Annotated in this window: 223 protein-coding genes, 1 tRNA gene and 1 riboswitch (2 of these 225 running past the window's edge); of the genes, 112 read left to right on the top strand and 112 right to left on the bottom strand. The window is 66.4% G+C overall.

The features are described 5' to 3' along the window. The 6 genes from OKW87_RS16795 to bfr form a co-directional block, all read left to right on the top strand. Positions 1-1,044, top strand: partial view of a GGDEF domain-containing protein gene (locus OKW87_RS16795; RefSeq protein ID WP_265541205.1) — the 3' portion only. Its footprint begins 33 nt before the window's first position; 1,044 of the gene's 1,077 nt are visible here — the last part of the coding sequence; its start codon lies beyond the left edge, outside the window; the stop codon is at positions 1,042-1,044. Positions 1,045-1,089: 45 nt separating this feature from the next. Next, complete coding sequence (gene purL, locus OKW87_RS16790) at positions 1,090-3,309, top strand: phosphoribosylformylglycinamidine synthase subunit PurL (protein WP_265541204.1); 2,220 nt, start codon at positions 1,090-1,092, stop codon at positions 3,307-3,309. Positions 3,310-3,368: 59 nt separating this feature from the next. Next, complete coding sequence (locus tag OKW87_RS16785; protein ID WP_265541203.1) at positions 3,369-3,770, top strand: DUF3052 family protein; 402 nt, start codon at positions 3,369-3,371, stop codon at positions 3,768-3,770. Between the two features lie 56 nt (positions 3,771-3,826). Next, a complete protein-coding gene (locus tag OKW87_RS16780; protein ID WP_265541202.1) occupies positions 3,827-5,035 on the top strand; it encodes a DUF418 domain-containing protein in 1,209 nt (402 codons plus the stop codon). 74 nt (positions 5,036-5,109) lie between these two features. Next, positions 5,110-5,280, top strand: coding sequence for a (2Fe-2S)-binding protein (locus OKW87_RS16775; protein WP_265541201.1), 171 nt, complete (start codon positions 5,110-5,112; stop codon positions 5,278-5,280). A gap of 91 nt (positions 5,281-5,371) precedes the next feature. Next, positions 5,372-5,860 (top strand): bacterioferritin, encoded by a 489-nt coding sequence (gene bfr / locus OKW87_RS16770; RefSeq protein ID WP_265541200.1) that lies wholly within the window; start codon positions 5,372-5,374, stop codon positions 5,858-5,860. Positions 5,861-5,870: 10 nt separating this feature from the next. On the opposite strand, the gene OKW87_RS16765 is transcribed toward bfr, so the two are convergent. The 7 genes from OKW87_RS16765 to OKW87_RS16735 all read right to left on the bottom strand — a co-directional run bounded on the left by OKW87_RS16765 (position 5,871) and on the right by OKW87_RS16735 (position 11,754). Beyond that, positions 5,871-6,287, bottom strand: a complete 417-nt coding sequence (locus OKW87_RS16765) for an Hpt domain-containing protein (protein ID WP_265541199.1) — start codon at positions 6,285-6,287, stop codon at positions 5,871-5,873. Between the two features lie 87 nt (positions 6,288-6,374). Continuing rightward, positions 6,375-7,748, bottom strand: coding sequence for a ribosome biogenesis GTPase Der (der, locus tag OKW87_RS16760; protein WP_265541198.1), 1,374 nt, complete (start codon positions 7,746-7,748; stop codon positions 6,375-6,377). A gap of 166 nt (positions 7,749-7,914) precedes the next feature. Then, positions 7,915-9,237 (bottom strand): outer membrane protein assembly factor BamB family protein, encoded by a 1,323-nt coding sequence (locus OKW87_RS16755; protein WP_265541197.1) that lies wholly within the window; start codon positions 9,235-9,237, stop codon positions 7,915-7,917. After that, a complete protein-coding gene (locus tag OKW87_RS16750; protein ID WP_265541196.1) occupies positions 9,234-9,938 on the bottom strand; it encodes a tetratricopeptide repeat protein in 705 nt (234 codons plus the stop codon). Before OKW87_RS16750 ends, OKW87_RS16755 begins: the two co-directional genes overlap by 4 nt. Positions 9,939-10,017: 79 nt before the next feature. Further along, positions 10,018-10,875, bottom strand: coding sequence for a 3-methyl-2-oxobutanoate hydroxymethyltransferase (gene panB / locus OKW87_RS16745; protein WP_265541195.1), 858 nt, complete (start codon positions 10,873-10,875; stop codon positions 10,018-10,020). A 32-nt stretch (positions 10,876-10,907) separates the two neighbouring features. Beyond that, positions 10,908-11,348, bottom strand: a complete 441-nt coding sequence (locus OKW87_RS16740) for a hypothetical protein (RefSeq protein ID WP_265541194.1) — start codon at positions 11,346-11,348, stop codon at positions 10,908-10,910. Between the two features lie 58 nt (positions 11,349-11,406). Continuing rightward, complete coding sequence (locus OKW87_RS16735; RefSeq protein WP_265541193.1) at positions 11,407-11,754, bottom strand: ArsC family reductase; 348 nt, start codon at positions 11,752-11,754, stop codon at positions 11,407-11,409. A 138-nt stretch (positions 11,755-11,892) separates the two neighbouring features. On the opposite strand from OKW87_RS16735, the gene OKW87_RS16730 reads away from it, so the two are divergent. The 6 genes from OKW87_RS16730 to OKW87_RS16705 all read left to right on the top strand — a co-directional run bounded on the left by OKW87_RS16730 (position 11,893) and on the right by OKW87_RS16705 (position 16,315). Further along, positions 11,893-12,444, top strand: coding sequence for a hypothetical protein (locus OKW87_RS16730; RefSeq protein ID WP_265541192.1), 552 nt, complete (start codon positions 11,893-11,895; stop codon positions 12,442-12,444). Between the two features lie 132 nt (positions 12,445-12,576). Next, complete coding sequence (locus OKW87_RS16725; protein ID WP_265541191.1) at positions 12,577-13,365, top strand: hypothetical protein; 789 nt, start codon at positions 12,577-12,579, stop codon at positions 13,363-13,365. A 217-nt stretch (positions 13,366-13,582) separates the two neighbouring features. Then, positions 13,583-14,554 (top strand): COX15/CtaA family protein, encoded by a 972-nt coding sequence (locus OKW87_RS16720; protein WP_265541190.1) that lies wholly within the window; start codon positions 13,583-13,585, stop codon positions 14,552-14,554. A 142-nt stretch (positions 14,555-14,696) separates the two neighbouring features. Further along, positions 14,697-15,176: a 50S ribosomal protein L13 gene (gene rplM / locus OKW87_RS16715; RefSeq protein ID WP_265541189.1), complete on the top strand. Its 480-nt coding sequence runs from the start codon at positions 14,697-14,699 to the stop codon at positions 15,174-15,176. Beyond that, a complete protein-coding gene (gene rpsI / locus OKW87_RS16710; RefSeq protein ID WP_265541188.1) occupies positions 15,176-15,715 on the top strand; it encodes a 30S ribosomal protein S9 in 540 nt (179 codons plus the stop codon). Before rplM ends, rpsI begins: the two co-directional genes overlap by 1 nt. Before the next feature lie 204 nt (positions 15,716-15,919). Then, entirely contained in the window at positions 15,920-16,315 is a 396-nt protein-coding gene (locus OKW87_RS16705; protein WP_265541187.1) for a bleomycin resistance protein, read from the top strand. Positions 16,316-16,318: 3 nt separating this feature from the next. Here the strand turns inward: OKW87_RS16705 and OKW87_RS16700 are convergent, their stop codons facing one another. From OKW87_RS16700 to OKW87_RS16685, 4 genes are read right to left on the bottom strand one after another with little or no spacing between them, the layout of a single operon-like run. Beyond that, complete coding sequence (locus OKW87_RS16700; protein WP_265541186.1) at positions 16,319-17,065, bottom strand: metallophosphoesterase family protein; 747 nt, start codon at positions 17,063-17,065, stop codon at positions 16,319-16,321. Then, a complete protein-coding gene (locus OKW87_RS16695; protein WP_265541185.1) occupies positions 17,062-17,910 on the bottom strand; it encodes a diacylglycerol/lipid kinase family protein in 849 nt (282 codons plus the stop codon). The genes OKW87_RS16700 and OKW87_RS16695 overlap by 4 nt, the downstream gene beginning before the upstream one ends. A 60-nt stretch (positions 17,911-17,970) precedes the next feature. Continuing rightward, positions 17,971-18,867, bottom strand: coding sequence for a 3-hydroxyisobutyrate dehydrogenase (gene mmsB / locus OKW87_RS16690; RefSeq protein WP_265541184.1), 897 nt, complete (start codon positions 18,865-18,867; stop codon positions 17,971-17,973). A gap of 3 nt (positions 18,868-18,870) precedes the next feature. Next, a complete protein-coding gene (locus OKW87_RS16685; protein WP_265541183.1) occupies positions 18,871-20,400 on the bottom strand; it encodes a CoA-acylating methylmalonate-semialdehyde dehydrogenase in 1,530 nt (509 codons plus the stop codon). Between the two features lie 149 nt (positions 20,401-20,549). Between OKW87_RS16685 and OKW87_RS16680 the strand changes: the two genes are divergently transcribed. The 5 genes from OKW87_RS16680 to OKW87_RS16660 all read left to right on the top strand — a co-directional run bounded on the left by OKW87_RS16680 (position 20,550) and on the right by OKW87_RS16660 (position 25,438). Further along, complete coding sequence (locus OKW87_RS16680; RefSeq protein WP_265541182.1) at positions 20,550-21,683, top strand: CaiB/BaiF CoA transferase family protein; 1,134 nt, start codon at positions 20,550-20,552, stop codon at positions 21,681-21,683. Between the two features lie 47 nt (positions 21,684-21,730). Next, positions 21,731-21,804: transfer RNA gene (locus tag OKW87_RS16675), tRNA-Gly, on the top strand. A gap of 29 nt (positions 21,805-21,833) precedes the next feature. After that, positions 21,834-23,216: a M20/M25/M40 family metallo-hydrolase gene (locus OKW87_RS16670; RefSeq protein ID WP_265541181.1), complete on the top strand. Its 1,383-nt coding sequence runs from the start codon at positions 21,834-21,836 to the stop codon at positions 23,214-23,216. 51 nt (positions 23,217-23,267) lie between these two features. Continuing rightward, complete coding sequence (locus OKW87_RS16665) at positions 23,268-24,878, top strand: phytoene desaturase family protein (protein ID WP_265541180.1); 1,611 nt, start codon at positions 23,268-23,270, stop codon at positions 24,876-24,878. Further along, complete coding sequence (locus OKW87_RS16660; protein ID WP_265541179.1) at positions 24,875-25,438, top strand: tetratricopeptide repeat protein; 564 nt, start codon at positions 24,875-24,877, stop codon at positions 25,436-25,438. The genes OKW87_RS16665 and OKW87_RS16660 overlap by 4 nt, the downstream gene beginning before the upstream one ends. Positions 25,439-25,640: 202 nt before the next feature. Here the strand turns inward: OKW87_RS16660 and OKW87_RS16655 are convergent, their stop codons facing one another. Next, positions 25,641-26,396 carry a competence/damage-inducible protein A gene (locus tag OKW87_RS16655; RefSeq protein ID WP_265541178.1) on the bottom strand — a complete coding sequence of 252 codons (756 nt, stop codon included), beginning with the start codon at positions 26,394-26,396 and terminating at the stop codon, positions 25,641-25,643. A 53-nt stretch (positions 26,397-26,449) separates the two neighbouring features. Here OKW87_RS16655 and map point away from each other — a divergent pair, with 53 nt between their 5' ends. After that, positions 26,450-27,274, top strand: coding sequence for a type I methionyl aminopeptidase (map, locus tag OKW87_RS16650; protein WP_265541177.1), 825 nt, complete (start codon positions 26,450-26,452; stop codon positions 27,272-27,274). Here the strand turns inward: map and OKW87_RS16645 are convergent. Next, positions 27,268-27,570, bottom strand: coding sequence for a hypothetical protein (locus OKW87_RS16645; protein WP_265541176.1), 303 nt, complete (start codon positions 27,568-27,570; stop codon positions 27,268-27,270). The genes map and OKW87_RS16645 overlap by 7 nt on opposite strands. A gap of 249 nt (positions 27,571-27,819) precedes the next feature. Between OKW87_RS16645 and OKW87_RS16640 the strand changes: the two genes are divergently transcribed. The 3 genes from OKW87_RS16640 to OKW87_RS16630 all read left to right on the top strand — a co-directional run bounded on the left by OKW87_RS16640 (position 27,820) and on the right by OKW87_RS16630 (position 31,109). Next, entirely contained in the window at positions 27,820-28,158 is a 339-nt protein-coding gene (locus OKW87_RS16640; RefSeq protein WP_265541175.1) for a P-II family nitrogen regulator, read from the top strand. 93 nt (positions 28,159-28,251) lie between these two features. Next, positions 28,252-29,664: a type I glutamate--ammonia ligase gene (glnA, locus tag OKW87_RS16635; RefSeq protein WP_265541174.1), complete on the top strand. Its 1,413-nt coding sequence runs from the start codon at positions 28,252-28,254 to the stop codon at positions 29,662-29,664. A gap of 143 nt (positions 29,665-29,807) precedes the next feature. Beyond that, positions 29,808-31,109, top strand: a complete 1,302-nt coding sequence (locus tag OKW87_RS16630; RefSeq protein WP_265541173.1) for a M20/M25/M40 family metallo-hydrolase — start codon at positions 29,808-29,810, stop codon at positions 31,107-31,109. Between the two features lie 51 nt (positions 31,110-31,160). On the opposite strand, the gene OKW87_RS16625 is transcribed toward OKW87_RS16630, so the two are convergent. Further along, complete coding sequence (locus tag OKW87_RS16625; protein WP_265541172.1) at positions 31,161-33,677, bottom strand: TonB-dependent receptor; 2,517 nt, start codon at positions 33,675-33,677, stop codon at positions 31,161-31,163. A gap of 173 nt (positions 33,678-33,850) precedes the next feature. On the opposite strand from OKW87_RS16625, the gene OKW87_RS16620 reads away from it, so the two are divergent. Next, positions 33,851-35,275, top strand: a complete 1,425-nt coding sequence (locus OKW87_RS16620; RefSeq protein WP_265541171.1) for an aldehyde dehydrogenase family protein — start codon at positions 33,851-33,853, stop codon at positions 35,273-35,275. Between the two features lie 60 nt (positions 35,276-35,335). Next, positions 35,336-35,761, top strand: coding sequence for a hemerythrin domain-containing protein (locus OKW87_RS16615; protein WP_265541170.1), 426 nt, complete (start codon positions 35,336-35,338; stop codon positions 35,759-35,761). 3 nt (positions 35,762-35,764) lie between these two features. Here the strand turns inward: OKW87_RS16615 and OKW87_RS16610 are convergent, their stop codons facing one another. Next, complete coding sequence (locus tag OKW87_RS16610; RefSeq protein ID WP_265541168.1) at positions 35,765-37,537, bottom strand: SLC13 family permease; 1,773 nt, start codon at positions 37,535-37,537, stop codon at positions 35,765-35,767. Positions 37,538-37,606: 69 nt separating this feature from the next. Continuing rightward, positions 37,607-37,819, bottom strand: a complete 213-nt coding sequence (locus OKW87_RS16605; RefSeq protein ID WP_265541166.1) for a hypothetical protein — start codon at positions 37,817-37,819, stop codon at positions 37,607-37,609. A gap of 153 nt (positions 37,820-37,972) precedes the next feature. Here OKW87_RS16605 and OKW87_RS16600 point away from each other — a divergent pair, with 153 nt between their 5' ends. Next, a complete protein-coding gene (locus OKW87_RS16600; RefSeq protein ID WP_265541164.1) occupies positions 37,973-38,161 on the top strand; it encodes a hypothetical protein in 189 nt (62 codons plus the stop codon). On the opposite strand, the gene OKW87_RS16595 is transcribed toward OKW87_RS16600, so the two are convergent. Continuing rightward, complete coding sequence (locus tag OKW87_RS16595) at positions 38,158-38,634, bottom strand: GNAT family N-acetyltransferase (RefSeq protein WP_265541163.1); 477 nt, start codon at positions 38,632-38,634, stop codon at positions 38,158-38,160. The two genes, OKW87_RS16600 and OKW87_RS16595, sit on opposite strands and share 4 nt — an antisense overlap. A gap of 49 nt (positions 38,635-38,683) precedes the next feature. After that, positions 38,684-39,307, bottom strand: a complete 624-nt coding sequence (locus OKW87_RS16590; RefSeq protein WP_265541161.1) for a S24 family peptidase — start codon at positions 39,305-39,307, stop codon at positions 38,684-38,686. 90 nt (positions 39,308-39,397) lie between these two features. Between OKW87_RS16590 and OKW87_RS16585 the strand changes: the two genes are divergently transcribed. Continuing rightward, positions 39,398-39,580: a hypothetical protein gene (locus OKW87_RS16585; protein ID WP_265541159.1), complete on the top strand. Its 183-nt coding sequence runs from the start codon at positions 39,398-39,400 to the stop codon at positions 39,578-39,580. Next, positions 39,577-39,891, top strand: a complete 315-nt coding sequence (locus OKW87_RS16580) for a hypothetical protein (RefSeq protein ID WP_265541156.1) — start codon at positions 39,577-39,579, stop codon at positions 39,889-39,891. Before OKW87_RS16585 ends, OKW87_RS16580 begins: the two co-directional genes overlap by 4 nt. Before the next feature lie 3 nt (positions 39,892-39,894). Here the strand turns inward: OKW87_RS16580 and OKW87_RS16575 are convergent, their stop codons facing one another. Further along, positions 39,895-40,740, bottom strand: coding sequence for a hypothetical protein (locus OKW87_RS16575; RefSeq protein WP_265541154.1), 846 nt, complete (start codon positions 40,738-40,740; stop codon positions 39,895-39,897). Continuing rightward, a complete protein-coding gene (locus OKW87_RS16570; RefSeq protein WP_265541152.1) occupies positions 40,737-41,978 on the bottom strand; it encodes a TIGR04063 family PEP-CTERM/XrtA system glycosyltransferase in 1,242 nt (413 codons plus the stop codon). Before OKW87_RS16570 ends, OKW87_RS16575 begins: the two co-directional genes overlap by 4 nt. An 86-nt stretch (positions 41,979-42,064) precedes the next feature. Here OKW87_RS16570 and OKW87_RS16565 point away from each other — a divergent pair, with 86 nt between their 5' ends. Genes OKW87_RS16565 through OKW87_RS16545 form a run of 5 tightly spaced genes read left to right on the top strand, consistent with a single transcriptional unit; the run spans position 42,065 to position 46,910 of the window. After that, complete coding sequence (locus tag OKW87_RS16565; RefSeq protein WP_265541150.1) at positions 42,065-42,214, top strand: hypothetical protein; 150 nt, start codon at positions 42,065-42,067, stop codon at positions 42,212-42,214. After that, positions 42,207-43,556: a putative O-glycosylation ligase, exosortase A system-associated gene (locus OKW87_RS16560; protein WP_265541148.1), complete on the top strand. Its 1,350-nt coding sequence runs from the start codon at positions 42,207-42,209 to the stop codon at positions 43,554-43,556. Before OKW87_RS16565 ends, OKW87_RS16560 begins: the two co-directional genes overlap by 8 nt. Continuing rightward, positions 43,553-44,623, top strand: coding sequence for an acyltransferase family protein (locus OKW87_RS16555; RefSeq protein WP_265541146.1), 1,071 nt, complete (start codon positions 43,553-43,555; stop codon positions 44,621-44,623). Before OKW87_RS16560 ends, OKW87_RS16555 begins: the two co-directional genes overlap by 4 nt. A 53-nt stretch (positions 44,624-44,676) precedes the next feature. Continuing rightward, positions 44,677-45,693, top strand: a complete 1,017-nt coding sequence (locus tag OKW87_RS16550; protein WP_265541144.1) for a DNA topoisomerase IB — start codon at positions 44,677-44,679, stop codon at positions 45,691-45,693. Between the two features lie 8 nt (positions 45,694-45,701). Then, positions 45,702-46,910, top strand: a complete 1,209-nt coding sequence (locus tag OKW87_RS16545) for a mechanosensitive ion channel family protein (protein ID WP_265541142.1) — start codon at positions 45,702-45,704, stop codon at positions 46,908-46,910. Here the strand turns inward: OKW87_RS16545 and putA are convergent. Further along, entirely contained in the window at positions 46,907-49,903 is a 2,997-nt protein-coding gene (gene putA / locus OKW87_RS16540; RefSeq protein ID WP_443025061.1) for a bifunctional proline dehydrogenase/L-glutamate gamma-semialdehyde dehydrogenase PutA, read from the bottom strand. The two genes, OKW87_RS16545 and putA, sit on opposite strands and share 4 nt — an antisense overlap. A 134-nt stretch (positions 49,904-50,037) precedes the next feature. On the opposite strand from putA, the gene OKW87_RS16535 reads away from it, so the two are divergent. The 5 genes from OKW87_RS16535 to OKW87_RS16515 all read left to right on the top strand — a co-directional run bounded on the left by OKW87_RS16535 (position 50,038) and on the right by OKW87_RS16515 (position 53,857). Continuing rightward, positions 50,038-50,493, top strand: coding sequence for a MaoC family dehydratase (locus tag OKW87_RS16535; protein ID WP_265541139.1), 456 nt, complete (start codon positions 50,038-50,040; stop codon positions 50,491-50,493). 46 nt (positions 50,494-50,539) lie between these two features. After that, positions 50,540-51,718: an acetyl-CoA C-acyltransferase gene (locus tag OKW87_RS16530; protein ID WP_265541138.1), complete on the top strand. Its 1,179-nt coding sequence runs from the start codon at positions 50,540-50,542 to the stop codon at positions 51,716-51,718. 94 nt (positions 51,719-51,812) lie between these two features. Continuing rightward, the gene (locus OKW87_RS16525) at positions 51,813-52,793 is read left to right on the top strand and encodes a glucokinase (protein ID WP_265541137.1); all 981 of its coding nucleotides are present in this window, start codon (positions 51,813-51,815) and stop codon (positions 52,791-52,793) included. Between the two features lie 44 nt (positions 52,794-52,837). Beyond that, entirely contained in the window at positions 52,838-53,317 is a 480-nt protein-coding gene (locus tag OKW87_RS16520; RefSeq protein ID WP_265541136.1) for a pyridoxamine 5'-phosphate oxidase family protein, read from the top strand. A 171-nt stretch (positions 53,318-53,488) separates the two neighbouring features. Further along, a complete protein-coding gene (locus OKW87_RS16515; protein ID WP_265541134.1) occupies positions 53,489-53,857 on the top strand; it encodes a YkvA family protein in 369 nt (122 codons plus the stop codon). Here OKW87_RS16515 and OKW87_RS16510 read toward each other — a convergent pair whose 3' ends face one another. Continuing rightward, a complete protein-coding gene (locus tag OKW87_RS16510) occupies positions 53,858-55,087 on the bottom strand; it encodes a polyhydroxyalkanoate depolymerase (protein WP_265541132.1) in 1,230 nt (409 codons plus the stop codon). A gap of 146 nt (positions 55,088-55,233) precedes the next feature. Between OKW87_RS16510 and OKW87_RS16505 the strand changes: the two genes are divergently transcribed. Together OKW87_RS16505 and OKW87_RS16500 are read left to right on the top strand one after the other, a co-directional pair. Next, positions 55,234-57,015, top strand: coding sequence for an ABC transporter transmembrane domain-containing protein (locus OKW87_RS16505; RefSeq protein ID WP_265541130.1), 1,782 nt, complete (start codon positions 55,234-55,236; stop codon positions 57,013-57,015). Between the two features lie 118 nt (positions 57,016-57,133). Beyond that, positions 57,134-58,300: a saccharopine dehydrogenase family protein gene (locus tag OKW87_RS16500; RefSeq protein WP_265541128.1), complete on the top strand. Its 1,167-nt coding sequence runs from the start codon at positions 57,134-57,136 to the stop codon at positions 58,298-58,300. A 215-nt stretch (positions 58,301-58,515) separates the two neighbouring features. On the opposite strand, the gene OKW87_RS16495 is transcribed toward OKW87_RS16500, so the two are convergent. Together OKW87_RS16495 and rnr are read right to left on the bottom strand one after the other, a co-directional pair. Further along, the gene (locus OKW87_RS16495; protein WP_265541125.1) at positions 58,516-58,857 is read right to left on the bottom strand and encodes a hypothetical protein; all 342 of its coding nucleotides are present in this window, start codon (positions 58,855-58,857) and stop codon (positions 58,516-58,518) included. A 39-nt stretch (positions 58,858-58,896) separates the two neighbouring features. After that, positions 58,897-61,167, bottom strand: a complete 2,271-nt coding sequence (gene rnr / locus OKW87_RS16490; RefSeq protein ID WP_265541123.1) for a ribonuclease R — start codon at positions 61,165-61,167, stop codon at positions 58,897-58,899. Between the two features lie 54 nt (positions 61,168-61,221). On the opposite strand from rnr, the gene glpD reads away from it, so the two are divergent. Continuing rightward, entirely contained in the window at positions 61,222-62,679 is a 1,458-nt protein-coding gene (gene glpD / locus OKW87_RS16485; RefSeq protein WP_265541121.1) for a glycerol-3-phosphate dehydrogenase, read from the top strand. A 53-nt stretch (positions 62,680-62,732) separates the two neighbouring features. After that, entirely contained in the window at positions 62,733-63,065 is a 333-nt protein-coding gene (locus OKW87_RS16480) for a PilZ domain-containing protein (protein WP_265541119.1), read from the top strand. 7 nt (positions 63,066-63,072) lie between these two features. Here the strand turns inward: OKW87_RS16480 and OKW87_RS16475 are convergent, their stop codons facing one another. The 6 genes from OKW87_RS16475 to proS all read right to left on the bottom strand — a co-directional run bounded on the left by OKW87_RS16475 (position 63,073) and on the right by proS (position 67,802). Continuing rightward, on the bottom strand, positions 63,073-63,543 hold the full coding sequence (locus OKW87_RS16475; RefSeq protein ID WP_265541117.1) for a DUF6644 family protein: 471 nt from the start codon (positions 63,541-63,543) through the stop codon (positions 63,073-63,075). 3 nt (positions 63,544-63,546) lie between these two features. After that, entirely contained in the window at positions 63,547-63,900 is a 354-nt protein-coding gene (locus tag OKW87_RS16470; protein WP_265541115.1) for a DUF6152 family protein, read from the bottom strand. Positions 63,901-63,931: 31 nt separating this feature from the next. Further along, positions 63,932-64,552 carry an alpha/beta hydrolase gene (locus OKW87_RS16465; protein ID WP_265541112.1) on the bottom strand — a complete coding sequence of 207 codons (621 nt, stop codon included), beginning with the start codon at positions 64,550-64,552 and terminating at the stop codon, positions 63,932-63,934. 103 nt (positions 64,553-64,655) lie between these two features. Further along, on the bottom strand, positions 64,656-65,615 hold the full coding sequence (locus tag OKW87_RS16460; RefSeq protein ID WP_265541111.1) for a pectinesterase family protein: 960 nt from the start codon (positions 65,613-65,615) through the stop codon (positions 64,656-64,658). Between the two features lie 55 nt (positions 65,616-65,670). Continuing rightward, positions 65,671-66,270, bottom strand: a complete 600-nt coding sequence (locus tag OKW87_RS16455) for a TIGR02466 family protein (protein ID WP_265541109.1) — start codon at positions 66,268-66,270, stop codon at positions 65,671-65,673. Positions 66,271-66,272: 2 nt separating this feature from the next. Continuing rightward, a complete protein-coding gene (gene proS, locus OKW87_RS16450; RefSeq protein ID WP_265541107.1) occupies positions 66,273-67,802 on the bottom strand; it encodes a proline--tRNA ligase in 1,530 nt (509 codons plus the stop codon). 85 nt (positions 67,803-67,887) lie between these two features. Here proS and OKW87_RS16445 point away from each other — a divergent pair, with 85 nt between their 5' ends. After that, a complete protein-coding gene (locus OKW87_RS16445; protein WP_265541105.1) occupies positions 67,888-68,796 on the top strand; it encodes a DMT family transporter in 909 nt (302 codons plus the stop codon). A 4-nt stretch (positions 68,797-68,800) separates the two neighbouring features. On the opposite strand, the gene OKW87_RS16440 is transcribed toward OKW87_RS16445, so the two are convergent. The 6 genes from OKW87_RS16440 to OKW87_RS16415 all read right to left on the bottom strand — a co-directional run bounded on the left by OKW87_RS16440 (position 68,801) and on the right by OKW87_RS16415 (position 75,189). After that, positions 68,801-69,385, bottom strand: a complete 585-nt coding sequence (locus OKW87_RS16440) for a DUF938 domain-containing protein (protein ID WP_265541103.1) — start codon at positions 69,383-69,385, stop codon at positions 68,801-68,803. 180 nt (positions 69,386-69,565) lie between these two features. After that, the gene (gene gcvPB, locus OKW87_RS16435) at positions 69,566-71,188 is read right to left on the bottom strand and encodes an aminomethyl-transferring glycine dehydrogenase subunit GcvPB (protein ID WP_265541101.1); all 1,623 of its coding nucleotides are present in this window, start codon (positions 71,186-71,188) and stop codon (positions 69,566-69,568) included. Continuing rightward, positions 71,185-72,543, bottom strand: coding sequence for an aminomethyl-transferring glycine dehydrogenase subunit GcvPA (gene gcvPA, locus OKW87_RS16430; protein WP_265541099.1), 1,359 nt, complete (start codon positions 72,541-72,543; stop codon positions 71,185-71,187). The genes gcvPB and gcvPA overlap by 4 nt, the downstream gene beginning before the upstream one ends. Positions 72,544-72,667: 124 nt before the next feature. Then, a complete protein-coding gene (gene gcvH, locus OKW87_RS16425; RefSeq protein WP_265541097.1) occupies positions 72,668-73,039 on the bottom strand; it encodes a glycine cleavage system protein GcvH in 372 nt (123 codons plus the stop codon). Between the two features lie 3 nt (positions 73,040-73,042). After that, a complete protein-coding gene (gene gcvT, locus OKW87_RS16420; protein WP_265541095.1) occupies positions 73,043-74,236 on the bottom strand; it encodes a glycine cleavage system aminomethyltransferase GcvT in 1,194 nt (397 codons plus the stop codon). Between the two features lie 158 nt (positions 74,237-74,394). Continuing rightward, positions 74,395-74,487, bottom strand: a riboswitch (glycine riboswitch). A 63-nt stretch (positions 74,488-74,550) separates the two neighbouring features. Continuing rightward, positions 74,551-75,189: a hypothetical protein gene (locus OKW87_RS16415; RefSeq protein WP_265541093.1), complete on the bottom strand. Its 639-nt coding sequence runs from the start codon at positions 75,187-75,189 to the stop codon at positions 74,551-74,553. 113 nt (positions 75,190-75,302) lie between these two features. Here OKW87_RS16415 and ispH point away from each other — a divergent pair, with 113 nt between their 5' ends. The 3 genes from ispH to rnhA all read left to right on the top strand — a co-directional run bounded on the left by ispH (position 75,303) and on the right by rnhA (position 77,790). After that, a complete protein-coding gene (gene ispH / locus OKW87_RS16410) occupies positions 75,303-76,256 on the top strand; it encodes a 4-hydroxy-3-methylbut-2-enyl diphosphate reductase (RefSeq protein ID WP_265541091.1) in 954 nt (317 codons plus the stop codon). Between the two features lie 140 nt (positions 76,257-76,396). Next, positions 76,397-77,350, top strand: a complete 954-nt coding sequence (gene thrB, locus OKW87_RS16405; protein ID WP_265541089.1) for a homoserine kinase — start codon at positions 76,397-76,399, stop codon at positions 77,348-77,350. Further along, entirely contained in the window at positions 77,347-77,790 is a 444-nt protein-coding gene (rnhA, locus tag OKW87_RS16400) for a ribonuclease HI (protein WP_265541087.1), read from the top strand. Before thrB ends, rnhA begins: the two co-directional genes overlap by 4 nt. Here rnhA and OKW87_RS16395 read toward each other — a convergent pair. From OKW87_RS16395 to OKW87_RS16385, 3 genes are all read right to left on the bottom strand, one after another. Next, positions 77,777-78,196: an acyl-CoA thioesterase gene (locus OKW87_RS16395; protein WP_265541085.1), complete on the bottom strand. Its 420-nt coding sequence runs from the start codon at positions 78,194-78,196 to the stop codon at positions 77,777-77,779. The genes rnhA and OKW87_RS16395 overlap by 14 nt on opposite strands. Positions 78,197-78,476: 280 nt before the next feature. Further along, the gene (locus OKW87_RS16390) at positions 78,477-79,562 is read right to left on the bottom strand and encodes an NAD(P)/FAD-dependent oxidoreductase (RefSeq protein WP_265541084.1); all 1,086 of its coding nucleotides are present in this window, start codon (positions 79,560-79,562) and stop codon (positions 78,477-78,479) included. Then, positions 79,559-80,506, bottom strand: coding sequence for an alpha/beta fold hydrolase (locus OKW87_RS16385; protein WP_265541082.1), 948 nt, complete (start codon positions 80,504-80,506; stop codon positions 79,559-79,561). The genes OKW87_RS16390 and OKW87_RS16385 overlap by 4 nt, the downstream gene beginning before the upstream one ends. A 48-nt stretch (positions 80,507-80,554) precedes the next feature. Here OKW87_RS16385 and OKW87_RS16380 point away from each other — a divergent pair, with 48 nt between their 5' ends. The 8 genes from OKW87_RS16380 (at position 80,555) to OKW87_RS16345 (ending at position 88,214) form a co-directional block, all read left to right on the top strand. Continuing rightward, positions 80,555-81,028, top strand: coding sequence for an A24 family peptidase (locus tag OKW87_RS16380; protein WP_265541080.1), 474 nt, complete (start codon positions 80,555-80,557; stop codon positions 81,026-81,028). Positions 81,029-81,087: 59 nt separating this feature from the next. Then, positions 81,088-82,128, top strand: coding sequence for a Flp pilus assembly protein CpaB (gene cpaB / locus OKW87_RS16375; RefSeq protein ID WP_265541078.1), 1,041 nt, complete (start codon positions 81,088-81,090; stop codon positions 82,126-82,128). A 1-nt stretch (position 82,129) separates the two neighbouring features. Further along, positions 82,130-83,863 (top strand): type II and III secretion system protein family protein, encoded by a 1,734-nt coding sequence (locus OKW87_RS16370; protein ID WP_265541077.1) that lies wholly within the window; start codon positions 82,130-82,132, stop codon positions 83,861-83,863. Positions 83,864-83,883: 20 nt separating this feature from the next. Beyond that, positions 83,884-84,525, top strand: a complete 642-nt coding sequence (locus OKW87_RS16365) for a CpaD family pilus assembly lipoprotein (protein WP_265541076.1) — start codon at positions 83,884-83,886, stop codon at positions 84,523-84,525. Beyond that, entirely contained in the window at positions 84,522-85,808 is a 1,287-nt protein-coding gene (locus OKW87_RS16360; RefSeq protein WP_265541075.1) for an AAA family ATPase, read from the top strand. Before OKW87_RS16365 ends, OKW87_RS16360 begins: the two co-directional genes overlap by 4 nt. A 49-nt stretch (positions 85,809-85,857) precedes the next feature. After that, on the top strand, positions 85,858-86,835 hold the full coding sequence (locus OKW87_RS16355) for a type II secretion system F family protein (protein ID WP_265541074.1): 978 nt from the start codon (positions 85,858-85,860) through the stop codon (positions 86,833-86,835). A gap of 4 nt (positions 86,836-86,839) precedes the next feature. Further along, entirely contained in the window at positions 86,840-87,829 is a 990-nt protein-coding gene (locus tag OKW87_RS16350) for a type II secretion system F family protein (protein ID WP_265541072.1), read from the top strand. Positions 87,830-87,905: 76 nt separating this feature from the next. Next, positions 87,906-88,214: a hypothetical protein gene (locus tag OKW87_RS16345; RefSeq protein WP_265541071.1), complete on the top strand. Its 309-nt coding sequence runs from the start codon at positions 87,906-87,908 to the stop codon at positions 88,212-88,214. A 7-nt stretch (positions 88,215-88,221) separates the two neighbouring features. Here OKW87_RS16345 and ppdK read toward each other — a convergent pair whose 3' ends face one another. The 3 genes from ppdK to OKW87_RS16330 form a co-directional block, all read right to left on the bottom strand. Beyond that, positions 88,222-90,885 (bottom strand): pyruvate, phosphate dikinase, encoded by a 2,664-nt coding sequence (ppdK, locus tag OKW87_RS16340; RefSeq protein ID WP_265541070.1) that lies wholly within the window; start codon positions 90,883-90,885, stop codon positions 88,222-88,224. Positions 90,886-90,987: 102 nt separating this feature from the next. Then, a complete protein-coding gene (gene glyS, locus OKW87_RS16335; RefSeq protein ID WP_265541069.1) occupies positions 90,988-93,180 on the bottom strand; it encodes a glycine--tRNA ligase subunit beta in 2,193 nt (730 codons plus the stop codon). Next, a complete protein-coding gene (locus OKW87_RS16330) occupies positions 93,147-94,013 on the bottom strand; it encodes a glycine--tRNA ligase subunit alpha (RefSeq protein WP_265544161.1) in 867 nt (288 codons plus the stop codon). Before OKW87_RS16330 ends, glyS begins: the two co-directional genes overlap by 34 nt. Positions 94,014-94,106: 93 nt before the next feature. Here OKW87_RS16330 and OKW87_RS16325 point away from each other — a divergent pair, with 93 nt between their 5' ends. The 3 genes from OKW87_RS16325 (at position 94,107) to pth (ending at position 96,495) form a co-directional block, all read left to right on the top strand. Continuing rightward, on the top strand, positions 94,107-94,982 hold the full coding sequence (locus OKW87_RS16325) for a TraB/GumN family protein (protein ID WP_265541068.1): 876 nt from the start codon (positions 94,107-94,109) through the stop codon (positions 94,980-94,982). Positions 94,983-95,227: 245 nt separating this feature from the next. Next, complete coding sequence (locus tag OKW87_RS16320; protein ID WP_265541066.1) at positions 95,228-95,845, top strand: 50S ribosomal protein L25/general stress protein Ctc; 618 nt, start codon at positions 95,228-95,230, stop codon at positions 95,843-95,845. A gap of 80 nt (positions 95,846-95,925) precedes the next feature. Beyond that, positions 95,926-96,495, top strand: coding sequence for an aminoacyl-tRNA hydrolase (gene pth, locus OKW87_RS16315; protein WP_265541064.1), 570 nt, complete (start codon positions 95,926-95,928; stop codon positions 96,493-96,495). Here pth and OKW87_RS16310 read toward each other — a convergent pair. Both OKW87_RS16310 and OKW87_RS16305 read right to left on the bottom strand, forming a co-directional pair. Then, a complete protein-coding gene (locus OKW87_RS16310; protein WP_265541062.1) occupies positions 96,461-97,177 on the bottom strand; it encodes a Crp/Fnr family transcriptional regulator in 717 nt (238 codons plus the stop codon). The two genes, pth and OKW87_RS16310, sit on opposite strands and share 35 nt — an antisense overlap. Before the next feature lie 196 nt (positions 97,178-97,373). Further along, positions 97,374-98,363, bottom strand: coding sequence for a transferrin-binding protein-like solute binding protein (locus OKW87_RS16305; protein WP_265541060.1), 990 nt, complete (start codon positions 98,361-98,363; stop codon positions 97,374-97,376). A 254-nt stretch (positions 98,364-98,617) separates the two neighbouring features. Between OKW87_RS16305 and ychF the strand changes: the two genes are divergently transcribed. Together ychF and OKW87_RS16295 are read left to right on the top strand one after the other, a co-directional pair. Beyond that, positions 98,618-99,715 carry a redox-regulated ATPase YchF gene (gene ychF / locus OKW87_RS16300; protein ID WP_265541059.1) on the top strand — a complete coding sequence of 366 codons (1,098 nt, stop codon included), beginning with the start codon at positions 98,618-98,620 and terminating at the stop codon, positions 99,713-99,715. A 154-nt stretch (positions 99,716-99,869) separates the two neighbouring features. Continuing rightward, on the top strand, positions 99,870-100,301 hold the full coding sequence (locus OKW87_RS16295) for an NIPSNAP family protein (protein WP_265541058.1): 432 nt from the start codon (positions 99,870-99,872) through the stop codon (positions 100,299-100,301). Between the two features lie 45 nt (positions 100,302-100,346). Here OKW87_RS16295 and OKW87_RS16290 read toward each other — a convergent pair whose 3' ends face one another. Beyond that, positions 100,347-100,742 (bottom strand): MerR family transcriptional regulator, encoded by a 396-nt coding sequence (locus OKW87_RS16290; RefSeq protein WP_265541056.1) that lies wholly within the window; start codon positions 100,740-100,742, stop codon positions 100,347-100,349. A 41-nt stretch (positions 100,743-100,783) separates the two neighbouring features. Between OKW87_RS16290 and OKW87_RS16285 the strand changes: the two genes are divergently transcribed. Genes OKW87_RS16285 through OKW87_RS16270 form a run of 4 tightly spaced genes read left to right on the top strand, consistent with a single transcriptional unit; the run spans position 100,784 to position 104,690 of the window. Next, positions 100,784-101,542, top strand: coding sequence for a MauE/DoxX family redox-associated membrane protein (locus tag OKW87_RS16285; protein WP_265541054.1), 759 nt, complete (start codon positions 100,784-100,786; stop codon positions 101,540-101,542). Beyond that, positions 101,542-102,894 (top strand): hypothetical protein, encoded by a 1,353-nt coding sequence (locus tag OKW87_RS16280; protein WP_265541051.1) that lies wholly within the window; start codon positions 101,542-101,544, stop codon positions 102,892-102,894. The genes OKW87_RS16285 and OKW87_RS16280 overlap by 1 nt, the downstream gene beginning before the upstream one ends. 37 nt (positions 102,895-102,931) lie before the next feature. Continuing rightward, positions 102,932-104,200, top strand: coding sequence for a nucleotide pyrophosphatase/phosphodiesterase family protein (locus OKW87_RS16275; RefSeq protein ID WP_265541050.1), 1,269 nt, complete (start codon positions 102,932-102,934; stop codon positions 104,198-104,200). Between the two features lie 40 nt (positions 104,201-104,240). Continuing rightward, positions 104,241-104,690 (top strand): MaoC family dehydratase, encoded by a 450-nt coding sequence (locus OKW87_RS16270; RefSeq protein WP_265541049.1) that lies wholly within the window; start codon positions 104,241-104,243, stop codon positions 104,688-104,690. Positions 104,691-104,730: 40 nt separating this feature from the next. Here the strand turns inward: OKW87_RS16270 and OKW87_RS16265 are convergent, their stop codons facing one another. The 5 genes from OKW87_RS16265 to petA form a co-directional block, all read right to left on the bottom strand. After that, entirely contained in the window at positions 104,731-105,270 is a 540-nt protein-coding gene (locus OKW87_RS16265) for a hypothetical protein (protein ID WP_265541048.1), read from the bottom strand. A 99-nt stretch (positions 105,271-105,369) separates the two neighbouring features. Then, positions 105,370-105,909 carry an adenine phosphoribosyltransferase gene (locus tag OKW87_RS16260; RefSeq protein ID WP_265541046.1) on the bottom strand — a complete coding sequence of 180 codons (540 nt, stop codon included), beginning with the start codon at positions 105,907-105,909 and terminating at the stop codon, positions 105,370-105,372. A gap of 79 nt (positions 105,910-105,988) precedes the next feature. After that, positions 105,989-106,822, bottom strand: a complete 834-nt coding sequence (locus tag OKW87_RS16255) for a cytochrome c1 (protein WP_265541044.1) — start codon at positions 106,820-106,822, stop codon at positions 105,989-105,991. 15 nt (positions 106,823-106,837) lie between these two features. Beyond that, positions 106,838-108,127 (bottom strand): cytochrome b, encoded by a 1,290-nt coding sequence (locus OKW87_RS16250; protein ID WP_265541043.1) that lies wholly within the window; start codon positions 108,125-108,127, stop codon positions 106,838-106,840. Positions 108,128-108,139: 12 nt separating this feature from the next. Then, the gene (petA, locus tag OKW87_RS16245; protein WP_265541042.1) at positions 108,140-108,724 is read right to left on the bottom strand and encodes a ubiquinol-cytochrome c reductase iron-sulfur subunit; all 585 of its coding nucleotides are present in this window, start codon (positions 108,722-108,724) and stop codon (positions 108,140-108,142) included. A 245-nt stretch (positions 108,725-108,969) separates the two neighbouring features. Between petA and OKW87_RS16240 the strand changes: the two genes are divergently transcribed. The 3 genes from OKW87_RS16240 to OKW87_RS16230 all read left to right on the top strand — a co-directional run bounded on the left by OKW87_RS16240 (position 108,970) and on the right by OKW87_RS16230 (position 110,979). Continuing rightward, on the top strand, positions 108,970-109,419 hold the full coding sequence (locus OKW87_RS16240) for a tRNA (cytidine(34)-2'-O)-methyltransferase (RefSeq protein ID WP_265541040.1): 450 nt from the start codon (positions 108,970-108,972) through the stop codon (positions 109,417-109,419). Further along, the gene (gene hemF / locus OKW87_RS16235) at positions 109,416-110,258 is read left to right on the top strand and encodes an oxygen-dependent coproporphyrinogen oxidase (protein ID WP_265541038.1); all 843 of its coding nucleotides are present in this window, start codon (positions 109,416-109,418) and stop codon (positions 110,256-110,258) included. The genes OKW87_RS16240 and hemF overlap by 4 nt, the downstream gene beginning before the upstream one ends. Before the next feature lie 124 nt (positions 110,259-110,382). After that, positions 110,383-110,979: a GNAT family N-acetyltransferase gene (locus OKW87_RS16230; RefSeq protein WP_265541037.1), complete on the top strand. Its 597-nt coding sequence runs from the start codon at positions 110,383-110,385 to the stop codon at positions 110,977-110,979. Here the strand turns inward: OKW87_RS16230 and OKW87_RS16225 are convergent. Beyond that, positions 110,946-111,683 carry a hypothetical protein gene (locus tag OKW87_RS16225; RefSeq protein ID WP_265541036.1) on the bottom strand — a complete coding sequence of 246 codons (738 nt, stop codon included), beginning with the start codon at positions 111,681-111,683 and terminating at the stop codon, positions 110,946-110,948. The two genes, OKW87_RS16230 and OKW87_RS16225, sit on opposite strands and share 34 nt — an antisense overlap. After that, entirely contained in the window at positions 111,680-112,516 is an 837-nt protein-coding gene (locus tag OKW87_RS16220; RefSeq protein ID WP_265541035.1) for a glycerophosphoryl diester phosphodiesterase membrane domain-containing protein, read from the bottom strand. The genes OKW87_RS16225 and OKW87_RS16220 overlap by 4 nt, the downstream gene beginning before the upstream one ends. Positions 112,517-112,614: 98 nt before the next feature. Between OKW87_RS16220 and lipB the strand changes: the two genes are divergently transcribed. From lipB to OKW87_RS16205, 3 genes are all read left to right on the top strand, one after another. Then, a complete protein-coding gene (lipB, locus tag OKW87_RS16215) occupies positions 112,615-113,253 on the top strand; it encodes a lipoyl(octanoyl) transferase LipB (RefSeq protein ID WP_265541033.1) in 639 nt (212 codons plus the stop codon). A gap of 108 nt (positions 113,254-113,361) precedes the next feature. Continuing rightward, the gene (locus OKW87_RS16210; protein ID WP_265541031.1) at positions 113,362-113,616 is read left to right on the top strand and encodes a hypothetical protein; all 255 of its coding nucleotides are present in this window, start codon (positions 113,362-113,364) and stop codon (positions 113,614-113,616) included. A gap of 303 nt (positions 113,617-113,919) precedes the next feature. Next, entirely contained in the window at positions 113,920-114,465 is a 546-nt protein-coding gene (locus OKW87_RS16205; protein ID WP_265541030.1) for a hypothetical protein, read from the top strand. Between the two features lie 56 nt (positions 114,466-114,521). On the opposite strand, the gene queE is transcribed toward OKW87_RS16205, so the two are convergent. The 5 genes from queE to OKW87_RS16180 form a co-directional block, all read right to left on the bottom strand. Next, entirely contained in the window at positions 114,522-115,154 is a 633-nt protein-coding gene (queE, locus tag OKW87_RS16200) for a 7-carboxy-7-deazaguanine synthase (protein ID WP_265541028.1), read from the bottom strand. Then, complete coding sequence (gene queC / locus OKW87_RS16195) at positions 115,151-115,834, bottom strand: 7-cyano-7-deazaguanine synthase QueC (RefSeq protein WP_265541026.1); 684 nt, start codon at positions 115,832-115,834, stop codon at positions 115,151-115,153. The genes queE and queC overlap by 4 nt, the downstream gene beginning before the upstream one ends. Before the next feature lie 171 nt (positions 115,835-116,005). Then, positions 116,006-117,784 (bottom strand): IlvD/Edd family dehydratase, encoded by a 1,779-nt coding sequence (locus OKW87_RS16190; protein ID WP_265541024.1) that lies wholly within the window; start codon positions 117,782-117,784, stop codon positions 116,006-116,008. A 65-nt stretch (positions 117,785-117,849) separates the two neighbouring features. After that, entirely contained in the window at positions 117,850-119,265 is a 1,416-nt protein-coding gene (locus OKW87_RS16185) for a sugar porter family MFS transporter (protein WP_265541022.1), read from the bottom strand. Between the two features lie 82 nt (positions 119,266-119,347). Then, positions 119,348-120,478: a LacI family DNA-binding transcriptional regulator gene (locus OKW87_RS16180; protein ID WP_265541020.1), complete on the bottom strand. Its 1,131-nt coding sequence runs from the start codon at positions 120,476-120,478 to the stop codon at positions 119,348-119,350. 161 nt (positions 120,479-120,639) lie between these two features. Here OKW87_RS16180 and OKW87_RS16175 point away from each other — a divergent pair, with 161 nt between their 5' ends. Further along, positions 120,640-123,051: a glycoside hydrolase family 3 N-terminal domain-containing protein gene (locus OKW87_RS16175; protein ID WP_265541019.1), complete on the top strand. Its 2,412-nt coding sequence runs from the start codon at positions 120,640-120,642 to the stop codon at positions 123,049-123,051. Between the two features lie 33 nt (positions 123,052-123,084). Here OKW87_RS16175 and OKW87_RS16170 read toward each other — a convergent pair whose 3' ends face one another. From OKW87_RS16170 to OKW87_RS16160, 3 genes are all read right to left on the bottom strand, one after another. Continuing rightward, entirely contained in the window at positions 123,085-124,905 is a 1,821-nt protein-coding gene (locus OKW87_RS16170; RefSeq protein ID WP_265544160.1) for a glycoside hydrolase family 9 protein, read from the bottom strand. Next, on the bottom strand, positions 124,905-126,599 hold the full coding sequence (locus tag OKW87_RS16165; protein WP_265541018.1) for a glycoside hydrolase family 43 protein: 1,695 nt from the start codon (positions 126,597-126,599) through the stop codon (positions 124,905-124,907). Before OKW87_RS16165 ends, OKW87_RS16170 begins: the two co-directional genes overlap by 1 nt. Before the next feature lie 62 nt (positions 126,600-126,661). Next, positions 126,662-128,818 (bottom strand): alpha-glucuronidase family glycosyl hydrolase, encoded by a 2,157-nt coding sequence (locus OKW87_RS16160; protein WP_265541016.1) that lies wholly within the window; start codon positions 128,816-128,818, stop codon positions 126,662-126,664. A 148-nt stretch (positions 128,819-128,966) separates the two neighbouring features. On the opposite strand from OKW87_RS16160, the gene manD reads away from it, so the two are divergent. From manD to OKW87_RS16145, 3 genes are all read left to right on the top strand, one after another. Beyond that, positions 128,967-130,178 (top strand): D-mannonate dehydratase ManD, encoded by a 1,212-nt coding sequence (manD, locus tag OKW87_RS16155; protein ID WP_265541014.1) that lies wholly within the window; start codon positions 128,967-128,969, stop codon positions 130,176-130,178. Positions 130,179-130,288: 110 nt separating this feature from the next. Beyond that, entirely contained in the window at positions 130,289-131,296 is a 1,008-nt protein-coding gene (locus OKW87_RS16150) for an AAA family ATPase (RefSeq protein ID WP_265541012.1), read from the top strand. Positions 131,297-131,298: 2 nt separating this feature from the next. Further along, positions 131,299-132,258, top strand: coding sequence for a 1-phosphofructokinase family hexose kinase (locus OKW87_RS16145; protein ID WP_265541010.1), 960 nt, complete (start codon positions 131,299-131,301; stop codon positions 132,256-132,258). Here OKW87_RS16145 and OKW87_RS16140 read toward each other — a convergent pair. Then, on the bottom strand, positions 132,207-132,527 hold the full coding sequence (locus OKW87_RS16140) for a helix-turn-helix domain-containing protein (protein WP_265541007.1): 321 nt from the start codon (positions 132,525-132,527) through the stop codon (positions 132,207-132,209). The genes OKW87_RS16145 and OKW87_RS16140 overlap by 52 nt on opposite strands. A 102-nt stretch (positions 132,528-132,629) precedes the next feature. Between OKW87_RS16140 and OKW87_RS16135 the strand changes: the two genes are divergently transcribed. Next, entirely contained in the window at positions 132,630-133,187 is a 558-nt protein-coding gene (locus OKW87_RS16135; RefSeq protein ID WP_265544159.1) for an alpha-ketoglutarate-dependent dioxygenase AlkB, read from the top strand. Between the two features lie 3 nt (positions 133,188-133,190). On the opposite strand, the gene OKW87_RS16130 is transcribed toward OKW87_RS16135, so the two are convergent. The 5 genes from OKW87_RS16130 to OKW87_RS16110 form a co-directional block, all read right to left on the bottom strand. Next, positions 133,191-133,595, bottom strand: a complete 405-nt coding sequence (locus OKW87_RS16130) for a DUF3617 domain-containing protein (RefSeq protein WP_265541005.1) — start codon at positions 133,593-133,595, stop codon at positions 133,191-133,193. Positions 133,596-133,682: 87 nt separating this feature from the next. Beyond that, positions 133,683-134,609, bottom strand: coding sequence for an Hsp33 family molecular chaperone HslO (hslO, locus tag OKW87_RS16125; protein WP_265544158.1), 927 nt, complete (start codon positions 134,607-134,609; stop codon positions 133,683-133,685). A 149-nt stretch (positions 134,610-134,758) separates the two neighbouring features. Beyond that, complete coding sequence (gene argF / locus OKW87_RS16120) at positions 134,759-135,676, bottom strand: ornithine carbamoyltransferase (RefSeq protein ID WP_265541003.1); 918 nt, start codon at positions 135,674-135,676, stop codon at positions 134,759-134,761. 140 nt (positions 135,677-135,816) lie between these two features. Beyond that, entirely contained in the window at positions 135,817-137,013 is a 1,197-nt protein-coding gene (locus tag OKW87_RS16115; RefSeq protein WP_265541002.1) for an aspartate aminotransferase family protein, read from the bottom strand. Positions 137,014-137,151: 138 nt separating this feature from the next. Then, positions 137,152-137,994: an ABC transporter permease gene (locus OKW87_RS16110; RefSeq protein WP_265541000.1), complete on the bottom strand. Its 843-nt coding sequence runs from the start codon at positions 137,992-137,994 to the stop codon at positions 137,152-137,154. Between the two features lie 51 nt (positions 137,995-138,045). Here OKW87_RS16110 and OKW87_RS16105 point away from each other — a divergent pair, with 51 nt between their 5' ends. Both OKW87_RS16105 and OKW87_RS16100 read left to right on the top strand, forming a co-directional pair. Then, entirely contained in the window at positions 138,046-138,732 is a 687-nt protein-coding gene (locus OKW87_RS16105) for a GcrA family cell cycle regulator (protein ID WP_265540998.1), read from the top strand. 35 nt (positions 138,733-138,767) lie between these two features. Next, positions 138,768-138,989: a hypothetical protein gene (locus tag OKW87_RS16100; protein ID WP_265540995.1), complete on the top strand. Its 222-nt coding sequence runs from the start codon at positions 138,768-138,770 to the stop codon at positions 138,987-138,989. 77 nt (positions 138,990-139,066) lie between these two features. On the opposite strand, the gene OKW87_RS16095 is transcribed toward OKW87_RS16100, so the two are convergent. Further along, entirely contained in the window at positions 139,067-139,912 is an 846-nt protein-coding gene (locus OKW87_RS16095; protein WP_265540994.1) for an outer membrane protein, read from the bottom strand. 164 nt (positions 139,913-140,076) lie between these two features. On the opposite strand from OKW87_RS16095, the gene OKW87_RS16090 reads away from it, so the two are divergent. The 5 genes from OKW87_RS16090 to OKW87_RS16070 all read left to right on the top strand — a co-directional run bounded on the left by OKW87_RS16090 (position 140,077) and on the right by OKW87_RS16070 (position 144,858). Further along, entirely contained in the window at positions 140,077-140,205 is a 129-nt protein-coding gene (locus tag OKW87_RS16090) for a hypothetical protein (protein WP_265540993.1), read from the top strand. Between the two features lie 71 nt (positions 140,206-140,276). Continuing rightward, positions 140,277-142,259 carry a DNA topoisomerase IV subunit B gene (gene parE, locus OKW87_RS16085; protein WP_265540992.1) on the top strand — a complete coding sequence of 661 codons (1,983 nt, stop codon included), beginning with the start codon at positions 140,277-140,279 and terminating at the stop codon, positions 142,257-142,259. Between the two features lie 123 nt (positions 142,260-142,382). After that, positions 142,383-142,898 carry an RNA polymerase sigma factor gene (locus tag OKW87_RS16080; protein ID WP_265540990.1) on the top strand — a complete coding sequence of 172 codons (516 nt, stop codon included), beginning with the start codon at positions 142,383-142,385 and terminating at the stop codon, positions 142,896-142,898. After that, positions 142,895-143,470, top strand: coding sequence for a hypothetical protein (locus OKW87_RS16075; RefSeq protein ID WP_265540988.1), 576 nt, complete (start codon positions 142,895-142,897; stop codon positions 143,468-143,470). Before OKW87_RS16080 ends, OKW87_RS16075 begins: the two co-directional genes overlap by 4 nt. 56 nt (positions 143,471-143,526) lie before the next feature. Next, entirely contained in the window at positions 143,527-144,858 is a 1,332-nt protein-coding gene (locus OKW87_RS16070) for a serine hydrolase (RefSeq protein WP_265540986.1), read from the top strand. On the opposite strand, the gene OKW87_RS16065 is transcribed toward OKW87_RS16070, so the two are convergent. From OKW87_RS16065 to OKW87_RS16045, 5 genes are read right to left on the bottom strand one after another with little or no spacing between them, the layout of a single operon-like run. Next, positions 144,855-145,109, bottom strand: a complete 255-nt coding sequence (locus OKW87_RS16065; protein WP_265540984.1) for a hypothetical protein — start codon at positions 145,107-145,109, stop codon at positions 144,855-144,857. The genes OKW87_RS16070 and OKW87_RS16065 overlap by 4 nt on opposite strands. Beyond that, on the bottom strand, positions 145,091-145,633 hold the full coding sequence (locus OKW87_RS16060; RefSeq protein ID WP_265540982.1) for a GNAT family N-acetyltransferase: 543 nt from the start codon (positions 145,631-145,633) through the stop codon (positions 145,091-145,093). The genes OKW87_RS16065 and OKW87_RS16060 overlap by 19 nt, the downstream gene beginning before the upstream one ends. Further along, positions 145,630-146,418 (bottom strand): LysR family transcriptional regulator, encoded by a 789-nt coding sequence (locus tag OKW87_RS16055; protein ID WP_265540981.1) that lies wholly within the window; start codon positions 146,416-146,418, stop codon positions 145,630-145,632. The genes OKW87_RS16060 and OKW87_RS16055 overlap by 4 nt, the downstream gene beginning before the upstream one ends. Continuing rightward, positions 146,415-146,813 carry a Co2+/Mg2+ efflux protein ApaG gene (apaG, locus tag OKW87_RS16050; protein ID WP_265540979.1) on the bottom strand — a complete coding sequence of 133 codons (399 nt, stop codon included), beginning with the start codon at positions 146,811-146,813 and terminating at the stop codon, positions 146,415-146,417. Before apaG ends, OKW87_RS16055 begins: the two co-directional genes overlap by 4 nt. Next, the gene (locus OKW87_RS16045) at positions 146,813-148,018 is read right to left on the bottom strand and encodes a trans-sulfuration enzyme family protein (protein ID WP_265540977.1); all 1,206 of its coding nucleotides are present in this window, start codon (positions 148,016-148,018) and stop codon (positions 146,813-146,815) included. Before OKW87_RS16045 ends, apaG begins: the two co-directional genes overlap by 1 nt. A 206-nt stretch (positions 148,019-148,224) precedes the next feature. Between OKW87_RS16045 and OKW87_RS16040 the strand changes: the two genes are divergently transcribed. Beyond that, positions 148,225-149,523, top strand: a complete 1,299-nt coding sequence (locus tag OKW87_RS16040) for a glycosyltransferase family 39 protein (RefSeq protein WP_265540975.1) — start codon at positions 148,225-148,227, stop codon at positions 149,521-149,523. Positions 149,524-149,654: 131 nt separating this feature from the next. Here the strand turns inward: OKW87_RS16040 and OKW87_RS16035 are convergent, their stop codons facing one another. The 13 genes from OKW87_RS16035 to OKW87_RS15975 form a co-directional block, all read right to left on the bottom strand. After that, positions 149,655-150,758, bottom strand: coding sequence for a glycosyltransferase (locus tag OKW87_RS16035; RefSeq protein WP_265540973.1), 1,104 nt, complete (start codon positions 150,756-150,758; stop codon positions 149,655-149,657). Further along, complete coding sequence (gene leuB, locus OKW87_RS16030) at positions 150,755-151,807, bottom strand: 3-isopropylmalate dehydrogenase (RefSeq protein WP_265540971.1); 1,053 nt, start codon at positions 151,805-151,807, stop codon at positions 150,755-150,757. Before leuB ends, OKW87_RS16035 begins: the two co-directional genes overlap by 4 nt. A gap of 72 nt (positions 151,808-151,879) precedes the next feature. Beyond that, entirely contained in the window at positions 151,880-152,611 is a 732-nt protein-coding gene (gene recO, locus OKW87_RS16025; protein WP_265540969.1) for a DNA repair protein RecO, read from the bottom strand. 148 nt (positions 152,612-152,759) lie between these two features. Then, a complete protein-coding gene (locus OKW87_RS16020; protein ID WP_265540968.1) occupies positions 152,760-153,701 on the bottom strand; it encodes a GNAT family N-acetyltransferase in 942 nt (313 codons plus the stop codon). Continuing rightward, positions 153,698-154,654: a polysaccharide deacetylase gene (locus OKW87_RS16015; RefSeq protein WP_265540966.1), complete on the bottom strand. Its 957-nt coding sequence runs from the start codon at positions 154,652-154,654 to the stop codon at positions 153,698-153,700. The genes OKW87_RS16020 and OKW87_RS16015 overlap by 4 nt, the downstream gene beginning before the upstream one ends. A 41-nt stretch (positions 154,655-154,695) precedes the next feature. Beyond that, positions 154,696-157,509 (bottom strand): DUF3857 domain-containing protein, encoded by a 2,814-nt coding sequence (locus tag OKW87_RS16010; RefSeq protein WP_265540965.1) that lies wholly within the window; start codon positions 157,507-157,509, stop codon positions 154,696-154,698. A 56-nt stretch (positions 157,510-157,565) separates the two neighbouring features. Further along, the gene (gene uvrC / locus OKW87_RS16005; RefSeq protein ID WP_265540963.1) at positions 157,566-159,488 is read right to left on the bottom strand and encodes an excinuclease ABC subunit UvrC; all 1,923 of its coding nucleotides are present in this window, start codon (positions 159,486-159,488) and stop codon (positions 157,566-157,568) included. Positions 159,489-159,528: 40 nt separating this feature from the next. Next, positions 159,529-159,732, bottom strand: coding sequence for a hypothetical protein (locus OKW87_RS16000; protein ID WP_265540962.1), 204 nt, complete (start codon positions 159,730-159,732; stop codon positions 159,529-159,531). 69 nt (positions 159,733-159,801) lie between these two features. After that, a complete protein-coding gene (locus OKW87_RS15995; RefSeq protein WP_265540960.1) occupies positions 159,802-160,422 on the bottom strand; it encodes a F0F1 ATP synthase subunit B family protein in 621 nt (206 codons plus the stop codon). Further along, the gene (locus OKW87_RS15990) at positions 160,415-160,906 is read right to left on the bottom strand and encodes a F0F1 ATP synthase subunit B family protein (protein ID WP_265540959.1); all 492 of its coding nucleotides are present in this window, start codon (positions 160,904-160,906) and stop codon (positions 160,415-160,417) included. Before OKW87_RS15990 ends, OKW87_RS15995 begins: the two co-directional genes overlap by 8 nt. A 50-nt stretch (positions 160,907-160,956) precedes the next feature. Continuing rightward, positions 160,957-161,184 (bottom strand): F0F1 ATP synthase subunit C, encoded by a 228-nt coding sequence (locus OKW87_RS15985; RefSeq protein WP_254292488.1) that lies wholly within the window; start codon positions 161,182-161,184, stop codon positions 160,957-160,959. 72 nt (positions 161,185-161,256) lie between these two features. Further along, positions 161,257-162,039 (bottom strand): F0F1 ATP synthase subunit A, encoded by a 783-nt coding sequence (locus OKW87_RS15980; RefSeq protein ID WP_265540958.1) that lies wholly within the window; start codon positions 162,037-162,039, stop codon positions 161,257-161,259. A gap of 36 nt (positions 162,040-162,075) precedes the next feature. Then, complete coding sequence (locus OKW87_RS15975) at positions 162,076-162,393, bottom strand: AtpZ/AtpI family protein (RefSeq protein WP_265540957.1); 318 nt, start codon at positions 162,391-162,393, stop codon at positions 162,076-162,078. 168 nt (positions 162,394-162,561) lie between these two features. On the opposite strand from OKW87_RS15975, the gene radC reads away from it, so the two are divergent. The 3 genes from radC to OKW87_RS15960 all read left to right on the top strand — a co-directional run bounded on the left by radC (position 162,562) and on the right by OKW87_RS15960 (position 165,487). After that, positions 162,562-163,245 carry a RadC family protein gene (gene radC, locus OKW87_RS15970; RefSeq protein WP_265540955.1) on the top strand — a complete coding sequence of 228 codons (684 nt, stop codon included), beginning with the start codon at positions 162,562-162,564 and terminating at the stop codon, positions 163,243-163,245. A gap of 66 nt (positions 163,246-163,311) precedes the next feature. Continuing rightward, positions 163,312-164,622: an adenylosuccinate lyase gene (gene purB, locus OKW87_RS15965; RefSeq protein WP_265540954.1), complete on the top strand. Its 1,311-nt coding sequence runs from the start codon at positions 163,312-163,314 to the stop codon at positions 164,620-164,622. Positions 164,623-164,683: 61 nt separating this feature from the next. Then, positions 164,684-165,487 carry a peptidoglycan-binding domain-containing protein gene (locus OKW87_RS15960; protein WP_265540952.1) on the top strand — a complete coding sequence of 268 codons (804 nt, stop codon included), beginning with the start codon at positions 164,684-164,686 and terminating at the stop codon, positions 165,485-165,487. A 5-nt stretch (positions 165,488-165,492) separates the two neighbouring features. On the opposite strand, the gene OKW87_RS15955 is transcribed toward OKW87_RS15960, so the two are convergent. The 4 genes from OKW87_RS15955 to dnaK form a co-directional block, all read right to left on the bottom strand. Continuing rightward, the gene (locus OKW87_RS15955; RefSeq protein ID WP_265540950.1) at positions 165,493-166,269 is read right to left on the bottom strand and encodes a helix-turn-helix domain-containing protein; all 777 of its coding nucleotides are present in this window, start codon (positions 166,267-166,269) and stop codon (positions 165,493-165,495) included. Positions 166,270-166,368: 99 nt separating this feature from the next. Then, a complete protein-coding gene (locus OKW87_RS15950; RefSeq protein WP_265540948.1) occupies positions 166,369-166,743 on the bottom strand; it encodes a hypothetical protein in 375 nt (124 codons plus the stop codon). A gap of 69 nt (positions 166,744-166,812) precedes the next feature. Further along, the gene (gene dnaJ, locus OKW87_RS15945) at positions 166,813-167,922 is read right to left on the bottom strand and encodes a molecular chaperone DnaJ (protein WP_265540947.1); all 1,110 of its coding nucleotides are present in this window, start codon (positions 167,920-167,922) and stop codon (positions 166,813-166,815) included. Positions 167,923-168,044: 122 nt separating this feature from the next. Beyond that, positions 168,045-169,955 carry a molecular chaperone DnaK gene (gene dnaK, locus OKW87_RS15940; protein ID WP_265540945.1) on the bottom strand — a complete coding sequence of 637 codons (1,911 nt, stop codon included), beginning with the start codon at positions 169,953-169,955 and terminating at the stop codon, positions 168,045-168,047. 158 nt (positions 169,956-170,113) lie between these two features. On the opposite strand from dnaK, the gene OKW87_RS15935 reads away from it, so the two are divergent. The 3 genes from OKW87_RS15935 to OKW87_RS15925 all read left to right on the top strand — a co-directional run bounded on the left by OKW87_RS15935 (position 170,114) and on the right by OKW87_RS15925 (position 171,648). Beyond that, entirely contained in the window at positions 170,114-170,551 is a 438-nt protein-coding gene (locus OKW87_RS15935; RefSeq protein WP_265540942.1) for a copper chaperone PCu(A)C, read from the top strand. 15 nt (positions 170,552-170,566) lie between these two features. After that, positions 170,567-171,115 (top strand): PH domain-containing protein, encoded by a 549-nt coding sequence (locus OKW87_RS15930; RefSeq protein WP_265540941.1) that lies wholly within the window; start codon positions 170,567-170,569, stop codon positions 171,113-171,115. A 71-nt stretch (positions 171,116-171,186) separates the two neighbouring features. Continuing rightward, positions 171,187-171,648, top strand: coding sequence for a vgr related protein (locus OKW87_RS15925; RefSeq protein WP_265540939.1), 462 nt, complete (start codon positions 171,187-171,189; stop codon positions 171,646-171,648). A 3-nt stretch (positions 171,649-171,651) separates the two neighbouring features. Here OKW87_RS15925 and OKW87_RS15920 read toward each other — a convergent pair whose 3' ends face one another. The 4 genes from OKW87_RS15920 to OKW87_RS15905 form a co-directional block, all read right to left on the bottom strand. After that, positions 171,652-172,725, bottom strand: a complete 1,074-nt coding sequence (locus tag OKW87_RS15920; RefSeq protein ID WP_265540937.1) for a hypothetical protein — start codon at positions 172,723-172,725, stop codon at positions 171,652-171,654. Between the two features lie 148 nt (positions 172,726-172,873). Beyond that, positions 172,874-173,245, bottom strand: coding sequence for a cupin domain-containing protein (locus OKW87_RS15915; RefSeq protein ID WP_265540935.1), 372 nt, complete (start codon positions 173,243-173,245; stop codon positions 172,874-172,876). Between the two features lie 70 nt (positions 173,246-173,315). Continuing rightward, entirely contained in the window at positions 173,316-174,770 is a 1,455-nt protein-coding gene (locus OKW87_RS15910) for a DNA methyltransferase (RefSeq protein ID WP_265540934.1), read from the bottom strand. A 124-nt stretch (positions 174,771-174,894) separates the two neighbouring features. Further along, on the bottom strand, positions 174,895-175,032 hold the full coding sequence (locus tag OKW87_RS15905) for a hypothetical protein (protein ID WP_265540933.1): 138 nt from the start codon (positions 175,030-175,032) through the stop codon (positions 174,895-174,897). 261 nt (positions 175,033-175,293) lie between these two features. On the opposite strand from OKW87_RS15905, the gene uvrA reads away from it, so the two are divergent. Further along, positions 175,294-178,329, top strand: a complete 3,036-nt coding sequence (gene uvrA / locus OKW87_RS15900) for an excinuclease ABC subunit UvrA (RefSeq protein ID WP_265540931.1) — start codon at positions 175,294-175,296, stop codon at positions 178,327-178,329. 29 nt (positions 178,330-178,358) lie between these two features. Here uvrA and OKW87_RS15895 read toward each other — a convergent pair whose 3' ends face one another. Both OKW87_RS15895 and OKW87_RS15890 read right to left on the bottom strand, forming a co-directional pair. Beyond that, positions 178,359-179,723 (bottom strand): reverse transcriptase domain-containing protein, encoded by a 1,365-nt coding sequence (locus OKW87_RS15895; RefSeq protein WP_265540929.1) that lies wholly within the window; start codon positions 179,721-179,723, stop codon positions 178,359-178,361. A gap of 4 nt (positions 179,724-179,727) precedes the next feature. Next, positions 179,728-180,300, bottom strand: a complete 573-nt coding sequence (locus OKW87_RS15890) for an SLATT domain-containing protein (RefSeq protein WP_265540928.1) — start codon at positions 180,298-180,300, stop codon at positions 179,728-179,730. A 291-nt stretch (positions 180,301-180,591) separates the two neighbouring features. Here OKW87_RS15890 and OKW87_RS15885 point away from each other — a divergent pair, with 291 nt between their 5' ends. From OKW87_RS15885 to OKW87_RS15865, 5 genes are all read left to right on the top strand, one after another. Continuing rightward, positions 180,592-180,792 carry a hypothetical protein gene (locus OKW87_RS15885; protein WP_265540926.1) on the top strand — a complete coding sequence of 67 codons (201 nt, stop codon included), beginning with the start codon at positions 180,592-180,594 and terminating at the stop codon, positions 180,790-180,792. 174 nt (positions 180,793-180,966) lie between these two features. After that, a complete protein-coding gene (locus OKW87_RS15880) occupies positions 180,967-181,362 on the top strand; it encodes a cupin domain-containing protein (protein WP_265540924.1) in 396 nt (131 codons plus the stop codon). A gap of 81 nt (positions 181,363-181,443) precedes the next feature. Further along, positions 181,444-181,854: a DUF3597 domain-containing protein gene (locus OKW87_RS15875; RefSeq protein WP_265540922.1), complete on the top strand. Its 411-nt coding sequence runs from the start codon at positions 181,444-181,446 to the stop codon at positions 181,852-181,854. A gap of 177 nt (positions 181,855-182,031) precedes the next feature. Beyond that, complete coding sequence (locus OKW87_RS15870) at positions 182,032-182,190, top strand: hypothetical protein (protein ID WP_265540921.1); 159 nt, start codon at positions 182,032-182,034, stop codon at positions 182,188-182,190. 104 nt (positions 182,191-182,294) lie between these two features. After that, the gene (locus tag OKW87_RS15865) at positions 182,295-182,741 is read left to right on the top strand and encodes a glycine zipper 2TM domain-containing protein (protein WP_265540919.1); all 447 of its coding nucleotides are present in this window, start codon (positions 182,295-182,297) and stop codon (positions 182,739-182,741) included. Between the two features lie 44 nt (positions 182,742-182,785). On the opposite strand, the gene OKW87_RS15860 is transcribed toward OKW87_RS15865, so the two are convergent. After that, entirely contained in the window at positions 182,786-183,403 is a 618-nt protein-coding gene (locus tag OKW87_RS15860; RefSeq protein ID WP_265540917.1) for a hypothetical protein, read from the bottom strand. A 219-nt stretch (positions 183,404-183,622) separates the two neighbouring features. Here OKW87_RS15860 and OKW87_RS15855 point away from each other — a divergent pair, with 219 nt between their 5' ends. The 3 genes from OKW87_RS15855 to OKW87_RS15845 all read left to right on the top strand — a co-directional run bounded on the left by OKW87_RS15855 (position 183,623) and on the right by OKW87_RS15845 (position 184,261). Beyond that, entirely contained in the window at positions 183,623-183,832 is a 210-nt protein-coding gene (locus OKW87_RS15855) for a cold-shock protein (RefSeq protein ID WP_265540915.1), read from the top strand. A gap of 67 nt (positions 183,833-183,899) precedes the next feature. Continuing rightward, positions 183,900-184,127: a hypothetical protein gene (locus OKW87_RS15850; protein WP_265540913.1), complete on the top strand. Its 228-nt coding sequence runs from the start codon at positions 183,900-183,902 to the stop codon at positions 184,125-184,127. After that, positions 184,124-184,261, top strand: a complete 138-nt coding sequence (locus tag OKW87_RS15845) for a hypothetical protein (protein WP_265540912.1) — start codon at positions 184,124-184,126, stop codon at positions 184,259-184,261. The genes OKW87_RS15850 and OKW87_RS15845 overlap by 4 nt, the downstream gene beginning before the upstream one ends. Positions 184,262-184,264: 3 nt before the next feature. Here the strand turns inward: OKW87_RS15845 and OKW87_RS15840 are convergent, their stop codons facing one another. Together OKW87_RS15840 and OKW87_RS15835 are read right to left on the bottom strand one after the other, a co-directional pair. Next, entirely contained in the window at positions 184,265-185,056 is a 792-nt protein-coding gene (locus OKW87_RS15840; RefSeq protein ID WP_265540911.1) for a ZIP family metal transporter, read from the bottom strand. 129 nt (positions 185,057-185,185) lie between these two features. Continuing rightward, the gene (locus OKW87_RS15835) at positions 185,186-188,224 is read right to left on the bottom strand and encodes a TonB-dependent receptor domain-containing protein (RefSeq protein WP_265540910.1); all 3,039 of its coding nucleotides are present in this window, start codon (positions 188,222-188,224) and stop codon (positions 185,186-185,188) included. A 304-nt stretch (positions 188,225-188,528) separates the two neighbouring features. Between OKW87_RS15835 and OKW87_RS15830 the strand changes: the two genes are divergently transcribed. Then, positions 188,529-190,037: a permease gene (locus OKW87_RS15830; protein ID WP_265540909.1), complete on the top strand. Its 1,509-nt coding sequence runs from the start codon at positions 188,529-188,531 to the stop codon at positions 190,035-190,037. A 124-nt stretch (positions 190,038-190,161) separates the two neighbouring features. Beyond that, positions 190,162-191,166, top strand: a complete 1,005-nt coding sequence (locus tag OKW87_RS15825) for a serine hydrolase domain-containing protein (protein ID WP_265540907.1) — start codon at positions 190,162-190,164, stop codon at positions 191,164-191,166. Between the two features lie 96 nt (positions 191,167-191,262). Here the strand turns inward: OKW87_RS15825 and dacB are convergent, their stop codons facing one another. From dacB to OKW87_RS15795, 6 genes are all read right to left on the bottom strand, one after another. Further along, positions 191,263-192,687: a D-alanyl-D-alanine carboxypeptidase/D-alanyl-D-alanine endopeptidase gene (gene dacB / locus OKW87_RS15820; protein WP_265540905.1), complete on the bottom strand. Its 1,425-nt coding sequence runs from the start codon at positions 192,685-192,687 to the stop codon at positions 191,263-191,265. Then, positions 192,684-193,931 (bottom strand): dicarboxylate/amino acid:cation symporter, encoded by a 1,248-nt coding sequence (locus OKW87_RS15815; RefSeq protein WP_265540903.1) that lies wholly within the window; start codon positions 193,929-193,931, stop codon positions 192,684-192,686. The genes dacB and OKW87_RS15815 overlap by 4 nt, the downstream gene beginning before the upstream one ends. Continuing rightward, on the bottom strand, positions 193,931-195,490 hold the full coding sequence (locus tag OKW87_RS15810) for an N-acyl-D-amino-acid deacylase family protein (protein WP_265540901.1): 1,560 nt from the start codon (positions 195,488-195,490) through the stop codon (positions 193,931-193,933). Before OKW87_RS15810 ends, OKW87_RS15815 begins: the two co-directional genes overlap by 1 nt. Continuing rightward, complete coding sequence (dgcA, locus tag OKW87_RS15805; protein ID WP_265540899.1) at positions 195,487-196,476, bottom strand: N-acetyl-D-Glu racemase DgcA; 990 nt, start codon at positions 196,474-196,476, stop codon at positions 195,487-195,489. The genes OKW87_RS15810 and dgcA overlap by 4 nt, the downstream gene beginning before the upstream one ends. Further along, a complete protein-coding gene (gene dgcN, locus OKW87_RS15800) occupies positions 196,434-197,468 on the bottom strand; it encodes an N-acetyltransferase DgcN (RefSeq protein ID WP_265540897.1) in 1,035 nt (344 codons plus the stop codon). The genes dgcA and dgcN overlap by 43 nt, the downstream gene beginning before the upstream one ends. Before the next feature lie 70 nt (positions 197,469-197,538). Further along, on the bottom strand, positions 197,539-198,423 hold the full coding sequence (locus OKW87_RS15795) for a LysR family transcriptional regulator (protein ID WP_265540895.1): 885 nt from the start codon (positions 198,421-198,423) through the stop codon (positions 197,539-197,541). Between the two features lie 56 nt (positions 198,424-198,479). Here OKW87_RS15795 and OKW87_RS15790 point away from each other — a divergent pair, with 56 nt between their 5' ends. Then, entirely contained in the window at positions 198,480-199,631 is a 1,152-nt protein-coding gene (locus tag OKW87_RS15790; protein WP_265540894.1) for a serine hydrolase domain-containing protein, read from the top strand. A gap of 72 nt (positions 199,632-199,703) precedes the next feature. Then, positions 199,704-200,012 (top strand): hypothetical protein, encoded by a 309-nt coding sequence (locus tag OKW87_RS15785; RefSeq protein WP_265540892.1) that lies wholly within the window; start codon positions 199,704-199,706, stop codon positions 200,010-200,012. 28 nt (positions 200,013-200,040) lie between these two features. On the opposite strand, the gene OKW87_RS15780 is transcribed toward OKW87_RS15785, so the two are convergent. From OKW87_RS15780 to OKW87_RS15770, 3 genes are all read right to left on the bottom strand, one after another. Then, positions 200,041-200,904: a phytanoyl-CoA dioxygenase family protein gene (locus OKW87_RS15780; protein ID WP_265540891.1), complete on the bottom strand. Its 864-nt coding sequence runs from the start codon at positions 200,902-200,904 to the stop codon at positions 200,041-200,043. A 104-nt stretch (positions 200,905-201,008) separates the two neighbouring features. Beyond that, on the bottom strand, positions 201,009-201,410 hold the full coding sequence (locus OKW87_RS15775) for a low affinity iron permease family protein (RefSeq protein WP_265540890.1): 402 nt from the start codon (positions 201,408-201,410) through the stop codon (positions 201,009-201,011). Positions 201,411-202,312: 902 nt separating this feature from the next. After that, the gene (locus tag OKW87_RS15770) at positions 202,313-202,780 is read right to left on the bottom strand and encodes a cupin domain-containing protein (protein WP_265540888.1); all 468 of its coding nucleotides are present in this window, start codon (positions 202,778-202,780) and stop codon (positions 202,313-202,315) included. Positions 202,781-202,848: 68 nt separating this feature from the next. Between OKW87_RS15770 and OKW87_RS15765 the strand changes: the two genes are divergently transcribed. From OKW87_RS15765 to OKW87_RS15750, 4 genes are all read left to right on the top strand, one after another. Further along, positions 202,849-203,202: a glycine zipper 2TM domain-containing protein gene (locus OKW87_RS15765; RefSeq protein ID WP_265540887.1), complete on the top strand. Its 354-nt coding sequence runs from the start codon at positions 202,849-202,851 to the stop codon at positions 203,200-203,202. Between the two features lie 51 nt (positions 203,203-203,253). After that, positions 203,254-204,435, top strand: coding sequence for a glycosyltransferase (locus OKW87_RS15760; RefSeq protein WP_265540885.1), 1,182 nt, complete (start codon positions 203,254-203,256; stop codon positions 204,433-204,435). A 62-nt stretch (positions 204,436-204,497) separates the two neighbouring features. After that, the gene (locus OKW87_RS15755; RefSeq protein WP_265540883.1) at positions 204,498-204,686 is read left to right on the top strand and encodes a hypothetical protein; all 189 of its coding nucleotides are present in this window, start codon (positions 204,498-204,500) and stop codon (positions 204,684-204,686) included. A gap of 65 nt (positions 204,687-204,751) precedes the next feature. Next, on the top strand, positions 204,752-205,471 hold the full coding sequence (locus OKW87_RS15750) for a hypothetical protein (protein WP_265540881.1): 720 nt from the start codon (positions 204,752-204,754) through the stop codon (positions 205,469-205,471). A gap of 84 nt (positions 205,472-205,555) precedes the next feature. On the opposite strand, the gene OKW87_RS15745 is transcribed toward OKW87_RS15750, so the two are convergent. Both OKW87_RS15745 and OKW87_RS15740 read right to left on the bottom strand, forming a co-directional pair. Further along, positions 205,556-207,202, bottom strand: a complete 1,647-nt coding sequence (locus tag OKW87_RS15745; protein WP_265540879.1) for an MFS transporter — start codon at positions 207,200-207,202, stop codon at positions 205,556-205,558. A 50-nt stretch (positions 207,203-207,252) separates the two neighbouring features. Beyond that, entirely contained in the window at positions 207,253-207,903 is a 651-nt protein-coding gene (locus tag OKW87_RS15740; RefSeq protein ID WP_265540877.1) for an alpha/beta hydrolase, read from the bottom strand. A 156-nt stretch (positions 207,904-208,059) separates the two neighbouring features. Between OKW87_RS15740 and otsB the strand changes: the two genes are divergently transcribed. Genes otsB through OKW87_RS15725 form a run of 3 tightly spaced genes read left to right on the top strand, consistent with a single transcriptional unit; the run spans position 208,060 to position 211,960 of the window. Continuing rightward, positions 208,060-208,803 (top strand): trehalose-phosphatase, encoded by a 744-nt coding sequence (gene otsB, locus OKW87_RS15735; protein ID WP_265540875.1) that lies wholly within the window; start codon positions 208,060-208,062, stop codon positions 208,801-208,803. Then, complete coding sequence (locus OKW87_RS15730) at positions 208,800-210,596, top strand: glycoside hydrolase family 15 protein (RefSeq protein WP_265540873.1); 1,797 nt, start codon at positions 208,800-208,802, stop codon at positions 210,594-210,596. Before otsB ends, OKW87_RS15730 begins: the two co-directional genes overlap by 4 nt. Next, positions 210,593-211,960 carry an alpha,alpha-trehalose-phosphate synthase (UDP-forming) gene (locus OKW87_RS15725; RefSeq protein WP_265540871.1) on the top strand — a complete coding sequence of 456 codons (1,368 nt, stop codon included), beginning with the start codon at positions 210,593-210,595 and terminating at the stop codon, positions 211,958-211,960. The genes OKW87_RS15730 and OKW87_RS15725 overlap by 4 nt, the downstream gene beginning before the upstream one ends. Before the next feature lies 1 nt (position 211,961). Here the strand turns inward: OKW87_RS15725 and OKW87_RS15720 are convergent, their stop codons facing one another. Continuing rightward, complete coding sequence (locus tag OKW87_RS15720) at positions 211,962-212,870, bottom strand: 3-keto-disaccharide hydrolase (RefSeq protein WP_265540869.1); 909 nt, start codon at positions 212,868-212,870, stop codon at positions 211,962-211,964. 290 nt (positions 212,871-213,160) lie between these two features. Between OKW87_RS15720 and OKW87_RS15715 the strand changes: the two genes are divergently transcribed. After that, positions 213,161-214,606 carry a DEAD/DEAH box helicase gene (locus OKW87_RS15715; protein WP_265540867.1) on the top strand — a complete coding sequence of 482 codons (1,446 nt, stop codon included), beginning with the start codon at positions 213,161-213,163 and terminating at the stop codon, positions 214,604-214,606. Between the two features lie 87 nt (positions 214,607-214,693). On the opposite strand, the gene OKW87_RS15710 is transcribed toward OKW87_RS15715, so the two are convergent. Continuing rightward, positions 214,694-215,983 (bottom strand): MFS transporter, encoded by a 1,290-nt coding sequence (locus tag OKW87_RS15710; protein ID WP_265540865.1) that lies wholly within the window; start codon positions 215,981-215,983, stop codon positions 214,694-214,696. A gap of 34 nt (positions 215,984-216,017) precedes the next feature. Continuing rightward, positions 216,018-216,926, bottom strand: a complete 909-nt coding sequence (locus OKW87_RS15705) for a hypothetical protein (RefSeq protein WP_265540863.1) — start codon at positions 216,924-216,926, stop codon at positions 216,018-216,020. Positions 216,927-217,156: 230 nt separating this feature from the next. Between OKW87_RS15705 and OKW87_RS15700 the strand changes: the two genes are divergently transcribed. The 5 genes from OKW87_RS15700 to atpD form a co-directional block, all read left to right on the top strand. Next, a complete protein-coding gene (locus tag OKW87_RS15700; RefSeq protein WP_265540862.1) occupies positions 217,157-217,711 on the top strand; it encodes a F0F1 ATP synthase subunit delta in 555 nt (184 codons plus the stop codon). A gap of 11 nt (positions 217,712-217,722) precedes the next feature. Continuing rightward, on the top strand, positions 217,723-219,252 hold the full coding sequence (gene atpA / locus OKW87_RS15695; protein ID WP_265540860.1) for a F0F1 ATP synthase subunit alpha: 1,530 nt from the start codon (positions 217,723-217,725) through the stop codon (positions 219,250-219,252). Positions 219,253-219,378: 126 nt separating this feature from the next. Further along, a complete protein-coding gene (locus OKW87_RS15690) occupies positions 219,379-220,272 on the top strand; it encodes a F0F1 ATP synthase subunit gamma (RefSeq protein ID WP_265540858.1) in 894 nt (297 codons plus the stop codon). Further along, positions 220,272-220,838: a hypothetical protein gene (locus OKW87_RS15685; RefSeq protein WP_265540857.1), complete on the top strand. Its 567-nt coding sequence runs from the start codon at positions 220,272-220,274 to the stop codon at positions 220,836-220,838. Before OKW87_RS15690 ends, OKW87_RS15685 begins: the two co-directional genes overlap by 1 nt. 36 nt (positions 220,839-220,874) lie before the next feature. Then, positions 220,875-221,960 carry the 5' portion of a F0F1 ATP synthase subunit beta gene (gene atpD, locus OKW87_RS15680; RefSeq protein WP_265544157.1) on the top strand. 372 nt of this gene lie beyond the right edge of the window, so 1,086 of the gene's 1,458 nt are visible here — the first part of the coding sequence; the start codon lies at positions 220,875-220,877; its stop codon lies beyond the right edge, outside the window.

Genomic DNA, 221,960 nt, shown 5'->3' with positions numbered 1-221,960 from the left:
GATCGCCTGACTTCCTGGTTGCGGCGTGGCGACGATGGCCCTCGTCCGGAAAGCGACGGCCAGGCACTGCGCCGCCTGCGCTTCGAACAGATCGGCGCCTTTTTGTCCGAGCACGATCTGGAGCCGAGCACATCCAATTTCGACTTCGCCCTGCGCCTGTTGCGCGAGGAGGATTCTCCGCTCGCGCGTGAGGCGGGGAAGATGCTCCAGAAGCGCGATCGCCTGAGCGACCGCGACGTCGAGCGCATCGTCGCGCATTGCGCGCCCCCCGAGGCAAATAGCGATCCGCTCGGCGCGCTTGCGCGTGAGCTGGAGGGGAAGGTGGCGGAATGCCTGGCCGCGGTGGGCGACAGCAGCGCGTCGACCAGCGCTTATTCCACTGCGCTCGACGCCGCCGCGGATCAACTGGCCACCGAACCGGCCGCCGCCTATCGGCGACTGCTCGCCCTCACGCTGGAGGTGGCCGAGACGACGCGCCGGATCGGCGGCAGGCTCGAGCGGACGCGACGCGACACGCGCCGCCTGCGCGCCGACCTCGATCGCGCCGTGCGGGCGGCCGAGGAGGATCATCTGACCGGCCTTCCGAACCGGCGCGGTTTCCTGGCCCGGATGGAGAAAGCGGTAGCCGCCAATGTCGACGCCCCGCTTGTCCTCGCGCTTTGCGACATCGACAATTTCAAAGCGATCAACGACGGCCATGGCCACGAAACCGGCGACCGCGTGCTTCGCTTCGTGGCGCAACTGCTTCGCGAAAAGCTTAGCCGGCGCGTGCTGGTCGCCCGCTATGGGGGCGAGGAGTTCGTCTGTCTTTTCCAGGGAATCGAGACCGACAAGGCGGCGGCAATGCTCGACGATGCCCGAGTCCATCTGGGTGCGCGCTCGCTGCGCGATCAGGTGACGAACGCGCCGATCCCGACGGTCACCTTCTCGGCCGGGATCGCAGCGATAGGCACCGACCCCGCGGCCGCGCTGCGGGCGGCGGACGAGATGCTTTATGTCGCCAAGCACCGTGGAAAGGATCTGATCCTCACCGCGCCGGATTGATCTGCCGTCTAGCCCCGGCGGGCGTCGCTCGCTAAGGGCACGGGCATGACCGCCATCACGCCCGAGATCGTCGCCGAGCACGGCCTGTCCCCGCAAGAATATGATCGCGTGCTCCACGCGATGGGGCGCGAGCCCAACATCACCGAGCTGGGCATCTTCTCGGTGATGTGGTCCGAGCATTGCAGCTACAAAAGCTCGCGGCTGCACCTGAAGAAGCTGCCGACCGAGGGACCGCAGGTGATCTGCGGCCCGGGCGAAAATGCCGGCGTGGTCGATATCGGCGACGGCCAGGCGGCGATCTTCAAGATGGAGAGCCATAACCATCCCAGCTACATCGAGCCCTATCAGGGCGCGGCGACCGGCGTGGGCGGCATCCTGCGCGACGTGTTCACGATGGGCGCGCGGCCGGTGGCGAACATGAACGCGCTGCGCTTCGGCCGGCCCGATCATCCCAAGATGCGCCATCTGATCGCCGGCGTGGTCCACGGCATCGGCGGCTATGGCAATTGCGTCGGCGTGCCGACGGTGGGCGGCGAAGTGAACTTCCACCCGGCCTATGACGGCAACATCCTCGTCAACGCGATGACCGTGGGCGTCGCCGATCAGGACAAGATCTTCTACTCTGCGGCCTCAGGCGTCGGCAATTCGATCGTCTATGTCGGCTCCAAGACCGGGCGCGACGGCATCCACGGCGCGACGATGGCGAGCGCGGACTTCGGCGAGGATTCGGACGAGAAGCGCCCCACCGTCCAGGTCGGCGATCCCTTCACCGAGAAATTGCTGATCGAGGCCTGCCTCGAGCTGATGGCGTCCGACGCGATCGTCGCGATCCAGGACATGGGCGCCGCCGGCCTCACCTCGTCGAGCGTCGAGATGGCGAGCAAGGGCGGCGTCGGCATCGAGCTGGTGATGGACGACGTCCCCCAGCGCGAAACCGGCATGACGCCCTATGAAATGATGCTGAGCGAGAGCCAGGAGCGGATGCTCATGGTGCTCAAGCCCGGCCGCGAGGATTTCGCCGAGGCGATCTTCCGCAAGTGGGAGCTGGATTTCGCGGTGATCGGCCAGGTGACCGACACCGGGCGGATGGTGCTCAAATGGAAGGGCGAGACCGTCGCCGACATTCCGCTCGGCCCGCTCGCCGACGATGCCCCGCTGTACGATCGCCCACACGTTCCAACGCCGAAGCCTGTCGAGCTGACCGACGTACCCGAAAGCAGCGACATCGCCGCGGATCTGCTCAAGCTGATGGCGTCGCCCGACATCGCCAGCCGCCGCTGGATCTGGGAACAGTACGACCACATGGTCGGCGGCGACACCGTCCAGCGCCCCGGCGGCGACGCCGCAGTGGTCCGTGTCCACGGCACCCAGAAGGGCCTGGCGATCACCACCGATTGCACGCCGCGTTACTGCTTCGCCGACCCCGTCGAGGGCGGCAAGCAGGCGATCGCCGAGGCGTGGCGCAATCTCTGCGCGGTCGGCGCTACGCCGCTCGCGGTGACCAACTGCCTCAACTTCGCCAACCCGCAACGGCCCGAGATCATGGGCCAGATCGTCGGCTGCCTGGAGGGCATGAGCGAGGCCTGCCGGGCGCTCGATTTCCCGATCGTCTCGGGCAATGTCAGCCTCTACAATGAGAGCAAGGCGACCGGCGGCGGCAGCGCGATCCTGCCCACCCCCGCGATCGGCGGGCTCGGGCTGCTAAAGGATTATAGCAAGTCCTGCACGATCGCCTTCAAGGGCACCGGCGACATCATCATCGCTTTGGGCGAGCGCTCCGGGCATCTCGGCCAGTCGATCTGGCTGCGCGAGCTCCACGGCCGCGAGGAAGGCCCCCCTCCCCCCGTCGACCTGATGATGGAGCGCCGCACCGGCGCCTTCGTCCGCATGGCGATCCAGAAGGGCGCGATCACCGCCTGCCACGACGTTTCCGACGGCGGGCTCGCGGTCACCATCGCCGAGATGGCGCTGGCCGCGAATATCGGCGCGATCATCGATCAGCCGCAACCCTTCGGCGTCGCCGGCTCCTTCTTCGGCGAGGATCAGGGGCTCTATGTCGTGACCGTGCGCGACGAAATGCTCGCCGACTTCCTGGTCGCCGCGGACAATGCCGGGCTCGCCGCCGATCCGATCGGGCGGACGATCGCCGGGCGAATCATCTTCGAGCTGGAGGAAGGCGATTATTGCGTCGCCCTCTCCGACCTCAAGGCCGCGCACGAAGGCTTCTTCCCGGCGCTGATGGGCGAGGATGCCGCCCTGGCCTGAGGCCCGATTTGGGTCGCTCGGCAAAAGCTGATAGCCACGGCGCCAGAGGAGCACGCAGGATGACCGCAGGCCCGCCCGGAACGCCGCTTGCCCAAACGCTGGGGCTGAAGCGCGGGATGCGCTGCTGGTTCCACAATATGCCCGACGGCGTCCGCGGCGCGATTGACCCCGAGGCGATGGGCGTCGAGGAACAGCCGACCGCCTCCGATGGGCTGCAATGCGCGCTGTTGTTCGTAACCAATCGCGGCAAGCTCGAGCGCGAGCTGGCGGCGCTGCGGCCGCTGCTGGCGACCAACGGCTTCGTCTGGATCGCCTGGCCATCGCAGATCGCCGCGAGTGACCTGAGCGCGGAGATCGTCCGCGACGTCGCCGAACCGAGCGGGCTGGCCGACGATATGGCCTACGCCCTGGACGAGAATTGGTCGGCATTGAAGCTGGTGATCCGGAAGGACACCCGCTGAGCCTCGACCTCGCCCGCCGGCCCGAACCGGCCGAAGTTCCCCAAGGCCGGCTGCATATGCTCGACACCGTGCGCGGCGTCGCGGTGCTCGGCATATTGCTGCTCAACATCGTCAATTTCGCGCTGCCCCAGGCGGCCTATCTCAACCCCCGCGCTTATGGCGGCTGGCACGGCGCCGATCTCGCCGTCTATCTGATCAACTTCATCCTGTTCGACGGCAAGATGCGCGGGCTCTTCTCCCTGCTGTTCGGCGCGTCGATGCTGCTGGTGATCGACCGCGCCGAGAAAGGCGGGCGCAACCCCGCGGTCGCGCATTATGCCCGGATGGGGTGGCTGCTCGCATTCGGTCTCGCGCACCTCTGGCTGCTATGGGTGGGGGATATTCTCGCCCATTATGCGCTCGTCGGGATGGCGGCATTCGGATTGCGCAAGCTGCCGCCGGAGCGGATGATCATCCTCGCTATCCTGCTGACGATGGCCGGCATCGTGATGCTATCCGCTCTGCCGCTCTCGGTCCATCATTGGCAGAGCGCCGCTGCCAATGCGGACGAGGCGGCCCGGCAGGCGCGCGGACTGCGCGAGCTGAACGCAGCCTTCGGCGTGCCCGCCCCCGCGGAGATCGCGCGCGAGCTGGCGCGGATGCGGAGCGGCTATCTGGTCATCCTGCAGGAGCGTTTCGCCGAGAATTGGGCGCGTCCGTGGCTCAATCTTCTGGTCGTCGGACCCGAGACACTCGCTTTCATGCTGTTCGGCATGGCCGCATTGCGCAGCGGGATGCTTCCCGGGGATTGGACGCCGGACCGCTACCGATGCTGGCTGCTCCTTTGCTGGGGGATCGGGATCCCCGCCTACGCCGCGCTGGCCGCCTATCTGGTGCGCGCGGAGTTCAGCCTGTTTGCGGTGACGCTCGCGCCCACGCTATCGGCATTTCTTTTGCCCGCGATGGTCCTTGGCTGGCTCTGTGCGATCCAGCTCCTCGCCCGGCCGGGCGGCGCCCTGACCGATCGTCTGGCCGCCGCCGGACGGATGGCCTTCACCAATTATCTGCTGACCAGCCTGATCTGCACCACGCTCTTCTACGGCTATGGCTTCGGCTGGTTCGGCACTCTCTCGCGCTGGCAGCTATACCCGGTGGTACTCGCGATCTGGCTCGCAATCCTGCTCTGGTCCAAGCCTTGGCTGGCGCATTTCCGATTCGGCCCGCTCGAATGGCTGTGGCGCACTCTCGCCCGCGGTCAGCTCCAGCCGTTGCGTGCAAAGGCTTAGCTGCGAATGCCTCGCATTACCCTTGCGAATCGCTCTCAATAGCCATACACCATCGTCAGCGAGGGTGAGGTTCCATGGTCGTCTGCGTTTGCAATGCCATCAGAGAGCGCGATGTCCGCGATGCGGCGCGCAGCGGCGCGACCAGCGCCTGCCAGGCCTATCGGGCGATGGGCCTCCAGCCCAAATGCGGCCAATGCGTTTCGTTCGCGCGAGAGATTATCAATAACGAACGCGCGGCTGCGTAGCGTTCTCAATTAAAAAATGGCGGATTTCTGCGGTTTTCGCGGCCGCCCTGTCGCGCTATAGATTCATCCCTGCTTAACAGGGATGCATGTGATGAAGGGCGACACCAAGGTCCTCGAATATCTGAACGAGGTGCTCCGCAACGAGCTTACCGCGATCAACCAATATTGGCTCCACTATCGCCTCTACGACCATTGGGGGGTCAAGAAGCTCGCGGCATTCGAACGGCACGAGTCGATCGACGAGATGAAGCATGCCGATTGGGTGGCGGAGCGCATCCTGTTCCTCGACGGCCTGCCCAATTTCCAGCTGCTCGGACGACTGCGCATCGGCGAGACGGTCGAAGAGGCGCTGAAGGCCGACCTGGCGCTCGAGATGGAAGCCCTCGACGTGCTGCGCGACGCGATCCAGCATAGCGAGTCGGTCCGCGACTATGTCAGCCGCGATCTGTTCCGCCGCATCCTCGACAGCGAGGAAGAGCATGTCGACACGCTCGAACGCCAGTTCGAGATGATCGCGCGGATGGGGATCGAGAATTACATCCAGCTCAACAGCAAGGCCGAGGAAGAGTCTGACGGCTGACGGACCGGGATCAGGCGCGGCGCCCGAACTGCTGCGCCGGGCGGCGCGCCACCAGCGGATTTGCCTCGCGCTCGAGCATTTCCAGCGTCGATTCGAAGAGCGGGCGCAACTGGACGACAAGCTCGAGCGCGTCGGTGGGCGTCTCGTGACGCTCGACGCAGGTTCGCGCGATCGTCTCGATCGACTCCGCCAGGTCTGCCAGCATTTCGGCGCCGAACTGGGCAGCCTCGCCCTTCAGCGTGTGCGCCGGGATTACCAGCGCCACGGCATTATGCGCGCGCATCGCATCTTCGATCTGCGACACCGATTTCACGCCGTCTTCCCGGAAATAGCCGAGAATACGGACGAAATTCGCCCCAAGTTCAGTACGTGCCTGTGAAAAGGCCGACCAGTTCACCAACGTAACCGGCTCGTTCGAATCGCTCATAATCCCAACTCCGCACCGAAGACGGCACGGGTCGGTTGTTACGGATCATGCGTAAACAGCAAGTTGATGGGGAGGAAATATTCGGGACTATTCCCGATCCTTGTCGAAAGGATTTTTGGATGCGCGAAGCGACAGCCGCACCGGCACCGCCCCGAAATCGAATTCCTTGCGCAGGCTGTTGATCAGATAGCGCTGATAGCTGACCGGCAGCAGGTCCACCCGCGTGCCGAACAGGACGAAGCTCGGCGGGCGCGACTTGTTCTGGGTGACGTAGCGCGGCTTGATCCGCTTGCCGCCGGGCGCGGGGGGCGGATTGGCCTCGATCGCCTTCTCGAACCAGCGATTGAGCTGGCCGGTGCCGATGCGCCGCGACCAGGCCTCGCGCGTCTCGAACGCCACCTTCATTAGCGTGTCGATGCCCTTGCCGGTCGCGCCCGAGATGGTGAGCAAGGGCACGCCCTTGACCTGCGCCAACCCCTCGTCGAGCGCGCCCTTGACGCCGTTGAACAGGCTCGACGCGTTTTCGGCGACGTCCCATTTGTTCAGCGCGATGACGAGCGCGCGGCCCTCCTGGAGCGAGCGGTCGGCGATCTTGAGGTCCTGGACCTCCAGGCCGCGGGTGGCGTCTAGCAGCAGGACCACCACCTCGGCGAAGTCGATCGCGCGCAGGGCGTCCATCACCGCGAGCTTCTCGAGCTTCTCGTCGACCCGCGCCTTCTTGCGCATGCCGGCGGTATCGATCAGCCGGACCGGGCGGACATGGCCCTCTTCGTCGGTCCATTCCCACTCGATCGCGATCGAATCGCGGGTGATGCCCGCCTCGGGTCCGGTGATCAGCCGATCCTGGCCCAGCATCTTGTTGATCAGCGTCGATTTGCCCGCGTTCGGACGGCCGACGATCGCAAGCTTGAGGATCGCATCGGGCGACTCTTCGTCCTCCTCCGCTTCGATCTCCTCTTCGTCGCGCTCGATATGCGGGCGCAGTGCCTCGAACAGATCGACGACGCCCTCGCCATGCTCGGCGGAAAAGGGGATCGGGTCGCCCAGCCCCAGCGCCATCGCCTCGATCACGCCGGTGTCGCCGGCCTTGCCCTCGGCCTTGTTGGCCATCACCACCACCGGACGGTTGGTGCCGCGCAGCCAGCGCGCGATCTCCTCGTCGAGCGGCACGATGCCGACCCGCGAATCGATCAGGAACAAGGCAACGTCGGAATCGGCGACCGCCGCCTCGGTCTGGGCGCGCATCCGGCCCGGCAGCGTCGCCGCATCCTCATCCTCATAGCCCGCGGTGTCGATCACGCGGAACTGCATACCGAGCAACTCGGCATCGCCCTCGCGCCGATCGCGCGTCACGCCGGGCTGGTCGTCGACCAGCGCCAGGCGCTTGCCGACCAGCCGGTTGAACAGGGTCGACTTGCCGACATTCGGCCGGCCGATGATTGCGACTGTGGGTAGGGGCATTTCAAATCTCGCTCCCCTCCCTGCTGGCAGGGAAAGGCTGGGGGTGGGTGAATTCTGCGCGTCTAATAGACTCATCAACGGCAGATATAAAAGCGATGGCCGGAGCATCGAGCCCCGGCCATCGCTAGATCCACCCCTGGCCCCTCCCTTTCAGGGAGGGGATCACTCAGCGATACGCCGTCAACTTGCCCTTGTCGTCGAGGACATAGAGCGTGCTGTTCGCCACAATGAGCGGCAGCGAGATCGGCGCATCGACTTTCACGGTCGAAAGGACCGAGCCGTCGGTCGGCGAAACGTACGCCAGTTCGCCTTCCGAATTGCCGAGGACCAGCTTGCCGCCGGCGAGCACCGGGCCGCTCCAGCTGATCGCGCCGGTCGACTTTTTGACGTTGCGGAAGTTCCTGAGCTGCGCGATCCAGCGAACCTTGCCGCTGCCGCGTGAAAGCGCGATCAGCCGCGCGTCGTCGGTCACTACGAACAACCACTCGCCCGCCGCCCAGGGCGTCGAGATGCCGGCGATATTCTGTTCCCACAGCGGATTGCCGCTGGCGATATCGATCGCGACCATCCGCCCGCCCTGGCCCACGGCATAGACGCGGCCCTGATCGATCACCGGCTCGGCGTCGATGTCCGACAGCGACGACACCGAGGTCGACATCGACGTGCGCGAGAGCACCTGATCCCAGAGGGTACGGCCATTCTCATAGCGATAGGCATTGAGCTCGCCCGACGAGAAGCCGGCGACCACGGTGCCCTGTGCGGAGGCCGGCGCAGCGACGCCGAACACGCCCTGCGATTCGAGGCTGGCAGACGCCGTCCAGCTGACTTCGCCGGTCTCCTGCGCGAGCGCGAAGAGCTGGTTGTCCTGGGTCACGACATAGACATTGCCGTTGGCGAGCGTCGGAGAGCCGCGCAGCGGACCACCCGGGCGCTTGCGCCAGACTTCGGCGCCGGTCGCGGCATTGAGCGCGACGACGTCGCCAAGCCCGTTCGTCGCGTAGGCGCGCTCACCCTCGACGCTGACGCCGCCGCCGAAACGCGCCGGCTGGTTGTCGTCGCCCTTGGCCGTCTCGGCGCGCCACAGGTCCGCGCCCGTGTCGGCGGCCATTGCATGCACCACGCCGTCGGTGTCGACGACATACAGGCGATTGTCGGAGATCACCGGCGCGGCGGCGAGGCGACGCTGGTTGGAGGGCTTGGCGACCTCCTTGGACCAGGCGCGCGCAGGTGCCGCGGCGAGGGCGAGATGCCCCATCGACTTGGCCGCATTGCCGCCGGGCTGACGCCAGGCATCGTTGACCGCGGGCTCGGGCAGCAGCACCTCGACGCCTTCCAGCGTCTTGTCCGCAACGATGTCGTTCTCCGACAGCAGGATGGGCATGCGCTCGCCGAGCACGGGAGTCTTGTTGGCGCCGCCCTTGAAGATTCCGCAGCCGCTCGCCAATGCGAGCACCGCGAACGCCGCAGTCACCCTCAGCTTATTGTTCATTGAACCTTGGTATCCTTCGACTGATCGATGGCGTCGACGCCGAGTACGCCTGCCAGCTGAACCGCACGTTGACGGATCGTTTCGGGGACCTTCTCGCCGCCCTGGGCGATCTGGCCATAGAGCCGGCCCGCCTCGGCGCGGTTGCCGGCCTTTAGATAGGCGGCGGCGACGAGTTCGCCCGCCGTGCCCAGCCAGGGCGAGTTTGGATTGGCCAGCCCCTTCAGCCGATCGATCACCGCCTGGGGCTGCATCGTGTCATATTCGGCGATCGTCTGGCGGATCAGCGCCATGTCGCGATAGGGTTGCTCGAACGCGGCGTCGCCGGCGACCTGCGTGAACTTGGCCGCCGCGCCCTTCGCATCCTTCTTCTCGAGCAGCAGATTGCCCTCGGCGATGCGTGCCATGGCTGCATAACCGTCCTTGTCGGATGCGATCTTGGCAAGCTCGGGCAGCGCCTTGTCGGCCTGGTTCTGCTCGACGAGCCGCATCGCCGCGTCATATTGCTCGCCCTGCTTGCCGTCGGTCCGCTGGCTGTGATGCTGCGAATAGAGATAGGCGGCGAGCGCCACGAGCAGGACGACCACGGCGATCGCGATCCAGCGCCCATAGTTGCGGGCGACGTGCATCAGCCGATCGCGACGATATTCCTCGTCCACTTCGCGCAGAAAGGTCTCGTCAGTAGTGCCGGGAGGAAGCGCCAAGAGTGACTCCATGGATGGCCGTGCGGGCGCGAAACCTTAGCCGTGCGCCGTAAGAAGGGAAAGAATGCTCGGTAGCCCCTCAATCGCGCGCCGCATAGACCTGTTCGGCCCCGGGGAAGTCGCGGGAGCGCACCTCGGCGGCATAGGTGGCGACCGCGGCGGAAATGCGGCTGGCCAGATCGTCATATTTCCTCACGAAGCGCGGGGTGCGCTCGAACAGCCCCAGCATGTCCTCGGTCACCAGCACCTGCCCGTCGCACTGAGCGGACGCGCCGATGCCGATCACCGGCACCGAAACCGCGGCAGTAATTTCGTTGGCCAGCGTCTCGATGACACCCTCGGCCACGATCGCGAAGGCACCCGCCTCGGTGACCGCGCGGGCATCGTCGATGATCCGGGCATGTTCGGCATTGCTGCGGCCACGCGCGGCATAGCCGCCCAGCGCATTCACCGCCTGCGGGGTCAGGCCGATATGCGCCATCACCGGGATGCCGCGGCGCGCGAGGAACTCGATCACCGGCGCCATCGTCGCGCCGCCCTCCAGCTTCACCCCCGCCGCGCCGGTTTCCGCCAGTACGCGCGCCGCGGATTCGAACGCGCGCTCGGGGCTCGCTTCATAGCTGCCGAACGGCATGTCGACGATCACCACTGCATGATGGCTGCCGCGCACCACCGCCGCGCCATGCGCGATCATCATCTCAAGCGTCACCGGCAGCGTCGAGGGCAGGCCGTAGATCACCTGGCCCAGGCTGTCCCCGACCAGCAGCACATCGCAGTGCGGATCGAGCAGCTCCGCCATCCGCATCGTGTAGGCCGTCAGCATCACGATCGGCTCCTTCCCCTTGCGATTGCGGATCGCGGGGACGGTGAGCCGCTTCATCGGCGCGGGCGTGGGCGTCGCGCGGCTGGTGGCGGTGTCGATCGTGTAGGTGGACATGCCAGCGCTTTAGCGGTGGCGCGTCGCAGGCGCTAGCCTATCCACCCGCGGCGCTGGGCCAGATCGGCCAGCCAGACCTGCGCCGCCGCCACCGCCGCGATGAACAGCGGAAACGGCACGGTGATCGCCGCCCCCTTGCGCGCGAGCATGTCGGTGCCGAGGAACACATAGCCGAACTGCACCACGACCGCGATCAGCGAGACGATGAACAGCGGCTTGGCGAGCCGCGAGCCCATCAGCAAGGCGATCGCCCCGAGCAGCCCGCCGCCCACCGCGACGGCATATACGGGGGTGAACCAACCGGGCAGCGCGGCATAATAAGCGCGGTCCCAATCGGTAGCCTTGGGATCCATGTCGGCCCCATAAGCGACATGGAGATAGACCGACGCCGCCCCCATCAGCCCCCACAGGAGCAGGATCACCGCGACGATCCGAAACCACGCTGGTGGCCGTTGCCGAAGAAATGATGCCATTCGTCCCTCCCCCGTTTCCCGGAATATAGCGGAAAACCGCCAGAGCCGCCAGCCGAGCCTAGAGCAAGGCGGCGGCGTAGCGATCGGGCGCGAAGCCGATCAGCAGCCCGCCGTCATGCTCGACCACCGGCCGCTTGATCATCGAAGGCTGCGCCAGCATCAGCTTTATTGCCTTGCCCGCATCGAGTTCCTGCTTGTCGGCGTCGGGCAGCTTGCGAAAGGTCGTGCCGGCACGATTGAGGATCTTTTCCCAGCCCTCCGCGGCGACCCAATGCTCGAGCCGCGCAGGGTCCACGCCGGCTACCTTATAGTCGTGAAAGTCATAGGCAATCGCATTGGCATCGAGCCAGGCGCGCGCCTTCTTGATCGTGTCGCAATTCTTGATGCCGTACAGGGTCAGCGGCATTGGCGGTCCTCATATCCGAAATACGGGCTGCCATAGCGCCCGTCGCACTGCAAAGCAGCCCGTCCGCTATCGACCCAATTGGGGCCACTACCGCAGACATCCACATTGACCAGAATGCAACCAACGTAGAATGGCTGAATGACTGGATCGCAATGGAAAGGGAGAGCGGTTCTGACCACCGCAGCCATCGTCATCGTTCTCGTTGCCGTAGTGGGTTTTGCACTCGTCAACTCGAAGTTCGGCTATATCACATGGGATCGCGGCAAATTGGGGCCCCCACGCTTACTAAAGCAGTCGGCGGTGGGAACAGACCAGATACCTGAATTACTGGCGGCAATGTCTCGCGGATCAGCGTCCATAAGATATGCCGCGTTGATGCTTGGCACCCCAGATCGTCCATCGGATGATGACTCGGTTGCCCTCCAAATGTCTTTCGAAAATGGCAAAGCAGGATTTGATTGGGTCCTGTTGTCGCCACGAAATATTGAGGACGAAGCGAAGTTTAAGGAGTTCGCACGAGAACAAGGCCTAGAGCCGGTTGCTCACCGACAGAACGACGTTTCATATCTCCGAGTTGAGTGTGCCAACGTCGCGCAATTTACCGCTCGCGTGGTGACAGAAATGTATCACCGCCCTGCTGATGAGCCGCTCGGGCTAGTTTACGAGGGATTCTCGTGGCCCCAAATCTGATGCGCACAATGGCAGCTAACCACCCAATCTCGGACTTTGAGCCTTGGCTCGCGCCGCGCTGACAGCGGACGGTCGGTCACCGACCCAGTTGCTGACGTTGTTGCCGTCGCCCTTCCCTGTCATGCTCGGCGGATGCGAACAGGCTTCAGTCCCACACGTCGAAATCGCAACATCGGCACAGCCAAGCAGGGGCACGGGCAGGATAACCGCCTTGTCATCCCGCTCGCCCGTGAGCATTTCTCCCCACTCGAACTTGTCGGGAGGCACCGCAGAGAAGAGCGGACGATACATGGGCAAAGCATTAAATTTATCATCGAAGAAGTAGGGATTGGTAGTTATCACCCCTGCACCGTGGGTGATGTTGCCCGTATGCTAGAGCTACTCCCTCTTTCGGATTGGGTTGGCATTAAGACGATTGTGTTTCGTCAGCCCACTCGAAAACAGGCGATCCTCAATCCCGCTTGGGGGCGATTGCGTTACTGGGGCGAGTTGTCGATGCGGCGGCGTGTTCTGGCAACTGGCCCAATGATCTTTTTGGATGCTGTCCACGCGCACACTAGTGTCGGTTGGTCTTCCTCGCTAGGGCCGGAAGATCAGGCCGAACTTGACCGTCTACGTGACGATGGCCACGTGATTGAACGCGTCGGGCGACGGTTCAAGGTGCATGTCACGCCCCACTCTGCGCGGAACACGCAGTTATATCGAACCTTGCTGCACGAGGTGGGACACTGGTTCGACTGGCTTGGGAAAGTCGAAGAGCCGGTCGCACGTGGTGAAGATTTCGACGTTATGATCGAACGCTATTTCGCGCGTCCGGGCAGCGAGCGTGAGTCATTTGCCCACCGCTATGCAGATGAAAAACACGAGCAACTTTTCTCCCTTGGTTTGATCCCTTTCGATGACCCGACGAACGACTGCTAACCACCCATTAGCGGTCGCTACGCCCTGCCAGCGTAGATCTGCCGCCGCGGGCTTGCTTGCGATTCCGATGCCATCGCCGACGGCTATCGCGGCCTCATGCAAATCTGCGCGGCAGGCGCCCGAGATCGCTGGATTTCGCGCCGGCGCGCTCCTATCAAGCGGCGTGCTCAGAGCAACGTCCTCCCTCGCCCGCCCCCGTCTTCTTGCAACCTGGCTGATGGCCGTCGCGGCGCTGATCGTGCTTATGGTGGTGATCGGCGGCATCACGCGACTGACCGAATCGGGGCTGTCGATCACCGAATGGAAGCCGCTGTCGGGCACGATCCCGCCGCTGAACGATGCGCAATGGCAGGCCGAGTTCGACAATTACAAACGCATCCCGGAATATACCCAGCTAAACCAGGGCATGACCCTGGCCGGGTTCAAATCGATCTTCTTCTGGGAATATCTCCATCGCCTGCTCGGTCGGGTGATCGGCCTCGCCTTCGCGGTGCCTTTGCTCTGGTTCGCGGTGAAACGGCAGATTCCGCGCGGCTATGGCTGGCGGCTGGTGGCGCTGCTGATCCTCGGCGGGCTGCAGGGCGCGATCGGCTGGTGGATGGTGACATCGGGGCTGAGCGTGCGGACCGACGTCAGCCATGTCCGGCTCGCGGTGCACCTGATGCTGGCATTGTGCCTGCTCGCGGCAATCGTCTGGACCGCGCTCGACCTGCTGCTGCTCGCCCGCAAGCGCGAGGCGCGGCCGGCGCACCTCACCGGGCTCGGGGCGGTCACCTTCGCGATCCTGTTCGTCCAACTGCTGTTCGGCGCGCTGGTCGCCGGGCTCAATGCCGGGCTCGTCACCAACCAGTGGCCGCTGATGAACGGCGCCTTCTTCCCCGGCGCAACGGTGGCGGGGCGCTCCTTCGTCGACGCGCTCTTCAACGATCCCGCAATCGTCCATTTCGTTCACCGCTGGTGGGCGTGGGTAGCGGTGGCCGCCTTGGTGTTGCTCGCCCGCGCCGTGCGCCCGCTCGATCGCCGCGCGTCGATCGCGATCCACACCGCCTTCGGGCTGCAGATCCTCCTCGGCATCGCCACGGTGATGTCGGGGATGAACATCGTGCTGGCGGCGCTCCACCAGCTGACCGGTGCGTTGCTGGTGGTCGCGACCGTCTGGGGCGTCCATGTGATCGGCCGCCGCGCCTAGCTGACGCCTCATGGTATTCTGATACCCGTCAGCAAAGCCGCCGTTTTGCTTGACTTTCCGCACCCCTTTCGCCAAACGCCCTGCAACCGCGCTGGTCGAGAGACCGGCGCGTTCGCATTTCATTCTAGGAAGGTCACAGGCCATGAAGGCTCTGCTGAAGACCACCAAGTCGGTTAAGCCGGCGGACGTGGAAAAGAAGTGGCATATCGTCGACGCCGAGGGCCTCGTGGTCGGTCGCGCCGCGACGATCATCGCCAACGTGCTGCGCGGCAAGCACAAGACCAGCTACACCCCGCATGTCGATTGCGGTGACAATGTCGTCGTGATCAACGCGGACAAGGTCCGCTTCACCGGCAAGAAGCTGCAGAACAAGATCTATTATCGCCACACCGGCTATGCCGGCGGCATCAAGCAGATCACTGCGGGCAAGATCCTCGAGGGTCGCTTCCCCGAGCGCGTGCTCGAGAAGGCGATCGAGCGGATGATCCCGCGCGGCCCGCTGGGTCGCCAGCAGATGCGCAACCTGCGCATCTTCGCCGGCACCGAGCATCCGCACGCTGCGCAGAACCCCGAAGTCCTCGACATCGCGTCGATGAACCGCAAGAACAAGGTGGGCAACTGATGTCCGATACTCGCCAGTCCCTCTCCGATCTCGGCGGCATCGCCTCGGGTGAAACTCCCGCGAACGTGCCTGCCGGCGCCGACGATTATGTCAACGCGCCTGCCGCTCCGGTCGTCTCGACCATGCCGCTGCGCGAGCAGATCCTCGACGCCTATGGCCGCGCTTATGCGACCGGGCGCCGCAAGGACGCCGTCGCGCGCGTCTGGATCAAGCCCGGCTCGGGCAAGATCACGATCAACGGCCGCGATCAGGAAGTCTATTTCGCGCGTCCGACGCTGCGTCTCGTCATCAACCAGCCGTTCGGCGTCGCCGATCGCACCGGCGCCTATGACGTGATCTGCACCGTCAAGGGCGGCGGGCTTTCGGGCCAGGCCGGCGCGGTCAAGCATGGCATCAGCCAGGCGCTGACCAAGTTCGAGCCGATCCTGCGCGCGCCGGTCAAGGCAGCAGGCTTCCTGACCCGCGACAGCCGCACCGTCGAGCGCAAGAAGTACGGCAAGGCGAAGGCCCGTCGCAGCTTCCAGTTCTCGAAGCGCTAAGCGTCTCCACAGCGAAATCCAGAGGGCGGTCCGGCAACGGGCCGCCCTTTTCGTTGCCGATGGAAGCGGGGACGATCGTCAAAGGTTGCCCAGCGCTTAACGGCGTCTATCCATCTTCCGTCCACTGGGTTGCCCTAAGCGCCACATGGAGGTCGCAAGATGGAACATGTAAATTCTATAACGTCAGCGGGCGATCCCTTGCCGGTGGAGCGCACGAACAACCTGACTCGCGTCACGCCCTTCATGCACGTGCCCGATATCGATGCGGCGGTGCGGTTCTTTACGCGGATCCTTGGATTCGAATGCCGCTTTCGCCAGGGCAGCTATGCCTTCGTCGCGCGCGAGGCAGTGGCCTTCCGCCTCCTCCAGAATGATGGTGACGATGGCGCGCCGCCCGGCAATCGCCGCTTTTGCTATTATGTCGACGTGAAGGACGTCGACGCGCTCGCCGAAGAGCTGAGACCGCATATCGCCTCGCTCAACGACGGCGACGTGCACGGCCCGATCGATCAGCTTTATGGGCAGCGCGAGCTGATGGTCGTCGCTCCCGACGGCAATCTGCTGGTATTCGGGCAGGACGTCGCGGTGAAGCGCGCCTGAGCGTTAGAGCTTCACGTCCGCCTCGCCCTTGAAGCGGGCAATCGTCTCGAACTGCGCGCCGTCGATCCGGATTTCGTTGAACGAGGGCGGTTGCGTGCGCACGCGTTCGGACAAGGTGCCCGCACCGATCAGCCGCACGGTGCGCCCACCCACGTCATGCGCGATGTCGAACGGATCGTGGACGTGGCCGGTCAGCACGGCGTGTGCGCCTGCGCCGGCGAGCGCCTCCAGCGCCAGCCCCCCGCGCCGCGTCTGCGAACTCGTGCGGGTCCCCGCCTCTACAAGCGGATGATGCGCCGCAACGAACACCAGATCGTCGGCCGGCACCGCCTCCGCCAGCGCCAGCGTCTGGCGCAGCGCGTGGCCGCTCACATAGCCCTTCGACCAGTTCATCCGCAGCTGGAAGCGCGCGGTCGTCTTGAGCGGCACGACGCTCACCCCCTTCAGGTCGAGCGGCCGTTCGATCATCCGCTCGATCGCGCGATAGCGTTTGTAGGGCGTCACGAAGCGCGCCCACAGGTTGAAATAGGGCAGATCGTGGTTGCCGACCTCGACCGTCACCGGCCGGCCCAGGCTCTCCAGCCACTTTGCCGCCGCGCTGAATTCGGCGGCACGCGCGCGCATCGTCAGATCGCCGGTCATGATCACCGCGTCGGGCCGCTCTTCCTTCACCTTGCGCCCGAACCAGTCGATCGCATCGCGATCCTCGCGCCCGAAATGGACGTCGCTGACATGGAAGAGACGAGTCATGTCGCAGGGATCTCCGCCTCGGTGCGGGTGGAAATGAAGGTCTCCAGGCTCTTGCCGGCCCGGATCGTCTCATGGGGTTCGAGCATGACCGGCTCACCGTCGAACAATGCCTGGACCTTGCGGTGCCCGCGCACGCGCAACCGATCGGTCCGCGTCTCGCTCACCGCGCGGGCGGCGACCCAGTCGCCGGTGAGGAAATCCCAGCCGAGCTGGACGATCGACCCGAGATCGCGCGCATCGACCCCGGCGACATGCAGCCCGTCGAGATCCGGCGTGACGAAGACCGCCTGATAATCCTTGCCCAGCCCCGGGGCACCTTCGACGCGGATGCCGCGCTTGCTGAAGGTGCGGCGCCACGCCGCCCTGGCCGCGCCGATCAGCCGACCGAACCTGACCTTGCGTACCGCCTCGCGCGCCCGCGCCCAGGCCGCTGCAGGCCCCAGGATCAGCCCGACGAAGGCGCGATGCCTGCCCGCGATCACATAAGGCAGTGCAACGCGGCGATCGGTCTGGTGCGCGGCATGGACGATCTTGTGCGGATCGCTCTCGCTGTGCAGCCCCTTGGCGAGCAGGTTCATCGTGCCCCCGGGCAGTATCAGGAAGGCGCCGTCCCATTTCTCCAGCGCGGAAAGCGCGGCATTGATCGTCCCGTCGCCGGCGAACAGCACCACCGTATCCACGCCTTGCGCATCCAGCTCCTCACCCGTCGGCAGCTTCTGCTCGGGAAAGTCGGTGCGGTTGACGAGCGTCAGTCCGCTTTCCTGAAACACCGCCTCGAGCGCTTCGCATTTGGGCTTCGACGTGGTGCCGGAATTCGGATTGGTGATGAACCAGAGTTTTTCCATGCCGCCGGAACGCGCGAGCCGCGATTTGGTCGCTTTGCAAGCGTAACGATTTGCCCGCGATCAGCCCGTCTGTTCGCCTTCCTCGCGCAGCATCCGGATGATCCCCGAGAAATCGAGCCCCGCGCCCTCGCCGTCGACGAAGCGCTGGTACAGCTCTGATGCCCGCGCGCCCATCGGCGTCTGGGCGTGGACATCGGCCGCAGCCTCCATCGCCAGCTTGAGATCCTTGAGCATCAGCGGCGCGGCGAACCCGCCCTGATAGTCGCGGTCCGCCGGCGTCTCGGGTCCGACGCCGGGCACCGGGCAATAGCTGGTCATCGACCAGCTCTGCCCCGAGCTTACCGATGCGATGTCATAGAAATTCTGGAGATCGAGCCCGAGCTTCTCGGCGAGCGCAAACGCCTCGCAGGTCGCGATCATCGTCGCGCCGAGCAGCATGTTGTTGCAGACCTTCGCCGCCTGCCCCGCGCCCGCCGGTCCCGCATGGATCACGGTCTTGCCCATGTCGGTCAGAAATGGCTCGGCGCGCTCGAACCCCGCCTTGCTGCCGCCGACCATGAAGGTCAGCGTGCCGGCATTGGCCGCGGCGATCCCGCCGGAAACCGGCGCGTCGACCGCCACCAGCCCGCGCGCCGCCGCCGCCTCGGCCACCCGCCGCGCGGTGGCCACGTCGATCGTCGAACAGTCGATCAGGATCGCGCCCGGCGCGGCATGATCGAACAGGCTGTCCTGATAGACCGATTCGACATGCTTGCCAGCGGGCAGCATCGTGATCACCGCCTCGGCGCCGGTGATCGCCGCGATCGCGCTCTCGGCGGGAAGGCAGCCGGCCTTCTTCGCCCGATCGAGCGCCTCCGCCGACAGATCGAAGGCGCGGACGTCGTTGCCCGCTTTGGCGAGGTTCGCGGCCATGCCGCCGCCCATATTGCCCAGGCCGATAAATGCTACGCTTGCCATCGCTCAGCCCATCGTCGGAATGACGAAGGCGTCATTGTTGCGCGCCGGCCCGCCATCCTCGGCCATCGCGGGAAGCGCTGAGCCGTCGGGCCAGCGCTGGGTGACGGTCTTGGTCTTGGTCCAGAAGCGCACGCCTTCCATGCCGTGCTGGTTGATGTCGCCAAAGGCAGAGCGCTTCCAGCCGCCGAAGCTGTGATAGGCGACCGGCACCGGGATCGGCACGTTGATGCCGACCATGCCGACATTCACCCGGCTGGCAAACTCGCGCGCGGCATGGCCGTTGCGGGTGAAGATCGCGACGCCGTTGCCATATTGGTGCTCGCTGGGAAGCCGCAGCGCGGTCTCGAAATCGGGGGCGCGGACGATCTGGAGGACGGGACCGAAAATCTCTTCCTTATAGGCCTGCATCTCCGGAGTGACGCGGTCGAACAGCGATGGGCCGATGAAGAAGCCCTGTTCATGCCCCTGCAGCGTGAAACCGCGACCGTCCACCACCAGTTCGGCACCTTCGTCGACCCCGGTCTGGATCCAATTCTCGACGCGCTGCTTGTGCGCGGCGTTCACCACCGGCCCGTAATGCGCGTCGTTATCGGTCGACACACCCACCCGCAGCGCCGCGATCGCCGGGATCAATTTCTCGCGCAGCGCGTCGGCGGTCTTGTCGCCGACCGGCACCACCACCGGCAGCGCCATGCAGCGCTCGCCCGCCGAGCCGAATGCCGCGCCGGACAAATCCGCGACGACCTGGTCGAGATCGGCGTCGGGCATGACGATGCCGTGATTCTTGGCGCCGCCCATCGCCTGGACGCGCTTCCCCGCCTCGACGCCGCGCCGATAGACATAATGGGCGATGTCGGACGAGCCGACGAAGCTGACCGCGCTTATCGCCGGATGATCGAGGATCGCATCCACCATCTCCTTGTCGCCGTGGACGACCTGCAGTATCCCCTCGGGAAGCCCGGCTTCCAGGAATAGTTCGGCCAGCCGCACCGGCACGCTGGGATCGCGCTCGCTGGGCTTGAGCAGGAAGGCGTTGCCGGTGGCGATCGCGATTCCGCTCATCCACAAGGGGATCATCGCCGGGAAGTTGAACGGCGTGATCCCCGCGCCGATGCCGAGCGGCTGGCGCATCGAATAGACGTCGATCCCCGGCCCCGCGCCCTGAGTATATTCGCCCTTGAGGATGTGCGGGATGCCGCAGGCGAACTCGATGACCTCGAGCCCGCGCTGGATGTCGCCCTTCGAATCGGCGATCACCTTGCCATGTTCGGACGAGAGCAGGTGCGCGAGCGCATCCATGTTCGCCTCGACCAGCTCCTTGAACTTGAACATGACGCGCGCGCGGCGCTGCGGGTTGGTCGCGGCCCAAGCCGGCTGCGCCGCCTGCGCAGCGGCCACCGCTTTGTCGAGCTCGGCCTGCCCGCCCAGCGTAACGCGCGCCTGGATCTGCCCGCTATTCGGATCGAATATGTCGGAGGTCCGCCCCCCGCCGCCGCCCGCAAAGCCCGAAATCAGATGGTCGATCGTACGCATTGCACTCTCCTGCGGCGGGCTCGGGGCCCGACTCGTCCTGTAATTTTGTTGCGCAATGCCATATCGCCTCCCCTCCCCGCAAGGCACCACCCCCCATTGCCCGCCAGCCGCATATCGGGGCACAAGCAAAGAAAAGCGGAGCGGATTGCATGGCGAGCGGACCCCTGGCGGGCATCAGGATCATCGAATTCGCCGGGATCGGCCCCGCGCCCTTCTGCGGCATGCTGCTCGCCGATCTGGGCGCCGACGTGCTGCGGATCGACCGTGCGGGCGCTGGCGGAGGCGCGTCGGGGCTCGGCGGCACGCGCTTCGCGGTCACCGAACGCGGCCGCCGCTCGGTCGCGCTCGATCTCAAACGGCCGGAGGCGATCGAGGCCTGCTTCAAGCTGATCGAGAAGGCGGACGCGCTGTTCGAGGGTTTCCGCCCCGGGGTGATGGAACGGCTCGGGCTCGGGCCGGACGCCGCGCTCGCCCGCAATCCGCGCCTTGTCTACGGCCGGATGACCGGCTGGGGCCAGTCGGGGCCCTATGCCGCCGCGGCGGGCCACGACATGAACTATATCGCGCTCAGCGGCGCGCTCGATGCGATCGGCACCGCCGACAAGCCCATCCCCCCGCTCAACCTCGTCGGCGATTTCGGCGGCGGCGCGCTCTATCTGGCCTTCGGCATGCTCGCGGCTTTGCTCCATGCCCGTACCAGCGGCGAGGGCCAGGTGGTCGATTGCGCGATGTCGGACGGGGCGGCGTCGCTGATGGCGATGTTCTACGGCTTCTCGGCGGCGGGGATGTGGGGCGGCGGGCGGCGCGGCAACTTCCTCGATGGCGGCGCGCATTTCTATGACAGCTATCGCTGCGCCGACGGCAAATGGCTCGCAGTCGCGGCGATCGAGCCGCAATTCTACGCGGTCCTGCTCGACAAGCTCGGGGTGGACGACCCCGCCTTCGCCGCGCGGATGGACCCGCGCGCCTGGCCCCAACTGCGCGAAAAGCTCGCGACCGTCATCGCCACCCGCAGCCAGGGCGAATGGACCGCGATCTTCGACGGCAGCGACGCCTGCGTGGCCCCCATCCTGTCGATGGCCGAGGCCCCCAGCCACCCGCACAATGTCGCCCGCGGCACCTTCGTCGAGTGCGAGGGGGTGGTGCAGCCCGCCCCCGCCCCGCGCTTCTCGGCCACACCCGGCGCGATCCAGGGCCCGCCCCCGGCAAATGGCGCACACACGAGCGAAGCGCTGGCGGAATGGGGCCTGGCGCCCGCCGAGATCGACGCGCTCGTCGCGTGAAAGCCGATTGACCCGCCCCGCACCGCTGTGGCAATCGCTCCCGGCGCGCGGGTGTAGCTCAATGGTAGAGCTTTTGCTTCCCAAGCAAGTGACGAGGGTTCGATTCCCTTCACCCGCTCCATTCCCCTCCTGACGTTCGGAGCCAGCACGATGCGCCACCTCGCGGCTTTCCTCGCAGTGGCGCTCGCCGCCGGCAGCGCGCAGGCGCAGACCAATCCCGCCGCCGAGGCCCAGGCGCTCGAGCTTCTCAAGCGCGGCGTCGCGTTCCGCACCGTCTCCGGCCCGGCGAACCAGACGTTCGACTATGCCACCTATCTCAAGGCCGCGCTCGTCGCGGGCGGTTTCGCCGATGGCGACGTCCGCGTCGAGAAGCTGGGCGACACCGCCTATCTGGTGGCGCGCTATCGCGGCTCGGCCCCGGCCGCCAAGCCGATCCTGGTCTCGGGGCATATGGACGTGGTCGAGGCCAAGCCCGCCGACTGGGAGCGCAATCCCTTCACGCCGGTGGTGGAGAAAGGCTATCTGTTCGGCCGCGGCGCGAGCGACAACAAGTTCGACGTCTCTGCCTTCGTCGCGACGCTGATCCAGCTCAAGCGTGAGGGCTTCAAGCCCGGCCGCGATATCCTGCTGCTGCTCTCGGGCGACGAAGAGACGGGGATGAAGACCACCGCGGCGCTGGCGGAGCAATTTCACGATGCCGAACTGCTGCTCAATATCGACGGCGGCGGCGGCGATCTCGACGAGAGCGGCAAGCCGGTGATGTTCGGGGTGCAGGGCGCCGAAAAGACCTATGCCGATTTCGAGCTGAGCGTGACCAATCCGGGCGGCCATTCCAGCGCGCCGCGCAAGGCCAATGCGATCTATCAGCTCGCCCGCGCACTCGATCGGATAAGCGCGCATGAATTTCCCGGCCAGGTGAACGAGATCACCAGGGCGAGCTGGGCCGCGGCCGCCGCGAATACCCCCGACGCCCGAATGGCGGACGCGATGCGCCGCTTCGCCGCCAATCCGGACGATCTTGAGGCTCTCGCGGTGCTGCGCGCCGATCCGGGAAGCGTCGGCCAGACCGGCACGACCTGCGTCGCGACGATGGTCAATGCCGGCCACGCCCCCAACGCCCTCCCCCAGCGCGCCACCGCGAACGTCAATTGCCGCATCTTCCCCGGCACGCCGATCGGCGAAGTCCAGGCGAAGCTCGGCGAGATCGTCGCCGATGCGGGCGTGACGATCGCCAAGGTCGACAGCGGCTCGGTGCCCAGCGACGCCTCGCCGCTGCGCCCCGCGCTGATGAAGGTGATCGCGGCGGCGGTGCATGCCCGCTTCCCAGGCGTTCCCGTGGTGCCGGTAATGTCCTCGGGGGCCACCGACAGTATGTGGTTCCGCGGGCGCGGCGTGGCGAGCTACGGCGTGAGCCCCTTGTTCATGAAGTCGTCGGACAGCTTCGCCCACGGGCTCAACGAGCGCATCCCGGTGAGCGAGATCGCGCCGGCGATTACCTTCTACAAAAGAGTGGTGCGCGAACTGGCGAAGTAGCCCCTCCCCATTCGCCGGGATGACGAATTTCAGCGTGGGAGGTGGATCGCAATGACAAAACGTTACGACGCCCTCATCATCGGCGGGGGCCACAACGGCCTGGTCTGCGCCTTCTACCTCGCCCGCGCCGGGCTGAAGGTCCGCATCCTCGAGCGCCGGCACATCGTCGGGGGCGCCGCGGTGACCGAGTTGTTCCATCCCGGCTTCCGCAACTCCACCGCGAGCTACACGGTAAGCCTGCTCCGTCCCAAGATCATCGCCGACATGAAGCTCCACGATCGCGGGCTGCGCATCGTCGAGCGGCCGATCTCGAACTTCCTCCCCTTCGAGCGCGACTATCTCAAGCTCGGCGGCGGCACTGCGCGGACGCAGGCCGAGTTCGCACGCTTTTCGAAGAAAGACGCCGAAGCCTTTCCGGCCTATGAAGCGGCGCTCGAACGCGTGGCGCAGGTGCTGCGCGATCTCGCGCTCAAGACCCCGCCCAATGCCGGCGGCGGCATCGGCGCGCTCCTCGCCGCCGCGACGCAGGGCCGGCGCCTCGCCGGCATGGCCCTCCCCGCGCAGCAGGACCTGCTCGACCTGTTCGTGAAGTCCGCGCGCGATTTCCTCGACGGCTGGTTCGAAAGCGACGCGGTCAAGTCCGCTTTCGGCTTCGACGCGGTGGTCGGCAATTATGCCGGCGTCAGCACGCCGGGCTCGGCCTATGTCCTGCTCCACCACGTCTTCGGCGAAGTGAACGGCAAGAAGGGCGGCTGGGGCCATGCGATCGGCGGCATGGGCGCGATCACGCAAGCCATGGCCGAGGCGTGCGCGGAGGTGGGCGTCGAAATCTCGCTCGAAGCCCCGGTTGCCGAGGTGCTCGTGGACGGCGGCAAGGCGACCGGGGTCCGCCTCGCGTCGGGCGAGGAGATCGCCGCGCCGATCGTCGCCGCCAATGTCGGGCCGCTTCTGCTCTACGACCAACTCGTCCGCCCGTCCGACCTCGACGCAAATTTCAAGCGCCGCATCGCCGGCTTCAAGGCGGGCAGCGGCAGTTTCCGGATGAACCTCGCGCTCTCCGAGCTTCCCGATTTCACTGTCCTGCCCGGTAAGGACGAAGAGCATCACCGCGCCGGCATCATCATCGCCCCCGGCCTCGATTATATGGACCGCGCCTACGACGACGCCCGCGCCCACGGCTGGTCGCGCGATCCGATCGTCGAGATCACCCTCCCCTCCACCGTCGACAACAGCCTCGCCCCGCCCGGCGCGCACGTCGCCTCGCTCTTCTGCCAGCAATTCGCGCCGGTCCTGCCGGAAGGCCGCAGTTGGGACGACGAACGCGAGGCCGCGGCCGACCGGATCATCGATACCGTCACCGCGCACGCGCCCAACTTCAAGGCGTCGATCATCGCCCGCCAGATCCACTCGCCGCTCGATCTCGAGCGCAAGTTCGGGCTGATCGGCGGCGACATCTTCCACGGCCGCATGTCGCTCGACCAGCTCTGGGCGGCCCGCCCGGTGCTCGGACATGCCGACTACCGCGCGCCGATCCGCGGGCTCTACATGTGCGGCGCGGGGACCCATCCGGGCGGCGGCGTCACCGGCGCGCCGGGGCATAATGCAGCGCGGGAGATTTTGCGCGATCGAGGGATGGTGGGGCGGCTATTGGGTCGGAGATGAACGGCACGATCGCTATCGACCCACTTACGGACATTGGCCCAGCGCTCAAAAAATGCCGACCGCAGGTCATGCCGGACACCGATGCGCTTCTCCGAATTGCATACGACGCAGCAGAAGCGGGTAATTTCGCTCATGCGCTGCAATGCTACGAGAGGGGGGCGGCCCTTGGGGATGCCATGTGCCTCCAAGCTTTGGGCTATATGTACGATGTCGGCGAAGGCGTGACTGGCGACAAAGCTATGGCGATGGCGCTCTATCGGAAGGCTTGGAAGCGCGGCAGTCACGCGGCAGCTACGAACATTGCGATACTTTACCGCGAGATGGGTAGAAAGCGGACGATGTTTCGGTGGTACGAGCGAGTTGCCCGGGCAGGCGACGGTAGCGCGCAGCTTGAGATGGCGAAATGCTACCTGAGTGGCTCAGGTGTCCGAAAGAACGTGCAGGCGGCCCTTCGGTGCCTCGCCGCGGCGAATGCTTCCGACTACATTACGGAGTACGAACGTGAAGAGGCACAGGCGATGCTGATGGGGCTGAAACCCGCGATCCTGAATGGCAGCTAACCACCCAATTTTCAGAATTAACGCTGGAGCGCGGGACCGGCTCGCCCCCAGGGTTACTCGCGCCTTACCGGGCCTTCGTCCAGTTGATCGAATGTAGACGACGCCGTGTCCGCAATCTACGTGTCCGCTATCTAGTTGCTTATCTCTGATAGCGGTCAGGCAGCTTCCCACCCAAACGCAGTTAAGCCGCAAATCCTCGGCCCTAAATCCCGCCCTCGACCACCGCATGCCCAGCCGCGCCAAGCGCGTCTCCAAGCGCCGCAACGCAGGCATCCACCACCCCCTGCTCGGTCGCCCGCACCACGAAGTTCGCCCCCGTCCTTCCTTCACGGAAAAAGGGATAGCTGCCGATCGAGACCCCCGCATGCGCCCGCTCGGTCGCGCCGAGCAGGTCGGCGATCTCGCTCTCCGCCACCCAGCTGCCGATCGTGCGCGACAGGACCGGGCGCCCGCCTTCCAGCGTGCCCGTCAGCGCGTCGAGCATTCCCGCAGTGATATGCGGCACCCCCGCCAGGATGAAGATATTCCCCACCCTTATCCCCGGCGCGCCCGACATGCGGTTCGGGATCAGGTCCGCGCCCTCGGGCACCCGCGCCATCCGCAGCCGGGTGTCGGTGATCCCGCCCTTGCTTTCATAATAACGCGTCAGCACCGCGCGCGCCTCGGGGTGCACCACCACCGGCACGCCCAGAGCGACGGCGATCGCGTCCACGGTGATGTCGTCATGAGTCGGCCCGATGCCGCCGGTGGTGAAGAGATAATCGTTGCGCGCGCGCAGCGCGTTGACCGCCTCGACGATCGCGCTTTCGACATCGGCGACCACGCGCACCTCGGCAAGCCTTATGCCCTGGACGTTGAGCCACGATGCCAGCTGCGCGACATTCTTGTCCTGCGTGCGGCCCGACAAGATCTCGTCGCCGATCACCACCAGTGCCGCGGTCCAGATGCGCTCGCTCATGCCGTTGCCGTACGATCTCGCAAAGCGGCACGCAAACGACTATATCGCGCGCCATGACCGAATATGTGACCGTCTCCGAAGACATGCCCCAGGCCCGCACGGGCGCGATCAAGCTGCACGGGCCCGAAGGCTTCGAAGGCATGCGCAAGGCGGGTCGGCTCGCGGCCGAAATCCTCGACGCTTTGGTGCCGCATGTCGTCCCCGGGGTCACCACCGGCGAGCTCGACGATATCGTCCGTACGATGAGCCTGGCGGCAGGCGGCGTCCCCGCGACGCTCGGCTATCGCGGCTATACGCATAGCTGCTGCATCTCGATCAACCACGTCGTCTGCCACGGCATCCCCTCCGATCGCACGCTCAAGGATGGCGACATCGCCAATATCGACGTGACCCCGCTGCTCGGCGGCTGGCATGGCGATACCAGCCGGATGTATCTGGTCGGCAACGTGCCGATCAAGGCGCGGCGGCTGGTCGACGTGACCTACGAATGCCTGATGCTCGGGCTCGAGCAGGCCAGGCCCGGCAACCATCTGGGCGACATCAGCCACGCGATCCAGCAGCATGCCGAGAAGCATCGCTATGGCGTTGTCCGCGATTTCTGCGGGCATGGCGTCGGACAGCTGTTCCACGATGCACCCGAAGTCGTCCATATCGGGCGCCCCGGCACCGGGCCCGAGCTGCGTCCGGGGATGTTCTTCACGGTCGAGCCGATGATCAACATCGGCCGCCCCGACGTGAAGTTGCTCGAGGATGGCTGGACGGCGGTCACCCGCGACCGCTCGCTGTCGGCCCAGTTCGAACATTCGATCGGCATTACCGAAACCGGCTGCGAGATCTTCACGACGAGCCCCAAGGGGCTCGACCACCCGCCTTACTGAGGCAGGCGCCGAACGAAGGAGTGGCCGGCGGCCGGGCGCCGTGGAGCGACCGGTCGAGCGGTTCGTCCGGCTGCGGCTTTTGCCTGCCTGCCGTCCCAGTTGCGCAGCATGATCTCGGCATCGTGCGGCATGAGATTACCGAGCTTCGTGCTGATCCAGCAGTCCGCCCGATTTTCCGGCGCGAGCGCCATCAGTCCATGCGCCATGATCAGCAGGGGCCCCTCCGCCACGATCGTATCGGCCCGTTCGCAGCGTCGATGGATCGCGGCCGGAACGTTCATCGGCATAAGCAACATAACGCACCCATATTGGTTATCTGAGATAACTTCGATCAGTGACGAAGGTTCCGCCATGTTTCGTCGGGCAGGCGCAAGGCTGCCCCTCAATCGGGCAATGGTGCGGCGATGCACATTTGTTAGGCAGTCATTAACCCGCCCCAGCCGGCGTCTCGCTGGAAAAACCGTATCGGGGCGGCTGGCACGCTTGTTGTAAGGCGCGCTATGGGGAACAAGGATCGTCCATGTTCCTGTGGGGTATTGCAGCTCGTGAAAAAGATCGAAGCCATCATCAAGCCGTTCAAGCTGGATGAAGTGAAGGAAGCCCTCCACGAAGTCGGCGTGAGCGGCATCACCGTGACCGAGGCAAAGGGCTTTGGTCGGCAAAAGGGCCACACCGAACTGTATCGCGGCGCCGAATATGTCGTCGATTTCCTCCCCAAGGTGAAGCTCGAGGTCGTCGTCGAGGATGCCCTGGCCGAGCGCGTGGTAGAGGCGATCGCCGGCGCCGCGCAGACCGGCCGGATCGGCGACGGCAAGATCTTCGTCATGCCGGTCGAGACCGCGCTCCGTATCCGCACCGGCGAGCGCAACGAAAACGCGATTTGACGCGACGCAGCATCACGTCGATGTTGCACCCGCACAGGTAATTTTATTGCCCGATTCGTCGGGCTTTTGCACGAGAGCGAAAGGGGTCTCATTATGGCGAACTCAGCCAACGACATTCTCAAGATGGTCAAGGAGAATGAAATCGAGTGGATCGATCTGCGGTTCACCGATCCCAAGGGCAAGTGGCAGCATCTGACGATGGTCGCCAGCATCGTCGGCGACGACGAGCTGACCGACGGCTTCATGTTCGACGGCTCCTCGATCGAGGGCTGGAAGGCGATCAACGAATCCGACATGATCCTGAAGCCCGATCTCGACGCGGTCTGGATGGATCCCTTCTCGGCGACGCCGATGCTGATCCTGGTCTGCGACGTGGTCGAGCCTTCGACCGGCGAACTCTATTCGCGCGATCCCCGCTCCACCGCCAAGCGCTCGGAAGCCTATCTCAAGACGCTCGGCATCGGCGACACCGTCTATGTCGGCCCCGAAGCCGAATTCTTCATGTTCGACGACGTCCGCTTCGAGAATAGCTACGCCACCAGCTATTATGCGATCGACGATATCGAGCTGCCCGGCAATTCGGGCAAGGAATATGAAGCCGGCAATATGGGCCATCGCCCGCGCGCCAAGGGCGGCTATTTCCCGGTCGCGCCGGTCGACAGCGCCGTCGACATTCGCGGCGAGATGGTCTCGACCATGCTCGAGATGGGCCTGCCCTGCGACAAGCATCACCACGAAGTCGCCAGCGCGCAGCACGAGCTCGGCCTGACCTTCGGCACGCTGGTCACCACCGCCGATCGCATGCAGATCTACAAATATGTCGTGCACCAGGTCGCGCATGCATACGGCAAGACCGCGACCTTCATGCCCAAGCCGATCAAGGAAGATAACGGCTCGGGCATGCACACCCACTTCTCGATCTGGGAAGGCTCGAACCCGCTCTTCGCCGGCAACGGCTATGCCGGCCTGTCCGACATGTGCCTCTATTTCATCGGCGGCGTGATCAAGCACGCCAAATCGCTGAACGCCTTCACCAATCCGTCGACCAACAGCTACAAGCGGCTGGTTCCGGGCTATGAGGCGCCGGTGTTGCTCGCTTATTCGAGCCGCAACCGTTCGGCATCGTGCCGCATTCCTTACGGCACCGGCAGCAAGGCCAAGCGCGTCGAGTTCCGTTTCCCGGATGCACTGGCGAACCCTTATCTCTGCTACGCCGCGATCCTGATGGCCGGCCTCGACGGCATCCAGAACAAGATCCACCCCGGCGAGCCGATGGATAAGAATCTCTACGATCTGCCGCCGGCAGAGCTGGAGCAGGTTCCCACCGTCTGCGGTTCGCTCCGCGAAGCGCTCGACAGCCTCGAGGCCGATATGGATTATCTTCTGAAGGGCGACGTCTTTACGCGCGACCAGGTCGAGGCCTATATCGAGATCAAGCGTGCCGATGTGGCCCGTTGGGAAATGACTCCCAGCCCGGTTGAGTATGACATGTATTATAGCTCCTGATCCTCTGGATCAGTGGGACAGCAGGACGCCCGGGCCGAAAGGTCCGGGCGTTTTGCCTTGTGCCTCCCTCTGTTCTTCTTCGGGATTACGGTCATCGAGGCGCGGGCGTTGCAGCCGAGCATGACCAGCCCTAGCATGCCGCCATGATCCGCATCCTCCTCGGCACGCTCGCTCTCCTGTCCGCCACCCCCGCCGCCGCCCAGCTCTCGAAACCCGAGGCCGAAATGGTCGCGACGGTCGACGCCGAGGCCGAGCGCACGATCGCCTTCCTCGAGGATATGGTCGAGCATAACAGCGGCACGCTGAATCTGCCCGGCGTGAAGCAGCTGGGGGTCGAGATCATCCAGCCCGAGCTCGTCAATCTCGGCTTCAAGGTCGATTGGATCGATCAGGCCGCGGTCGCCCGCTCGGGCCACCTCGTCGCCACGCACAAGGGCAATGGCCGCGGCAAGCATATGCTGCTGATCGCACATCTCGATACCGTGTTCGAACCCGCCTCCCCCTTCCGCGGCTTCAAGCGCGAGGGCGACAAGGCGATCGGCCCGGGCGTGGTCGACGACAAGGGAGGGATCGCCGTGATCCTGGCCGCGCTGCGGGCGATGCAGGCCGCCGGCACGCTGAAGAATGCCGACATCATGGTCGTTCTCACCGGCGACGAGGAGAAGACCGGCGATCCGATCCCCACCGCCCGCAAGGATCTGATCGAGGCCGGTAAATGGGCCGACGTCGCACTGGAATTCGAAAATCTCGCGCGCGAAGACGGCAAGGATTATGGCACCGTGGCGCGCCGCAGCGCCAACAACTGGACGCTCACCGCCACCGGCAAGACCGGCCATGGCGGCGGCATCTTCACACCCGGCCAGGGCTACGGCGCGATCTACGAGATCAGCCGGATCCTGAACGGCTGGCGCAGCGAGCTGATCGAGGAGAACCTGACCTTCAACGTCGGCGTGATCGGCGGCGGCACCCCCGCTACGATCGACGGCGACGGCGTGAAGATCGAGGCATCGGGCAAGACCAACGTCATCCCCGCCACCGCGATCGCCCGCGGCGACCTGCGCAGCCTGACCCCCGAGCAGGATGCCGCCGCGCGCGCGAAGATGCAGGCGATCGTCGCGCAGCACCTGCCCGGCACCGGCGCGACGCTGACCTTCCAGGACAATACCCCGCCGATGGCGCCGACCGCGGGCAATCGCGCGCTGCTCGCCCGCCTCAACAGCGTCAACCGCGACATCGGCCTGCCGGCGATGGCCGAATATCCGCCCGCCAAGCGCGGCGCCGCCGATTCGAGCTTCGTCGCGGCCTATTCCGATACGCTGGCGGGGATGGGCCCGGTCGGCGGCACGCTCCATGCCGAGGGCGAGTGGCTGGACGTGCCGAGCCTCGCGATCCAGGCGAAGCGCGCCGCGATCCTGATGTCGCGCCTCGCTCGCGAGAAGCGCTGAGCAAAGACGCCCGGCCGCTCTAGGGGCAGCCGGGCGCCTCCCCCTGTTCCCTCAGCGGCGACCGAGCCGCAGGCTGAGGGCAACCCCATACATCCGCGGCTCGCCCGCGATGAAGGTCGGCAGGCCGATCCCGTCGCCGGTATTGCCCGCATCCTTGATATAGTTCTGCTCGAGGAGGTTGGTGGCGAACGCCTCCAGCCGCCAGCGGCCGTTCGCGGTCTCCAGCCCGACGCGCGCGTCGACCAGCGCATAGGAGCCCTGCTGCTCGTCCTGCACGCTGTCGGCGATCAGGTTCGCGACCTGCAGCGCCGGCAGGTCGTTGTCGTCGTCGAAGAAGACATCGGACTGCCAGGTGACGCTGGGGGTGAAGTCGATCTTCACCGGACCGGCGGGCACGCTCAGCGCCACGCCGAACGAAGCGCTGTGATCGGGCGAGAGACGGAAGCGATTGCCCTCACGCGCACCGGTTTTGAAGCGGCTGTGATTATAGGCATAGGTGCCGAACAGCTTTGCCCAGTCGGTGGCCGTCCAGGTCAGCTGGCCTTCGAAGCCATAGCTTTCGGCCTTGCCCGCATTGATCGTCACGAAGCTCGTGCCCTGCTGCTCGGTCGTCTGGAAGTTCGAGTAGCGATAGTAAAAGAAGGACGCGTCGGCGAAGAGCGTGCGCCCCGCGAGCGCGGTCTTGGCGCCCACTTCATAGCTGTCGACCGTCTCGGCCGGGAGAACGCTGAAGCGCGCCGCGCCACCGGGCGCCGCGGGCGGCCCCGCGCTGAGCACTTCGGGCCGGCGGCCACGGGCGTAATTGGCGTAGAGGCTCGCGTCGCGCGACAGTTCGTAGCGCGCGTTGCCGCGCCAGGTGAAGCCATCGTCCTTCAGATCGGCGTCATAGCGCTGGCCGTTGGTGCCGGTGGGCTGAAGGCCCAGCCCGAACAGCGGCACCGGGAAAGCGGCCGAGGTCGGGATCGACGCCGCGCCGGGCACCGTCAGTGCGCCCAGCAATGCGGTGCGCGTCGCCGCCGGCTGCGCCAGCGCGCCGATGAACCCGCCCAGGATCGATCGGCCGTTGACCACCGACGACTGGTAGCCGCTGCTCTTGTCGTCGTTGCTCCAGCGGATGCCCGCGCCGATCTCGAGCGCGTCGGTCAGCTTGAAGGTGGCGTCGGCGAACAGGTCCCAGCTTTCGGTGCGGGCGAAATTGGTGCTGGTCTCGATATGGCTCGACTTGAGGTTGGCCGCGATCGCCTGCGCCTGCGCCGAGGAGAGTGCCACCCCGCGTGCAGCCGCGACGCCCTGCAGCAACTGCCCGGTGAAGGCCCGATTGGCGAAAGCGCCGATCGGCGCCGGATTGCTCGCCGTGCCGCCACCGCTCAGCGTATTGGTCAGCCGCGCGAGCAACACCCGCTCGTCGAACTGCGCCGGGGTGCGCTGGAAGCCGTCCTCGCGGAAATAGGTGCCGCCGAGGAATGCGGTCAGCCGGTCGTCCGAATAGGTCAGCCGCAGCGTCCCCATCGTCTGATCGCCCTGCGCGTCTTCGGCAGCGGTCAGCGCCGGCAGCGAGATGCCGTCGGCGTCGAAAATCTCGATGCCCGCAAACTTACGATAGGATCCGATCGCGTTGATCGAGAAGCGATCCGAAAGCTCGTAATTGGCGATGCCGGTGACCCCCCACACGTCGCGATCGAGGCCCAGCGGCTTGCCATTCTCGAAGTTCGCGCCCGCCGCCAGCGCCGCCCCCGAATTGCGGCCGCGATCGCCGATCACCGCGCCGGTCACGGGATCGGTCGGGTTGTAGGCGATCGACTTGAACGACGTGCCGCTCGCGCGGTCATGCTGATAATTGCCGATCAGGTCGATCGTCAGCGCGCCCGGCGCCCAGCGCAGCGACGCGCGCACCGCCTCGGACTTGATGCCGTTGAAATCCTCGCCGCCGAGCAGATTCTCGACATAACCTTGGCGCTCCTTGAAGCGCGACGCGACGCGCAGGCCGATGTCGCTGCCCAGCGGCAGGTTGACGGTCTGGTCGACGCGATAGGCGTCGTAATTGCCGTATTGGCCATAGAGATAGCCATAGCCATTGTTCGGATCGGCCTTGGCCTGGACCAGATTGACCGCGCCGATCAGCGCGCCTCGGCCGTAGAGCGTCGATTGCGGGCCCTTGGCGATCTCGACGCGCTCCATGTCGAACAATTCGACATAGGAGCCGCGCGACTTGGAGATCGACACGCCGTCCTGGAACACGGTGACGCGCGGCTCGGTATAGGCCGCGCCATTGTCCGAGGTGATGCCGCGCATCACGAAGCCGGGATTGTTCGGCGACTGGTTCTGCACGTCGAAGCCCGGCACGAACTGGCCGAGCCGATCGAATTCGGTGATGCCCAGATCGTCGAGAAACTCGCCCTGGTAAGCGGTCAGCGCGAACGGCACTTCGATCGGCGACTGTTCGACCAGCTGCGCAGTGACCAGGATTTCGCCTTCCTGTTCCTCGGCGGCGGGGACATCCTGCGCCATCGCAGGCGCGATCAGGGCAAGCGGGCTGGCAAGCGCAAGCAGCGCGAAACGTACGGACATGGAATACTCCCTGGGATTTGGTTCGGGAGCTTGTCGCCGCCCCTCGGCGGCCCTGTTGCACTGCGATCATGACGGCGATGTTGCGTCGCAGCGACAATCCCGCGACCTTGCGCCGAGCCGCCGCGCCGTCCATTCACGGTGCCATACCGGATATTCGAATCGGAGGGAGCGGGATGCACAGCTATCTGAACCACTATATCGACGGCACCTGGGTCGAGAGCGAGGGCGGCACCCGCCACGCAGTCATCAATCCCGCCACCGAATTGCCCGCAAGCGAGATCATGCTCGGCTCGCCAGCCGACGTCGAAAAGGCGGTTGGCGCGGCGCGCCAGGCCTTCGAGAGCTTCTCCCGGACCAGCGTCGACGATCGCATCGCGCTGATCGAGCGCATCCTGGTCGAATATAAGGCCCGCGCCGGCGATATGGCCGAGGCGATCAGCCTGGAGATGGGCGCCCCGCTCAGCCTGGCGAAGACCGCGCAGGTCGGCAGCGGCATCGGTCATTTCCTCGCCGCCGCGCGGGCGCTCAAGGAATTCCGCTATGAGGAGCAGGTCGGCAACAGCCTGGTCGTCCACGAGTCGATCGGCGTCGTCGCGCTGATCACCCCGTGGAACTGGCCGCTCAACCAGATCGTCTCGAAGGTCGCGCCGGCGCTGGCCGCGGGCTGCACGATGATCCTCAAACCTTCGGAAGAAGCACCGGGCTGCGCCGCGATCTTCGCCGAAGTGCTCGACGCCGCCGGCGTGCCGCCGGGCGTGTTCAACCTGGTCAACGGCGATGGCCCGGGCGTCGGCACAGCCCTCTCGCGGCATCCCCAGGTCGACATGGTCAGCTTCACCGGCTCGACTCGCGCGGGCATCCTCGTGGCCAGGAATGCCGCCGATACGGTCAAGCGCGTCCATCAGGAACTCGGCGGCAAATCGCCTGCGCTGATCCTGGAAAGCGCCGACCTGGCCAAGGCGGTCCCCGGCACCTTGTTCAGCGTGCTGATGAACTCCGGGCAGAGCTGCATCGCCCCCGCCCGCCTGCTCGTGCCCCGCGCGCTGCAGGAGGCGGTCGCCGCGCGCGCCGCCGATATGATGAAGGCAACGGTCTGCGGCGATCCCGCCCAGGAAGGCCGCCATATCGGCCCGGTCGTCAACAAGGCGCAGTGGGACAAGATCCAGGGCCTGATCGCCAAGGGGCTCGAAGAGGGCGCCACGCTGGAGGCCGGCGGCCCGGGGCGGCCCGACGGCATCGAAGCCGGCTATTTCGTCAAGCCGACGCTATTTTCGAATGTCCGCAATGACATGACGATCGCCCGCGAGGAAATCTTCGGGCCCGTGGTCACGATCATCCCCTATGAGGATGAGGAGGACGCCATCCGCATCGCCAACGACACCGATTATGGCCTGTCCGCCGTGCTGTTCGGCGATGCCGAATCGGTGAAGAGGGTGGCGCCGCGGCTGCGGGCCGGAATGGTCTATATCAACGGCGGCCAGCCCGATCCCAACCTGCCCTTCGGCGGCTACAAGCAGTCGGGCAACGGCCGCGAACATGGCAAATACGGGCTGGCCGAATATATGGAGATCAAGGCGGTAGTCGGGGCTTTTGCGTAACGATGACCGGAAGCATCGCTAACCTTTCTTCGCCATTCAGGTACCCTCAGGGAGACCGGAATGAGCTACGAACGTCTGATTGCCGAGCATGACCGTATCGACGATGCAGTGAGCCAGTTGCTGGCGCTGGTGGAAGTCGAGACGCCCGATGTGGACGCCATCATCATCGACATGGCGGTCCTGTCGTGCGAGCTGTCCGAGCATCTCGCGCATGAGGACAGTTTCATCTATCCGCGGATGATCGCGGCGCAGAATACCGGCATGTCGGACGCCGCCAAACGGTTCGTGCTCGAATTTTCCACGCTACGCGCCGATTGGGTCCAGTATCTCGCGGAATGGGGTCGCGAGACGATCCTGGCCGACTGGGAGACCTTTAGCGCAGAGACCCGGGCCATGCTCGCGCGCCTTGCAGCCCGGATCAGCGCGGAGAACAATTTGCTCTACCCCGCAGCGCTGCGCGAAGGCGCGATCAACCTTCGCAGCTGACCATCACTGCACCGGCCAGGTCCACAGGATCAGCGGCGTTCCCACCAACAGCACCAGCAGCGAGAGCGGCGCCCCCAGCCGCGCATAATCGCTGAAGCGATAGCCGCCCGGACCCATCACGAGCGTATTGCACTGATGCCCGATCGGGGTGAGGAAATCGCAGCCAGCGCCCACCGCGGTCGCCATCAGGAACGCCTCGGGGCGATAGCCGAGACCCGTCGCGAAGGTCGCCGCGATCGGCGCCATCACCAGCACGGTCGCGGCATTGTTGAGGAACGGCGTCACCGCCATCGCCGCGGCCAGGATCAGCGCGACCGCGCCCCAGGGCGGCAGCGTCGCCGCGAAGGTCGAGAGCCAGTCGCCGATCAGATCGGTGGCGCCGGTCGTGCGCAGCGTGTCGCTGACCGGGATCAGTGCGCCGAGCATGATCAGGATCGGCCATTCGATATGGTCATAGGCCTCGCGTACCGGCAGCGCGCCGGTGAGGATCACCAGCCCCGCCGCCGCGAAGAAGGCGACCGCCACCGGCACATAGCCGGTCGCCGTGGCGATCATAGCAACGGCCAGGATCGCCAGCGGCAACAGCCCCTTGCGCGCGCTGCCCAGCCGCAGCGTCCGCTCCGCCAGCGGCAGGCAGCCCAGCTCGCCTAGCCGCTCGAACAACAGGCCCAGCGGCCCCTGCAGCACGATCAGGTCGCCCGCGCGAAGCTCGATCTCGCCCAGCCGTCGCGCGAGCCGCTCGCCGCGGCGCGAGACTGCGATCAGATTGACGCCGAAGCGTTCGTGCAGGCCCAGCCGGCCGGCGGTGCGCCCGACCAGCGGGCTATCGGTGCCGATCACCGCTTCGAGCACGCCGACCTCGGCGCCGCCACCCTCGGGCTTCTCGCGATGCTCGCCCTCCAGCTCCAGCCCGTCGGTGGCGATCACCCGCTCCAGCGCGTCGGGTGCCCCGGCAAGGATCAGCAGATCCTCCGGCTGCAGCGTGGTCTGCGGATAGGGTGCGCTGCGAATTCCGCCGCGCAGGATCGCCGTGACCGTAATCTCCTGTTCGTGCCGTGCACGAAATTCGGCGACGGTCTCGTCCACCGCGGCCGAGCCGGCGGGGATCGCCGCCTCGGTCACATAATCCTGGATGTCGAGCGCTTCGCCGAGCGTCGGCGCCGCCCGCCGTCCGCGCGGCAGCAGGCGATAGCCGAAGCGCAGGAAGATCAGCCCCACCACCGTGAGCCCCAGCCCGACCGGCGCATAATCGAACATGCCGAACGGCTCGCCGGTCATCTCCTGCCGCACCCGGCTGACGATGATGTTGGGCGAGGTGCCGATCAGCGTGATCAGCCCGCCCAGCAGCGAGGCGAACGCCATCGGCATCAGGAACACCGCCGGGGTCGCATTCGATCGCTTCGACATCTGGAAGGCGACCGGCATCATCATCGCCAGCGCGCCGATATTCTTGACCAGGGCCGATGCGAAGCCGACGCTGGCGCACAGCAAAAGCAGTTGCGAGCGAATCCGGGTAACGCGGCGCTGCAGCAACAGCATCGCGCTTTCGATCACGCCCGATCGCTGCACCGCGCCGGAGAGGACCAGCGCCGAGCCGACGATGATGACGATATCGTCGGAAAAGCCGGTGAAGGCGTCCTCAGGCTTCACGATCCCCACGGCGAGCGCCGCCAGCAGCGCCATCACCGCGACCAGATCGTAGCGAAACCGCCCCCAGATGAAGAGCAGCATCATGCCGAACAGCACGGCGGCGGACAGGGTTTGCGGAAGAGTCATCCGGCCTCGGCTTAGGGAGTGAAGGCCCCCCTAACAATCGGCGCGCGAATGCGCTCCCCAAAGTAGAGGCTAGTGGATCGTCCCCACCGCGCGGGGGATCGACATCAGCACCACGAGCCGCTCGATCTGGCGCCAGCGACAGAAATGGATGTGGTTGCCGACGTCGCGGCTGCGATCGGCGCGCGCTGCCGCTTCCGAGCCGGCATATTCGCCAAAAGCGCGGATCAGTTCGTTCGCGTCGGCCACTTCGCGCGCGTCGCCAAGGTAGGGCAGGAATTCCATAGCGACTCCGGGCACAGGGGATCGGATCCCGATGCCGACGTCTCTGTCAGACAAGTCTGAAGCTTTCGCGCGCCACCAAGGTGGACCCGCCGGTAACCATATCGTGCGCCGCGGGAGTGGCGCCCCTTCCCGCTTCGTGGCAAGGCGGCGGACATGGCAAATTCTAGCTCGCGTTCGCCGATGGCAGGCGGTTTCCTGCTCTCGCTCAGCCTGATCGTCGGCGTCGTCGCCGGGGCCGTGCAGGGCCAGGCCTCGATCGGTTTCCTGGCGGGCCTGGCGGTCGGGCTGGTCCTGCTGACCACGGTCTGGCTCGTCGACCGCCGCCGGAGCCGCCGACGCTAGAGGTTCAGCGCCATGAACAGCGTTCCGGGCGGCGTCGGCGCATAATAGGGTTCGATGCGCCGGAACCCCAGCTTCTCATACAGCCTGATCGCCGTGGTCATCGACGCCAGCGTGTCGAGGAGCAACGCCCGATATTCCAGCCGCCGAGCTTCGGCGACAATCGCCGCGGTCAGCGCCTCGCCCAATCCGCACCCCCGCGCGCTGGGCAGCAGGAACAAGCGTTTCATTTCGCAGCACCCATCGCGTGCGGCCGGCCGCAGCGCGACGCAGCCGATCGCGGCGCCGTCCGGCGCACGCGCCAGCAGCAGCGCGCCACGCGGCGGGGCATAGTCCCCCGGCAACGACGCCAGCTCCGCGTCGAAACCCTGATAGGCGAGGTCTACGTCCAGCGACTCGGCATAACGCGCGAACAAGACCGCGGCGTCGTTGCGATCCGTGTCGGTCCGTGAAGAGGCGATCTGATAGGGGCTCACGCCGTTACATGACGTGACTCCCGCGCGCTTCGCAACCCGGAGCCCGGCCTTAAACCAGCGACCGCCCCAGCCAGGCGACCTGCCCGATCACTTCCACCTCTTCCCGACTGCAGGTGCGCGGCGGATAGGCGGGATTGTCACTGATCACCTCCAGCGCCCCCACCGCCGGCCGGAGCCGCTTGACCATCAGCGTATCGTCGAGCCGGATCACGAAGATGCCCCCGCGCCTGGGCACCTCACGCCGGTCGCGGTCGATCAATATTTCGTCGCCGTCGCACAGCAGAGGCTCCATCGACTCGCCTTCGACGCGGATGATCGATGCCGCCGCAGCGCGCACGCCCAATTGCCGCAACTGCTCCGGCGCCATCGCACCCGGCCGGCGTGCCGCCTCACCTTCCGCGACTCGTCCCGGCCCGGCCGAAGCGCCCACATCGAGCCGCGGAATTTCGATCAGTCCTCCCCGTTCCGGCCCGCCGAGCCGCGCCTCCGGCACGCCCAGATACCGCGCCAACAGTCCCCGCTCGCGCTCGCCGAGCTGACGCGGACTGCCGCGGCGAACATATTGCTGCAGATAGGCAGGGTTGCGCCCGATGACGCGCGAGAGCTCGGACAGGCTGACTCCCGTCTCTGCGGTCAGCGCTGAAAACGCAGCCCTCTGTTCCTCGAAATCCATCGCGCGATCCTACCCGTAGGATTTTTCCTAGACAAGTAGGAATTGAAGAACAAGACAGGAACATATTTGGCGAATCGGAGGAGCAGATGAATGGAGATGCGGTGGCGAATCGAGAAATTCCTGCGGGTATCGGCAATGTCCGCGACTCGTTTCGGGCGGCTGGCGATCGGCGATCCCTGCCTGGTGCACGATCTTCGGAGGGGCCGCGAATTGCGGCCGCGGACGATCGCCCGGCTCGACGCCTTCCTCGCCGGGCAAAAGAGCGCGCCATGAGCCGGGGCCCCGATGCCGCCACCTTGCTGGAGCGTGCCCTGCGCGCCAGTGGTGAAAAGGCCGGATGCGTGGTCGATATCCTCCGGTCGGACATGACTCGCTGGGCGAGCGCTACGTTCACCGGGGCGCGTCATCTGATGACGCTCACGGGCCATGCCTCGCCGGCGTTCGACGGCTGGATCGCCGCCCTGCCGGACGCAGAGCTTTGCCTGCGCGGCCATCTCGTCGCCGATTGCGTGGTGATGCGGGTAATATACGACGCGAGCCGTGCGGTCGCGACGATCGAGGTGCTGACGCTCGAGGAGGGCTAGTCCCTAGGCGCTGCGCGCGAGATTGCGCAGCGAGACCAATGCCTCTTCGAGCCCGCGCTCGGCATCGCGCTGGCGCGGGGCGGGCGCCCGGGCCGTATCGAAGCCGCCACGCGCCACCCCGCGCTCGAGACGCTCGAGCAGGGCATGGACCGATGCTTCGGTCCTGGGATTGGTGATCGCCTCGGCCTTGGGCGCGGCCACCTCGACCACGGGCGACGCGCTGCGCACCGGCGGGGTCAGCTCGAATATCTCGAAACGCTCGCGCTCCGCCTGGACCGGCGGTGCCGGCACGGGCTGCATCGGCAGGGCTTCGATCTGGGCGAGCGCATCGCGCGGCATCGCCTCGGGATCGAACGCGGCGAGCGGCTGATCGAGATCGTCCGGCAGCGCCTGCTCGACGGGAGGCTTTTTCGCTACCGGCCGCAGCAGTGGCATTCGGGCCTCGGATTCCTCGCGGGGCACCCGGACTTCCAAGAACGGCGTCCCCAGATCGCGAGTCGCGAGCAGGGGCGGCCGGGGCGGTGCATCGGGATGTGCATCGGCGCGGCGCAGGACCGGCGGTGCGCCGACCACGGTCCCCGCCTCTGCGGCCGCTCCGATCGTGAGGTTTCGGGTGCCGACCAGGATGAACAGGGCAAGCCAGCTGAACAGAGCGACAAGTCCGCCCGCGCCCAGCGCGACGATCGCCCGCGCGGTGACTCCCAGCGGCGGCTCGGCGGCGGAAATCACCGCGGGCAGGCCGCTGTCCATAACCAGGCTTTCGAGCGCGTTGCCGGGCAAGGCGACCGCGCCGAGCGCGGCAAGCGATCCCAGGATCGCGGCGAAAACGGGCGCGATCGGCAGGTTCATGCCCGTACCCGCGGCGCAGGAGACCAATTGTCCTTCATGGGCGCCACCCTTGCGAGTTTTTGGTAAACAAATTCATAGCGACCGACATTGACCGCCCAATTTCGCTCGGCCTCGACGAAGGCCCGCCCCCGCGCCCGGCGCGCGTCCCATTGGTCGCGATCGGCGAAGACTCGCGCCACCGCGCGCGCCAGCGCTGCGGGATCGTCGGGCGCGAACAGCGTGCCGGTATCGCCGTCGCGGATGAGCTCGCGGTGGCCGCCGACGTCCGACGCGGCAACCAGCCGGCGCTGCGCCATCGCCTCCAGCGGCTTGAGCGGAGTCACCAGGTCGGTCAGCCGCATCGCCTTGCGCGGATACACCAGCACGTCGATCAGGCTGTAATAGCGTTCGACGTCCTGATGCGGCACCCGCCCGACGAAGCGGATCCGGTCCGATACCGGCGAAGCCTCGGCCTGGCGTCGCAGTGCCGCTTCCGTCGGGCCGCCGCCGACCAGGATCAGCTTGAGCGAGGGGCGCGCCGCGGCGAGCGCCGGCATCGCGTCGATCAGGATGTCGAGACCCTCATAATCGTAGAAGCTGCCGATGAAGCCGATCGTCTCGCATCCGCCGATGCCCAGTTCGTCGCCCAGCGCTTCGTCATACGCCAGCGGCTCGCCGAACATCGCCAGATCGACGCCGTTGGGCGAGACCAGTATCTTGGCCGGATCGACGCCGCGGGCGATCAGGTCCCCGCGCAGCCCCTCGCAGATCACCGCAACGGCATCGGCCCGCTTCACCGCCCGCGTCTCGAGCGCGCGGGTCACGCGATAGCGCAGGCTTCCCTCGCGCCCGGTGCCGTTGCCCACCGCCGCATCCTCCCAGAAGGCGCGGATCTCGTAGAGCAGGGGCAGCCCCAGCCGCGTCGCCACGCGCTGCGCGGCCATCGCGTCGAGCACCGGCGAATGGGCGTGAAGCACGTCCGGCTTGAACGAATCGGCGACCTGCTCAATGCGCCGCGCAAATGCGCCGATCTCGCGCAGTTCGCCGAAGGGCGGGGGCGCGGACGCCACCGGCGGCGTTCGGAAGAATTGCAGCCCGTCGACCAGTTCGGCCGCGGCGGGGCTGGCGCCATGCCGCGGGCCGGTGACCGCCGCCACCTCCCAGCCGCGCGCGATCTGGGCCTTCAGTATCGCCCGGGTGCGGAAGGTATAGCCGCTCTGCAGCGGCAGCCCATGGTCCAGGATATGGAGAATTCGCATGCCCTCGCAATGCCACGAGAGCACTTAACGGGCCGTCAACCGGGTCTCGTTAAAGCGGGCGCTCAGAAGGAGTGCCGCGGGCTGCCATGATCGACAATCTGACCCTCGGGCTCACCCATGGGCTGATGCTGCTCGCGGCATGGCTGCTCCTGCGCCGCCCCGATCTCGATCACGAGCCCGGCCCGAACGACAGGCCCGAGGCCAGGAAGCGCCGCTGGGGTTCGCGCGATGCGTGATCTGGCCTTCGTCGCCTTCCTTGCCGGCCTGCTCGGCATGGGCTTTCGCCGCCCGTTCCTGTTCGTGCTGGCTTATGCCTATATCGACATCGTCTCGCCCCAGCGGTTGACCTATATCCTGCTCAATTCGGTGCCGATCTCGATGATCGCTGTCGGCCTCGCGGTCGCCGGCTGGCTGGCGATCGACGACAAGCGCGACGTCCGCGTCGCCCCGCGCCAGGCGCTGATCGTGCTCCTGCTCGGCTATTGCTTCTATACGACGCTCAACGCCGACTTCCCGATCGAGGCGAAGGACAAATGGGAATGGGTGTGGAAGGCCTTGGCCTTCGCCGCCTTCCTGCCGCTGACGTTGCGCACCAAGCTGCGGATCGAATCGCTGTTGCTGTTCATGATCCTCTCGGCCGCATCGATCATCATCGTCGGCGGGATCAAGACGGTCGGCTCGGGCGGCGGCTATGGCGAGCTCAACCTGATGGTGACCAACAATTCGGGGCTCTACGAAGGCTCGACCATCTCCACCGTCGCGATCGCGATCATCCCGCTGATCCTGTGGTTCACCCGTCATGGCACGATCTTCGCGCCCGATTGGCGGGTGCGTACCTTCTGCTACGCGCTGGTCTTCGCCTGCCTGCTGATCCCGGTCGGTACCTCGACGCGCACCGGGCTGCTGTGCATCGGGCTGCTCGCGGTGCTGATGCTGCGCGATAGCAAGCGCAAGGTCGTCTATCTCAGCGCGCTTGGCTGCCTGGGGCTGGCCGCCATCCCCTTCCTGCCGTCGTCGTTCACCGAGCGGATGGGGACGATCAAGACCTATCAGGGCGACAGCTCCGCCTCGACGCGCCTGGCGGTGTGGCAGTGGACGATGGACTATGTGAAGACGCATCCGATGGGGGGCGGCTTCGAAGCCTATCGCCAGAACAAGATCCGCTACGAGAAGGTCGCCGTCACCGAGGCCGGCGGCCAGGCCGAGGTCAAGCGCAGCCTCGAGATCGACTCGGCCCGCGCCTATCACAGCGCCTATTTCGAGATGCTCGGCGAACAAGGCTATCCGGGGCTCGCAATCTGGCTGCTGATCAACGTCGCCGGGATATTCCGCATGGAAGTGCTGCGGCGCCGCTATCGCGTTCCGGAGGCGGGGCAGGAGTGGATATCCCCGCTCGCCACCGCGCTGCAGAATGCGCACATCATCTATCTGCTCGGCGCGACCTTTATCGCCATCGCCTTCCAGCCCTTCGTCTACATGCTGATCGGCGCGCAGATCGGGCTCGACACCTATTGCGCGCGCAAGCGCTCCGAAACCTCGTGGCGCCCCTTACGCAAGCCGCGGGTGGCGACCGCGTGACGGGCGAACTCCGGGCGCTGACCTCGGTGCGCGGCATCGCCGCCTGGTTCGTCGTCCTGTTCCACATCCGCCAGTCGATCGCCGGCCTGCCCGATCCCGCGCTTGCGATCCTCGCGAAGGGCAATCTCGCGGTCGACTTCTTCTTCCTGCTCTCGGGCTTCGTGATCTGGATGAGCTACGCCGATCGCCTCCGCGCCGGCGGCGTCGCCACCGTGCCGCTGTTCCTCAAGCGCCGCATCGCCCGCATCTGGCCGCTGCATCTGTTCATGCTCGGCTTCGGCGTCGCGCTCGCGCTGGCGCTGCGCGCCACCGGCCGCGAAACCCCGAACTTCCCCTTCGCCGAACTGCCGCTGCACCTCGCCTTGCTCCAGAATTGGGGCTTCACCGCTGCGCTCAGCTGGAACGATCCAGCCTGGTCGATCTCGTGCGAGCTCGGTGCCTATCTCCTCTTCCCGCTGCTCGCTTTGTCGATCGACTGGAAACGCGTGCCCAGCCTCGCGATCCTCGCCGCCGTCGCCGCGCTGATCCTGCTTCTCCACACCGTCTTCGCCAGCAACGGCGCTACCGATCTTGGCCAGCAGATCCCCCGCCTCGGGCTGATCCGCTGCATCCTGGAATTCGCCTGCGGCACCGCGATCGGCGCGCTGTGGCTGCGCTGGCGAGAAGACTGGAAAGCCTATGCGGTGATCAGCGGCGTGATCGCACTCGCCCTACTGACCGGCTGGATCGCCGGACTGCTGCCCGAAACGCTGGCCGTCCCCGCCGCCTTCGGCGCCTTGCTCCTGATGCTCGCACTCACCGCCGCCAAGGCCGGCAATCCGCTCGAGGGACGCGCGCTCCATTATCTCGGCGAGATCAGCTATGCGACCTATCTCGGCCATTATCTCCTCTGGTTCGCGTTCAAGCTCGCCTTCGTCGACGCGAGCGGTTCGGCACTCTGGCCGATGATCCTCGGCTATCTCATTCTGGTCCTCGCCGCCTCGGCCGCGCTCTACCATCTGGTCGAGCGCCCCGCGCAGCGCTGGCTCAACGGCAAGGGTCCCCGCCCCGCTTACGCCGCCGCCTGAAGGAACGAAGCCCCGCCCCCGTGCATTCCTTGGCCGATGCGCGAGGAGGCCCGATGACAGCTGCCGACATCGTCTATGTCGACGATCACGAACCCGGAATCACCCGGCGCAAGATGCGCCACGGTTGGGGCTATTTCGATCCGCAGGGGACACGCATCACCGATCGCGACGCGATCGACCGGCTCAACGCCGTCGGCCTTCCCCCCGCCTATCGCGACGCCTGGTATTGCCCCGATCCCAACGGCCACATCCAGGCCACGGCCAAGGACGACAAGGGCCGCAAGCAATATCGCTATCATGTCGGCTTCCGCGAGGCGCAGGAGGCGGCGAAATATGATCGTTGCGCCGGCTTCGGCGAGGCGCTGCCGCTGCTTCGCTCCAAGGTCGAGCATGACCTCAAGCTGCGCGGCCTGTGCAAGTCCAAGGCCGTCGCCGCGGTCGTCCGCCTGCTCGATCTCGGCACGATCCGCGTCGGGAACGAGAGCTATGCCCAGGCGAACAAGAGCTTCGGCGCGACCACGTTGCGCAAGCGCCACGTCCAGGTGAAGGGCAACAGCCTGCGCCTCCAGTTCCGCGCCAAATCGGGCAAGATGCGGCTGATGACGATCACCGACGGCAGTCTCAGCCGCTTCGTCAAGCGCTGCCAGGATCTGCCCGGCCAGCATCTGTTTCGCTGGATCGACGATGCGGGCGAGGCGCACCCCGTCACCTCCACCGACGTCAATTGCTATATCCGCGAGGCGATGAAGCAGGATTTCACGGCCAAGCATTTCCGCACCTGGGGCGCGAGCGTGCTCGCCTTCGAGGCGCTGGCCGGCGCCGACTCCTACATGGGCATCAAGTCGATGCTCGAGCCGGTGACCGAGGCGCTGGGCAACACCCCCTCGATCGCGCGCAAATCCTATGTCCACCCACGGCTGATCGACCTCGCCAAGGATCGCGAGGCGCAGGCCGCGTTCCGCGCCGGGTTGCGGCTGCCCCGCTCGACCCGCTATTTGACCCGCTTTGAACGCGGATTGATCGCCTTCCTCGAGGAAGCGGCGGACGCGCCCCAAGCCAAGGCAGCCTGAACCCGATCATGTCGAATGTCACCAAGTCCCCCCTCATCGCCCCGGGCGCCGATCTGAAGGTCCAGGCCTCGACCTTCCTCCGCGATTCGATTGTCTGGATCGAGGCGCACTGGCTGAACATCGCGATTGCCGCGGGCGTGGCCGCGATCGTCATCCTGCTGCTCCACGCGATGCGGCGCTGGGCGATGCGGCTGTGCGAGCGCGGCGAGGGCATCGCCAACTGGTATTCGATCATCGGCCGGGCGCTGGCCAAGACCGGCAACTTCTTCATCCTGATGGTCGCGCTGCGGCTGGTGTCGGGATATGCGAACCCGCCGGCGATGGTGACCACCACGATCACCTTCCTCTTCACGATCGCGGCCGTGTTCCAGGCGGCGATCTGGGTGCGCGAGATCGTGTTCGGCTTCGTCGAGCATCGCACCGCGTCCGAGACCCATCGCGGCGCGGCGCTGTCCAGCGCGCTCGGCCTCATCCGCCTGCTCGTATCGATCGCGCTCTTCTCGATCGCATTGGTGGTCGTGCTCAGCAATCTGGGCGTCAACGTCACCGGCCTGGTCGCCGGCCTCGGCGTCGGCGGCATCGCGATCGGTCTGGCGGCGCAGGGTATCTTCGCCGATCTGTTCGCGGCGCTGGCGATCATCTTCGACAAGCCCTTCCACGTCGGCGACAAGGTGAATGTCGACGGAGTCGGCGGCGTGGTCGAGCGGATCGGGCTCAAGTCCACCCGCATCCGCGCCTTCACCGGCGAGGCGCGGGTGATCGGCAACAAGCAATTGCTCGACAAGGAGATCCAGAACATCTCCGACCGGCACCATGTCCGCATCAGCCTGACGGTCGGTGTCGCCTACGAAACCCCGCCGGAAAAATTGCTCCGTTTGCCGGCGATCATGCATGAGATCGTCGAGGCCGAGCCGGGGATCACCGTCGCCCGCGCCAGCTTCGAGGGCTTCGGCGCGAGCTCGGTCGATTTCGTCCTGCTGTTCGATGTGCCCGGCGACGATTGGCCCGCCGCGCACGCTGTCCGCGACAAGGTCATCGTCGGCATCCTCAAGCGCTTCGCCGCCGAAGGCATCTCGATCCCCTATCCGACCCAGACCGCCTTCACCGCCGCGCCCGACGGCACGCTCATCTACCCCTATCCCGACGTCCAGCCGGTGATCCGCATGGACCTGGGCGACGATCCCTCGGACGCGAAGGAAGCGCGCAACCCCGGCTAGATCCCGCCCTCGTCCAGGCTCAGCAGCGTCGCATTGCCGCCCGCGCTGGTCGTATCGACCGACACCGAGCGCTCGGCGCAGAAGCGCTGGAGATAATGCGGCCCGCCCGCCTTCGGCCCCGTGCCCGATAGCCCCTCGCCTCCGAAGGGCTGCGATCCGACCACCGCGCCGATCATCGATCGGTTGACGTAGAGATTGCCGACCCTTGCACGCGCCTCCGCCAGGTCGCCCGATCGCGCGATGCGGCTGTGCAGCCCCATCGTCAGCCCGAAGCCCTTCGCGTTGATCCGCGCGATCGTTTCCTCCAGCTTCCCCGCCTCCCAGGTCGCGACGTGCAGGATCGGCCCGAACCATTCGCGCGTCAGCGCATCCATCGAATCCAGCCGGATCATCGTCGGCGGCACGAACAGCCCCTCAGCGGGCACGGCCACGGTCTTGAGCCACTGCCCCTTCGCGCTCTCGCGATAGGCCATCAGCTTGTCGTACGAAGCCTGGTCGATCACCGGCCCGACATCGGTCGCGGGATCGCCGGGATCGCCGAGCACGAGCAGCTCCATCGCCCCGCGCAGCATCTCGATCACCGTCTCGGCGACTTCCTCCTGGAGCAGCAGCAACCGCAACGCCGAGCAACGCTGCCCCGCCGAGCGGAAGGCCGAGGTCAGCACATCGGCGACGACCTGTTCGGGCAGCGCCGTCGAATCGACGATCATCGCATTGATCCCGCCCGTCTCGGCGATCAGCGGCACGATCGGGCGATCTTCATCCTGCAGCAACGTCCGCGCAATCTTCTTTGCGGTGGGTGTCGACCCGGTGAAAGCGACCCCGGCGATCCGCACGTCGGCAACGATCGCCGCGCCGACCTCGGGCCCGCCCGGCGCCAGGATCAGCGCATCCTCGGGCACGCCTGCCTCATGCGCCAACCGGACCGCGAGCCGCGCAATCTCGGGCGTCTGCACCGCCGGCTTGGCGACGACCGTGTTGCCGGTCACCAAAGCCGCCGCGGTCTGGCCGAGGAAGATCGCCAGCGGGAAGTTCCACGGCGCGATCGTCGCCCAGACGCCCCTGCCCTCCATCCGCAATTCGTTGCGCTCGCCGGTCGGCCCGGGCAGCGTGACCGGCGCCAGGTCGGCGCGCGCGCGGGCGGCATAGTAACGGCAGAAATCGGCCGCCTCGCGGACCTCGCCGAGCGCATCGGGGATCGTCTTGAACGCCTCCTTCACGCAGATCGCCATCAGTTCGATGCGATTCTCCTCGAGTAGATCGGCCAGGCGCTCGAGGATCTGGGCGCGGGTTTCGAGGGGCGTGGCGGACCAGTCCGCGAACGCCGCCTGGGCGCGAGAGATCGCGGCTCCAGCGCTCCCCTCCCGCTCGCGGGAGGGGTCGGGGGAGGGGCTGTCCGCAGGGCGCGCCGAAGAGACAGCATCCCCTCCCCTAACCCCTCCCGCAAGCGGGAGGGGAACGGCTGCGATCGCGCGCGCAGTGTCCAGAAGCACGCTTCGCTCCGCCAGATCGATCCCCCCCGAATTCCGCCACGCGCCAAACAAATCCACCGGCAACGGGATGCTGGGATGCCGCGATCCCCCCACCGCCGCGATCTTCTCCACCGGATCGGCCAGCAATTCCGCTTCCGAAAGCCCCTCATCCGCCAGCTGGTGCACGAAGGAGGAATTCGCCCCATTCTCCAGCAGTCGCCGCACCAGATAGGCCAGCAAGTCGCGATGCCCGCCCACCGGCGCATAGATGCGGCAGCGATAACCCTGTTCGCGCACCAGCCGCTCGTAGAGCCCCTCGCCCATTCCGTGCAGCCGCTGGAACTCGAAATCGCGGCTCGCCCCCGCCCATTCCAGGATCGTCGCCACCGTCAGCGCATTATGGCTGGCGAAGGCCGGCACGATATTCTTCGCATCCAGCATGTCGCGCGCGCAGGCCAGATAGGAGACGTCGGTCGCCGCCTTGCGCGTGAACAAGGGATAATCCGCCAGCCCCTCGACCTGGGTCCGCTTGATCTCGCTGTCCCAATAGGCGCCCTTGACCAGCCGGACATGCATCGGCCGACCGAGCTGATCCGCCCAGTCGATCACGGCGCGGGCGCGCTTCCCATAAGCCTGCACCGCCATGCCATAGCCGTCCCAGCCCTTGAGCTCGGGCCGCCGCGCCACCTCGCCGATGATGTCTAGGCTCATGTCGAGCCGCTCGCTCTCCTCGGCATCGACCGTCAGCGGGATATTCTGCCGCGCCGCCTCCGACGCGAGCTGCGCCAGCATGTCGGTCAGCTCGGGCACGCATCTGGCATATTGGCCGACTTCGTAGCGCGGATGCAGCGCGCTCAGTTTCACCGAGATCGAATTGCCCGCCTGCGGGTTGCGCCCCACCGCGCGGATCGCATCGAAATAGGAAGCGAAATAGCGCTCGGCATCGGCCTTCGTACGCGCCGCCTCGCCCAGCATGTCGAAGCTCGCGGTGAAGCCTTCATGCTCGGGCTTCTTCATCCGCCGGGTCGCCTCGTCGATGGTGCGGCCCATCACGAAGACCTCGCCCATCATCTTCATCGCCGCGCCCACCGCCTGGCGTACGAACGGCTCGCCGGCGCGGTTGATCAGCCGCCGCAGCACTCCGCCTTGCTCGCCGACCACGGCCCGGCCCAGCATCAGCCCCCAGGTCGCCGAATTGACCAGCATCGAATTGGACTTGCCGGCATGCGTCTTCCAGTCGGCATCGCCGAGCTTGTCGGCGATCAACAGATCGGCGGTCTCGGGATCGGGCACGCGCAGGAAGGCCTCGGCCAGGCTCAGCAGTGCGACGCCTTCGGACGAATTGAGCCGATATTCCTGGAGGAACTGGTTCACCCAGCCCTTATTCTGCGCCGCACGTAGATCGGCGAGCAGGCCCGACGCGTAGCCGATGACGTTTCCGCGCGACTCGGGGGTAAGCCTCGCACGCTCCAGAAGCGGTTTTAGAACATCGGGTTCGCTCGCGCGGTGCAGTTTTGCCATCCGGCTGCGAGGGGAGGACGCTACGTCAGCTGTCATTTTCATATTCTCGGTCTTGCGAGGCTTGCGGGAGCCCCACCTGTTTCTCTAGGGATGGCCTGCGCTATGCGAGAAACGCGCGCGGGAGAATAGTCTCTGTGGATACGATCACCGTTCAGGAGATGGCCGCCAGCGTCGGCACCGAGCGCCTGTCCGACTGGGTCGAAGTCACCCAGGCGATGATCGACACCTTCGCCGAGGCGACCGGCGATCACCAATATATCCATGTCGATCCGGAGAGCGCCGCGCAGACCCCGTTCGGCGGCACGATCGCCCACGGCTTCCTGTCGCTCTCGCTGATGCCGATGCTTGCCGCCAGGACCGGCGCACCCAATATCCAGGGCGCGAAGATGGGCGTCAATTATGGCGGCAACAAAGTGCGGTTCGTCACCCCGGTCCGCTCGGGCAAGCGCGTTCGCGGGCGTTTCGAACTGCTCAAATTTATCGAACGCAAGCCCGGCGTTTGGGAGCAAGTGCAGTTGTACACGCTCGAGATCGAGGACGAGCCCAAGCCCGCGCTCATCGCGGAGTGGGTGGCGCTGATTTACGTTTAAGTCCCCCTCCCGCTTGCGGGGAGGGGAGCAGAAAAAGGAAAAACCAATGTCTCGCTCCGCAGTCATCGTGTCCACCGCCCGCACCCCGATCGGCCGCGCCTATCGCGGGGCGTTCAACAATCTCCCCGCCCCCACCCTTGCCGCCCACTCGATCCGCGCCGCGGTCGAGCGCGCCGGCATCGACACCAGCGAAATCGAGGATGTCGTGTTCGGCGCCGCGCTCCAGCAGGGCAGCACCGCGGGCAACATCGCCCGCAACGCACTGCTGCGCGCCGGCCTCCCCGTCACCGTCGCGGGCATGTCGCTCGATCGCCAATGCGCCTCGGGCCTGATGGCGATCGCCACCGCCGCCAAGCAGATTACGGTCGATCATATGGACGTCGCGATCGGCGGCGGCGTCGAATCGATCAGCCTTGTCCAGACCCCGCAGATGCGGATCGCCCCCGATCCCGAGCTGCTCGCGATGCACGGCGACATCTACATGCCGATGCTGCAGACCGCCGAAGTCGTCGCCGCGCGCTACGGCATCGGCCGAGACGCTTGCGACGAATATGCCCTCCAGTCGCAGCAGCGCACCGCCGCCGCGCAGGCCGCGGGCAAGTTCGACGACGAGATCGTCGCCGTCACCGCAACGATGAACGTGACCAACAAGGAAACCAAGGAAGTCACCACCAAGGAAGTCACGCTCACCAAGGACGAGGGCAACCGCGCCGACACCACGCTGGAAGGCCTCAAGTCGCTCAACACGGTGCTCCCGAACGGCACCGTAACCGCCGGCAACGCCAGCCAGCTCTCCGACGGCAGCTCGGCCAGCGTGCTGATGGAGGAATCGCTCGCCTCGAAGCGCGGGCTCACCCCGCTGGGCCGCTATGTCGGCATGGCGGTCGCCGGCACCAAGCCCGACGAGATGGGCATCGGCCCGGTATATGCGATCCCCAAGCTGCTCGAGCGCTTCAACCTCAAGATGGACGATATCGGCCTTTGGGAGCTGAACGAGGCGTTCGCAGTGCAGGTGCTCTATTGCCAGGACAAGCTCGGCATCCCCGGCGAGCTGCTCAACGTCAACGGCGGCGCGATCTCGATCGGCCATCCTTATGGCATGAGCGGCGCGCGCATGACCGGCCACGCGCTGATCGAAGGCAAGCGCCGCGGCGCGAAGTACGTCGTCGTGACGATGTGCGTGGGCGGCGGCATGGGCGCGGCGGGGCTTTTCGAAGTTCTCTGATCCTTTGCGGCGGGGTGCCTGCGGGCACTCCGTTGCAAAGCGCTATTGTTCTTTAACCCACGCCTGTTAGCGGTACCATCGATAGACCTGCCACATGGCGGGCGCAGGAGGGGTGCCGCCGATGGGCGAGGAGCTGGCGCTGGTGGCCGATATTGGCCGCCAATCGGTGCGATTTGGCCTGACCGGCGGCGACGGGGGGATCACGCCCCGCGAAGTGCGCAAGTTCATGACCGCCGAACATCCCACCTTCACCAGCGCGCTGGTCGACTATCTCAACATCGTCGGGCTGCAGGACGCGCGCTTGCCCAGCGTGCTGGCGGTCGCGGGCGCGGCGCGCGGCGATCTGATCAATTTGACCGGCAGCCGCTGGTATATCTCGCTCTCGGGGGTGGAAGCGGTCCTGCGCGTCCGCCCGCGCGCGCTCAACGAATGCGCGGCCAATGCGCTCGCGCTGACGACGCTTCCCGCCGCTGCCTTCACCCGGCTCGCGGGGCCCGCGCCCAAGGCGGTGGAGCCGGGCGGCAATTATGTCGTGATCGGCATAGGCACCGGGCTCGGCGTCTCCGCGCTGATCTCCACCGGCGACCGGCTGGTGCCCGTCGAGAGCGAGGCGGGCCATATGGATTTCGCCGCAACCAGCACCGACGAGCGCAGCTTCGCCCATTATTGCACCGCCAAGGGCATGCATTTCGATGTCGAGAGCCTGCTCAGCGCCCCCGGGCTGCTGCTCGGCTATGAAGCGTTGTCCGGCGGCCGCAAGCTGGAAAAGCCCGAGGATGTGACTCGCGGCATCGGCCGGGATCCGGTCTCGACGGCAGTCGTCAAACTCTATGTCGAGCATCTCGGCGCCTTTGCGGGCGATCTCGTCCTCGCATTCGGCGCGTGGGATGGCGTCTTTCTCACCGGCGCGATCGCCCGCGCGCTCCAGCCGCAACTGATGGACCCCGGCTTTCGCCGCCGCATGGAAAGCAAGGCCTCGTTCCGCCGGCAGCTCGCCGAGGTGCCGGTATCGCTGGTCAACCGCAACGACCTCGAGCTGCTGGGCGCTGCCGCGGCAGCGTTCGGGAACGCCTGAACCGGCGCATCGTTACTCCTTGCGAACCACATTCGGAGAGCAAGATGGCGGACAATGCACAACTCAAGAAGGACCTCTGGGCGAAGATGGCGGACAGCCCCTTCGCCATGGTCGGGCTGACCGACGGCGGGCACAGCATCCCGCTCACCGCCCAGCTCGACGAGGACCAGGTCGACACCCTGTTCTTCTTCGTCGGCAAGGACAATCGCCTCGCCAAGGGCGGCCCGGCGATGGCGCAGTTCGTGTCGAAGGGGCATGATTATTTCGCCTGCATGGCCGGCAACGCCCGGATCGACAATGATTTCGCCCAGATCGAGAAGCTCTGGAATCCGCAGGTCGAGGCCTGGTTCCCCGGCGGCAAGAACGATCCCAACCTCGCGCTGCTGCGCTTCGACATCGACAGCGCCGAGCTTTGGGAGACCGACATGTCGGTGACCGGCAAGCTCAAGATGCTGTTCGGCGGCACGATCAAGAGCAGCGAGAGCGGCAGCCACGCCGTGGTCGGCACGACAGCGGAGAGCTGAGCGTCCAGTAACGATCCGTCACCCCCGCGAAAGCGGGGGCCCATCTCCCGGACTATCCTATCCGCCATCGCCGTCGTTCTTGCGGCGCGTGCAAGAGATGGGTCCCCGCTTTCGCGGGGATGACGATAATTGGTTTGACCCGCAGACGGCTTGCAGGCGATCCCCTGCATCATGGGGCCATCGCTCGCACATCGCATCCGCACCGAAGCGCATGCCGTCTATCTGGCGGTGCGCGACCCCCGCACGCCCTGGGCCGCGCGCGCCGTCGGCATCCTCATCGCCGCGTATGCGCTATCGCCGATCGACCTGATCCCGGACTTCATCCCCGTCCTCGGCCTGCTCGACGATGCGATCCTGATCCCATTGGGCATATGGCTGTTCGAGAAGCTGATCCCGGCGGAGCAGTTCGCCGAGCATCGTGCCGCCGCCGAACGGGCGACACGCCGCCCGGTCAGCTGGCCGGGCGTGCTGATCGTCCTGTTGATCTGGGCGGTGGCGGCGTTCCTGATCTGGAGCGCCCTGGTCCACGCCTACGACTGATCAGTCGTGCGTCGCCATCCAGCGCTCGAGCGCGGGCGCGATCTTGGTGCGCCACTTCGATCCGTTGAAGATGCCGTAATGGCCGACGCCCTCGGCCATATAATATTGCTTCATCGAATCGGGCAGCTTGGACGCGATCGTCAACGCCGCCTTGGTCTGGCCCAGCCCGGAAATATCGTCGCGCTCGCCCTCGATCGCCAGGATCGCGACGTCGGTGATCGCCGACGGATCGACCTTGCGTCCGCGGTGCAGCATTTCGCCCTTGGGCAAGGCATGCGCCTGGAACACCACGTCGATCGTCTGCAGATAGAATTCGGCGGTCATGTCGCAGACCGAGCGATACTCCTCGTAAAAGGCCATCGTCGCCTCGGCGCTGTCGTCGTCGCCCTCGACCAGATGCTTGAACATCTCCCAGTGGCTGATCATGTGGCTGCCCAGGTTCATCGTCATGAAGCCGGCCAGCTGCAGGAAGCCCGGATAGACGCGGCGCCCGGCGCCGGCATAGGTGGCCGGGATCGTCGCGATGACATTCTTCTCGAACCAGCTGTGCGGACGCTCGGTCGCCAGCGTGTTGACCGCGGTCGGCGCCTCGCGCGTGTCGATCGGCCCGCCCATCATGCTCAGCGTCTTGGGGCGGTTGGGATGCTTGTCCGCGCTCATCAGCGCCACGGCGGCATAACAGGGCACCGACGGCTGGCAGACCGCCAGCATATGCCCGCGCGGATCGCCCTCGGCGCCGATATGCTCCAGGAACGCGATCAGATAATCGATATAGTCGTCCAGATCGAAGCTGCCGTCCGAAAGCGGCACCTGCTTCGCATCGCGCCAGTCGGTGATGTAGACGTCCGCCACCGGCAGCATCCGCTCGACCGTGCCGCGCAACAGCGTGGCATAATGGCCCGACATCGGCGCCACGATCAGCAGCTTGGGCCCGCCCTCGATTCCCGAACGCACGAAATGCTTCAATTGGCCGAACGGCTTCCGCAACACGATTTCCTCGTGAACATCCACCGCCTTGCCATCGATCAGGGTATGGTCGAGCCCGAAATCGGGCTTGCCGCGCGGCGCGGATGCGTGCGCGAACACTTCCAGCGCAGAGGCCAGGACCGGGCCACCACCGAAATAGCTGAAGGGATTGGTCGGATTGTTGAGCAGCCCGGCACCGATATTCGCCATCGCGCTGGCGCCTGCAAGCCAGCTGCGCTGCATCTCATATGCGTCGTAGAGCATCCAATTCCTTCCACCGTCCCCCGTTGCGAACGGCGGCGATCCATACCCATATATAACCAGCACCTGTTGCGGTGCAACGTTGTCGGATAAATCCCACAGGTCGGCAGGTGGTTCCCCTTGCGCAACAATGCGGCTAGTTCCCCGCAATGGTCGAAACCGCCCCGTCTGCAGCCGCGCCCAAGCGCAAGCTCAGCAATCTGAGGATCATCTGGAGTTTCACGCGGCGCTATCCGCTGCAGCTGGCGATCGCCACGCTGGCGCTGGTGGCATCGTCCGTGTCGACGCTGTATATCCCGCGCACCTTCCAGCTGATCGTCGACAAGGGCTTCGGCGCCAACGCGGAATCGGCGGATATCGGCCAATATTTCCATAGGCTATTGTTGGTCGTGCTGGTCCTGTCGGTCGCGACGGCAATCCGTTTCTTCTTCGTCTCCTGGGTCGGCGAGCGCACGGTGGCCGACATGCGCGGCGCGGTGCACCGCAACCTGCTGCGCCAGCCGCCCAAATGGTTCGAGGAAAACCGCCCGTCGGAGATCGCCTCGCGGCTGACCTCGGACACGGCGATCGTCGAGATGGTCGTCGCCAGCACGGTCTCCACCGCACTGCGAAACCTGCTCACCGGCATCGGCGGGATCATCTATCTGTTCGCGCTCGCTCCCGCGATCGCCGCCTATCTGCTGGTCGGCATCCCGATCATCGTCCTGCCGATCGTCTGGCTGGGCGGGCGGGTCCGCACCCTGTCACGATCGAGCCAGGACCGTGTGGCCGATATCGGCGCGATCGCCTCCGAGACGCTGGGCGCCATGCGCATCGTCCAGGCGTTCGGACAGGAAGCGCGCGAGGCGAAGCGTTTCCAGGATGCCGTCTGGCGCAGCTTCGCCGCCGCCAAGCGCCGCTTCGCGCTGCGCGCGGTGATGACCGCGCTCGTCATCGGCCTGCTCTTCACCGCGATCACCCTGATCATGTGGGATGCGGTGTCGGGAGTCGCAGAGGGCCGCATCTCGGGCGGCTCGATCACCGCCTTCGTCATCACCGCCGGGCTGGTCACCGGATCGTTCGGCGCGCTCACCGAAGTCTATGGCGACCTGCTTCGCGCCTCGGGCGCCGCAGGTCGCCTCGCGGAGCTGCTGGCGCAGGAGCCGGATATCGCCGCCCCGGCAAACCCGCTGCCGTTGCCCCAACCCGCCCGCGGTGCGCTCAGCTTCGATCAGGTCACCTTCCGCTACCCCTCCCGCCCCGAAGTCTCCGCGCTCCACCAATTTTCGCTCGACGTGCAGCCCGGCGAAACCGTCGCGGTGGTCGGCCCCTCGGGCGCGGGCAAGTCGACGCTGTTCCAGCTGCTCCAGCGCTTCTACGATCCCGAAGCGGGCGACATTCGCGTGGACGGCGTCCGCCTGCCCGAAGCCGATCCCGCTGAAATCCGCGCGCGTATGGCGATCGTACCGCAGGAAACGGTGATCTTCGCCGCCAGCGCGCGCGACAATCTGCGCTACGGCGCCTGGGACGCGAGCGACGAACAGCTATGGGCGGCCGCCGACGCGGCCAATGCCAGCGAATTTCTGCGCGGCCTCCCCCAAGGGCTCGACACCTTCCTGGGCGAGGGCGGCGCGCGCCTCTCGGGCGGCCAGCGCCAGCGCGTCGCCATCGCCCGCGCCTTGCTCCGCGATGCGCCGATCTTGCTGCTCGACGAAGCCACCTCCGCGCTCGATGCCGAAAGCGAGCGGCTGGTCCAGGACGCGCTCGAACGGCTGATGCAGCACCGCACGACCCTCGTCATCGCCCACCGCCTCGCCACGGTGCGCGCCGCGGGGCGGATCATCGTGATGGACGAAGGCCGCATCGTCGAAAGCGGCACGCATGCCGAGTTGGTGACCAAGGGCGGCCTCTATGCAAGGCTCGCCGCGCTGCAATTCAACGAAGCGGCTTGATTCTTCTCCCCGCCCGCTTGCGGGAGGGGTCGGGGGAGGGCATGTCTCTCTCCACACAACACACCGCGCGTGGACAGGCCCTCCCCCAGCCCTCCCGCAAGCGGGAGGGGAGCTGAAAATGGCCGACATCCGCGAATTCGACATCATCGTCTATGGTGCCACCGGCTTCACGGGCCGGCTCGTCGCCGAATATCTCGCGCTTCACTATCCGCAACGCAAATGGGCGATGGCCGGCCGCTCGCTCAGCAAGCTGCAAGAGGTGCGCGACGAGATCGGCGCCCCGGCGGCGACTCCGCTCCTCACCGCCAATGCCGACGATCCCGCCAGCCTGCGCGCGATGGTCGGCCGCGCGCAGGTGGTGATCACCACCGTCGGTCCCTACCAGCTCTATGGCGAGGAGCTGCTCGCCGCCTGCGCCGATACCGGCACGGCCTATGTCGATCTGTGCGGCGAGCCCAACTGGATGCGGCGGATGATCGACAAATATGAGCCCACCGCCAAACGATCGGGCGCGCGGATCGTCTTTTCGTGCGGCTTCGACTCGATCCCCTTCGATCTCGGCGTCTGGACCGTGCAGCAGGAGGCGATCAAGCGCTTCGGCAAGCCCGCGCCGCGGGTGAAGGGCCGCATCCGCGCGATGAAGGGCACCTTCTCGGGCGGCACCTTCGCCAGCGGCAAGGCGACGATGGCGGCGGCTGCCAAGGATCCCTCGATCCTCAAGATCATGATCGACCCGTTCGGCCTCACCCCCGGCTTCCAGGGTCCGCACCAGCCCAATGGCATGGTCCCGCACCATGACGAGGCAGTCGGCGGCTGGGTCGCGCCCTTCATGATGGCGGTGATCAACACCAAGAATATCCACCGCACCAATTTCCTGGCCGGCCACCCCTATGGCGCGGACTTCCAATATGACGAGATGATGATTGCGCCGGGCCTGGGCGACATCGGCAAGGCGGCTGCCGAAGCGATCGCCAAGCTCAATCCGATGACCGCGGACAAGGGCCCCGCCCCCGGCGAAGGCCCGAGCAGGGAGGAGCGCGAGACCGGATTTTACGACATCGCCTTCATCGCCGAGATGCCCTCCGGCGAGCGCATCAGCGCGACGGTCAAGGGCGACAAGGATCCGGGCTATGGCTCGACCAGCAAGATGATCGCCGAAAGCGCGCTGTGCCTGATCGACGATGTCGCGGGCGCGGGCGGCATCTGGACCGCGGGGGCGCTGATGCCCGAGGCGCTGGTGCAGCGGCTGGAGGCAAAGGCCGGGGTGACCTTCACGATCGACTGAGGCGCCCCGCCTTCCGCCAGGAACATCCCGGCACCATTTGCTTGCAATGTAGGATTCCGTCTGCTTGCATCCGCTTCGGTCGCGAGCCCCGGGGGCCCGCGAGCGCGCTCTTTGACAAGGCCAAGAGTCACGGCCGAAAATTGCTAAGATATTGATTTAATTGAATATTTCTGTTCGCAAAAACGTGCGTTGGTGCGACTTTCTGTGACTTTCGCCTATGTGCGATATGCGAACAGGATCGCCCCGGCGATCACCAGGCAGGTCAGGATCACGATCGGCACCAACACCCGCCGCCGCTGGTCCAGCTCGCTCTGATACGCCGCCAGGTCGATCCAGTAGCGCCCCGGCGACGCCTCGCGGATCACGCCGCCGCGGCGCATCCGATCGAACTGATGCTGGATGATCCGCCGCTGCGGCACATAGGCCACCGCATCCTCGGCGCTGATCGCGTGATGCACGAAGAAATGCCCGACGATCTTGCGCCGCGCGCGGACGATCATCGCTGCGATTGTAGGTGCCGGTGACGCTGCAAGCATGAACCACCTCCCGATCGTCACGCGCCGAAGCTGGCACGAAAGTCGGAGCCGCTCAATCGCCTATCGCTTGCGCCCCTGGTGGCGGATATTCGCGGGCCGCCCGCGATGCTTGATCACCCGCTTCGCGCCGCCGCCGCGCTCCTCGCGACCGCCGGCGCTCCCCTTCCCGTCCGGAAGCTCGAAGCGCAACGCGCCCGAGACGGGGTTCGCATCCGCGAGCCGTAGCTTGAGCCGCTGCCCCATCGCGAAAAACTCGCCGCTATGTTCGCCCACCAACCGCTGGCTGGCCTCGTCGTAGCGGAAATATTCGGTGCCCAGATCGCGCACCGGCACCAGCCCGTCGCCGCCAATCCCCTCGATCGTCGCGAAGAAGCCGAAATTCTGCACGCCCGTGATCCGCGCATCCATCACCTCGCCGACATGCGCCGAGAGATAGGCGGCGACATAGCGATCCACCGTCTCGCGCTCCGCCTCCATCGCGCGGCGCTCGAGCTGGCTGATGCTCTCGCCGATCCGGTCCATGCTGACCGCCTCCTCAGCGCTAAGCCCGCCGGGCCCAAGATCATAGGCCCGCACCAGCGAGCGATGGACGATCAGATCGGCATAGCGGCGGATCGGCGAGGTGAAGTGGCCATAGCTGCCCAGCGACAGCCCGAAATGGCCGGCATTCTCCGGCCCGTAATAGGCCTGGGTCTGCGAGCGCAGCACCTGCTGCATCACTTCGGCGCGGAAATCGGCATCGCCGACCTTCTCGAGGATGCGGTTGAACGTCGCAGGCTTGATCACCTGCCCCAGCGCGAACTCGACCTCGAAGGTCTTGAGATATTCCTTGAGCGCGACAAGCTTCTCGCGCGCGGGCGGCTCATGGACGCGGTACATCACCGGCGCCTTCTTATATTCCAGCGCCTTGGCCGCGGCGACATTGGCCGCGATCATATAATCCTCGATCAATTTATGCGCATCGAGCCGCTCGCGCGGGGCGACCGACATGATCCGACCCTGCTCGTCGAGCACGATCCGCCGCTCGGGGAGGTCGAGGTCGAGAGGCTCGCGCTTCTCGCGCGCCTTGAACAACGCCCCCCAGCAATCCCACAGCGGCTTGAGCGCCGCTTCGATCGCCGCGCGCCGCTCGGTGCCCAGCGTCAGCCGCTCGTCGAGCAACGCCCGCTCGCTCTCGGGCCCATCGATGATCGTCTGCGCATCGTCATAAGCGATGTTGGCGGCGATACTCACCACCGCGCGGGTGAAGCGCCAACTCTTGAGCTCGCCCGCCTTTGACACCTGGAGGTGGCAGACCAAGGCCGCGCGATCCTCGCCTTCCTTCAGCGAACAGACTTCGGCCGACAGTATCTCGGGCAGCATCGGCACGACGCGATCGGGGAAATAGACCGAATTGCCCCGCTTGCGCGCTTCCTTGTCGAGCTGCGAGCCGGGCCGGACATAGAAACTGACGTCGGCAATCGCGACCACGGCCTTCCAGCCGCCTTCATTGTTCGGATCGTCGTCGGGCGTCGCCCACACCGCATCGTCATGATCGCGCGCGTCGGCGGGATCGATCGCGACGATGGGCAGATGCCGCAGATCCTCGCGCTTGCCCAGATCCTGCTTCGAGACCCGCTCCGCCTCCTCGAGCAACTCGTCCGAGAAGACGTTGGGAATGCCATGCTTGTGGATCGCGATCAGCGAGAAGCTGCGCGGCTGGAAGGGGTCGCCCAGCCGCTCGGTGACATGCGCGAACAGCCGCGGCGGGCGCCCCGCCTTGTTGGCCAGCACCAGATCGCCTGGCTCTGCGCCGTTGCGCTCGGAAATCGGCAGGCTGGTCCGGTCCTTCTTGTCGATGCCCTGCAGATAGAGCCGCCCGCCTTCTTCATGGACGACGCCGAGCATCTGCTCCTCGCCGCCCTCGAGCTTCTTCATCGGATGCGCGATCCAACCGTTTCCGGCCTCTTCGGTGCGCGCCAGGATCCGGTCGCCGACGCCCAGCGCCCCGCGCTTGCCCCGCTCGCGCACCCGCAATCGCGGCTGGGGAATGCCCTCCGCCTCCCAGCGCTCGGGCACCGCCCAGACGGTGCCGTCGGCGACATCGGCGATCCGCAGCACGGTCACCTTGGGCAGCCCGCCCATCTTGTGGAAGGCGCGGCCCGGAGCACTGTCGATCAGCCCCTCGTCGCCCATGTCCTTGAGCAATTGCTTGAGCGCGATCTTGTCCTGCGCGTGCAGCCCGAACGCCTTGCCGATCTCGCGCTTGCCGGCGGGCGTGTCCGAGCTGGAAATGAAATCGAGGATCTGCTGCCGCGTCGGCAGCCCTGCGCGTTGCTTGGGCTTTGTCATCGGGCTTCAAGATAGGGACTCGTGCCCGCTTCTCCAAATGCCTAGCGTGGCGCGGTGAGCTACGATCTCCTCATCGTCGGCGGCGGGATCAACGGCTGCGCGATCGCCCGCGAGGCCTCGCTGAATCGCCTCACCACGCTGCTGGTCGAGAAGGACGATATCGCCGGCCACACCTCCTCGGCCTCGACGAAGCTCATCCATGGCGGCCTGCGCTATCTCGAAACCTATGAGTTCCGCCTGGTCCGCGAAGCGCTGCACGAGCGCGAGCGCCTCCTCGCCGCCGCCCCGCACCTGGTCCGGCCGATGACCTTCGTGCTTCCCCATGCCCATGCCGTGCGGCCGTGGTGGATGGTGCGCATCGGCCTCTATCTTTACGATCTGCTCGCCGGCAGATCCTCGCTCCCACGATCGCGCGGGCTGCATGCCGACGATCGGGCCTTCACCGATCCGCTCGCCGGCGATCATCGCGGCTTCGTCTATTCGGACGCCTGGGTCGACGATGCCCGCCTCACCCTCGCCAACGCGCAGGACGCGGCCGCGCAGGGCGCCGAGATCGCCACGCGCACCGCCTTGGTCTCCGCCCGGCGACAAGGCGGGCATTGGCGCGCGACGCTGTCCGACGGCCGCGAGATTCGGGCGCGCGGCATCGTCAACGCCGCCGGCCCCTGGGTTCGCGCCTTGCTCGAAGACCTCGGCGTCGCCAGCGAATCGCGCGTTCGCCTGGTCAAGGGGAGCCACATTGTCGTCCCCCGCCTGTTCGACGGCGACCATGCCTATATCCTCCAGCAGCCCGACAAGCGCATCGTCTTCGCCATCCCCTACGAGAGCGCCTTCACCGAGGTCGGCACGACCGACATTCCCGTGGACCGTCCCGAGGATGCGATCTGCTCCCCCGAGGAGACCGACTATCTCTGCGCTGCGGTGAACCGCTATTTCACGAAGCAGATCGCCCCCAGCGACGTCGTCTGGAACTGGTCCGGAGTCCGACCGCTCCATGACGACGGCGCGGCCAAGGCGCAGGCGGTCACCCGCGACTATGTGCTCGAACTCGATAGCGACGGCCCACCGTTGCTCTCGGTCTTCGGCGGCAAGATCACCACCGCCCGCGCGCTGGCGGAAGAAGCGATCGAGAGAATCGGCCCGGCCCTGGGCATCGACCCCGCCCCCAGGACCCGTGCCCGCGTCTTCCCCGGGGGCGCCATCGCCGGCTTCGAGCGCCATCTTGCCCAGGTTACCGCGCGCTGGCCCTTCCTCGGCCCGCAGCGCGCGCGCCGGATGGCGCATGCCTATGGGGCGCTCCTGCCCGAGATGCTGGAAGGCATTGCCGACGAGGCGGCGATGGGCACCGCCTTCGGTGGCGGTCTCACCGAAGTAGAGGCGCGCTGGATGCAGGCTCGCGAGTGGGCACGGACCCCCGAAGACGTCCTGCTCCGCCGCTCGAAACTGGCGCTCCATCTGTCCGAGGCAGAGCGAGCCCGGTTTGGCGAATGGTGGTCCGCCAGCTTTGCTTAAGAACTTGTTGAGATGTGCTGCACTAGCGTCGCCGCTGGGAGGGCAGGACGAGCATGGCGACAAGACTTTCGCAGTTCCGCAGCGTCGCGCCCGCATCGGTCGATCAGCGCCGCGACGTGCGGCATCGCATCCTCGTCACCCGCGCTACTGTCCGCCGGAAGGACGATCCCCCCGTCGAGGCGACGCTGCGCGATCTTTCCATTTATGGCTGCCGCCTTGCCTGCACCTCGGTCCACCCGGCCGGCGAGCGGCTCTGGCTCAGCTTCCGCAGCGATCTGCCCGTCGCCGCAACGGTGGTGTGGAGCGACGGCACCCATATCGGCTGCCGCTTCGACGCCCCGATCGCGCGCAGCATGATGCGGGCGCTCACCCTGGTCATCTGCTGATCCGCCTTCAGCTATAGGCGATCAGCCGCCCGAGCGTGCCCACTGCAAGCCAAAGCAGCAGCGACGATACAGCAAGCGCCCGCACCAGCGCCGCCGGCATCGCGCCCCGCTTCCATAGCCAGCGGAACAGCGCCGCGTTGGCGAGCGCCAAGCCGATCAGCACGAGCTTGCGGTGAAAGGTCGCCGAACTTGCCAGCGCAGTCGCGTCGGCGGCAAATAGGATCGTGCCGCTCGCAACCAGAATCGCGAGCCCTGCGATCGCCACCGGCGTCAGCGCGCGCGAGAGTTCTCTGGCGGGCAGTCGCGTCCACAGCCCCGCCAGCCGCAGATCGACCACGGCGATCCCGCCCACCAGCATCACCAGCCCCAACAGGTGAATGGAATTAGCGAGCGGATAGGCCCAGGCGCTTCCGCTGGCCCACGCATTCAGCCCGGTCGAGTCGAGCCGGCCCGCCAGCCCGAGCAGCGCGGCCTCCACGCCTCAGCGCAGTTCGACGATCTTGTCGCCGGCCTTCACGCGCTCGATCCGCATTTCGGCGCTGCCGTCCTTTCGGGCATAGCCCGTCAGCGTGATCGGCTGACCCTTGTCGATCATCGCCGCCGTGAGACCGCGCGCCTCCATCCGCGAAACCGGGGCCAATACGACATCCCATTCCTTGCCCTGCCAGCGCATCTTGGCGCTGCCGTGCGGGTTGCCCCAGCTGACGCTGGTCAGCGATCCGGTGACGGTGATCGGCTTGCTTTCGTCATAGGCGCTCCAGCCATGATGCGCGAGCGCAGCGACTGGGACCGTGAGGGCAATCGCGGCGGCGGCGAATGTGGTGATGCGAGCCATAGGTTTCTCCAGCAGCGCCCCCGCGCGCACCCTAACCCGGATCGGCCCGGCGCCTCAAGAGCGTCGGACGCGATGCGCTCGATCCCGCGCCTATCAGCCGGTGCGCAACCTGGACATCGCGCTCGACGACCGCGGCGGTAAAGCGCTCGATCGCCAGCCGGGTCCGTCGCAGCGGGCTTGCCTCGCCGCGTTCGACAACGGCGCTGCCCCACCCCGCGGCAAGCGTCCGGATCTGCACCGATATCTCCCCCTGCGCGCTGTCCGCGCCCAGCACGATCGATGGGAATGGCAATGCGGTGCGTGGCGACGCGAAGGTATCAAGCAGCCCCTCGACCCCACCCTTTTCCTCGACTGGCTGGAAGAAGAGGGCGCCGGCCACCCGCGAGACATAGGTTTTGGGCGACAGTCGCGCCCACCAGGCCGTCGCGAAGCAACTCGCACCATGCGCCACGAGCAGCACCGCGTCGTCCGCCAGCGTCACCGCGGCGTCGAGCCGGGCGCCGAGCAGGTTCCGCTCGGCCTTGGTCCGTGCGGCATAGGGAATGTGCAGGCGGGAGCGCGGCTTGAAAAGGCCCGACCAGGCGGCGGGCGGGGCATCGGCGATCGTCACCAGCGAAAGGCCGTGTGGAAGAGACAGCGCACCGAGACCCATGGCGATTCTCCGAAGCTTGCGAGTCGCAATCTACACCGCAGCGCTGGGATATGAAGTGCCTAAAGGAAGCCCGAGCGACGGAGCGGTTCCGGCGTGCGACATATCATTCGCCGAGCACATTCTTCCACGTGAATGCGCGCGCCGCCGCCGCATCCAATATCCGCCGAGTCGGCGATGCTGGCCCCGCCCCCGGTCCGCGGCTGCCAAATTCGAACAGCCGCGCTTCCTGCGGGGTGAGGCGGCGCTGCTCGCCGTCGGGGCCCTTATAGCCCATCCAGGTCCAGCCCTCGCGCTTGATATGGGCGTCCATCCAGCAATCGAGGAAGACCGACTGGCCCGTAAGCGCCATATTGCCCCCTGCCCGCCACGGCCGTCCCAGCCAGGTCGAGCGCGCGGGGACGCCGGGTTCGCGGGTCAGGCGACATTGCGAAAAGACGAAGCCGAAAGGTTGGGCGGCGGGGGTGCTCGGCGCGGTGAGGTAGCCGTGATTGGGCGCGTTGGGCACCGCGCGCGTCACGATCTCGCAAGCGTCGAACCAGGCCGCGGCGCCGCCGAAGATGAAGTCGACCCCACCAAGGATCTTGCAGTTCGCGATCCGCGAGCGGCCCTGAACGTAGAGCGTGTCCTGATAGCCTTCGAGCCGGCAGTCCTCCACTATCGTGCGATCCGCATCGCGCCCGATCAGCAGTGCCACCGCCTGCGCGCCATTGCCGTCACCGTCGCGCTTGGCGCCGACATAGTCGAAGCTGTTGCGGATCGTCAGATTGCGCAGCGTCGTGCCGGGGGCCTCGATGCGCAGCGTCGCGGTGCGGCCGGTGCCCCAATTCTTGCCGTCGGGGTGGCGCATTCCCGCGTAGGTGCCGAAACTCAGCACCGTCTTCGGCCCGCTGCCGACGATCGCCAGGTTGGGCACCACGATCGTCAGCTTTTCGACCAGCACGCCTTCGCGGATCAGGATGCGATAGGGCCTGCCGCCCGCCGCCGCGGCGCGTTCGAGCGCCCTCCCCAGCGTGTCGGTGCGGGGGTCCACCACTGCGTCCCACTGTTCCTGGGCATGCGCCACGATCGGCAGCGCCAGCGCCCCGGCGAGGAAGCCGCGCCGCGGCAGCCAGGCGAACTCACCAGCGATAGTTGAAGCTCACGCTGATCCGCTTGCCCGTCCCCGATCCGGCGGGCACCTCGTGGCGCAGCCAGCTTTCCCAGAGCAGCACCGTGCCCGGCTCGGGGACGATCTCGACGAAGGTGCGCAGCATTTCGGGCACATCCTCGCGGCGCGGCGGCGCGGCCATCATCATCGGCAGGCGCGGATCCTCGAGCCGCAGCCCGCGCGAACCGGGTGGCAGCGTCACATAGACCGTGCCCGAGACGACGCTGTGCGGATGGAGATGCCCGCTATGCCCGCCCTTCCCGTCGAGGACGTTGACCCACAGACTGTCGAGCTTGAGCTTGCGACCGCCCAGCTCGAAGCCGCAGCCCTCGGCATATTTCGCGACATGGCGATCGAGTAGCCGCTTGAGATCGCCGAACGCGGGATCGCGGAGCGGCAGATCGTTGAGCGAGGCATAGGAGGTATAGCCGCGATAGCCCTTCTCTTTCGCCCAGCGCCGCCCGGCCAGATCGTCCTGCGCCAGTTGCAGGCACGAGGCCTCCAGCTCTTCGACCAGCGCGGCGTCGCCCAACGGCTCCTGATAGAGCAGCGAGGCGAAGAGCGTGCGCATGCTCAATAGGACCGCGCGACCAGGATCCGCTCGACCGCGGGCTTGCCCGTGAACAGGCAGTCGCCCGTCGCCGGCACCGCATCCTGGGGTACGTTGCGGAAGGTGAGCTTGAGCGCCTTGAGCCGCTCGACCACCTTGTCGAGCTCGGCCCCCGTAGGCTTCGACCAATTGACTTCAACCCAGCCGGGCTTGTCGCCTTCGAACGCTTTCTCCAGCGCCGCGAAATCCCCCACGTCGCGCCTGATGTTGGCGTCCATCCGTTCGCGCGCCTGCGCGTGGAGCGCCTGCTGGATGCTCTCCAGCATCTGCGCCGCCTCGCCCACGAAGTCCGCCCGCGGCACGACGGCGCTGTCGAGCTTGCCGTCCTCGCGGTACAGCCGATCGCGGCGGATCACCGAGACGGCGGCCCCGGCCATGTCGCGCCCGCCGACCTCGACGATGATCGGCGCGCCCTTCTTCACCCAGCCCCAGCGCTTGGTCTGCGCCTTGGCAGGCTTGAGATCGAGCAGGGCCCGCACCGCCTCGCCGAGCGCGGACAGCTTCGCCAGTTCCCGTTGCAGCGCCTTGCAATAGTCGATCAGCTCGGCATCCTCGTCCTTGTCGCGCAGCATCGGTACGATCACGATCTGCCAGGGCGCGACGCGCGGCGGCACGCGCAGCCCGTCGTCGTCGCCATGGACCATGATGACGCCGCCGATCATGCGGGTGGAGACGCCCCAGCTCGTGGTCTGCGCCAACTCGAGCTCGCCGGCGCTGTTCTGGAACTTGATGTCCTGCGCCTGGCTGAAGGTCGTGCCGAGGAAATGCGAGGTGCCCGCCTGCAGCGCCTTGCCGTCCTGCATCATCGCCTCGATCGAATAGGTCGAGACCGCGCCGGGGAAGCGTTCATTCTCGGGCTTCTCGCCCGCGACCACCGGCATCGCCAGGCAATTCTCGGCGAATTCGCGATAGACTTCGAGCATCTTGAGCGTCTCTTCGCGCGCCTCGGCCTCGCTGGCATGCGCGGTATGGCCCTCCTGCCAGAGGAACTCGCTGGTGCGCAGGAACATGCGGGTGCGCATCTCCCAGCGCACGACATTGGCCCATTGGTTGATCAGCACCGGCAAGTCGCGCCACGACTGGATCCAGCGGCTGAACGCGGCGCCGATCACCGTCTCCGACGTCGGCCGGACGACCAGCGGCTCTTCGAGCTTGGCGGCGGGATCGGGGACCAGCCCGCCTTTGCCATCCGAGATCAGCCGGTGATGCGTGACCACCGCCATTTCCTTGGCGAAGCCCTCGACATGATCGGCCTCCTTCTCGAAATAGCTCAAGGGAATGAAGAGCGGGAAATAGCAATTCTCATGCCCCGTCGCCTTGATGCGATCGTCGAGCAGCCGCTGGATCCGCTCCCAGATGCCATAGCCCCACGGCCGGATGACCATGCAGCCGCGCACGCCGCTCTCCTCGGCCAGATCGGCCTCGGTGATGACGGCTTGATACCAGGCGGCGAAATCGGCGTCGCGGGTGACGGAGAGGGCATGTTTGATCATAGCCAGCGCGGATAGCGCCTGGCACCGGCTTCGCAAAGGCCTGTCGGGCTTGTGTCGATGCTGCACCGCACCTAGGCCGAAGATCGTGACGCATCCGCCCTCCGACCGCATCTACAAGGGCCTCGCCCTGCGCCTGTTCGCGATCCTGTGCCTGTCGACGATGGGCGCGCTGATCAAGCTTGCCGAGACGCGCGGCGCGACGCTGGCCGAGACGATGTTCCACCGCCAGCTGTGGGCGGTGCCGCTGGTCGTCGGCTGGATCGCGGCGGGGCCGGGGCTGGCGTCGATCCGCACCGGTCGCTTCGGCGCGCATGTCGTGCGCACCGCCGTGGGGTTGACCGGCATGCTCTTCACCTTCGGCGCGGTTTTGCTCCTGCCGCTGGCGGAGGCGACCACGCTGCAATTCACCGTGCCGATCTTCGCGACGATCCTGGGCGCGCTGGTGCTAAAGGAGCGGACCGGGCGGCATCGCTGGGCCGCGGTGCTCACAGGCTTTGCCGGGGTGCTGATCGTCGCGCAGCCTTGGAGCGGGCATTTCCCGCTATACGGCGCCGCCGTGGGGCTGCTCGCGGCGCTGTTCGTGTCGATCGTCTCGATCCTGTTGCGCCAGATCGGCAAGACCGAGAGCGCGGGCACCACGGTGTTCTGGTTCTCCGTCCTGTCGCTCCCCCCGCTGGGCCTGGTCTATGCCTTCCAGCTGCAGGCGCATGACCCGCTGACCTGGGCTGTGCTGGTGGGCATCGGGCTGGTCGGCGGGATCGGCCAGCTCGCGCTCACCGGATCGCTGCGCTTCGCCCCCGTATCGACGGTGGTGCCGATGGACTATTCGGCTTTGATCTGGGCGACGCTGTATGGCTGGCTTCTGTTCGGGATGCTGCCGACCCCCTACACTTGGGTCGGCGCACCGGTGATCATCGCGAGCGGGCTCTACATCGTCTGGCGCGAACGGGTACGCCACGTCGCGATCACCGCCGTTGCCGGGCAGACGCCCTAGCATCTCAGCTCCGGCGATAGACCAGGGTCAGATTGTTGGCAGGCATGGCCTCGATCCGCCCGAGCGTGAAGCCCTGGGCCGCGGCGGTCACGTCGTCCAGGTGGCGCAGCCCCCAGCCGGGATTGCGCGCGCGCAGCGACAGGTCGAACGCCTCGTTCGACTCGGCGGTGGGCACGCCACGCTGGCGAAAGGGGCCGTAGAGGATCAGCGGCGCGCCCGGCCCAAGCAGCCGCTTCGCCTGCGCCATCAGCCCCAGCGTCGCCTCCCACGGGCTGATATGGACCATGTTGATGCACAGGATCGCGGCGGCGGAATCGATCGGCCAGCTCTCGGCAGCGGCATCGATCTCGAGCGGCGCAAAAATGTTGGCGCGCCCCGCGCACCAGGCGACGATCGAATCGCGCGCGGCGGGATCGGGGTCGCTGGGTTGCCAGTCGAGCGTGGCGAAGCGCTCGGCGAAGAAGGCGACATGCTCGCCGCTGCCGCTGGCGACTTCGAGCACCAGGCCGGCGGGCGGCAGGGTTTCGGAGAGCAAAGCGGCGATCGGCTCGCGGTTGCGGGTGGTGGCGGGGGCGTGTTTGCGGGTCATGGGGGCATGTGTCGCCGGAGGGGGCGGATGGCAAGCCTACCAAGCTCCTCCCCGGCACGGGGAGGGGGACCGCGGCGCGCAGCGGCGTGGTGGAGGGGGCTCACCGCAGGCGAGTCGCTCGCGGATAGCCCCCTCCACCATGCTGCGCATGGTCCCCCTCCCCGCACCGGGGAGGAGCGCTCAGTCCGCGCCCTTCCAGGCCAGCACCGGCTTCCGCGCCGCGAGCGTTTCGTCCAGCCGGCGGCGCGGTGCAAAATGGGGGGCGCCCTTGAGCGCGGGTGCGCCATTCTTCGCCCGCGTCGCGACCGAGCGGAACGCGCCGATGAACTGGTCGAGCGTCGCCTTGCTCTCGGTCTCGGTCGGCTCGACCAGCATCGCGCCGTGGACGACCAGCGGGAAATAGACCGTCATCGGGTGGAAGCCCTCGTCGATCAGCCCCTTGGCCACGTCGATCGTCGAGAAACCTTCGGGCAGGCCTTTGTCGCTGAAGATCGCCTCGTGCATGCACGGCCCCGAGCCCGCGAAGGGCGCGTCGAGCACATCCTCCATGGAACGCAGGATATAATTGGCGTTGAGCACCGCATCCTCGGCGACCTGGCGCAGCCCGTCGGCGCCGTGGCTCAGGATATAGGTCAGCGCCCGCGTGAACATGCCCATCTGGCCGTGGAAGGCGGTCATCCGGCCGAAGCTGGATGCATGATGCTCGCCCGCGGTTTCCTCCTCGACCAGGACGAACTGATCGCCCTGCTTCTCGACGAAGGGCAGCGGCGCATAGGGCGTTAGCGCTTCGGAGAAGACCACCGGGCCCGAGCCCGGGCCGCCGCCGCCATGCGGGGTGGAGAAGGTCTTGTGCAGATTGATGTGCATCGCGTCGATGCCTAGGTCGCCGGGTCGCACGCGGCCGACGATCGCGTTGAAGTTGGCGCCGTCGCAATAGACATAGCCGCCCGCCGCGTGGACCGCCTCGGATATCTCGCGCATGTCGGGCTCGAACAGGCCGCACGTGTTGGGGTTGGTGATCATCACCCCCGCGACGTCGGGGCCGAGGCGAGCCTTGAGCGCCTCAAGGTCGACTCGCCCTGCTGCGGTGGCGGGAATGTCCTCGACCGAAAAGCCCGCGAACGCAGCGGTGGCGGGGTTGGTGCCGTGCGCGCTTTCGGGGACCAGCATCACCTTGCGGGTCTGCTCGCCCTTGGCGTCGAGTGCAGCGCGGATCGCCAGCACCCCGCACAGCTCGCCATGCGCCCCGGCTTTGGGACTCATCGCGACCGAATGCATGCCGGTGAGCGTCACGAGCCAATGCGCCAGCTGGTGGATGACTTCGAACGCGCCCTGGCAGCGGTCGACCGGGGTAAGCGGGTGGAGATCGGCGAATCCGGGCAGCCGCGCCATCCGCTCGTTGAGGCGGGGGTTGTGCTTCATCGTGCAGCTACCGAGCGGGAATAGGCCCAGGTCGATCGCGTAATTCTGCCGGCTGAGGCGGGTGTAATGGCGCACCGTCTCGGGCTCGGACAGGCCGGGGAGGCCGATCGGGGCGGTGCGGGCGAGGTTGCCAAGGCGCGAAAGCCCTCTCCCCTCCGGGGAGAGAGTTGGGAGAGGGGCAGAGGGCTGCGCTTGCGACTGCCCCTCTCCCGGGAGGGGAGAGGGAGCGAAGTCGAAATCCACCCCGGTCGTCTCGCTCGATCCGATCTCGAAGATCAGCGGCTCGTCCAGCATCAGCGCGCGGTTGCCGGTGAAGGTCTCGCCGCTGCTTTCGCCCTGCTCCGGCGCGGTCGGACGCCAGCCGCTTTGGTTGATCGTCATGCCAGTGCCTCCTCGAGTGCGACGGCAAGGGTTTCGACATCCTCCGCGGTGCTGGTTTCGGTAACCGCGACGATCAACCCGTTCTGCAGCGCCTCGACGCCCGGATAGAGCCGGCCGAGGGACACACCGGCCAATATGCCCCGATCCGCAAGCGTGCGGACCATGGGGCGGGCTTCTCTGGGGAGCTTGAGCGTGAATTCGTTGAAGAAGCGGTCGGTCACCAGTTCGACCCCGGGCACCGCAGCCAGTCGATCGGCCGCAGCGCTCGCGCCGGCATGGTTGATCGCCGCCAGCTGGCGCAGGCCCTTCTCGCCGAGCAAGGTCATGTGCACCGACCAGGCGAGCGCGCAGAGCACCGAGCTGGTGCAGATGTTCGACGTCGCTTTCTCGCGGCGGATATGCTGCTCGCGGGTGCTAAGCGTGAGCACGAAGCCGCGCTTGCCCTCTGCGTCCACCGTCTCGCCGCACAGCCGGCCGGGCATCTGCCGCACCAGCTTCTCGGAGCAGGCGAACAAGCCCACATAGGGACCCCCGAACTGCAGCCCGACCCCGATCGACTGGCCCTCGCCGACGACGATGTCGGCGCCCATCTCGCCTGGCGACCGGATCGCCCCCAAGGCCACCGGCTCGGTGACGACCGCAACCAGCAGCGCCTTCTTCGCATGGCAGGCGTCGGCCAGCGCCGACAGGTCGGCAATGCGGCCGAGAATGTCGGGATATTGGACGACCACGCACGAAGTCTCGTCGTCGATCAGTGCGATCAAATCGTCGCCATCGGCATCGGCACCCAGCGTCGGCAGCCGCGTGTCGAGCACGTCCCCGGTGAACTTCGCCATCGTCTGCGCGACCGAGACGTAATGCGGGTGCAGCCCGCCCGAGAGGATCGCCTTGCCGCGGCGGGTGACGCGGCGCGCCATCACGATAGCCTCCCAGCAGGCGGTGGAGCCGTCATACATCGAGGCGTTGGCGACATCGCAGCCGAGCAGGCGCGCAACCTGCGACTGGAATTCGAACATCACCTGGAGCGTGCCCTGCGCGATTTCGGGCTGATAGGGCGTGTAGGCGGTCAGGAACTCGCCGCGCTGGATGATATGATCGACCGAGGCGGGGACGTGATGCCGATAGGCCCCTGCCCCCAGGAAGAAAGGCGCGTCGCCCGCCGCGAGGTTCTTGCGGGCCAGCGCGCTCAAGTGGCGCTCGACGGCCATCTCGCTGGCGTGGAGCGGCAGGCCGTGGACCGGCCCGTCCAAGCGGGCGGCTTCGGGCACGTCGATGAAGAGATCGTCGATCGAGGCGGCGCCGATCGTCGCGAGCATGGCGTCGCGGTCGGGCTGGGTAAGGGGCAGATAGCGCATTTTACAATCTCCCCCCTCCCGCTTGCGGGAGGGGTCGGGGGAGGGTCTGTAGGAAGAAAGCGCGCCGCCTGCGGACACGCCCTCCCCCAGCCCCTCCCGCAAGCGGGAGGGGAGTTAGACGAAGCTAGAGCTTGCTCGTGAAGTCCGCGTAGGCCGCTTCGTCCATCAAACTTTCCAGCTCATCCGCATCGGCCAGCGTCAGCTTGAAGAACCAGCCTTCGCCCTCGGGATCCTCGTTCACGAGCGCCGGATTGTCGGTGAGCGAAGCATTGCCCTCGATCACCGTGCCCGAGACCGGGGCATAGACGTCCGACGCGGCCTTCACGCTCTCCACCACGGCGGCGTCGTCACCTTTGGCGAAGCTCTTTCCCTCGTCGGGCGTCTCGACGAACACGATGTCGCCGAGCTGGCTCTGGGCATATTCGGTGATCCCGACCGTCGCGGTCTCGCCGTCGACGTCGACCCATTCATGATCTTCGGTGAAATAACGGCTCATGGCTCAGCCCTTTCTGACGTAGCGATGGGGAACGAAGGGCATCGGGACGACCTCCGCGTGATGGACCTTGCCGCGCTGGGCAAGCGTGATGCGGGCGCCGGGTTGCGCCAGCGCGACCGGCACATAGGCCATCGCGATCGGCTTCTGGACGGTCGGCGCGAAGCCGCCGCTGGTGACCTTGCCGACTTCGCTGCCGCCCGCATCGACCACCGCCGCGCCTTCGCGGACCGGCTGGCGGCCCTCGACGATCAGACCGACGCGCTTGACGATCGCACCCTGCTCGCGCTCGATCATGACGCGTTCGTGGCCGGGGAAGCCGCCTTCCTCGCGGCGGCGCTTCTTGATCGCGAAGCCAAGCCCCGCGGCGATCGGCGTCGTCTCTTCGTCCAGGTCGTGGCCGTAGAGCGGGAGGTCGGCCTCGAGCCGCAGCGAATCGCGCGCGCCAAGCCCGATCGGCTTCACTTCCGGCTGCGCGGTGAGGGCGTCAGCCAGCGCCTCGGCGGCCTCCGACGGCACCGAAATCTCGAACCCATCCTCGCCGGTATAGCCCGAGCGGCTGATCCAGAGCCGGTCGCCCTTATGATCGAACCAGTCGCCCTGCATGAAGCCGAGTGCCGAGACGCCCGGCACGATGCGCTCCAGCGCGATCACCGCCTCGGGGCCCTGCAACGCGAGCAGCGCCTGCTCGTCGAGATGATTGAGGGTGATCTCGTCCGCCAGATGCTCGCGAAAATGGGCGATATCGTCCCACTTGGTCGCGCCGTTGACGACGATGTAGACTTCGCCGCCCGCCCGGCGGGTAAGCATCAGATCGTCAAGGATGCCGCCATTCTCGGCGAGCAAAAGCGAATAGACGGGGTGGTTGAGCTTCGCCGCCTGGAGGTCGGCCGGGAGCAATGCCTCGAGCGCAGCCTCCACGCCTTCGCCCGTAAAGACCAGCTGCCCCATATGGCTGACGTCGAACAGCCCGGCATGCTCGCGTGTCCAGAGATGCTCGGCCATGATGCCCTCATATTGGACGGGCATCTCATAGCCCGCGAAGGCCACCATCCGCCCGCCGCGGGCGCGGTGCCAACCATCCAGCGGAAGCGTCAGGATTTCGGGCGCGTCGTCGCCGCCATCGGCGTCGCCCGAATATTCGGTGCCGCGCGCCTGGGTGAATTGGTCGGTGGGGCCGTTATGGACGTCTCGGCTCATCGGGGGCACTCCGCGGCAAAAGGGATCGATGCACGTCAACGCACCACGATGCGTGTCCGTCCATCACCCCCTCTGTCACGGGACCTGAGAGCTTTCGTCCGCGAACGGACTTACCCCTTCGGTGGCCACCCTTTCGAGCGGCGCTTTCCAGAGTGTCGTCGGCCCGCGCGGTCCTCGGTGCCTGAGAGATTCCGGGGCGGTTGCTCCTTCGGCGGAAACGGCGAACCGCTTCACTCTCCCGCGCGTGCCTATGCCGGTTGCCCGGCATCGACGGACACAGCCTTGGCCGCGCCGCCGAAGCGAGTCAATCGACCTTAGCGCGTCGCGTTATACTTCAGCTGGTCTTCGGTCAGCTGGAAGCCGACCAGCGCCTCGAAGCTGGCCGAGAGTACCGCCGCGCGGATCGCCGGATCGGCCAGCGGATCCATCGCCGCGGCTTCCTGGCCGGCCTTGCGCTTCTCGGTCAGGCGGCGGCGGACCTCTTCCGGCAGGGTGGCTGCCGAGCGATCCACCGTCGCACTTGCCTGACCCGTGGTCTGGGCGCGAAGCTGGCCCTCCTCGAAACGCACCGTCACGCGGCCGAGCCGCTTCGAGGTGACCGACGATCCCCCGCGCACCACGGTGATGAAGTAAGGCAGCGAGACGTCGCGCGCGGGCCCGGCCGTGGTGCGGCGCGCGAGCACGTCGAACGTGACGTTGGTCGCGATCTGATCGGTAGCGTCGTTGCAGGTCGACTGGACGTTGGTGAGCACCGCGACCACATCGATCGCGCTCGCCTCGCGGCTCGCGGGCGGATTGAAGGTCGTGATGTCGCCGGTGCCGGCCGGCACGCCGACGCGCGGGCAGGCCGAGCGCACCGCAGTGATGCCGCCTTCCGAAATCTCGCCGGTGCGGGAGCAGCCGCCGACTGCCAGCAGGATCAGAGCGGGGACGGCGATCTTGGCGAGGGACACGGGGAACACCTTTCAACAGAATAACGGGCCGCCGCTAAGGGCAGCCCGGAAACGCCGCGCACCATAGGAACCGCCTTTCGCGCACGCAAGCAATCGCGTAGAGCGCGGCTGTCATGATCGAGACCCTGAAGCCCCCACTCAATCTGCTCATCGCCGCCCCGCGCGGCTTTTGCGCCGGAGTCGATCGCGCGATCCGCATCGTCGAGCTGGCGATCGAGAAATATGGCGCGCCGGTCTATGTGCGGCATGAGATCGTTCACAACAAATATGTCGTCGATACGCTGAAGGCGCAGGGCGCGATCTTCGTCGACGAGCTGGACCAGGTGCCCGATGGGGTGCCCGTGGTCTTCTCGGCGCACGGCGTGCCCAAGGCTGTGCCGGCGAAGGCGGCCGAACGTGGCCTCTCTTATCTCGACGCGACCTGCCCTTTGGTCTCCAAGGTCCACCGCCAGGCCGAGCGGCTCGTCGCCGCAGGACGGCACATCCTGTTCATCGGACATGCCGGCCATCCCGAGGTGATCGGCACCTTCGGCCAGGTCCCGCCGGGCGCGATGACGCTCATCGAGACGGTGGAGGATGCGCAGACCGCGATCGTCGCCGATCCCGAAAATCTTGCCTTCCTCACCCAGACCACGCTCTCGGTGGACGATACCGCCGCAGTGCTCGCGATCCTCAAGGCGCGCTTCCCCTCGATCCTCGCGCCCGGCCCCGACGATATCTGCTACGCGACCTCGAACCGCCAGGCCGCGGTCAAGGCGATCGCCCAGTCGTGCGATTTCGTGCTGGTGATCGGATCGCCCAAATCGTCCAATTCGATGCGGCTGGTCGAAGTGGCGATGCGCAACGATACCTGCGCGACGCTGATCCAGCGCGCCGAGGATATCGACTTCGCCTGGTTCGAGGGGGTCCGTACCGTGGGGATCACTGCGGGGGCATCGGCGCCCGAACTTCTGGTGCGCGAAGTGGTCGATCGGCTGGCGACCCGCTTCACCGTGACCGAGCAGGAAGTCGAGACCGTCGCCGAGAATATCGTCTTCAAGCTGCCGCGCGGGCTGGAAGCGGCTTGAGCCGACACATGTTCAACAGCCGTCACCCCCGCGAAAGCGGGGGCCCATCTCCTGCAGATGCCATCCGCACAACGGCGGTTGCATGCCCGGCGCGTCTGGGAGATGGGTCCCCGCTTTCGCGGGGATGACGAGAGGGGCGGATGGCGGTCTACACACAGGTTTCGGCGGAGGCGCTGTCGCAATTCCTGGCGGGCTTCGACGTCGGCGAACTCGTGTCCGCCAAGGGGATCGCCGAGGGCGTCGAGAACAGCAATTATCTGGTCGACACCACCCAGGGCCGCTTCATCCTGACGCTCTACGAGAAGCGCGTGGCTGCGGACGACCTTCCCTATTTCATGGCGCTGCTCGATCATCTCGACGCCAAGGGCCTGCCGGTGCCGCCCGCAATCAAGGATCGTGGCGGTCGCGAGATCCATGAGCTGGAGGGCCGCCCGGCCTGCCTGATCAAGTTCCTGCCCGGTGTCTCGGTCTCGCACCCCACGTCTGCCCAGGCGCGTGCCGCCGGCACGGCGCTTGGGGCGATGCACGCGGCGGTCGACGACTTCGCGCCGACGCGCCCCAACTCGATGGGTGTGGACACCTGGCATCCGCTGTTCGAGCGGTGCGGGCGCGATCTCGATCGCATCCTGCCGGGGCTGCACGACGATCTCGGCTTCGCGATCGACGAGCAGCGCTCGACCTGGGATCCGCATCTGCCGATCGGGACGATCCACGCCGATCTCTTCCCCGATAATGTCCTGATGCGCGGCGACGGGGTCTCTGGGCTGATCGACTTCTATTTCGCCTGCACCGACGTCCGTGCCTTCGATCTGGCGATCATGCACAGCGCATGGGCGTTCGACGCGACGGGATCGCACTATGACGACGATGTCGGCCGGGCGCTGATCGCAGGCTATCAGGAGGTCGTCGAGCTCAGCCCGGCCGAACGCGCCGCCTTCGCCGGTCTGGCCCAGGGCGCCTGCATCCGCTTCCTGCTCTCGCGCGCCTGGGACTGGCTCAACACCCCCGCCGACGCGCTGGTCACCCGCAAGGACCCGCTCGCTTACTGGCGCCGCTATCTGGCCTATCAGGCAATGGACCGATTCCCCGCATGACCGAACTCCCCCATGTCGAGATCGCCACCGACGGCGCGTGCAAGGGCAATCCCGGGCGCGGCGGTTGGGGCGTGTTGCTGCGGATGGGTGGGGTCGAGAAGGAATTGTCGGGCGGCGAGGCGCATACCACCAACAATCGCATGGAGCTGATGGCGGCGATCCAGGGGCTCAACGCGCTCAAGCGGCCGTGCCGCGTCACGCTATCGACCGACAGCCGCTACGTGATGGACGGGCTCACCAAGTGGATCCACGGCTGGCTCAAAAATGGCTGGCGCACGTCGGACAAGAAGCCGGTCAAGAATGCCGAGCTGTGGCAGGAATTGCTCGCCGCCTCGAAGCCGCACCGGGTCGAATGGGTATGGGTCAAGGGCCATGCCGGCCATCCCGACAACGAGCGCGCCGACAAGCTTGCCAGCGACGCCGCGGTCAGCCAGCGCTGACGGCGTCCCTCACGAAGAAGCGGTCGACGACATCCTTGGCCAGCCGCGCCGGGCGCAGCGTCTCGGCATCGAGGCAGCACCAGCTCGACTTGACCTCGGCCAGCACTTCGCCGCCGCGTTTGATCACGGTTTCGTAGAAGGCGCGGGTGCCATGGACCTTCTCGAGCAGCACGGTGGCCACTACGTCGTCGTCGAGGAAAGCCGGCCGGCGATAGGTGATCTCATGCTTCAACGCGACCCACAGATGCTTCGCGACCACCTCGACCGGCGCCAGATGCTGCCAATGGCTGATCACCGCCGCCTGCACCCATTTAAGGTAGCTGGCATTGTTGACGTGGCCCATGAAGTCGATGTCCTCGCGTGCGACATCGACCTGAAAATCATAAGGAAGCGCAGAACCTTGCATGCCCGCACCATAGGCTTTCCGCGGCGGATTCGCGACAATAATCGCGGTGCGCGGCCGGACGCGGCCGCCGTAGCGTAAAGGCCGGGCCCGTCTCGAAAATCGACAGGTTGGAGGAGCTTCGCGCCGCGGACTTCGTTGCCTGTCCAGAAGGAGAACGACGATGGCCTATGATCCCGAGAGCGAGACGCCCGCCTCCGAAACGCAGGAAAGCGAGCTCGAGCAGGCGCAGGAAGATGCTGCCAAGGAGCGCGAGGAAGAGGGTGGCTACCAATAGCCTTACTCAGCCGAAGCGGCGCGGCGCGTAGCGATCGGGGTCGATCCTCGCGACCGCCGAGTCGGGCGATGCCCCGAGCAGCAAGGCTGCGGCGAGACGGGCGGCGGCGGGTGCGGTCTGGATGCCGAAACCGCCCTGCCCGGCGCACCAGAAAAATCCCTCAACGCGCGAATCGAAGCCATAGACGGGCAGCCGATCCGGCGCGAAGCTGCGCAGCCCCGCCCATCGATGCTCGAGCGCTGCCACCCGCCACTCGACCACCTGCTCGAACCTATCGATCGCGATCGCGACATCCATTTCCTCGGGCGCCGTGTCGCAGGGTTCGCAGCGGCTCTCGTCATGGGGGCTGAGCCATAGCCGCCCGCCCGCTTCGGGCTTGAAATAGAAGCTTCCCGCCAGATCGCCCACCAGCGGCAGCTTTGCCGGCGGCGCGGGATCGGTTCGCAGCTGGACCATCGTCCGGCGATAGGGCTGGATGCCGAGCGGTGCGGCGCCCGCCAGCACCGCCACCGGATCGGCCCAGGCGCCCGCTGCGTTTACCAGTATCCGCGCCGCGAAGGTCCCCGCCAGCGTCTCGACCGTCCATGTTCCGTCGGAGCGGTGCGCAGCGTGCAGCGCGGCGGAAAGCGCGAGATCGGCCCCGCCCCGCTTGGCGGCCGCCAGATAGGACGCGTGCAGCCCGCCCACGTCGATATAGGTGCAGCTCGGCTCATGGATCCCCCAGCTCCACTGCGGCCGCAGCCCCGGGATGGTCTCGCGCGGATCGACCGCGCGCAGCTCCACCCCGCTCCCCGCAAATTCGGCCAGGAAGGCGTCCGCAGAGGCGCGCTGATCGTCGCGGCCGATATGCAGCGATCCCATCGGCTCGAGGAAGCCGCCTGCCTCCAGCAGCGGTCCGGAAGCGGTCGTCAGCGGCTGGACGTCCGGCCCACCATAGGTTTCGGACCAGAAAGCGGCCGAGCGCCCGGTGCTATGATAGCCCGGCCGATCCTCGGTCTCGAGGATCAGCACGCTCGCATGGGGTGCGATCTCGGCCGCCAGACTGGCGCCCGCGATCCCCGCCCCGACGATCGCGACGTCGTATCGCCTCAAGACCGCTGGGCCCGTGCCGCAAGGAATAAGTCGATCTCGCCGAGCGCCCGATCACGCACCGAATCGACCTCGCGCAGGATCTCATGTGCGCTCTCGGCGCCGAAGGTCACGATTCGCGCGTCGGGAAGGCTGGGCGCGAGCTTCAGCGCCGCGGCGCCATCGATCAGCCCGTCTTTCTTGGCGACCAGCATCAGCAGCGGCACGGCCATCCGCTTCAGCCTCGGATTCACCGCAAGCTCGCGCATCGACCTGAACCCCTCGATCACCCAGCGCCAGCTCGGCGGGCCGGTCAGGATCTCGGGACCGTGCGTCTGCCACCAGATCTCGTCGGCATAGCGATCGGCATCATGGGTCAGCAGCGAGGCGCGGGTCTCGGTCGTATAAGGCTTCTCATTGCCCTTCCAGGCGGGGCGCGACGAATCGCCCATGCCGCCCAGCAGGCGCGCCGCGCGCTCGGCAAAGGGGCCGAACAGTCCCTTCCTGAAGCCGAGCATCGGCGCGACCAGCACCGCAGCGTCGGGCCGGATCGCCCCCTCGACCATCGCGCGCAGCACCAGATGCCCGCCCATCGAATGGCCCATCACGACATGCGGCCCCGGCGTCCCTGCGATCCATTCGCCGTGAAATGCGCGCAGATCGCGAACATAATCGTCGAAAGTCTCGATATGCCCGCAGTTGCGCGCCTCGGTCAGCCGGCCCGATCCGCCCTGCCCGCGCCAATCGAACGAAGTGATCGTCCAGCCGCGCGCGTGCCAATGCGCGAAACTCTCCAGATACTTCTCGAAAATATCGCCGCGCCCGCCCTGGAAAAGGATGCTCCCGCGCACCTCTTTTGTCTCCGCAGGCCAGGTAAATGCGCGCAATTCCCAGCCATCCGGGGCGGTCCAGCGGTGGATTTCGGCGCCCGCGGGAAGGGCGCGGCGGTCGATAGGGGAATCTGCCATCCCGCGTGGTTACGTTTTGATAAGCCGTACCGTCTAGGGATTTGCCTGATGGGGGACGTGTTTTCATCTTTTCTGCTCGTGGCGCTGGGGCTCCTGCTCGTCTCGGCGGGGATTCAGGATGCACGGTCCCGCGAGATCGCCAACTGGAAGAATATCGCCATCGCATTGCTCGCGCCGCTCTGGTGGTGGTCGAACGGGCTGCAACTATGGCCCGACGTCGCGCTCCAGCTCGGCGTCGCTTCGCTGGTCTTCGCCTTTTTCGCCGGTGCCTTCGCGCTGGGGCAGATGGGTGGGGGCGACGTCAAGCTGATCGGCGCGCTGGCGCTATGGCTGCCGGTGCAGCCGCTGATCTGGATGCTGCTGCTGATGTCGCTGCTCGGCGGAGCGCTCACCGTGCTGATGCTCGGCGAGCGCTGGATTCGGCGCCAAAAGGGCGCGGCGCTTGAGATACCTTATGGGGTCGCGATCGCAATCGCCGCCCTAATTGTTCTTCGCGAACCGATTTTTAACCAATTCACGTGAAGTATTAACGGCGACGCAACCACGTCGGCCGTGATTTTTTAGAAGGCTTGGATAGCGAAATGGATGCACGCAAGCTCATATTGCTCGTCGGTGCGCTGCTGATTGCAGGCGTCACTGCGTTCATGGCGCGCAACATGCTGGTGGGCGCCCCTGCGCCCACGGCAGGCGCCGCCGCCGTTCCGCAGGACACCACCGAAGTGCTGGTCGCCACGCGCGCGCTGCCGGTGGGCACGATCATCGATCCGCTCGCGCTCAAGTTCGTGGCTTGGCCCAAGGAACTGATCGAGGGCGCTTATTATCTGCGCAGCGCAGGCGATCCGGCAAAGCTCGCGGGCACCGTGGTGCGCTATCCGATCCCCGCCGGTCAGCCGATCACCCAGGGCGCGCTGGTCAAGCCCGGCGATCGCGGCTTCCTGGCCGCAGCGCTGGGCGCCGGCATGCGCGCCGTCACCGTACCCGTTTCGGCACAGAGCGCTGTCGCGGGCTTTGTCTTTCCCGGCGATCGCATCGATCTCGTCCTGACCCAGTCGGTCACCGGTGGCGGCGATGGTCCGCCGCTCAAGGCGTCGGAGACGATCCTGCGCAATCTGCGCGTGCTCGCCACGGACCAGAAAACCGACAAGCAGGTTGACGAGAAGGGCAACACCGTCGTCGGCACCTATTCCACCGTCACCGTCGAGGCGACGCCCAAGATCGCCGAAAAGATCGCCGTCGCGCAGACCGTGGGCCAGCTCTCGCTGTCGCTCCGCTCGATCGCCGACAATCAGGGCGAACTCGAGGAAGCCATTGCCAACGGCGACGTCAACGTCCCGACAGATGGCGATCCGAAAAAGGAACGCGCGATGCTCGCCCGCGCCGCAGCGCGTCCGCTCGAAGGCGCAGGCGGTTTCGCAACCGGCGCCGACGTGTCGCGCTTCCAGCGCAGTTCGGTCCCGGGCAAGGCTGCGGAGACCAGCGCGGGAATGGCGCCGCCTCCGGGCATGACCGTCGCACCGCCTCCCGGATTCCCGGGCGGAGCAGTGCCCGTGAAGAAGGGCCCGGTGGTCAACGTCGCTCGTGGCGCGGCCGTCGAGGAAGTCGAGATTGGGGGAAAGAAGTAACATGCGCGCCAAGACTCTCTTGCGCCGGGCCGTCGCCACGACTGCGATGATCGCCCTCGTCACGCCCGGCATCGCCGCGGCGAGCGGCGCCCAATCCCGCAACCAGGGCCGGACCAAGGCCCGCGTGGCTCAGCTGCCCGTGGGCACCCAGCGCCCGACCCGCGAGGTTCTCCTCTCGGTCGGCCAGGGCGAGCTCATCACGCTGCCGGCCAACGTCGCCAGCGTCTGGACGTCCAATCCCGCCGTGGCGGACGTCTACGTCTCCAATCCGCGCCAGATCCATTTGTTCGGCAAGGATTTCGGCGAGGCGACGATCTTCGCGACCACCGCCACCGGCGAGGTCGTCTATTCGACCAACGTCCGAGTGAGCCAGAACATCAACTCGATCGACCGCATGCTCAAGCTGGCGATGCCGGATGCCGCGATCCAGGTGACCACGGTCGGCCAGATCGCGGTGCTGACCGGCACGGTGCAGTCGCCCGATGACAGCGAGCAGGCACAGCGGCTGGTGACCGCGATCCTCAATCCGGGGGTCAACGTCTCGGATCCTGCCGCCCAGCTCAAGATCGGCATCGTCAATCGCCTCAAGACCGCGACGCCGCTGCAGGTCAATCTGCAGGTGCGTTTTGCCGAAGTGAGCCGCAGCTTCGTCAAGGAGGTGGGCGTAAACGTGCTCACCCGCGATCAGACCAGCGGCTTCCAGTTCGGCGTCTCGTCGGGCACGCGGTCGGCGACGCAGATGCCTACGATCGGCACCCCCGACCTATCGACGCTGCCGGTGCTCGACGCGTCGTCGCGTTTCGGCTTCCCGGCGGGCACGATCAGCCTGCCCTTCGATCCGCGCCGCGGCGATTTCGTTTATCCCGGCACCGGCTCGACCTACAATATCCCCAAGGGCGACAAGTTCAGCACGATCGGACTTGCCGGCAAGCTTCTCGGCCTGGACGTGCTCGGCGCGCTCGATCTGGGCGAGCGCATCGGCCAGGTCACCACCCTCACCAATCCGAACCTCACTGCGCTTTCGGGCGAGACCAGCACCTTCCTCGCGGGTGGCGAAATCCCGATCCTGGTGAGCCAGGGCCTCGGCGCCGTGTCGGTCGAATATAAGCAATATGGCGTCAGCCTGGCCTACACGCCTACCGTGCTTTCGGATGGCCGCATCTCGCTTCGCGTGAAGCCTGAAGTGTCGTCGCTCACCGCGGCGGGCTCGGTCAATCTCGGCGGCAACCAGATTCCCGCGCTGACCACGCGGCGCGCAGAGACCACGGTCGAGCTTGGCTCGGGCGAGAGCATGGTCATCGCCGGCTTGATGTCCAACAGCCACGACAATTCGATCAGCAAGACCCCGGGCCTGGGCGACGTTCCGATCCTCGGCGCGCTGTTCCGCTCGAACGGCTTCCAGCGCAGCGAGACCGAGCTGGTCATCGTGATCACGCCCTATCTGGTGAAGCCGGTCAACGCGAACCAGATCGTGCTGCCGACCGACGGCTATCGCGCTCCGAACGATCTCGAGCGAATCCTGGGCGGTCAGCTGAGCACCGGCACCACCGGCGGCGATCGTCCCAAGCCGATGATGGCGCCTCCCGCCAATGCCGTGCCCGCAGTGGGCGCCTTGGCTCCGGCTCCGGCAGCGCCTGCACCCGGTCGCTCCATGCAGGAGCAGCCCAAGGCCGTTCCCGCCAAATCTTCCAAGCCCCGGAAGGGCGGCTCCGCAGCCCCCGGCTTCGGTTTTTGAGACCCTCTGAGGAGATCGCAATGTTCTCGCGCTTCACTCCCCTCCTCCTCGCTCCGGCGCTGCTGCTCAGCGCCTGCGGGACCTATAATGGCGGCGTCGACTCGGTGTATCAGCCGGTGGTCGAACGGAACGACTATGTCTTCGACGTCGCGACAGCCGGCTCTGGCCTGGCGCCGGGCGAATCGAAGCGGCTGGGCGACTGGCTGGGCGCGATGGGGCTTCGCTACGGCGATCGGCTAGCGATCGACGATGGCGGCACCGGCGCGGCCGGCGGCGGCGTCCGCGACGAGATTGCCGCGCATGCCGACGGTTATGGGATGATGCTCTCCGGCCAGGTACCGATCACGGTCGGCCAGATCGCGCCCGGCACGGTACGCGTGATCGTCACTCGAATGACCGCGAGCGTCGCCGGATGCCCGGACTATTCGCGCGTCTATCAGCCCGATTTCTCGTCCAGCTCGAGCTCCAATCTCGGCTGCGCGACCAACAGCAATCTCGCCGCGATGGTGGCCGATCCGGGCGACCTCGTCCGCGGCGAACCCGGCTCGGTTACCGCCGATCCCAATTCGGGCGGAAAGGCGATCAACGCCTATCGCGGCGCCAAGCCGAGCGGCAGCGGCGGCACAGTGGTCAAGGCAGATGCACCTGGAGGCAGCCGGTGAACGCACCTTTCAATCCCTCGCGCACCGCGCATCGCGAGCCCTTCGTAGCGTATGTCTGCGACGAGACGACCGCGGAGGCGCTGCGTCCGATCGCGGTCGAGCTCGGCTGGTCGCCTGAAAAGGTCAACAAGGGCGGGCTGCGCAACGCGGTCCAGAGCCTGTCGGTGTCGGCGAGCCCGAACATTTTGTTCGTCGACCTGTCCGAATCGGGCGATCCGCTCAACGACATCAACGCGCTCGCCGAAGTGTGCGAGCCGGGCACGATCGTGATCGCCTCGGGCCAGGTCAACGATGTGCGCCTCTATCGCGATCTGGTCGCGAGCGGGATCCACGATTATCTGCTCAAGCCGCTCAATCCCGATGCGCTGCGCGATACGTTCACCCAGGCCCAATCGGCACTCAACGCCCCCAAGCTTGCCGAAGCGTCGAGCGATCGACCGCATTGCGCGGTGGCGGTCATCGGCACGCGCGGCGGCTGCGGCGCTTCGACGATCGCGACGTCGCTCGCCTGGCTTCTGAGCGACAAGCATGTGCGCTCGACCGCATTGCTCGATCTCGACGTGCATTTCGGCACCGGCGCGCTGGCGCTCGACCTGGAGCCCGGGCGCGGCCTGACCGATGCGATCGAGAATCCGAGCCGGATCGACGGGCTGTTCATCGAACGCGCGATGGTGAAGGCCTCGGAGCGTCTTGCCGTCCTCTCCGCCGAAGCCCCGATCAACTCGCCGGTGATGACCGACGGCGCGGCCTTCTATCAGCTTCAGGAAGAGATGCGCGGCGCCTTCGAATGCACCGTCGTCGATCTGCCGCGGGGCATGCTGGTCAATCATCCGCATCTGATCACCGACGTCCAGGTCGCGGTGCTCGTCACCGAGTTCACCCTGGCGGCGGCGCGCGACGCGATCCGTATCCTCAGCTGGTTCAAGTCGAATGCGCCGCAGACCCAGGTGATCGTGGTCGCCAACAAAGTGCATCCGCAGGCGCTGCTCGAGATCAGCCGCAAGGATTTCGAGGGATCGATCGAGCGCAAGGTCGATCTGATCGTGCCCTTCGAACAGAAGATCGCGGCGCAAGCGGCCAAGCTCGGCAAGCCGCTTTCCGAGGCGGGCAAGAATGCCAAGGCCCTGTCCCCGATCGGTGACCTGGCGGCCCGGATCACCGCGATCACCGATTCGGGTGAACGCGACGATAAAGCAGCGATGGCCAAGGCAGCGAAGGGCGGCACGGGCACGTCGCTGCTCGGCAAGCTGCGCGCGCATATGCCGTCGAAGACGAAGAAGTAACCAATCCGCGCTTAAGGTGATCGGGTTCTAAAGTGGAGGCGTGCGCGGCGTGGACTTGCTGCCGGTATTGATGCTCGGTCTGGGTGCCTTCGCGGTGCTCGTGCTGATGGTATTGGCCTTCTCGGGGCCTTCGGCGACGCGCGCCGGATCGCGCCGGCTCACGGGCCTTCGCGAGCGCCACCTCGTCAGCAACAGCGGCAGCAGCGCCATGGAAGCGCAGATCCGCAAAGTCTCGACTTCGCGCCCTGGCATCGATGGCGCGGCATCGCGCTTCCTGCCCAACCCCGCCGAACTGCAAAAGCGGCTCAACATGACCGGCAAGTCGTGGACGCTCAATCAATATATGATGGTCTCGGCCGGGCTCGTGCTGCTTCCGGCCGCTTACCTGATCTACCAGGGCGCTCCGATCTGGCTTGCGCTCTTCCTCGGCCTCTTCGTCGGACTGGGCCTGCCGCACAAGGTAGTCAGCTTCATGATGAAGCGCCGGATCCACAAATTCACCGTGAAATTCCCCGACGCGATAGAGCTTCTGGTTCGCGGCCTGCGTTCGGGTCTGCCGATCACCGAGACCATGAGCGTTGTCGGCTCCGAGGTCGACGGGCCGGTGGGCGAGGAATTTCGCTCGGTATCCGACAAGATGAAGATCGGCCGCACGCTAGACGCTGCGCTCCAGGAGACCGCGGACCGGCTCGGCACTCCCGAGTTCCAGTTCTTCGTGATCACGATCGCGATCCAGCGCGAGACCGGCGGCAATCTGGCGGAGACGCTCGCCAATCTTGCCGACGTGCTGCGCAAGCGCAGCCAGATGAAGCTCAAGATCAAGGCAATGTCGTCGGAATCCAAGGCGTCGGCGCTGATCGTCGGCGCACTGCCCTTCATCGTCTTCGGAATGGTCTGGTTCATCAACAACGGATACATGCTCAACTTCTTCAAGGACGAGCGGCTGATGGTGGCGGGCGCCGGCGGTCTGATCTGGATGGCGCTGGGCGCCTGGATCATGGCCAAGATGGTCAATTTCGAGATCTGATGCGATGACACCCGCAGGACCAACCTTGCTCGGCTTCGACGTGATGTGGGTAGCGACCCTGCTCGCCGGCGTCGCGGCGCTTGCCGTCATGTTCGCGATCTACACCGCGACCACTGTCCACGATCCGATGGCGAAGCGCGTCAAGGCGCTGAACGATCGGCGCGAGCAGCTGAAGGCGGGCATCACGGCCTCCACCTCGAAGCGCCGCGCCAAGCTGGTCCAGAAAAGCGACACCACCGATCGCATCCGCGCCTTCCTCTCCTCGCTCAAGGTGCTGCAGGAAAGCCAGGTCAAGGCCGCGCAAACCAAGCTGCTCCAGGCGGGCATTCGCCGCAAGGAATGGGCGGTCGGCGTCATCCTCGGCCGGCTGGTGCTGCCGATCGTGATCGGCGGACCGGTGCTCTACATGGTCTATGGCACCAGCATGTTCTCCGACTGGAGCCCGCTGAAGGCCTATGGCCTTGTCGCAGCCAGCTTCATCCTGAGCTACAAGGCGCCCGATCTCTATCTGAAGAACAAGATCACCAAGCGCAGCCACGCTATCCGCAAGGGCTTGCCCGACGCGCTCGATCTGCTGGTGATTTGTGCCGAGGCGGGTCTGACCGTCGACGCCGCCTTCCACCGCGTCGCCAAGGAATTGGGCAAGGCCTATCCCGAGCTGGGCGACGAATTCGCGCTCACCGCGATCGAGCTGGGCTTCCTGACCGATCGCCGCCAGGCGTTCGAGAATCTCGCCAACCGCATCGATCTCGACGCGATCCGCGGCGTGGTCACCACCATGATCCAGACCGAGAAATACGGCACCCCGCTCGCCTCCGCCCTGCGCGTCCTCTCGGCCGAGTTCCGCAACGAGCGGATGATGCGCGCCGAGGAAAAGGCCGCACGGCTGCCGGCGATCATGACGATCCCGCTGATCCTCTTCATCCTCCCGGTGCTGTTCATCGTGATCCTGGGGCCCGCGGCCTGCTCGATCAACGACGCGTTGATGAGCTGAGCCGCGCACGGCTTAACAAGGTGGCGCCGCCGCGCATGAAGGCGTAGCTTCTTCCCATAACAGGGAGGATCGCTTGATGACCGAATTGCCATTCCATACCCCCACGCAGCTCGTGGCCCTGGCGCTGACCCTGTTCGCGGGCTGGCTATTCGGCCTCGCCAGCAGCTCGGGCGGGCGCAAGTGGCGCGAGCGCTACCAGGCCGAGGAGCTGGCGCATTCCACTGCGCGCAGCCGCGCCGAAGACGATCTGCGCGACGCCAATCAGCGGATCCGCGAGCTCGAGGCTGAAAATGGCCGGCTGGCCCGCTTGCTCGATGCCTCGACGCCCGCCGCGGTTGAGGTCGCGCCGTCGCCGGTGGTCCCCGACGAGACGCGACGCCTGTGATCCTGCCTCAACCCTCGCGCAACGCCGCCTGCGCGGCCGCGAGCCGCGCGATCGGCACGCGATAGGGCGAGGCCGAGACATAATCGAGCTTGGTCCGCTCGCAGAAATCGATGCTCGCGGGATCGCCGCCATGCTCGCCGCAAATGCCCAGCTTGATGTCGGGCCGGGTGGCGCGGCCGCGCTCGGCGGCGATCTCGATTAGCTCGCCCACCCCTTCGACGTCGAGGCTGACGAACGGATCCTTGGCGTAGATGCCCTTCTCCACATAAGTGGTGAGGAAGCGCGCGGCGTCGTCGCGGCTGACGCCCAGCGCTGTCTGGGTCAGATCGTTGGTGCCGAAGCTGAAGAATTCGCCGACTTCGGCGATCTCGGCGGCGCGCAGCGCGGCGCGGGGCAGCTCGATCATCGTGCCGACCAGATATTCGATCCGCCGGCCCTTCTCGGCGAACACCGCCTCCGCCGCCTTGTCGACCACGATCTTCATCAGCTCGAGCTCGCGCCGCGTGGCGACCAGCGGAATCATCACTTCGGGAATCGGCGCATCGCCTGATTTCTCCGCCACCTCGATCGCCGCTTCGAAGATCGCGCGCGCCTGCATCTCGTAGATTTCGGGATAGGTCACGCCCAGCCGACAGCCGCGATGGCCCAGCATGGGGTTGAATTCGTGCAGCTCGGCCGCGCGGCGCTTGAGCGTCTCGACGTCGAGCCCCGCCGCGGCCGCGACTTCGACGAACTCGGCTTCCTCATGCGGCAGGAATTCGTGGAGCGGCGGATCGAGCAGGCGGATCGTGCAGGGCAGCCCGACCATCACTTCGAAAATCTCGACGAAATCGCTGCGCTGCTCGGGGAGCAATTTCTCCAGCGCGGCGCGGCGGCCGGCTTCGTCCGAGGCGAGGATCATCTGGCGGACCGCCGTGATCCGCGACTGTTCGAAGAACATATGCTCGGTGCGGCAAAGCCCGATGCCCTCGGCGCCGAACTCGCGCGCGGTGCGGCAATCGAGCGGCGTCTCGGCATTGGCGCGGACCCTGAGGCGGCGCTTCTCGTCGGCCCATTCCATCAGCGTGCCGAAATCGCCCGACAGTTCGGGCTGGACGGTCGGCACCGCGCCGAACATCACTTCGCCGGTCGTGCCATCGATCGTGATCGTGTCGCCTTCGCGCACCTCGCGCCCGCCCACGCGGAACAGCTTTTCCTTGGCAACGATCGCCAGCGTCCCCGCGCCGGAGACGCAGGGCCGCCCCATGCCGCGCGCCACCACTGCGGCGTGGCTGGTCATCCCACCGCGCGCGGTGAGAATGCCGCGCGCCGCGTGCATGCCGTGGATGTCCTCGGGGCTGGTCTCGACCCGCACCAGGATAACGCTTTCGCCCGCCGCAGCGCGCTTCTCGGCGGTGTCGCTGTCGAACACCGCGAAGCCCGAAGCCGCGCCGGGGGATGCCGGCAGCCCCTTGGTCAGCACGTCGCGCACCGCTTGTGGATCGAGCGTCGGGTGGAGCAATTGATCGAGCGCCATCGGATCGACGCGCAGGATCGCCTCCTCGCGCGTGATCAGCCCTTCATTCGCCATGTCGACCGCAATCTTGAGCGCAGCCTTGGCGGTGCGCTTGCCGCTGCGCGTCTGGAGCATCCACAGCTTGCCGCGCTCCACCGTGAACTCGATGTCCTGCATGTCGCGATAGTGGCGTTCGAGCAGGTCGAACACGTCTGCGAGCTGGCCATAGACCTCTGGCATCGCCTCTTCCATCGACAGCGGCTTGGCCCCTGCGCGTTCCCTTGCCGCACGCGTAAGATATTGGGGCGTACGGATGCCAGCGACGACATCCTCGCCCTGGGCATTGATCAGGAACTCGCCATAATAAGCCGCCTCGCCGGTGGCGGGATCGCGGGTGAAGGCAACCCCCGTCGCCGAGGTGTCGCCCATATTGCCGAAGACCATCGCCTGGACGTTGACTGCGGTGCCCCAATCGGCGGGAATATCGTTCAAGCGGCGATAGACTTTGGCGCGCTCGGACTGCCACGATCCGAACACCGCGCCGATCGCGCCCCACAGCTGATCGTGCACGTCCTGCGGGAAGGGCTTGCCCCAAAGCTTCTCGACGATCGCCTTATATTCGGCGACCAGCGCCTGCCAGTCGGCGGCGCTCAGATCCGTATCGAGATAATAGCCACGATCTTCCTTGGCGATCTCAAGCGCTTCCTCGAAGCGGTCGTGGTCGAGCTCGAGCACAACGTCCGAATACATCTGGATGAAGCGGCGATAGCTGTCCCAGGCGAAACGCGCGTCGCCGCTGATCTCGGCGAGACCCGCGACGGTCGCGTCGTTGAGGCCGAGATTGAGGACGGTATCCATCATGCCCGGCATCGAGGCGCGTGCGCCGCTCCGCACCGAGACAAGCAAGGGATCGGCGGGATCGCCGAAACGCTTGGCGGTGATGCCCTCGATATGCGCGATGCCCGAAGCGACCTCGGCCTTCAGGCTGTCCGGAAAGGTACCGCCCTCGTCATAATAAAGCGCGCAGACCGGCGTGGAGATGGTGAAGCCCGGAGGGACGGGCAGGCCGATGCCCGCCATGCCATCCAAATTCGCGCCCTTGCCGCCGAGCAGATTCTTGTCGCCCTGGCCCCCGTCGGAAACCCCGCCGCCGAAGCGGTACACATAGCGCGTCATCGAAACTCCTTCTGACCCCAACATGCCCCCGGGGACGCATGCCGCTAGCGCAGCATCGACCGTCGCGTAACCCTGATCACGTTGTCGGTCGTGCCGGCATCGTCACCCGTCGATCCGGCTGAAATCGGCGACCTTGTGCACCGCGTCGCGCATCCGGGCGAGCAGGCTCAGCCGCATCTCGCGCTTGAACGGATCGGGATCGTTGACGATGACCTGCTCGAAGAAGGTGTCGATCGGCCCGCGCAGCGACGAGAGCGCCGCCATCGCCGCTTCGAAATCCTCACCGGCGATAGCCGCCTCGGCGCGGGGCTCGGCGGCATCGAGCGCCTCGATCAGCGCGGCTTCGGCGGGCGCCGCCTCATACATCTCGTTGTCGACGACTTCGCCGGGAGTGAAGCTTTCCTTCTTGAGGATGTTCGCGGCGCGCTTGTAACCGGCGAGAAGATTTTTGCCGTCCTCGGTGATGACGAACGCCTGGAGCGCGTGGACGCGGGCGAGCAGCCGAACGAGGTCGTCCTCGCCGCCGAGCGCGAACACCGCGTCGATGAGGTCATGGCGGACGCCGGCTTCCTTTTGCTGAACCTTGAGGCGGTCGGCGAAGAAATCGAGCACTTCGCTGCTGACTGCCGCGCGAAGCGGGAAGCGCAGACCATTATCGAAAATCAACGCGAGCAGGCCGAGCGCCGAGCGCCGCAGCGCGAACGGATCCTTCGAGCCGCTCGGCTTGAGATCAGCGCCGAAGAACTGGGTGATGCTGTCCAACTTATCCGCCAGCGACACCGCCACGGTAACCGGCGCAGTCGGAACCTCGTCCCCCTGCCCGACCGGCTTGTAGTGATCGCGGACCGCGTCGGCGACCTGGGGGTCTTCGCCCTGGGCGAGGGCGTAATAGCCGCCCATCAGGCCCTGCAGCTCGGGGAATTCGCCGACCATGCCGGTGACGAGGTCCGCCTTGGCGAGCCGGGCGGCGCGTTCGGCGAGGGCGGCGAGGCGCTCCTTATCCTCCCCGGCACGGGGAGGGGGACCGTCCGCAGGACGGTGGAGGGGGCTCTCCGCGGAGGGTGTCGCTTGTGGCTCGCCCCCTCCACCATCGCCTTGCGATGGTCGCCCTCCCCGTGCCGGGCAGGATATGATCCCTTCTTCCACCAGCCAGCGCGCCAGCTTGGCCACCCGATCGACCTTGTCGGCCACCGTGCCCAATTTCTCGTGAAACACGATCTTCTCGAGCTTCTTCGCGCTCTCCTCCAGCGCCACCTTCAGATCGGTGTCGTAGAAGAAGCGCGCATCGCTCAGCCGCGCCGCGAGCACCTTCTGATTGCCCTCGACGATCCGCGCGCCGCCATCCATCGCGTCGATATTCGCCACGCAGACGAAGGCATTGGCGAGCTTGCCTTCCCCGTCCCTGCATACGAAATATTTCTGGTTCACCCGCGCCGTCAGCTGGATCACTTCGGGCGGCACCGACAGAAATTCGGGATCGAACCGCCCGAGCAAGGGCACCGGCCATTCGGTCAGCCCGGCATTCTCGTAGAGCAGCCCTTCGTCCTCGACGAGAGTCAGTCCCGCCTTCGTCGCGGCCATCTTGGCGCCGACCGCGATGATGCCGCGGCGCTCGGCGCCGTCGACGATGACGTGGCATGCGCGCAGCTTCTCGACATAGTCGTTGGCCGAGCCGATCGTGATCACGCCCGGATGGTGGAAGCGGTGGCCGACGGTCGCGGCGCCGCTCTTGAGCCCGGCGACTTCGATCGGCACGAGCTTGTCGCCCAGCAAGGCCACGATCCCCTGGAGCGGGCGGACCCAGCGCAGGCTCTCGGTCGAGATCGACGGTGCACCCCAGCGCATCGACTTGGGCCAGGCGAAGGCGTGGATTGCATGGGAGGCGGCGCTGGCGAGCACCGATCCGGCGACCACGCCGGGACGCTCGATCACCGCGAACAACACCTGCCCGCCCTTGCCGTCGTCGCGCGCGACCAGCTGGTCGCGGGTAAGGCCGGTCGAGCGCAGGAAGCCCTCGATCGCCTGCGCCGGCGCATCGGCGCGGGGGCCCTTGCGCTCCTCGGTCATCGCGGTGGTGGTCTCGGCCACGCCGCGGACGATCAGCGCGAGGCGCCGCGGGGTGGCATAGCTTTCGATGAATTCGAAGGCGAGGTTGAGCGCTTTCAGCCGATCGCCGAACAGGGTCGCGAGATCGGTCCGCGCCTTCTCCTGCATCCGCGCGGGGATTTCTTCGGAGCGGAGCTCGAGGAGGAAGTCTTCGGTCACGCCACCCACTCCGGGTAGCGCGCATCCCATTCAGGCTTCTTGTGCGCCATCCACGCCTCACACGAACCCTTCGCGAGATCGCGCACGCGGCCCATATAGGCCTGGCGCTCCGCCACCGAGATGACCCCGCGCGCCTGGAGCAGGTTGAAGACGTGGCTCGCCAGGATCGCCTGCTCGTAGGCGGGGATCGGCAGCGCCGCGGCCAGGCAATTCTCGCATTCGGCCACTGCCTTGCGGAACAGATCGAACAGCGCATCGGTGTCCGCGATCTCGAAATTCCATTTCGACATCTGCTTCTCATTCTCGAGAAACACGTCGCCATAGGACACCCCGGCATCGTTGAACGCCAGATCGTACACGCTGTCCTTGTTCTGGATATACATGGCCAGCCGCTCGAGCCCGTAGGTCAGCTCGCCCGCCACCGGCTTGCAGTCGAAGCCGCCCATCTGCTGGAAATAGGTGAACTGGGTCACTTCCATCCCGTCGCACCACACTTCCCAGCCCAGCCCCCAGGCGCCGAGCGTCGGCGATTCCCAATCATCCTCGACGAAGCGGATGTCGTGCCGCGTGAAGTCGATCCCGATCGCCGCCAGCGAGCCTAGATAGAGCTCCTGCAGATCGGCCGGGCTCGGCTTCAGGATCACCTGATATTGGTAATAATGCTGAAGCCGGTTGGGATTCTCGCCATAGCGGCCATCGGTGGGCCGGCGGCAGGGCTGGACGAAGGCGGCGTTCCACGGCTCGGGCCCCAGCGCGCGCAGCGTCGTCGCGGGGTGGAAGGTGCCCGCGCCCATCTGCATGTCGTACGGCTGGAGGATCACGCAGCCCCGCTCGCTCCAATAATCATGGAGCTTCAGGATCATGCGCTGGAAGCTGAGAGGCTGGGACATATGCGCGACGCTTTGGCGCGGCAGGCCCGGATTGACAAGGGTGGCGGGGCCGCGCTCAGTCGCGTGATGATACGGACGATGATGATGGCGCTGGCGCTGCTGGTGCTGGGCGGCTGCGGGCCGAAGCCGGCGACGGATTCGGATCCGGCGCTGTGGGTGGTGAAGGACGCGGACACGACGATCTACCTGTTCGGCACGGTGCATATGCTCCGCCCGGGGCTGAGCTGGTTGGACGAAGCGGTGCGCAAGGCATTCGATGCCAGCGATGCGCTGGTGCTCGAGCTGGTCATCCCGCCCGATCGCGAGATGCAGGCGATCGTCGCCGAGCTGGGGATGACGACCTCCGGCCCCACCTTGCCCGACCAATTGCCCGCCGAGGCCGCGGGCAAGTTCCGCGCGGCGTTGCCCGAAATAGGCCTCGCTCCCGACGCGCTCGATCGCGCCGAACCCTGGCTGGCGGCGACCACCCTCTCCGCCGCGCCGCTGCGCCAGCTGGGCTACGATCAGAAAGACGGCGCCGAAGCGGTGCTGACCGCGGCGGCCAAGGCGGCGGGCAAGCCGGTGATCGGACTGGAGACCGCGCGCGAGCAGCTCGGTTTTTTCGATCGGCTGCCGGTGGCGGCGCAGCGCGCGCTGCTGATCGAAACGATCGACGAGCTGCCCAAGGCGGGCGAGACGATCGACCGGATGATCACGGCGTGGAGCGCGGGAGATGCCGACGGGCTGGGGCGGATGATGAATGCCGACCTGGCCCGCTCGCCCGAACTGGCAAGGACGCTGCTGGTGGAGCGCAACCAGAAATGGGCGGATTGGATCGCGGAACGGATGCAGCAACCGGGGACCTTGTTCGTCGCGGTGGGAGCCGGGCATCTCGCCGGCGGGTCGAGCGTGCAAGCGGAGCTGGCCAAGCGCGGGCTGAAGGCCGAGCGGGTGCCCTACTGATCCTCCCCGGCACGGGGAGGGGGACCAGCGAAGCTGGTGGAGGGGGCTCTCCACGAGCGACGTCCTTTGCGGCCCGCCCCCTCCACCACCGCTTCGCGGCGGTCCCCCTCCCCGTGCCGGGGAGGAGCTATACTTGCCCCCCGCCCCTCTTTCCGCTACAGGCGCGCGCTTGTTCCGGCAGGGTCATCCCTGGAGGCTTGCCGGCGCATGGTAACTGAAACACATAAGCGCATTGGAATCGACACATGAGCGACATGCTTGAGCTGTCGGCCGAGACGCGCGACCGGGTTGGCAAGGGAGCCTCCCGGGCGCTGCGTCGTGAAGGCCGCGTCCCCGCCGTGATCTACGGCAACAAGGAAGAGCCACTAGGCATCCACGTCAACGAGCGCGAGCTCATGAAGCTGCTGATGACCGGCCACTTCATGAATTCGGTGGTGATGGTGGCGGGCCAGCGCACGCTGCCCAAGGACGTGACCTTCGACGTCGTCACCGATCGCCCGATCCATGTCGATTTCCTGCGCATCTCCGAGCATGCCAGCGTCCAGGTGGCCGTGCCGATCATCTTCACCGACGAAGAAGAATCGCCCGGCATCAAGCGCGGCGGCGTGCTCAACGTCGTCCGTCATGAGCTCGAGCTGATCTGCGAAGCGTCGAACATTCCCGACGACATCACGATCTCGCTCAAGGGCGTCGAAGTCGGTGATTCGATCCACATCTCCGCAGTCACGCTGCCCAAGGGCGCGACCTCGGCGATCACCGATCGCGACTTCACCATCGCCACCGTCGTGGCGCCGTCGGCGCTCAAGTCGAGCGAAGGCGAAGCCGGGGAAGGCGACAGCGAAGCAGCGGCCGAGGGCGAATAAGCCTCCGTCCGAACTTCACAGTTCAAAAAATCGCCTCCGCGCCTTAGGGCCCGGGGGCGATTTTGTTTTTGGGGATTGGGATGCAGCTCTGGGTCGGCCTCGGCAATCCGGGCCCCACATATGCAATGCACCGGCACAATGTCGGCTTCATGGCGCTCGACGCGATCGCCGAAGTGCATGATTTCTCCGCGCCCAAGAAGCAGTTCCAGGGCTGGACCCAGGAAGGGCGGATCGGCGCGCAGAAGATCGTCCTGCTCAAGCCCGGCACCTTCATGAACGAAAGCGGCCGCGCCGTCCGCGCCGCGATGGACTTCTACAAGCTCGCCCCCGCCGACGTAACGCTGTTCCACGACGAGCTCGACCTGGCCCCCTTCAAGGTGAAGGTAAAGGTCGGCGGCGGCACCGCGGGGCATAACGGCCTTCGCTCGACCGACGCGCATATCGGCCCCGATTTCCGCCGCGTCCGGCTCGGCATCGGCCATCCCGGGCACAAGGATCGCGTGACCGGCTATGTGCTGGGCAATTACGCCAAGGCGGAGATCGAGCCGCTTGTCGATATGCTGGGCGCAGTCGCCGCTGAGGCGCCTTGGCTGGCCGAGGGCAACGACGCGCGGTTCATGAGCGAAGTGGCGTTGCGGCTGCAGGACTGATGCGCGCGGGCACCCCCGCGGCGAGTTCGAGACGCGCACGATCCCGCACGACGATCCGCGACCGCGAGCATTTCAGCGCCCCATATCCCTCCAGGACATGCACCGTATCGGTCACGCTGGCCCGGCGGACATGGAGCGCGCTGCAAATATGGTCGTGGGTGAGCGCGAGCGCATCGCCCTCGGTCCGATCGTGGAGCAGGATCAGCCAGCGCGCGACGCGACGTTCGAGCGATTCGGCGCTCGATACGATCGTACCCGCCATCTGCCCCATGAAATCGTGCACGAAGCCCAGCAACGCGGCCTGAAGGCTCTTGCTGAGATGCGATGCGCGAACCAATGGCTTAGGTCGAATCGCGAGCGAAGTGCCGGGCACCCGCACGACCGCGGTCGTCGTGGCCTGGCAATCGCCCAGCAGAATCGTCCACCCGACCATGCCCTCGCGTCCGATCACGCCGAGGTCGGGACGGCTGGCCTCCCCCGCACCGTCCAGCACCGAGATGACGGCGGTTTCCGGAAAGAATATCGTGCTCGCCGAAACGCCAGAGCGCTCGACCACCTCGCCGGCTTTCAGCGCGACGCTGGCGAGATGCGGGCTCAGCAGCCTCTGGTCGGCCGGATGCAACGAGCGCAGCAGCGCGTTGGGCGATGTGCAGGGGTGCGATGGCTCGGCAGCTTGCAGCACGTAAGCATCTCGGCGAGGCGGGAGCCTCAACTCCGACCGTCGAACCCCCTGATCGGCGCGCGACGAAAAACCCTAACCGAGCTTGCGACACCCCATGTTAACATAGGTTTTCGTCCGCGATTCAATCGCTAAGCGCGGCTTCGGCACGAAAAAGGGCCCCGGTTTCCCGGAGCCCCCTTCGATCGATCGAGCCTGCTTACTTCTTGCCGACGACCACGCCCACCAGCCGCTGGTTCGCGCCGCCGATGGTACCCGAAGCGGCGAAGGTGATGCCGATTTCCTTGCCCTGCGAGCCGAAGAAACCGCCTGCGACCGTGCCCGAGAGCGGGCTCCCCGTGGTGAAGCTCCCGGTGAATTGGTTCTGGCCGACCGGGATCGCACCCTGCGCCGTGAAGGTACCATAGGTTACCGGTGCCCCGCCTGCGGCGGGGATCGTGGTCAGGTTCAGCGTCATGTCGACGAGCCCGGTCGAGAAGTTGACCGAAGTCGTGACCGTGCCCGAAACGCTCAGCACGCTAGACGCCGCCCCGGTCACGCTCACCAGGCGCCCGACGACGCGCGAGGCATAGGCCTGGGTGCCCGTCGTAGGCATGTCGGTCAGCGCGGTCTGATAGCCGAATACCGAAGTGGTGATCCGCTTCGCGCCCGTGGTCGAATCGCCGCGCCACCAATTGGCATAGCTGACGTTGGTCAGCGCGAGCGAAGCGTCGCTGGTGACCTGCGACGGAATCGAATTGTTCAGGAATTCGAGCTGCGAGAATTTGCCTGCTGTCGCCGCGTCGATGGTGCGGAACACGAACTCGCTCACCGCCGGTGACGGCTGGACCGACACGTTGGCGTTCACGAAGCGTGATTCCTCGACATTCTCGCGGATCACATAGGTTGCGGTGGCGATGGCATTGCTGGTGGCCAGCCGCACGCGCGACGAGAAGGATTCAGTGCTCGCGACGCCCAGCGTCACGGCGCCGGCGGCCGGATCGCCCGTATAGCTGGTCGCCGCGTTGATCGTGTTGAACTCGACTGCGCCTGCCAGCGGGAAGGTCGCATAGGTCGGCGACGCAGTCGGCGTCGGGGTGGGGGTTGCGGTAGGCGAGGGGGTCGGGGTGGGATCGTCGTCACCGCCGCCGCAGCTTGCCAGCGCGAGTGTCGCCAAGGTGGCGCCCATGATGATGTGACGGCGAATCATTCCGTACTCCTAATATATTCACTGCGATGCATTCGCAAAAGCCTCGCGCGCCTGTACCCCAGATGAACGGGGATGCGTCAAGCGACGAGCCGTGGCCGTTGGTTTCGAACGTAATGGCCTCGCGTCGGCAATAGGGGCTTTTGGGGAGCCGCTCAAGCGCCGCGCGCGACGCAGCCTTTGCCCGCTGGAAAAGCGGGCGTGAACCCTCTATCGGCGCAGCCATCCTTTCTCTTTGCACGAACAGGCTTTCACTCATGGGTTTCCGCTGCGGCATCGTTGGTCTGCCCAACGTCGGCAAGTCCACGCTCTTCAACGCGCTTACCGAGACGGCAGCGGCGCAGGCGGCCAACTATCCCTTCTGCACGATCGAGCCCAACGTCGGCAATGTCGGCGTGCCCGACAAGCGGCTCGACGCGCTCTCCAAGATCGCGGGATCGCAGAAGATCATCGAGACCCAGCTCGGCTTCGTCGACATCGCCGGCCTGGTCCGCGGCGCGAGCAAGGGCGAGGGCCTGGGCAACCAGTTCCTCGGCAACATCCGCGAGGTGGACGCGATCGTCCACGTCCTGCGCTGCTTCGAGAATGACGACATCCAGCATGTCGACAACAAGGTAGATCCGATCGCCGACGCCGATACCGTCGAAACCGAGCTGATGCTCGCCGATCTCGAAAGCCTGGAAAAGCGCGTGCCCGCCGCCGCCAAGAAGGCGACCCAGGGCGACAAGGAGGCCAAGGTCGTCGCCTCGGTCCTGGGGCAGGCGCTCGATCTGCTGCGCGAAGGCAAGCCCGCCCGGCTGACCGTGCCCAAGGATGCCGAGGAAGCCCGCGCCTTTGCCCAGGCGCAGCTACTGACCGGCAAGCCCGTCCTCTATGTCTGCAACGTCAACGAGGAGGATGCCGCCAACGGCAATGACCTTTCGGCCAAGGTGTTCGCCAAGGCCAAGGCCGAGGGCGCCGAGGCCGTCGTCGTCTCCGCCGCGATCGAGGCCGAGATCGCGACGATGCCCGCCGAGGATCGCGGCGACTTCCTCGCCGAGCTGGGGCTGGAGGAAACCGGCCTCGCCCGCGTCATCACCGCCGGCTACAAATTGCTGCACCTGCTGACCTTCTTCACCGTCGGCCCCAAGGAAGCCCGCGCCTGGACCGTCCACGCCGGCGCCACCGCCCCCGAGGCCGCGGGCGAGATCCACACCGATTTCGAGAAGGGCTTCATCCGCGCCGAGACGATCGCCTATGACGATTATGTCGCGCTGGGCGGGGAATCCAAGGCGCGCGAGGCGGGCAAGCTGCGCGCCGAGGGCAAGGCCTATGTCGTCCAGGACGGCGACGTGATGCACTTCTTGCATAGTTGAGACGCCGAAGCGGCGGCCGCTTGCGGTCGAAGCAGTCTCGCCAATTGGCCGCGTTCGGCTATCCTGGTCAGGCTGCTGGAAACCGAGAAGGCGACGAGACCGCTACGGCGCTTTCGAAAGCCGCCATCCTTTCTGCCTCATCGGGAGTTCGTCAATGCGCCATGCCTTGTACGCCTGCCTCGCTTTGGTCACCACCGCCGCCCCGGCCTCTGCCCAACACTCGGCGGTCGATCCGGAGACTGCGGTCTATGAGCTGCGGATCTACCATCCTGCACCGGGCAAGCTGGCCGCGCTCAACGCTCGATTTCGCGACCATACGCTCCGGCTTTTCGAGAAGCACGGCATGCATAACGTCGCTTATTGGAATGAGCAGCCGACCAAAGACGCGCCCGAAGGACGCCTGGTCTATGTGCTTGCCTATCCGAGCCGCGCGCAAAGGGACGCGGCGTGGAAGGCTTTCGGGGTAGATCCAGCGTGGCGCGCAGTGGTGGCCGCGTCGGAGGCCGGCGGCAAGCTGGTGGCGAGGGTCGATAGCGTGTTCATGACGATGGCCGACTATTCACCGCCTATAAGGTTGGCGCGCTAGGTCTGTGGCGAGCATCGCCGGGCGTGCTGGTTTTCGCGAACAACCCTACCCCTCGAACGAAGCGATGATCGGACAAGGTCCCGCTCCGCCCGCGCTGCATTCCCGCGCCAGCTTGCGCAGCGAGTCCCGCGCCGCCGTCATCTCGGCGATCTTGGCATCGAGCGCCGCGATCCGCTCGCGCGCCAGCTCGCGGGCTCGGGCGCGGTCGTCTGTAGCATCGAGCGCGAGCAATTCGCCGATCTGCTCCAGCGTGAAGCCCGCCGCCTGTGCCGAGCGGATGAACTTGAGCCGCCGCGCGTCGGGCGCGCCATAGCGGCGGACGCCGCCATAGGGATCGGGCCGCGCTGGTGCCTCCAGCAGCCCGCGGCGCTGATAATAGCGGATCGTCTCCACCCCCACCCCGCCCTCGCGCGCCAACATTCCGATCGTCATCCCGGGCATCGCTTGACTCCGTACCATGGTACGGAAGCTATATAGGCCGCATGACGACAAAGGACAGGCAGGCGACGCTCTATCGCATGGTCATGCCGGGGCACATTTGCCCCTATGGCCTGAAATCGAAGCATCTGCTCGAACGTCACGGTTTTGCGGTGGACGATCGGCCGCTGCGCACCCGCGCCGAAACGGACGCGTTCAAGGCCGAGCATGGCGTCGCCACCACCCCGCAGACTTTCATCGGCGGCAAGCGGATCGGCGGGCACGATGATCTGCGTCGCTTCTTCGGCCGCCCCGTGCCAAACCCGGGCGCTACGAGCTACACACCGGTAATCGCCGTCTTCGCGATGACCGGGCTGATGGCCTTGGCGGCGAGCTTCGCGGTGGAGGGCACGCCCTTCACGCTGCGCGCCGGCGAATGGTTCGTCGCTTTCAGCATGTGCGTGCTGGCACTGCTCAAGCTGCAGAGTGTCGAGCGCTTCTCGACGATGTTCCTCAACTATGACCTGCTGGCGCGGCGCTGGGTGCCCTATGCCTATGTCTATCCGTTCGCGGAGGGGCTCGCGGGGGTGCTGATGGTCGCGGGCGCGCTGACCTGGTTCGCAGCGCCGCTTGCGCTCGTGATCGGCGGGACCGGCGCGGTTTCGGTGTTCAAGGCAGTCTATATCGAGCGGCGCACGCTCAAATGCGCCTGCATGGGCGGCGACAGCAATGTGCCGCTCGGTTTCCTGTCGCTTACGGAGAATGTGATGATGGTTGCGATGGCGATCTGGATGCTGACGTGCGCGTCCGGCGGGATGGCGTGATGCGGCGGCTGCTGTTCGCCACGCTGCTGTTCCCGGTCGCCGCGGCGGCACAGGATCATTCGATGCATGACATGCCCGCCCAGCCCGCCCCCGCGCCGCAGGAGGCGCCGGTGGACCACAGCATGCACGACATGCCAGCCCAGCCCGCCCCCGCGCCGCAGGAGGCGGCGATGGACCACAGCATGCACGACATGGCCGCGATGCCCGGGATGGGCGCCAACGCGGTCGGCGGATCGGGCTCGGCGCTGCTCCCCGCGGCCGAGGGCGCGATGCGCGGCTTCCATGCCACCACCACCGGCAACTGGATGCTGATGGCGCACGGCGTGCTCACCGGCGTCTATACCGATCAAGGCGGCCCGCGCGGCGACGATATGGCGGTCGTCCAGTCGATGGCGATGCTCAGCGCCTCGCGCCCGATCGCCGAATATGCCCGCATCGAGTTTCGCGCGATGCTCAGCCTCGAGCCCGCAATGGGCCGGCGCGGCTATCCGAACCTGTTCGCCACCGGCGAGACCGCCAACGGCCGCCCGCTGGTCGATCGCCAGCATCCGCACGATCTGTTCATGGAGCTCTCCGCCCGCGCCGATGTCGACATAGCTCCGGGCACCAGCCTGTTCCTCTATGGCGGCCCGGTCGCCGAGCCCGCGCTCGGCCCCAGCGCCTTCATGCACCGCCGCTCCGCGCGCTATCTGCCGCTCTCGCCGATCGGCCACCATTGGTTCGACAGCACGCATATCACTTACGGCGTCGTCACCGCGGGCGCGAAGACCGACGCCTTCCAGTTCGAAGGCTCGGCCTTCAAGGGCCGCGAGCCCGACGAGGCGCGCTGGAACATCGATACGCCCCGGCTCGACAGCTGGAGCGTCCGCGCGACCTGGACCCCCTCGCCGCACTGGACCGCGCAGATCAGCCACGGCCGGCTCAAGGAGCCCGAAGTCCAGCATCCGGGCGAGGATGAGGCGCGCACCACCGCGAGCCTCCATTATGCGCGCGGCGGCCTCTCGGCGATGCTCGGTTTCTCGGCCAAGAACCGCCTGCCCGGCGATACGCTCACGGCCTGGGTGGGTGAAGCGAACTGGGACCTGTCCCGCCACCACAGCCTGTTCGGTCGCATCGAGAATGTCGCCAATGACGAGCTGTTCCCCGATCATGCCGATCCGCTCCACGATCGGCTTTTCCGCATAACCCGCTTCGAGGCGGGCTATGCCCATCGCATTCCGCTGGGCAAGGCGGCGGAGCTGGCGCTGGGCGGATCGCTCGCGGCCTATGCCAAGCCGGCGGCGCTGGACGCGGCGTATGGCAAGGCGCCGATCAGCGGCACGCTGTTCGCCCGGCTCGCGCTCGGACAGTAGGACTTTTCGCCGCAACAATCGCGTGGCAGGGCACGCCATGCGCTGGACATCGAAGCTCGTCGCCGCGGCCCTCGCCGCTTTCCTGCAGGCCTGCGCCACTGGCCCCGCCATAGCCCCGCAGCCTTCAGCGCTTGCCGAAGCCCGCGCGCCGGTGACGATCCTCGTCTCGATCGACGGCTTTCGTCCCGACTATCTGGAACGCGGCGTCACCCCCAACCTCTCGCGTCTCGCCGCCGAGGGGGCGAGCGGACCAATGTGGCCCAGCTTCCCCAGCAAGACCTTCCCCAATCACTGGACGCTGGTTACCGGGCTGCGCCCCGACCGGCACGGCTTGGTGGCGAACAAGATGAAGGATGCCTCGCGCCCCGACGAGACCTTCACGATGAGCAACGACGACCCCTTCTGGTGGGGCGCGGCCTCACCGATCTGGCTCGACGCCGAACATGCCGGCATCCGCACCGGCACCCAATTCTGGCCCGGCTCCAACGTCGCGCTCGGCGGCAGAAAGGCGAAGCCGAGCGACTGGGAAGTCGAAGGCGGCGAGCGCCCCTCCGACTGGCAGCAGTTCAATCAGGCGATCACGCCCGAGCAAAGGATCAACGGCATCCTCGATTGGCTCCGGCGGCCCGCGGCGATCCGGCCGCGCCTGCTGACGCTCTATTTCGACGCAGTCGACAGCGTCGGGCACGATTTCGGCCCCGCCGACGCGCGCACGATCGCGGCCGTGGCAACGGCAGACAAAGAGATCGGCCACCTCGTCGCCGGGCTCGCCGAACTGGGCCAGCCCGCCAACCTCGTCATTGTATCGGATCACGGCATGGCGGCGACGAGCAGCGAGCGCGTGATCCTGATCGGCGATGTCGTCGCACGCGATTCGATCGACCTGCTCGAATATGGACCCTATGCCGCGCTGACCCCGCTGCCGGGCAAGGAGGCGGCGGTCGAGACGGCGTTGCTGCGCCCGCATCCGCACATGCAATGCTGGCGCAAGCGCGAGATCCCGGCGCGCTTCCATTATGGCAGGAATCCGCGCGTCCCGCCGATCCTCTGCCTCGCCGAGACCGGCTGGCTGATCAACGACAAGCCCGCGTCCAAGCCCTTCACCGGCGGCAATCACGGCTATGACAATCAGTCGCCCGATATGGCCGCGCTGTTCATCGCACACGGGCCGGCATTCCGGCCGACGCGGCTCGGGCCCTTCGAGGCGACCGACGTCTATCCGCTGCTGCGCACGTTGCTGAAGCTGCCCGCCCGGTCGGATCTGGATGGCAGCGATGCGCCCTTCGCAGGGGCGCTCGTTCGATAGGCCTCTTGCCAAATTTCGGTTTCTCAACGAAACCCAAGTCATGCTGTATCTGGATGATATCGAAGTCGGGATGAAGCGCAGCTTCGGCCGCTATGAAGTAACCCGCGAAGAGGTCCTCGACTTCGCCGGGAAATATGATCCCCAGCCGTTCCATCTATCCGACGAGGCGGCGGCGCAGACCCATTTCGGCCGGCTCGCGGCAAGCGGCTGGCATACCAGCGCGATGACCATGGCGATGTTCGTCGCGCATATGAAGGAGCATCCACAGGCCAGCCTGGGCGCCGCGGGCGTCGACGAACTGCGCTGGCTGAAGCCGGTCTATCCGGGCGACACGTTGCGCTGCGAGAGCGAGGCGCTGGAAGTCCGCCCCTCGCAAAGCCGGCCCGAGATGGGCAGCGTGCGAAGCCAGATGACGACCTTCAACCAGAAGGACGAACCAGTTCTTCGCTTCATCGCGATCGCTCTAATGCGCCGGCGCCCCAACGAGTGAATCTCGCGGCAGCGCCATCATATGCGCTGATGTTGCCAGATTAGTCGCGCCGGTCGCGCCGATTTTCCCGGCTGAGTGCGCGCCGGTCACCGCGGCGGTCCTGACGAAACGATTGCCGGTCCTCGCGCCGGTCCTGGCGAAACTCGGGCCGGCTGACCTGGCCCTGGCGATAGGCGTTGCGATCGCCGCGACGCTCGGTGCGGAAGTCCTGGCGATCGTCACGGCGTTCGGACCTGAAATCCTGCCAATTCGCGCGGATTTCGCGGCGATCCCCGCGCCAATTGCTGCGGCGGGTTTCCCAATAGCGGCGTTGGCCATCGTTCCAGCGGTGGGGTCGGCGGTTGCGATCGTAGACGTAATAGCCCTGGCCGGGATAATAATAGTCGCCATACCAGCCGAAGTAGGAGCCCGCTGCGCCATAATTGGCGTAGCCATAGCCATCGTCATAATAACCGGGTCCGCCGGCGCCAACGGAGATGGCGGAATAGCCATAGCGGCCGTAGCGATCATCGGTACAGGCAGCAGTACCGAGGCCCAGGGCGACGAGAAGCACGATGGGGGCGATGCGACGGATCGTCATGCGTAAGGTCCTCTCAGGCGGCAGCAAGGCTTGCCGCGGCGGCCATTTCTTGCGTTAATGCCTTGAGAACGTTGTGGCCGTGCCAGAGGTTCCCGTCCCTCAGTGGCCGTCGAACGCCACCAGCGCGTTGACCGCGATTCCGTCGCCGCGCAGCGCCTCGGCCCCGCCGAGCTCGGGCAGGTCGACCACGAAGGCCGCCTGGGTGACCTCGGCCCCCGCCTTGCGCAGCAGCCGCACCGCTGCCCGCGCGGTTCCGCCGGTGGCGATCAAGTCGTCGACCAGCAATATCCGTGCGCCGGGCGCGCAGGCATCGGCATGTATCGCGATCCTGTCGGTGCCATATTCGAGCGCGTAATCCTCGGCGATCGTCGCGCCGGGCAGCTTGCCATCCTTGCGAATCAGCAGCGTACCGGTGCCCAGCCGCACCGCCAGCGCCGCGCAGAACAGGAAGCCGCGCGCTTCGATTCCCGCGACGAGATCGATCGGGCCCGCAACCCCCTCGGCCATTCGCTCGATCGTAAGCCGCAGCCCCTCGGCATCGAGTAGCAAGGTCGTGATATCTCGAAACTGGATCCCGGGCTTGGGAAAGTCGGGAATGGTGCGAATGCGGTCTCGGATATCGTCGTTGCGCGCGCTCATGATCGGCCTCCGGCCAAAAGAAATCCCGCCAGGGCACTGCCCGGGCGGGATCTCCATCAAATCAGTACGAAGTCGAAGCCTAGTGCTTCACGCCCCGCCACACCGTCAGATACGCGCCATAAGCGAGGATCGTGGTGATCAGCAGGAACAGCACCACGGCAAGGCCCGCGCGGTGGCGAGTCTGCATGGTCGGCTCGGCGGTCCACACCAGGAAGGCCGAAACGTCCTTGGCCATCTGGTCCACCGTCGCACGCGTGCCGTCGGTGTAGGTCACCTGATCGTCGCTGTTCAGCGGCGGCGGCATCGCGATATTGAGGTTGGCGAAATAGGGGTTGAAATACATGCCCTCGGGAGTGACGGCGCCCGGGAAGCGCTTCTGCTGCTCCGGGGTCAGCTCATGGCCATATCCGGTCAGCAGCGAATAGACATAGGCCGCGCCGTCGTGCCGCGCCTTGGCCATCAGCGAAAGGTCGGGCGGCGAGCCGGTGCCCGGATAGAAGACCTTGGGGAAGCGATCAGACGCCAGATTGTCGCGCTCGCCCCAGGTGCCGGCCTTTTCGTCCTGCACCGGCTGCTTGACCGGCCAGTCCTTGGCGATCTTCTTCACTTCGGCTTCGCTATAGCCGATCTGCTCGAGATCGCGGAACGAGACCATGTTGAGCGAGTGGCAGCTCGCGCAAACCTTCTCGAAGACCAGGAAGCCGCGCTGGATCTGCGCATTGTCGAACTTGCCGAATGGCCCGTTCGAAGCGAGATCGAGCTTCTTGGGATGATGATGGAGTTCCTCCTCCGCAGTCTTCTGCGGGGGCTCCTGGATCGTGTCGATGATGGTGCCGACCAGAGCAAGCATCAGCACGCCGACGAAGGCGAAACCGATCAGGAACTTGATCGAGCGCATGAACAGCGGAAGCATTTTCTCAGATCCCCTTTACGCGCTCAACGCCGTTTCGCTCATCCGCGAGCCACCATGATCGCCCAGCACTGCCTCGGTGATCGAGTTGGGCAGCGGCTTGGGACGCTCGAGGCGCGAGATGATCGGCACGATGATCAGGAAGTGCGCGAAATAATAAGCGGCGGTGATCTGGCTGATGATGACGATCGCCGGAGTCGCGGTCGATCCGCCGCAATAGCCGAGTATAAGCACGTCGACCACCAGCACCCAGAAGGCGATGCGGTACATCGGGCGGAAGTTCGCCGAGCGCACCGGCGACTTGTCGAGCCAGGGCAGGAAGAACAGCAGCAGGATCGATCCGAACATCGCGATCACGCCCCACAGCTTCGCCGAGATGATGAAGTCCGCGGTGAAGGCGCGCAGGATCGCGTAGAAGGGCCAGAAATACCATTCGGGGACGATGTGCGCTGGCGTCGACAGCGGGTTCGCCGCGACATAATTGTCGGGATGGCCCAGCAGATCGGGGTAGAAGAAGATCAGCGTCGAGAAGAGGATCATGAACACCCCGACCCCGAAGCCGTCCTTGGCCGTGTAATATGGATGGAAAGGCACGGTATCCTGCTCGCCCTTCACTTCCACACCGGTCGGATTGCCCGAGCCCGGGATGTGCAGCGCCCAGATGTGGAGGATCACGGCGCCTGCGATCACGAACGGCAGCAGATAGTGGAGCGAGAAGAAGCGGTTCAGCGTCGCATCGTCGGGCGCATAGCCGCCGAGCAGCCAGACCCGGACCCATTCGCCTACCACCGGAATGGCGGAGAAGAAGCCGGTGATCACCTGCGCGCCCCAGAAGCTCATCTGCCCCCAGGGGAGCACATAGCCCATGAAGGCGGTGGCCATCAGCAGCAGGAAGATCACCACGCCGATCAGCCAGACCATCTCGCGCGGCGCCTTGTACGAACCGTAATAGAGCCCGCGGAACATGTGGATATAGATCACCAGCAGGAACATGCTGGCGCCGTTGGCGTGCGCGAAACGCAGGAACCAGCCCGCATTGACGTCGCGCATGATTGTGCCGTTCACCGATTGGAACGCGCCCGCGGCCGAGGAATGGAAGTGCATCGCGAGCACGATCCCGGTGACGATCTGGATGACCAGGCAGACCCCGGCGAGCACGCCGAAGTTCCAGAAATAATTGAGGTTGCGCGGCACCGGATATCCGGCGCCGACTGCATTATAGACGAACCGCGGCAGCGGGAGACGGCTGTCGATCCACTGCGTGAGCGGCGATTTCGGTTCGTACTGGCGTGCCCAGGGGAAGCTCATCTGCGTCTATCCTCAACCGACCACGACGACAGTGTCGGACGTGAATGCATAATCGGGAACCACCAGGTTGGTGGGTGCCGGCCCCTGACGGATACGGCCGGCGGTGTCATAGGCCGAGCCGTGGCAGGGGCAGAAATAGCCGCCGAACGGCCCGCGATTCTCGCCCTCGCCCGCACCCAGCGGCACGCAGCCGAGATGGGTGCACACGCCCAGCGTAATCAGCCAGTTCGTCTTGCCTTCCTTGGTGCGCTCTTCCAGCGTCTGCGGATCGCGCAGGCTCGAGATCGGCACCGCATCTGCCGCGGCGACTTCGGCCGGGGTCAGGTTGCGTACGAACAAGGGCTGCTTGCGGAAGCTCGTCTTGATCGCCTGGCCGGGCTCGATCGCCGAGACGTCGAGTTCGGTGCTCGAAAGGGCGAGCACGTCGGCCGAAGGATTCATCGAATTGATCAGCGGCAGCACCGTCACCGCGGCGCCGACGCCTGCGAACGATACTGCGGCGATCGTGAGATAGTCGCGACGACGCGGATTCTCCACCACTTCACCCGATGCGATCACCGTCTGGGTGGGGGAAACACCGTCTTCTAGCGTTGCCATGCTTCAGCCCTTGCACTTCGAAACTTCGCCGCGACGAGCGCGCGGTAACAGACGCGGACGCAACGCGCCCTAACCGCCCGGTGCCCCCGGTGGCTGCCGGGCCTGATAGACGTGGCCGGACGGCTTTGCCAACAGGGATTTTACGGGGGCGGCTTCAACCGGCCTTCGTCGCCTGTCCGCTTTCGCGGAAGCGTGGTTCGAAGAAGCGGGATGACGCCCTGCCGCCCTCGCGCTATTCGCCTCCGATGCGACTAGCCCTGTTTCAGCCCGACATCGCCCGCAATGTCGGCGCCGTCCTTCGACTTGGCGCCTGCTTCGACGTTGCGGTGGACCTGATCGAGCCGATGGGTTTTCCCTGGAGCGACAAGGGCCGCAAGCGCGCGGCGATGGATTATGAGGCGCAGGTCGAGATCCGCCGCCACGCCGATTGGGACGCTTTCGTCGCGGCGCTTCCCGGCCGGCTTATCCTGTTCACGACGCGCGGCGGCACGCCGTTGCTCGATGCCACGTTCGAGCCGGGCGACACTTTGCTGTTCGGATCGGAAAGCGCGGGCGCGCCCGATTTCGTGCATGCCCGCGCCGACGAGGCAGTGCGCATTCCGCTCAAATCGGGCACGCGATCCTTGAACCTCTCCGTTGCAGCGGGCATCGGTCTGGCCGAAGCACTGCGGCAGACAGGGGGATTTCCAACATGATCGACATGGACGACCAGCAGGCGACCGCGCGGATGTGGTTCGAATCGCTGCGCGATGCGATCTGCGCCGAGTTCGAATCGATCGAGCGCGAAGCCGGCTCGGACGCGCGTTTCGACTATACCGCCTGGGACCGCATAGATCCGAGCGGCGAACATGGCGGCGGCGGCGTGCGCGGAGTGATGAAGGGACAGGTGTTCGAGAAAGTCGGAGTCAACGTCTCCACCGTCGGCGGCAGCTTCGAGAGCGAATTCGCCAAATCGATCCACGGCGCCGGCGAGGATCCGAACTTCTTCGCCACGGGCATCAGCCTGGTCGCGCACATGGCCAATCCGCACGCTCCTGCGGTGCACATGAACTGCCGCTTCCTGGTGACCACCAAGCGCTGGTTCGGGGGCGGCGCGGACCTCAACCCGCCGATCCCCTATGACGAAGACACCGACGAATTTCACGCCGCGCTCCAGGCCGCCTGCGATCCGCACGATCCCGAATATTATCCGCGCTTCAAGCAATGGGCCGACGATTATTTCTACATCCCCCACCGCAAGGTCCATCGCGGCGTCGGCGGCATCTTCTTCGATCATCTCGAGGGCGATTGGGACGCCAATTTCGTCTTCACCCAGGATGTTGGGCGCGCCTTCCTCGACGTCTATCCGCGAATCGTCCGCGCGCGGATGAACATGCCCTTCACCGATGCCGACAAGGCGCAGCAGCTCGAATGGCGCGGGCGCTATGCCGAGTTCAACCTGATCTACGATCGCGGGACCCTGTTCGGCCTCAAGACCGGCGGCAATATCGACGCGATCCTGATGAGCCTGCCGCCCGTCGCGACATGGGCTTGAAAAGCCACACGTCACCCTCACCCTTCCGGCGCCTTCGGCGCCTCCCTCCCTCTCCCGCCGGGAGAGGGAAGGGGCCCGCCGCCGCAGGCGGTGGGAAGGGAGAGGTCGACTACGAGACGATGGCATGCCCCTGATCCCCGTCGCGAACGACCAGATCGCCACCATCGTCACCTCGCTCGAAATGCGCGAGAAGCCGCGCCCGCGCCCTGCCCCGCCCTCGATCCTCTCGCTCGCCCGCTGGACCGCCCCGGCAAGCGAGCGCTATCGCACGCTCTTCCGCCGCGTCGGCGCACCCTGGCTGTGGTTCTCGCGGCTGGTGATGGCGGATGCGGACCTGCGCCGCATCCTCGACGACCCCAAGGTCGAGATCTACGCCGCGACCGACCGCGCCGGGATCGAACTCGGCATGATCGAGCTCGATTTCCGCGTCGAGGGGGCCTGCGAGCTATCCTATTTCGCACTCGTCCCGGAGCTGACCGGCAAGGGCCATGGCACTTGGCTGATGGCCCACGCCTTGACCCTGGCGTGGCGCAAAGGGGTGGAGCGCGTCTGGGTCCACACCTGCACGCTCGATCACCCCGCGGCTTTGGGCTTTTACCGGCGTCACGGCTTCATTGCCTATAAGCGCACGGTCGAGACCTTTGCCGATCCGCGAATCGCAGGTCTCCTCCCCGCCGACGTCGCGCCTCAGATCCCCTGCTTGGGTTCGCTCAAGCGGTAAAAGGACACGCGCATCACCGCGAGCGCGGTCCATGCCAATGCCCCGATCGAGGCGGTCACGAGGTTGGCGACGATCATGATCGGCTCCCCGCCGCCGACCAGGCCGGAAACCACGCCCAGCACGGTCCCCGCGATCAGGATCGCCAGCAGTGCCGCGACCAAAGTCAGCGATGCGGCCCCGGCGATCACGATCCAGCCGAACCCGCCGCTGCGCCGCCAGCCCTGCCGGAACGCGTCGATAACCCCCTTTCCGGGATCGGCGGCAAAAGCCGGCGCGGCGAGCCAGGTGCGCGAAAGCGCGAAAAGCCCCGGCAGCAGGAAAAGCGACGCCCCCAAGGCGAAGAGCAGACCCGCGACGACATCGATCGCCAGGAAGGGAAGGAAGCGGCGCAGCGTCGACTTCAGCACTTCGCCCAGCGTCCGCCCACCGCCCTGCAGGAACAGGTTGAGCACCGCGAAACTGCCGAAGTTGATCGTCAGATTTGCAAGCAGGACCGCCCCCAGATTGGCCTGATAGAAAGCCGCAACCGCAGCGCGGAGCTGGTCCGCGGTTGCATCGTCCGGAAGCTCGAGCATCGAGAGCAGCAGCACGACCCCCAGGATCGGCAGCAGGAAAAACACCCCCGCCACGCGCAGGAGCAAATCACGCTCGCCGCGCCAGAGCGCAGCGGCGTCGGCGAACACGCCGGCAAAGCTGAAACTCATAGGACGGGAACGGCAGTGGCGGTGCGGAGGCCCGCTTGCGCAGTGAGCGCCAGATAGAGCTTGGCCGTGAAGGCCGCGGCGATCACCATGAACGCGGTCTGCACCGCCGCCACCACGATCGAGGTCAGCACCCCCGCCAGCGTCACGCCCTCGCCGCCCCCGGCGACCAGCGCGAAGATGCTGCCGAACACGGTGTTCGCCGCCAGCTGCGCCACCCAGCTGACGATCGCATAAAGGATTAGAACCCCGACGATCCGCAGCGCGAGCCCGCGCGTCAGCCGCCACGATTGGCGCAGTGCGCCGAACATGCGGTTCTCGCGAACGATCACCGGAGTGGCCACGATCAGCCGCGCGGCCAGCCAGAATAACAGGACCAGCAGCAGCAGGGCGTAGAGCGCCACGAAGGTCGCGACTGGTCCGCTGATCGCCATATCCTCGCCCCGCGCGATCGCCATCGCATCGGCGCCGTTCGCGGCAAGCACCATTGGAATGGGCAGCGCCATCGCCATGATCACCAGGAGCATCACGATCCACACCAGCAACGCCGGCCCGAGCCGCCGCCCAGCGAGCGCGCCCGCCGTCTCGCTCGACGCCAGATCGAGCGCCATCGCCGTGATCACCAGCGACCCCCAGACCGACAAGATCGCAAAGGCGAGTTGCACCAGATAGAGCGTGATAACCAGGCCCGGCGTCGCGCCCACCATCGCCGCTTCGAAATTGCCCTCGATCGATGCCGGCACGAAGAAGGCGAGAAGCGAGATCGGCAGCAGGGCACCGATATTGTCGCTCAGGAATTCCGCCGTCCGGTCCCAGACGGTTCCCATCTTCACCATTGCACTCGCTTCCCCAGGTCCGCGTCCATTATGTTAGCTGTCCCCCGTGTCCTTGCCAATGCTTGCGAAGATGCCCGGAGACGCGCAATCGCCCTGCCATGACATCCGATATCGAATGGCGCGTCTCTGCGGAGCAGGTCGATTATGCCCCGGCGATCGCCGAGATGGAGGCGCGCGCCGCCGCGGTCACCGCGGGCGCGGCGCGCGAACTGATCTGGCTGCTCGAGCATCCGCCGGTCTACACCGCCGGGACCAGCGCCGACGCGGCCGAGCTGCTCGATGCCCGCTTCCCGGTCCACCGCACCGGGCGCGGCGGGCGTTACACCTATCATGGCCCCGGCCAGCGCATCGGCTACGTCGTGCTCGACCTGCGCAACCGCCGCCGCGACGTGCGCAACTATGTCCACGCGCTCGAAGGCTGGGTGATCGCCGCGCTGGACCATGTCGGGATCGAGGCGTTCCGCGCGCCCGGCCGCATCGGCATCTGGACGCTCGATCAGGGCCGCGAGGCGAAGATCGGGGCGATCGGCGTGCGAATCAGGCAATGGGTCACGCTGCATGGCTTCGCGATCAATCTCTCGCCGAATCTCAACCACTTCACCGGCATCGTGCCATGCGGAATCGCCGACTTTCCGGTAACCAGCGCTGCCGAACTGAAAAAAAGCGTGTCCCCGGAAGCGCTGGATTCGGCGCTTTCTGCCACATTCTCGCCATTTTTGGACGCTCTGAACCCGTGAAGGCCAATATGAGTCTTGAGGGCCTGCCTTAAACCGTCTAATGTCTACCTCGGTTTGGGAGATAACGGCACGTCCGCTGTCCAAATCCACTATCTAGGGAGCTTTTACATGCGTGCAGTCCTTTCCAAGATCGTTGCAGGTTCGATGATCGCCGGCGCGGCCCTTCTGGCCTCGGCGTGCACCAGCAACGAGTCGACCAACGTCACGAACACCACCGAAGTCGTTCCCGTCGAGAACGTGATGACCACCGACACGATGGTCACCAACATCGACGCAGCTGCTCCGATGGACAGCAACATGGGTGCAGACATGAACACCACGGGCACGATGTCCGAGGACAACATGTCCGGCAACATGATGTAATCACGCGTCAGCGTGCTACGAAATCAGGGCCGTCCGGGCGACCGGGCGGCCCTTTTTCCTGTTTGAAAATGCGGCATTTTTCGCGCGGCTTGTCGCGTATCCGAAAAAAATGGCTTGGGCCCCGACTCGAAAGACTCTAACCACGCTCTGCACCAGGCAAGAGAGGGCGTGATGCTCGTACCGCGTATATTAACCATGTTGGCCATGATGGCCGGCCTCGCTGTCGCCACCCCGGCCTCGGCGCAATTTTTCCTCAAGTCCGCGGACCTTGCGGGGCCTAGAGTCACGGGTGCCGAACCCGGCATGACCGGTCCGGCGCTACCCAATGCGAGCCCCGCCGAACTGCGAGCCGCCTTGGTCTGGAACCTGCGCGCAGCACTCAACGTCGCCGCGCTCCAGTGCCAGTTCGAGCCTACCCTGCTCACGCTCGACAATTACAACGCGATCCTCAAGGATCACGAAGTGGAACTGCGCGATGCCTATGGCACGCTCGAGAAATATTTCGTCCGGGCACACAAGACCGCCAAGCTAGGCCAGACCGAGCTCGATAAGTTCGGCACGCGCGTCTATTCGGGCTTCTCCACCGTCTCCGGCCAGCTTTCTTTCTGCCAGACTGCTGCCGCGATCGGCCATGATGCGCTGTTCGCCAAGCGCGGCGATTTCGGCGATCTTGCTCAGCAACGAATGCACGAGCTTCGCTCGAGCTTGCAATCCTGGGGCGAGCAGCTCCGCCGCTCGGGAAGTCCTATAACGCCGATGGGAGCGTTGCCGCAGTTCGGTAACGACAAATGCTGGAAGCGCGACAGCTACCAGCCGAAGAAATGCGGCGCGCTGGTCGCTCGCCGATAGAAACCAGCCGAACATGAATATGCCCCTGCCCTGCGGGGAAGGGGCATTTCGCGGCCTTAGCGCAGCCCCAGAAACTTATGTGTCTGCAGCGACAGACGCCATTTCGGCCGCGTCATGGCCAAGGCCACTGCCGCCTCGACATTCGCTGCGCCCCGCACATCGTCCATCGGCTGGACCAGGAAATGGCGGAAGTCCCAGCCTTCGATCGCGGCCAGGTCGGTTCCCGCCTGCGGCCACACCAGCTTGAGCTCGTCGCCCGATCGCTGAACAACCGCGCTGCCCGCCTTGGGGCTGATACAGACCCAGTCGATCCCCGGATGCGCCGCAATCGTCCCGTTGCTCTCGATCGCGATCCGGAAGCCGCGCGCATGCAGCGCATCGATCAGCGCATCGTCGACCTGCAGCATCGGCTCGCCCCCGGTCAGCACCACGAAGCGCGCCGCACGATCCGGCCCCCAATGCCCGGCCACGGCCTCCGCCAGCGCCGCGGCGTCGGAAAAGCGGCCGCCGCCCAGGCCGTCGATCCCGACGAAATCGGTATCGCAGAAGCGGCACACCGCCGTTGCCCGGTCGGCCTCGCGCCCCGACCACAGGTTGCATCCCGCGAAGCGCACGAACACCGCGCGCGCGCCGGCGTTCACGCCCTCGCCCTGCAGCGTGAGGAACATCTCCTTGACCGCGTAGCTCATGGCGCGGCGGCGTAGCGCGTCGGATCGGGAACGCCGGCTTCCTCGAAGCCCTTCGCGCGCAGCCGGCAACTGTCGCACAGCCCGCAATGGACCCCGCCCGGCGCGGGATCGTAGCATGACCAGCTGATCCCGGCGTCCAGCCCCAGGCGAAGCGCCTCGCGGACGATGTCGGCCTTCGTCATATGCTGGAGCGGCGCGCGGATGCGGAAAGGCTCTCCCTCTACCCCGGCCTTGGTGGCAAGATCGGCGAGCTTCTCGAAGCCCTCGATGAATTCGGGTCGGCAATCGGGATAACCCGAATAATCGAGCGCATTGACCCCGATATAGAGATCGCGCGCGCCCGCTGCCTCGGCCCAGCCGAGCGCCAGGCTCAGGAAGATCGTGTTGCGGGCGGGCACATAGGTGATCGGGATATCCGCGCCCACCCCGCCCTTCGGCACGTCGATCTCGGCGGTGAGCGCCGATCCGCCGAACGCGCGCAGATCGAGCGGGAGGACGACATGCCGCTCGGCGGCCAGCAGCGCCGCGATCCGCCGCGCCGCCGCGAGCTCCACTTGGTGCCGCTGGTTATAGTCGATCGACAGCGCGAGCAGGCGATGCCCGTCCTCGCGCGCCCGCGCGGCGGATACCATCGAATCGAGTCCGCCCGAGATCAGGGCCACTGCTACGCTGTCGCTCATCCCGCTGCCGCTAGCCGCTTTTTGCACGAATCAAAATGGGCCGCCCGAAAGCGGCCCGAGTTGGGATACCATGCCAGAGAGGAAAGCTCTCCTCGGAGAGCATCGCGATCATAGCGAGCGGAGCATGAAACAAGCGTAAGCACGGCGATTCTACGGTCCGATCCGTGCCGATCAGTGATTGTGCCGCGGCACTTCCTCGCTGGTCCGGCGATATTTCAGGGCAAAGTCGAGCACACCGCCCTCGCCCAATTGCCCCACTTTCTCGCGGTACAATTCCTCCCAGGGCGTCTTGCTCGCGGGGATCGATGGCGCCGGCTCGGACTTGCGCCGGGCGATTTCCTCCGCCTCGACCAGCGCGTCGCACCGCCCCTGGTTGAGGTCGATCCGGATCCTGTCGCCGGTCCGCAGCCAGGAAAGCCCGCCCCCTGCCGCGCTTTCGGGAGAGGCGTTGAGGATCGAGGGACTGTCCGACGTGCCCGATTGCCGGCCGTCGCCCAGTGTCGGCAGGCTCATGATCCCCTCGCGGATCAAGTGATCGGGCGGCTGCATGTTGACCACCTCGGCCGATCCCGGCCAGCCGAGCGGCCCCGCGCCGCGGATCACCAGGATGCAGTCGGCGTCGATCTCGAGCGCGGGATCATTGATCCGATGGTGATAATCGTCCGATCCGTCGAACACGATCGCCCGGCCCTCGAACACCCCCTCCTGCCCCGGCCGCGACAGATAGCGTGCCCGGAAATCGTCGGAAATCACGCTTGTCTTCATGATCGCGGTGTCGAACAGATTGCCCGAAAGCACCAGGAAGCCGGCTTTCTCGAGCAAAGGCGCATCGAACGGCGCGATCACGTCGCGGTCCGTCACGTTATGGCCGGCAACATTCTCGGCGAGGGTCCTGCCCGTACAGGTCATCGCCGATCCGTCGAGCACCCCGGCCGCGAGCATTTCGCTCAGCACCGCGGGGATGCCGCCCGCGCGGTGGAAGCGCTCGCTCAGATATTTGCCCGCGGGCTGCATGTTGACGAGCAGCGGCAGGTCGTATCCCTGCATCCAGTCGCTCGCGTCGATCTCGATCCCGGCATGCCGCGCCATCGCATCGATATGCGGCTGGGCGTTGGTCGATCCGCCGATCGCGGTAAGCAGCCGGATCGCGTTGAGGAAGCTGGCCTTGGACAGGATCTTCGAGGGCCGCAGATCCTCATAGGCCATGTCGACGATCCGCCGCCCGGTCTCATAGGCGATCTGGCCGCGCTCGCGATACGGCGCCGGGATCATCGCGCAGCCGGGCAGGCTCATGCCCAGTCCTTCTGCGATCGAGTTCATCGTCGAGGCGGTGCCCATCGTGTTGCAATGCCCGGCGGAGGGCGCGCTGTCGGTCGCCCGGCGCAGGAACTCCTCCTCGTCGATTTCGCCCGCCGCCAGCTTCCGCCGGCTGCGCCAGATGACGGTGCCGGAGCCGACCAGTTCGCCTTCATGCCAGCCATCGAGCATCGGACCGCCGGAGAGCACGATCGCCGGAATGTCGACCGTGGAGGCGGCCATCAGCGACGAGGGCGTGGTCTTGTCGCAGCCGGTGGTCAGGATCACCGCGTCGATCGGATAGCCGTTGAGAATCTCGACCAGCCCGAGATAGGCCAGATTGCGATCGAGCGCCGCGGTCGGCCGCCGGCAATTCTCGAAGATCGGATGGAGCGGAAACTCCATCGGCACGCCGCCCGCGGCGAGCACGCCTTCGCGTGCGCGTTTCACCGTCTCGAGGTGGATGCGGTTGCACGGCGCGATGTCGCTGCCCGATTGGGCGATGCCGATGATCGGCTTACCCGAGCGCAGCTCGTCCGGCGTGATGCCGTAGTTCATGAAGCGCTCGAGATAGAGCGCCGCCATGTCGCTGCGGCCGGGCGCGGCGAACCATTCGCGCGAGCGAAACTGGCGGACGGGGGTACGGCTGGTCATGATGTCCTTCTTGTAAAAGGGGCGCAGCCTTTCGGCCGCGCCCCCGATGCTCCAGGGGTCGGGGCTCAGCCCTCCATCGCCTCGAGTTCCTTGCCCTTGGTCTCGTTGATGAACCGCAAGACGAGGAAGAAACTGATTACCGCGCAAACGCCGTAGAAGCTGTAGCTGGCGGCCAGCCCGATCGTCGCGAGCATGATCGGGAAGGCCTGGGCGATCGCGTAGTTCGCGGTCCACTGGAAGAAGCCTGCGACGGCGAGCGCCGAACCGCGTATCTGGTTCGGGAACATCTCGCCCAGCATCACCCACATCACCGGGCCCCAGCTGACGTTGAAGAAGATCACATAGACGTTGGCCGCGACCACCGCGAGCATGCCGGTGTCGTCCGACAGCACGAGCTTGCCGTCGACCAGCCCGCCCTGGCTGAAGGCATATACCATCACGAACAGCGATGCGGCCATGCCCACCGAGCCGATCAGCAGCAGCGGCTTGCGGCCGATGCGGTCGATCAGCAGGATCGTCACGAAGCAGGCGGCGATAGACACTGCGCCCGAGACGATGTTGATCATCAGCGAATCCTGCTCCGAGAAGCCGGCCGCCTGCCACAGGGTCGCGCCATAATAGAAAATGACGTTGATGCCGACGAGTTGCTGGAACACCGCCAGCATGATGCCCACCCAGACGATCGAGCGGACGCCCAGGAAGCCCCGCCCCCCCGCCGGAGTCAGCACGTCGCTGAGCCGTGGACGGTGATCGTGCGAGAAGCTCGCCTGGATTTCCTCGACCTTGGCCTGCGCCGCGATCGGGCCGGACAGGTTGGTGAGCACCCGGAGCGCTTCGTCGTTGCGGCCCTTCGACACCAGATAGCGCGGGCTTTCCGGAATGAAGTACAAGGCGACGAGGAAGATCACCGCCGGAACCGACTGCAGCAGGTACATCCAGCGCCAGGCCTCGATGTCGAACCAGATCTTGTTGGTCGAAACGCCGGCAATCGCCGTCACGTAATAGTTGGCGAGGAACGCCGCGGTCAGGCCGGTGATGATCATCACCTGCTGCACCGTCGTCATCCGGCCGCGAATGCTCGCTGGCGCCACCTCCGAAATATAGGCCGGCGAGAGCACCGACGCGGCGCCGACGGCCATTCCGCCGAGGATCCGTGCGATCAGGAAGATCGTGTGATCGTGGGCGAAGCCCTGGACCAGCGCCCCGATCAGAAAGAGCACTGCGGAAAGCCGCATGACCGCACGGCGACCGATCGCGTCGGCCAGGATGCCGGCCAGCGATGCGCCGATCACGCAGCCGATCAGCAGCGATCCGACCGTGAAGCCCAGGGCGGCATCGTCGAGGTTGAACGCCGCGATCAGCCCCGGCTGGGTGCCGTTCACGGCACCGCTGTCATAGCCGAACAGCAAGCCGCCGATCGTCGCCACCGCAACGATCGCGAAGACGAGGCCGAAATTGGTCCTCTCCGCCGATTGATTCATCCCTTACGTCCCTCTCCTGCAGTCCGATCGATCGAACTTGTTAGCGCTAACGGTGGCGCGGGCGCGGGAGAAAAGCAAGCCTCTAGCGATGCCCCGGTAGTGCGGGGCCGCCCTGGGTGCGCGCGCCCGTCTTCGTTGTTCCGCGCCGCTCCGCCGTCGCCCCATCGTGCGGCGGGCCGGAGGATTCGCGAACGATCAGCTCGTGATCCAGCACCTGGTCCTCAAGCCGTTCCGCATCCGGAGACCGCTGTGTCCGGATCCGCATCAGAAGCAGCGTGAGCGCCGCCTCGGCCATTGCCGAGATCGGTTGCCGCACGGTGGTCAGTTCGGGCCAAACGGTGGTGGCGAGCGACGTATCGTCGAACCCGACCACGCTCAGATCCCGCGGCACGTGGAGGCCGCGACGATGCGCCACGCCGACTGCCGCCGCCGCCATATCGTCATTGCTCGCGAAGATCGCCGTCGGCGGCTGGGCACGGTCCAGCAGACGCTCTGCGGCAACGATGCCGGACCGGAAGGTGAAATAGCCCTGCTCGATCGGCATGGCGTTCACGTCGAGGCCGGCTTCGTCGAGAGCGGCAGCGAAGCCGCGATAGCGTTCGGCGCTAGAGGTCTGGTTGGGATTGCCACGGATGAAGCCGATCCGGCGGTGGCCAAGGCCGAGCAGATGCCGCGTCATCGCCGCGGCGCCTTCGAAATCGTCGATCCGCACGTTTAGGCTTCGGGCAGGCGGCAGTCCCATCGCCACCGACACCCAGGGTATCCCGGCCGCCTCCAGCTCCGCGCGGACCGGCGCGGCTTCGGACAGAGGCGGCGGCAGGATCACGCCCTCGACGCTGGTCGAGGCAAAGCTGCGCGTTGCCTCCGCCTGTTCGTCGGGGCGTTCGCTCTCGCAGACTTCGAGCACCAGATGGCAGCCGGCACGCCGCGCGGCCGCCAGCGCGCCGATCAGAAACTGCGAAAGATAGGCGGCCGAGGGGTTGGAATAGAGCAAGCCGATCTGGGTCGCCTCGCCCGCGGCCAGGCTGCGTGCTGCGCTGTTGGGCGAATAATTGAGCTGCTCGATTGCGGCCAGCACCGCCTCGCGGGTGGAGTCCCGCACATTCGAGCCGCCGTTGACCACGCGCGACACGGTCATCGCAGACACGCCTGCGACGCGTGCGACATCCTGTACGGTTACCGTGCCACGGCTTCTCCGGCTGGGTCTGCTCATCCCGGTCCTTTTCGGCGAGAGGCATAGGATCAGCCATAGCGGAATGCAATTGGCCTGAGATCCGCGCTCATGGTTGACCAGCGGGATGGGGCACGATAGCTGATAGCGCTACCATAAACGCAAAAAGATGGCGCGTCGGCGTCACATCCCGAGGAGAGACCATGGCCGTCCGCCACCGCCTGCCCCGCACCCGTCAGTTCCGGATTGCCGCCCTCGCCGCGGTCGCGACGATGGCGCTCGCCCCTGCTTTCGTTCCTGCGGCCCAGGCGCAGCGGGCCGAACAGCCGCTCTACGAGGATGCGTCGCAGTCGGTCGACGCCCGGGTGGAGGACCTGCTCAAGCGGATGACGCTGGAGGAGAAGGTCCAGCAGATGGTCGCGATCTGGCTGCAGAAGGACAAGATCCAGGCCGCGGATGGCGAATTCGACGCACAGAAGGCCACACAGAATTTCCCCAATGGCCTTGGCCAGATCTCGCGCCCCTATGACCGCCGCGCGATTACCCAGGGGCCCGCCGCCGGTGCCGCCGCGGGCACGGTCAACCGCAATGCCGAGGATACCGCGCGCTACATCAACGCCGCGCAGAAATGGGCGGTCGAGAAGACCCGGCTCGGCATTCCGCTGATCATGCATGAGGAGGCGCTGCACGGCTATGTCGCCCCCGGCGCCACCAGCTTTCCCCAGGCGATCGCGCTGGCCAGCACCTGGAACCCCAAGCTGCAGGAACAGATCTTCGCGGTCGCGGCGCGCGAGATGCGCGCCCGCGGCGCCAATCTCGCGCTTGCCCCGGTCGTCGACATCGCCCGCGATCCGCGCTGGGGCCGGATCGAGGAGACCTATGGCGAGGATCCGCATCTCGTCGGCGAAATGGGCCTGGCGGCGATCCGCGGCTTCCAGGGCACGACATTGCCGCTCGCCAAGGACAAGGTCTACGTCACGCTCAAGCACATGACTGGCCATGGCGCGCCCGAAAGCGGCACCAATATCGGTCCGGCGACGGTCTCCGAGCGGACGCTCCGCGAATTCTTCTTCCCGCCGTTCGAGCGCGCGGTCACCGAGCTGCCGGTGATGTCGGTAATGCCATCCTACAATGAGATCGACGGCATCCCGAGCCACGCCAATCGCTGGTTGCTGCACGACGTGCTGCGCCAGGAATGGGGCTTCAAGGGCGTGGTGCTGAGCGACTATTTTGCCATCCGCGAGCTCAACACGCGGCACCATCTCTTCGACAATCTAGGCGATGCGGCGGTCCGCGCGCTCGATGCGACCGTCGATTTCGAGACGCCCGACGGTGAGGCATATGCGCTGCTGCCGCAGCTGGTCCGCGAGGGCCGGGTAAGCCAGCAGCAGATCGACGAATCGGTGCGCCGCATCCTCAAGCTCAAGTTCAACGCCGGGCTGTTCGAGAATCCCTATGTCGACGCAAAGGCTGCGGCGCGGAAGACGGAGACGCCCGACGCAATCGCGCTTGCCCGCGAGGCCGCGCGCCAGGCGATCGTCCTGCTCAAGAACGACAAGGGTCTGCTCCCGCTCGACCCCGGCAAGATCAAGCGTCTCGCGGTGATCGGCACGCATGCCAAGGACACCCCGATCGGCGGCTATTCGGATATTCCGCGCCACGTCGTCAGCGTGCTCGAGGGCATGCAGGCCGAGGGCAAAGGCAAGTTCCAGGTCGATTTCGCCGAGGGGGTGAAGCTGACCAAGAGCCGCGTCTGGGCCGAGGATGCCGTCGAGCTGATCGACGACGCGACCAACGATCGGCTGCGCGCCGAGGCGCTGGAGACCGCAAAGAATGCCGACACGATCGTGCTGGTGCTCGGCGACAACGAGCAATTGAGCCGCGAGGCCTGGGCCGACAACCATCTGGGCGACCGCAACAGCCTCGAGCTGATCGGTCCGCAGAACCGGCTCGCGCAGGAGATTTTCGCGCTCGGCAAGCCGGTGGTGGTGCTGCTGCTCAACGGGCGGCCGCTGTCCGTGAAATATCTATCCGAGAATGCGCCGGCGCTGATCGAGGGCTGGTATCTCGGCCAGGAAACCGGCCATGCCGTGGCGGACGTCGTGTTCGGCCGCGCCAATCCGGGCGGCAAGCTGCCGGTGACGATCGCCCGCGACGTCGGGCAGCTGCCGATGTTCTACAACCACAAGCCGAGCGCGCGGCGGGGCTATCTCTTCGCCGAGACGAGCCCGCTTTATCCGTTCGGCTACGGGCTTTCCTACACAACCTTCGAAATGGGCGCGCCGGTGCTCGCGACGCCCACGATCGGGCGGTACAACAAGGTCAAGGTCAGCGTCGACGTGACCAACACCGGCACCCGCGCCGGCGACGAGGTGGTCCAGCTCTACGTCCGCGACGATCTGGCGAGCGTCACCCGGCCGGTGAAGGAGCTCAAGGCGTTCGAGCGCGTGTCACTGCAGCCCGGTGAGAAGAAGACGGTCAGCTTCGAACTCACCCCGCGCGACCTGTCGCTGTGGAATGTCGACATGAAGCGCGTGGTCGAGCCCGGCACCTTCACCGTCTCGGCGGGGCCGGACTCGGTGAAACTCAAGAGCACCAAGCTCACGGTGAAGTGATCCATTCCTCCCCGCGCTTGCCTCGGGGAGGAATTATTCCCCCAGCCAGCTCGCGACCCACACCAGGGGCGCGTTCCAGTTGATGGCGATTTCGTTCATCGTATAGGTCCCGACCTCGTCGGCCCAGCAGGTCATCGGCGCGCATTTCCCGCGCATCTTCATCGCGACCGGATCGCTCATCGAAATGCTGTTGGGGCCGCCCGAAATCACCCCCGGCGGCGGCGGCGGCGTGGTCGGATCGATCGACTGCGCCCAGAAGCGGTGATGCGGCCGCGCCATCGGCCGCGCGCCATAGCCGGTCACGAACGAGCGATCGAGCGGGTTGCGGCCCAGCACCCAATCGAGCGCGTCGATCACGCCGTCGCGATACTTCGCCTGCCCGGTTAGATCGTGCGCGATCGCGAGCAGCATCGCGCGATTGAGCACATTGGACGTCGAACCCCAGGGATAGCCGGGCGGCGAATAGGGAATCTTATAGCCGTTGCCGGCACGTTCGGCGAGGAAAGCGTCGGCCGAGGCCACCAGCGCGGCGCGCAGCCGCTCTTGCTCGGGGCGCGGAATCGCGGTCGGCACCGTCGCCAGCGTGATCGCGCCGAGTGGCGCGACGTTGGGCCAGCCCGGCTCGACCCCGGGCTTCGCGAAATGCGGCGAGGCGCGGACTTCCGCCAGATAAGCGGGCTTGGCGGTCGTTGCGTACAGCTCGGCCGCGGCCCAGTAGAATTCGTCGGTGAGATCGCGGTCGCCATAATGGCCGCTGCCGGTGAAGGTCGCGACCGCATAGACCTGCGGATTGCGCTTCGCCGCCGCCCAGGCGCGCTCGCTCGCCTGCAGGCAGCGCGCCGCGAAAGCGGGATCGATGCCTTTCCAGATGCGCGCGCACTGGGCGAGCGTCGCCGCGAAGTTGAGCGTCGCCGCCGTCGAGGGCGGGTGCAGCACCCGATCCTCCTTGTCCTCGTGCGGCAGCGTCGGCAGCTCGGTCCATGCGCGATCGGCGACCTTGTGGTGGACCATCCCGCCGATATCGAGCTGTCGGAACGGCAGCGTCACCGGCCCCTGCTCTCCGGCGGCGGGCTTGCCGACCGGCAGCATCATCCGCTTGCCCTCGGGCACCTGCATGCCCAGGAAGAAGCCGATTTCGTAGCGTGCCTCATCGAGCAGGTCGCTGACGCCGTTTCCGGCCTCCGGGATGTTCAGCGATCCGTCGGCGAACGGTGCCTTCCCCTTGCGCGCCTGATATTCATGCGCGTTGAGCAGGGTCCAAAGCGTGATGCCGCCATTGACGACATATTTCCCCTGATCGCCCGCGTCATACCAGCCGCCGGTGACGTCGAGCGAATAGCCGCAATCGGGCCATTCGGTCCCGCGCTCGTCCTTGCCCGACACGCACTGCGCCACTTCGTTGGTGTGGCCCGCCGGGCGCGCCCATTTGCCGGCAAAGCGCGCGTCGATCGGCATGCCGGCGCGGTGCAGGTAGAAGAAGTGCAGCGCATCGCGCGCGAGCCCGGAGCGGGTGCCTGGCTTGATCGCGAAGCGTCGGCTCTGCTGCCCCGCCACGTCGAGCCGATAGCCCTCCCCCGCCACGGCGCCGGCCAGGTCGATCGCATGGACATGCTCGCCCGACGCCGCGTCGTCGCCATGGACGATCGTCATGCCGCGCAACACCGACTTGCCCGACGGATCGACCAGCTGCCAGGCGAGCGGCGCCTTGGACGGATGCGCCAGCATCGCCCGCTTGGGCCCCGACGGATCGAGCCCGAGCTGGTTGAGCCGGATCGGGCTGGGCGCTTCCTGCGCAACGGCAGGCGTCGCCAGCATCAGCGCGAGCGCCGGCGGCACGGCGTAGCGAACCACCATCACCGCCCCGACTGCGCATGCACTCCGAACACCGCGCCGACGAAGCCGCCGGCGGTGCGGGTGCTCAGCATCTTGGCGTCGGCCGAGCCCACGATGCGCCACTGGCCCGGGCGCAGCGCGTAGGACAAGGTGTAGCGCGCATCGTCGACGGCGATCCTGAACTGGACCGGCGCGCCCGCCGCGCCGGGCAGCGGCGCCGATCCGATCGTGGTGCCGCCCGCGGGCTCGGTCGGGCCGGCGCGTCGCACCGCTTCGATCATCCGTTTGCCGCCCCGCTGCACCACGTCGATCGACAGCCAATAGTCGTCGCTCTGCAGCGCGACCAGCCCGGCCCGATCGCCGTCCTTCGCGGGCGCGAACCGCACGACGGTTTCCGCCGCCGCCTTCCGGTGCTGCTGCCGCCGCGCCAGGAAGGAGGGGTTGCCATTGTCGCCCAGCCCTTCCGGGCGCGGATCGAGCAGCAGTGCACCCTTTTCGAAGCGGTACCAGTTCGATCGCGGGTTGCGCATCATCAGCCAGTTGATCGGCAGATTCGGCCCGTCGAACGTATCGCGCACCGCCATCGGGCCATTGGTGGGCAGCAAGGGCGGCCGGGCGCGCGGCAATTCGGGCAGCGGGTGGAAATAGGGGATTTCCTTGCCCAGCGGCAGGATGCGGGGCCAGCCATCCACCCAGGTCACCGGCAGCAGGAAGGTCTCCCGGCCGGTATTATAATGGTCGCCCTCATAAGGCCGCACCGCGAGGAAGGTCGCCCACCATTTGCCGTCGGGCGTGGTCACAAGCTGGGCATGGCCGGCCGACGTGATCGGATTGGCGCGGTCGCGCGGCAGATCGCGCTGCGTGAGGATCGGATTGGACGGATTGGGGAGGAAAGGCCCGGTGACGCTGCGCGAGCGCAGGATCACCTGACTATGCCCCTCGGCGGTGCCGCCCTCGGCGCAGCTGAGATAATACCAGCCGTCCTTCCGGAAGATGTGCGGCCCTTCGATCCAGATCGGCTTCTTCGAAAAATCGACGCCGCCGTTCACCAACAGGGTGCGCGGGCCGAAGCTCTTGAGCGTCTTGCGATCGAACTCCTGGATCCAGATCGCGCGGTGGCCCTCATATTCGGGCTTGCCTTCGGGCGGGCCGTTGTTGAGGATCCAGGTGCGGCCATCGGCGTCGAAGAAGAGCGACGGATCGATCCCGCCGTCGAGGTCGGGGAGCCATACCGGATCGGACCAGGGGCCTCCGGGCTTGGTCGCGGTCACGACGAAATTGCCGCCGCAATCGACGCAGGTGTTGAGGATGTAGAAGATCCCGTCCTTGGCCTGGATCGTCGGCGCAAACACCCCGCGCGATAGGCCGAGCTTCTTGAAGTCGAGCTGGCCGGGGCGATCGATCGCGTTGCCGATCTGGGTCCAGTTGACCAGATCCTTGCTGTGGAAGATCGGGATGCCGGGGAAGTAGCTGAAGGTCGAGGTGACCAGATAGAAATCGTCGCCGACGCGGGTCACGCTGGGATCGGGATAGAAGCCCTGGAGGATCGGGTTGCGATACTCTCCTGCCTTGGCCGGCCCGATCGGATCCTCGCCGCGATAGTCGAACCAGTCGAAGCGGGCGCTATTCACCTGCGCGACCGCGCCGGCCGGAGCCAGCGCGAGCATGATCGCTGCGATCGAGATCGAAAAAGAAGCGCGAGAGCCGCCGGACATCGCTTTCACTCCGTACCATATTGGTTTGCGTTCAGAAAAGGAAGCTGGCCCTTGCGGTACGCTCATTCGCCGCTTCCCGGCGCATAGGGCGTCCGAATCGCCTTATAATGTTCGAGATCGTGCGGCGGGGCGGCGTGGCCAACGGGGAGCGGACGCTTCGAGACCGACTGGAAATAGGCGATCGAGGCATCGCGCCACCACTTTGCCTCGTCATGCTGGATGGCGAGATAGTCGCGTACCTCTTCCCAGCGGCGGGCATCGATCTTGCCGCGCAGCGCATCCCACTGCGCCTGCATGCGCTTCACTTCGTCGACGCCGCGATCGTAGCGGACGACCAGTTCGTCCCACACGCTCCGGCCCGATTTGGTGCGATGCTCCCAGGGAACGTGGTGGAACCAGAGCAGCAGTTCCTCGGGCACTTTTTTGCGATCACCCCATTGCCGGACAAGCGGTGGCGCATATTGGCCGAGGCCGTTGCTGCCGCTGGCGGTGCGATCGAAGCCGATCCCGTTAGCGTCGGCCTTATGATAGTAGACCGGGTTCCATTCGGGGCGAGCGAGATCGGCGACCCAGGGGCCGGGGCCATAATGGTGGCCGGTGGCCATCAGATGGGTGAGCCCGAGCGGAGTCATATAATCGACCACCGCCTCGCGCGAGCGCATCATCATCGACACGATCGGATCGACGACCGCGGGATCGTTGCCCCAGGTCATCCGCGCCCAGTCGCGCGCGATCGGCTCGGCCTTGGCCTCGGGATCCCAGGCAAAGCGGCCATAGGCATACCAGTTCGCCTGGTCGAATTGCGAACCGGACCAGTTCACGTCGCTGCCGATATTGGCGACGCCGGCGATACCGGTGACGGCGCCCTTGTCGACCGGCTTTTCGAGGATCTTGGCGACCGTCGCGCCCTTGCGCGGGCGGAAGGTGTCGGCCTGCAGCACCTCCTCCCACATCGTCCCGAGATAAGCGAGGTGGGTGGCGAAGCCGAGATATTCCTTGGTGATCTGGAATTCCATCATCAGCGGCGTCTTCGGCATCGCGCCGAACAGCGGATGGAAGGGCTCACGCGGCTGGAAGTCGATCGCGCCATTCTTGACCTGGACGAGGACATTGTCGCGGAATTTGCCGTCGAGCGGCTCGAACTCGGTGTAAGCCTGCTTGTGGCGATCGTCGGGGTTTTCGGCGGCGTAGACGAAGGCGCGCCACATGACGACGCCGCCATGCGGGCGCAGCGCGTCGGCGAACATGTTCGCGCCGTCGGCATGGCTGCGCTTATAGTCGTTGGGGCCGGGCTGGCCCTCCGAATTGGCCTTCACCAGGAAGCCGCCGAAATCGGGGATGACCGCATAGATTTCGTCGATCTTGGCCTTCCACCAGGCGGCGACCGCGGGGTCGAGCGGATCGGCGGTCTTCATCCCGCCGATCTCGATCGGGGCGGAAAAGCGCGCGGTCAGATAGACCTTGATCCCATAGGGCCGGAAGACTTCGGCAAGCGCCTTCACCTTCTGGATATATTCGGGGCGCAGCACGTCGGCATTGGCATTGACGTTGGTCAGCACGGTGCCGTTGATGCCGATCGAGGCGTTGGCGCGGGCATAATCGGTGTAGCGCGGATCCTTGTACCCCGGCAGCTTCTGCCAGTCCCAGATCGACTGCCCCGCATAGCCGCGCTCGACATGGCGATCGAGATTGTCCCAATGATTGAGGACGCGCAGCTGCAGCTTGGGCCGGTCCGAAATGTCGAGGTTGCGCAGCGATTCGCCGAGCTGGGCGCGCTTGAGCAAGGCAAATACGCCATACAGCAGGCCGACGTCGCGATTGGCGGCGATCACCGTCGCGCGCTGGCCGTTCATGGTCACGCTGCGAATCAGGAAGCCTTCCGTGCCGAGGGTGGCCAGCGGCAGATTGAGCGAGGCGACGAGCGCGGACGATTCGGGCGTGCCGAGGACGATCGCGCCGGGGGCGTCAACGCTGGTCGCGACCGCCAATTGACCGGACTGCAGGCCCGACATGCCCCGGACCAGTTCCTGCGCGGCGACCTTCAGCCTATCACTGCTGCCCTGGGCGACCAGATAGCGCGCCTCGTCGCGAAGTTCGGCGCGGCGCTGCTCCGGCAAGGGCTGATAGCGCAGCCACAGGTCATAGCCGGTTTCCGCCTGCGCGGCGGACGGCGCCATCGCAGCCAGGAGCAACAGCAACAAGGCAAGAATCGGACGCATGCAACCTCTCCACTGGGCCGGTCGATCGCCGGCGTTGACAAGCCGATAGCAGCTTGCTCATGGTAGCGCTACCAACACGGCGCACGACGATGTGCCTTCAAGGAGAGGCATATGCACGTCGAGAAATTCGGATGCGGCGGACTCGCGCATGGCTGAAATCCTATCGGCGCGGGTGATCGTGACCTGCCCGGGGCGCAATTTCGTCACACTGCGGATCGAGACCAAAGACGGCGTATACGGGCTCGGCGACGGCACGCTCAACGGTCGCGAGCTCGCGGTGGTCGCCTATCTGCAGGAGCATGTCATCCCCTGCCTGATCGGGCGCGACGCGCATCGGATCGAGGATATCTGGCAGTATCTCTACAAAGGCGCCTATTGGCGGCGCGGCCCGGTGACGATGGCGGCGATCGGCGCGGTCGACATGGCGTTGTGGGACATCAAGGGGAAGGTCGCCGGCCTGCCCGTCTATCAGCTGCTAGGGGGCGCCAGCCGCGAGGGCTGCATGGTCTATGGCCATGCCAATGGCGCCACGATCGAGGAAACGATCGAGGCCGCGCTGCGCCACCGCGAGGAAGGCTATAAGGCGATCCGGCTGCAGTCGGGCGTGCCGGGGCTGGCCGCGACCTATGGCGTCGCGAAGAACGGCCAGCGCTACGAGCCCGCCGACGGTTCGCTGCCCAGCGAGAGCCTGTGGTCGACCGAGAAATATATGCGCTCGGTCGCGCCCTTGTTTGAGGCGGGACGCGAGGCGCTGGGCTGGGACGTGCATCTGCTCCACGACGTTCACCACCGGCTGACGCCGATCGAGGCGGGGCGGCTGGGCAAGGACCTGGAGCCCTATCGCCTGTTCTGGCTCGAAGACGCCTCCCCCACCGAGAATCAGGCGGGGTTCCGCATCATCCGCCAGCACACCACGACGCCGCTGGCGGCGGGCGAGATCTTCAACACCATCTGGGACGCCAAGCAGCTGATCGAGGAGCAGCTAATCGATTTCGTCCGCGCGACCGTGGTCCATGCCGGCGGGCTGACGCATCTGCGGCGGATCGCGGCGCTGGCCGACCTGTACCAGGTGCGCACCGGCTGCCACGGTGCGACCGACCTCTCGCCGGTCAGCATGGCGGCGGCGCTGCATTTCGGCCTGTCGGTGCCCAATTTCGGCATCCAGGAGCTGATGCCGCACACGCCGGAAACCGATGCCGTCTTCCCGCACGCCTACACGTTCGCGAACGGCATGATGCATCCGGGCGACGCGCCCGGGCTGGGGGTTGAGATGGACGAGGAACTGGCGGCGACATACGAGTATCAACGCGCCTATCTCCCCGTCGCACGGCTCGAGGACGGGACGATGTTCGACTGGTAAGCGCGGGCGCCACGGACAGAGACGAATGCCTTCAGGCTATAGCGGCTCGTTCAGAAATATCGTGATAGTCTCGCCCGACGCGTTAGGACAGGTGCAGAGGAGAGCAGGTGATGACTGCCGCGGCGGCAACGGCTTCGTTGGGCCCCCTGCTTGGGCAGGGCGGGCTCGACGCGTCGGCGCTGTATGGCTTGTCGGACCGGCTCGGCGCGCTGCATGCCGCCGCCCCGCGCGGCGATGCAGCCTCTTTCTGGGCGCGGCTCCAGGCGCTTGCCGGCTCGCGCGCGCAGCGGCAGGAGCTCGAGCGCCAGCGCGAACATCTCAAGCGGCGGGCGCAGGCCGGGCGGGTGCGGCGAATCGGCGAGGACGGCGCGAGCGAGGATGTGCTGTTCGACCTGGCGCGCCCGCTGACCCGGCTGATCCGCGATCGCGAGCTCGTCGAGGCGAGCATCGTCTCCAATCGCTATGCCGACGTGACTCCGCAGGGGGCGACCGGCTGGGGCGTGCTGCCGCTGTTCGTCTCGCTGCAGGTCGCCGCTGCCGGCGACCCCGCGCTGGCCGATACGCTGCTCGACCCATCGCCGCCGCGGCTGGTGGCGATTGGCGGCCTTTCGGGCACGGGCAAGTCGACGCTGTCGCGCCTGCTGGCCAGCCGCGTCGGGCGCCCCCGCGGCGCGCGGATCGTCCGCTCGGACGTGTTTCGCAAGCGGCTCGCGGGGCTCGCCCCCGAAATGCGGCTGCCGCCCGCGCATTATACGCGGCACAGCGACGAAGAGACCTATGAGGCGATGTTCGAATCGGCCGACGATCATCTCGCCTGCGGAAGCTCGGTGATCCTCGACGCGGTGTTCATGAGCCGCAGCGAGCGCGAGGTGGCGGAGGCGATCGCGGCGCGGCGGCGGGTGCCCTTCACCGGCATCTGGCTCGAGGCGCCCGAGCGCGACCGGCTGGCGCGGGTGGAAGCACGGACCAACGACGCCAGCGACGCGACCGCCGAAGTGGTGCGCGAGCAGTCGCGGCGATCGGTGGGCGCAGTCGGCGGCTGGCACCGGATGCGAGTCAACCGGCCGATCGAGCTGATCGTGCCCGCCGCGCGGGCCGCGCTCGAACGGGCGCGCTGAGCGTGCCGCTGATCGCGACGCTGACGCTCAACCCCGCACTGGACGTATCGACCGAGACGGCGGAGGTCCGACCGACTCACAAACTGCGCTGCAGCGCGCCGCGCTACGAGCCCGGCGGCGGCGGGATCAACGTCGCGCGGGTGGTGCATGCGCTGGGCGGAGCGGTGACCGCCGTCTATCCGAGCGGCGGGCCGACCGGGGCGATGCTCGACAGCCTGTTGCGCGCGGCGGGCGTCCCGATCGTGCCGGTGCCGATAGCCGGGATCACGCGTGAGAGCTTCACCGTCGACGAAGGGGGCAGCGGCGTGCAGCATCGCTTCGTGATGCCGGGGCCGAGGCTCGACGCAGAGGAGCTGGCGCGGCTGATGGACGCGCTGACGGGGCTGGCGGGACCGCCCGCCTATATGGTGGCCAGCGGGAGCCTGCCCCCAACTTGCGATCCGGCCATCTTCCACGCGCTGAGCGATCTCACCCGCCGGATCGGGGCGCGGCTGGTGATCGACACATCGGGCGCAGCGCTTGCGGCGTGCGAGGGCAGCGGCGCCTATCTGATCAAGCCGAGCCTGCGCGAGGTCGAGGATCTGGTCGGCCGCGCCCTTACGACCGAGGCCGACGAATGCGCGGCGGGACGCGAGTTGCTGGCGCGCGGATTTGCCGAAGTGGTGGTGATCTCGCTCGCCGAGCGCGGAGCGTTGCTGGTGAGCGAGGATACAGAGCTGCGGATGGCGGCGATCGACGTGCCGGTGGGCAGCGCCGTCGGCGCGGGCGATTCGATGGTCGGCGCGATGACGCTGGCGCTCGCCCACGGCAAGACGTTGGAGGACACGCTGCGCTACGGCATCGCCGCGGGCGCGGCGGCGTTGATCACACCGGGATCCGAACTGGCCCGGCGCGACGACGTCGAGCGGCTTTACGCCGCGGCTCGGTCCGCTTCGGCGTCCGGTGCGGCGAAAAGGCCGTGAAGCGCCTCGATCATCGCGCGCGCCTCGGCGCTGGCAAGCGAATAATAGATCATCTGTCCGGCGCGACGCGGCGCGACCATACCTTCCCGGCGGAGCAGAGCGAGCTGTTGCGACACGGCGGTGTCGCGCGCGCCGGTTAGCCGGGCGAGCTCGCCGACGGGTTTCTCCCCATCGAGCAAATGGCATAATAGCAACAGTCGGCTGCGACCCGACAGTGCCTTGAGGAACAGCGACGCGCGGTCGATCTCAGCAATCAATTGGTCTTTCACGAGCGGACGACTATGCCCGGATTGCAATGGTTGCAACCGCTAGCGTACGGATTTTATGAGACATTTGTTAAGTTGCCTGCTGCGGGATAACTAATCGTGACGATGGACCTTTTCGGCGCGCCGGCACTGCCCGGGCTCGGATATCGTGCGAACATCGTTTCGGGTCCGGAAGAATCGGCCTTGATCGCGGCGATCGACGCCGTCGAACTGTCACCGTTTCGTTTCCAGGGCTGGGAAGGCAAGCGGGTTACCGCAAGCTTCGGCTGGCGCTACGATTTCGACGATCGCAGCTTCACCCAGGGCGATCCGCTGCCGCTGTGGCTGCTGCCGCTGCGGGACAAGGCCGCCGCCTTCGCCGGTCTGCCGGCCGATGAACTCGTCCATGCGCTGCTGATCCGATACGATCCCGGCGCCGGTATTGGCTGGCACAGGGATCGGCCGGTATTCGACCATGTCGTAGGGGTGTCGCTCGGCAACCAGACCACGATGCGCTTTCGGAGGCGCACGCCGCGCGGGTTCGAGCGATTCGCAGCCCCGCTGGCGCCACGCTCCGTCTACCATCTGCAGGGTCCGGCGCGACACGAATGGGAGCATAGCATCGCGCCGATGGAGGTGCCGCGCTGGTCGGTGACCTTCCGCACTCTCAAGCGTGGGTCCTGATCGCTAGCCGCACGCTCCGGTGCGCCGCCCCTCCAGCCGCTCGGCGAAGGGCGAACCGTCGGCCACGCCCTGGGTGTCGACCGTCACCACCCGCGGCGTCTCTACTGCGATCGTCGTGCGGCCATGGCCATGGCTCGGGCAAGTGTAGCGGACGGTCGCCGCAGCGGCGCTATTTTCCATCACGAACTGCTGGCATGGCGCATTGGCGTGCATGATCTGGAGAAGAACCGCGGGATTGCGCAGGCACATGTTGCGCACCGCGCCGTCGGCGCCCCGGAACTGCCACTGGCCGCGCTCGATTCCGTTCAAGGCGGTGAGTGCGGGGGTGCGCTGGGCGGTGGCGCCTCCCGCGGCGACAAGGATCAGCAATCCGGCAAGGGCCGGCCGAATCAAAGGCGAAAGCACCATCAACAACTCCCCGCGCGGAAGCAGTCCCCGCGCCCTAAAGCCGAATCATGCGCCCCTGAATACGCGATATGGACGGACGATATCCAATTACAACGGCTGTGAAACAAAATCCGCGAGCGCCACCGGGAATTGCTTCGAGCAAAAGGCGCAGTCGACGCTGATCACGCCATTCTCGTCCGCCATTTCGGCGCGTTCCTCTTCGGGGAACTTCGAAAGGACCTGGGTGATATAGTCGGCGCCGCAGCGGCAACCGCGCACCAGATCGGTGCCGCCCAGCAGCCGCACTTCGGGCTCCTCGTTGAACAGGCGCCAGACCAGATTCTCCAGCGGGATGGCCGGATCGGCGAGTTCGTCGGCGCCCATCGTCGATGCCAGCGCCTCGACATGCTGCCATTCGGGATGATCGAGCCGCGCATGCAGCCGCTCGCGGCCATTCTCCCCGTCGGGCAGATGCTGGAGGAAGATGCCGCCGGCGATCAACTGGCCCTCGCGCGTCCGCCGCACGCCCAGCCGCACCAGGCTCGGTATCTGCTCGGACTGGAGGAAATAGCTTTCGGCCGCTTCCGCCAGCGATTCCCCGTCGAGCGGCACGATTCCCTGATAGCGCTCCTTCGTCGTCACCTGGTCGAAGGTCACGGCCAGATAGCCCTTGTTGAACAGTGCATAGAGCGACGGATTGTCGCCCAGCGTCGCCAGCCGATCGGCATCGAACTGGACATAGCCGCGCAGCTCGCCGCCGCGATAATCGCACACCATCAGGCTGACGATCCCGCCCTGGTTCTGCGCCTGCAGCGTCATCTGCCCCTCGGCATCCTTGAGCGTCGCGCCCAACAGCGCCGTCAGCGTCAGCGCCTCGGCCAGCAGCCGCTCGATCACCGGCGGATAAGCGTGGGCGGACAGGATCTGCTCGAGCACCGGCCCCAGCCGGGTGATCCGCCCACGGGCGTTGCGCGCGGGGATCGTGAAGCCGGCGACGCGATCGAGATCGGTGGTGGGGGGCGTGAGGGTCGGCATGATCATACTTTCGTCAGCCCCGCGAAAGCGGGGACCCATCTCCCAGGAACGCCGCAAATGCGGCGGATGTCTTGGTCGATAGGGCAGGAGATGGGTCCCCGCGTTCGCGTGGATGACGATAAGGTAGGTATTCGAACCCCGCCTTCAACTCAGCCGATCTGCCCGAAGCACCAGCGCAGCACCGACTTCTGCGCATGCAGCCGGTTCTCGGCCTCCTGCCAGATCAGCGACTGCGGCCCGTCGATCACCTCGGGAGTCACTTCCTCGCCGCGATGCGCCGGCAGGCAATGGAGGAACGCCGCGCCGGGCTTGGCCGCGGCCATCAGCGCCGCATCGACCTGGAACGGCATCATCGCCGCCAGCTTGGTCTCCGCATGTGCCTGCCCCATCGAGATCCAGGTATCGGTGACGATCACGTCCGCGCCTTCGACGGCCTCGCGCGCCGTGCCGACCACCCGCGCGCGCCCCTTGCCGCGAGCGACATCCTCGTCGCTCGGCTGGAAACCCTGCGGGCTCGCCGCCACCACCTCGAAATGCATCAGCCCCGCCGCCTCGATGATCGAGGCGAGGACATTGTTGCCGTCGCCCAGCCAGGCCACCTTGAGCCCCGGCAGCGGCCGCCCGCTCTCGATGATCGTCAACAGGTCGGCCATGATCTGGCAGGGGTGCGAGGCGTCGGTCAGCCCGTTGATGACGGGGACCGAGGCATAGTCCGCCATCTCGACGACCTTGGAATGATCGTCGGTGCGGATCATGATCGCGTCGCAATAGCCGCTGAGGATCCGCGCGGTATCGGCGATGCTCTCGCCCCGGCCGAGCTGCATTGATCCCGAATCCATCACGATCGAGGTGCCGCCGAGCTGGCGGATCGCCATGTCGAACGACACGCGGGTGCGGGTGCTGTTCTTCTCGAAGATCATCGCCAGCACATGGCCCGCGAGCGGGGCGTCGGCGTCGGCCTTGCCCTTGGGCCAGCCTATCCGCGCCGCCTTGCGCTCCAGCGCATCGGCCAGCATCGCCGCGACGCCGTCACCGCCGGCGTCCGAGAGATCGAGGAAATGGCGCATCTTAGATCCTCCCCGGCACGGGGAGGGGGACCGTTCGCGTAGCGAATGGTGGAGGGGGGGCGCCCCAAACCACCAGCTCGCGGAGAGCCCCCTCCACCATGCTACGCATGGTCCCCCTCCCCGTTCCGGGGAGGATAAAATCAATCATCGCTCGGAATCCCGAACGACCGCGCGCCCGCGCTAAGCCGTTCGACACACTCCGCCACATGCCCCTCATCAATCACAAGCGGCGGCAACACCCGGAACACATTCTCCCCCGCCGCCACCGTCAGCAACCCATGGTTATCCCGCAGATGCGCCACGAAATCGCGCGCCACCGCCGGCTCCTTCATCTTGATCCCGAGCATCAGCCCCTTGCCGCGAATCTCCTCGAAGAGATGATCGTGGTTCGGGATCATCTGCTCGAACGCCTGGCGCAGCCGATCCCCCATCGCCACGACATGCTCGAGGAAGCCTTCCTCCAGCATCACGTCGAGCACCGCCTGCCCCGCCGCCATCGCCAGCGGATTGCCGCCATAGGTCGAACCGTGGGTGCCGATCACCATCCCCTTGGCGGCTTCCTCGGTCGCAAGGCAGGCGCCCAGCGGGAAGCCCGCGCCGATGCCCTTGGCGACGGTCATGATGTCGGGCTCGATGCCATAATGCTCATAGGCCCACATCTTGCCGGTGCGGCCATAGCCGCACTGGATCTCGTCGAGGATCAGCAGCAGGCCATGCTCGTCGCATGCCTTGCGGAGCCCCTGGATGAATTCCGGCGTGCCCGCGGTCATCCCGCCCTCGCCCTGCACCGTCTCGACCAGGAAGCCCGCAGTCTCGTCGTCGATCGCGGCGAGCGCGCCCTCCAGATCGTTGAACCGCACATAGTCGAATCCCGGCAGCAAGGGCTCGAAGCCGTCGCGCATCTTGGCCTGGTCGGTCGCCGAGATCGCCCCGATCGAACGCCCGTGGAAGGCGTTCTTGAAGGTGATCAATTTGTGCCGCTGCGGGTTGCCGTTGACATAATGGTAGCGCCGCGCGGTCTTGATCGCGCATTCGATCGCCTCGACGCCGCTATTGGTGAAGAACACCGTATCGGCAAAGCTGATATCGACGATCCGCTGCGCCAGCTTTTCGCCCTGCGGGCTGCCGTAGAGATTGGAGACATGCATCAGCGTCGCCGCCTGGTCGGCGATCGCCTTTACCAGATGCGGGTGGCCATGCCCCAGCGCATTGACCGCGATGCCGGCCGCGAAATCGAGATACTGCTCGCCGCGCTCGCCATAGAGGTACACGCCCTCGCCTCGCACCGGACGCACATCGCACCGCGGGTAGACGGGCATGAGCGGGGTAATCGGCATGGGAACGGTACTCCTTCAGTAATGCTGGCTCGAAGCTCCAGAAACGCAAAAGGGCGGCCAACCGGACCGCCCGGAGCGGGTGTTTACCGGCGAGGCGGGTGTGGCGTCAATATTCCATTGGGCAGCAGGCTATGCCCGCTAGCTCTTGGTCTTCCAGCCCTTGCGCAGCAGGGCGTAGCAAAGCAGCCCCAGCGCCACGTCGATCGCCAGGATAAGCGCACTGCCCAGCAGGATCGGCGAATCCGCCACCCCCAGGAAACCGTAACGGAACCCCGAGATGATGTAGAAGAAGGGGTTGAGGTGGCTGATCGTCTGGAACAGCGGCGAAAGCTTGTCGACCGAGTAGAAGGTGCCCGACAGCAGCGACAGCGGCGCCACCACGAAATTGCTCACCGCCGCGGCATGATCGAACTTCTCCGCCCAGATCGAAGTCAGCACGCCGAGCATCGAGAGAAACACCGATCCGAGCAGCCCGAACCACAATACCGCCCACAGATGCCGTGGCACCACGTCGACGCCCGGCCAGAAGGCCATCGCCAGCCACACCGCCGCGCCCACGCAGAAGGCGCGCGTCACCGATCCGCCGACCAGTCCCGCCAGCAGCTCGCCGGTCGACAGCGGCGGCATCAGATAGTCGACGATCGTCCCCTGGATCTTGCCCACCAGCAGCGAGAAGCTCGAATTGGCGAAGGCATTCTGCAGCATCCCCATCACGATCAGCCCGGGCGCGATGAAATTGGCGAAGTGGATCTGGTTGCCCTGCAGCTCGACCGTGCGCCCGCCGCCGCCCAGCGCGACGGTGAAGATCACCAGGAACAGCAGGGTCGTCACCGCCGGCGCCCAGATCGTCTGGAGCTGGACCTTGAAGAAACGCCGCACCTCCTTGATATAGAGCGTACGAAGCCCTCCCCAATTGACGTTGCGAATCACCGCTACGCCGGGTTCGGGAAGGTTGTGACCGATTTCAGGGTGGCTGCTCATCGCGCGTTCGCGTAACCGCTGCATAGGCTGCCTGCAAGGCGAAGGAAGAATATGAGCTGGACCGACGAGCGTATCGATACGCTGAAGAAGATGTGGGACAGCGGCATGACCGCGACTCAGATTGCCGAGCAACTCGGCGGCGTCTCGCGCAATGCCGTGATCGGCAAGGCGCATCGCCTGGGGCTCCCCGCGCGCCCTTCGCCGGTGAAACCGAACGAAGCCAAGGCCGCGGCGGCGGCCGCCCCGGCTGCTGCTCCCGCCGAGCCCAAGGCCGCTGCGCCCGTCGCCCCGCCGCCTGCACCCAAGCCCGCGCCGGTGGCAGCCGCCCCGATCGACGACGAGCCCGAGGATGATTTCGAGGCCGTCGCCTCCGAGCCCAAGGAGCCCAGCGAGCCCAAGGCGCCGGTGATGCGCTCGGTCGGCCCCGGCGGCTTCCTGCGCCAGAATCCCGGCGAGCAGTCCGCCCCGATCACTCCCGCCCCGCCCCGCCGCCTGGTCCCCGCCAAGCCGAGCGAGGCGATCGCGGGCAAGACCGGGCTGCTCGATCTCAACGACCGCATCTGCAAATGGCCGCTCGGCCATCCGGGCGAGCCGGACTTCCACTTTTGCGGCGACAAGGTGAACCCGGGCTTCCCGTATTGCGTCGCGCATTGCGGCCACGCCTATCAGGCCCAGCTCCCCCGCCGCGATCGCCGTCCGCCGCCGCCCTTGCCCTTCGGCGGCCCGCGGGTTCGTTAATGGACTCACCAGGCGTTGCGCAGTAATTTGCGCGGATGAGCGACACTTCGGAACTCACTTTTCAGCTTCTGAAGCGCCTTCACGCCGAGTTTCCGGACTTCCGGCGCGATCAGGCGTCGGTAAAGATGCGGCTTGGCTCGCTGGAGCAGCACGTTGCGACGATGTCGGTGGATATTGCTCGCATCAATGTCGAACTCGATCACATCCGCGGCGATGTTGGCCTGATAAAGCGCAGGCTGGATCTCGCCGACGCCTGAAGCGCCTCCGCTGGGTGGATACGAAAAGGGCCGGCGGATCGCTCCGCCGGCCCTTCTCATGCGCAATCGCCTAGCGATCAGAAGCGATAGGCCGCCGTCGCGCGCACGCCGTGCGTCTCGAAGCGATTGTCGCTGCGGCGGAAGTCCGTGCCGGCGGCACCCAGCAGGAACGGATTGTTCGCCGGCGTCGCCGGGCTGGTCAGCGCGCCGGCGCGGACGCTGTAATCGTCGTCGTTCAAACGCGTGTAGAGATACTCCACGCCGATCGAGAAGTTGGTGCCGACCTTCTGCTCGACGCCGCCGCCGGCTGCCCAGCCCCAGACGTCCTTGTCTTCGCTGGTCACGGTGAACGAATTGGCGCGGTTGCTGGTCGCGAAGTCATGATCGACCTTGGCATAGGCGCCGCCGCCGGTCGCATAGATCAGCGTGCGGCCGCCGGCTGCATAGCCCGCGCGCAGGCGCAGGCCGGCGTTCCAGTCGATCGAGCGAGTCATCGTATAGCTCGCGGGCGTCGTGCTGAAGGCGGTGACGCTGTCGCTGATCTCGGTCCGGCCGATATCGCCCACCACGCCGACGACGAAATTGCCGCGCTGGACGTCGAAGCCGAGCCGTGCCGCATAGCTGGTGCTGTCGCGATCGTCGCCGCAGCCGGTGCCCGGCGCGCTGCTGGTCGCGGTGCCGCCGCAGAAGCCGGGCGAGAAGGCGTTGGGCGCGTTGGTCGCCGAGGTCACCACGGTATCGCCGAAGCTGCCGTTGAGGTCACGGTCGAACTGGACGGTTTCGTCATTGTCGCTGCGCTGGAAGGTGTGGCCGAGCGAACCGCCGATATAGGGTCCGCTGAATTCCTGGTCTTGGGCGAAGGCGGGGGCGGTGAATGCCATGAGGCCGATGGCGCCGAGCAGGGCGCCGTTGAGGGTACGCATAGGTTACTCCGGTTATACTAAGGCCCCGGATAACGAAGCCGGACTCCGCGAGTTGCTCCATTCGCCGCATTGCAGCAGAAGCCGGCCGCAACGTTGTTCCTCTTTTGTTCTTGCTCAGGCATTGATCGCAGCCTATATCCGTTCGCACGAAGAAGGAGGCGACCATGTTCCTGCAGCAAATCCAGACCTTTGATCTTGGCACCGCGTCCGAGGGCGAAGCCCGCAGCATCGGCAGCATCCTCAAGGATATGCCCGCGCTCGCCGCCATCCTCGCGACCTGCGGCCGGCCCTGACCCCGCCTCGTCCACAGCCTCCGGTGCACCCCGCCTTGCGCGCCCGATTCCCGTGACCCTATACCGCCCCCATGGCTGAAGATCTGTTTGCCGCGCCCGGCGTCCCCTCCGACACCTATGACGCCTCCTCGATCGAAGTGCTGGAGGGGCTGGAGCCAGTCCGGCGGCGCCCCGGCATGTATATCGGCGGGACCGACGAGCGCGCGCTCCACCATCTCGCCGCCGAAGTGCTCGATAATGCGATGGACGAGGCAGTCGCCGGCCACGCCAGCCGGATCGAGATCACGCTCGAGCCCGGCAACCGGCTGACGATCGTCGACAATGGCCGCGGCATCCCGGTCGATCCGCACCCCAAATTCCCCGACAAGTCGGCGCTGGAGGTCATCCTCTCGACGCTCCATTCGGGCGGCAAGTTCGACGGCAAGGCCTATGCGACAAGCGGCGGCCTCCACGGCGTCGGCGTCAGCGTCGTCAACGCGCTCTCGATCGACACCGTCATCGAAGTGGCGCGCGACAAGCAGCTCTATCGCCAGCGATTCAGCAAGGGGCTCACCCAGGGCCCGCTCGAGCATCTCGGCGGCACCCCCAATCGCCGCGGCACCAGCGTCGCCTTCACCCCCGATCCCGAAATCTTCGGGCCCGAAATGCACTTCAAGCCGGCGCGGCTCTACAAGCTCGCGCGGTCCAAGGCCTATCTGTTCGCCGGCGTCGAGATACGCTGGAAATGCGCGCCCGAGCTGATCGGGGACGACACGCCAGCCGAGGCGGTGTTCCAATTCCCCGGCGGCCTGGCCGATCATCTCAAGGAGCAAGTCGCCGGCCGCGAATGCGCCACCGCTGAATTCTTCTCCGGGTCGCAGGATTTCCCCGGCGAGGCGCAGGGCCGAGTCGAATGGGCGGTCGCCTGGCCGTTGTGGAGCGACGGCAGCTACAGCTGGTATTGCAACACGATCCCCACCCCCGACGGCGGCACCCACGAGCAGGGGCTGCGCACCGCACTCACCCGCGGCATCCGCGCGTTCGGCGAGCTGGTCGGCCAGAAAAAGGCCAAGGACATCACCGCCGACGATCTGATGGTCGGCAGCGAGCTGATGCTCTCGGTCTTCATCCGCGAGCCGCAATTCCAGAGCCAGACCAAGGATCGCCTGACCTCGCCCGAGGCCGCGGGCCTCGTCGAAAAGGCGGTCCGCGACCATTTCGATCATTATCTTGCCGACCGGATGGACCGCGGCAAGGCGTTGCTGGCCTATGTCCTCGAGCGCATGGACGAGCGGCTCAAGCGCAAGGCCGAGCGCGAGGTGAAGCGCAAGACCGCCACGTCGGCGCGTAAGCTCCGCCTCCCCGGCAAGCTCACCGATTGCTCGTCGGACGATCCCAAGGGCACCGAATTGTTCATCGTCGAGGGGGATTCGGCCGGCGGCTCGGCCAAGCAGGCGCGCGATCGCAAGACCCAGGCGATCCTGCCGATCCGCGGCAAGATCCTCAACGTCGCCTCCGCCACCAGCGCGAAGATTCTCGCAAATCTCGAAATCGCCGACCTGATCCTGGCGATGGGCTGCGGTACGCGCAAGGACTGCGACGCCAGCCAGCTGCGCTACGAACGCATCATCATCATGACCGACGCCGATGTCGACGGCGCGCATATCGCCACGCTGCTGATGACCTTCTTCTTCCAGGAAATGGCCGACATCGTCCGCAACGGGAATCTGTATCTCGCCCAGCCGCCGCTCTATCGGCTGACGGTGGGCTCGAAGAGCCTCTACGCGCGCGACGACGCCCATCGGCTCGAGATCGAGGCGAAGGAATTCAAAGGCAAGAAGGTCGAGGTCAGCCGCTTCAAGGGGCTGGGCGAGATGAACCCGAACCAGCTCAAGGAGACGACGATGGACCCGGCCAGCCGGAGCCTGCTGCGCATCACCCTCCCCCAGGAATATGAGGAGCGCGCGGGCGTGAAGGATCTGGTCGACCGGCTGATGGGCAACAATCCAGCGCACCGCTTCGCCTTCATCCAGGAAAATGCCGCGCGGCTCGACGAGGAAGTCATCGACGCCTGACCAACGCCTGAGCAGCCCATCCTCCCCCTGGCGGAAGAGGATCATCCAAATTTTTTCACACCTCCCCGTAAGCAATTGCCCCCACCCGCGACTAAAGCTTCGAAACCGGGGAGCAGGACGACGATGGGGCCAGGCGGACAGGACACGCGCTACGCACAGGCAAGCGCCGCGCACGCGCCCGCGATCGCCCGCCTCGCCCGCGCGGTCGAAGCCAATCCCGAGCAGGCGCGCGATCTCGAACAGGAAATCCATGTCGCGCTTTGGCGCAGCTTCGCACGCTTCGACGGCGCCTGCGCGGTCTCGACCTGGGTGTACCGCGTCGCGCACAATGTCGCCGCCAGCCATGTCGCACGCAGCAGCCGCCGGGCAAAGCTGGTCGGGCTCGACGCCGCCGATGCCCTGCTCGCGGCCGACGATCCCGAAGCCGAGGTCGGCCAGGCCCAGCTGCTGGCGCGGCTCAACGCGCTGATCCGCGCCCTCGAGCCGCCCGATCGTCAGGTGATCCTGCTCTATCTCGAAGGGCTCGACGCCGCCTCGATCGCCGACGTCACCGGCATCGCCCGCGGCACCGTCTCGGTAAAGGTTCACCGCATCAAGGCGCTTCTCGCGCGCCGCTTCCGGTCGGAGGAGCAAGCATGACCGACTCGATTTCCGCTTTGTGGGTGCAGCAGCATCACGACGCCGTTGTGCCCGATTCCGCCGCGCTGGCCGCCGCCGACGCTCGCCTGCGCCGCACCTTGTGGCGCCGCGATGCGATCGAATATGCCGCGGGGCTGCTGGTGACGGGCATATTCGCCCATACCGCGCTGCGATCGGACGACTGGCTCATCCGGATTGCGTGCGTTGCGATAATCTTGGGCACCGCCGCGGTGATGCACAATCTATGGCAGCGGCGCCCGAAGGCGATCGACCCCGCACTCGGCACGCCCAGCCTCCAGTACCACCGGGAGATGCTTGTCGCCCAACGCGATTCGCTCGCCAGCGTCTGGCGCTGGTATCTCGCCCCCGCTGTGCCGGGCGTCATGCTATACTTGGTGGCGGTGGCGCGTGCCTCCGCCGAGCAGATGCCGCCCGCAACGGCCTGGGGCCTGGCCGGCATCGGCGCCCTCATCGTCGGCGCGGTGTTCGGGGGTATCCATCTGCTCAATCGCGCCGCCGCGCGGCGTCTACAGCGCAGCATCGATGCGCTCGATCGGGGAGAAATCGCGTGATGCTCCCGGCCCGCCCTTGCCATACCGTAGCGAACAACCCTGCCAGAGAGGTGTCTATGCGACTGTCCCTGCTGCTCCCCATCCTTGCCCTCGTGGCGCCGCTTCCGGCCGCGGCGCAGCCCCAGTCCGCCCCCGCGCCTGCCGCCGCACCGGTCCGCGCCGATCCCGCGCTGGCGGCCAGGGCCAGGGAACTGGTCGCCATCCTCGGCGGCGCCGGCGACTATGACGCCCTGTTCGCTCCCGGTTTCCGGACCGCAATTCCCAAAGCCAAGCTCGATCCTGTCAACGCGCAGCTTGCCGCTACCGGGGGACCGATCGTCGGGATCGAATCGATCGAGCCGCAAACCCCTTTCTCCGGACTTGTGAAGGTCGCCTATCGCAATGCCGTCGCGTCGATCGCGCTGGTCCTCGATCCCCGGCCGCCGCACCAGGTCACCGGGCTGCGCGTGCTCGGCATGAGCGGACGCGAAAGGACGCTCGACGAAGTCGCCGCCGCACTCCGCACGCTACCCGGCGCCACTGGCTTCGCGCTTGCGAAACTGGGCGACAGCACACCGCAATTGCTCGCCTTCCACCAGCCCGAGCAGCGCTTCGCGATCGGCTCCGCCTTCAAGCTGGTCATCCTCGCCGAACTCGTCCGCGCCACCACTGCGAACGAGCGCAAATGGGACGATCTGGTCACGCTCGATGGCTCGATGCTCCCGGCCGGCGGCTATAACCTCAAGCCCAAGGGCACCCAGGTGAGCCTGCGCGAGCTCGCCACCCAGATGATCTCGATCAGCGACAACAGCGCGACCGATATCCTGCTGAAGACGCTCGGCCGCGAGAGGGTCGAGGCGATGCTCCCCGTGGTCGGGGCCGCGCCGGACCCGCGCAACCGGCCGTTCCTCTCGACGATGGAGATGTTCAAGCTCAAGGGGATTGCCGATCTCGCCCCCCGCTATCTCGCGCTCGACGAAGCCGGGCGGCGGCGCATGCTCGACCGCGAGATCGCCGACGCGCCGGCGCTGCTGATCCGGCCGGACCTGTTCCGCGACGGCAAGCCGGTGATGATCGATACGCTCGAATGGTATATGAGCCCTGCCGATCTCGTGCGGGTGATGGACTGGCTCCGCCGCAACAGCGAAGGGCCCGCTGGTGCCGAGGCCCGCGCGATCCTCTCGAAAAACCCCGGCATCCCGCGCAACGTGGCGTCAGGCTGGCAGTGGGTCGGCTTCAAGGGCGGCTCGGAGCCGGGCGTGCTGAACCTCACGCTGCTGCTCCAGGCGAAGGATGGCGACTGGTACGCACTCACCGGCAGCTGGAACGATCCCGCGCGCGACGTCGATACGCTCCGCTTCGTGGGGCTGATCGGGCGTGCGGCGGAGCTGGACTTCGGCGCGCCCTAATTCCGCATCCGCAGCCGGTGATACGCCATCCGCGTAGAAATCGCCGCGACCATCACCAGCACGCCAATGCCCAGCACCCCCGCGCCCAGCCACAGCGGCACCGCCTCCACCCCGCGGCGATGCGACAGCACCAGCAGCGCCCCGAGCAGCGAAAGTCCCAACCCCGCGCGGCGCAGCTTCACGCCCACCCCGCGCAGCTCGCGATGGTATGCCGCGCGCTGGGCGGGATCGTTCAGGTCCGGCGCGGCCATGCCCACTCGTACCGCAACAAGCCATACAGCGCGGTATCGCGCACCCCGATATGCGTCTCCCACTCGCCGCGCAGGATGCCCTCCAGCTTGAAGCCGAGCTTCTCGAGCAACCGCCGCGACGGCAGATTGTCGGGATCGGTATCGGCGAACACGCGGCGCTGTCCCTCATCGAAGATCTGGTCGATCACCCGCGCCACGCCTTCGCGGGCGATGCCGGTGCCCCAATGCGGCTTGGCGATCATATAGCCGATCTCGCTGACATTGCCCTGCCGCTTCTCGCCCACCGCGACGAAGCCGATCGCATAGTCATTCTCGCGCGCGGTGATCGACCAGCAGCGCCAGGCCGGATCGTCGGTCGCGAAGCTCTCGCGGGTCTGCTCGACGGTGCGGTGCGGCGGCGTCGACCACCATTTCATGCATTCCTCGTCGGCATAGCTGGGATGCAGCGATTCGGCATCCTCGGGCCGGCGCGGGCGCAACAGCAGCCGCTCGGTCTTGAGGATCGGCGTGGTCCGCCGCCTCACGCCGCCAATGCGTCGACCAGCGCGCGCACCTTCTTCTGCCGCCACTGCGGCAGCGGCGCGACCAGCCAGTAACCGAGCCGCGACGCCTTGCTCTCGCCCACCGCGACCACCCTGCCGGAGGCGATGTCGCCCCGCGCGAGCAGTTCGGGCACCGTCGCGCGGCCCAGCCCTTCGGCGGCGGCATCGAGCGCCAGCCCGGCATCCGACACCCGCACCAGCGAGGCATCCTCGGCCAGGCAGCCCGGCCAGGCGATCCGGGTGTCGACCCCGCCCTGGGGCCGCTCGACCGTCACCATCCCGTCGCTCTCGAGCGCCTCGCCCTCATGCTCGCCCGGCCCCTCGCCCCAGCGGATCGCCAGATCCAGATTGGCCTCGGTGAAGTCGACCAGATCGTCGGCCGGGATCAGCATGAAGCGCAATTCGCCGTCGCCGCGGGCGATCTCGGCAAGCCTGGGCATCAGCCACTTCGCGGTCAGGTCGCGCGGCGCCGCGATCGTCAGCGATTTCGAAGACTGCCCCGCCTGCATCGCCCGAACCGATTCCTCGAACTGGAGGAACCCCGCGCGCAGCGCGGTGAGCCCCGCCTCGGCCTCTGGGGTAAGCTCCAGCCCCTTGGTGGTGCGGCGAAACAGCACGACGCCCAGCGTATCCTCCAGCGCGCGGATCTGCTGGCCCACCGCTGCGGGGGTGACCGCCAGTTCGTCCGCGGCGCGCGTAAACGACAGATGCCGCGCCGCCGCATCGAGCACGCGCAGGCCGTTTAGGGGAAGGTGGGTGCGCTTCACCCCATCACCGCCGGCGCCAGCAGCGCAAAACTCGGGATCGCCACGTCGAACGCCGAACCGTCTTCGGCGATCATATGATAGGTCCCCTGCATGCTGCCCGTCGGTGTCGAGAGCGGGCAGCCTGACACATAGTCGAAGCTCGCGCCCGGCTCGATCATCGGCTGCTCGCCCACCACGCCCTCACCCTCCACCGAATGGCGCGATCCGCGGCCGTCGGTGATGGTCCAGTGGCGCGTCAGCAGCTGCACGGTGAACGATCCCGCATTCTCGATGCGGATATGATAGGCCCAGAACCAGCGGCCGCGCTGCGGCTCGGACTGTTCGGGCAGATAGGAAACCGACACGCGCACCACGATGCCGCGAGTTTCGGCTTCCTCGGTGAACAGCGCCTTCATCACAGCCCGACTTGGCCAAGCGCCTGATCGAGATCGGCCACCACATCCTCGGGATCTTCGAGACCAACGTTCAAGCGCAACATACCTTCGGTAACGCCCATCTCGATCCGTTTTTCCTCGGCCACGCCCGAATGGGTGGTCGAGGAAGGATGCGTCATCAGCGAGCGCGAGTCGCCTATATTGTTCGAGATGTCGATAAGCTCGAGCGCGTCGAGCAGGCCATGCGCCTGCGCGCGGTCCTCGACTTCGAACGAGAAGATCGGCCCCGCATCGGCCATCTGGCGCATGAACAGATTATGCTGCGGATGGCTGGGCAGCGCCGGGAAATTGATCTTGGGCACGCGCCGTTCGAGGAAGCGCCCGACTTTCAGCGCATTCTCGCTCTGGCGGCGGATGCGCAGGTCGAGCGTCTCCAGGCCCTTCAGCACCACCCAGGCATTGAAGGCGCTCAGGGTCGGCCCGGTGTTGCGCGTGAACGGCAGCAGCACATTGTTGATGAACTCCTCGGAGCCCGTCACCGCGCCGGCCAGCACGCGCCCCTGCCCGTCCATCATCTTGGTCGCCGAATAGGCCACCACGTCCGCGCCGAAATCCATCGGCCGCTGCAGCGCCGGGGTCGCGAAGGCATTGTCGACCACGGTCGTGATTCCGCGCGCCTTGGCGATCCCGCACACGGCTTCGAGATCGACCACGTCCATCGTCGGGTTGGCCGGCGTCTCGAAGAAGAACAGCTTGGTCTTGTCGGTCGCCGCGTCGTGGAATTGCTGCGCGTCGCGCGCATCGACGATCGTCACGCCAATCCCGAACTTGGGCAGCAGCGTATCGGTCAGCCAGCGGCACGATCCGAACGCCGCGCGCCCGGCGACGATATGGTCGCCCTGCTCGAGCTGGCAGAGCAAGGCCGCGGTCATCGCCGCCATGCCCGTCGCCATCGTGCGGCACGCCTCGGCGCCCTCCAGCAACGCGATCCGCTCCTCGAGCATCTGCACCGTCGGGTTCTGCAGCCGGGAATAGGTCATCCCGTCCTGCTCGCCGGCAAAGCGCGCCGCGGCGTCGGCGGCGCAATCATAGGCATAGCCCGAGGTGAGGAACAAAGCCTCGCTGGTTTCGCCAAACTCCGAACGCGCGGTCCCGCCGCGCACGGCCTGGGTGGCGGGCTTCCAGTTGCGGGTGATCGTGCGATCCTGTCCGGTACGGCGCTTCATGCAAAATGCTTTGCCGGTGCAGCATGGCCCGCGTCAACCTCTTCTCCCCTCCCTGCAAGGGAGGGGCCGGGGGTGGGTGGCGAGCGGCGCGAGCCTCCTGAGCGCGCAGCCAGGAGCATCGCCAGAGGCATCGAGCCTCTGCCGGCGCTGAACCCACCCCCTACCCCTCCCTTTCAGGGAGGGGAGTAGTTCGCTATCCACCCCGCATGCTCGCTCGCCTCAAGGCTCTCCACGACCGCCCCTATCTCGTCGCGTTGCTGCTGGGGCTCGCCGCGCAACTGCTCTTCACGATCCATCTCGATCAGCCGAGCCGGATCATGTTCGACGAAGTCCATTATGTCCCCGCGGCGAACGCGCTGCTTGGTCTCGAAGGGCCGCGCAACATCGAGCATCCCCTGGTCGGCAAGGCGCTGATCGGCGCGGGCATCCTGCTGTTCGGCGACAATCCGTTCGGCTGGCGCGCCTTCACCACCGTCGCCGGCACGGCCACCGTGCTAGGCGCCTTCGCCTTCCTCTGGCTGCTGCTCGGCGCAATGCGGCCGGCGCTGATCGGCGCTATCCTCGTCGCGCTCAACCAGACGCTCTACGTCCAGGCGCGCACCGCGATGCTCGACGTCTTCCTGGGCGCCTTCCTGCTCTGGGCGCTGGTGCTGATGCTGTGGGCGATGCGCGGCACCCGGCCGCAGGTGCTGCGGCGCTGGATCGGCGGGAGCGTGCTGCTCGGCCTCGCGGTCGGCACCAAATGGGCGGCGATCCCCTATGTCGCGCTGGCCGGGCTCGCCTTCCTGGTGATCCGCCTGCGCGACGCCCGAATCGCCAGGCGCCCGATCGCCTGGGCGCTCGCCGGCCGCGACCAGCCGCATTGGCCCGGCCTCGCCACGATCCCCGGGCTGCTGCTGCTCGGCATCGTCAGCATCCTCGTCTATTTCGCGACCTTCGCGCCCGCCTTCTTCTACGCCAGCGATCCGCTCCCGCTCGCCCGCCTGATCCCGTTCCAGGCGCAGATGTACGCGCTCCAGACCCAAATCCTGCCCGCCCACAATTACCAGTCCGACTGGTGGAGCTGGCCGCTGATGCTGCGCCCGATCTGGTATTTCTACGAGCCGGACCTGGGCGCGCAGCGTGGGGTACTGCTGATCGGCAACCCGGTGATCATGTGGGGCGGTTTGCTCGCGGTGCTGGCCTGCTACTGGGCCTGGTTCCGCACCCGCGCGGCCCGCCCACTCGCGGTCGCGTTGCTGTGGACCGCCAGCCTAGCGATTTACGCGGTGATCCCCAAGTCGCTCGGCTTCTATTATTACTACCACCTCTCGGGCATCTTCCTGTGCCTGGCGGTGGCGGTGGCGTTTCACCATTTCGACGCCGGCAAGGCCAGGGGCCGCGAGGAATGGTTCGCCTTCGCGGCGCTGATCGCCTTCGTCTATTTCTTCCCGATCCTTTCCGCCGCGCCGCTGGCGGACCCGCAGGATTTCAACCACTGGATGTGGCTGGATAGCTGGCGGTGAAATCCCCTCTCCCATTGGGAGAGGGAGGGAGGCGCGCAGCGCCGGAAGGGTGAGGATCGAGCTGCCCTGACCCTTCCCACTCGCTATGCGAGCGGGCCCCTTCCCGCTCCCAAAGGGAGCGGGAGTTCGGCTCAGTACCGCCCCCACGTAAACCTTGACGACAGCGCGAAATTCCACACCGCCGCCACCGCGATCCCCGCCAGTGCCGACAGCCGCCAGTCGCCATGCTGGACATTGTGCAGGAACGCCGAAACCCCGACATTCGCCACCGCCCCCACCGAGCAGACCAGGCAGAACCTCACCCAGCCCGCGAACAGCGCCCGAGCGCCCTTCAGCCGCTGCCCGCGATAGGTCAGCGCATTGTTGAGGAAGAAGTTGAAGGTCATCGCGACGAGCGTCGCCACGATTGTCCCGGTCACGAAGTCCGCCCCCAGCAGCCGGAACAGCAGCCACAACACCGCAAAGTGCAGCGCCGCCCCCACCGCGCCGATGCCCGAGAACATCGCAAAGCGCACCGGCACGATCTTGCCGAACATCCGGTCGTAGATCGCGATCAGATATTCCATCGCCACGACATGATCGAGCTTGCTCTCGCCCTCGGTCCGGGTGCGAAACACATAAGGCAGCTCGCGAAACTTCAGCGGGCTCGGCGACGCGGTCATGATATCGAGCAATATCTTGAAGCCGATCCCGGACAGCGTTGGCACCAGCCCGCGGACGATCTCGGTCCGGATCATGAAGAAGCCGCTCATCGGGTCGGTCAGGTCTGCCTTCAGCACGCGGCGCGACAGCCGGGTCGCCAGCGCCGATTTCGCCACGCGCTCGTCGTCCCAGTCGCCGGTGCAGCCCCCTTCGCAGAAGCGCGATCCGACCACCACGTCGAGCGCGGCCTCGCCCTCCAACGCATCGAGCATCGCCGGCAGCAGCGTCTCGTCATGCTGCAAGTCGCCGTCGATCACCGCCACCAAAGGCGCCGCGGTCGCGCACATCCCCTCGATGCAGGCCGAGGAAAGCCCCCGCCGCCCGATCCGCTGGATCACCCGCACTCGCGGATCGACTCGCCCCAGCGCTCGCACCGTATCGGCGGTCCCGTCGGGGCTGTCGTCATCGACGAAGATCGCTTCCCACGCCCGCCCCGTCAGCGCCGCGTCGAGCTTGGCTACCAGCGCCGCCACATTGCCCCGCTCGTTGAACGTCGGGACGACGATCGCGAGCTCGAGCAACCTGGCCGTCACACCAATTCCTGCAACACCGCGTCGGCCATCTCGGTGGTGCTCAGGCTCCCGCCCAGGTCCGCGGTGCGCGCGCCCTTGGCGAGTGCAGCGCCCACCGCCGCCTCGACTCGCTTCGCCGCCGCCTCGTTGACCAGCGAATGCCGCAGCAGCATCGCCGCGGAGAGGATCGCCGCACACGGGTTCGCCTTGCCCTGCCCGGCAATGTCGGGCGCGCTGCCATGGATCGGCTCATACATGCCGTTCGCCCCGCTCCACGCGCTCAGCGACGCCGAGGGGAGCATCCCGATCGATCCCGCGCACATGCTCGCCTGGTCCGAGAGGATGTCGCCGAACAGATTGCCGGTCACGATCACGTCGAAGTCGGCCGGACGCCGCACCAGCTGCATCGCGGCATTGTCGACATACATGTGGGTGAGCTGCACTTCGGGATATTCGATCGCGATCTCGTTCACCACGTCGCGCCACAGCTGCGACGTCTCCAGCACGTTGGCCTTGTCGACCGAGCAGAGCTTCTTGCGGCGCCGCTTTGCCATCTCGAAACCCACGCGGACGATCCGGTCCACTTCGCCTTCATTGTACGACATCACGTCATAGCCCTGGCGCAGCCCCTCGATATTGGTACGCCGGCCCTTCTCGCCGAAATAAACGTCACCGGTCAGCTCGCGGACGATGACGATGTCGAGCCCCTTGACCACCTCCGCCTTGAGCGGCGAGGCTTCCTCGAGTCCCGGAAACAAGGTCGCCGGACGGATATTGGCGAACAGTCCCAGCTCGCGGCGGATGCCCAGCAACGCCGCCTCGGGCCGCAGCCGCCGCTCCAGTCCCTCGAACCGCGGATCGCCGATCGCGCCGAACAAGACCGCATCGGCCTTCTTGGCGAGCGCCAGCGTTTCGGCCGGCAAGGGCCGCCCGGCCGCCAGATAGGCCGCGCCGCCGATCGGCGCTTCCTGGAATTCTAGCCCCAGATCGAGCGCCTCGAGAACACGGCGCGCGTGGGTGGTAACTTCGGGCCCGATCCCGTCGCCGGGCAATACTGCAATCAATGGCATCCAGCTTCCTTGTGCGGCCCCTCTCCCTCTAGGAAGGGAGCAATTTGCGTCGCTTTGCCCCCGCGAACCGCGTTAGGCAACCGCCCGCTTGAGCCGATCGACCAGCCGGGCCCGCGCCGCGAGCACGTCCGCCCCGCGCGCGGTCAGCAAATCGCGCTCCAGAAAATGCCCGGTGATCCGCAGCCCGTCGACTATATCGCCCCACTCCGCCGCGCCGCCCTCGGTCAGGAACGAGGGCAGCCGCAGCAGCCGATTCTCATAGCCCGCCGCACCCGCCCGGCTCACCGCGATCCCGCTCTTGGGACTCACGAACGCCAGATCGTCGCTTCGCCCGGTCGCCGCGCACTGCTCAAGGTCGAGCCCGAAGCCCAGTTCGGCAAGCAGCAGCAGCTCATAGCGCACCAAAGCAACCGCCCAGCCCCGCGCCGCAGGCGCCGCCTCGATCGCCGAGAGCACCCCGTCGAGCGCCGAATAGAGATGCGGATAAGGCTGGGCATCGGGCAAGGTCGCCGCGGTCAGCGCCGTCGCCCATTGCAATGCCGCCGCGGGCAGCGCCTCGCCGAACAAGGGCGCGCGGCTGTGGATCAGCTCGACGGTAAGCCCCGCCAATTGCTCCTCGGTCCGCGCGCGCCACTCGCCCAATATCAGGTTCGACGGCTGCAACACCGGCCGCAACGCCCGCGATCGCCCCCCGCGCACATAGCCCGGCTGCAGCCCGTCACGCTCGGTCAACGCCCGCACGATCGCGCCATGTTCGCCATGCGCGCGGACGGAGAGAAGGATGGCTTCGGCGCGCAGGTGCATGAGGCTCCCTAAACGATCCTCCCCGGCACGGGGAGGGGGACCGCGACGCGAAGCGGCGTGGTGGAGGGGGCTCTCAACGCGCGATTCGGTTGGTGGCGAGCCCCCTCCACCAGCCTGCGGCTGGTCCCCCTCCCCGTGCCGGGGAGGATCACCCCCGCCGCAGGCGCTTCGCCAGTTTCCCAAGCCCGGCAGCAAGCACCCCGCGCTTCACCCCCGCCACCGCAGCATTGAACCCACCCAAAGCCGCCATCGTCGCCCGGTTCGCCAGCGAAGGCCGCAGCAGCAGCAAATCCACGCACGCCACCCCGCCGGTCGCGAACTGGCGCTTGTGCTGCCCCTCGCCCTCGGTGAAGTCGAAGGTCGCGAACCGGCCTTCCGCGAACAGATCCTGGAACGCCTCCATCTGCAGCACCGCCCCGGGCGACAGATCGTTATGCGCCGGATCATGCCCGACATAGGCATAGATCAGCGTATCCCCCGCCGCGGGGCAATAGAGATAGGCCGCGGCCTCCCCGCCGATATAAAGTAGCCAGGCGCGCACCTGCCCCGCCGCGGCCTGCCGCAGCATTTCCGCGCGAAACGCCGCATCGTCGGGCAGCCCCGATCCCAGCAGCCGTTCCTGATAGGTACGCAGCGACAACGGCCGCGCGATCGCGTGGAAAGCCTCCAGCTCCTCGGGCGTGTCGAAGCGCCGCACGTCGAGCGCGCCGCCCGAAAGCGCCGCGATCTTCTTGGCCTTGCGCCGCAAGCTCTGCCGCGCGTTCGACGACAGCCCCGCGAGCCACGCGTCGAAGCCACCCGAAAAATCGGCATAATAACGCGTATACCGTTGCCGAACGAAGGGCAGCATGCCCCCGGATTCCGCCACCAGCGCCGCCAGCTGGACCTCGGGAAGCGAAGTCACCGAATAACCCTGCGCCGCGCGGCCAAGCGGCGGCAGTGCCGGCAGTCCCCCCGCCCGCGCCTCGCGCAGATCGAGCGGCACCCGCACCAGCGATCGGCGGATCGTCAGCAGCGTCCGCGCGCCGATTTCGAACTTGAGCGGCACCGGGCGCGCCGCTTCGGCCTCGATCTTCGTCAATGCGTTCAAGCCGCCCGTTCCTCGACCAGGTTGGACCAGAGCTGCTCGGCCTGGCGCAGCCCGGTGCGCAGCCGGCTCGGCCCCAGCGGCTGGTCGTCCTGCCCCAGCGCCATGTGCGGGCGGTCGGCGAAATGCGCGGTCGCCAGCCCCCCCTGCCGCTCCGCCAGCATCCGGCACAGCGCCTCGAAGCGGCGGACATGCACCCCGTTCGCCCGCGTCCCCGCGCGATTGGCGAGCTCGAATCCGTGGCTGACGATCGTCACCGCGACATGGTTGCGCGCCACCGCATGATCGAGCGCCGCCCGCATCTCCGCGGCCGAGAGCGCGCAGATCTGGAAGTGCCGCAAATGCCCCTTCTGGTCCTCGATCAGCGTCACCGGCACTTCGATGATCCCGCAATGCGCGATCGGCGCGATCTGCCGCGGCCCCAGGCTGATCGCGCTGGGCCAGGGATGTTCGGAGCCATTATGGCTGCTGTCATAGACGAAGCCGAGCTGCGCGAGCGCGCCCAGCGTATCGTCGCTCGCCGAATAGGATCCCGATCGGAACGCGATCTGCTCGGGCGCACCCGCGGCGAGGAGCATGTCCGCCGCGCCGGAAAGCAGCTCGACCTGCTCCTTCAGGCTGTAGTCAATCAACTCGAACGGCCCATAGCTCGCGCCGCGATCGCCGGCATGCGCGCCGGTCCAGTTGGGATGCAGATGCAGCTGCACCTCCTGCCCCGCCTCCAGGATAGCGCCGACGATCCGCTTGATCGGATCGAGCCCATAGACCAGCGCCGGCATGGGATCGACGAAGAAGCAGGCCTTCAGCCCGTGCCGCTTCAGCTCCGCCAGCTGCCAGCCGACGCCGACGCCGGCGGGCTCGAGCGAACGCTGGACGATCGTATCGGCATCGAGTCCCGCGACATGATGCCGCCACATGAGCTCGGTGTCGATCGTGATGAAGACGCGGGTCGGCATGCTGCGCAACTAGCAGAATGCGGTGAAGAAACTCCAAATTCTCACGGCTTGATGCCGTAGCGTGCATAGTCCTCGTCGATACGAGCCGACATCATCCGCGCCGCGGCCAGATCCTCGTCGGCCGCCTTGTTGCCCATCCGCTTGCGCACCACCCCGCGCAGATAGAGGCTCGCGTCCTGCGCCGGTGCCAGGTCGAGCGCGGCGTCCAGGTCGGCGAGTGCTTCCTCCATCCGGCCCATCCGAAAATAGACCATCGCCCGACTGTCGTAGATCGAAGACGGATTCTCGGCGAGCTCGATGCCCTTGGTGCAATCCTTGAGCGCCGTGTCGAGCGCGAGGTTCATCGTGCCCTTCAGCCAGCAGCGCTCGTTGAGCAATGTCGCATTGCCTGGATTGGTCTTGATCGCCGCATCGAGCACCGCGATCGCCTCTTCGCCGCGCCCCGCCTCGGCGAGCAACGATCCCTGCTGCGACACGAAAGCGAGCTTCTCGGTTCCGCCCTGGGCGATGCGCTCGGCGATCGAGGCGAGCGCCGCGTCGCGCTGACCCGCGCGGAAGCGAAGCGTCGCCAGCTGGCCGATGCCTTCGGTCGATCCAGGCTCGAGCGTCAGTCCCGCCTCGGCATCGGCGATCGCGCCGCTGTCGTCGCGCAACATCGTCCGCATGCGCGCCCGCCAGAAATGGAGCGCGGCCGTGGGCGCCAGCGCAATCGCCTTGTCCAGATCGGCAACCGCCCCTTTCCAGTCCCAGATCCCGTTCAGGAACGATGCCCGGTTGGTATAGCCCACCACTTCCTCAGGATCATCGGCGATGGCCGCGGCATAAGCCGCGAACAGCGGTGCGAAGGCATTTGTCCGCTTCGCATCTGCGACGACCTTCCAGCGGGGCGGATAATCGGCGGGCGCGACGATCTTGAGCGGGCGGCTCTTGGCGAGCGCCACCTGCGCGCGAACTGCGGCGACGTCTCCCGGCGCGATCTCGCTCGCATCGATCGCGATTCGATCCTCGAGCGTCGCCCAGCCGTTGGCCAACGCGGTCGTGCGGGTGATCGTCGCCCCGGCAAGCCGCGGCGGCAGCGTTCGATCGCCTTCGAATTCGAACCCGGCACCGTTGCGCGGCAGCTTGCTGCGCAGGCGCAGGATGGTCGAGAATGCCCGCGGCGCCGACATCACGGGGATGTCCTTCCACGCCGGCCGCGCGCGATCGGGGGCGAATTCCAGCTCGCTGAGCGTCTTGTCGAAGACGGTGCGATACCGACCCTGCTCGACCTTCCAGCGACTGCCGACAACGCCGTGCACGGTCACCGTCGCGGTTGCAGCTTCGGCATCGTAGGTCACCGAACGGGCAACCGACATGGCGTCGCCCAGCATCTGGCTCACCAGCGCCTGCCCAAGTTCGGACATCTGCTCCTTGTTCGCCTGGCTCGCGCCGGCATGATAGACTTCGGCAAGCGCCCCGCGCACCGTCAGGACGATCTTGAAGGGGGCGGGCACCGCCAGCCCGGCACTCTGATCGAGCTCGATTTCGGCCTCCGCCATCGGCCGGGCGGGCGCGCGCATCACGATCGGCATCAACGCCGCGCCCTCCGCGCGCACCGGCAGCACGTTCCGAAACGGAGGCGTATCGTCCAGATCGCCCTCGCGCGCGCCATTGCCGGTCCCGTCGAGCCACAGGCTCTTGCCCTGGATCACGGCGCGCACGATCACATGATCGAACGCCCCGGGCGAGGGCAGCCGCTGGGCGACGAGATCCCCCATTTCGAGGCTGGCGAGCACCGGTTCCGCCTCGATCTTCAATGCGCCGAGAATCGCGAGCAGAAGCAGGGTCTTCGCCTTGCAATCGCCATAGCGCAGCGACCAGGTGCTTGCCGGCGACTGGGGAATGTAATTGCCGCCATCCATCCCCCGGAACAGATAGCGGACCTCGTCCTGCACCAGCCGAAGCGCCATCGCCGCGCGAGTGCGCGGATCGCTCGATTTGGCCGCAATCTTCGCCACTTCGGCGGCTAGCGGACTGCCGGGTGTGATCAATCCGTCGCTCGCATATAGCGGCGCCATGACGCGCGACACCGCCGCCCAGTCGGCAAAGCTCGTCGCCTCGAGCAGCTGCGGCTTGCGATAGCGCGCCGGCGCATCGGCGGGCAGCTCGGCCGGCTTGGCCAGCGGCAGCGTCACGTCGATTTCGTCATAGCCGGCTTTGCGCTCGGCCTTGGGCGATAGACCATCGGGATAGGCCCGCCACTTTAGGTCGATCCCCGCCGGCCAACTCAGCCGCGCACGCGCAAAGCCAGCCCGCATCGGCTCGGCGATCAGCGGCAATTGGGTCTGGACGTTGCCTTGCAGCGCCTTGTCCTTGCTGGTGATCGAATAAGCGATCCGCAGTACGTCGCCGACGCGAAGCCCTTCCACCGCCATCGTCGCGGTGAGCGTGCCGTTGAGTTGCCACTGCTCCAATTGCTCCTCGCGCCGCAGCACCTCGAAGCGCTGCCCCGCGGCGATAAGGTCGACGTCCCCGCCGGCGCGCAGGATCTTCGCGCTGTGGATGATCAGATCGCCCGCGTCGGGTTGCCAGGGAAGCGCCACCGTCCCGATCTCGCGCATGGTCTGCGAGGAAATGACGCGGGTCGCGCGATCCGCATAGGCCCAGACCTGACCGTCGCCGATCCGCTGTTGCTGGTCGAAGATAACGAGCGCGGGCGAGCTGTCGGTCAGCGTGGCGAGCGCCGGATCCGGCGCGACCGCCACCCACGCCGGTCGCGGCTGATACAGCGGCTTATCGCCCGCTTTTGCCGAACCCGGCCATGCCGAACCTGCGACGCAAAATGCTGCGACCGCCAATAGACTGCGAAAGATCATCACGCCCCCTGCCCCTGATGCGGGAAGGTACAGCAGCGGGCGCGCCGGGCAAGTGGTCAACCGACGTGGAAATAATCGTGGAGCTGCTGGGCCATCGCCTTGCTGACCCCCGGCGCCTTCTGCAGGTCCTCCAGGCTCGCGCCGCGCACCGCGCGCGCAGTGCCGAAGTGCATCAGCAGCGCCTTCTTGCGGGCCGGGCCGATGCCCGGCACGTCGTCGAGCGGGCTCGCGCCGATCGCCTTCGCCCGCTTCGCCCGGTGCGCGCCGATCGCAAACCGATGCACTTCGTCGCGCAGCCGCTGGAGGTAGAACAATACCGGCGAATTGACCGGAAGCATCCGCTCGCGCCCGTCCATCAAATGAAACACTTCGCGCCCGTCGCGACCGTGATGCGGCCCCTTGGCGACGCCGACGACGTTGACGTCCTCGATCCCCAGATCCTCGAGCACGCCCTTCACCGCGTTGAGCTGCCCGCGCCCGCCGTCGACCAGCACCAGATCGGGCCAGTCCCCCTGCGTCCGGTCCGGATCCTCGGCCTGCGCCCGCGCAAACCGCCGCCCGAACACTTCGCGCATCATCGCGAAATCGTCACCCGGCGCGGTCTCGGGCCGCTTGATATTGAACTTGCGATACTGGCCCTTCCGGAACCCTTCGGGCCCCGCGACGATCATCGCGCCGACCGCATTGGTCCCCTGGATGTGCGAGTTATCATAGACCTCGATCCGCTCGGGCGGCTCGGCCAGCTCGAACAGTTCGGCGACTTCGGCGAGCAGCTTGGCCTGCGTCGTGCTCTCCGCCAGCCGCCGGTCGAGCGCCTCCACCGCGTTGCGCTGCGCCTGCTCCATCAGCCGTCGCCTGGTGCCCCGCTGCGGCACGCTCAGCGCCACCTTGAACCCGGCCTTCTCGCCCATCGCCTCGGCGAGCAACGGCGCCTCGGCGAGCTCGCGATCGACGAACACGTTCCGCGGCGGGGGCACTTCCTCGTAGAATTGCATCAGGAAGGCCGCGAAGACCTCATCCTCGGGCACTTCGTTGGTGTGCGCCGGGAAGAAGCTGCGATGCCCCCAATTCTGCCCGCCGCGGATGAAGAAGGCCTGGATGCCCATCACCCCATTCTTGCACGCCAGCGCGAAGATATCGGCGTCGCCCATTCCCTCGGCGTTGATCGCCTGGCTGCCCTGGATGAAGGTCAGCGCCTTCAGCCGATCGCGCAGCACCGTCGCCAACTCGAAATCGAGATTCTCCGCCGCGGCCTGCATCTGCACGCCCAATTTCTCCTGCACTTTGGTCGACTTTCCCTGCAGGAAGTCCTTCGAGTCAGACACCAATTCGGCATAAGCCGGCGCGTCGATCCGCCCCACGCACGGCGCCGAGCAGCGGCGGATCTGGTACAGCAGGCACGGCCGGTCGCGCGTCGCGAAGAAGCTGTCGGTGCAGCTGCGCAGCAGGAACAGCTTCTGCAACGCGTTGAGCGTCATCCGCACCTGCCCCGCCCCCGCGAACGGCCCGAAATAGTCGCCTTTGTACCGCCTGGCCCCGCGGTGGAGCTGGACGCGCGGGAAATCGTGATCGCTGCGCAACAGGATGAAGGGGAAGCTCTTGTCGTCGCGCAGCAGCACATTGTACGGCGGCCGATAACGCTTGATCAGCTGCGCTTCGAGCAGCAGCGCCTCGGCCTCGTTGTTGGTGGTGACGATCGTCATCGACCGCGTCTGCGCCACCATCCGCTGCAACCGCTTCGACAGCCGCGACACCTGGGTATAGTTGGTCACCCGGTTCTTGAGCGCGCGCGCCTTGCCCACATAGAGTACGTCGCCACGCACATCCTGCATGCGATAGACACCCGGCCGCACCGGCAGCGTCGCGACCACGTTGCGGATCGCCGCCACGCCCAGCTCGATATCGGGCGCCCCCTCGCCGCGCACGGCATAGGTCGCCTTTTCCTCGTTGAAGCGATTGGGAGAATTGGGATCGGACATTGCAGCCGAATTAGGAACTAAGCGCGCCGCGCGCCAGCGGTCACTTCTGGGAAGCAGCGTTCTCTATCCGCTGCACTTCGGCTTCGATGCGGTTCATCATCGCCGCGGCGCGGGCGCCGACATCCTCGCGCTTGCGCTGTTCTTCGCCTGCCTCGCGCCAGGCGATCACGGCGAGCAAAGCCGCCAGCGCCAGCGTGACGAAACCGGCGATTTGCAGCCATCGATATTCGGAAGACGGTGCCATCGGGCGTCCTTAGCACGCGGTGCCAGCCGCTTGCACCAACGCAGGTGAGGCAGTGCGTAGTCGAAAGGCTTAGTTCAGCCGCCCCAACCCGGCGATTGTCTGATCCACCAGCGCCTTGTCCGCCTCGGCGCCATGCTTCGCCGCGATGATCGAAGCCGCCGCACGCGTCGCCGCTTCGGCTGCCTGAGTGCGAACCGCCTGGATCGCCGCGCGCTCGGCGGCCGCGATCTTGTCTTCGGCCATCTTGGCGCGGCGCGCGGTCAGGTCGCGGGCATCGGCCTCGGCCTTCGCCAGCACGCCCTTCGCTTCGGCATCGGCATGGACGAGCATCGCCTGTGCCTCCGCCTCGGCGCCCGCGATCTTGCGCGCATATTCGTCACGCAGCGCTTCGGCCTCGGCGCGAAGCTGCTTGGCTTCTTCGAGCCGCGCTCGGATCGCGGCGATCTGGCCGTCCAGCCCGCGCGTGATCAGGGAGGGTACCTTCTTCCAGACCAGGATCAGGATGAAGGCGAGCATCGCGATCGAGACCCACACGGTCGCGTCGAGCACGCCGAACAGCGACGGCTCGGCATGCGCTTCGCTGGGCCCGCCATGCTCGATGGTCAGCGCCTCGGTGCCGGTGTGCGGCACCGGCATGCCGGTGCCATGCTCGGCGTCGCTCAGATTCTGCGCTACGGGATCATCAGCCATTGAGCGCCGCCTTCACTGCCGTCTGGGCCTCCACGGCCGTCACTTGCGCGCCCGAAAAGCGGGCGACGATGTCGCGCGCCGCTTCGGCCGCGACGGTTTCGATCTCGGCCGCAGCCGCCGCGCTTGCCGCGGCGATCCGCGTCTCGGCCTCGGCGATGCGGGTCTCGCTCTCGAGATTGCCCGCCGCCAGCGTCTTTTCCGCCGCAGCCACGCCCTGGGCGCGCGCCTCGGCGATCCGCCGCTGCGCGGCTTCGCGCGCTGCATTTTCCTTCACGCGCCAATTCTCCTCCGCCTGATCGGCAGCCGCACGCGCCGCCTCGGCAGCGGCGAGGTCGCCGGCGACCGACTGGTCGCGCGCGTCGACCGTCGACATCACCTTGGGCAACATCATCTTGCCGACGACGAAGAAGACGAAGCCGAAGGTCACGAGCAGCCAGAAGAGCTGCGACGCGAAGGTTTCGGCGAGCTGGGAGATTTGAGGCATTGGTTTCCCGTCCGGATACGGGCGGGATCGCTCCCGCCCGTGTCGGAGATTTAGGCGACGAAGATCAGGATCATCGCCACGACGAACGCCAGCAGGCCGAGAAGCTCGGCAGCCGCGAAGCCGATGAACAGGCGGCCCTGCTGGCCGTCAGCCGCGCCCGGATTGCGCAGCGCGCCTTCGAGGAACGAGCCGAAAACGTTGCCCACGCCGATGGCGGCCATGCCGGCGCCGATGGCGGCAAGGCCTGCGCCGATCAGCTTGGCGGCTTCGGGGGAGATCATGCTCGCGACGGTGTTGGGTTCCATGGTCTTAAACTCCTGCTTCGATTGCTTTGATTGGGTAGGAAAAACTCAGTGCAGATGCTCGGCGTCGTTGATGTAGAGCGACGTCAGCAGCGCAAAGACATAGGCCTGGATGCCGGCCACGAGGATCTCGAGCGCCGAGATGCCGACCATCAGGATGAAGCTGGGGATGCCGACGCCGAGGCCCGGGATCAGGCCCGCATTGCCCGCATTGATCACGAAGCCCGCCAGCACCTTGAGCAGGATATGCCCCGCGATCATCGCGACGAACAGTCGCAGACCCAGCGAGAAAGGACGCACCATGAAGCTGACGAACTCGATCGCCGGGATCAGCCAGATCAGCCACAGCGGCGTACCGTGCGGCACGAACAGCGAGAAGAAGTGCAGCCCGTGCTTCCAGAAGCCGACGATCAGCACGATCGAGAAGCTCATGATCGCCAGCACGCCGGTGACGGTGAAATGGCTGGTGAAGGTGAAGGGATGGATGCCGAAAATGCCCAGCGGCAGCAGGCCGAGGATGTTCGCGAACAGGATGAACATGAACAAGGAGAAGACGTAAGGGAGGTATTTCCGCCCTTCCTTGCCGATATTCTGCGCCAGCATCGAATCGATGAAGCCGGTGAAATTCTCGACCAGCATCTGCCAGCGGCCGGGCACGACGGCGCGCTTCATGCCGCCGAGCATGAATGCCCAGAGGACGAAGGCCGCAACGCACATCCACAATGCCGAGTTCGTGAAGGCGATCTGGTGCCCGGCTAGGTTGAAGCCGTCCCAGATCGTCTGCACCTCGAACTGGTGCATCGGGTCGATCTTGCCTGATTCAGCAGCCACGCGTGATCCGTTTCATTGCCAAAGCGCCCGAAGAATCTACTTCGAGCGCTTGTTCGAAAGCCTGATGATGTTCCTGAAGGCGCTGGCAATTCCGAGGAACAGCAGCACTAGCAGGAGCCAGGGGGAGGTTCCGAGCAGCCAATCGAGCGTAGCGCCGATCACTGCACCTCCGACCATGCTTCCGATCAGTTCGGCCAGCACGCGGTTGCCAAGGCGATAGCTAGCATCGCCCGTGCTATCCACGGCGCCGGTCCTGATCGCCTCGTCCGATTTTGCCTGCCGCAATCGCTCGTCGAGCGCATTGAGGCGGGCATCCTCCTTGAGGGGTTCCAGTCCGGGCTCGATCTCGGCCATTTCGCCTCTCCATTCAGCCGTTTCCGGCAGGCCAGACGCATGTGCCGAGCGGCGAGCCCGCCAAGGCACGCGCCGATTAGGATGGGGGGGCGGCTGAGTCAACCTTGGCGACTTCGTTCCATAAGCGCCTCCCTTGAAAGGGAGGGGCTTTTAGGGAACACCTCCTGTATGCCCGCGGACATCCCCGACAACAGCGGCCACCGCGCGCGCCTCCGCCAGCGCCTGTTCGAGGGCGGCCCGGACGCATTGCTCGATCACGAGCTGGTCGAATATCTCCTCGCGCTCGCCATCCCCCGCCGCGACACCAAGCCGCTCGCCAAGGCGCTGCTAAAGGAATTCGGCGGCATCGCCGGGCTGCTTACCGCCGATGCCGAGGCGCTCGCTCGCGTCCCCGGCATGGGCGAGACCTCGATCGCCGCGCTCAAGGCTACCCACGCCGCCGCGCTTCGCCTGCTGAGCGATCAGGTCAGGCAGCGCCCGATCCTCGCCAACTGGCAGGCATTGCTCGATTATCTGCGCGCCGACATGGCGCATCACGCGATCGAGCGCGTCCGCGTCCTCCACCTCAATTCGAAGAATATGCTGATCCGCGACGAGCTGATGAACGAAGGCTCGATCGACGAGGCGCCCGTCTATGTCCGCGAAGTCATCCGCCGCGCGATCGATCTCGGCTCGGCGGCGATCATCCTGGTCCACAACCATCCCTCGGGCGACCCCTCCCCCAGCCGCGCCGATATCGAGATCACGCGGCAAGTCGCCGAAGCCGGCAAAAGGCTCGGCATCGCGCTCCACGATCATATCATTCTCGGCAGCGACGGTCATTCGAGCCTGCGCGCACAAGGATTGATCTAGCCTTCTCACGCCCGCGTAATCCATGGCATAGGCGCGCGGAATCACCCCAGCCGCAAGGAAGCCGCCATGATCCCCCGTTATTCGCGCCCCGAAATGACGGCGATCTGGTCCTCCGAAAGCCGCTTCACCATCTGGTTCGAGATCGAGGCGCACGCCACCGATGCGCTCGCCGACCTCGGCGTCGTCCCCAAGGCTGCGGCCAAGGCGCTGTGGGACTGGTGGGCGACCAGCCCCGCGATCGACGTCCCCGCGATCGACGCGATCGAGGCGGTCACCAAGCATGACGTGATCGCCTTCCTCACCTGGGTCGCGGAGAATGTCGGCGACGAAGCGCGCTACATGCATCAGGGCATGACCAGCTCCGACGTGCTCGACACCGCCCTCGCGGTCCAGCTCGTCCGCGCCTCGGATCTGCTGCTCAAGGATATCGACCAGCTCCTCGCGACGCTCAAGCGCCGCGCGCTCGAGCATAAATATACGCCGACGATCGGCCGCAGCCACGGCATCCATGCCGAGCCGGTCACCTTCGGGCTCAAGCTGGCGGAGGCCTATGCCGAGTTCGCCCGCAACCGCGATCGGCTGGAGGCCGCGCGTGCGGACATCGCCACCTGCGCCATCTCGGGCGCTGTCGGCACCTTCGCCAATATCGATCCGCGCGTGGAGGCGCATGTCGCCGCCAGGCTCGGCCTCACCCCCGAGCCGGTCTCGACCCAGGTCATCCCGCGCGATCGCCACGCGATGTTTTTCGCGACCCTCGGCGTGATCGCCAGCTCGATCGAGCGCCTCGCCACCGAAGTCCGCCACCTCCAGCGCACCGAAGTGCTCGAGGCCGAGGAGTATTTCGCGCCGGGCCAGAAGGGCTCGTCGGCGATGCCGCACAAGCGCAACCCGGTGCTGACGGAGAACCTCACCGGCCTCGCCCGCATGGTCCGCGGCTATGTCACCCCCGCGCTGGAAAATGTCGCGCTGTGGCACGAGCGCGACATCAGCCATTCCTCGGTCGAGCGGTATATCGGCCCCGACGCCACGATCACCCTCGATTTCGCGCTCGCCCGGCTCAACGGGGTGATGGACAAATTGCTCGTCTATCCCGAGCGGATGCAGAAGAATCTCGATCGCATGGGCGGCCTCGTCCACTCGCAGCGCGTCCTCCTCGCGCTCACCCAGGCAGGCGTCAGCCGCGAGGACAGCTATCGCCTCGTCCAGCGCAATGCGATGAAGGTGTGGGAATCGGACGGCGCCTTGTCGCTGCTCGAGCTGCTCAAGGCCGACCCGGAGGTCACGGCGGCGCTCTCGGTCGAGGAGCTCGAAGACAAGTTCGACCTTGCTTACCATTTCGCCCAGGTCGACACGATTTTCGATCGGGTCTTCGCTTAGCCTTACATAATAGGAAATCGCCCCCCAACTCCTGCCCACAGGCAAACGGGGGAGCGCGGCAATGGCAATCGGAGCATCGGTAGGCAAGGACGGCGTAAACGAGCATGCGGACGTGTTCGTCGTCCAGCATCTTCTCAACGACTGGCTCGCCGCGATCGCGCAGCCGCGCCTCGCCACCGACGGCGATTGCGGCGCAAAGACCATCGCCGCGATCCTTGCTTATCAGTCGCAGGTGCTCGCTATGCCCGCCCCCGATGGGCTGATCTCCCCCGGCGGCCGAACCTGGACCGCGCTGACGAGCGGCCTCGGCACGGTCCAGCTGTCCGGCGCCGCCTGGTGGCGCGCCAACCAGGCCCGCTTTCCCAATAGCGGCGTCATCGCCGATCTCACCTCCCCCTTCCGCGAAAAGGCCGGCGCGTTCGTCCATGCACTCAAGGACGCCGGCGCCTCGGTGCTCATCTCGGCCACCCGCCGTAACAAGATCCGCGCGCATCTGATGCATTATAGCTGGCGGCTCGCCAACGGCGAGGTCGCCCCGCGCGACGTGCCCGTCATCGCCGGCTGCGCGATCCGCTGGGACCATGGCGACCTGGCCAAGTCGCGGAAGGCCGCGCGTGAAATGGCCGAGCTGTTCGACATCGCCTACGAGCCCTCGCTCACCTCGCTCCACATCGGCGGCCGCGCGCTCGACATGACGATCCGCTGGTCGGGCACGATCCACGTCAAGGACAAGAGCGGCCGCCCCCACCCGATCGGCGCGCCGCAATCGGGAGCCACCAACCGCGACCTCCACGCGATCGGGGCATCTTATGGGGTGTTAAAGCTGCTCAGCGATCCGCCGCACTGGAGCGAGACAGGGCGGTAAAAGCGCTAGACCCGCAGCCGCTCCGCCGTCTCGGCATCCGCCGGAAAGAAAGCCTCGATCGCCAGTTCGTCCAGCGTCACGTCCAGCGGCGTGCCGAACACCGTGGTCGTGCTGAGGAACCGCAATTCGCCCAGCGGCGATGCCAGCCGCAGCGGCACGATGACATCCGCGAAATCCTCCGCCGCCCCCGCCCCCTCGGCCGACGGATAGGCCCAGAGCTCGGCGAGCAACGCCTCGAGTGCCGGGTCGCTGGTCATCCATGCCTGCCGCCGCAGCCGATCCAGCAGATGCGCGCGCCACTCGCCCAGATTGAGGATACGCCGCGCCAGCCCTTCGGGATGCAGGCTCAGCCGCAACACGTTGACCGGGGGCTCCAGCAGCCCAGCCGCGACCCCGACCAGCAGCGGCGCCACCGCCGCGTTGGCCGCCACCATGTTCCAGTGCCGATCCACCGCGAGCGCCGGATAGGGCTCGTGCCCCTTGAGCACCAGGTCCACCGCGCGCCGCGCCGCGCCCAGCTCGGGAGCGTCCAGCCTGCGCTCCGAGTAAAGCGGCGCAAAGCCCGCGCCGAGCAGCATCGCATTGCGCTCGCGCAGCGGCAGCGAAAGCCGGTCCGCCAACAGCAGCACCATCTCGCGGCTGGGCCGCGAGCGGCCCGTCTCGATGAAGCTCAGATGGCGCGTCGATATCTCCGCCTCCAGCGCCAGCTCCATCTGGCTAAGCCGGCGCAGATGCCGCCACTGCTTGATCTGCTCGCCCAGCGGACGGACCTGAAGCTGCATCGCTTTGTCTCCTCGCCCCGCTGGGTAGCCGAGCCCCGATCGCAGTCCAATTACCTCCCGCGTAATCGACTGCGCGCGCCTTCGCGCCATGCTGATCGCTCAATCCAAGGAGAAAGCGCCATGCCCCGTGATATACCGCTTCGCATCATACTGCTCGTGGATGCCGCCACCTGCGCGGCGATGGGCCTGCTGCTGCTGGCCGCCGGCAGCTTCGTCGCCGCCCTCACCGGTCTTCCGCCGGCCCTGCTCCAGGAAGCGGGAATTCTCCTGCTTCCCTTCGCGGTCTTTCTGCTCTGGGCATCGGGGCGTGGCGGCGGCTGGCCGGTTCAGGCGGCGGCGCTCGCCAACATCGCCTGGGTGGTCGCCAGTATCGCTTTGCTCATCGGCCCGTGGGTTACACCGAACCTGCTCGGCACGCTCTTCATCGGCGCGCAGGCGGCGACGGTCGCCGGGCTCGCCGCGTTGCAACTTCACGGTCTGGGCGCAGGCGCGCGTCGAAGCCGCATAGCCAGGTACTCCCGCGACCGTCCCCGGTCGCGGGATTTACCCCAAGGCCGACTTGATCTTCGAGAAGAAGCCGCTCGAATTCGGGCTCTCGTCGCCCGTCTCGGTCAGCCGGAACTCCTCGAGCAACTCGCGCTGCCGTGCGCTCAGCTTGGTCGGTGTCTCGACATCGAGGCGGATCACCAGATCGCCGCGCCCGCGGCCCTGCAGCACCGGCATGCCGGCGCCGCGCTGGCGGATTTCGCGGCCGCTCTGCGTGCCCGGCGCGATCTTGACGACATGCGCCTCGCCATCAAGCCCGGGAAGGCTGATCTCGCCGCCCAAGGCCGCGGTGGTGAAGCTGATCGGCGCCGCAGCAAACAGCGTCGTCCCCTGCCGCTCGAACAGCGCATGCTTCTGGACGTGCAGGAAGATATAGAGGTCGCCCGCCGGAGCCCCGCGCGCGCCGGCCTCGCCTTCGCCGGACAGGCGAATGCGGGTACCCTCGTCGACGCCCGGCGGCACATTGATGCTCAGCGTCTTGGTCTTGTCGGTCCGCCCCTCGCCGCGGCAGTCGCGGCAGGGATCGCTGATCACCTGCCCCGCGCCGTGGCAGACCGGGCAGGTCCGCTCGACCATGAAGAAGCCCTGCTGCGCGCGCACCTTGCCATGGCCGTTGCACTGCTGGCACTGCTTGACCTGGGTGCCCGGCTTGGCGCCGGTGCCTTCGCAGGTGTCGCACAGCCCGGAGACGTCGACGGTGATCTCGCTCGCGCGACCGTGGAAAGCGTCTTCGAGGCTGATCTCCATATCGTAGCGCAAGTCGGCGCCGCGCTGGTTCGCGCGGCCGCCGCGCCCGCCCATGAACTCGCCGAACACGCTTTCGAAAATGTCGCTGAAGCCGCTGAAATCGCCATGGCCCGGCCCCTGCCCGCCGCCATTCTTGAAGGCGGCATGGCCGAAGCGGTCATAAGCGGCGCGCTTCTGCGGATCCTTCAGGCATTCATAGGCTTCGCTGACCGCCTTGAACTTCGCCTCATGATCCTTGCACCCGCCATTCTTGTCGGGGTGATATTTCATCGCGAGCCGGCGATAGGACGCCTTCAGCGTCGCATCGTCCGCGCTCCGCTCGCATTCGAGCAGTTCGTAATAATCGACTTCGGTGGTCATGCCCGGTCCCCGCAACCCCGCCCGTCATCCCCGCGCAGGCGGGGATCCAGAGTCACGAACCAAACGCCGCTTGGCTCTGGATTCCCGCTTTCGCGGGAATGACGGGGGGTGTGCATTCCACGTTACGCCTTGGTGTCGTCGACTTCCGAGAATTCGGCGTCGACCACTTCCTCGGCGCCGGCTTCCGGACCAGCCTCGGCACCCGCAGAAGGCGAAGCCTCCGCAGCGGCCTGCTTCTCGTAGATCGCCTGGCCGAGCTTCATCGCGACCTGCGCGAGGGCCTGCGACTTGGCCTGCATCTCGTCGGCGTCGCCGCCTTCGATCGCAGTCTTGGTCTCGGCGATCGAGGCCTCGATCTCGCTCTTCAGCGCTTCGTCGACCTTGTCGCCATTTTCGGCCAGCTGACGCTCGGTGGTGTGCACCAGGCTCTCGGCATTGTTCTTGGCTTCCGCCGCGGCACGGCGCTTCTTGTCTTCCTCTGCAAAGCTCTCCGCGTCGCGCACCATCTGATCGATATCGGCGTCGCTGAGACCGCCCGATGCCTGGATGCGGATCTGCTGCTCCTTGCCGGTGCCCTTGTCCTTGGCGGACACGTTGACGATGCCGTTGGCGTCGATGTCGAAGGTGACTTCGATCTGCGGCACGCCGCGCGGCGCCGGCGGAATGCCCACCAGGTCGAACTGGCCGAGCATCTTGTTGTCCGCGGCCATTTCGCGCTCGCCCTGGAAGACGCGGATCGTCACCGCCTGCTGATTGTCATCGGCAGTCGAATAGACCTGGCTCTTCTTGGTCGGGATCGTCGTGTTGCGATCGATCATCCGGGTGAACACGCCGCCCAGCGTCTCGATGCCGAGCGACAGCGGAGTCACGTCGAGCAGCAGCACGTCCTTGACGTCGCCCTGCAGCACGCCGGCCTGGATCGCCGCGCCGATCGCCACGACTTCGTCGGGGTTCACGCCGGTGTGCGGCTCCTTGCCGAAGAAGTCCTTCACGATCTGGCGGACGCGCGGCATGCGGGTCATGCCGCCCACCAGCACGACCTCGTCGATCGCGCTCGCCTTCACGCCCGCATCGGCCAGCGCCTTGCGGCACGGCTCCAGCGTGCGCTGGATCAGGTCCTCGACCAGCCGCTCCAGCTCGGCGCGGTTGATCGTCTTCACCAGATGCTTCGGCCCATTGGCGTCGGCGGTGATGAAGGGCAGGTTGACCTCGGTCTGCTGCGCCGAGCTCAGCTCGATCTTCGCCTTCTCGGCGGCTTCCTTGAGCCGCTGGAGGGCCAGCTTGTCCTTGGTCAGGTCGATGCCTTCGACCTTCTTGAACTCGTCGGCCAGGAACTGGACGATCTTCGAATCGAAATCCTCGCCGCCCAGGAAGGTGTCGCCATTGGTGGCCTTCACCTCGAACACGCCGTCGCCGATCTCGAGCACCGACACGTCGAACGTGCCGCCGCCAAGATCATAGACCGCGATCGTCTTGCCGTCATTCTTCTCCAGCCCATAGGCCAGAGCAGCCGCGGTCGGCTCGTTGATGATGCGCAGCACCTCGAGGCCGGCAATCTTGCCCGCATCCTTGGTTGCCTGGCGCTGGGCGTCGTTGAAATACGCCGGGACGGTGATGACCGCCTGGGTGACCGTCTCGCCCAGATAGGATTCGGCGGTCTCCTTCATCTTCTGCAGGATGTAGGCGCTGATCTGGCTCGGCGAATATTCCTCGCCGCCCGCCTTCACCCACGCATCGCCGTTCGGCCCGCGCGAGATGGTGTAGGGGACCAGTTCGGTGTCCTTCTTGGTCACCGGATCGTCGAAGCGGCGCCCGATCAGGCGCTTCACTGCGAAGATGGTATTGTCGCCGTTGGTCACGGCCTGACGCTTGGCCGGCTGGCCGATCAGTCGCTCGCCATCCTTGGCGAAGGCGACGATCGAAGGCGTCGTGCGCGCGCCTTCCGCATTCTCGATGACCTTGGGCTTGCCGCCTTCCATCACTGCCACGCAGCTGTTGGTCGTCCCCAAGTCGATGCCGATTACTTTTGCCATGGTCCCTCGTTGGCCCCTAGTTCGAAAAACAAAGACTTGGCCGGTGCGCCCCCGCAATCAGGCAACGCAATCGGCCTCACGAAAGCGGATATAGGTGCGCTTCCGCTTGCCGCAAGAAGGGTGAAATTCTAGGAACCCTCCCAAATTGGGAGAGTTAGATGCGTGCAATTCCGGGGATCGTTGCGCTGGCGCTGCTGGTCGGCGCCTGCCAGCAGCCCGCCGAACTCAAGGTGGAGGACGCCTGGGTCCGCCTCCCCGCGGTCGCCGGACGGCCGGGGGCGGCCTATTTCACGATCCAGGGCGGCGACACGCCCGACACCCTCCTTGCGGTCGCAACCCGCGCGGCACTCCGCGTCGAATTGCACGAGACGAGCGACCAGAACGGCCTCAAGGCGATGCGCCCGATCCGCGACGTCGCCATCCCCGCCGCGGGCACGGTCGCCTTCGCCCCCGGCGGCAAGCATGTCATGCTGTTCGATCTCGGCCCCAACGTGAAAGCCGGCGAGCGCATTCCGCTGGCGCTGTCCTTTGCGGGTGGAAAGCGGCTAGAGGTGCAGGCGATGGTCGTCGGCGCGGGGGAAATGCCGCCGAAATGATCGAGGGAGGGCAGCATGGTTGAAGCAGTCGATCGGTTTCGTTCGTCCACCTGGGGCTGGCTGCGCGGCACGCTCGCCGGCTGGGGCACGCTGCTGCTGCTGGTCGCCGGGCTCGGCGGCACCTTCTATCTCGCCAGCCAGGCCCCGCTCGAGGGCGCCGCATGGCTCGCCCCCGCGCTCATCGTCGCCGCGCTGGCGATCATCCTGGTCAAATGGATCGGCAATCTCGCCATCACCTATGAAGTCACCCCCGATCGCCTGATCCTCCACCGCGGCATCCTCATCAAGTCGATCGACGAGGTCGAGCTATACCGCGTCAAGGACGTCCGCATCGACTTCACGATCATCAACCAGACCGCCGACATCGGCACGATCAGCATCACCTCGTCCGACGAGACGACGCGCGAAGCCCCGCTGGTCATCCCCGACGTCGCCCACGCCCGCGCCCGCCGCGAGCAGCTCCGCACCCTGGTAGACGCCGCCCGCCGCCAGCGCGGGGTCCGCGAGATCGACATGGTCCACGAGGATTATGACGCCGACGATGCGGGGCTTTCGGTCCGATAGCGGCTCAGCGCGAGCGAGCCTTTTTCCTCGCGCGCTTGGACAAATCTCCCGAGCGGACGCATCAACAGGCAATGTCCGTCCCCCGCCCCCTCACCGAAGGCGAAATCCGCCTCTGCGCCTCGATCTTCGGGAGCGCGCTCGACTATTCACAGGCCCGCGTCGCCAACCGCAAATGGGCCTTCTTCCAGCCAGCCAACACGACGATGGCCCCGCGCGGTACGATCCATTTCCATCCCAAAAGCGGGCTTTATACCGAAGATTTCGCCCATGCCCCACTCGGTGTCCAGGGCCTCTTCATCCACGAAATGGTGCATGTCTGGCAGCATCAGCAGGGCATCTTCCTGCCGCTGAAGCGCCACCCCTTCTGCCGTTACGCCTATGCGCTCAAGCCAGGGCAGAAGTTCGAGAAATACGGCCTCGAGCAACAGGCCGAGATCGTCCGCCACGCCTTCCTGCTTCGTCAGCGCGTGGTCATCCCCGCCGCGCCGCCGCTTGCGCAGTATGAGAGCCTGCTGCCCTTCACCCCGGCCTGAGCCTTATTGCGGTTCTTCGCCCGCCGCCTCGGCGCGCTTGATCGCGCCCGCGGCGGAAATGCCGGGCGAGGGTGGCGGACTGGCGCGGGGCGGCGGCGAGGGACGCGGAGCGGAACCCGATTCGGGTGGCGGCCCACGCCGCTCCGGCCGAGCATCGCCGCCGGTCCGCGGCCTGGCCTCGGGCCGCCGCACTCCCTCGCGTCCAGCACCGGGCCGCCGCGGTCCCCGCTCCGGCCGCGCCGACTCGCCGGCGGGCGACCAGGTCTGGGGCGGAACCACGGTCGATCCGGGGGGGCCGATCCGGTCGGGTCGCCGCGGACGATCTGCCCGCGGCGCGCCAGGCTGCCGGGGCGTATCGCCTTCTGCCGTCCGACCCGTCCCGCGCCGCGCATACCGCCCAGGTGCCTGCCCCTGAAAGCCGCCGTCGCGCCAGTGCCGGAACTGCGCGGAAAGTCCACGCCGCCGCAGCCGCTCCTGCTCGAGCGCTTGCTGCCGCGCCAGGTCGCGACCGATATCGCGATGTCGCCGCCAGCCCGGGTGCCGTTGCCGCCCTTCGTCCCATTGCTGCACGAAGCCCAGGATCAGCGGGCTGGCATCGATCCAGGCCTGGGCGTCGACCGGCCGCCACTGGCGTTGCGCGATAGCGCGCCTCAGCTGCCGCGCGCGCGCATAGAGCGTGGCGCCGTCGCCCAGAAACTGCGCGCCTTCGTCCCGCGCGAGCACTCGACCGTCGGGGCCATAGACGACCGCCACGGCGGCACCGTCATAACCGAAGCTCCGCCCGGGCTCGACGGCCAGGAACGGCCCGCCTGCCTGGGGCTCGAAATAATAGCTGCTGATCCCTTGCGGGCCATCCTCGACGACGATCCAATGGCCGTCGCCGGTCTCCCATGCCCAAGGCTCGGCGCCTTCGAACGCGAAGCTGTAATCGGGCGGAGAATCGCCGATCGCGTCCCACAGGGCATCCGCACGGTCGATCCAGCCATAGTCGTCATCGAAGAGCTGCGCGCTGTAGGCGGCCGGCGGCGGGGGCTCGTCGCCGATCGCGCCGTAGGAGCCGTCGTCGTACATCGGCATGCAGGCTGAAAGCGCGGCAAGGCCGCTTATCGCCCCAAAATGCCCGATCCTGTGCCAGCGCATGCTGCTCTCTCTCCACCGTTGTCGGAGCGCAACATTCCGCCGAGTCGCTGAACCGGGCATGACCGCCCGGTCCAGCGCCAGCCGATCACTCTTCCTCGGCGGCTTCCATATCGGCCTTGGTCTTGTGCGCGACGCCCGGATCCTCGGCCGGCGGAGCGTAGACCGAAAAGAGCTTCAGCGGCTCGTCGCCCTTGTTGATGATGTTGTGCTTCGCGCCCTTCGGGATCACGATCAGCCGGTTGGGGCCCACCTTGGTGCGGCTGCCGTCAACCACCGCCTGGCCCTCGCCCGCAACGAAGAAGGTCGTCTGGTCGGCGTCGTGGGTTTCCTCGCCGATATCGTCGCCCGGCTCGATGCTCATCAGGACGATCTGGATTTTCTTGTCCAGATAGACTTCCTTCTGGAAATATTTGTTCTTGGTCGCCAGCTCGATCATGTCTTTGTTGAAGACAGCCATGATGTGTCCCTTTCGATGGAGTCGGGGGCACAACCGGCACCGAGGAACGGAGTTCCGCCGCGCCGCGACGCTATAACAGGCTGCCCTGCGATCCCGCCAGATGCGACGCCCGCGTCTCCACCCGCGTCGCCTTCTTCACCGGGCTGATCAGCGGCGGCAGCTTGGGCTTTCTTCCCATGAACAACTCGGCGAGCGTGACGAACTGCAGCGCCGGAAACCGTCCGAACTCGGTCTCGATCACCGGTTGCGACGCCGCCTCGTCGCGCATCCCCTTGGTCGGCAACCCCTTCATCACGAACAGTCCGAAGCGATGCTTGTCGCGCTCCATCACTCGGCCCAGATCGCGCACCATGTTGGGCGTCACATTGTCCCCCGCCTTGACGCTGATCACCCCCGTCTCGATCCGCCCCTTCGCCGCGAGATAGTTGAACCAGCCGTCGACGCCCCGGTCTCCGCCCTTCTTCTCGCGCGGAAAACCGCCCACCTGCCACGATACCCATTGCTGGAACTGATGCGGATCCTCCACCGCGAGCCGCTCGGCGCTCGCCAGGTCCCGCGGCACGCCGATCGTCTCGAACTGGATGCCGGGATAGCCGCTGCGCATCCGATCCTCGATCATCCCGATCGCGATATGCGTCACGTCGATCCCGATCCAGCTCCGCCCCAATTTCTGCGCCGCATCCACCGCGGTGCCGCAGCCGCAGAAGGGATCCAGCACCACGTCGCCGGGGTTGGACGAGGCAGAAATGATTCGCTCGAGGAGGGCGCGGGGTTTCTGGGTTGGATAGCCCAGTCGCTCGCGCGATACCGGCGCCAGGATCGGGATCGACCACACCGCGTTCATCGCCACCCCCTGCGATACATCCGCCTCCTCGATCGTCGGGTTGCGCTTGCCCGTCACGTCGAAGGTCACCCGCTGCTTCTTGCCCTTCCACCGCTTCAGCGAGCTCGCGGTCGGCGGCTCCAGCAGCGTGTTGAAGGTCTGCGATCCGTCCGCCTTCGAATAAAGCAGGATGATGTCGTGCATCCGCTGGAAGCGCCGCGCGACGGTAGGCCAGCGGCGATAGCTCCAGACGATCTCGTTCTGGAAATTCTCCGCGCCGAACACCGAATCGAGCACCAGCTTCAGATAATGCGATGCGGTCGGGTCGCAGTGGAGATACAGGCTGCCGCTAGGCTTGAGCACCCGGTGCAGCTCCACCAGCCGCACCGCCATCATCGCCAGATAGGCCATCAGCGGATTCTGGCCGACCGCCTTGTGCATCGCCTCGATCATTACCTGAAGCCTGCGGTTGCTGCCCCCGGCAATGTCGAGCAACGCATTCTGCGAGGCCTCCCCCCAGGTCCAGGTATCGTCGAACGCCTCGATGCTGGCATCCGTCCCCGCCCCGTTCGCCGCCTTGAACAGCACGTTGTAGCCTGCGTTCGAATTGAACGGCGGATCGAGATAGATCAGGTCGATGCTCTCGTCGCGAACATGCTCGCGCAGCACGTCCAGATTGTCGCCATAATAAAGCCTGCTCACTCCGCCCCCCAGCGCTGCCGGGGGGCAGTCTAGCCAAGCCGATCGGCACCGCACGCCGATCTGGGGCCGTTTCGGACGTCCGATGTGGAGCAATCCGAATCCGCCGGACCGGCTCGCCGTCAGCTCAGGCCGGCGACAAGCTCGCCACCGGCGGCACCACCATGAAGTCTCCCGCGCCCAGCACCGTCTCGGCCGCCGATTGCGCGAATAACACCGCCGCCGCCGCGCCATTGCCGTCGGCATCGGCAAGGGGAGCGGCCATCCGGCGGGGCTCAAGTTCGGCGATTGCTTCGCCTATGCGCTGGCCCGCGAAAGCGGCCATTGGCTCTTTTTCAGGGGCGACGACTTCCTCCACACGGGCGTCGCGCCCTACCCGCTCGGCTGAACGACCGGCCCCGCATCGCCCCCGCCAACCCCGATCCGGCACAAACTGAACCGGTTGCCGTCCGCGCAGTTGATCCCCATCTCCGCCGCATCGCGCGGCGCTTGCCGATCACGAACAAATCTGGAACAAACCTCCCTCATGGCACTCACCCACATCTCCGTCCGCGGCGCGCGCGAGCATAACCTCAAGGATGTCAGCATCGACATCCCCCGCGATACGCTGACGGTGATCACCGGCCTCTCGGGCAGCGGCAAGTCGAGCCTGGCGTTCGACACCATCTATGCCGAGGGCCAGCGCCGCTACGTCGAATCGCTGAGCGCCTATGCACGGCAGTTTCTCGAGCTGATGCAGAAGCCCGACGTCGATCATATCGAGGGGCTCAGCCCGGCAATCTCGATCGAGCAGAAGACCACCAGCCGCAATCCACGCTCGACCGTCGCCACCGTCACCGAAATCTACGATTATATGCGGCTGCTATGGGCACGCGTCGGCGTGCCCTACAGCCCGGTGACCGGCCTGCCGATCAGCGCGCAGACCGTCAGCCAGATGGTCGACCGCGTCCTCGCGCTCCCCGAGGGCACCCGCTTGCTCCTCCTCGCCCCGGTCGTGCGCGGGCGGAAGGGCGAGTATCGCAAGGAACTGGCCGAGTGGCAGAAAGCCGGCTTCCAGCGCGTCCGCATCGACGGCGAAACCTATCTGATCGAAGACGCCCCCGCGCTCGACAAGAAATACAAGCATGACATCGAAGTGGTGGTCGATCGGTTGGTGGTGGGCGGCGACATCGCCACGCGCCTGGCCGAGAGCTTCGAGCAGGCGCTAAAGCTCGCCGAGGGGCTGGCCTATGTCGATCTCGTGGATACCACCACTGCGCAAGCGATGGGCGCTCCCCTCCCGCTTGCGGGAGGGGCCGGGGGAGGGGCTGTCCGGGAAGCCCCCCAGACGTTCGCAATTGAAGGCGAAGACAGCCCCTCCCCTAACCCCTCCCGCAAGCGGGAGGGGGACACAAGCGGCATGAAGAACACCGGCATCCCCGCAAACCGCATCGTCTTCTCCGAAAAGTTCGCCTGCCCGGTCTCCGGCTTCACCATCGCCGAGATTGAACCCCGCCTCTTCTCCTTCAACGCCCCGCAAGGCGCTTGCCCCGCCTGCGACGGCCTCGGCGAGAAGCTCGTGTTCGACGAGGATCTCGTCGTCCCCAACCACGCGCTCACGATCAAGAAGGGGGCGATCGTTCCCTGGGCCAAGTCCAACCCGCCCAGCCCCTATTACATGCAGGTACTCGGCTCCCTCGCCCGCGAGCTGGGCTTCAGCCTCGACACCCCCTGGAAGGAGCTCCCCGAGGAGATCCACTACGCCCTCCTCCACGGCACCCGCGGCAAGCCGGTCACCCTCACCTTCATCGACGGCAAGAAGTCGTACGACGTGAAGAAACCCTTCGAGGGCGTCATCGGCAATCTCAACCGCCGTATGCTCCAGACCGAATCCGCCTGGATGCGCGAAGAGCTGTCGAAGTACCAGGCGAGCCACCCCTGCGAAGTCTGCCACGGCGCCCGCCTCAAGCCCGAGGCGCTGGCGGTCAAGATCGCCGGCGAGAATATCAGCCACGCCACCCATCTCTCCGTAGTCGACGCCCTGGCCTTCTTCACTCGCCTCCCCGAAGCCCTCACCGGCCAGCAGAAGGAAATCGCCGAGCGCATCCTCAAGGAAATCCTCGAGCGGCTCGGCTTCCTCAACAATGTCGGGCTCGATTATCTCAACCTCGATCGGACCAGCGGCACCCTCTCGGGCGGCGAATCGCAGCGCATCCGCCTGGCCTCGCAGATCGGCAGCGGCCTCTCGGGCGTGCTCTACGTCCTCGACGAACCCAGCATCGGCCTCCACCAGCGCGACAACGACATGCTGCTCAAGACGCTCCGGCGTCTCCGCGATCTCGGCAACACCGTGATCGTTGTCGAGCATGACGAGGATGCGATCCGCACCGCCGATTATGTCATCGACATGGGCCCCGGCGCCGGCGCCCACGGCGGCGAAGTCGTGGCACAAGGCACGCTCAAGCAGGTCCTCGCCACCAAGGGCAGCATCACCGCGGACTATCTCAACGGCACCCGCGAAGTCCCCCTCCCGGCCAAGCGGCGGAAAGGCAACGGCAAGAAGCTCACCGTCCACAACGCCACCGCCAACAATCTCCGCGGCGTCACCGCCTCGCTCCCTTTGGGCACCTTCACCTGCATCACCGGCGTCTCGGGCTCGGGTAAGTCGAGCTTCACGATCGACACGCTCTATGCCTCGGCCGCGCGCGCGCTCAACGGCGCCCGCATCCTGGCGGGCAAGCATGACAAGGTCGACGGCCTCCAGCATCTCGACAAGGTGATCGACATCGATCAGTCGCCGATCGGCCGCACCCCGCGCAGCAACCCCGCCACCTATACCGGCGCCTTCACCCAGATCCGCGACTGGTTCGCCGGCCTCCCCGAAAGCCAGGCGCGCGGCTACAAGCCGGGCAGGTTCAGCTTCAACGTCAAGGGCGGCCGCTGCGAGGCCTGCACCGGCGACGGCCTGCTCAAGATCGAGATGCACTTCCTGCCCGACGTCTATGTCACCTGCGACGTCTGCCACGGCCAGCGCTACAATCGCGAGACGCTCGAAGTGAAGTTCAAGGGCCGCAGCATCGCCGACGTGCTCGACATGACCGTCGAGGATGCCCACGAATTCTTCAAGGCGGTCCCCCCGATCCGCGAGAAGATGGCGATGCTCGCCGAAGTCGGCCTGGGCTATGTCAAGGTCGGCCAGCAGGCGACGACGCTCTCGGGCGGCGAGGCCCAGCGCGTCAAGCTCGCCAAGGAACTCGCCCGCCGCGCCACCGGCCAGACGCTGTATATTTTGGATGAGCCCACCACCGGCCTCCATTTCGAGGACGTCCGCAAACTGCTCGAAGTCCTCCACGCCCTCGTCGAACAGGGCAACACCGTGGTGGTGATCGAGCATAACCTGGATGTCATCAAGACCGCCGACTGGGTGCTCGATCTGGGCCCCGAGGGCGGCGTGAAGGGCGGCGAGATCGTGGCGCAAGGCACGCCCGAGCAGGTGGCGAAGGAGCCGCGGAGCTTCACGGGGAAGTATCTGGCGCCGTTGCTGGAGCGGGGGACGGTTCGCGAGACGGTGGCGGCGGAGTAAGAATACCGCCAATGCGATCATGGGAGGCTCTAGGATATATTGCCTACGTCGCGTTCCAGATCCTGCACTTCTCTCGAAATGATATTGCTAAATTCGCGCTCGATAGCCTCTACATCCCAGCCAGCGACTTCTTCTGCTGAGTGAGAAGTCATATCGACTATTATTTTCCCTTTCTGATCCAAATCATACTCATCGAAATTAGGAATATATTTGGTATTTTTCAGATTAAACCGTATTTCATGATAGCTTTTAACAAATTTCTTCACATCGCCCATGCGATTTTTAGGAAATCCGGCACGCTTTAGCTGGTCTACAACAAAACGATCTAAAAATGCCAATTGCGAAACATCATCGGTGTACGAAAAGAACATCATCCACCCTCTTCGACCATGATCTACGATGCACCCCGTTATTTTGATATTTAATCTAAATAGCAACTTTCCAATGTCTTTTTTACTATATTTGTAATTAGTAATTACTTTAAGAATGTTCTTAAACATTCGATTATAAGATGATTTTCTAATAGAGACATTTTCAATACATATTTTGTATCCGAGGAAATCTATCCCGTCAGCTACCGGTGATACTTCAGTTTTCCCCGCAACACCCTTTGGATGAATTAGCAAACCCCTAGCCTTAAGTTTGCGGGCTACAGTTTTCAAAAGATCGTCCGCTTCGTCCTTTTCGCATATGTAAAGGATGTCATCCACGTAGCGAAAATACGTTCGGCCCTCGGCAACCTGACTCTCATCAAACTTGACCATGTAGAGCGCGGCCAAGGCACCGGAAACACTTAGACCCTGAGGGATGCCTCGGGAACTAGGCTCACCTGAACCACCCGTTCGCGTTTTCACAGCGGCCATACACAGCTCGCTTACGTTTTGACCCAAATCGAATCGGCGAAGTTCTCTAGCCAAGATCGGGTGCGTAACGCTCGGGAAAAAGTCTTTTACATCAATGCGCACGAACACTTTCGAACCGTGATCGGCTGATTGAACGGCTTCCACGACCTTCTTAACCAGAGCGTGCGGGGACGCACCGCGCGTTTCTGGGACAAACAAGTGGACGACTTGGCAAAGGGCTCGCAACGCCAGCCGATCGCGCACTGTCGGGATAGAGATTTGTCGCGGCGCACGATCAGGTCCGCGTAGAATGAGGCGCTCTTTGAATGTTGTAAACCGGTATGAGCGAGACAAAAATCGCTTCTCAATGAGCGCCGCCTCTTCCACCAATTTGTCTTGAAACCGCGTTATGCGAACGCCATCCTTACCAGTAGCCTTCGATCTTGCAATTTTGGAGCGGAATAGCTCTAGCAGATAAGATGCACGAAAGTGATCATCTTGAGTAAGGGGCTTACCGGTCGCTGCGAGTACCGAGAAGAAATCTTCCTGCACCCCCTCAAACCTGCCGGGGAAGGAGCAGCAAATATCCGAAGGCAACGGGAGCAACAAAGAGGGACGCTAGTACGCTCCATCTCATAGCGACCCTGATGATGCTCTTCAGGATTATGCCGCGGGTTACTTCTACCGGTCCGTCAGCGTCGGCGAGCGGCTTACCAAACAACCAAGACTGATAAAGCACCCACTCGTAATCTCGCTGCAAATGATTCTCGAACTGCGGAAGCGCCTCCGTGTAGGCAACCTTCTTCGCGTCATCCGTTTCTGCAGAGCCATAAATCTGCTGAAGCTGTAGATAGCAATTCCGGAAACCGGCAGCGCGCATACCAAAATTTTGACCTGGTATAAAAATCGAGGTGGCAAGTACTGCGACAGAAAGAATGGCTGTCATAACACTCACATCGCGGACGCGGAATGTTTGCGACAAATCTAAAAGAGAAATAGCGATCAGACATACCGAGTACCAAGCCATCAAGACTTGAGACATAAGGTCTGCGTGCTTTAGACGAGCCTCTGCTACCATCCTAGCCTTGGACGTTATGTATATGTTACCGATCGGGTCCGACTTGCTCATGTGGTGGGTGGACGCATACAATGAATCACTATTTCCTCCAAGGAAGAAAGCGTACACTGAGACTAGCTCGAAAGTAAGAACAGCCTCGCTTGCGCGAAACTAGCGGCCTAAGCCGCTCCGCCCACCCAAGGCGTTTCTAGGCGCTTCGATAGAGATGTGCAACGCGCACTGTGGCGCATATTAGTCCCGCCGCGGCAAAGCCGCGTCGTCGGTCGGCGCTCGTAGCGCCGCCGGCCGGGCGCGCCCTTCGGTGCTAGGATTTAGCTTCCGCTAAATCCTAGCATCCGCGCCATGCCCCACCTCCCCACCCACCCCGCCCACCTCAGCCTGAACGCCACCGCCACCGTCGAGCCCGAAATGACCGGCCCCGAATGGTACGCCGCCTATGGCGAACGCCACGCCGCCGACGGGATCGAGGGCCGGCTCGGCTCGCAAGAATCTCGGGGACGCTATACTCATTCACCAGCCTTCGACGCCCCACTTGCAAAATAGGATTTCACCTGCTTCGCTCCGCCGCGGAGTCGTCGATGCGCCGGGTATCGCGCTTTGAAAAACAAGGTGCACTAGAACGGCCCCGAACCCCGCAACGCAACGCGGATAGTGTGACCCTAGTGTGACCTTCTGTGACTTTCGACGCCCCGCCCCGCCGATCAGCAAGGCCAGCCTATGCCCCATCTCCCCACCCATCCCGCCCATCTCGGCCTGAACGCCACCGCCACGGTCGAGCCCGAAATGACCGGCCCCGAATGGTACGCCGCCTACGGCGAACGCCACGCCGCCGACGGGATCGAGGGCCGGCTCGTCTCGCAATATAGCTTCACCGAAAGCTGGGACTCGTGGGAGGTCCACCCGCACGGCGCCGAGATGGTGATCTGCACCGCGGGCAGCATGACGATCCACCAGGAGCATGCCGACGGCGCGACCGAAAGCGTCACGCTCGCCGCGGGCGACTATGCGATCAACCCGCCCGGCACCTGGCACACCGCCGACGTTCCCGCCGGCACAAGCTGCACCGCGATCTTCATCACTCCCGGCGAAGGTACCGATCACCGCCCCCGCTGAACGCCCCCGCTGAACGCACGCGCCCGCAATGCGTTGTCCCCCGCGAAGCGCCATTCCGGCGCGGCACGCAGGAGCATCGCCATGAGCATTTTCGGCAGCATCAAGGACGCCATCTTCGGCAAGGCCGTCGTCAAGCCCGCAGCCCCCACCCAGGCCCCCGCCGCAACGCCCCCGGTCACCCAGCCCGCCCCCGCCCCCAGCGCCGCCCCCGCAGCCGCCGCGGCGCCGGAGCCGGTCGACGTCGAGACCACGCTGATGATCTTCGAGACCGAGCGCGGCACCGCCGATCTCAACTGGCGCACCTCGATCGTCGATCTGATGAAGCTGCTCGGCCTCGATTCGAGCCTCGACAACCGCAAGGAACTCGCCACCGAGCTCGGCTACACCGGCGCCAAGGACGGCTCGGCCGAGATGAACATCTGGCTGCACAAGGCGGTGATGAACGAGCTCGCCAAGAATGGCGGGAATGTCCCCACCAGCCTGAAGGACTGACATGGTGAACGGGCGGGTTGAAAATATTAACCCGCCCCCCACATAAGGACCCGGCGCCCAACGGACGTTCCACATCGGAACCCGGCGCCACCCTCGCCCAACCGCATCGCAGCACTCGGCCCTCGGGCCCTGCGCGCCGCGAGTCCGGCCGAGGCAAACACCTCACAGGAACATGACTTGAACTTCTTCACGCAAATCGACGAAACCCAGATCAGCCGCGGCGCCGCCACGGCCTTCGACGCCTTCGTGCCCACCCATCGCCGCCTCTTCGCCATCGCCCAGCCGACGCGCAAGCGGCGCCGCCGCCGCGCCCGCAAGGCGCCCGCTCTGGCCTGATGCCCAGGCCGCCGGCGTGCGAGCCGGCGGCGACTTCGGACCGGTCCGGAACTTATCCGCCCGTCCCTGCATTCCCCTGATGTCCAACCCAGGGAGAGAATGTCATGCGCATCGCCGCAATCGGCCTGTTGGCCGCCACCACCCTCGTCGCCGGCTGCTCCAGCTACGGTTCCGGAGGGGGATATGGCGCGAACAGCGCTTATTCCCAATATGACTGGAATCGCCCCGATCCCAGCTACAACGGCTATGACGCCGGCCGCTATTATCGCGACGACCGCCGCTATCGCGAGCGCCAGTTGAGCAGCAACGAGCGCGTCTATCGCGGCCAGGACGGCCGCTATTATTGCCGCCGCAACGATGGCACCACTGGCCTGATCGTCGGCGGCGTCGCCGGCGGCGTGCTCGGCAACGTTATCGCCCCCGGCGGTTCGGAAGTGCTCGGCACCGTTCTGGGCGCAGCGCTCGGCGCAGTCGCCGGCAATGCCGTCGATCGAGGCAGCAACAACGACAACAACCGTCGCAACAACAATCGCGACGTGCGCTGCCGCTAAGCCTGGGAGCACCCGGCGGCCGCGCTTCGCGCGCGCCGCCGGGCTCACTGCGCCGCCTTGAAGCCCGAATAGAGCAAGGCGGCGGGCCCGAAGATCTGCATGCCGACCAACAGGGTCAGCAGGGTGACGTTCAGCCAGCGCCGCTTGACGAAGATCAGGATAAGGTTGAGCAGCAGGCCCAGATACACTGCGATGACCGCCACGATCACGACCGGAGTCTCTTCCACCGGCGGCGCGGGCCGCGCATAGAAGCCGCTCGCTACCGCCGCGGCGAGCGTAAGTGCCAGGTTGCCGACCAGGATGAAGCGGTTGTGCTGGTCGTAATATGCGTCGAAGTCCGGCCAGCTCAACGGATCGTCGGGCCAGACCAGCGACGACAGCAGATAATAGCCGCCGACGATCGCCGTCACGCAGAGCAGCACCACATAGTTGAACGGCAATTGGTCGCGCATCGAAAAGGCGGTGGTCCAGAAGGTCAGCTGGCTCAGCAGCACGAACAGCCCCATCAAGGGCACCAGCCAGCCGACGCGGACGTCCTTGCCAAGGCCCGCGCGGTGCCGTGCGTGGATTTTCATGACCCTGGCGAAGCCGCTTAATATCTCCGCCATCGCCAGCCCGAGCAGCAGCGAGAAAACGGCAAACAGAAAATCGAATGCACTCACGGGCGCCCCCAAACGTCACTGGCCTCGTTTCAGCACGCCGCCGCGCCGCCGCCAAGCCGCACCGCGCACCGATTTGCTTTTCCGGCCCCATGCGCCCATATAAAGACTGCTACAGTCGCAATTGACGGTATCTGGCGCTTTGCGGCCCTTTTTCCTTCTCTATGCCCTCGCAGCACGAGGGGCCCCACTCTGGCGCGCCCCCAGCCGAAGGAAATTCCCATGACCCAGCAGGGCACCGTCAAATTCTTCAACGCCGACAAGGGCTATGGCTTCATCGCCTCCGACAATGGCGGCCCGGACGCGTTCGTCCACATCACCGCGGTCGAGCGCGCAGGCCTGTCGACGCTGAACCAGAATCAGCGCGTCACCTTCGATCTCGAGCCCGACAAGAAGGGCAAGATGGCCGCGGTCAACATTCAGGCGGAATAAGGAGCCTCGGGCGGTGCCGCCTATCGGCGCCGCCGCGGCTTTCTCCAGACCATCTAAGGAATTCCCAGTGGCCGATCTCGTCAACACCTATCGTACCTATGCCGACAAGGCACAGACCGACGCCGATGCCGCCACGCTCGACAATGTCCGCGATCGCAATCTGCGCGCTGCCTATGCATGGACCCAGATGGCCGACCGCCAGGAGCGCACCGAGCGCGCCCGCGCCGTCCGCGAGGGTACTGCTGCCGCCGCCGCGCAGGCGCTTCGCCAGCAGGAAACACAGGAAACTACGTGAACTTCTTCAGCAATATCGAACAGACCCAGCTTACCCGCCGCACCGCGCGGCCCGCTCTGCCCTTCCCGCGCCTGCTTCCGCGCCCCGCTTACGATCCCGTCGCGCGCGCGGCAGTGCTCGAAATCCTCGGCTGATCGTCAGCCCAGCGTGGTGTCGAGGAACATCATCGCCGCCAGCCCGATCATCAGCCCGGTGGTAACCTTGCCGCCGCCGTTGATGCGGGCATGCGCGTCGGGGATGATGTCCGACGCCACGACATAGACCATCGCGCCGCCGGCGAGCCCCAGCCCCCAGGGCAGGAAGGCCTGCGCGACGGTCACGATGCTCACCCCGATCAGCCCGGCGACCGGCTCGACCAGTCCCGATGCCGCCGCGATCAGCGCCGCCCGGCCCCGACTGTAGCCGATACTGATCAGCGCTACCGCGACTGCCAGTCCCTCGGGAATATTCTGCAGCCCGATACCCAGCGCAGTAACCCGCCCCGCGTCGAAATCGCCTGCGCCGAAGCTGACGCCCACCGCCATGCCTTCGGGGAAGTTGTGCAGCGTAACCGCGGCGACGAACAGCCAGATCCGCCGCACCGAGGCGCTCGCCATGCCTGGGGGCCCGAGCCCCAATTTGTCGAGCGGGGGCACCCAGTCGTTGAGCTTGGCGATCGCGAAGGCGCCCAGCAGCACCGCCGCCACTACCTGCGCCGAGGCCATCACCTGCGTCGCCCCCTGCTCCTGCGCGACTTCGATCGCGGGCAGGATCAGCGAGAAGAAGGAAGCGGCGAGCATCACCCCCGCGGCGAAGCCGAGCAGCAGATTTTGCTGCTGGTCAGATGGCTTGCGCATCACCAGCACCGGGATCGCTCCCAGCCCCGTCGCCGAACCTGCGAGCAGGCTGCCCAGGGCACCCGCGGCTATGATCCCGCCTGTATCGACCAAGAGCCACTTCCCCCAAACGGACGCACTTGTCCGCTCATAGCAACCACTGGCGACGCCAGTCGATCCAAACAAAAAGGGCCGCGGCAGGTTTTCCGCCGCGGCCCTTTTCTTGTCGGTTGCCGTCTGGGCCTAGAACTTGACCTCCGCAGCGATCGTGAAGCTGCGGCCACGCGGATCGGCGACGCGCGCTTCCCACGAACCGCCGGCGCCGGTGTTGCCGTCATAGGTGACGGCGAAGGGCGGATCGGTGTCGAACAGGTTCCGGATGCCGGCGGTGAGCTTGTAGCCGGGCGCCAGCCCCGTGTAGCTGAGCGACAGGTTGTAGATGATATAGTCCTTCACGAAGGCATTATAGTCCGGCCGCGTGATCGTGCCGTTGGCGATGCCGGGCAGCGCGCCATTCTTGTAGCCCTTGCGGAAGAGCTGGCTCAGCGCGATCGACACATCGTCGGTCGAATAGTTGATGAACGCATTATGCTTCCACTTCACGCCCAGGTCGCCCGCAAAGGTGAACACGCCGATCAGGCTCGGCCCATAAGCCGAAGTCGGCGTCAGCTTCTCGCGCTTCTTGAGCAGCAGCGTGCCGTCCAGGCCGGCGGAGAACTGGCCGCCAAGCCCCTCGACCCCGCCGCGCACCGAAACCTCGAGGCCCTGGGTGCGGCGCGAACCCGCATTGATCCAGCGCTGGTCGATCGCGCCGATGCCGCCGGTCGCGTCGGGGATGAAACGCTCGCGGAACAGCGCCGCATTGTCGATCAGCTGGCGCAGCGTGAGCGTCTGGATCGTGTTGTCGACATTGATCATCCACCAGTCGATCGACGCGCTGAACAACGGCGCCGGCTGGAACACGACGCCCGCGCTAAGCTGCTTCGACGTCTCCGGCCCAAGCTCGGGATTGCCGCCGGTGAAGATGTTCGGGCGAATCTGCGCGCAGGGCTGCCCGCTGCCGAACGCACTCGTCGGGACGCCGCCGGGGCAGGTCACCGGATTGGCGAGATCGCTGCCTGAATAAGGCGACTCGGTCAGTCCGTTGAAGATCTGGTTGAACGAAGGGACGCGGAAGCCCGAATTATAGGAGCCGCGGAACATGATCTGGTCGATCGGGCGATACTTGACCGAAACCTTCGGATTGGTGGTCGAGCCGAAGCCGGTATAATCGTCGATCCGCACCGCGCCGGTGACTTCGAGGCCCGGGAGCAGCGGGATCAGGACTTCGGCGTAGGCCGCCTTCACGTCGCGATTCTTCGGGGTCAGCGCGTTGACGTTGTCGAACGCCGCCAGGAAGATGACCGGGGCCGTGGCGGCCGCGGCGTCGGAGCCGTTGAATGCATAGGTTTCGCGGCGATAATCGACGCCGACCGCAACTTGGACGTCGCGGCCCCAGAGCGGGAAAAGCGGCCCCGAGATCGATCCGTCGAACTGCTTCACTTCATATTGGCCGCCATAGAGCGTCGCGCCATAGGCCGACACGCCCTCGAGCGCGGCAAGCCCCGCCGCAGTCTGGGTGAGGCTGAACGGATTGATCAGCCCGCTGTTCATCACGCCGACCAGCCCGCGCTGGGCCGTGCCGGGAACCGCAGGCGCGGCCGGATCGATCGCGCCATTGGCGAGCGTGCCGCGATAATAATAGCCGGTGCCGAGCACCGACGAGGATTCGCTCTTCGCGTAGGATGCGCCGGCGCGATAGTCCCAGCCTTCCCACAGCGGCCCCTCGATGCCAAGCGCGGCGCGGAAGGTCTTGGTGTCGGTCACATATTCGCGCGGACCGCAGGCGATGCAGCGCCAGCGATAGGAGATTGGCTGCCCATAGCGCGCGTTGAGTGCCGCCACCTGCGCCGCATTGCCCGAAAAGGCCGAACGGATCGAGTTGAACACGCCGTTATACGTCTCGGCCGTCATCGCATTGAGCGGATAGGCGATCGGCAGGTTGGTGGTGTTCGCGGTCAGCTGCGCGTTCGAGAAGCGCTTGGCCGACGTTGCGTCCGATCCGGTCAATTCGAGCGAGATCTGGTGGTTGCCGCCCAGGTTCGCCACGCCGCGCACATAATAGGTCAGCGTGTCGATCGGCTGCTGAAGCACCGCCGCGCGGCCCGTGTCCCACGAGCAGGAATAGACGGCGGCCGGGGTGTTCCACAGCGCCTCGTCATAGGCCATGCCGCCATCCACCGACGCGCAGCCGGCGCCGCCGGGAAGGTCGAGCGGGTTGATGCCGCCGCCGGCTGCGTTGGCACCGTTCGGAGCCGTGAGGGTCAGGCCGCTGAGCAGCGTACCGTTGGCGGTGATGCTGCCCGGCTGGGTATTCGCACCGATGTTGAACGCAGTCGCGATCGGCGTGCCCCGGGTGTCGATCGAAAGGCCGCGATTGGGCTGATCGCCGTTGACGAAGTCACGCTGCGATCCGTTCAACACCTTGTTCCAGCTATAGGAAACCGAGCCCATGATGTTGAAGCCCTGCTCGTCCAGATCGCCATAGCCGGCGATGCCCGAGAGCCGGTAGATGCTGCCGCCGCCCGCTTCGGTGACGTCGGTGAAGGCGGTTGCGCCCAGCCCCTGATAATCCTTGCGCGTGATGAAGTTGATCACGCCGCCGACCGCGTCGGTGCCGTAGATCGCCGAGGCGCCGTCCTTGAGCACTTCGACGCGCTCGATGGCCGCGAACGGAATCTGGTTCACGTCGACCGCGCCGCCCGACAGGCCGTGCGCCGCCACGCGGCGGCCGTTCAGCAGCACCAGCGTCGCGGCGCTGCCCTGGCCGCGAAGATTGGCCGCCGAAAGCCCGTTGGTGCCGCGCTGCGCGCCGGTGGTCACATCGGAGTTGGAGGCAAGATTGTCCGCGCCCGAGCCGTTGGTGCTCAGGAACATGATCAGCTGCTCGGGGCTGCTGATGCCGTTGCGCTGAATTTCCTGTGTCGTGATCACCTGCAGCGGCAAGGCGCTGTTGTTCGGATCCTGGCGGATGCGCGAGCCCGTGACCAGAATGTCCTGGCTGCCATCGGCGTCGCTGCTCTGGTCGGCATTCGAAACCGGCACGCCGGCGCCGGTGGGCGTGTTGGCCTCGGGCGTGGTCTGGTCGGTGCTGGTCTGCGCGAAGGCGGGCATCGCGCAAGCGAGCGCGGCAATAGCCGTCCCCGATACCAGAATATTCTTGAACGACGTGAAACCAGCCATTTTCTATATGCCCCCAATGATCCCGCCACCCGCGCGGGACCGGCGCATTAAGTAACAAGAATGTTGCGGTGCGCCATAGTTTCTGTTCGCAAAGCCATAGCTTGGCGGCATGTTCGCATGCAAAGCGTGGCGTGGGGGCAACACTATCGCCATTGACTGGGGAAATGCGCCGGGCGACCCTGTGACGGACGGTTCAGGGGACTTCGAATGACCTTCTTTTTTGCGCAGCAACGCATCGGCCGCGCGCTTGGTTGATCCGCACGCGGCAGTCCCGCCGCCCGCCATCCGGCCCGGACTCGGGCGCATGGCGCTCTATGTCCTGCTCGGTTTCTCGGCCGGCCTGCCCTTCTACATGTTCTCGACGGTGCTCTCCGTGCGGCTCGCCGAACATGGCGTCGTGCTCGCGGTCATCGGCTTCTTCGCCTGGGTGCAATTGCTGCCCACCTTCAAGTTTCTCTGGGCGCCGCTGCTCGACAAATATGACGTCCCCGGCTTCGCCCGCTTCTGGGGCAAGCGGCGCGGCTGGATCATGCTGTCGCAGCTCGGCATCTTCACCTCGATGCTGGCGATGGCGCTGACCTCGTCCGACGCGAGCCTGCCGCTAACCGCCTTGTTCGCCGTCCTGCTCGCTTTCTGGACCACGACGCTCGAAGTCGCGGCCGACGCCTGGCGCATCGAGCTCGCCCCCACGCCCGAGGAGCAGGGCCCGGTCGCGGCCTCGAATCTGTGGGGCTATCGCACCGCGATGGTCGCGGCGGGTAGCGGCGCTCTGCTCTTCGCCGATCCGCTCGGCAGCATCGCGCCGACCTTGCAGAGCTTCGGAATCCAGCCGGGCTGGACCTCCTCCTATCTGCTGATCGCCGCCGCCGCCTTCGTGACCCTGCCGATCCTCGCGCTGCTGCCGCGCCAGCCCGGATGCACCGGCGATCGCGCAACCTCGCTCGTCACCGGCACGCTGGTCAGTCTCGCCATCCTCGCGGCGCTCGCTGCCCTGACCGCGGCGGTCGGCTGGCTGCTGCTCGGCGCCGCGGCGTCCGCCGGGATCAGCTCGCAGACCAATATGACCACCCCGGTTCTCGTCATCGCGATGGCGCCCTTCCTGGTGATGGCATTGCTCACCCCACGGATCCGCAAGCTCGCCCCCGATTCCGGCCCGCGCGCCTCGGCCGCGATCGGCCCCTATGTCGATTTCTTCTGGCGCTACGGCTTCATGGCGATCGCAGTGCTCGCCTTCGTCTCGGTCTACCGGATGGGCGACGTGCTGGCGCTGGTCCTCTCGAAGCCGATGATCCTCGGCCTCGGCTATACCAAGACCCAGATCGGCTGGGCCGACGGCGCGGTCGCCCTGATCTCGAGCATAATCGGCGTCGGCTTGGGCGGCTTCATGGCCGCCAAATGGCGAATGAGCCTCGCGCTCACGGTCGGCGCGCTCTTCGCCGCGATCGGCAATTTCGGCTTCGTCTGGCTGGCGCACCAGCCGGTGGACCAGAACACGCTCTATCTCGCCACCGCCGCCGACCAGTTCGGCAACGGCATGGCCGGCGCGGTGTTCGTCGTCTATCTCTCGATGCTCTGCAACCCGCGCTACCCCGGCGCGCAATATGCCTTCCTCTCGGGCTTCGCCTTCATGCTGGCGCGGTTGCTCGCGGGCGCCGGCGGGCAGATCGTCGCGCGGCTCGACGCGGCGGGATATAGCGGCTTCGACCTGTTCTTCCTGGCTTCGGGCGTGGTCAGCCTGGCGGCCTTGCTGTTCCTCCCCCTGCTGGCGAGGGCAAAGCCCCGCCCTGATGATCGGGAGGTAGCCCAAGCATGAGCCGCGCGATCGCCCCCACCCCGGCGAAGGCCGGGGCCCAGCTGCGACGCCCTTCATTGGCGAACGAGTCGCCCTCTCACAAAAACCTCCGCAACTGGGCCCCGGCCTACGCCGGGGTGGGAAGATGAACATAGAAACCGCCTTCGCCCCCACCGCCGCCGTCCTCGCCGCCGGCCAAATCCCCGGAGCCACCCTCGGCATCGTCCGCGCCGACGGCCAGCGCTGGACCACCCACGCCGGCATGGCCGCGCTCCTCCCCGAACCCGAACCCCTCGCCGAATCCCATTGGTTCGATCTCGCCTCGGTCTCCAAAGTGATCTTCACCACCACCGCGATCCTCCAGCTAGCCGACCAGGGCCGCCTGGACCTCGATCGCCCGCTCACCGACGCCATCCCCGACCTGCGCCAATATGACGTGGCCAACGCCCCCGAGCGCAAGCTCACTTTCCGCGACTGTCTCGCCCACCGCAGCTTCTTCCCCGCGGTCGAGCCGATCTACACTTATGGCGACGACCCCCAGCGCCTCCGCGCCTTCGTCCTCCAGCGCGAATGGCGCCACGGCCCGCCGGTCTATTCGGACATCAACTTCATCCTGCTCGGCATCGCGATCGAGCGGATCACCGGCCAGCCGCTGAGCGCATGGCCACTCGGCCCCGGCCTCAGCTTCGGCCCGCCCCCCGGCCCCGCCGTCGCCACCGAATTTTGCCACTGGCGCGGCCGCATCCTCAAGGGCGAAGTCCATGACGAAAACGCCTCGGCGCTCGGCGGCGAGACCGGCCATGCCGGCCTGTTCGGCACCGTCGCGGGCGTCCTCGATTTCGCTTTGGGCCTGCTCGACGGCAGCGGCGCCAGCCCTGCTATGCTGCAGGCGATCCGCACGCCCTTCTACGAGCACCGCACCTGCGGCTGGGAGCGCAAGTTCGCCGGCTGGTCGGGCGGCCAGGCCTGTTCGGCAGAGACGATCGGCCATACCGGCTTCACCGGCACCGGCCTGTGGATCGATTTCGACCGCGGCCTCGCCTGGACCCTGCTCACCAACCGCGTCCATCCCACCCGTCACAAGGACAGCGGCATCTTCGCGCTTCGCCCCGCCACGGGCGATGCGGTGATCGCCGCCTTCGCCGCCTAAACTCCGTCATCCCGGCGAAGGCCGGGATCCAAGGTTACAAAGCGATGCACGGCGTGGCTCTGGATCCCGGCTTTTGCCGGGATGACGAAGCCGCGATTAATTCGCCTCGGCGATCAGGACGAGCGCAGCATCGACGAACTTGGTAGCCCCGGCATCCGCCGGAATGTCGTTGGCAAAGGAAGAGAAGGTCAGTTCCTTCCCACTCTTCGCGATCATATAGCCCGAAAGCGCGTTGGTCGCGTTCAGCGTCCCGGTCTTGGCGAAGATCTTGCCCTCCAGCACGGTCCCCTTGAACCGGCGCGACAAGGTCCCGTCCACCCCCCCGATCGGCAGGCTTGCCCGCCACGTCGAGCCCCAGGGCTGCTCTGCGATCCAGCGCAGCATCGTCACCGTCCCGCGTGGTGCCGCCCGATTGTAGCTCGACATGCCCGATCCGTCGGACAGGTCATAGGCGGTTCGCGGAACCCCAGCTTGCTCCAGCATCGCCTGCACCTGCGCCTGCCCGTCGGCGATCGATCCCGTCCCATGCTGCAGCCCCACGCGGCGCAGCAAAAGCTCGGCATGCAGATTCTGGCTGACCTTATTGATCGTCACGATATTCTCAGCCAGCGGCGGCGGCGTCAGCCGTGCCAGCGCTTCCTGCACCGGCGGCCGCGCCGGCGGCGCACCCTTGCGAACCGCGGGATCGTCGCCCGGCGCCAGCGCCCGATGCCGCGCCGAAGCGGTGCCCCGCACCCGCACCCCGCGCGCCTCGAGCAACGCCTTGAACCGCCACGCGGCGTAATCCGCCGGATCGTCGATCCCCACCCGCAAAGTGCCCGCCGGAGCGCCCACCGCGATCGTGCCGCTGATCTTCAGCACGCGCCGGTTCGGATCGCGGTCATAGCCAAGCGCGGTGGCGCCCGCCGCGGTCGTCAACGCGCGGTTTTCGATCTGGTAATAGCCCAAAGCGTCGATCGTCGGCACCTCGCCCGGCACCGTCGGCGTCACCCGGATCACCAGTTCATTATCGTCCAGGCTCAGCGCCGAAATGCCGGTGCCCGATCGCGACGGGATATTGTTCCAGCTCATCCCCGGGCTCCAGCGCTGGTCGGGAAACAGCGTGTCGTCGCCGATCACGTCGCGCACATGCCGCGTCTTCGCCGCCACCGCATCGGCCAGCGTCGCCAGGCAATCCACCGCGCAATCGTCCGCGCTCGAAAGCCGCGCATCGCCATGCCCCTCCAGGATGACGTTGGAACCCTCGATCCGCACCGCGGTGCCCCCGGCGACATCGGGCTGATCAAGTCCGGGCACCGTCGCAAACGCCGCCGCAGTCGTAAACATCTTGGTATTCGAAGCCGGAATGAACCGCCCATCGGGGTTCACCGCGACGATCTCCGCGCCGTCGGCGTCCGTCACCACCAGCCCGAAGCGAGTCCCTGTCGCCGCCTCGTCCAGCGTCGTCTCCACCCGCTGCTGCAACGTCTGCCCCGTCGCCGGCGTGGCAAGGACAAGCGCCAGGAACAGCAACCGCCTCATGCCCCATCCTCCTTCGCCCGATAGACCGCCTCGTCCAATTCGCCTTCCCACTGCGCCACCGTCGTCGCCACCGTCAAATTGGCGCTGGCGCTCGGCACCGTCCGGGTCATGTCGAGCAGCCGATCGAACGGCAGCACGAAGCCCACCACCAGCGCCGTCTGCTCCGGCGCCACGCCCACTGCCGAAAGCACCGCCGCCAGCATGAACAGCGAAGCGGAGGGAACCGGCGCCGTCCCGAACGCCGCAAGCGCCCCGGTCAGCAGCACCATGCCATAGACCTGCGGCGTCAGCGGCACCCCGAACGCCTGCAGCGCGAACATGCTGAGCAGCCCGACATACATCGCCGTCCCGTCCTTGCCGATGCTCGCCCCCAACGGCAGCACCGTCGAGAAGACCGATCGACCGACGCCCAGATTCTTCTCCGCCACCCGCATCGCCACCGGCAAGGTGGCCGAGCTGGACGCGGTCGAAAAGGCCACCACCAGCGCATCGACGATCCCGCGGAAGAAGGGCAGCACCGGCAGCTTTGCCAGGAAGCGCAGGATCAGGCTGTGGACCAGGACGATCTGGATCGCCGATCCCAGCACCACCGCCAGCGCCAGCCAGCCCACATTGACGAACACCGCCGCGCCATTGGCCGCGACCGCATTGGCGATCAGCGCAAAGACGCCAAAGGGAGTCGCCTCCATGACGATGCCGACCACCTTGAGCAGCACCGACGAGGTCGACTGCAGCAATGCCGCGAACGGCTTGCCCGGCTCGCCCGCAATCACCGTGCCGACCCCCACCAGGATCGCCACGAAGATCAGCGCCAGCATGTCGCCCTTGGCCAGCGCGTCGAAAATGTTGATCGGAATGATGCCGATGAGCTGCTGATAGGGTGTCACCGGCTCGCCAAGCGCATGCGCGGTCGCGGTGCCCAGCGGCGCCCCGACCCCCGGCTGGATCAGCGTCGCCACCAGCATCCCGATCGAAACCGCGATCGCCGTGGTGAGCGCAAACAGCCCGATCGTCCGCCCGCCCAGCCCGCCGAGCCGCTTCGGATCAGCCAGCGAAGTGATCCCCGCCGCGATCGTCACCAACACGATCGGCGCGACCAGCATCCGGATCGCGCGGACGAACAGGTCGCCCATGAACGCCACATAGGGCGTCGCCGAGGGCCATACCAATGCGAAAACCAGCCCCAGCGCCAACGCACCCAGCACGCGCTTCCACAAGGGAATCGCGAACCACGCCGCGAGCATCAGCCGCAGGTCCCCGCGGTCGGCTTGTGCGGCAGCGCGCGGCCGGCCGCCTTGCCCGTCATCCGGCCATTCTCCACCGCCAACACCCCGTTGACCACAACGGTGCGCACGCCCGAAGCGAGCAAGGTCGCCTGCTCATAGGTCGCCCGCGCAGCATAGGTCTTCGGATCGAACACCACGACATCGGCGAACGCGCCCTTGCGCAGATGCCCCCGCCCCTCGAGCCCGAACGTATCGGCGGTCAGCGACGAACTCCGCTCGATAAACTGGCGCAGCGTCAGCACCCGGTCGGCCACGACATATTTGGCATATTTGCGCGCAAAACTGCCATAGACGCGCGGATGCCCGCCCGATGCGTCGGAGCCAGTCATCACCCAGGGCTGCCGCATGAAGGCCGCAATATCGGCCTCGCTCTGATTGAACGACACGACCCCCGGATCCTGGATGCGGATCACGCTGATCGCGGCCTCCACCGGGTCCTGCCCCAATTCCTGCGCGACCGCCGCCAGCGTGCGATTGGCATACTTCCCCTCGACGATCAGTAGCTTGTCCGCTCCGCCGCGCTTGCGCAGATTCTCGACGATCCCAGCGCGCAGCCGCTCGCCCAGCCCCGCGTCGGCGAAGCGCTTGAGCAATGCCGACCGCCCGCCATCCTGTGCCCACAGCGGCATCAGCGAGGCGACCAGGCTGGTGCCGCTCGCCGACCAGGGATATTGATCCGCGGTCACCCTTTGCCCCGCGCGCCGCGCCGCCTCGATCCGGGCGATGATCGCCGGCGCCTGGCCCTGCACGTCGACGCCCAGCGCCTTGATATGGCTGATATGCGATGGCAACCCGCCCTCGCGCCCGATCCGGATCGCCTCGTCGATCGCCGCGGTCAGCCCGACCGTGTAGGAGGATTCGTCGCGGATATGGCTGTCATAGGTGCCGCCACGCCGCCCCGCCTCGCGCGCCAGCGCCACCACTTCGTCGGTCTTGGCGAAACTCTGCGGCGCGTAGAACAGCCCGGTGGAAAGTCCCAGCGCGCCTTGGCACATCGCCGTCGCGACGAGCCCCTTCATCCGCGCCAGTTCGTCCGCGGTCGGCGCACGATCGGCCATGCCGACCACCGCCTCACGCACCGCGCCAAAGCCGGTATAGGCCCCGAAATTGATCCCCACCGGCTTGGTCGCCGCGCTCGCCAATGTCCTGCCGACATCCGGGCTGCCCCCACCGTCATTGCCGATGAAGGCAGTCGTGACGCCCTGCATCAGGAACGCTGGCACCAGCCGCTCCTCGGCTTTGTCCGAAGCCAGCGCGTCGGCCATATGCGTGTGCGGATCGATGAAGCCCGGCGCGACGATCATGCCCCTGGCGTCGATCGTGCGCGCAGCGGTCGCATCCACGCGCTTGCCGACCGCCACGATCCGATCGCCCCTTATCGCGACATCGCCCACGAACGGCTCCGTCGATCCGGTGTAGATCGTGCCACCGCGAATCAGCAGGTCGACATTCTGCGAGGGAGGCGCCGCGGCGCCGAGGCTGAGGCCCGCGATTCCCAACAGCAGCGCGACCTTCATGACGTTCCCCAGAAACCTTTTTGCGGCGCAATCAGATAGCCGCGCGCGTCGCGTACTCCGCCCGGGCGATCCTCCCTGAGCCAGATCGGCCCGTCAAGGTCGACGAAGTCCGACATCGCCGCCACGTGCAGCGCCGGCGCGATCGAAAGCGACGAGCTGATCATGCAGCCGGTCATCAGCCCCATCCCCCGCGCCCGCGCCGCTTCGGCCAGCGCCAGCGCCGCGGTAAGCCCGCCGGACTTGTCGAGCTTCACGTTCACATGGCTGTAGCGCCGCGCGATCACGTCGAGATCCGCGGCGACATGCACCGATTCATCGGCGCAGATCGGCACCGCGGATTGATAGCCATCGAGCCAGTCGTCGGCGTCCGAGGGCACCGGCTGCTCGAGCAGGTCGACCCGTAGATCGACCAGCATCCGCTGCATCGCGTCCACCAGCCGCATATCCCAGCTTTCATTGGGATCGACGATCAGCCGGGCTTTCGGCGCTGCGTTGCGCACCGCGCGAATCTGCGCGTCGGGAAGCGTGGCATCGACCTTCACCTTGAGCAGCGGCGCATCTGCGATCTTCGATGCCGCGAGCCCCATCGCGAACGGGTTGTCGAGCCCGATCGTGAGCGCACTCTCGATCCGGTCCGGCTCGGTCGCGCCGATCCTCTTGGCGACGCTGCGCCCGGATAGGCGCGCCTCTAGGTCCCACAAAGCGCAGTCGATCGCATTGCGCGCTGCACCGGGCGGCAGCAGCGTCAGCAGCGCATCGCGGTCCGCGCCCCCCTCGATCGCGGGACGCACCGCCTCGACGGCCGCCAACGCGCTCTCGATGCTCTCGCCATAGCGGGAATAAGGCACGCCTTCGCCGCGGCCGGCCACGCCCCTCTCCGCCACCTCGACCGTGATCACCTCCGCCTGCGTCTTCACGCCGCGCGAGATGCGGAACGGGGTGGCTAGCGGAAAGCTGTCGTGCTGCGCGCTAAGGGTGCGGGGCATAGCAATTCGTCGAGTATCTCGTTCACGCCGAAGGCGATCGGATCGGTGCAGGGAAGGCCGATCTTGTCCTGTGTCTTCAGGCAGATTGCCCGCGCCTCGGCCGGGTCCATCGCCGAGGTATTGAGGCAGATGCCGACCGCGCGGACTTCAGGGCTGGTCAGCCGCGCGACCTGCAGGTTCATCGCGATACATTCGGCGAGCCCCGGCAGCGCCCGGCCCGGAATGCCGCGCATATCGGTGCGGACCGGATCGTGGCACATCACGATCGCCTCGGGCTGGGCGCCGTGAAGCAGTCCGGTCGAGACGCCAGCGAAGCTCGGGTGGAACAGCGAGCCCTGGCCCTCGATCAGATCCCAGCCATCATCGTCGCGCGCGGGCGCCAGCTGCTCGATCGCGCCCGAGATGAAATCGGCGACCACCGCATCCACCGGCACGCCCGCGCCGGCGATCAGGATTCCGGTCTGCCCGGTAGCCCGGAAATCGGCGGTGACGCCGCGCTCGCGCAGCCCCGTCACCAGCGCCAGCGTCGTATACATCTTGCCGACCGAGCAATCGGTGCCGACAGTCAGCAATCGGTGCCCGGCGCGCGCATAGCCATTGCCGACCTTGAGGTTCGCGGGCGGATCGCGCACGTCGAACAGCTGGAGGCCCTTCGCGCGCGCCAGCGCCACCAGCCGCGGATCGTCGCGCAGCCGCTGGTGCAGCCCGGAGGCGACATGCATCCCCGCCTCCAGCGCGGCGGCGGCATCGTCGATCAGCGCCTGGCCCATCATTCCGCCCGAATTGGCCACCCCGAGCACGAGCGTCTTCGCCCCCGCTGCGGCCCCCTCGGCGATGCTCATCCGCGGCATGCCCACGCTCAGCGGGCAATCGTCATAGCGAAACTCGCCGACGCAATCCTGGGGACGGAAGGCGGCAAGCCCGCGCGAGGTCTTGATGCCGACGAAATCGGTGCTGTGGCCGAGATAGAGAAGATAGGGTGCTGGGATCATCACGAGCCCTCGTATCGCGGGCGCTCAAAAGTCTGCGCATAGCGTCTGGCGCGCGCGCCATAGCTCCGCGTTATGGCACGTCGATCACGCTACGCAGCGTCTTCAGGAAATCGGTGGCAAGCGCCGTCAGCGGGCGATTGTGGAGGTACATCGCATGCACCCCGAAAGTGAGCTGCGGCTTCAGCGGCCGCATCGCCAGTCCGGGCACCAGCGAGGCCTGCGCGGTAAAGCTGTCGACCACCGTCATCCCCACCCCCTGCTGCACGAGCGCGGTGGCGATATAGAAAGTGCGCGCCATCACGACTTCGTTGAGCTCTATCCCCAGCCGCTGGACCTCCTGGGTGAAAAGCTGCCCGATCGGCCCGCTGGTCGCGACGCTTATGAAGCGCTTTCCCTGCAGGCATTCCAGGTCGAGCCGATCGGGCGCGCCGGGCATCTCCTCCTCGCGATAGAGGATCACCAATTCGCCTTCGCCCAGCGCCTTGTGATCGATCGGCGCCGCCGGCGGGATCTCATAGGCGATGGCGATGTCGGTCTCGCGCTCGAACAACTTGCGCAGCAGATCGTCATGATGGACGGTCTGGAGATCGAACTTCACATTCTCGCGCGTCTTGAGGAAGCGCGCCACCGCGGTCGGCAGCGCCTGCAGCGCCAGGCTGGGCAGCGCCGAGACCCGCAGGATACCGCCGGTCCCGCGGCGCAGATTCTTGCCCGCCTCGCGCAGCGCATAGACCTTGTCCTGGATCTCGGCGACTTCGCCGAACAAGGTGTGCGCATCGTCGGTGGGCACCAGCCGCCCGTTGGTGCGCTGGAACAAATGGAAGCCGAGCAGCGATTCGGCATGGCGCAGCATTTTCGATACCGAGGGCTGCGACACGTTGAGCGCACGCGCCGCCCCGCTGACCGATCCGTTCACGTAAACCGCGTGGAATATCTCGATGTGGCGCAGGTTCATGCCGCGCAGAGTATCGCGGTTTGCCCAAAGGGGAAACGCCCGCCATGCTGTGCGCCATGTTGCTCGCAGCCCTCATCCTCGCCGCCACGCCCCAAACCGCACCCCAGCCAGTCGCGACGGTACGTGTCGCCTTCGATCGCACGGGAGAGACCAATGTCGAGGCCGCCGGCTTCGCGGATCTCGCTGCCCAGCGCCCGGTCACCGCCGACGATCCGGTGCGAGTCGCCTCGATCTCCAAGCTGATAGTCGCAATCGGCGTGCTGCGGCTGGTGGAGCAGAGCAAGCTCGATCTCGACGCCGACGTCTCGGCGCAGCTCGGCTGGCGGCTCCGCAACCCCGCCTTCCCGAATGCGCCGATCACGCTGCGGCTCCTGCTCTCGCACCAGTCGAGCCTCACCGACACGATCGACTATGTCCTGCCGCTCGACGCCGACATGCGCGCGGCGCTCGAAAACCCCAGGGCATGGGACGCCGCGCACGCCCCGGGCAGCTATTTCCGCTACGCCAATTTCAACTTCCCGGTCATCGCCGCGGTGATGGAGCGCGCCACCGGCGAGCGCTTCGATCGGCTGATGGACCGGCTCGTCCTCAAGCCGCTCGGGATCGACGCCTGCTATAATTGGGCGAGCTGCAGCCCCGCCACTGCGGCGCGCGCCGTGACGATCTACCGCGCCGGCCAACCGACCAAGGACGATCATAAGGGCGTCGCCCCCGCCTGCGCGGTGACCCCCGCCAGCGATGGCAGCTGCGACCTGAACCAATGGCGCGTGGGGACCAACGGCGCGATCTTCGCGCCGCAGGGGGGCCTGCGCATTTCCGCGCGCGGGCTCGCCCGGATCGGCCGGCTTCTGCTCGGCGGCGGCACGCTGGACGGGGTGCGGCTGCTGACGCCTCGATCGATGGCGCTGCTCGAAACGCCGCTCTGGACCTATGACGGCAGCAATGGCGACACGATCGACGGCTTCTATTGCAGCTATGGGCTGGCGGTCACCTTCCTGCCCACTGCGCGCGCAGGCTGCCGCGACGGCCTGTTCGCCGATGGCCGCAAACGCATCGGCCATGCAGGCGAAGCCTATGGCCTGCGCTCGGGGCTGTGGATCGACCGCAGCCGCGGCACCGGCGTCGCTTATTTCGCCACCGACGTGCCCGACGCAGCGGGCGCGCATTCGGCCTTCACCCCGGTTGAGGAAAATCTCGCGACACGCTGAGGCTCGACGATTGCGGCGCGGCGCCGATTCGATAGACTGGCAGGCTAATTCTGGGGCGGGGGCATCGGACAGGTGAGATTACTATTGCTCGGCGTCGCTTCGATGCTGACGCTCGCCGCCTGCTCGGGCGACGCGACCAATGCCCAGATCGCCAAGGATCAGTGGAACCGCACCGACGACGCCACCGCCGCGCTCGAAAATGTCTGGGAAGTCGAATCCAACATCCGCATCAAGCGGCTCGAAGAACGTATTGCGGAACTGGAGGGGGAGGTGGCCGAGCTGAAGGCGGTAGCGGACACTAAGCGGCTGGTCGAAAGCCGGACGCCCGTGCCGACGCCCACGCCCGCGACCGATGCGCTGGACGCCCCCGAGCCCGACTAAAGTTGCATTTCCCCTTTAGGCCGGCCGCTCAAACATAATGCGGTTCGCCGCGCTCGTGCAATTGCTCATAATGGACCAGCGCCGGCTCCGCGCCTAGCGCCACCGGCTCCCCGTCGCGAAACGTCCATTCGCCGCGATCGCAATCCGCGGCGCGGACATAGCCATTGATGTAGAAGCGGCGCTGATGCTCCGAGCGATTGGCCCCCGATCCATGCACCAGATAGGGGCTCCAGATCGCCAGATCGCCGGGCTCCAGCACCAGCTCGACGACGTCGTCGGGCGAGAAGCCCGCGGCGATCAGCGCATCGTCGGCCAGCGAAGATCCAAGCACTTCGGTCGACGTGTCGAGATCCACCGTGCCCTGCAGGTGGCTGCCGGGCACGAACCGCATCCCGCCCGATCCCGGATTGTGCGGATCGATCGCCAGGCCGGTCTGGACATAGGAAGTGCCGAGATTGCGATAATGCGCGTCGGGCTTGCGGAAGCGCGAATCCTGGTGCCAGGCGAAATCGCCAAGGCTCCCGGGCGCCTTCCAGTGGAGCTGGTTGATGATCTGCTTCAGGTCGCCGCCGATCAGCGGCGCGAGCATCGCCGCGAAGCGCGGATCGCGACGGACCGCGTCGAGCACCGGCTGGTGATAGGAAGGCCATTGCACCATCCGCACCAGCGGCTCGCCGTCGTCCACCGGTGCAACATTGTAGAAGAGGTTGCCGTGGCGGAAGCTGCGCCCGTGCGCGACGCCCTCGGCATGGATCTGGTCCATCGCCGCGGCGATCGCCGCCACTTCGTCGGGCCCGAAGAATCGGGGCAGGATCGCATAGCCGTCGCGCTGATAGGCGGTTGGATAGTCTTCGGATCCCGCGCCGCGCGGCCGAGGCTGCTCAAAACCCACAAGATGCTCCCAGTCCGGACGGCCAAGCGATGCCGCGCGGCATGGCATGGCATCAAGAGCTTAATGCAGGGTCTTCGATGCACGCCGGTTATGGGATGCGGCGATCAGCGACGATCGAGCACGCGCCCGATCCCGGCATGTGCGCTGCGCGGCCCCTGTCCCGCTTCGTCCTCGAGCCGATCGCGGATGTAGCCAAGCTCGCGCTCGCCGAGATGCTCGATCCCGATGAATTCGTTGCGCGCATCGACCAGCGAGCGGATCAGTTCGTCCAGCTTGGCCTGGATCGCCGCGGCATCGCGATTCTGGGCGTTCTGGATCAGGAATACCATCAGGAAGGTGACGATCGTCGTGCCGGTGTTGATCACCAGCTGCCAGGTGTCGGAATAGCCGAAGATCGGGCCGGTCAGTGCCCAGACCAGCACCACGCTGAGCGCGAAGACGAAGGCCGGGGGCCGTCCCGCCCAAGATGCCACCGATTGCGCGAAGCGCTCGAACAGATGTCCCATGCCGTTCCCCTTTTCGCGGGACACCATAAGCGAAGCGAAAGGCGCGGTCACCGTCGCTCGTTCAGGGCGCTCGTTCAGGGCGCTCGTTCAGGGTCGGTCGTTTAGGGGCGCTGGTTCAGGGTCGGTCGTTGGGGGGCGCTCGTTCAAGCTCGGCGTGCCGGCGACGGGCGCGTCCTGCGCATGCCGGTCGCCGAACGCAAAAGGGGACCGGCATTGCTGCCAGTCCCCATGTCACCGGACTTCGGCCACGAACCCGAAGGTCCGGCAGCCTGGTTTCGGCGGCATGCTCCGCTCGCGCCGGCAAGGGCATGCGAGCTTTGCGTCGGTCGCCGAGTCCGGTGGTTCGGCCTGGATTCCGGGGAACCCGCGCTTCTTCCTCCGGGCGTCGGCGGCCCGCTTCACGATTCACGCCCGAAGGCGGGCCCGTGAAGCCTTGCGGATGCGTTTCCCGAACGGTTCGAACTGCTTCGTACTTTCCGCTCGCGCGGCGTCCGAAGGTTTCGCCTCATTCTTCGGGGCGTTCCCTGGCAGCTGCGTCGCTTGCGCGCCGCTGCCGCTTCGGGTCCGTCCATCCGAGCCGCTTCTCCGTCTCTGCTGCCGATTGCGCGGCTGCTTCGACATCGTTTAGGCCCTGCTCCGGCGTCTCTCGAAGTGTCTGCCGCGCTCGCGCACCGCATGCTCTTCGCAACCACCCTTGCTCGGCATCCCGTCTCGCTCCAAAATAGCTCCCCGAAGGGACCGGCATTCGGATCGATCCGTGTAAGCTATTGGTTCTGCTTTGGTTTCCCTCTGCCGAACCGTCCTTCTTACAGATGTGAAGCTGTCACCGATCGCGCATCGTGGAAAGCATGGAATCGGGTGCAGAGCCTGTTGATAACGTGGATAACGGGGACAAACCTGCATCATGGTGCAGGCGGCGCCCATCCCGGCGGTGCGAGCTCGAAGCCGGCGAAATCGAATCCGGGAACGACGACGCAGCTCACCAAACCCCAGCCCCCGGGCGCCTCGGTCGATTGCCAGCGGCCGCCGGGCACCAGGCATTGCGGCGACTCGCCGTCAATGACGTCGCCGCCAAGACGCACCGTCTCCACCAAGCCCACGTCATCCGCGATCCGCACCTCCAGCCCCGCTCCGGCATGCCACAGCCACAGCTCGTCGGCATCGACCCGGTGCCAGTGCGAGCGCTGTCCCGCCTCCAGCAGAAAATGTATCGCGGTGCCTGCCGAGCGCGCGCCCGGCGCGGCGTCCGCACGCCACGTTTCACGATACCAGCCGCCCTCGGGATGCGGCACCAGCCCCAGCGCGGCGATGATTCGCCGCGCGCCCTCGATTCCTAACGGAGGCTGACCGGATTGTAGTTTTAGGTTCATGCAACTGACCCATTCGTCAGGACGTTTCGCTTCCGGTATTGTAAGAAACCACCTCAAGGAGTGAACCCATGCGTAACATGATGCTCGCGTTCGGCGCGATGTCCCTGCTGGCCCCCGCGGCCGTGATTTTGCCGACCGCCAAGGCGGAAGCGAAGTCGTACGAGTACAAGGCGGATCAGCAGCGCCGCAACAATCGCCAGTATCGCGAATGGCGCGGCCGTGACGGCAAGCGCTATTGCCGTAAGCCCGATGGCACCACCGGCCTCGTCGTCGGCGCAGTCGGCGGCGCGCTTGTCGGTCGCACCATCGACACCCGTGGTGACCGTACCGGCGGTACCGTGCTCGGCGCAGTCGCTGGCGCACTGGCCGGTCGCGAGATCGAGCGTGCCGGGAGCAACAACAATGGCCGCCGCTGCCGCTAAGCGATAGACGCACGCGGAGCATTAACGAAGCCGCTGTATAGCGCTTCACCGATGCTCCGCGTGCTCATCCTTTCCACGCTGTTTCCGGACGAGACTCGTCCGAACTTCGGCATATTTGTCGAGCGTCAGACGCTAGCATTGGCGGCCCTGCCCGATGTCGAGGTGCGCGTCGTCGCGCCGCTCGGGATTCCGCCCCGGCCCTTTTCGCGATTAGCCCGCTTCCGCCGGCTCGCCGCGCTCCCGCGCCAGGAAGGGTGGAAGGGACTGGACGTCCACCGCCCGATCTTCCGCAATCTGCCGCTTACCAAAGGCCGCTTCCATGCAGGTGCAATGGTCGCCGCGCTGGCGCCGTTACTCGAACGCATCCGCGCGGATTTTCCCTTCGACCTCATCGCCGCCGAATATTTCTTCCCCGATGGGGTCGCCGCAGTCGAACTGGGACGACGCCTGGGCGTGCCCGTCTCGATCAAGGCGCGCGGCTCCGATATCCATCGCTGGGGACGCACGCGCCCGGTCGGCGCGCAGATCCGCAAGGCCGGCCAGGCGGCGGACGGGATGCTCGCAGTATCGGAGGCGATGCGACGTGACATGATTGCGCTCGGCATGCCCGGCGATCGGATCGAGTGCGTCGTCTCCGGCGTCGATTTCGAACGGTTCACGCTGCGCGACCGGGCCCAAGCCAAGACGGAGCTCGGAGTGGAGGGTCCGCTGATCCTTTCGGTCGGCGCGCTGATCCCGCTCAAGGGGCACGAAATCGTCATCGAGGCAGTCGCCGCCATGCCGGGGGTGCGCCTATGGATCGCCGGCCAGGGACCGCATCGCCACGCGCTGGAGCGCTGCATTGCCCGATCGAACGCCGGAGACCGTGTCCGTCTGCTCGGCTCGATCCCGCATGCCGAGCTCCCGATCCTGCTCGCCGCCGCCGACGCGATGGCGCTTGCTTCCGAGCGCGAGGGGCTCGCCAATGCCTGGCTCGAAGCCTTGGCGAGCGGCACGCCGATCGTGATCCCGGATGTCGGCGGCGCCCGCCAGGTGGTACGCAGCGACGTCGCCGGCCGGATCGTCGCGCGCACGCCGCAGGCCTTCGCCGAGGCGCTCCGTACATTGATCGACGCCGCGCCTCCGCCGGCGCAGGTTCGCGCCACCGTCGAGCCCTTCACCTGGGCCGCCAACAGCGCGCGGCTCCGGGCCTATTTCCTAGGACTTGTCGATCGCCGCGCCGGCCGACCGTAGCGCAGGCGGAACGACTCACCGCCCGCACCGTTCATCCAAGCGAGCGGGCCAGGAGAATTTTGATGGCAGACGATATTCGCGACGCAGCGGCAGCCGATGCCGACAAGCAGCGCATCACCGCCGACGAGCTTCTTGAGCAGCTCGCGCAGACCACGTCCGAAAGCGCGGGTGGCAATGTCAGCGGCACCGCCGCGGACAGCGATTTCGATATCGTCTTCGAACCCGAAAAGCAGCCCAAGGACGGCAACTGACAGTCGCACGTTGACTTAGCGTCCGGTGCCCGTGACACTAGTGTCACGATCATTGGAGGAACGGCATGGCCGGCAAGAAGAAGAACGGAAGGCGCAATGAAAAGCAGAGCTCGATCCTTCCAAAAAGTGTTTCCGGCGTGAAGATTCCCAAAACCGTGCGGGGCAAGCTCGCCAGCCTCGCCAAGCATCCGGCGGTGGCCGAGCTGCTGACCGTTGGGCTGCTGGCGATCGGCGCGCGGCTCAAGAAGGGGCGCCAGCCTGCCAAGAGCGCCGACAGCAAGCCGGTGGACACGCCCGAAGCCGCCATCGGCGAAGTGGCGCATGCCGCCGCCGACGCGGTGACCGCAGCCGTGGTCCCGGTGATCAAGCGCACGCGCAATCCCGCGGTCCGCAAGGCAGCCAAGTCTGTTGTCGCAGCGACCGGTCAGCCTGCCGTCTCGACCGCCAAGCCGGCCGCATCTGCCAAGCCTGCGGCCACGAAGGTGGCCAAGCCGACGACGCGCAAGACCAATGCGGCTAAGCCGGCAGCGGCCAAGCCCGCTGCGGAAGCTGCGAAGCCCGCTGTAGCGGTGGAGAAGACGGCTCCCGCCAAGTCGGCCGCCAAGCCACGCAAGCCCGCGGCCAAGCCGGCGGCGTCGACACCCTCGCCCGCTCCGACGGCAGCAGCCAAGCCGCCCGCTCGGCGCACGCGTAAATCCACCGAATCCGCCCCGGCCAAGCCCCGCGCCGCCCGCCGCGCCACGCCCAAGGGTCCCAAGCCCAAACCGCCCGCACCCAAGAGCTGATGCTTCACCCCCCCCTGCTAGCAGGGGGGGGCCGGGGGTGGGTGCGCGTGTCTGCGCGCCCAAAGGAAAACTTGGAGCCCGCCGCTAGCTCGATCGCGTCGAATCCGTCATCGGCTCGATTACCCCCGTATCGGGGATGTGCGGCCCGGGCATCGTGCCGGTCTGCCGCTCGATCATCCGGTGGACGACGATCTCCTCGCCTTCGATCCGCAGCGCCCTCAGCGCCGCCGTATTGGCGTCGTCGGCATAGGTGCGCCGCTGGTTATGGCGAATGAATTCGAGCCAGGTCGCCACCTGGTACCGCTCGACCCACAATAAGGGATCACCCAGGTCGCGCAGCAGCGCCCAGTGGCGGGCGCCATCGCGGCGGCGGATGCGCCTCCGCTCGTCCATCGCCGTCAGGAATGCCGGAATGTTCGCAGGGTCGATGCGATATTCGATCGTGATCACGATCGGCCCGCTGCGCATGTCGACCGGCACCGCGGTCTCCGGTTCGTGCCATCGGCCGAGCAGGTCTAGGTTGAGATCGCTGATCGGGGGAAGCGGCCAGCGCAGCCCCAACAAGGTCCCCAATGCCTGGACCAATGCCGCGCCGCCCAGCGCCAGCACCGGCCCGTGATGCTCGGCCAGCAGCCCGAAGATCCACGCCCCAGCCGCCATCCCGCCGAACGCCGACATCTGGAACAGCGCCAGCGCGCGCGCCACCACCCAGCGCGGCGAGGCCATCTGCACGCTGACGTTGAAGGTGGAGATGGCAAGCACCCAGCCGGCCCCCGCGACCCCGAGCGACAGGATCGTCAGCGGCAGGATCCGGCTCGCCGCGGCGCCCGCCGCGCCGATGGCGAGGGCAAGCGTGGCGGCACGGACGATCCACTCGGTCGTCAGGAAGCGCCGCAACCGGCTGCTGACCAGCGCGCCGCCCACCGCGCCGATCCCGAAGCCGCCGAGCAGCATGCCATAGGTCAGCGGCCCGCCGCCGACGAGATCGCGCGCGATTAGCGGCATCAGCGCGGGCACCGCGCTCGCCGCCAGCCCGAACACCGCGGCGCGCAGCAGCACGACCCGGATCGCGGGCGACATCGCGACGTAGCGGACCCCCGCCCCCATCGCGAGCCACAGCCCCTCGCGCGGCAGCACCCGCGCCGGCACGTCCGGCCGCCACCGTGACAGCACGACGATCAAGCCGAGATAGCTCACCGCATTGGTGAGGAAGGCCGCCGCCGCCCCCGCCGCCGCGACGATCGCGCCGCCGATCGCCGGGCCGACGCTGCGGGCGATGTTGAAACCCATGCTGTTGAGTGCAACCGCGCTGGGCAGCACCGGGCGGGGCACCATATCGCCGACCGACGCCTGCCAGGCGGGCGCGTTGAATGCGGTCCCGCAACCGATCAGGAAGGTGAAGATCAGCAGCGTCCAGGGCGTGAGCAACCCGAGCCAGGCGCCGACCGCGAGCCCGATCGACACGAGGAGCATGAAACTCTGTGCCACCAGCATGACCTTGCGCCGGTCAAGATTGTCCGCGATCGCGCCCGCCCAAAGCGACAGCAGCATGATCGGCAGCGTCGTCGACGCCTGGACCAAAGCGATCATCTGGGGCGAGGCGGAGAGCGAGAGCATCATCCACGATGCGCCGACCGACTGGATCAGCCCGCCGAAATTGGACGCCATGCTTGCGAGCCACACCGCCCGGAATATGGGAATGCTGAGCGGGGAGCGGGGAATCGAATCCATCACCCCCTCAATGCGGCATCGCGCCAAAGGTGCCCAGCCCGTTTGGGCCCCTAGCCCAGCACCCGCTGCAGAAACCGCGCGCCCAAGTCGATCCCGGCCATGTCCACGCTGTGCCCAAGCCCCGGCGACACATGCCCCTCGACCTCGAACCCCAGCCGATCCAGTTCCGCCAGCGCGTGATGATGGGATGCGACCGGCAGCACCGGATCGACGCTTCCGTGGATCAGCAGCACCGGCGGCTTGCTGCGCACCTCGGCGTCGGCGATCCCCGGCCCGGCGATCATGCCGGAATAGCCCAGGATCCCCGCCAGCTGCCTTTCGCGCCGCACGCCCGCGTGCAGCGCCATCATCGTCCCCTGGCTGAACCCGGCGAGCACCATCTGCGCTTCGTCCAGGCCATTGTCGGCGAGCAGACCGTCGAGAAAGGCGTCGAGCACGGGCGCCGCGCCGGACGCCCCGGCGAGCAGCGCGGTGCGGCTATGATCGTCGAGCCCCCACCATTGAAAGCCGCCCGGCGCGCCGGGGCAGCGCTCGGGCGCGTTGGGCGAGACGAACAGCGTATCGGGAAAGCGCGCCTGCCACATCGGCGCCAGCGAGATCAGGTCGGCGCCGTTCGACCCATAGCCGTGCAACAGCACGACGATCGACTTGGGCGCGCCGCCGGTCGCGGGGAGGAGCCGCGGCCCGTCCAGCTTCTGCATGTTCATGTTCCGGGAATTGAAGGTGGTGATCGCAACCTAGTGCGGGTCGCGGCGATGTCCAAGCGAGACTCCTCCCCGCCCTGCAAGGGAGGGGTTCCGCGAACCTAAACCGCCCCCCCGGCTGTGCAATCCGCCGTTTACGGCTAGGGTCCACGCATGCCCATCGCCCCCCCGCTCGCCCCGCCCCCGCCGCTCCGCGCCGCCACCCACAGCCTCCTGCTCGATTTCGACGGCACCCTCGTCGAGCTCGCCGATCGCCCCGAATCCGTCGTCGTCGAGCCCGCGCTTTCGAACCTGCTTCGCCGACTGGCGGGAACCTTTCAGGGCCGGATCGCCTTGGTAAGCGGGCGATCGGCGGCGCAGCTCGAGGGGTTTCTCGGCGAAACGCTCGCCGACATCGCCATGGTCGGCAGCCACGGCGCCGAAGTGCAGACGGGTTCCGGACACACGGCGCCGATCCGACCGCCGGCATTGATCGAGGCGGAACATGCCGTCCGGGCGATGTTCGCCGGGTGGGAGGGGGTCGTCGTGGAGATCAAGACATTGGGGGTTGCGGTGCATTACCGCCTCGCCCCCGCCGCCGAGCCCGAGGCCCGCGCGCTGATCCAGCGCCTCGCCCGGGATGACGGTCTGGCGGTGCAGGAAGGAAAGATGATGATCGAATTGCGAACTGCCGGCCATGACAAGGGCAGCGGCATCACCGCGCTGATGGCGCACGCCCCCTTCACCGGCAGCGTGCCGGTCTTCGCCGGCGACGACGTGACCGACGAGGCGGGCTTCGTCGCCGTCGAAGCGCTCGGCGGACTCGGCGTGCTCGTCGGCCCCGAGCGCGAGACCGCGGCCGGCTATCGGCTCGACGACGTCGCGGCGGTCCACGCCTGGCTGGAACAGGCCGCATGACCGCGACGCTCGACCTCTGGCCGATCGGCAATTGTCAGGTCTCTGCGCTCGTCGATCGCGCCGGACGCTTCGTCTGGGGCTGCACCCCGCGGGTCGATGGCGATCCGGCCTTCTGCTCGTTGCTCGACGACGCACCGCCCGCCGGCGAAGCCGCGTTCGGCTTCTGGGAAATCGACCTCGATGGCGTCGTCGAGACGACGCAAACCTATCTGCGCAACACGCCGGTGCTGGTCACGCGCCACAGCGACGCCAACGGCAATGCGATGGAAGTCATCGATTTCTGCCCGCGCTTCAAGCGCAACGGCCGCATGTATCGCCCGGTCGCCTTCGCCCGGATCGTCCGCCCGATTGCCGGCAGCCCGCGCATCCGCGTGCGGCTCCGTCCGGCCCGGCGCTGGGGCGAGGCGCGCGCCGAGACCACCCGCGGCTCGAACCATATCCGCTACAAGGTGCAGGACAGCGTATTGCGCCTCTCCACCACCGCCGCAGTCGGCTGGATCGAGGACGAACGCCTGTTCCGCGTCGAACGCCCGCTTTATTTCTTCCTCGGCCCCGACGAGAGCTTTTCCGAAGAAATCGGCGTCTCTCTGGAGACGATGCTCGATCACACGATCGACGAATGGCGCCACTGGGTGCGCGGGCTCGCGACGCCCTATGAATGGCAGGAAGCGGTGATCCGATCGGCAATCACCCTCAAACTGTGCCAGCATGAGGAGACCGGGGCGATCGTCGCCGCGTTGACGACCTCGATCCCCGAACATGCCGGCTCGGGGCGCAACTGGGACTATCGCTACTGCTGGGTGCGCGACGCATATTACACCGTCCAGGCGCTCAATCGCCTCGGCGCGCTCGACGTGCTGGAGGGCTATCTCGAATATCTCCGCAACATCGTCGACAATGCCGCCAGCGGCCATATCCAGCCGCTCTACGGCGTCGGCGGCGAGGCGACCCTGATCGAGCGTGAGGCGCCCGCGCTCAGCGGCTATCGCGGCATGGGCCCGGTGCGCGTCGGCAACCAGGCCTATGAGCAGGTCCAGCACGACGCCTATGGCCAGATCATCCTTTCCAACGCCCAGGCCTTCTTCGACCACCGCCTGCTGCGGATCGGCGGGATCGAGGATTTCAACGCGCTCGAGCCGGTAGGGGAACGAGCGTGGGAGAAATATGACAAGCCCGACGCAGGGCTGTGGGAGCTGCGCACCAAGAGCCATGTCCACACTTACTCGGCGGCGATGTGCTGGGCTGCGTGCGACCGGCTGGCCAATGCCGCGGAAGTGCTGGGACTATCCGACCGCCAGGCCTTCTGGCGCGATCGGGCGACGACGATGCGCAAGCGGATCGAGGATGCGGCGTGGCGCCCCGACACCGATCGGCTGTCCGCCACCTTCGCCGGCGACGATCTCGACGCCAGCCTGCTGCAATTGCTCGACCTGCGCTTCCTGGCCCCCGACGATCCCCGCTTCCGGGGCACGCTCGCCGCGGTCGAGGGTGGGCTACGGCGCGGATCGCACATGCTGCGCTACGCCACCGAGGATGATTTCGGCCTGCCCCACACCGCATTCAACGTCTGCACCTTCTGGCTGATCGAGGCGCTGCACTTCACCGGCCGTGATGCCGATGCCCGCGCCTTGTTCGAGGAAATGCTCTCGCGCTGCACGCCCGCGGGGTTGCTGTCCGAGGATATCGATCCGGTCACCGGCGAATTGTGGGGCAATTATCCGCAGACCTATTCGCTGGTCGGGATGATCAACTGCGCCGTCTTGTTGAGCAAGCCCTGGAGTTCGGTGCGATGAGCCGCCTGATCGTCATCTCCAACCGCGTGTCCGCGCCCACCGCCGAAAAGCCCGGCGCGCAGGGCGGGCTCGCGGTGGCGCTCACCGCCGCGCTGCGCGAAGCCGACGGCATCTGGTTCGGCTGGTCGGGCGAGACGGGCGAGACCGGCGAGCCCCGGTTCGAAACCTATGACGGCGTCACCTCGGCGACGATCGATCTGCCCGAGCAGGACGTCGAGGAATATTATGACGGCTACGCTAATCGCACCCTCTGGCCGCTCTTCCATTACCGGCTGGGGCTGACCGAGTTCGAACGCGATTTCCAAGGCGGCTATGAGCGCGTCAACCGCGTGTTCGGCGACGTCATCGGGCCGCACATCCAGCCCGACGACCTGATCTGGGTGCATGATTATCACATGATCCCGCTCGGCTGGGTGCTGCGCCAGCGCGGGTTGACCAATAGGATCGGCTTCTTCCTCCACATTCCCTGGCCACCGACGCGACTGCTCACCGCCTTGCCCGAGCATCGCCGGCTGGTGGAAGCGCTGTTCGCCTATGACGTGATCGGCTTCCAGACTGACGAGTGGCTCGATACTTTCCACGATTATGTCATCAATCAAATGGGCGGCTCGATTGGCGAGAACGGACAGATCACCGTCGGAGGACGCACGATCTGTGCGATCGCCTGCCCGATCGGCATCGACGCCAAGGAGTTCATCGCGGGCGCGAACAGCCCGCAGGCAATGGCCACCTATGCCCGGATGGTCCAAAGTTCGATCGGCCGCAGCCTGATCGTCGGGGTCGACCGGCTCGATTATTCGAAGGGTCTCGAAGAGCGCTTCAACGGCTACCAACGCTATCTCGAGACCCGGCCCGACGCGCATTCGAACGTCTACCTGCTCCAGATCGCGCCGCCTTCGCGCGCTACGGTGCAAAGCTATCAGGACATCCGCGCCCAGCTCGATGCATTGTCCGGGCGAATCAACGGCGCCTTCGCCGATATCGACTGGGTGCCGCTGCGCTACGTCAACCAGGGCTTCCCGCGCGACGTGCTCGCCGGGGTCTATCGCGCCTCCTGCGTCGGGCTCGTCACGCCGCTCCGCGACGGCATGAACCTGGTTGCCAAGGAATATGTCGCCGCGCAGAATCCGGAGAATCCGGGCGTCCTGATCCTCTCGCGCTTCGCCGGGGCCGCGGCGCAGCTGAGCAATGCCTTGCTGGTCAATCCCTACAGCCCCGACGACATCGCCGACGCGATCGAGCGGGCGCTGACGATGTCGCGCGAGGAGCGGATCGCCCGCTGGCAGCCGATGTTCGAAAATGTCCGTGACGAGGATGTGATCTGGTGGCGCAAGCGCTTTACCGAACGCCTCTCGAGAAGCTGATCTATTTCTGGATTAGCCGCGGCATCGCCTTGATCGGCTCCAATTTGATCGCGCGAAAAAAGGTCTCGGCTCCTTCGGACTGAAGCTGGATCCGGCCATGCGTCAGCGGCACGCGCCTGCCCGTCGAGTCCAGCTCGGCCAGATCGGTCAGCGCCATCACCGGCACGCCATTGACCACGAAGATCGCCTGGTCGCCCACCGCATAGAGATCGAGCCGGTTCCACTGGCCGACCGGCTTCTCCGCATCCACTGCATTCTCCACGTTCCAGTCCGGATTACCGTTGTTGGTCACGTCGATCGTGCGCCCGCCCAGCCGGAAACGCCGGTGCGGATAGAGGATGGTCTTGTCCTGCGCGACGAAGGTCCGCGCGCGGATATTGTCGCCCACCGGCACGATCATCCCGGTCGAGCCCAGCATGATCTCGAACTCCACCGCCGCCATCCAGGTGCCCCACACGACGCCGGGATTGCCGTGCGAGTGGAACAGCAGGCCGTTATTCTGCGGCTCGGTCAGCCGCGGCGCCCAGACCTGGTCGCCCCATTTATATTCGAGGCTCAGACGATAGTCGCGCAGGTCCGCTTTGTGGACCAGGCTACCCCAGGTCTTGCCCTCGACCCGCAGCGCAGGCGCGCCATCCTCGGTCACCACGCTGAAAGCCTGGTTCGTGTCGACGCTCGTGCCCAGCGGGGCGATGGGGGGCCGCTTATAGGTCAGCGCCGGGTCGGCATAGCCGAGCCACGCTTCCCAGTCGGCAAGGTCGCGCCCGTTGAACAGCTCCAGTGCCGGCCCCGTCGCCTTGGGCAAATCGACCAGTGCGAGCTGCTGCGGGGCCGCCGCCGGATCGCCCGCGATCGCCGCTTTTTCGGACGTCTGCGCCTGTGCCAATGCCGGGATCAATCCCAGCAACATCGCCCAACTCAAAGCCCGCATCGCATCACCCTCCCCATTTTAGCGCTAACATGCCGTAGCGCGCGCCGGCCGACAACCTTGACATAGGGCAGCACTTCTGCCACATGCGCCGGCATCGAGGCATTATGCAGCGTGATTCGGGCCAACCGCTTGCTTCGGCAAGGGCGCCGCCCCGGCTCTGCTTCGGTTCATATTTTCCGGCTTCCCAAGTCACGCGGGTTGTCATTTTTTGACACCGCTTCCGCGCGCTCATTTTGCGTGCGCGTCGGCCGATTCCATAAGGTTTCTCCATGCAATTCAAACATCTCGGTCTCTCGGAGATCGTGCTCTCGGCGCTCGCGTCCAAGGGCTATACCGAAGCCACGCCGATCCAGGCACAGGCCATTCCCTCGCTGCTCGAAGGGCGCGATCTGCTCGGCATCGCCCAGACCGGCACCGGCAAGACCGCCGCTTTCATGCTGCCCTCGATCGATCGCCTGATGGCATCGGAGAAGCGCGCCCAGCCGCGCGGCTGCCGCATGCTCGTTCTCGCCCCTACCCGCGAACTCGCCAGCCAGATCGCCGAAAGCGCCCGCGATTATTCGAAGGGCACCAACCTTCGCGTGATGACCTGCTTCGGCGGCACGTCGGTGCACAAGAACAAGGTCGATCTAGCCCGCGGCGTCGACATCCTTGTCGCAACGCCGGGTCGCCTCGTCGATCTGATCGAGCAGCATTATGCGATCCTGCTCGGCATCGAGATCCTCGTCCTCGACGAAGCCGATCAGATGATGGACCTGGGCTTCATCCACGCGCTCAAGCGCATCGTCCGCGAGCTTCCGGCCAAGCGCCAGACCCTGTTCTTCTCGGCGACCATGCCCAAGACCATCCGCGATCTGGCGACCCAGTTCATCAAGGATCCGGTCGAAGTGAAGGTCACGCCCGAGGCGACGACTGCCGAGCGCGTCGAGCAGCAAGTCACCTTCGTCACCCAGGCCGAGAAGCAGTCGCTGCTCACGCTGGCGCTGCGCGATCCGAAGATTGATCGCGCGTTGATCTTCACCCGCACCAAGCACGGCGCGGATCGCGTCGTGAAGCTGCTCTCGGGCAATGGCGTCGCCTCCAATGCGATCCACGGCAACAAGAGCCAGCCGCAGCGTGAACGTGCGCTGGGCGAGTTCAAGTCGGGCAAGGTCAAGGTGCTGATCGCGACCGATATCGCCGCGCGCGGCATCGACGTCTCGGGCGTCAGCCACGTCTTCAATTTCGAACTGCCCAACGTGCCGGATCAGTACGTTCACCGCATCGGTCGCACCGCGCGCGCCGGCGCCACCGGCATCGCGATCAGCTATTGCGCCGAGGACGAGCGTCCGTATCTGCGCGATATCGAGAAGCTCACCCGCCAGAAGCTGACCGTCGTCCCGCTGCCGGCCGATTTCGTCAACGAATCGTCGAAGATAAAGTCGACCCGTTCGCCGATGCCGGTCAGCCGCGACGAATCGAACGGCCGCAACGGTCGCGCGATGCAGCATTCGGGCCGCTCGAGCAGCGCCCCGCGCGGCAATGCGCAGCCGCGCCGCGAAGGCAATTCGTTCGGCGATCGCCGCCCGCCCCAGGCCGGCGAGCAGCGCCGCTCGGACGGACCACGCTCGGATGCGCCCCGCGGCGACGCACCCCGCAACTATGCGCGACCGAAGAGCAAGTTCACCGCGCGCCCGGCGCGTCCGGCCGGCACCGGCGGCGGTCGTCCGCGGTAATTGAACCTCTCTCCGGTTCCTAAAGGGGGCCAGGTAGAATGGGCGACTGGGCAGAGATGCCTCGTCGCCTTTTCTATATGACCCGCTTCAGCCGGCGGCACGCGACGTGTCCGGCGCGGTTCCGGCGGCGCTCAAACGGTGCGAGGAAACAGCCTCGCCGCTTCCCCCGAAACGGCGCAGCGTGATCCCCAGGACCGCGACCCCGAGCGCGATAATTCCTGCCGAAAGCAGGAAGGGGGCGCCGGGGAAGTACAGCCCCTCCCCGTCGGCGAACGCGCCGAAGACCCCGGTCATCAGCGGGGGGCCCAGGATCGCGGTCAGGCTGATCACGCTCGCGATCGCGCCCTGCAACTCGCCCTGCTGATCCTCCGCGACGCGCGCGGTCATCAGCTGCTGCATCGCCGGGAAGGCGACGCCGGGAATCGCCCCCACCACCAGCGCAGCGACGATCACCGCGGTCGAGGGCGCGAAGGCGAGCATGAGATAGGAGATGACGCCGAAACCCAGGCTGCCCAACGCGGTGCGCACCGGGCCGAAGCGCCGGATCGCGATCCCGGAACCGAACCCCTGCACCGCGACCATCAGGATCCCGAACAAGGTGATCGTCAGCCCGATCGTGACGATGCTCCAGCCGAACCGGGCGATGCCCTGATAGGCCCACACCGAAAGCTGCGCCTGCGACGCGAGCTGCATGAGGAAGCCCGCGGCGAGGCAGCCGATCACCAGCGGCGCCCGCCGCATCTGGATGAGGCTGCCGATCGGATTGGCGCGTGCCGGCGTGAAGGCGCGGCGCCGCTCGACGGGAAGCGTTTCCTGCAGCACGAACCAGCCGAACAGGGCGCCGGCCAGCACAAGCATGCTCGCCGCGACGAACGGCACGCGATCGCCGAAATGGCCCAGCAATCCGCCCAGCGTCGGCCCGAGCACGAACCCGGCAGCGCCGGCCCCGCCCAGCATGCCGAACGCCCGGCCGCGCTCGCCCGGCGGCACCACATCCGCCACGCAGCTGTTCGCCGCCGCGAAGGTCGCGCCCATCACCCCGGAGATCAGCCGTCCGGCGACCAGCCAGCCCAGCGTTGGCGCCCAGGCCATCAACGCATAATCGATGCCGAGCGCAGCGAGCGTGACTAGCAACACCGGGCGCCGGCCGAACCGGTCGCTCAGCCCCCCGATCACCGGCGCGAACAGGAATTGCATCGTGGCGTAGCAAAAGAACAGCCACCCGCCGATCTCGGCCGCGCGATCGATCGTCGCGCCGGTCAGCCCCATCACCAGCGATGGCATCACCGGCGTGATCAGCCCGATCCCGGCCATATCGACGAACACGATCATGCCGACGAACAGCAACAGATGTCGAGGCGGCTTCGCTTCTTCCATAATGCCCCCGTTAAAGGCAGCGCGGCGAGCAGCCTTATCCCTGCTTCCGCCGCGCTCGTTCGCGCGCATCCTCGCGGCCGGCGATCAGCCGCGCCGCGCGCTCCGCGCCTTCACGGCCCTCGCTCGCGCCGGCCTGCGCCGCGTCGCGATAGGTCGCCAGCGCGGCTTCAAAATCGCCTGCCTGCTCGCTGCAGAGCCCGAGGTTGAACAGCAAGGACGGGTGCCCCGCCGCCTCCGCCTGCATCGCTTGCCAGCCGGCGCAGGCGCCGCGGGGATCGCGCTTGGTCAGCTTGACCAGTTCCTTGAAGCGCTTGGCGAAATCCTTCGAAAGCCCCTTGGTGCTTTCGCGCACGCGGATCTTATAGGTCCGCAGCTCGGGCACGATGTCGGCGCGCACCGAATATGCGATCTCGCGAATCGCGCTCGACACCACCTCCTCGGCGGTGCGCCCCGGGCTGCCGCCCGGGCACCAGCTCACTTCCTCGCGGAACGGCTTGGGCACCGAATAGAGGATCTGCCCGTCGGTGTTGCGGACGATACGGATGTCGGCGTTGACGTCGATGATGCGCCGCCGGCACGTCACCTCGACCTCTTCTTCCTTGGTGCATTTGCCGTTGCCGTCTTTCGACGTGCAGCGCTTCTCCTTCTTATTGAACGGCCGCTCGTCGACTCCGGCCGAGACTCCTCCCGACATCGAGCCCTCGGCGGTGTCGCGTCCGGCGCGTCCGCCCAGCAGCTCGAACCCACTACCCTGAAGCGCGCGTTCGAGCGCGATCTGCAGCGTGCCGCCGTCCTGGCCCGAGAAGCGATCGATCGAGAGCGAGGTGAGAAAGCTCGCCTCGCGGTGCGGCGCGGGGAATTCCCCCGTCACCTCGAGCACCTCGGCATGCGCCACCCCGGCCAGCAAGAATGCCGCGCCGAATAGCGACCGCTTATACTTCATGTCCGCCCCCCGGCTTCTGAAGAATATTGATCGGGGCGCAAAATGCACCGGCTTTAGAGATCAGGCAAGCGTACGCTGTGCCGGACTGTCCGAGCGTAGGCCGACCACCAGTCCGGGTTGCATCCCCGCGCCCCCGATGCTAACCGCGCCGCGACCCATCGGGGACGCAGGCTTGCGGCCCCCATTTCGCATGGGACGACATCCGAACCCTCCAAGAGGAACCGAAACGCGTGGAGAATTCCGGCGGTATCCAGGCCAGCCTAAGCGGACGTTACGCCATCGCCTTGTTCGAGCTTGCTCGCGAGTCGAAGGCGCTGACCCAGGTCGAGGCGAGCCTCGCGACGGTGCGTGACGCGCTCGCGCAGTCGGCCGACTTCAAGGCGCTGACCACCAGCCCGCTGGTGAGCCGCGGCGACGCGGCAAAGGCCATCGCGGCCACCGCTGCCGAGCTCAAGCTCGATCCGACCACGGCTAATTTCCTCGGCGTGCTCGCGCACAACCGCCGGCTCGGCCAGCTTCCCGCGATCATCCGCGCGTTCCGCGATCTCGCGGCGCAGGATCGCGGCGAAATGACCGCCGAAGTCGTCTCCGCCCACCCCCTCGACGACGATCAGGTCGCCGCGCTGAAGGATCAGCTGCGCGCCCGGGTCGGTCGTGACGTTTCGGTCGACCTCTCGGTCGATCCCGCTTTGCTCGGCGGGCTGGTCGTCAAGATCGGCAGCCAGATGATCGATTCGTCGATCCGCACTCGTTTGAACTCCCTCGCGCACGCGATGAAAGGCTGAAGGCTAACAACATGGATATCCGCGCCGCAGAAATCTCCCGGGTCATCAAGGACCAGATCGCCAGCTTCGGCACCGAGGCCGAAGTCAGCGAGACCGGCCAGGTGCTGTCCGTCGGTGACGGCATCGCGCGCATCCACGGGCTGGACAATGTCCAGGCCGGCGAGATGGTCGAATTCGCCAATGGCATCCAGGGCATGGCGCTCAACCTCGAGGCCGACAATGTCGGCGTCGTGATCTTCGGCTCCGACTCGGAGATCAAGGAAGGCGACACCGTCAAGCGCACCGGCACGATCGTCGACGTCCCCGTCGGCAAGGGTCTGCTCGGCCGCGTCGTCGATGGCCTCGGCAATCCGATCGACGGCAAGGGGCCGATCGTCTCCGATCAGCGCAGCCGCGTCGAAGTGAAGGCGCCGGGCATCATCCCGCGCCAGTCGGTCAGCGAGCCGATGCAGTCGGGCCTCAAGGCGATCGACGCGCTCGTCCCCGTTGGCCGCGGCCAGCGCGAGCTGATCATCGGCGATCGCCAGACCGGCAAGTCCGCCGTCGCGATCGACACCTTCATCAACCAGAAGGCGGCCAACGCCGGCGACGACGAGTCGAAGAAGCTCTATTGCGTCTATGTCGCGGTCGGCCAGAAGCGTTCGACCGTCGCGCAGCTCGTCCGCACGCTCGAAGAGAATGGCGCGATGGAATATTCCATCGTCGTCGCGGCAACCGCGTCCGAGCCCGCCCCGCTCCAGTTCCTCGCGCCCTATACCGGCACCGCGATGGGCGAATATTTCCGCGACAACGGCATGCACGCGCTGATCGTGTTCGACGATCTGTCGAAGCAGGCAGTCGCCTATCGCCAAATGTCGCTGCTGCTGCGCCGCCCGCCGGGCCGCGAAGCCTATCCCGGCGACGTCTTCTATCTCCACAGCCGCCTACTCGAGCGCGCCGCGAAGATGTCCGACGCGTTCGGCGGCGGCTCGCTGACCGCACTGCCGATCATCGAAACGCAGGCGGGCGACGTGTCCGCCTATATCCCGACCAACGTGATCTCGATCACCGACGGCCAGATCTTCCTCGAGACCGACCTGTTCTTCGCGGGCATCCGCCCGGCGATCAACGTCGGCCTGTCGGTCAGCCGCGTCGGCTCGGCCGCACAGACCAAGGCGATGAAGAAGGTCTCCGGCTCGATCAAGCTCGAGCTGGCCCAGTATCGCGAGATGGCCGCCTTCGCGCAGTTCGGCTCGGATCTCGACGCTTCGACCCAGAAGCTGCTGAATCGCGGCGCACGCCTGACTGAGCTGCTCAAGCAGCCGCAGTTCTCGCCGCTGCCGTTCGAAGAGCAGACCGTCTCGATCTTCGCGGGCACGCAGGGCTATATCGACGCCGTCGCGGTGCAGGACGTGGTCCGCTACGAAGCGGCGATGCTCGCCGACATGCGCGCGAACCATGCCGACATCCTCGGCGCGATCCGCGACAGCAAGGACCTCAAGGACGACGTCCGCGACCGGCTCAAGGAAGCCCTCGCCGCCTTCGCCAAGACGTTTGCGTAAGGTTTGAAACAATAATCGTCACCCCGGCGAAAGCCGGGGTCCAGAGCTAAAGGCGTTTCGGCTCGTGACCCTGGATCCCGGCTTTCGCCGGGATGACGACAGAAGAAGAGATTGTGACGAACTAGGATGGCCAGTCTCAAGGTACTGAAGCTTCGCATCGGCTCGGTAAAGTCGACGCAGAAGATCACCAAGGCGATGAAGATGGTCGCCGCCGCCAAGCTGCGCCGTGCGCAGGAGGCGGCGGAAGCCGGGCGTCCCTACGCCCAGCGGCTCGAAAGCGTCGTCGCCAGCCTCGGCTCGAAGGTGACCGTCAGCGAATCCAGCCCCAAGCTGCTCGCCGGCACCGGCAAGGATCAGGTCCACCTGCTCGTCGTCGCCACGTCGGACAAGGGCCTGGCCGGCGCGTTCAACACCAACATCGCCCGCCTGGCGCGCAAGCATGCCCGCGAGCTCACCGCCGCGGGCAAGACGGTCAAGATCTACACGATCGGCCGCAAGGGCCGCGCCGTGCTCAACCGCGAGTTCCGCGCCAACATGGTCCACGGCGTCGAGCCCGGCGATCTCGGCAAGCTCGGCTTCGCCGATGCTCGCGGTTTCGCCGACGATCTCGTCGCGCGCTACGAGGCCGGCGAGTTCGACGTTGCGACCTTGTTCTACTCGAACTTCAAGTCGGTCCTGACCCAGGAGCCGACCGCGCAGCAGATCATCCCGGTCGCGCTTCCCGCGGCCACCACGACGGCTGCCCCGGCCGGCACCGCTGCCGACGCCGCGGTGATCTACGAGCCCGACGAGGAGTCGATCCTCGCCGATCTGCTGCCGCGCAACGTCGCGATCCAACTCTATCGCGCGATCCGCGAGAATGCGGCCTCCGAGCAGGGCTCGAAGATGACCGCGATGGACAATGCCACGCGCAACGCCGGCGATCTGATCAAGCGGCTGTCGATCCAGTATAACCGCGCGCGCCAGGCCGCGATCACGACCGAGCTGGTCGAGATCATCTCTGGCGCCGAAGCCCTCTGATGCGCCTGCCCGCGGCCCTTCTCCTCGCCGTCGCGCTGACCGCTGGCTGCAAGCCTGCGCCGTCGGGGCCGACGCTGCAGGCGAAGGAAGCCGCCCGCGCCGGCGAGGTTGCCAAGCTTACCGGCTGGGACCGCGCTTTCACGCCCGATGCGGCGCTGGGTGCGGCGAACCAGTTCGGCTTCCGCCCAACGCCTTATGCCGCCGCCGAAGGTGCCTATCGCAGCAGCGGCGGGCCGGTGATGATCTCCAGCAGCGGTTCCGCGAAGCCCAACCGCATCGCCTTCGCCGCCAGCGGCAAGGCCGCGGACAAGATCGACACGATCGCCTTCGATCTCTCGATCACCGACGCCCCGGGCGCCGGCGATGCGCAGGCGCGCATGGCCGATCTCGTCCGCGATTTCCTGTTCCAGTCGAAGATCGACGCCAAGCCGATCCATGACGCGATCGCCGAGGGAAAATCGGCCAAGGGCGCGCTTTCGGGCACGCCCTATGCGATCGAGAAGACCGCAGACCAGCTACTCGTGACTTTCACTCGCACCGGGGCTAGTGCCCCCGCCAACAGCTAGACCGCCAAGGAAGATATCATGGCTACCGCGCCTGAAATGACTCGCCCCACCGACTCGGGCACCCAGAATGTCGGCCGCATCTCGCAGGTGATCGGCGCCGTCGTCGACGTCGTGTTCGACGCCGGCCTGCCGTCGATCCTGTCGGCGCTCGAGACCGACAATAACGGCAACCGCCTCGTCCTCGAAGTCGCGCAGCATCTCGGCGAGAATACGGTTCGCACGATCGCGATGGATTCGACCGAGGGCCTCACCCGCGGCCAGCGCGTGACCGATACCGGCTCGCAGATCCGCGTGCCCGTCGGCCCGATGACGCTCGGCCGCATTCTCAACGTCATCGGCGAGCCGATCGACGAGCGCGGCCCCGTCGGCCACACCCAGACCGCGCCGATCCACGCATCCGCGCCGCCCTTCGTTGATCAGTCGACCGAAAGCGCGATCCTGGTCACCGGCATCAAGGTCATCGACTTGCTCGCGCCCTATGCGCGCGGCGGCAAGATCGGCCTGTTCGGCGGCGCCGGGGTGGGCAAGACCGTGCTCATCCAGGAGCTGATCAACAATATCGCCAAGGGCCATGGCGGCGTCTCGGTGTTCGCCGGCGTCGGCGAGCGCACCCGCGAGGGCAACGATCTCTATCACGAATTCCTCGACGCGGGCGTCATCGCCAAGGATGCCGACGGCAATCCGACGCCCGAGGGTTCGAAGGTCGCGCTCGTATTCGGCCAGATGAACGAGCCGCCGGGCGCCCGCGCCCGCGTCGCGCTCTCGGGCCTGACGATCGCAGAATATTTCCGCGATGTCGAAGGCCAGGACGTTCTGTTCTTCGTCGACAACATCTTCCGCTTCACCCAGGCGGGTTCGGAAGTGTCGGCTTTGCTCGGCCGCATTCCTTCGGCGGTGGGCTATCAGCCGACCCTGTCGACCGACATGGGCGCGCTGCAGGAGCGCATCACCTCGACCAACAAGGGTTCGATCACCTCGGTGCAGGCGATCTACGTCCCCGCCGACGATCTTACCGATCCGGCGCCGGCAACGTCGTTCGCCCATCTGGACGCGACCACCACGCTCAACCGCGCCATCTCGGAGTTGGGCATCTACCCGGCAGTCGATCCGCTCGACTCGACG

This window comes from Sphingomonas sp. M1-B02, from assembly GCF_026167525.1.
Classification (GTDB): Bacteria; Pseudomonadota; Alphaproteobacteria; order Sphingomonadales; family Sphingomonadaceae; genus Sphingomonas.
This window is presented reverse-complemented; position numbering and strand designations above follow the sequence as displayed.

What these genes read in the sequence shown, in the direction of transcription:
- purL (WP_265541204.1), top strand. Translation starts at nt 1,090, where the DNA reads ATGACCGCCATCACGCCCGAGATCGTCGCCGAGCACGGCCTGTCCCCG.
- OKW87_RS16785 (WP_265541203.1), top strand. Translation starts at nt 3,369, where the DNA reads ATGACCGCAGGCCCGCCCGGAACGCCGCTTGCCCAAACGCTGGGGCTG.
- OKW87_RS16780 (WP_265541202.1), top strand. Translation starts at nt 3,827, where the DNA reads ATGCTCGACACCGTGCGCGGCGTCGCGGTGCTCGGCATATTGCTGCTC.
- OKW87_RS16775 (WP_265541201.1), top strand. Translation starts at nt 5,110, where the DNA reads ATGGTCGTCTGCGTTTGCAATGCCATCAGAGAGCGCGATGTCCGCGAT.
- bfr (WP_265541200.1), top strand. Translation starts at nt 5,372, where the DNA reads ATGAAGGGCGACACCAAGGTCCTCGAATATCTGAACGAGGTGCTCCGC.
- OKW87_RS16765 (WP_265541199.1), bottom strand. Translation starts at nt 6,287, where the DNA reads ATGAGCGATTCGAACGAGCCGGTTACGTTGGTGAACTGGTCGGCCTTT.
- der (WP_265541198.1), bottom strand. Translation starts at nt 7,748, where the DNA reads ATGCCCCTACCCACAGTCGCAATCATCGGCCGGCCGAATGTCGGCAAG.
- OKW87_RS16755 (WP_265541197.1), bottom strand. Translation starts at nt 9,237, where the DNA reads ATGAACAATAAGCTGAGGGTGACTGCGGCGTTCGCGGTGCTCGCATTG.
- panB (WP_265541195.1), bottom strand. Translation starts at nt 10,875, where the DNA reads ATGTCCACCTACACGATCGACACCGCCACCAGCCGCGCGACGCCCACG.
- OKW87_RS16740 (WP_265541194.1), bottom strand. Translation starts at nt 11,348, where the DNA reads ATGGCATCATTTCTTCGGCAACGGCCACCAGCGTGGTTTCGGATCGTC.
- OKW87_RS16735 (WP_265541193.1), bottom strand. Translation starts at nt 11,754, where the DNA reads ATGCCGCTGACCCTGTACGGCATCAAGAATTGCGACACGATCAAGAAG.
- OKW87_RS16730 (WP_265541192.1), top strand. Translation starts at nt 11,893, where the DNA reads ATGACTGGATCGCAATGGAAAGGGAGAGCGGTTCTGACCACCGCAGCC.
- OKW87_RS16725 (WP_265541191.1), top strand. Translation starts at nt 12,577, where the DNA reads ATGCGAACAGGCTTCAGTCCCACACGTCGAAATCGCAACATCGGCACA.
- OKW87_RS16720 (WP_265541190.1), top strand. Translation starts at nt 13,583, where the DNA reads ATGGCCGTCGCGGCGCTGATCGTGCTTATGGTGGTGATCGGCGGCATC.
- rplM (WP_265541189.1), top strand. Translation starts at nt 14,697, where the DNA reads ATGAAGGCTCTGCTGAAGACCACCAAGTCGGTTAAGCCGGCGGACGTG.
- rpsI (WP_265541188.1), top strand. Translation starts at nt 15,176, where the DNA reads ATGTCCGATACTCGCCAGTCCCTCTCCGATCTCGGCGGCATCGCCTCG.
- OKW87_RS16700 (WP_265541186.1), bottom strand. Translation starts at nt 17,065, where the DNA reads ATGACTCGTCTCTTCCATGTCAGCGACGTCCATTTCGGGCGCGAGGAT.
- OKW87_RS16695 (WP_265541185.1), bottom strand. Translation starts at nt 17,910, where the DNA reads ATGGAAAAACTCTGGTTCATCACCAATCCGAATTCCGGCACCACGTCG.
- mmsB (WP_265541184.1), bottom strand. Translation starts at nt 18,867, where the DNA reads ATGGCAAGCGTAGCATTTATCGGCCTGGGCAATATGGGCGGCGGCATG.
- OKW87_RS16685 (WP_265541183.1), bottom strand. Translation starts at nt 20,400, where the DNA reads ATGCGTACGATCGACCATCTGATTTCGGGCTTTGCGGGCGGCGGCGGG.
- OKW87_RS16680 (WP_265541182.1), top strand. Translation starts at nt 20,550, where the DNA reads ATGGCGAGCGGACCCCTGGCGGGCATCAGGATCATCGAATTCGCCGGG.
- OKW87_RS16670 (WP_265541181.1), top strand. Translation starts at nt 21,834, where the DNA reads ATGCGCCACCTCGCGGCTTTCCTCGCAGTGGCGCTCGCCGCCGGCAGC.
- OKW87_RS16665 (WP_265541180.1), top strand. Translation starts at nt 23,268, where the DNA reads ATGACAAAACGTTACGACGCCCTCATCATCGGCGGGGGCCACAACGGC.
- OKW87_RS16660 (WP_265541179.1), top strand. Translation starts at nt 24,875, where the DNA reads ATGAACGGCACGATCGCTATCGACCCACTTACGGACATTGGCCCAGCG.
- OKW87_RS16655 (WP_265541178.1), bottom strand. Translation starts at nt 26,396, where the DNA reads ATGAGCGAGCGCATCTGGACCGCGGCACTGGTGGTGATCGGCGACGAG.
- map (WP_265541177.1), top strand. Translation starts at nt 26,450, where the DNA reads ATGACCGAATATGTGACCGTCTCCGAAGACATGCCCCAGGCCCGCACG.
- OKW87_RS16645 (WP_265541176.1), bottom strand. Translation starts at nt 27,570, where the DNA reads ATGTTGCTTATGCCGATGAACGTTCCGGCCGCGATCCATCGACGCTGC.
- glnA (WP_265541174.1), top strand. Translation starts at nt 28,252, where the DNA reads ATGGCGAACTCAGCCAACGACATTCTCAAGATGGTCAAGGAGAATGAA.
- OKW87_RS16630 (WP_265541173.1), top strand. Translation starts at nt 29,808, where the DNA reads ATGATCCGCATCCTCCTCGGCACGCTCGCTCTCCTGTCCGCCACCCCC.
- OKW87_RS16625 (WP_265541172.1), bottom strand. Translation starts at nt 33,677, where the DNA reads ATGTCCGTACGTTTCGCGCTGCTTGCGCTTGCCAGCCCGCTTGCCCTG.
- OKW87_RS16620 (WP_265541171.1), top strand. Translation starts at nt 33,851, where the DNA reads ATGCACAGCTATCTGAACCACTATATCGACGGCACCTGGGTCGAGAGC.
- OKW87_RS16615 (WP_265541170.1), top strand. Translation starts at nt 35,336, where the DNA reads ATGAGCTACGAACGTCTGATTGCCGAGCATGACCGTATCGACGATGCA.
- OKW87_RS16610 (WP_265541168.1), bottom strand. Translation starts at nt 37,537, where the DNA reads ATGACTCTTCCGCAAACCCTGTCCGCCGCCGTGCTGTTCGGCATGATG.
- OKW87_RS16605 (WP_265541166.1), bottom strand. Translation starts at nt 37,819, where the DNA reads ATGGAATTCCTGCCCTACCTTGGCGACGCGCGCGAAGTGGCCGACGCG.
- OKW87_RS16600 (WP_265541164.1), top strand. Translation starts at nt 37,973, where the DNA reads ATGGCAAATTCTAGCTCGCGTTCGCCGATGGCAGGCGGTTTCCTGCTC.
- OKW87_RS16590 (WP_265541161.1), bottom strand. Translation starts at nt 39,307, where the DNA reads ATGGATTTCGAGGAACAGAGGGCTGCGTTTTCAGCGCTGACCGCAGAG.
- OKW87_RS16585 (WP_265541159.1), top strand. Translation starts at nt 39,398, where the DNA reads ATGGAGATGCGGTGGCGAATCGAGAAATTCCTGCGGGTATCGGCAATG.
- OKW87_RS16580 (WP_265541156.1), top strand. Translation starts at nt 39,577, where the DNA reads ATGAGCCGGGGCCCCGATGCCGCCACCTTGCTGGAGCGTGCCCTGCGC.
- OKW87_RS16575 (WP_265541154.1), bottom strand. Translation starts at nt 40,740, where the DNA reads ATGAACCTGCCGATCGCGCCCGTTTTCGCCGCGATCCTGGGATCGCTT.
- OKW87_RS16570 (WP_265541152.1), bottom strand. Translation starts at nt 41,978, where the DNA reads ATGCGAATTCTCCATATCCTGGACCATGGGCTGCCGCTGCAGAGCGGC.
- OKW87_RS16565 (WP_265541150.1), top strand. Translation starts at nt 42,065, where the DNA reads ATGATCGACAATCTGACCCTCGGGCTCACCCATGGGCTGATGCTGCTC.
- OKW87_RS16560 (WP_265541148.1), top strand. Translation starts at nt 42,207, where the DNA reads ATGCGTGATCTGGCCTTCGTCGCCTTCCTTGCCGGCCTGCTCGGCATG.
- OKW87_RS16550 (WP_265541144.1), top strand. Translation starts at nt 44,677, where the DNA reads ATGACAGCTGCCGACATCGTCTATGTCGACGATCACGAACCCGGAATC.
- OKW87_RS16545 (WP_265541142.1), top strand. Translation starts at nt 45,702, where the DNA reads ATGTCGAATGTCACCAAGTCCCCCCTCATCGCCCCGGGCGCCGATCTG.
- putA (WP_443025061.1), bottom strand. Translation starts at nt 49,903, where the DNA reads ATGGCAAAACTGCACCGCGCGAGCGAACCCGATGTTCTAAAACCGCTT.
- OKW87_RS16530 (WP_265541138.1), top strand. Translation starts at nt 50,540, where the DNA reads ATGTCTCGCTCCGCAGTCATCGTGTCCACCGCCCGCACCCCGATCGGC.
- OKW87_RS16525 (WP_265541137.1), top strand. Translation starts at nt 51,813, where the DNA reads ATGGCGGGCGCAGGAGGGGTGCCGCCGATGGGCGAGGAGCTGGCGCTG.
- OKW87_RS16520 (WP_265541136.1), top strand. Translation starts at nt 52,838, where the DNA reads ATGGCGGACAATGCACAACTCAAGAAGGACCTCTGGGCGAAGATGGCG.
- OKW87_RS16515 (WP_265541134.1), top strand. Translation starts at nt 53,489, where the DNA reads ATGGGGCCATCGCTCGCACATCGCATCCGCACCGAAGCGCATGCCGTC.
- OKW87_RS16510 (WP_265541132.1), bottom strand. Translation starts at nt 55,087, where the DNA reads ATGCTCTACGACGCATATGAGATGCAGCGCAGCTGGCTTGCAGGCGCC.
- OKW87_RS16505 (WP_265541130.1), top strand. Translation starts at nt 55,234, where the DNA reads ATGGTCGAAACCGCCCCGTCTGCAGCCGCGCCCAAGCGCAAGCTCAGC.
- OKW87_RS16500 (WP_265541128.1), top strand. Translation starts at nt 57,134, where the DNA reads ATGGCCGACATCCGCGAATTCGACATCATCGTCTATGGTGCCACCGGC.
- rnr (WP_265541123.1), bottom strand. Translation starts at nt 61,167, where the DNA reads ATGACAAAGCCCAAGCAACGCGCAGGGCTGCCGACGCGGCAGCAGATC.
- OKW87_RS16480 (WP_265541119.1), top strand. Translation starts at nt 62,733, where the DNA reads ATGGCGACAAGACTTTCGCAGTTCCGCAGCGTCGCGCCCGCATCGGTC.
- OKW87_RS16470 (WP_265541115.1), bottom strand. Translation starts at nt 63,900, where the DNA reads ATGGCTCGCATCACCACATTCGCCGCCGCCGCGATTGCCCTCACGGTC.
- OKW87_RS16465 (WP_265541112.1), bottom strand. Translation starts at nt 64,552, where the DNA reads ATGGGTCTCGGTGCGCTGTCTCTTCCACACGGCCTTTCGCTGGTGACG.
- OKW87_RS16455 (WP_265541109.1), bottom strand. Translation starts at nt 66,270, where the DNA reads ATGCGCACGCTCTTCGCCTCGCTGCTCTATCAGGAGCCGTTGGGCGAC.
- proS (WP_265541107.1), bottom strand. Translation starts at nt 67,802, where the DNA reads ATGATCAAACATGCCCTCTCCGTCACCCGCGACGCCGATTTCGCCGCC.
- OKW87_RS16440 (WP_265541103.1), bottom strand. Translation starts at nt 69,385, where the DNA reads ATGACCCGCAAACACGCCCCCGCCACCACCCGCAACCGCGAGCCGATC.
- gcvPB (WP_265541101.1), bottom strand. Translation starts at nt 71,188, where the DNA reads ATGACGATCAACCAAAGCGGCTGGCGTCCGACCGCGCCGGAGCAGGGC.
- gcvPA (WP_265541099.1), bottom strand. Translation starts at nt 72,543, where the DNA reads ATGCGCTATCTGCCCCTTACCCAGCCCGACCGCGACGCCATGCTCGCG.
- gcvH (WP_265541097.1), bottom strand. Translation starts at nt 73,039, where the DNA reads ATGAGCCGTTATTTCACCGAAGATCATGAATGGGTCGACGTCGACGGC.
- gcvT (WP_265541095.1), bottom strand. Translation starts at nt 74,236, where the DNA reads ATGAGCCGAGACGTCCATAACGGCCCCACCGACCAATTCACCCAGGCG.
- ispH (WP_265541091.1), top strand. Translation starts at nt 75,303, where the DNA reads ATGATCGAGACCCTGAAGCCCCCACTCAATCTGCTCATCGCCGCCCCG.
- thrB (WP_265541089.1), top strand. Translation starts at nt 76,397, where the DNA reads ATGGCGGTCTACACACAGGTTTCGGCGGAGGCGCTGTCGCAATTCCTG.
- rnhA (WP_265541087.1), top strand. Translation starts at nt 77,347, where the DNA reads ATGACCGAACTCCCCCATGTCGAGATCGCCACCGACGGCGCGTGCAAG.
- OKW87_RS16395 (WP_265541085.1), bottom strand. Translation starts at nt 78,196, where the DNA reads ATGCAAGGTTCTGCGCTTCCTTATGATTTTCAGGTCGATGTCGCACGC.
- OKW87_RS16385 (WP_265541082.1), bottom strand. Translation starts at nt 80,506, where the DNA reads ATGGCAGATTCCCCTATCGACCGCCGCGCCCTTCCCGCGGGCGCCGAA.
- OKW87_RS16380 (WP_265541080.1), top strand. Translation starts at nt 80,555, where the DNA reads ATGGGGGACGTGTTTTCATCTTTTCTGCTCGTGGCGCTGGGGCTCCTG.
- cpaB (WP_265541078.1), top strand. Translation starts at nt 81,088, where the DNA reads ATGGATGCACGCAAGCTCATATTGCTCGTCGGTGCGCTGCTGATTGCA.
- OKW87_RS16370 (WP_265541077.1), top strand. Translation starts at nt 82,130, where the DNA reads ATGCGCGCCAAGACTCTCTTGCGCCGGGCCGTCGCCACGACTGCGATG.
- OKW87_RS16365 (WP_265541076.1), top strand. Translation starts at nt 83,884, where the DNA reads ATGTTCTCGCGCTTCACTCCCCTCCTCCTCGCTCCGGCGCTGCTGCTC.
- OKW87_RS16350 (WP_265541072.1), top strand. Translation starts at nt 86,840, where the DNA reads ATGACACCCGCAGGACCAACCTTGCTCGGCTTCGACGTGATGTGGGTA.
- OKW87_RS16345 (WP_265541071.1), top strand. Translation starts at nt 87,906, where the DNA reads ATGACCGAATTGCCATTCCATACCCCCACGCAGCTCGTGGCCCTGGCG.
- ppdK (WP_265541070.1), bottom strand. Translation starts at nt 90,885, where the DNA reads ATGACGCGCTATGTGTACCGCTTCGGCGGCGGGGTTTCCGACGGGGGC.
- glyS (WP_265541069.1), bottom strand. Translation starts at nt 93,180, where the DNA reads ATGGGATGCGCGCTACCCGGAGTGGGTGGCGTGACCGAAGACTTCCTC.
- OKW87_RS16330 (WP_265544161.1), bottom strand. Translation starts at nt 94,013, where the DNA reads ATGATCCTGAAGCTCCATGATTATTGGAGCGAGCGGGGCTGCGTGATC.
- OKW87_RS16325 (WP_265541068.1), top strand. Translation starts at nt 94,107, where the DNA reads ATGATACGGACGATGATGATGGCGCTGGCGCTGCTGGTGCTGGGCGGC.
- OKW87_RS16320 (WP_265541066.1), top strand. Translation starts at nt 95,228, where the DNA reads ATGAGCGACATGCTTGAGCTGTCGGCCGAGACGCGCGACCGGGTTGGC.
- pth (WP_265541064.1), top strand. Translation starts at nt 95,926, where the DNA reads ATGCAGCTCTGGGTCGGCCTCGGCAATCCGGGCCCCACATATGCAATG.
- OKW87_RS16305 (WP_265541060.1), bottom strand. Translation starts at nt 98,363, where the DNA reads ATGATTCGCCGTCACATCATCATGGGCGCCACCTTGGCGACACTCGCG.
- ychF (WP_265541059.1), top strand. Translation starts at nt 98,618, where the DNA reads ATGGGTTTCCGCTGCGGCATCGTTGGTCTGCCCAACGTCGGCAAGTCC.
- OKW87_RS16295 (WP_265541058.1), top strand. Translation starts at nt 99,870, where the DNA reads ATGCGCCATGCCTTGTACGCCTGCCTCGCTTTGGTCACCACCGCCGCC.
- OKW87_RS16290 (WP_265541056.1), bottom strand. Translation starts at nt 100,742, where the DNA reads ATGCCCGGGATGACGATCGGAATGTTGGCGCGCGAGGGCGGGGTGGGG.
- OKW87_RS16285 (WP_265541054.1), top strand. Translation starts at nt 100,784, where the DNA reads ATGACGACAAAGGACAGGCAGGCGACGCTCTATCGCATGGTCATGCCG.
- OKW87_RS16280 (WP_265541051.1), top strand. Translation starts at nt 101,542, where the DNA reads ATGCGGCGGCTGCTGTTCGCCACGCTGCTGTTCCCGGTCGCCGCGGCG.
- OKW87_RS16275 (WP_265541050.1), top strand. Translation starts at nt 102,932, where the DNA reads ATGCGCTGGACATCGAAGCTCGTCGCCGCGGCCCTCGCCGCTTTCCTG.
- OKW87_RS16270 (WP_265541049.1), top strand. Translation starts at nt 104,241, where the DNA reads ATGCTGTATCTGGATGATATCGAAGTCGGGATGAAGCGCAGCTTCGGC.
- OKW87_RS16265 (WP_265541048.1), bottom strand. Translation starts at nt 105,270, where the DNA reads ATGACGATCCGTCGCATCGCCCCCATCGTGCTTCTCGTCGCCCTGGGC.
- OKW87_RS16260 (WP_265541046.1), bottom strand. Translation starts at nt 105,909, where the DNA reads ATGAGCGCGCGCAACGACGATATCCGAGACCGCATTCGCACCATTCCC.
- OKW87_RS16255 (WP_265541044.1), bottom strand. Translation starts at nt 106,822, where the DNA reads ATGCTTCCGCTGTTCATGCGCTCGATCAAGTTCCTGATCGGTTTCGCC.
- OKW87_RS16250 (WP_265541043.1), bottom strand. Translation starts at nt 108,127, where the DNA reads ATGAGCTTCCCCTGGGCACGCCAGTACGAACCGAAATCGCCGCTCACG.
- petA (WP_265541042.1), bottom strand. Translation starts at nt 108,724, where the DNA reads ATGGCAACGCTAGAAGACGGTGTTTCCCCCACCCAGACGGTGATCGCA.
- OKW87_RS16240 (WP_265541040.1), top strand. Translation starts at nt 108,970, where the DNA reads ATGCGACTAGCCCTGTTTCAGCCCGACATCGCCCGCAATGTCGGCGCC.
- hemF (WP_265541038.1), top strand. Translation starts at nt 109,416, where the DNA reads ATGATCGACATGGACGACCAGCAGGCGACCGCGCGGATGTGGTTCGAA.
- OKW87_RS16230 (WP_265541037.1), top strand. Translation starts at nt 110,383, where the DNA reads ATGCCCCTGATCCCCGTCGCGAACGACCAGATCGCCACCATCGTCACC.
- OKW87_RS16225 (WP_265541036.1), bottom strand. Translation starts at nt 111,683, where the DNA reads ATGAGTTTCAGCTTTGCCGGCGTGTTCGCCGACGCCGCTGCGCTCTGG.
- OKW87_RS16220 (WP_265541035.1), bottom strand. Translation starts at nt 112,516, where the DNA reads ATGGTGAAGATGGGAACCGTCTGGGACCGGACGGCGGAATTCCTGAGC.
- lipB (WP_265541033.1), top strand. Translation starts at nt 112,615, where the DNA reads ATGACATCCGATATCGAATGGCGCGTCTCTGCGGAGCAGGTCGATTAT.
- OKW87_RS16210 (WP_265541031.1), top strand. Translation starts at nt 113,362, where the DNA reads ATGCGTGCAGTCCTTTCCAAGATCGTTGCAGGTTCGATGATCGCCGGC.
- OKW87_RS16205 (WP_265541030.1), top strand. Translation starts at nt 113,920, where the DNA reads ATGACCGGTCCGGCGCTACCCAATGCGAGCCCCGCCGAACTGCGAGCC.
- queE (WP_265541028.1), bottom strand. Translation starts at nt 115,154, where the DNA reads ATGAGCTACGCGGTCAAGGAGATGTTCCTCACGCTGCAGGGCGAGGGC.
- queC (WP_265541026.1), bottom strand. Translation starts at nt 115,834, where the DNA reads ATGAGCGACAGCGTAGCAGTGGCCCTGATCTCGGGCGGACTCGATTCG.
- OKW87_RS16190 (WP_265541024.1), bottom strand. Translation starts at nt 117,784, where the DNA reads ATGACCAGCCGTACCCCCGTCCGCCAGTTTCGCTCGCGCGAATGGTTC.
- OKW87_RS16185 (WP_265541022.1), bottom strand. Translation starts at nt 119,265, where the DNA reads ATGAATCAATCGGCGGAGAGGACCAATTTCGGCCTCGTCTTCGCGATC.
- OKW87_RS16180 (WP_265541020.1), bottom strand. Translation starts at nt 120,478, where the DNA reads ATGAGCAGACCCAGCCGGAGAAGCCGTGGCACGGTAACCGTACAGGAT.
- OKW87_RS16175 (WP_265541019.1), top strand. Translation starts at nt 120,640, where the DNA reads ATGGCCGTCCGCCACCGCCTGCCCCGCACCCGTCAGTTCCGGATTGCC.
- OKW87_RS16170 (WP_265544160.1), bottom strand. Translation starts at nt 124,905, where the DNA reads ATGGTGGTTCGCTACGCCGTGCCGCCGGCGCTCGCGCTGATGCTGGCG.
- OKW87_RS16165 (WP_265541018.1), bottom strand. Translation starts at nt 126,599, where the DNA reads ATGTCCGGCGGCTCTCGCGCTTCTTTTTCGATCTCGATCGCAGCGATC.
- OKW87_RS16160 (WP_265541016.1), bottom strand. Translation starts at nt 128,818, where the DNA reads ATGCGTCCGATTCTTGCCTTGTTGCTGTTGCTCCTGGCTGCGATGGCG.
- manD (WP_265541014.1), top strand. Translation starts at nt 128,967, where the DNA reads ATGGCTGAAATCCTATCGGCGCGGGTGATCGTGACCTGCCCGGGGCGC.
- OKW87_RS16150 (WP_265541012.1), top strand. Translation starts at nt 130,289, where the DNA reads ATGACTGCCGCGGCGGCAACGGCTTCGTTGGGCCCCCTGCTTGGGCAG.
- OKW87_RS16135 (WP_265544159.1), top strand. Translation starts at nt 132,630, where the DNA reads ATGGACCTTTTCGGCGCGCCGGCACTGCCCGGGCTCGGATATCGTGCG.
- OKW87_RS16130 (WP_265541005.1), bottom strand. Translation starts at nt 133,595, where the DNA reads ATGGTGCTTTCGCCTTTGATTCGGCCGGCCCTTGCCGGATTGCTGATC.
- hslO (WP_265544158.1), bottom strand. Translation starts at nt 134,609, where the DNA reads ATGCCGACCCTCACGCCCCCCACCACCGATCTCGATCGCGTCGCCGGC.
- argF (WP_265541003.1), bottom strand. Translation starts at nt 135,676, where the DNA reads ATGCGCCATTTCCTCGATCTCTCGGACGCCGGCGGTGACGGCGTCGCG.
- OKW87_RS16115 (WP_265541002.1), bottom strand. Translation starts at nt 137,013, where the DNA reads ATGCCGATTACCCCGCTCATGCCCGTCTACCCGCGGTGCGATGTGCGT.
- OKW87_RS16110 (WP_265541000.1), bottom strand. Translation starts at nt 137,994, where the DNA reads ATGAGCAGCCACCCTGAAATCGGTCACAACCTTCCCGAACCCGGCGTA.
- OKW87_RS16105 (WP_265540998.1), top strand. Translation starts at nt 138,046, where the DNA reads ATGAGCTGGACCGACGAGCGTATCGATACGCTGAAGAAGATGTGGGAC.
- OKW87_RS16100 (WP_265540995.1), top strand. Translation starts at nt 138,768, where the DNA reads ATGAGCGACACTTCGGAACTCACTTTTCAGCTTCTGAAGCGCCTTCAC.
- OKW87_RS16095 (WP_265540994.1), bottom strand. Translation starts at nt 139,912, where the DNA reads ATGCGTACCCTCAACGGCGCCCTGCTCGGCGCCATCGGCCTCATGGCA.
- OKW87_RS16090 (WP_265540993.1), top strand. Translation starts at nt 140,077, where the DNA reads ATGTTCCTGCAGCAAATCCAGACCTTTGATCTTGGCACCGCGTCCGAG.
- parE (WP_265540992.1), top strand. Translation starts at nt 140,277, where the DNA reads ATGGCTGAAGATCTGTTTGCCGCGCCCGGCGTCCCCTCCGACACCTAT.
- OKW87_RS16080 (WP_265540990.1), top strand. Translation starts at nt 142,383, where the DNA reads ATGGGGCCAGGCGGACAGGACACGCGCTACGCACAGGCAAGCGCCGCG.
- OKW87_RS16075 (WP_265540988.1), top strand. Translation starts at nt 142,895, where the DNA reads ATGACCGACTCGATTTCCGCTTTGTGGGTGCAGCAGCATCACGACGCC.
- OKW87_RS16070 (WP_265540986.1), top strand. Translation starts at nt 143,527, where the DNA reads ATGCGACTGTCCCTGCTGCTCCCCATCCTTGCCCTCGTGGCGCCGCTT.
- OKW87_RS16065 (WP_265540984.1), bottom strand. Translation starts at nt 145,109, where the DNA reads ATGGCCGCGCCGGACCTGAACGATCCCGCCCAGCGCGCGGCATACCAT.
- apaG (WP_265540979.1), bottom strand. Translation starts at nt 146,813, where the DNA reads ATGAAGGCGCTGTTCACCGAGGAAGCCGAAACTCGCGGCATCGTGGTG.
- OKW87_RS16045 (WP_265540977.1), bottom strand. Translation starts at nt 148,018, where the DNA reads ATGAAGCGCCGTACCGGACAGGATCGCACGATCACCCGCAACTGGAAG.
- OKW87_RS16040 (WP_265540975.1), top strand. Translation starts at nt 148,225, where the DNA reads ATGCTCGCTCGCCTCAAGGCTCTCCACGACCGCCCCTATCTCGTCGCG.
- leuB (WP_265540971.1), bottom strand. Translation starts at nt 151,807, where the DNA reads ATGCCATTGATTGCAGTATTGCCCGGCGACGGGATCGGGCCCGAAGTT.
- recO (WP_265540969.1), bottom strand. Translation starts at nt 152,611, where the DNA reads ATGCACCTGCGCGCCGAAGCCATCCTTCTCTCCGTCCGCGCGCATGGC.
- OKW87_RS16015 (WP_265540966.1), bottom strand. Translation starts at nt 154,654, where the DNA reads ATGCCGACCCGCGTCTTCATCACGATCGACACCGAGCTCATGTGGCGG.
- OKW87_RS16010 (WP_265540965.1), bottom strand. Translation starts at nt 157,509, where the DNA reads ATGATCTTTCGCAGTCTATTGGCGGTCGCAGCATTTTGCGTCGCAGGT.
- uvrC (WP_265540963.1), bottom strand. Translation starts at nt 159,488, where the DNA reads ATGTCCGATCCCAATTCTCCCAATCGCTTCAACGAGGAAAAGGCGACC.
- OKW87_RS16000 (WP_265540962.1), bottom strand. Translation starts at nt 159,732, where the DNA reads ATGGCACCGTCTTCCGAATATCGATGGCTGCAAATCGCCGGTTTCGTC.
- OKW87_RS15995 (WP_265540960.1), bottom strand. Translation starts at nt 160,422, where the DNA reads ATGGCTGATGATCCCGTAGCGCAGAATCTGAGCGACGCCGAGCATGGC.
- OKW87_RS15990 (WP_265540959.1), bottom strand. Translation starts at nt 160,906, where the DNA reads ATGCCTCAAATCTCCCAGCTCGCCGAAACCTTCGCGTCGCAGCTCTTC.
- OKW87_RS15975 (WP_265540957.1), bottom strand. Translation starts at nt 162,393, where the DNA reads ATGGCCGAGATCGAGCCCGGACTGGAACCCCTCAAGGAGGATGCCCGC.
- radC (WP_265540955.1), top strand. Translation starts at nt 162,562, where the DNA reads ATGCCCGCGGACATCCCCGACAACAGCGGCCACCGCGCGCGCCTCCGC.
- purB (WP_265540954.1), top strand. Translation starts at nt 163,312, where the DNA reads ATGATCCCCCGTTATTCGCGCCCCGAAATGACGGCGATCTGGTCCTCC.
- OKW87_RS15960 (WP_265540952.1), top strand. Translation starts at nt 164,684, where the DNA reads ATGGCAATCGGAGCATCGGTAGGCAAGGACGGCGTAAACGAGCATGCG.
- OKW87_RS15955 (WP_265540950.1), bottom strand. Translation starts at nt 166,269, where the DNA reads ATGCAGCTTCAGGTCCGTCCGCTGGGCGAGCAGATCAAGCAGTGGCGG.
- dnaJ (WP_265540947.1), bottom strand. Translation starts at nt 167,922, where the DNA reads ATGACCACCGAAGTCGATTATTACGAACTGCTCGAATGCGAGCGGAGC.
- dnaK (WP_265540945.1), bottom strand. Translation starts at nt 169,955, where the DNA reads ATGGCAAAAGTAATCGGCATCGACTTGGGGACGACCAACAGCTGCGTG.
- OKW87_RS15935 (WP_265540942.1), top strand. Translation starts at nt 170,114, where the DNA reads ATGCGTGCAATTCCGGGGATCGTTGCGCTGGCGCTGCTGGTCGGCGCC.
- OKW87_RS15930 (WP_265540941.1), top strand. Translation starts at nt 170,567, where the DNA reads ATGGTTGAAGCAGTCGATCGGTTTCGTTCGTCCACCTGGGGCTGGCTG.
- OKW87_RS15925 (WP_265540939.1), top strand. Translation starts at nt 171,187, where the DNA reads ATGTCCGTCCCCCGCCCCCTCACCGAAGGCGAAATCCGCCTCTGCGCC.
- OKW87_RS15920 (WP_265540937.1), bottom strand. Translation starts at nt 172,725, where the DNA reads ATGCCGATGTACGACGACGGCTCCTACGGCGCGATCGGCGACGAGCCC.
- OKW87_RS15915 (WP_265540935.1), bottom strand. Translation starts at nt 173,245, where the DNA reads ATGGCTGTCTTCAACAAAGACATGATCGAGCTGGCGACCAAGAACAAA.
- OKW87_RS15905 (WP_265540933.1), bottom strand. Translation starts at nt 175,032, where the DNA reads ATGGCCGCTCCCCTTGCCGATGCCGACGGCAATGGCGCGGCGGCGGCG.
- uvrA (WP_265540931.1), top strand. Translation starts at nt 175,294, where the DNA reads ATGGCACTCACCCACATCTCCGTCCGCGGCGCGCGCGAGCATAACCTC.
- OKW87_RS15890 (WP_265540928.1), bottom strand. Translation starts at nt 180,300, where the DNA reads ATGAGCAAGTCGGACCCGATCGGTAACATATACATAACGTCCAAGGCT.
- OKW87_RS15885 (WP_265540926.1), top strand. Translation starts at nt 180,592, where the DNA reads ATGCCCCACCTCCCCACCCACCCCGCCCACCTCAGCCTGAACGCCACC.
- OKW87_RS15880 (WP_265540924.1), top strand. Translation starts at nt 180,967, where the DNA reads ATGCCCCATCTCCCCACCCATCCCGCCCATCTCGGCCTGAACGCCACC.
- OKW87_RS15875 (WP_265540922.1), top strand. Translation starts at nt 181,444, where the DNA reads ATGAGCATTTTCGGCAGCATCAAGGACGCCATCTTCGGCAAGGCCGTC.
- OKW87_RS15865 (WP_265540919.1), top strand. Translation starts at nt 182,295, where the DNA reads ATGCGCATCGCCGCAATCGGCCTGTTGGCCGCCACCACCCTCGTCGCC.
- OKW87_RS15855 (WP_265540915.1), top strand. Translation starts at nt 183,623, where the DNA reads ATGACCCAGCAGGGCACCGTCAAATTCTTCAACGCCGACAAGGGCTAT.
- OKW87_RS15835 (WP_265540910.1), bottom strand. Translation starts at nt 188,224, where the DNA reads ATGGCTGGTTTCACGTCGTTCAAGAATATTCTGGTATCGGGGACGGCT.
- OKW87_RS15830 (WP_265540909.1), top strand. Translation starts at nt 188,529, where the DNA reads ATGGCGCTCTATGTCCTGCTCGGTTTCTCGGCCGGCCTGCCCTTCTAC.
- OKW87_RS15825 (WP_265540907.1), top strand. Translation starts at nt 190,162, where the DNA reads ATGAACATAGAAACCGCCTTCGCCCCCACCGCCGCCGTCCTCGCCGCC.
- dacB (WP_265540905.1), bottom strand. Translation starts at nt 192,687, where the DNA reads ATGAGGCGGTTGCTGTTCCTGGCGCTTGTCCTTGCCACGCCGGCGACG.
- OKW87_RS15815 (WP_265540903.1), bottom strand. Translation starts at nt 193,931, where the DNA reads ATGCTCGCGGCGTGGTTCGCGATTCCCTTGTGGAAGCGCGTGCTGGGT.
- OKW87_RS15810 (WP_265540901.1), bottom strand. Translation starts at nt 195,490, where the DNA reads ATGAAGGTCGCGCTGCTGTTGGGAATCGCGGGCCTCAGCCTCGGCGCC.
- dgcA (WP_265540899.1), bottom strand. Translation starts at nt 196,476, where the DNA reads ATGCCCCGCACCCTTAGCGCGCAGCACGACAGCTTTCCGCTAGCCACC.
- dgcN (WP_265540897.1), bottom strand. Translation starts at nt 197,468, where the DNA reads ATGATCCCAGCACCCTATCTTCTCTATCTCGGCCACAGCACCGATTTC.
- OKW87_RS15795 (WP_265540895.1), bottom strand. Translation starts at nt 198,423, where the DNA reads ATGAACCTGCGCCACATCGAGATATTCCACGCGGTTTACGTGAACGGA.
- OKW87_RS15790 (WP_265540894.1), top strand. Translation starts at nt 198,480, where the DNA reads ATGTTGCTCGCAGCCCTCATCCTCGCCGCCACGCCCCAAACCGCACCC.
- OKW87_RS15775 (WP_265540890.1), bottom strand. Translation starts at nt 201,410, where the DNA reads ATGGGACATCTGTTCGAGCGCTTCGCGCAATCGGTGGCATCTTGGGCG.
- OKW87_RS15770 (WP_265540888.1), bottom strand. Translation starts at nt 202,780, where the DNA reads ATGAACCTAAAACTACAATCCGGTCAGCCTCCGTTAGGAATCGAGGGC.
- OKW87_RS15765 (WP_265540887.1), top strand. Translation starts at nt 202,849, where the DNA reads ATGCGTAACATGATGCTCGCGTTCGGCGCGATGTCCCTGCTGGCCCCC.
- OKW87_RS15760 (WP_265540885.1), top strand. Translation starts at nt 203,254, where the DNA reads ATGCTCCGCGTGCTCATCCTTTCCACGCTGTTTCCGGACGAGACTCGT.
- OKW87_RS15755 (WP_265540883.1), top strand. Translation starts at nt 204,498, where the DNA reads ATGGCAGACGATATTCGCGACGCAGCGGCAGCCGATGCCGACAAGCAG.
- OKW87_RS15750 (WP_265540881.1), top strand. Translation starts at nt 204,752, where the DNA reads ATGGCCGGCAAGAAGAAGAACGGAAGGCGCAATGAAAAGCAGAGCTCG.
- OKW87_RS15745 (WP_265540879.1), bottom strand. Translation starts at nt 207,202, where the DNA reads ATGGATTCGATTCCCCGCTCCCCGCTCAGCATTCCCATATTCCGGGCG.
- OKW87_RS15740 (WP_265540877.1), bottom strand. Translation starts at nt 207,903, where the DNA reads ATGCAGAAGCTGGACGGGCCGCGGCTCCTCCCCGCGACCGGCGGCGCG.
- otsB (WP_265540875.1), top strand. Translation starts at nt 208,060, where the DNA reads ATGCCCATCGCCCCCCCGCTCGCCCCGCCCCCGCCGCTCCGCGCCGCC.
- OKW87_RS15730 (WP_265540873.1), top strand. Translation starts at nt 208,800, where the DNA reads ATGACCGCGACGCTCGACCTCTGGCCGATCGGCAATTGTCAGGTCTCT.
- OKW87_RS15725 (WP_265540871.1), top strand. Translation starts at nt 210,593, where the DNA reads ATGAGCCGCCTGATCGTCATCTCCAACCGCGTGTCCGCGCCCACCGCC.
- OKW87_RS15720 (WP_265540869.1), bottom strand. Translation starts at nt 212,870, where the DNA reads ATGTTGCTGGGATTGATCCCGGCATTGGCACAGGCGCAGACGTCCGAA.
- OKW87_RS15715 (WP_265540867.1), top strand. Translation starts at nt 213,161, where the DNA reads ATGCAATTCAAACATCTCGGTCTCTCGGAGATCGTGCTCTCGGCGCTC.
- OKW87_RS15710 (WP_265540865.1), bottom strand. Translation starts at nt 215,983, where the DNA reads ATGGAAGAAGCGAAGCCGCCTCGACATCTGTTGCTGTTCGTCGGCATG.
- OKW87_RS15705 (WP_265540863.1), bottom strand. Translation starts at nt 216,926, where the DNA reads ATGAAGTATAAGCGGTCGCTATTCGGCGCGGCATTCTTGCTGGCCGGG.
- atpA (WP_265540860.1), top strand. Translation starts at nt 217,723, where the DNA reads ATGGATATCCGCGCCGCAGAAATCTCCCGGGTCATCAAGGACCAGATC.
- OKW87_RS15690 (WP_265540858.1), top strand. Translation starts at nt 219,379, where the DNA reads ATGGCCAGTCTCAAGGTACTGAAGCTTCGCATCGGCTCGGTAAAGTCG.
- OKW87_RS15685 (WP_265540857.1), top strand. Translation starts at nt 220,272, where the DNA reads ATGCGCCTGCCCGCGGCCCTTCTCCTCGCCGTCGCGCTGACCGCTGGC.